Genomic DNA, 230101 nt, shown 5'->3' on the forward strand with positions numbered 1-230101 from the left:
TCGTCGCCGACGGGACTCTGGACCGCGGACGGCCGGCCCGAGCCGTTCCTGGCGACGCTGCAGGAGTTCGCCCGCCAGTTCCCCCCGGGCGCCCCGGTCGGCGACCCCGGCGTCGCGGCCCCCGTCTTCGGCGCCCGCGGCCCCCGGGCCACGGTGCTGGTCAACACCAACGACGCCCCCACGACGGCCACGCTCGACGGCGCCGACGTCGGGCTCGCGCCCTACGAGGTCCGGTGGATCCCGTCGGGCGCGTGACGGTCGAGGCCAGATCACGTGATCAGGTCAGCGCGAACAGCCGCTCGACCACGACGGCGAGGAAGGCCAGCAGCAGCGGCCCCCACACGAACACGGTGGTCCGCAGGGCGGCCCGGCCGGGCCGGCGCAGCGCCCGGATCTGCAGCGCGAGCAGCACGATGACCATACCGATGAGCACCGTCACGCCGACCGGGGTCCACTCCGTCGGTCCGATGCGCACGCCGAGCAGCTCCGGGACCCGCCCGGTGATCGGGTCGAACGCCTGGGGGTTGCGCGGGACCCAGACCTGGGCGTCGCCGGTGTCGACGACCTTCTCGAGCCGCGGGTCGGCGGCCATCGCCGCGCGGAACTCGCTGCCCCAGCCCCTCGGGTAGCCGGCGCTGACCTCGAGGTACTGCTCCTCGGACCTCGACGTGACGAAGTAGGTGCTGCCACCCCAGTACTCGAGCTGCTCGACCACGACCGAGGGGTTGTCGCGCGCGTTCGGGGACGCCAGCGTCGCGCGCACGCCGACACCGATCGCCTCGGTGTAGCCGATGGGCATCATCGGTGTCGCGCCGGAGTCCAGGGAGTCGGTGAGGAAGAGGACCTGCGCGTTGCCGGGCCGGTCGTAGATCCACTGCACGGCGGCCAGCTCCCCCGGCGACACCCGCTCGAAGGCCTCGTTGCCGTAGGCCGCGACCCCGTAGGCCGCACCAAGAACGAGCACGACCAGGCCCGCGGCCACGTAGCGCCACACCGAGCCGAACGCCGCCCGGAACCCGGTGCCGCGCGAGGTCTCGGGGAAGAACGCCAGCGCGATCAGCACGCACGCACCGGGTAGCGCGAACATGTACACGCGCATGCCGATCTCGCCGCCGTAGTTCTGGATCAGCACGGCGAGGAACGGGACCGCGAGCAGGAGCGCGACGACGCGGTCGTCCACCCCGCCGCGGCGCCGCCGCACCAGGCCCACGACGGACCCGACCGCCAGCACGCCGAACAGGGCGATCCGGACGAGGACCACGACCGCGTGCGCCGGGTCCCCGGTGCTGCGGGCCGCGATGCTGGTGGCGACGTTGCCGGAGACGTCGCCGACGCCGCCGACGAGGTCGGTGAGGTGACCGCTCCAGAAGGCTGCGGTCATCAGGCTGACCCAGGCCACCAGCAGCACGCCGAGCAGCACCGGCAGCCCGCGCAGCGTGGAGCGCCGCCAGAGCGCCAGCGCCCCGGCCGCGATGACCATGACGAACGGGGTGAGCTGGTGGCTCACGGTGGCCGCCGCGAAGATCACGAGGAGCAGCCCGAGCAGCGCGATGCGCGTGGCCGCCGACGACGGGTGCGCGGCGTGCTCGCCCGGGACCGTCGGCGTCCCGATCACGCGGCCGACGATCCGGCGACCCCGGCTCCCGGCGCGACGCAGCCACGACGGGGTGCGGTGCAGGACCCCGGCGACCCACGCCGGGCGGCCGGAGACGACCTCGCGGCCGACGGGCCGGAACCAGGTCAGCACGATCCCGACGAAGATCATGTAGAGCAGGAACGTGTAGCCCTGCGGAGAGAAGTAGTCCTGCCCGATCCACTGGAGGAGCGTGAACAACAGGGCCGCGAACCACTTGCCCCGCCAGCTGATCCGGAGCGTGCGCAGGATGAGCCACAGCGCGAGCAGGTAGAGGACGTTCGAGATCAGGGGCGTCACACGGAGCAGCGGCAGCAGGTCGGTCGGCGGGGTTCCGCCGGACACGAACGACACGAGCGCGAAGAAGCCGGGCCAGCTGAAGCGGGCGTCGAGGTCCGGGACGACGGTGCCGAAGCGCGAGATGTAGTCGACGAACCCCAGGTGCACGTACGAGGTGGGGAACCGTGGCAGCGGCTCGATCAGCGCCGTGATGCCGTGCAGGACGCAGCACACGGCGAGGATCTGCGCGGTCAGCAGGGCCCGGTGCTCGCGGGCCAGTGCGAGGGTGGCGACGACGCTGAGCAGCAGGACCGCCACCCCGATGATCGTCGTCACCGGCAGCACCGCCACGAGGCCCCAGCCCGTGAGGGCGTCGAGGTTCACGCGGCGCAGCGGGACGACGATCAGCACCAACGACAGCAGGCTGGCCTCGCCGAGCAGCACGGCGGGCGCGAACGGGACGAGGGCCCGGACGCGGCGACCCCACCACGAGCGTTGCGGCGGCGTGGGGGACCTCGCGGGCGTCGCGGGTCCGGGCTCGGCGGACTCGGGCTCGGCGGACTCGGGCTCGGCGGACTCGGGCTCGGCGGACTCGGGCTCGGCGGACTCGGGCTCGGCGGACTCGGGCTCGGCGGACTCGGGCTCGGCGGACTCGGGCTCGGCGGACTCGGGCTCGGCGGACTCGGGCTCGGCGGACTCGGGCTCGGCGGACTCGGGCTCGGCGGACTCGGGCTCGGCGGACTCGGGCTCGGCGGACTCGGGCTCGGCGGACTCGGGCTCGGCGGCGTCGGGTACCGGAGCCTTCACCTTCTCCCGGACGACCACCTCCATCGGGACCAGCCGGCGGGGCCGGGTCGGGGCGGCGGGGCCGTCGAGATCGGCCGGGGCTGCACCGCGCTCCGCCTGCACACGTCGCGGAACCGTGATCACGCGCAGCAGGCTGGGGAGGACCATGAGGGCCACGGCCACCTGGCTGACGAGCACGAGTACGCCCACCCCGGTCACGGGGTCGATGGGCATGCCCAACGTCGCGCCGCCCAGGAAGAGACCGGCCACCACGGTGCCGACGACGACGGTTCCCGAGAGGACCTGCCAGCGCACGATCGCGCGGGCCCGTCCCTGCGCCCGCAGCACGCCGAGCCAGACCTCCATGACCGCCCGACCGAGGGCGGCCAGGGCCAGCAGCTGCAACAGGGGCGCGGCGGCGGCGTAGTCGGACCCGAGGAAGGCCAGCACGGGACGGGCGATGACGAGCAGCACCAGCGCCGCTGCCCCGAGCAGCGCGACCGAGCGCACCAGAGCGGAGCGGGCGTAGCGGGCCAGGCGCTCCGCGTCGAAGACACCCTCGACGGTGAGCGTCTGGGCGAGGTTGTTCGGGATCAGGTTGAGGACCGCGGCCATCATCCAGGCGATGTAGAAGACGGCGAAGGTCGACGGCGGCAGCGCGGCGGCGACCACGACCGGCACGAGGTAGATCGCGCCGAACCCGAACAGCGCCCCGATGAAGTCCCCGGCGAGGAAGCCGCGGAACTCGGTGCCGGTGGTGACCTCCTCGGTGGTCTCGCGCGCGTGGCGGGGCACCCGCCGAGCGAAGACGAGGACGTTCACCGGGATGCAGAGCAGGATCATCGGGATGATCCAGGCGACGTAGACCCCGGTGGCGGGGCTCGTGCTCGCCAGGAGGATCAGCAGGCCCGCCTTCAGCGCGCCGAACACGGTGTTCTCGAGCGCGACCCACCCCGCGCCGCGCATGCCGACGAGCACGCCGTCCTGCACGGTGAAGATGTTCGCGGCCACCGCGACGCCGACGAACCCGAGCGCCGCCACGGGGCTCGCCAGGAGCCCGAACGACGGTCCCCACCAGCTCAGGGTGAGGACGAAACCGCCGGCCAGTACGGCGACCACGAGCGAACTGAGCCCGTAGCTGAGCAGCACGAGACGCGCGGTGCGCCGGCCGCTGCGGGGCAGGAACCGGCTGAGGGTGCCGGTGATGTTGATCCCCACGATCGCGGACAGCAGGGTCATCGCCGAGATCAGCGCCGAGCCGCGACCGACATCCTCGGGCGTGTAGAAGCGGGCCGCCAGGAACCAGTAGACGAGCCCGAGCAGCCCGGTCATGCCGGTGTTGACGATCAGCGCGGAGGAGTTCCGGGAGAACGGGTCCGCGAGGTGGTCGCGCAGCCGGGTCCGCGGTGACACCGGACCCGCACGCTCGGTGGTGGGGTGCGTCGGGCGCGCCGAGACCGCCGTCACGGGAGACGCCGCAGCGATGAGACCGACGACAGCGCCGACCGCCCGCGGCGCACGACCAGGTACCCGGCGGTGAGGGTGCGCTGCTTCCAGTAGATGCGTGTGTGCTCCTCCCCGCGGACCACGCGCCCGAAGGTGTCCAGGTCGGTGCCCCGCGCGACGGTCAGGCGCGGCAGCGCGTAGCCGTCGGAGCCCGGCGCTGCCGCGAGGTTGCCGACGGCCGCCGCGAGCCGGTACCCGGCGTCGGCCACCGCGCGGCGTACCCGCGCGCTCGAGTACCCGTAGGGGTAGGCCAGGTGCGGCACGTCGTGCGCGAGCCGCTCCTCGAGGAGACGCCGGCTGCGGGAGAGTTCGTCGCGCAGCGCGGCGTCCGGCAGCTGGTCGAGCTGGGCGTGGCTGTGGCTGTGCGCGCCGACCTCGACGCCGGCCGCGTCGCACTCCTCGACCTGCGACCACGAGAGCATCCGGTCCAGCGGCCGTCCGGCTGCCTCGGCGCCGGCGTCGTCGAGCCAGCCGGTGGTGACGAAGACCGTCGCCCGCGCCCCGGCCCGCGCGAGCCGCGGGAGGGCCTCGCGGTGGAAGTCGGCGTACCCGTCGTCGAAGGTCAGAACGATCGGGCGCTCGGGAGCCGTCGTCTCCCCGCGCCGGATCGCGGCCAGCTCGCCGAACGTGAGCGTGGTGAAGCCCTCGGCGACCAGCAGGTCGAGCTGGGCGTCGAACCGGTCGGGATGCACCGACAGGCCGTGGGCCGCGTCGGCCGGATCGGCGGCGACCGCGTGGTACATGAGGACGGGCACGGTCATCAGGCGCTCCGCTGCCACGAGCCGACCGCGTAGCCCGCGGTGGTGGTGAGCAGTCCGGCGGTGATCGCCCCGGCCCGCCGCAGCCCGGCGCGGTCCCCCCGCCACGCCTGGATCACGCCGCGGACCACGCCGCGGCGCAGCGTCACCGCCGCGTAGCTGCGCTCCGCGGCGAGACCGGCCGCGGCGCCGACACTGCGCGCGACCATCGCCTTCGACAGCCCCTCGGCGTAGCAGCGCGCGCGGAAGTACCGGAAGCCCTCGCGCACCGGCGGGACCCGGTGCCAGATCACCGCCTGCGGGTCGTACACGAAGCGTGCGCCGGGCCGGTGCGACGCGATGCGGATGCAGAACTCGGTCTCCTCGCAGCCCAGGGGGCGAGACCGGGCGGAGGTGCGTCCGATGTGGGTCGGGAACCCGCCGGCGATCCCGAAGGCCTCCCGGCGGAACGAGGCGTTGCCGCCCAGGAGGTTGCGTACGGCGCCGACCTCGCGGCCGACGAACGAGCAGCCCACGACCCAGTCGAACTCCTCGGGGAACCAGTCGGGGCGCGCCGTGGCCCACCGCGGCAGGGTCAGCCCGCCGACGCCGAGCACGTCGGGGTCGTCGTAGCCCTCGGCGAACGTCCGCACCCAGTCCGCCCCGGCGACGGCGTCGTCGTCGAGGAACGCGACGACCTCTCCGGTGGACGCCGCGACGCCGGTGTTCTTGCCGCCGGACAGGCCGCGGGTCTGGCTGTTCTCGACCACGAGGACGTCCGGGAGCGCGCCCGTCAGGCGGTCGCGCAGCGCGGGGTTGTGGTCCACGACGACGATCACCTCGTGCGGGGCGACGGTCTGGTGCTCGGCCACCGACGACACCGCGGCGAGCACGTCGTCCCACCGCTCGTCGGTGTACGCGCAGATGACCACCGAGACGGACCGGTTCATGCCGACACCCCGTTCACCTGGCCGGGACGGCGCCAGCGACCGCGGGCGCGCAGCACCCGGTCGGCGACGCCGTACAGCTGCGGACTCCGGTCGACGGCGCGACGCACCGAGCGGACCGGTGCGGTGCGCGCCCACGCCAGCGCCGCGGTGGGAACCGGGCGCGCAACCCGTCCCTCGGCGACCGTGGTGTCGCCGGACTTGAGCTCGTCCTTGTAGGTCTTGGCGCCGCGGCCCATGTCGATCAGCTCCACCCCGTCGGCGGCCGCGGCCCGGGCCATCGCGAGGTGCAGCAGGAGGCCGGGCGAGTACCTCGCCATGCGCGCGGAATAGGCCGGGAACCACGTCGGGACGACGCCGTGGTCGCGCAGACCGAAGTGGCCCGCGACCAGCTCGTCGCCGGCGTAGAGCAGCGAGAGACAGCCGCGGAACGGGCCGGTGCGCTCGCCGAGCAGCTCGTGCACGAGACCCCGGATCCAGGGCCGGGCGAAGCGGTCCGAGCGCCCCGTCCGCTGGTACTGCGCGGACTTCCAGCCCAGCACCGTGTCGAGGGCGGCGACCGCCGTGTCGTCGCCCGCCTCGAGCACGAACCGGAGCGGACCGTGGTCGCGCTCCAGCCGGCGCGCCCGTCGTGGCAGGTCGCGCACCCGCGACGAGCGCGCGCGGGCCGCCCGGTGATAGGCCTCGAAGCCATCGGTCAGGTCGATCACCGGGGACGCGGCCTGTGAGGTCCGGTAGTCGTCGAAAGGCCGCTGGTCCGCGACGAGGTGGTCGAACTCCCAGACCGAGAGACCGCAGGACCGCACCAGCTCACGGGCGTCCCAGTCGACGTCGGGCGCGTGCACCAGGCCCTGCGCGTCGCTCAGACCGGGCGCGACGGGCAGCCCGCGGCCCAGCGTGGCGCGCTCGAAGGGGAAGAAGCCGACGATCTCCCCGCCGTCGGTGAGCACCCCGACCCGTGTCCGGGGCCGGAACTCCCCGACGACGCGCGTGAACTCCGGGGACAGGAACGGGGTGCGCAGCGGCGGCGTCTTCGTCTGGAGCACGCGCCAGCGGTCGACCTCGTCGGCCGTGAGCTCGTCGGGACCGACGACGTCGACCCTCACGGCTGCGCCTCGATGGCCGTCGCGGCCGTGCGATCCGCGGGGGCGCGGTCGGCCCGCGACGTCGCGAGCTCGATGCCGACCCACACCGCGACGCTGATCCCCGTCACGACCAGGACGCCCACGGGCACGTTCCAGACGGACAACGACAGCATCAGCTGGGCGACCACCGTGTTCAGGGCGAGCACCCAGCCCACGGCGAGGACCACGCGGGCCGCCGGCTCGAGGCGGTGGGCCGGCACGACGACGGCGAGGACCGGCACCACCAGGAGGACGATCGGGATCACTACCGGGTTGCGGCCCGCGAGGACGACGGTCGCCCACCAGCCGACCGCCAGGGCGAGCACCGCGCCGGAGAGGCTCAGGGCGAGACGCACCCGGTGCACCGGCCGCACGGGGGGCTGCGGGGCGGCGCCGGAGGTCACGTCACGACCCCGCCGGGGTCGCGCGGACAGTGGGTTCGAGGGTGGGGTCGAGAGCGTCCTCGACGGCGGCGGCGGCGCCGTCCCGGTGGTGGACGAGGCGGCGCAGCCGCTGGACGGCGAGGCCGCTGGGCCCGCGGTCGTGCTCGCGCAGCAGGGTGCGCAGCACGCGCGTGCCGTCGCGGACGACGTGGAGGTTCGACCGCCCGTAGCGCCGCGGCATCTCCATGCTCGGCACCTCGGCGATCCGCAGGCCGGCCCGCAGCGCGGAGACCGTCAGCGACGTCTCCACCTCGAACCCGGGCCGGGTGAGGTCCAGGAAGGGCAGGCAGCGCCGGTGGAAGGCGACGTAGCCGTAGCAGAGGTCGGTCAGGAACGTGTCGTGCATCCGGTTGACCATGCCGACCAGCACGCGGTTCCCCCCGCGGCGCAGGCGCGTGATGTCGCGGGACCCGCCCCCGCCCATGAAGCGGGAGCCCTTGACGAAGTCGTAGCCGTTGTCGAGGAAGTGCAGGAAGTGCGGGATCTCCTCGGGGGCCATGCTGCCGTCGGCGTCGATCATGACGATGTGCTCGCCGGTGGCCGCCAGGAAGCCCTCGCGCAGCGCGTCACCCTTGCCCCGCCCGGACTGCTCGACGACCTGGATGTCGGGGCGCGCCGACTGCGCGAGCATCACGGTCGCGTCGCGCGAGTGCCCGTCGACGAGCACCACCTCGTCGACGCAGCCGGGCACCTGGGCGAGGACCCAGGAGATGTTGGTGGCCTCGTTCATGGCCGGGACCACCAGGGAGACCTTGTTCGGACGGGTCGCGGCCGGTCGGGGAACGACCCGCGCCGCCGGGACCTCGGGGAACACGGTGACGGGCGGCGGGACGAGGGGCACGCGACGTCCCTCCCCCACGTCCCCGTTGCGCTGGACGGTCAACATTCCTCCATCGGAAGGGAGGCGAATTCCCTGGACCAGGGACGTTACGACTCGGCTCGTGGCCCCGGATCGCTTCGGAGGAGCAGGCGAGCTAGTACGAATTCATCAGGGATCGACGATCCGGCCCACGTCGTCCTCCTGCTCCCGGACCAGCCGCACCGGCCGCGACGGGGTCGAGCCCGCTGTGACCCCCGAGAGCTCTGAGGCCTCCGTGAGCGGGGCGAGCCTCTCGGCGCGGGCGATGCGGACCGCCTCGAGCCGGCCGTGCACGCCGAGCTTCCGGAAGATTCGGTGGGTGTGCGTCCGGACGGTGTTCACCGCGACATCGAGGTGGTCGGCGATGTCGCGCGCGGAGAGCCCCTCGACGAGGGCGCGCAGCACCTCGACCTCGCGCTCCGTGAGCGCGCTGAGCCGCCCGGTCGGGCGCCGGGCCTCCGCGACGTCGCGGCGCATCCCGTCGAGGACGGTGGCGAGGAGCCGCGACGGATAGATGCCGTGGCCGTCGTGCACGAGGCGGACCGTCTCGGTGAGGTCCTCGACCGACGCCCCGGACGGCAGCCAGCCCGAGACCCCGGCGCGTGCCGCGTCGCACGCGCTGTCGTCGTCGCCGGGCTCCGCGAGGACCACCACGCGCGGCCCGACCGGGCGCTCGCGGAGGAGCTCCACGGCGCGTTCCCACCGTGGCGGGCGGATCGCCAGGTCGAGCACGACGACGTCGGCCCGCCGGGCCGCGAGCTCGTCCCAGGCCTCGTCGGCGCGCGCGGGCACGACGACGGTCAGCGACGGCTCACCCGACCACCGCGCGACGAGCAGGTCGTGCAGCAGCCGGTCCGCGACGACGAGCACCTGGACGGGACGCACGATCCGAGGACGCTAGGCATGACGTGCGCCACAGTCGTCCCCAAGATGGAGGAGAAACCGTCCGCAATCCGAACCGGAACCGTTCTGTGACGGGCCGTCAGGCAACCTCCGCCGCTGTACGACCGCACAGGCTTCGCTCCTGCCCCGAACGGCCTACACGGCCCGCGAAAGGTACCCGGATGTCGGTCACTCCGCGTGCTTGACGCGACCTCGATCGGGTGGTCACGCTGAACACACCGCCGGTGTGCTGGGGCGCCGAGGGAGGTTCCTGCGGGGGGAATGATGGATCTGGTGATAGGTGGGCGCGGAACGCTGCTCACCGATCTGCTCGGGACGACGCTCACCGGGCACGGGCACGCCGTGACGCTCGGGCCGGCCTCGCGGGAGGGGCTGGTCGGCGTCGTGGCGGCGGGCCGGCCGGACCTGGTGATCGCCGACCACCTCGCCGACGCCGACCGCGACGTCGCCGTGTTCGTCCGCGCCCTGCGTGACGCCGGGGCCGGGCGCTCCGCGGTCCTGGTGCTCACCTCCGACGACCTGCGCTCCTCCATCGACGCCGCCCTGGCCGCCGGCGCCCGTGCCTACCTGCACCGCAGTCACGGGGTCGAGTCCCTGCTCCGGGCGCTGCGGCGGGTGGCCGCCGGCGAGATCGTGATCAGCGCCCCGCGCGCGCCCGTGGACCAGGACCCGGCCGGGGCCCGCGCGCGGCGGCTGGTGTCGTTGCTGACCGAGCGTGAGGTCGAGTGCCTCTCCCTGCTCGTCGAGGGCGTGAGCACCCGCGAGATGGAGCGCCGCCTCGGCATCGCCACCCTGACGGTCCGCAGCCACGTGCAGTCGATGCTCTCGAAGCTCGGGGTGCACTCGCGGCTGGAGGCCGCCTCGCTCGCCGTGCGCCACGACCTCCTCGTCGGTCGAGCGCTGCCCTCCCGGGCCGGCTGACGGTGCGCGCCGACGCCGCCACCCTCCCCGACCTCACCGATCTCGCGTTCTGGGCGGCTCCCGAGTCCGAGCGGCTCGCCGCCTTCGCCCACCTGCGGGCCCTCGACCGTCCGGTGTTCTTCGCCGAGCCGCGGGTGCCGTTGCTGCGCCCCGGCGGCGGGTTCCACGCGCTGGTGCGCCACGCCGACGTGCTCGAGGCCAGCCGCCACACCGCCGTGTTCTCCAGCGAGCCGGCCGCGGTGAGCCCCGAGCCGCCGCCCTGGCTCCCGATGGTGTTCGGCCGTCCCCTGGTGAACACGGACGACCCCCGGCACGCCCGCCTGCGCCGGATCGTGTCCCGCGCGTTCGCCCCCCGGCGTCTCGAGGCCCTCGACGTCGAGATCGCGCAGATCGTCGACGAGATCGTCGCCCGGCTGGAGCGCCGGGGCTCGGGCGACTTCGTGGCCGACGCGGCCCGCGAGCTGCCGATCCACGTGATCTGCTCGATGCTCGGGATCCCGCGTGAGCGACGCGGGTACGTCCTCTCGCGGATCGACGTCATGACCGAGTACTCCGGGGTGCGCGGGGAGATGCACCGCCTCGCCACGGCCCGGCTGCTGCTGGGGAACCTGCGGGCGATCGTCGACCTGCGCCGGTTCGTCGTGGGCCTCGGGAGGCAGCGCCGGCGCGACCCGGGCGACGACATCCTGTCGGCGCTGGTCACCGCCGACGTCGACGGCGAGCGGCTCTCGCTGCGGGAGCTGGGGTCGTTCTTCGACCTGCTCCTCGTCGCGGGCAACGAGACCGTGCGCAACGCCGCGTCGCACGGGCTGGTGCTGCTCTCGGAGAACCCCGGGCAGCGCGAGCGGCTCGCGGCCGACCCGGACGCGCTGATGGGCACCGCGATCGAGGAGATCGTCCGGATCTGCTCCCCGATCATCCAGTTCCGGCGCACGCTGACCCGCGACCACGAGCTGCGCGGCCACCCGCTGCCGGCCGGGTCCAAGGTGGTGCTGTTCTACGGCTCGGCCAACCGGGACGAGCACGTCTTCGACGCCCCCGACGCCTTCGACGTCGGGCGCCGGCCCAACCCGCACGTCGGCTTCGGCGGGCCCGGCGCGCACCTCTGCCTCGGCGCCCACCTCGCCCGCCGCGAGCTGGGGGCCCTGTTCCGGGCGGTGCTCGCGCGCCTGCCCCACCTGCGGGCGGCCGGGCCGGCGGTGCCGCTGCGCTCGTCGTTCGACCACGGGATCGTCGCGCTGCCGTACACCGTGTGACTCCTCAGGGGCGCACGACCCTCGCGCGCACCGACGCGGCTCGTTTGAGGACCCTGTCGGCGGCGGCGTAGAGGCGCGGGTCCTCGAGCACCCGGTTGCGCAGCCGCCGCACCGGCTCGCGGCGCGCCCAGTGCACCGCGGCGGACGGGCCACGACGCACGATCCGGCCCTCGGCGACGACCAGGTCGCGGCTGCGGAAGCAGTCCTTGTAGCCCTTGGCGCCGCGCCCCATGTCGATCTCGACGATGCCGTCGGCCGCGGCGTGCTCGGCGAGCATCAGGTGGTGCAGCAGGCCCGGGGAGTAGTGGCGGAACCCGAGGTCGAACGCCGGGAACCAGCCGGCGAGCGACGATCCGCTGCGCAGGCCGAAGTGCCCGGCGACCGGGGTGTCGCCGGCCCGGAGCACCGAGAGCGTGCCGGCGAACGACTCGGTGCGCGTGTCCAGCAGCGACTCGAGCAGCTCGCGGATCCAGGGGACGCGGAACCGGTCACTGCGTCCGGTGCGCTGGTACTGCTGCGACTTCCACTCCATGATCTGGCGCAGCCCGTCCGGGTCCGCGGTGCCGAGCGTGAACGTCACGGCGCCGTGGGCGCGCCCGAGCGCGCGGCCCTTGCGCTCCAGCTCGGAGAGGAACGACTTCGACCGCGAGCGCACGTGCGCCCGGAACGCCGCGTAGCCGCCGCCGAGGTCCATCACCGGCGACGGCACGCGCAGCGCCTGGAAGCGCTCGAACGGCTTCTGGCCGTCGACGAGGTGGTCGAACTCCCACACCGAGAGCCCGCACGCCCGCAGGAGCTGCTGGGGGTCCCATTCGACGTCCGGAGCGTGCACCAGCCCGTGCGCGTCGGTGAGCCCGGGTGCGGGCGGGGTGCCGTAGCCCAGCGGCCCGCGCTCGAAGGGGAAGAACCCGACGATGCCGGCCGACTCCTCCAGCACCGCGACGCGCAGCTGCGGGCGCACCCGCCCCACGGCCAGCACGAACTCCGGCGCGAGGAACGGGTGCGCCGTCGCCCCGGAGCCCTGGAAGGCGCGCCAGCTCTCGAGGTCGGACGCGCCGAGCTCGTCCGGACGGACCACCCTGATCTGCACGTCGTCGCCCCCACGTCGCCCGGGGTCCCCACCCCCGGCCCTGTGCCCGGCAAGCCTAGGGACGTGAAGGTCATGTGACGTCGTGCGAGTGGACCACCCGACGTAAGCACCGTGCGGGTGGCCCCGGCTCCGGCGCTACCTCGGACAGAGGCAGAACGGGTGGCCCACGGGGTCGAGGAGGACCCGCCACCGATCGCCCGGCTGGTCGTCGGGCAGCGACGCGCCGAGCTCACGGGCCCGGTCGGTGGCGGCGTCGAGGTCGTCCACCGCGAGGTCGAGGTGGTAGCGCTTGGTGCCCTCGGGGTCCGGCCACGGCGGCGCGACCCAGCCCGGCACGCGGCCGAAGCCGATGGGCGCGCCCTCGCCCGAGATCATCGCGTACTCGTCCTCGGCGTGGACGACGTCCCAGCCGAGGAGGGCGCCGTAGAACGTGGCCTGCGCCCGCGGGTCGGGGCCGTCGAGATTGATCATGGCGAGTGTCGTGGACATGCCGCGGACGCTAGGACCCGTTCCTGACAGGGTGCGTCATGTTCGCGTGCGTCCCCGTGTGGAACGAGGGACGCCCTCGATGCGCCCCACGCACCCAGGGACGCCCTCGCTCCGCCACCACCCGGAGCACCTCGGTTCACCCCATCCGGTGGACCCGCCCGATCCGGGCGCCCGAGGGCTAACGGTTCCGGCACACGCTTCGACAACCGGGCACACAGCGTCCGACCGGCCGCTGGAGCGCTAGGCCGTTCGGGGGTCGATCATGGGGCAGCACCACCGGCGGGAGGACACCCTCGTGACGCCGGCAGCGGTCCCGGGCCCCGTCCCGGCGCCCGCCCACCGCTTCGTGCCGCAGGACGCCCCGCCCGCCGGGCTCGGCTACCCCGCGCCGACGTCCTACCGCCCGCACCCGGTCACCGGCGTGCCCACCCCGCCCCACGGCGCGGTGGCCGCCCGCACCGTCGGCGCCGTCCGCACGGCGCCGCGCACCGCCCGCCCCGGGACCCGCGCCCCGCTGGCCGTCGCTGTCGCGGGTGCCGCGATCGCGCTGATCGGGATCGGCTCGCAGCTCCCGTCGCTCGTCGACGCGGTGGCCACCACGACCGCGAGCGCACCGAGCCCCGCGAGCGCCCCCGTCTCCCCGACCGTCGCCCACCAGTGCGCCACGATCGTCGCCGACGCCCTGGACGACACCGTCACCTCGCTCGGGCAGACGCCGAGCGACGGGTGGGCCGGGGTCGTCGACGCCCGTGGGGACGCGCTCGCCGCGACCTACGGCGCCACCTCGCCCGAGCACGACGCCTTCGTCGCCGGCTCGGACGACATCCTCGGCTGGCTGCGCGACGGCTCGACCGAGGACTACGGCACGGTCACCACCCGCGTCGCCCAGACCGTCGCCACGACCTGCGGCTCCTGACCCGTGAGCGAAGTTCCCGGCTATAGCCGGGAACTTCGCTCACGTGGGCGGCGGCGACGGACGATGCCGGCGGCGGCGAGCAGGGCGGAGACGCCGGCGGTCGCGACCGCGACGTCGCGCAGCACGATCGGCAGGAGCACCACGCCGGTCGAGCCCGCCGAGAGCAGGCCGCGGCCGTCGCCGATCGCGGGCTTCGACACGTCCGTCGGCGAGGTACCGGACGCCGCGTCCGGACGGTCCCCGGGCGGGAGCCGGTGCTCCGGGGCGTTGTCGGCGGGCGCGGTCTGCGGCGGGGCGGTGTCGGTCACGAGCATCTCGTGGCCCGAGTCCGACCACGCGTCCTCGAAGGTCTCCCGCGGCACCACCGAGATCGCGCCGCTCGGGTCGCCGGGGTCGGCGAGGTACACGTTCTCGTCGTCGATCCCCGTCACCACGACGGCGTGGTTCGCGTCGGAGCCGCCGTCGGAGGGGTCGTCCTCCGCGCCGTACCAGACCTCGTCGGAGTCGACGTAGGCGATGATGTCGCGATCCCGGTCGAGCAGGAGCTCGAGGTCCTTCAGGCTCCCGTGCGTGGTGGTCGCGGGGATGCCGTAGCTCTCGAGCAGTGCCTCGCCGTCCGACGACGTCATGCCCGACGCGTCGTCCGGGGCCCCGTCGCCGTCGGTGTCGGTGGTGGTGAGCCAGCCGTGCTCGACCGCGCGGGCCACGACCTCGCCCTCGCCGACGTTGGTGCGCTGCCACTCGCCCACGACCTGCGCGACCGCCGCCGGCACGCAGTAGCCGTTGACCGACTGCGCGTACCAGTACGACGAGGCCTGCTCGGGGTCGCCGTGCATGCCGTGGTCCTCGCGGGCCGCCGAGGCGTCCGCGGGCAGGGCCCCGTCCCGGAAGTTGTCCTCGTGGCGGTACCAGTCGGTCGACCGGCCGCCGTCGGAGACCGGGTGGACCTCGTCGTCGGCGACCAGCCCGTCGCCGTCCGCGTCGGTCCACGCGAGGTCGAGCACGCCGTCGCCGTCGGTGTCCACCGCCGTGACGTCGACCAGCCCGTCGCCGTCGAGGTCGGTGAAGACGTCGCCGGGCTCGTCCTGCACGGCCGGGTGTCCCGCGTCGAAGTCCACGCCGCTCCGACGTCGCCGGGAGGGCGGGATGTTCCGGGCCGGGTTCTCAGGGCTTGGGGGCCCTCAGGCCTGCGTGATGAGCGAGTCGGTGCGGATCGCCGAGATGTGCCGGTCGCGGGCGGTGCGACGGGCACGGTCCGACGCCTGGTTCTGCGCGACGCTGACGCCCAGCAGGGCACCGGTCACGAAGAACACGCCGATGACGACCACGGCCACGATGACGAACATCCGTCTCTCCTCTTCGAGAGCGCCGGGAACGTCCCGGCACTCACGGATCCAGACGGCTGTCCCCCGTCGTGGTTGGCGGACGGCGCCCGTCGGCAACGTCACGGGCGTCGTCTCCCGCGCCGGACGCAACCTCCGCGCCGTCACGCGCCCGTGACACGCGAGCGGGCGTCGCGGGGGTGGGACGGGGGTACGCAGCCCGGTGATGAGCAGCGACCCGAAGGTCCCCACCGAGAAGAAGCCCGACGAGAAGAACCCCGACACGGCGCCCGACGCCGCCCCCGAGGAGGTCGAGCCGGCCTTCGACATCGACCTCGAGCCCGACGAGCAGGGCCTGGCCGGCTCGGGCGAGGAGCCCTCGGGCTGACCGACCGGACTCACCAGCCCAGGAGCCCCGGCAGCCGCCGGCTCACGGCGGTGGACAGCGTGCGGCTGTAGGAGGCCGTGAGGTGGTTGTCGTCGAGGTAGACGAGCACGTTGCCGATCTCGGGCGGGCAGGTCGTCGGGGTGCAGATCTCGTCGCTGAGGTCGAGGAACCCGACGTTGTCCGGCACGCCGTCGAGGAGCGCGTACGGCGGGTCCGCGGCCAGGAGCTCCCCGCGGGGGATCTCGCAGTCGGGGGCACCGCGCCCCAGCGCCTCGAGACACTCCGCGGGGCGGTGGTCGAAGCGCGGGTTGTCGCGCACCGCGACGACGGGGACGCCGGCGGCGTCGAGGCGCTGCCAGGCGGCCACGAAGCCCTCCGGGGTCTGCTCGGTGAGCCCCTGGCGGACGTCGCGTGACGCGCTGACGACCACCGCGTCCGGCGGTGCGGCGGCGAGGTGCTCGATCGCGGCCTCGTTCCACTCGAGGCACGAGGCGTCGCCCGGGTCGGTCTCCGAGGCGGTCGAGAACGGGCAGCGCGCGCGGACGAGCGTGCGCACCTCCCAGTGCTGCTCCCGCGCGAGCGGCTCGAGGGCCGGGAGGATCTGCTGCATGTGGGAGTCGCCGACGAGGGTGACCCGGCGCTGCGGCTCGCCCTCGGCGCGGACCGGCACGCACTCCTCGAGCACGGGGTGGTCGGCCACCGGGGCGCATCCGTCCCGGTAGTCCGCCCAGTCGTCCTGCAGCCGCGCCAGCGACGGCTCCACCGGCGCGGCGGGGTCGCCGTCGACGACGTGGTCGGCCGACAGCGCCCCGGGATCCAGGGCCAGGGCGCCCGGGTGGGAGGGGTCGCCGAGGGCGACGGGCGCGCCCGCACCGGCCGCCGCGACGGCCGACCACACGCCGAGCGCGACCAGCGCCGGGACCAGGCAGGCCGCCACGAGCGCGGGCGCCCGCACCCGGCCCAGCCGCGCGAGCGAGACCCCGCGCAGCGGCTCCTCGAGGAGGTGGTGGGTGGCGATCGCGAGCGCCACCGACACCGCGACGACCACCATCCCGCCGAGCGGCCCCGCGCTCGGGAGCCCGGCGAGCACCAGGAACACGACGAGCACCGGCCAGTGCCACAGGTAGAGCGGGAAGCTGATCTTTCCGAGGTACTGGGCGGCGCGCGTGGAGAGCAGCCGGTCGGCACCCCCGGCGCGGCCCGCCACGATGATCGCGACCGCGGACAGCACCGGCCACAGCGCGAGGTGGCCGGGGAAGGCGGCGCCGACGTCGAGGACCGCGCCGCACGTCACGAGGCCGGCGACGCCGACCCAGCCGAGCACGGCGCGGGCGGCCTTCCCCAGACGCACCCGGTCGATCACGAGGGCGAGGACGCCGCCGAGGGCGAACTCCCAGATGCGCGTGCGGGCGTCGAAGTAGGCGAAGGCCTGGTCGGACGCGGTGGCAGTCACCGAGTGCACGAAGGACGCGAGCGCGACGGCGGCGAGGGCCGCGAGCAGCGCGGCGCGCACGTCGGCACCCCGGAACCGGGCCCACCGCGCCACGGCGAGCACCAGCAGCGGGGCCAGCAGGTAGAACTGCGCCTGGATCGACAGCGACCAGAAGTGCTGGGCGACGCTCGCGGCGCCGTTGTCGGCGTAGTAGTCGACCGAGTCCAGCGCGAGGCGCCAGTTCTCGACGAAGAACGCCGAGGCCAGCAGCTCGTGCAGGTTGCGCGACCACGTCGAGGCCGGGAGCAGCACGGCCGCGACCGCCGTGCTCACGGCGAGGACCAGCCCGGCGGTGGGGACCAGCCGCCAGAACAGCCGGGTCCAGGTGGTGGCGAGCGCGACCCGCTCGCCCCGGATCGCGCTGCGCGCGGTCATCCCGAGGATGAAGAAGCCCGAGAGCAGGAAGAAGACGTCGACGCCGCCGGAGACGCGCCCGATCCAGACGTGGTAGACGACGACGAGGACGGCGGCGAGACCCCGCAGCCCCTCGATCTCGGGACGGCGCGCGCTGCGGGTCGTGCCCGGCGCGCGATCGACGGTCTCGAGACCCGCCACTCGTGCTCCCCCTCGTCCTCACCCCGTCACACCCTGCGGCAGCCCGCTCGCTGCCGGTGACCAGCCTCCCGCACGGCCCGTGAGGTGCGGATGCCGGGCCGGGGCACGTGCTCTACTGGGCGCGATGGACACCGCGGAGATGCCCAGACGCACCCGCAAGCGGCACGAGCGCCACGACCGCGTCTTCGAGGCCGCGGTGGCGCTGATCGTCGAGAAGGGCTTCGACGAGACCTCGATGAACGACGTCGCCGCCCGCTCGGGCCTCTCGCGGACCACGGTGTTCAACCACTTCCCCCGCAAGATGGCGTTCCTCGACGAGTGGGCCCTGCGGCGGCGCGAGCGCGCGGCCTCGTCGTTCGCGCACGATCCCGCGGCCCCGCTGCCGCTGCGCGAGGTCCTCGGCCGCTACCTCGCGGCCCTGGCCGACCTCAACGTCGAGACCCGGCGCGAGACGGTCGCCCTGATGCCCCCGCGGCTGCGTCACACCGACTGGCTGGTGAGCCATCCCCTCGGGCGCGACCTCGCCGAGTTCGTCATCGACTCGGGCGTCGCCCTGCGCCCCCACGCCGGCCCGGACCAGATCGGCCGGATGCTGGCGCTCGGCTACTTCTCGGCCGTGATCCGCTGGATCGACGTCGAGCCCGCGCCGTTCGACCTCGCCACCGAGCTCTCCGACCTGCTCGAGACCGTGCTCGCGGGCGCCCTCGCCGAGTGATCGCCTCGCCGGATGATCAACGAGGCACCACACTGATCGGGTGAGCGTGCCGCGGCGTCTCGTCGTCTCCTGCGACGGCACCTGGAACACCGCCACCGACGACACCAACGTCGCGCGCCTCCACGCACGGCTCGCGACCGCCGACGACCAGCTGCCGCGCTACTTCCCGGGCGTCGGCACCGACGGCGGGCCGGTCCGCCGGGTGCTCGACGGGGCGCTCGGGACCGACCTCGGCGAGCACGTCCGCGAGGTCTACCGCTGGCTGGCCGAGACGTTCCGGCCCGGCGACGAGCTCGTGCTCCTCGGCTTCAGCCGCGGGGCGTTCACCGTGCGCAGCACCGTGGGGATGCTCGCGCAGTGCGGGCTGGTGACCTTCACCCCCGACCAGGACGACGCGGCGCGCACCGCGGTCGTCGCGCGTGTGTTCACCGAGGGCTACCGGGCCGAGGGCGACCTGTCCGGCGCCGGGCTCGCCTTCCACCCCGGCTTCGGCCCCGACGACAGGGCCCCCGTCGCCTTCCTCGGCGTGTGGGACACGGTCGGCGCGTTGGGGATCCCGCGCACGTTCGGGCTGCTCTCGGGCCTGACCGGCCGGGCCGGCGTCGCGTTCCACGACCTCGAGCTGGCCCCGGACGTCCGGCACGCCCGCCAGGGGCTGGCGGCCGACGAGCGGCGCGGGCCGTACGTGCCCTCGGCGTGGCCGACGCCGCCGGCCGGTCGGCACGCGTCCTTCGCCCAGGTCTGGTTCCCCGGCGGACACGGTGACGTCGGCGGCGGCAAGCCCGGGACCGGGCTGTCCGACGGCGCGCTGCGCTGGATGGTCGAGGAGCTCGACGCCACGGTCGCCCCGCGCTGGCGCGAGGACGTCCCACCGCTGCCCCCGGGCCGGCCGTGCGCGGACCTCGACGACGGCGTCGACGGCGTGTGGCGCGTGCTGAGCCCCCGCCCGCGCGCCGTCCCGCGGATCGTCGAGGGCGCGCCGGACGTGCACGCCTCGGCCGTCGCCCGCCGGCAGTGTCATCTCCTGGGCGATCTCGTCCCGCCGTACCGCCCGGGGCGCGTGCTCGAGCCCGGCGAGACGGCCGAGGTCACGGTCGAGGCGGCCGAGCCGTGGGTGGAGACCGGGCTCTACGTGGTGCCGGGGCGCTACGCGCTGGCGGTGTCCGGTCGCTGGCGCGACCACCTCGTCGCCTCCCCCGGCACCGGGGCGTCCCCCTGGCCGGTCACCTCGTGGCCCGCCTACGGGGTGGGGACCGCGCTCGACGGGGTGCGCCGCCTGATCGAGCGCGTCACCGGCAACCCCCGCAGCGACGTCGTCGGCAGCCGGCGGGTCCCCGAGGCGCGGTGGCTCGAGCTCGTCGTCACGGTGGCCGACGACGTCGTGGACGTCGACGGCACGGTGCGCGAGGGCACGACCCTGCCGATCGGACCCACCGGCGGGCGCGAGCTCGTCGTGGGCCGCGGCGGCTACCTCTACGCCTTCGCCAACGACGCGTGGACCGGCTACCTCTCCAACGCCGGCGCGGTGACCCTGTGGGTGACGCGCCTCCCCTGACGAGGGCCTCCACCGGCCGTGGAGACATGTCGCGCTGCGGTTGTCCCTCGTCCGAGTGAGTCCGTGACACGACCGTTATCGAGTCGTGACCTCACTCGTTGTCCTGCTCATGGGAACGCAGCGTCACGTTCCCCGAGGCACGCGGGGCTCGCCCTCGTGCGCCGCCAACCGCTTCCCACCTGACGCGAGGGGTTCTTCCGTATGGGCATGCACTCTGCTCGCCGCACCGGCTCGATGACGGCCGTCGCCGGTCGCGGGCTGTTCACCGCCACCGCCGCGTTCGCCCTGATCGGCGGCGGTACCGGGATGGCGTTCGCCGGCGAGGCGCCCTCGTCCCACGGCCACGAGAGCTCGCACGGCGAGGCCGAGCACGGCAGCGAGCACCAGGACGACTGCGAGATCCCGATCGTCGACCCGGCGAACGAGCAGCTCGACGCCACCGTCAACGGCGCCACGGGCAACGCCACCGCCCGGGCCCTCGAGGCCGGCAACGAGGCCGTCGCCCCGGTGCACGACGCGGTCTGCCCGCCGGCGAGCGAGATCCTCGGCCAGCTCCCGTCCGCCGGTGACGAGGAGGAGGACGAGGAGGCCACCGAGCAGGCGACCTCGGAGGCGACCTCCGAGGAGTCCGAGGCCACCTCCGAGGTGTCCGAGCACTCCGCGTCCTCGGCCACCCCGGCGCCCACGGTCACCGACATCCCGGCCATGGTGCCCGCCGCGTCCTGATCCAGGACGCCGCACAGCCCGCGGCCCCGGTGACGTCCCCGAAACGTCACCGGGGCCGCTTGCTGTCCGCCTCCGGCCGGGTCAGCCCGCCGGCAGGAGCGCTCCGATGTCGGTGACCTGGTCGGCGGGCGGCGGTGCCACCGTCACCGGCAGGCCGTGCTCGGTGAGGTCCACGGTGACCGTGGTCGAGGTCGCGGGACGGCCCGGGCGCTCGGGGGCCGTGGTGGTCTGGACGATGCGGCGCAGCAGTCCCTGCTCGTCGACCCAGCAGTCGGTCGGCAGGCGGTTCGTGCCGATCTGCGCGACGAGGCGGTCGATCGCCGGTCGCTGCGCCGGGTCCGCCGCCGCGGGGGTGGCGAGCAGGTCCACGGTCGCGGCGTAGTGCGTCGTGGGCGTCCCGTCCACCGGCTCCGGCCCCACCAGACGGGCCTCGGTGACGCCCTGCAGGGCGGCGACCTGCTGCAGCGGGTCGGTCGGCGTCCCCGCGAGCTGTGGCAGCGGGCCACCGAGCGTCGCGGCCGCCAGCCGGTCGAGCGCGATCGACGCCCACGGCCGCCCGCCGGGCACCAGGAGCGCGATCGTCGGCGGCACCTGCGCGTAGAGCTGCCCACCGACCAGCAGCACCCGCGTCCCGCCGCCGAGCAGGGGCACCGTGACCGTCGTGTCGGCGCTGCGCGCGACGAGGTCCGCGACGCCGCTGCCCGTCACCTCGGTGCCGGGCGTGCCCGGCGGGCCGGTGCGGGACGTGAACGCCACTCGCGCGGTGCGCTCCTCGTAGGTGCGGCCGACCGCGTCGCGGACCTCGGTGAGCGGATCCTCGCTGCCGCACCCCGCGACCAGCGCGAGCAGGAGCGCGAGGACGGCCAGGACCCCGGAGCGGCTCGCCATCCGATCAGTATCGCTGTCCCGGCACCGTCTCTGGCCGTCGCACCGCGACGGCCCCGACCCGCGAGGTGCGGGCCGGGGCCGGGGCGGCGCTGGGGAGCGGGGCCTGTGGGGGATGTGACTGTGACAGCGGGGTGTGACGAGGTCAGTGCAGGCTGCGGGTGCGGCGCGCGCGGGAGTTCTCCTCGAGGCGCTGGCGCCAGAGCTCCCAGGTGTCGGGGTCGATCGCCTGCCCGGCCGGCGGCGTGTGCGGCGTCCGCGGCGAGGGCAGGAGCGCCGGGCGGGCCGCCCGGACGTTGCCGGCCGGGAGGGCGGGCATGCTGCCGGTGAGCGGCTCCCAGGGCCAGGACTCGCGCACCGCCCGGGAGCGGTGGAAGCCGAGGCCCATGATCCAGCCGAAGATCAGGTGGCCGACGAGCGAGAGCGTCAGCGTCGTCGCCGTGACCGGGAACATCATGGTCTGCCCCTGCGGCGCGATCCAGACGGTGGCGATCAGGCCGGCCCACACGGGGAAGACCGAGAACGCCACGGCGGCCAGGACCGCCACCCGGCGCGAGCACTTCTGCAGCCCCATCGCCGAGGCGATCGCGAAGAACGTGATGCCGATGCCGCCGCCGTCGCCGATGTAGCGCCAGAGGTAGCCGACGACCGCGCCGGAGGTCAGGTCGTCCGGGTCGCCGGTGATCCAGGTGCCCATCACCGGGATGAAGTCGGCCCACCAGCCGAAGACGTGGACGGTGGTCAGCCGGAAGCCGTCGTAGATCGCGCAGCCGACGACGCCCCAGAGCATGCCGTCGGCGACGACGCGATCACCCCGGTGCGGCGCGAGCACGGTGAGGGCGACGATCGCGGCGGCCAGGGGGATGACGAGGACCGGGGCCGAGTCCTGCATCCTGATGACGCCGAACACGTGGGCGGAGATCGCCAGCAGCGGCAGGGCCGCCAGCATCAGGTGGAGCCCGATCCGCAGCAGGCCGGCACCGTCGCGACCACGGGGGCCTGCCGTGGTGCCCGGACCCGACCCCGTGGCGGGGCGCTCCGGTGTGGTCGTCGTGTTCATCGCCGGGAACGCTAGGGAATCGGCCGGGCACACACCGCGAACCTGAGAGAGCCTGAGGAGAGCGCCGCCCACGCGCCGTCGACGCGCGACGACCGGCCGAGTCGCTCACCCGTTCGGAGCACGGCGAGCGGTGGTGCCGACCGCGCTCCCCTCATCTCCGACAGAACGGACGGACCGCCGGCGACGACCCGCCCGGGACGCGCGCCGAACGGGTCGTGGCGCGGGTCCGTGTGATGTCGCTGCGAGGCCGGCGCCGTCCGTCGGACCGGTCGTCGACGCCGGGCCGACACCACCCCGTGACCGGACCGAGATCGGCGCGGGTGGCGGCCCCGGGGGTCGACCGACCGAGTTTGAGGGCGTGTGCAGGCAGGATGGAGCAGCCATCCGCCGCGAGGGGCACGCCGTTCGGCCCAAGGACACGCTCGGAAGCACCTTGAGGCCTCGGTCGGGTGACAATCTGTTCGCACATGAGCACGATCCGCACGGCCGCGCGGTGGGCGCGAGACGCCCGCCCGGACCGACCCGGGAGACGCCCTCGATGACCGACGTGGTGACCCACGCCGACCCCTCGTCCGGCGACGGCCGACGCGGACCACGCAGCCGCCGCGCCCACCGTGGCCTCCGCGTTCCCGGTAGCGCCCCCGGCAGTGTGCCCGGCACCGACCGCACGGAGGACGACGGCCGCCCGCGTCACCGGCGCGCCCCCGGCACTGCGCCGTTCGTGGCGCCGACGACCGGCGGCACCCGTCACCGCGCGGCGCACCGTGACGCCGCCGACGCTCCCGGCCCCGCCGGCGACGACGACCCCACGACCCCGATCGCGCTCGCCACGACCGCCCACGCACCCACGGCGCAGGTCGACCCTGCCGAGGCCGCGACCACCCACGTCGTCGCGACCGCGGCCCCCGCGTCGACCGCGGCGACGGCGGTGACCGCGCTGACCTCGCCCACGTCGACCGGCAGGCACGCCGCGCTCGACGCCCCGGCCGCGCCCGACACCGTCACCGTGCTCGGGCCGCCGAGCGGGCGCCACGCCGCCCCGACCTCCCGGGTCGCCACCGCCGCGCCGACCACGACCGCGTCGCCGACCACGGCCCCCGGGAGCGCGGCGGGCGGGACCGTTGAGACGTCCGCGCGCCGTCGGGGCCTCCCCCTGCGCGCCACGATCGGTCTGATCGGCGGCGGCGGGGTGGCCGCGCTCTTCGCGCTGACCACGCCCGGCTCGCCGGTGTCGACGTCCGCCCCGCTCGAGGCGGCCCCGTCGTCGGCGGCGCCCGCGGGCCTGTTCTCCCCGGTCGTGCCGAGCAGCCCGGACGCCTCGTCGTCGTCGGCCCTGCCCGTGGTGCCGGTGACGCCGCCCGCGGTGTCCACCACCCCGGCCAGCGAGGGGCCGCAGCCCGTGATCGGCGCCCTGTTCGACGCTGCGTCCGGGGCGTTCTCCGACCTGTTCGACAACAGCGCCAACGACGGGCTGGTCGAGAACGGACCCCGCCCACGGATCGTCGCGAACCCGGACGACCCGGACCGTCAGGCCTGGCAGTTCTCCCTCGGCCCCGGCGGCAAGCGCAGCGAGGTGCTGCCGCAGGGCCCGGGCACCGAGCCGGTCGATGGCGACCAGCAGTTCGTCCGCTACACCGCGCAGCTCTCCGACGACTTCCCCACGGACACGGGCAACTGGCAGGTGATCCTGCAGTGGCACCACACGTCGCCCAACGGGTCGCCGCCGCTCGCGCTCCAGGTCACCCGCGGACAGCTCTACATGGTCAGCGAGGGCGACGACATGCAGGCGATCGGGCCGGTGTCGCCGGGCCAGCGGATCGACCTGACGATGAAGATCACGTTCGCGCAGGACCCGAGCGAGGGCTCGGTGACGGTGTGGCGGGACGGCCGTCCCACCGGCGTCACGAACTGGAGCCCGCGTGACGGGACGATGAGCACGCACGCGGCCTACCTGAAGATGGGCATGTACCGCGCGCAGGCCATCCGCGAGGGCGGCTCGATCATCGTCACCGACCTCAAGATCGGTCGGACCGCCGCGGGGATCGGCGGCATCGGGCCGCGCGCCCGGGACTAGCTCGGGCCCGGCCTCACGCGCGACCGGCACCCCGGGCCCCTAACCTGGCTCGATGCCCAGCCGCGTCCCCGACCTGGTGCGGGGACGCCCCGAGCCGGCGCCGGGCGCGCCGCGGCGCGGGTGGCGCCGGGCGGTGGCGGCGGCGGCTCTCGCGGTCGTCCCGGTGCTGCTCGCCGCCCTGGTGCTCCTGCCCGACCTGGTCGGTCTGGACCACCACCTGCCGTTCGCCGTGTTCGCGGCCCTGCGGCCCCTGCTCACGGTGCTCGCGGCGGCGGGCGTGGTGCTCGCGCTGGTGGTGCGCCTCCGTCGGCCCCGTCGGCGGCCCCGGGGGCGGGTCGGTGCCGTCGGACTCGCCGGCGTGGCGGTGGTCGTCGCCCTGGCCGCGGCGTTCGTCGTCCCCCGCGCGATCGCCGACGAGCCGCCCCCACCCGGCGGCACCCCGCTGACCGTGCTGTCGTTCAACGCCTTCGAGGGCCAGGCCGACGTCGACGCCCTCGCCGAGGTGATCCGCCGCGAGCGACCCGACCTCGTCGTGCTGCCCGAGGCCGGCGAGCGCTTCCGCGCGCGGATCGCGGCCCTGGTGCCCGGCTACCGGTCGTGGACCAACGTGCCGGCGCGTGCCGCCGACGTCCGGGGCATCGTCGTCCTCGCGTCACCGCGCGCCGGCGACGTCACCGCCCGGACGATCTCCGACGCCCCCGGCACCCCGACGGACACCCGCTATCCGTGGGCCGAGGTCACCGGCGGGATCCTCGGCCCGGTGCACCTCGGCGCGGTGCACGTCGTCTCGATCGTGCCGGGGTGGATCGGCTACTGGCCCGGCGAGCTCGAGCTGCTGCAGCGGTGGTGCTCCCGGCCGGGTGGCGGGTCGCTCGTCGTCGGCGACCTCAACGCCACGCCGGACCACTCCGCGTTCCGCTCGGGCACCCGGGGGTGCGCCGACGCCGCCACCGAGCGCGGCGAGAGCCTGACCTCGACCTGGAACGCGGGATGGCCCCGAGTCGTCGGCGCGCAGATCGACCACGTGCTGACCAGCGGCGGCCCGCGGGCCCGCGACGTGACGGTGCTCGACGTGCCGGGCTCGGACCACCGCGCCCTGCTCGTGCACCTGCGGCTCTGAGAGGCCGGGCTCCAGGAGCAAAGGCACCTATCACCCGGGCCCGAGGGTCGGACCGGCGCTGAGGACGCTTCGAGAACCGAAGCATCGCCAGCACAGGCATCACCTGCCGCGACACCGACCGGCCGCGACAGGTCGTCACGCGCGCCGAGCACGCTTCGAGGCTCGTCAACCAGGCCCTGGGCTCAGGAGGCCCGGCTCAGGACGCGTGCCGCGCCGGCGCCGGCATCGCGTGGGCGTGCCGCGGGCGCACGGGCTCACCGCGCAGGTCGCGGTGACCGCCGACGAGCCCGCACCAGGAGCAGTCGGGCATCGGTACGACCACGCGCTGGGGCCCGGTGACGGGGCCGGGGTCGGGCTCGACGACCGCGAGCACGGCGGGCGAGCGCCGGCCGCGCACCGAGCGGACCACCCGACGCAGCGCGAAGCGCAGGATCACCACGAGCAGGAGCGCGGCGAGGGCGACCACCGCGAGCCACTTGGCGAGGAGCACGGCGCAGAACGCGATGAGCAGGCCGACGATCGCCGTCGTCACCCTCGCGTCGTCGTCCACGCGGACGAGGGTACGTCCACCGAGGGATCGTCCGGTGTCACATCGTCCCCGCGTGTCCCTGAGTGATCACGAGTCACACGGGCGGGAGAGGTCGCTCACGGACCGGTGAGGGGCCCGGCAACGACCCCGGACACGACGAAGCCCCGTGCGGCCACCGGGTCGGGGGTCCGGTGGCCGCACGGGGCACCCGGGATGTCGTGCCGGGTCCGCCGGTCGTTACACCGTCTCCGGAGAAATCTGGGGGGAAGACTCGTCGGGCCAGGCGACGGTCCGGGTCCGCACCGTCACACCGCCCGGGGTGCGCCCACCGGCCAGGGCCGCGGCGCGCGCGCAGAACTCGACCCACAGCAGGTACTGGATCTGCTTGGCCAGCCCGAGGCGGCTGTAGAGCACGTCGGCGACGGGGTCGCCCGCGCGGGCCCAGGTGGTGATCGCGAACTCGAGGTCGCCGTCGACGAGGTCGCGGGCCGCGAACTCGATCTGGCCGGCCTCGAGGTGCCCGGTCAGCGTCCCGAGCAGGAACGACGTCGGATCGCGGCGCAGCACCCGCACCGGCCCGTCCCACGGCCCGGGCATGCGCACGACGAGCTCCTCGCCGACCGCCATCGCCCCGCTCGCCGCGACGTAGTCGAAGCGGGCGACGCCGGGCACCACCGCGCGGTTCATGTTCCGGGCGAGGGCGTCGACGAGCTCGACCGCGCCGCGCTGCGCGCCGTCGACGCGCACCCGGAACTCGCGGTGCAGCGCCGGCCCGTACCCCGCCTCGAGGGGCTGGTCGCGGTCGGTGGCGTCGGTCATGCGCGGCGGCAGGTCCCGGTGGTCGCCGATCTCCTCGACGACGTGCACCGCGACGTCCGGGCGCACGCAGCGCCAGAGGACACCCGCGACGCCGCGCGGGAGGCGGGTCAGCATGAGGGCCTCGCGCAGCACCTGGCGCGGCCCGGGGATCCAGGCGGAGGTGCCGAGGGAGAGCTCAGGGGCCGGCACAGGCGTCGTGGGGGTGGCCGTCATGGGCCCTGCGTACCCCGGAACAGCGCCGTCCTCCCCCGACGCCGCCGACGTCACGTCACCGGGGTCGGACGAGGTCGGGACGTCAGGACACCGTGCTGGCGACGCGCGCCGCGTCGCCCGCGCGGCGACGGGTCTCGCAGTGCTTCTTGAGGTCCCGGGCGAGGGTCTGCAGGTGCGCCTCGATCGTGCGCGCAGTGATCCACGCGACCGTGCCGCCGACCCAGCCGGCGCGCTGGTGGACCACGGTGACGCGCGTGCGGGCGCCGTCGCCGTCGGGGGCGGCGAGGGCGAAGCGCACGCTCGCCCGCGCGCCGAGGCCGTCGTCGCTCAGCGTGATACGGCGCCGGCGGGGGTGGAACTCGGACACGCGCCAGACGCGCTCGGGCAGGCGCGGGGCGCGCAGGCGCACCACGCCGTGGAGCGTCAGGGCGCCGCCACCGACGAGGGTCGCGTCACGGACCGCGGAGGTCCACCGCGGCCAGCGCGTCACGTCGGTGAGCACGGCCCAGACGTGGTCCGGGCAGGTGTCGATGTCGACCGCGATCTCGCAGCGCATGGCTCGCCTCTCCGATGAGACTCGGCACGCGGCCCGCGGCCGCCCCAACGTCCACCCACGGTAGGCGGGGCCCGGTGCCCGGGCCACCCCCGGCCCCCGGGCGTCCGGGTCGGGCGCCGGGTCAGGCGTCCCGGCGGCCGATCCCGATGCCGGTCAGGCCGGCGCGGCGCAGGGTGGCGGGGTCGACCAGGTTGCGGGTGTCGACGACCACGGGCTGCTTCATCACCCCGGCCATCGCGGTCCAGTCCAGCGTCCGGAACACCGGCCACTCGGTGAGCACCACCACCGCCTCGGCGCCCTGCGCGGCCTCGAGCGGATCGGCCACCAGCGGCACGCCCTCCACCTCGTCGCGCACGACCTTGTCCGGGTTCCCCGGGTCGGCCACGAGCGCCGGGTCGTAGCCCACCAGGTCCGCCCCGGCCTGGCGCAGCAGCGCCGCGATCGCCAGCGCCGGCGAGTCCCGCAGGTCGTCGGTGCCCGCCTTGAACGTCAGCCCCAGCAGGCCCAGCCGTACCCGCGTCAGCGACCCCGTGCGCTTCCCGGTCACCGCCGCGCGCACCTTGTCCACCACCCGCTGCCGCTGCCGGGTGTTCGTGTCGATCGTCGCGCGCAGGAGCCGGAACTCGAAGTCCGCCGCGTCCGCGACCTGCAGCAACGCGTGCGTGTCCTTCGGCAGGCACGACCCGCCCCACCCCGGGCCCGGCGACAGGAACGCCTGCCCGATCCGGCGGTCGTAGCCGATGCCCTCGGTGACGTCGCCGATGTCGGCCCCGACCCGCTCGCACAGCTCGGCCATCGCGTTCACGTAGGACAGCTTCATCGCCAGGAAGCAGTTCGCCGCGTACTTCATCAGCTCCGCCGACGCCGCGTCCGTGAGCACCGTCGGCGCCCCCAGCCGCGCGTAGAGCGCCGCGACCCGCTCCGCGGCCTCCGCCGCATCGCACCCGACCACGATCCGGTCCGGGTTCAGGAAGTCGTGCACCGCCGAGCCCTCACGCAGGAACTCCGGGTTCGACACCACCGACACGTCCGGGCGGTCGAGCAGCTCCGCGGTCCGCGCCGCCGTCCCCACCGGCACCGTCGACTTGTTCACCACCACCGTGCCCGGCGCCAGCAGCTCGCGGGTCTCCTCGACCACCGCCTCCACCGCGCGCAGGTCCGCGACCCCGCCCACACCCATCGGCGTCGGCAGGCACAGGAACACCACCTCGGCGTCCAGCCCGTCGGTGTGGGCCGCCACCGCCGACGACGCGCCCACCACGAACGACAACCGGCCCGCCGACACCTGCTCGGTCACCAGCTCCGACAGGCCCGGCTCCACGATGTCCACCACACCGCGGCGCAACCGCTCCACCTTCGCGGTGTCGATGTCCGCGCACACCACCTGGTGCCCCAGCGACGCCAGACACGCCCCCGTCGTCAGACCGACATAGCCCGTCCCCACCACCGCCACCCGACGCGTGAACACGGCTTCCCCCTAGGTCTCCGCCGACGAATCCGCACCACACGCTGCCAGATCACGCTCCGGGCACGCGGTCGTGGTCCCCCGCCGGGCATCCCGGGTGCCAAGGTGACGGCATGTCGCCGGAGTCGGTCGACCTCCGCGGGTCGGAGACGACCATGCTGATCACTCTCTACCTGCGCGAGCGGGACGCCCGCTCGGCCCACCCGGTGCTGGGCGACCGGTTCGCCGGCGAGGTCCTCGCCCGGGTGCAGCACGACCCCGGTGCCCTGCGCTGGTTCAGCTCCGACACCGCGACGATCTGCGCCCGCGCGCGGCGCCTCGACGAGTGGACGGTCGCGTTCCTCGGCGAGCACCCCGACGGCCAGGTGCTGCACCTCGGGTGCGGGCTCGACAGCCGCCCGCTGCGCGTCGCGCGCCCGCCCGGCTCGCGCTGGATCGACGTCGACGTGCCACGCGTCGCCGACCTGCGCCGCCGGGTCTACGACCTGCCCGACGACATCGAGACGGTGAGCGCGTCGGTGACCGACCCGGGCTGGTGGGAGCGGCTGGACGCCGACCGCCCGACGCTCGCGCTGGCCGAGGGCCTGTTCATGTACCTCGCCCCGCCGGACGTGCACGCCGTGCTCGACCGGCTGCTCACCCGCTGCGCGTCCGGGCAGGTCGCGTTCGACGCCGTCGCCGGCTGGACGCTGCCCGTCTCGAACGCCGCGTTCCGGCTGATGGGCGTCGACACCCGCTTCGCCTGGGGCTTCGACGGCGCCGAGCTGACGGCCCGCCACCCGCGGCTGCGCGAGCGCGACGACGTCACCGTCTCCGAGCTCGCGTCCACGGACACCGTCGGCCTGCGCCACCGGCTCTACCGCGGGTTCGACGCCGTCCCGGTCCTGCGCGAGGCGATGCGGCTGCACCGCTACACGTTCTGAGGCTCGCCCGTCCGACGTCGGTCCAGGAGTGTCTCCAGCAGGAGGAACACCAGCAGGCTCGCGCCGAGCAGCGGGACGGCGACGCCGACCGCGATCGTCACGACGACCACCCCGACGAGCAGGCCCCGTGGCAGCGACCGCAGGACGCCGTCGGCGGGCACGTGACCGGGCCGCCGGCCGGGCCCGCGACGCCACCACAGGACGTAGCCCCAGACGATCATGCAGGCGAGGCCGGTGGCGAGGGCCGCGAGGGCGACCTGGTTCGCGACCCCGAACAGCAGGCCCATGTGCGCGTCGATGCCCCAGCGCGCGAGCTTCGCCGCGAGCGGCCAGTCGTCGCCGCGCACGACGTCGGTGACCTGCCCGGTGTCGGGGTCGACGGCGATCGCGTCGAGGCGCTGGGGCCAGGTGCGGTCGATCTGGCTGACGGTCGTGGCCGCGCCCTCGCCGCCCGGCGTGATGTCGAGCGGCCCGTCGAGCCCGGCGTCCGCGGCGGCACGGGCGGCGACGTCGAAGGACGCGGGCGTCGCCGCGGTCGGCGCCGTGGCCATGCCGCCGTGGCCCGCGTGCTCGCCCGCCTCCGGCGCCGCGGCGACGGTGCCGGGCAGCGCGGTCTGGGGCTCCGGGGTCTCCCAGGAGAGCTGGGCGCGCAGCGCGCTGATGTTCTCGCCGGCGTAGGTCGACCACGTCAGCCCGGTGGCGGACAGGAACAGCAGCCCGGCCGCCGCCCAGAGCCCGACGACGGCGTGCCACGACAGCAGCCGGGCGCGGCGCCCGCCCGTGGTGCGGGGCACGAGCAGCGCGCTCGCACGCTCCTTGCGCCGGCGCCGGACCAGTCCGATCCACAGCGTCAGCCCGGCCAGCACGAGCACCCACAGCCAGGAGGCCGCGAGCTCGGTGTAGAGCCGGCCGGCGTCGCCGAGGTGCAGGTTCCGGTGCAGCTGGTCCACCCAGGCGCGCAGCGGCATCGCCTGCCCGGAGCCGTAGGTCTCGAGCACGCCGCGCAGGTCGCCGGTGTGCGGGTCGACGAACGCGGTGCGGTAGAAGGACTCGGGGAGGCTCGGGTCGTTCGCCATCACCTGGGTGGTGTCGGTGGGGGTCGCGCCGGGGCGCACGGCACGCAGCTCGGTGCCGGGCAGGGCGTCCATGCCGACCCGGACCTGGTCGGCGAGCGGGACCTGCGCGTCCGACGGCGGCACGGTCAGCTCGTCGCGGTAGACGACGGGCTCGAGGGCGGGCATCAGCGTGTACACCAGCCCCGTCAGGGCGGCGACCAGCAGGAACGGCCCGACGAGCACGCCCGCCCAGAAGTGGATGCGCAGCACCAGGGGCCGCAGCAGCGACCAGGTGCCCGCACGGGTCGGGGCGGCGGCCGGGCTCGGGGGCGCCGGCTGCTCGTCGACGGTCACGGGGAGCCTCTCGGGGTGTCGTCGGGGCGCTAGTGCACGAGGAGCATCAGGGCCATCGCGGCGCCGCTGACGGCCTGGCAGCCGAGCTGGACGGCGGGGGCGTCGACGGCCCGACCGAGTGCGCTGCCGAGCGCACTCCCGACGCCGGCCCCGCCACTGCCGGCGCCCACCGTCCCGCCACCTGGCCCTCCACCTGTCCCGCCGCCGCCGACGGTCACGGTGGCCGGGGCGCGCAGGCGCACCAGCACGGCGACCGTGGCGACGGTGTGGACGACCAGGTAGAGCGCGAGCGCGGTCGCGACGGCGCTGAGCGCGAGCGGCGTCGAGGCCGCCGACGCGCCGTGCCCGGCGTGGCCGCCGCCGTGGGCCGTGCCGGCCATCCCGCCGGTCGGCACCATGATCACGTACATCACGGCCATCGCCGCGTTGCTCAGCAGCAGGTGGGTCGGGTGCGCGCCGCAGCGGTCGCCGCCGACCGGCGAGCCCAGCGGCCGACCCCGGTGGCGCAGCGCCAGCAGGCGGACCGCCCACACGACGCCGAGCGCACCGAAGGCGATCGCCCCGGCCGCCGGGGGCACGAGGTCGGCGGTCGCGGGGAACACCATGGCCGCCATCCCGAGGCCCATGACGACGTGGTTGGCCTCGGCGGCCGCCGCCGCGCGCTCGTGACGGGCCCGGCGACGCCACAGGCTCACCGCGCAGAGGGCCGCGGCGGCCAGCAGGAGGGTGGCGAGGAACCCCGCGAGGGGTGCGGGGAGGCTCACCGCGCGTCGGCGAGGAGGCCGTCGAGGACCCCGTTGCGGGCGTCGTCGACGATCACGGCGAGCTGCGCGAGGCTCATCTGGATGCGCTGGCCGAAGTCGTCGGTGATCACCACGCGGCGCTCGTCGCCGGCGTCGGGGTCGACGTAGAGCTCGGGGCACCCGCAGGAGCACTGCCCGCAGAACGTGGCGACGTGCTGCAGGCCCCCGGTGGGACCGGCAGCCGGCGGGTCGTGGTCCGTCATGGCGGTCCTCCAGGGCGTGGGCTGTCCGTGACCAGCGGCGACGGTACGGCGATGCGGTCCGGTGGCATACCGCTCGCCCCACCGCACCGACCCGGTGTGCCCGGACGGCCGAGCGTTCTCAGGAGATCACCCGTTCCTTCTCAGGTGATCGCCTCGCAGGGCTCCGCGAGCACGATCCGGTGGAGCGCCTACCGTCAGCGGCAGCACGGTAGGCGCCGTCGGCGTGCCGCCGAGCCCCGTTTGTCGGGACGGTCACGCCCGGGAACTCCGGGACGCCCTGCGACGACGCGGACGGCGGGTGGCCCGACGGTGGCACACGACGAGGAGCTCCGGTGGACGACGCGAGGATCACCGCGCTGGCGCTGCGCGCCCGGGACGGCGATCGCGACGCCGCCGGGGAGTTCGTCGCGGCGACGCAGCACCAGGTGTGGCGCCTGCTCGTGCACCTCGCCGACCCGTCGGTCGCCGAGGAGCTGACCCAGGAGACCTACGAGCGCGCGCTGGGCTCGCTACGCCGGTACCGCGGTGACGCGCCCGCCCGCAGCTGGCTGCTGTCGGTCGCGCGCCGCGTCGCCGCCGACCACCTGCGCCGCCGCTCCCGCCGTCCGGTGAGCCCGGCGCCCCTGTCCGAGGACGACCGCCCGGTGGGGCGCGCGCCGCGCGGCGACCTCGCGGAGTCGGTCGCCGTGCGCCACGCCGTCGACGCGCTCGACCCCGACCGTCGCGAGGCGTTCGTGCTCACCCAGGTGATCGGGTTGTCGTACGAGGAGGCCGCCGCGGTGTGCCGGTGCCCGATCGGCACGATCCGTTCCCGCGTCGCGCGGGCCCGGGCCGACCTCGTCGACGCGCTCGCCGACCGTCCCGCCGAGCGGCCGCACCGCTCGGGGTGAGGGTGGTCGGGAACTACCGCGCGGGTCGCGGCGACCAGCACGCCATGGACTGCGACGGGTGCCGGGAGGCGATGTCGGCCGCCCTCGACGGCGAGGCCGACGCCGCCGAGCAAGCCCGGGTCGACGCGCACCTGGACGGGTGCGCCGCCTGCCGGTCCTGGCAGCGGGACGCCGCGCTCGTGACGCGGCACGCGCGCACGGCGGCGGTCGGGGCGGGGCCCGATCTGGTCGACCGCGTCGTCGGCGCCGCCCCCGCCGCCTCGGTGCGGTGGCGCGGAGTGTCGGCGCGGGCCGGGCTCGCCGCCGTCGGGCTGGCGCAGGCGGTGCTCGGGCTCGTCTCGCTGCTCGGCGCCGCGACGCACGCCCACGCGATGACCGATCCGCTGATGGTGCTCGGCGCCGGCATGGCGCACGCGACGCACGAGACGGCGGCGTGGAACCTCGCGCTCGGCGTCGCCTTCCTCCTCGGCGCGCTGTTCACCCGGCACCTCGCGGGGCTGCTCCCGGTGCTGGGCGCCTTCATCGCGGTGCTCGCGGTGCTCAGCGGCCTCGACCTGGTCGCGGGACGCGTGGAGCCCGGACGCGTGGTGTCGCACCTCGTGCTCGTCGCCGGCTTCCTGCTCGGGCTCGCCGTCGTGCGCTCCGGGCCGCGTCCGGGCACAGGCCCGAGCCCGGGGGCGCGGTGGTGGCGGCCCGGCGGTCGGGGCGTGGTCCCCGACGACGGCCCCACGCGGCCGGCGCCGACGCCCTGGGAGCGTGAGTCCGACGTCGCGTGATCCGGGCGCGTCTGGGTCCGGAGCGAGGGACGCCCTCGCTGCGTCCGGCGCAGCGCGGGGCGCCCTCGCTGCCGGCGCGGTGGGCGCGGTGGTCGCCGCGGTCGTCGCCGTGGCCCTCGCACGGGGCGGCGCGCCGTACGCCGCGCTGGGCGTCACCGCCCCGCCGACCGTGGTGCAGGTGGCGACGCCGCTCGCCCGCCTCGTCGTGCTGCTCACGGGCGGCGTGTGCCTGGGTGGCCTGCTCGGTGCCGTGATCGCGCGGCCGAGCACGGGCGGCGGCCGGGCGCTCGGCGCGCACGGCTATCGCGCGGTCCGCCGGGCCGGCGCCGCGGCGGGCGTCTGGGCGGCCGGCGCGCTGGCCGCGGCCGCGCTCACGGTCCTGGGCGGCACCGCCCGCGTGCTCGCCGCCCCGGACGCGTTCATCACCGCCGCGGGCGCGCTCGAGGAGCCCGCCGGCTTCCTCGTGGCCGCGATGCTCGCGGCCGTCGTCTGGGCGCTCTGCCGGGTGACGCTGTCGTGGCGCACTGCGGTGGGCGCGATACCGCTCGCCGCGCTCGCCGTCGTCGCCCCGGTGGTGACCGGGCAGGTCGCGAGCGCCGGCGCCGGGCACGATCTCGCCACCGACGCCGCCGCGCTGGCGGCCGTCGCGGGCGCGGTGTGGTGCGGCCTGCTCGCGCTCGAGCTCCTCGCCCCCGGACCCGACCGCGTGGCGGCCGCCCGTGCGCGTCCCGTGGCGCTCGTCGCCGCCGGCGTCGCGGTGGCCGGCACCGTCGTCGTCGCGGTGGTCCTCGTGCGCGGGGCCTGGCTCACCGGCGTGTCCGGCCCGCTCACGCTCGTCCTGCTGGCGCTGCTCGTGGTCGCCGTGGTCGCGCGACGACAGGCGCTCGTGCTCCTCACCGGCGCCGCCGGCGTCGCCGCCCTGCTCGCCGGCGAACCGGCCCCGGCCCTCGCGGCCCCGACGACGATCCAGGACACGCTGCTCGGCTACTCGCTCGACGCCCCCACCCTGCTCGGCCTGCTGGGGCCGGGGCGGCTGAACCTGCTGTGGGCGGTGGTGGCGCTCGTCTCCGCGGGGACGTACCTCGCCGGTGCGTGGCGGCTGCGTCGACGCGGCGACGCCTGGCCGCCCGGACGGACCGGCGCGTGGCTCGCCGGGTGCGCGCTCCTGCTGTGGGCGACCAGCTCGGGGCTCGGCTCCCACGCGATGGCGACGTTCAGCGCGCACATGGGCGTCCACATGCTCCTGTCGATGCTGGTCCCGGTCCTGCTGGTGCTCGGCGGGCCGGTGACGCTCGCGCTGCGCGCCCTGCCCGCGACGCCCGACGGTCCCCGCGCTTGGCTCCTGTCGCTGCTCGACGCCCCGCTCGCGCGGGTGCTCACCCACCCGCTGGTGTCGCTCGCGCTGTTCGTCGGCTCGTTCTACGCGTTGTACTTCTCGCCGCTCTACGCGCTGGCGCTGCCCTACCACTGGGCGCACCAGGTGATGTTCACCCACTTCCTGCTCACCGGCGTGCTGTTCTTCTGGCCGATCATCGGCGTCGACCGCGCGCCCCGGCCGGTGCCGCACCTCGGCCGACTGGCGCTGCTGCTCGCGGCGATGCCGTTCCACGCGTTCTTCGGCGTCGCGCTGATGAGCGCCGGCAGCGTGATCGGCGAGCAGTTCTTCCGCCAGCTCGCACTGCCGTGGGTGCCGGACCGGCTGGCCGACCAGCACCTCGGCGGCGGCATCGCCTGGGCGTCGGGCGAGGTCCCGCTGCTCGTGGTGGTCATCGCGCTGCTCGTCCAGTGGTCGCGCGCCGACCAGCGCGACGCGACCCGCCGCGACCGGCACGCCGACCGGGACGGCGACGCCGAGCTCACCGCGTGGAACACGATGCTCGCCGACCTCGCCCGCGGCCGCTGAGCGCCCGTCGCGACCCGCCGGGAACCGACGGACCCCGCGGCGCGACCGGCAGGACGAGCGCCGCGAGGGTCGGCGCCACCCCGACACCCACCCCGACACCCACCCCGACACCCACCCCGACACCCACCCCGACACGAGGAGGAACCCCCGGATGGCCACGCGCCCGAAGCGCCCCGCACCGCCGCGCACGACGTCCCGGACGCCGATGATCGTCGGGATCGTCGCCGTGGTGCTGGTCGCGGCCGTCGTCTTCGGGGGCGTGCTGTTCTCGGCCGGCGGCTCCTCCGACGCCCCGGGGCAGGCGATCCCCGTCACCCCGGTCGCGGCGTCCTACCCGACGAGCGTCGAGGGCGGTGTCGTGACCGCCGGGGGCCCGGCGCCGCACACGATCGACCTCTACGAGGACGCGCTCTGCCCGGCCTGCCAGTCGTTCGAGCAGCGCGCGGGCGAGCCGATCACCCAGGCGATCGCGGCCGGGCGCGTGCAGGTCCGCTACCACCTCGTGAACCTGCTCGACCAGCGCTCGAACCCGCCCGGCTACTCCTCGGCGGGCGGCAACGCGATCATCTGCGCGGCCGAGAACGGCGCCTTCCCCACCGTCCACGCGAGCCTCTACGCCGCCCAGCCGCCCGAGGGTGGCCGCGGCTACGACACCGCCCAGCTCGTCGACCTCGGCCAGCGCGCCGGTGCCGGGCCGGGCTACGCCGAGTGCGTGACGAGCAACCGCCACGCCGGCGAGATCGCCCAGAACTTCGAGCAGGCGTCCAACGACCCCGCCCTCCAGCGCCAGGGCAGCTTCGGCACCCCGACCATCGTCGTCGACGGGAAGCTCCAGCAGCAGGGCTCGACCGAGCTCGACCAGGTGCTGGGCGGCTGAGGCCCCGTGATCGCTCCGGGTGCTCCGTGCGTCCCGCTGAGCGGGTTCGTCGGAGCGCGCGGAGCGATCATGCAGTGAACACGATGGATCCGTTGGCGCTCCGGTTGCGTCGAACCCCGCGTGAACCTCGATTCCTTGTTCCGTCGTCAGGACGGCGTGGTGTCCCGGGCCCAGGCGCGGGCGTGCGGTCTGTCCTCCTCGGCGATCGGGCGGTTGCTCGATGCCGGCGTGTGGACCCTCGCCGCCCCGCGCGTGTACCTCTCGGCCGCGCATCGATGGACCGCGCGCGCCCGGGTGCGGGCCGGCGCCCTGTGGCTGGGCCCGGGCGCCACGCTCATCGGCCCGGGCGCGGTGTGGTGGTGGCACCTGATCGACGTCGCACCTGACGAGCTGCGGTTCGCGGTCCCCACGCGGCGACGGGTGCGTTCCCGCCCGGGGTTCCGGGCGGTGCGTCGCGACGTCCCCGGTCGCTTCCGGGCCGTGGTCGACGGCGTCCGCGTCGCGACACGGGCCTACGCGGTGGTCGACGCGGCCGCCGAGCTCGGTCTGCAGCGCGGCGCCGAACTCATGGACCGCGCCCTGCTGTCGGGCCGCGTGACCCTCGACGGCATGCGGCGCGCCCACCGCGCGCTGCTCGGGCGGCCCGGGTCCGCCACGGTCGCGCGGCTGCTCGCGCTCGCGGCCGGTGGCGCGCGCTCCGAGGCCGAGCGGCGAACCCACCGCCTCCTGCACGACGCCGGTGTGACCGGGTGGTTCGCCGACCACCGTCTCGTCATCCCCGGCTATGGGGTGGCGGTGGCCGACCTCGCCTTCCCCACCGCCCGCGTGCTCGTCGAGATCGACGGCTGGGCCTACCACCGCGACCTCGTGGCGTTCCGCCGCGATCACGCCCGCCAGAACGCGCTCGTGCTCGCGGGGTGGACGGTGCTGCGCGTCAACTGGCACGCCATCGAGGCGGACGCCGACAGCGTGCTCTCGATGATCGTCGCGGCGGTCGCGCCCGCGGCATGATCGCCAGGGGTGCTCCACATCTCCCGCTCAGCGGGTCCGTCGGAGCGCCCGGAGCGATCAGCGCAGGCGCAGGCTCGAGGAGACGACGAGCAGGGACGACAGCGCCATGGCCAGGCCGGCGAGCAGGGGGTTGAGCAGACCGGCGACGGCCAGCGGGATCGCGGCGACGTTGTAGCCGAACGCCCAGGCGAGGTTCACGCGGATCGTGCGGTGGGTGGCGCGGGCGAGCGCGAGCGCCTCGGGGACGGCGGTGAGGTCGTCGCGCACGAGGATCACGTCGGCGGCCTCGAGCGCGACGTCGGTGCCCGTGCCGACGGCGAGGCCCAGGTCGGCGGCGGCGAGGGCCGGGCCGTCGTTGATCCCGTCACCGACCATGGCCACGACCGCCCCCGCCGCACGGCGCTCCGCGAGGACGGCGAGCTTGCCCTCGGGCAGCACGCCGGCGACGACGTCGTCGATGCCCACGGCCGTGGCCACCGTGCGGGCGGCGCGCTCGTGGTCGCCGGTGAGCAGCACCGGGTGCAGGCCGGCGGCGCGCAGGGCCGCGACGGCCGGGGCCGCGCTGGCCTTCACGTCGTCGGCGAGCACGACCGCGCCCTGCACGACACCGCCCCACCCGACCGCGACCACGGTGTGGCCCGCCTCCTCGGCGGCGTCCCAGTCGGCGCGCAGGCCCTCGGGCACGCCGGCGTCGAACAGGTCGGGGCGCCCCACGGTCACCGTCACCCCGTCGACCGACGCCCGCGCACCGAGCCCCGGCAGGGCGACGAAATCGACCGGTGCGGGCACGTCCCCGAGGCTGTGCGCCACGACCGCCGTCGCGATCGCGTGCTCCGAGCCGCGCTCGACGGCCGCGGCGCGCGCCAGGACGACCTCGGGGCCCAGCACCGCCACCACCGCCATCCGCCCCGTCGTCAGCGTCCCGGTCTTGTCGAGCACCACGGTGTCGACGCGGCGGCTCGTCTCGAGCGCGTGGTGGCCCTTGAGGAAGATGCCGCGCCGGGCGCCGCGACCCGAGGCCACGACCATGGCCATCGGCGTCGCCAGGCCCAGCGCGCACGGGCAGGCGATGACGAGCACGGCGAGGGCGGGCGAGAACCAGTCGGCGCCGAGGAGCCACCACCCGAGCCCGGTCGCGAGGGACAGCACGACCACCGCCGGCACGAACCACGCCGAGATCCGGTCGACGAGGCGCTGGGCGTCGGCCTTGTCGGCGCGGGCGTCCCGCACCAGGCGCACCATCCCGGCCAGCGCCGTCGCCCCGCCGACCGCGGTCGCCTCGACCACCAGCCGCCCGGACACCGCCACCGTGCCGCCGACCACGGGGTCGCCGACCTCCGCCTCGGACGGCACCGGCTCGCCGGTGAGCATGCTGCGGTCCACCGCCGAGCGCCCGGACACCACCCGCCCGTCGGCCGCGACCTTCTCGCCGGGCCGCACCACGAACCGATCGCCCACACCGAGCTCGCCCACCGGCACGCGACGCTCGGCGCCGTCGTCGTCGTCGTCGAGCACCGTGACGTCGCGCGCGGCGAGCCGGGCGAGCGCCGTCAGCGCGTCGCCGGAGGCGCGACGGGCCCGGCGCTCGACGTAGCGCCCGGCGAGGACGAACGTCGTCACCCCGGCCGCGACCTCCAGGTAGACGGGGCCGGTGGGGTGCAGCAGCAGGTCCCAGGTGCTCGCGCTCGGCGCCGGCTCGGCGCCCCGCACGACGGCGACGAGCGACCACACGCTCGCCGCGACGATCCCGAGCGAGACCAGCGTGTCCATCGACGTCGTGCCGTGGCGCAGCCCCGCCAGCGCGCGCCGGTGCAGCGGCCACGCCGACCAGACGACGACCGGCGTGGCGAGCGCCGCGAGCACCCACGGCCAGCCGGGGAAGCGCAGCGAGGGCACCGCGGCCATCGCCAGCGCCAGGTCGGCCACCGGGACGAAGAGCGCCGCGGCGACCACGAGGCGACGCCAGAGGTCCCGCAGCTCCGCATCGTCGGACGGCCCGTCGTCCCCGTCGCCCGAGGACACGGAGGACGGCGGACGCGCCGGCCGCGCGGTGTAGCCGAGCTTCCCGACGGTCTCGACGACCGTGGCCGTCGTGACCTCCGGCGACGCGAGCACGACCCGCGCGCCCTCGCCGGCGTAGTCGACGCTGGCCTCGACGCCGTCGAGGCGGTTGAGCCGGCGCTCGATCCGGGCCGCGCAGGCCGCGCAGGACATGCCGCCGATCTCGAGGTCGACGACGGTGGACGCGACGGACGTGGCCGTCACAGTCCCACCAGCCCCGCCGCCCACCCGGGGAACGTCGCGACGATCGCGACGACGATCACGAGGTACCAGGCGGCGAGCCCCCAGCCGTGCCCGCGCAGCGACGCCGGCGCGCCTCCGAGCCGGCCCGCGCGCAGGTTCTCGACCGTGACCGACCAGAACATCGCGATGACCGCGACCCACGCGACCATGCACCACGGGCACAGCGCCCCGATGACCACGAGGCTCTGGACGATCAGCCAGTGCACGAACAGCATCCCGGCGGTCGTGCCCGCCTGCAGGCCCCACCAGGCCCAGCGCGGCAGCGCGGTCCCGCCGAGCACCAGGGCGCCCAGGGCCGCGGCGACGGGGAACGTCGCCAGCCCGATCACGGGGTTCGGGAAGCCGAGCACCGACGCCTGCGCGGTCCGCATGATCGTGCCGCAGGACAGCACCGGGTCGATGCTGCACGACGGGACGAAGGTGGGGTCGGCGAGCAGCGCGAGCTTGTCGAGCAGGAGCAGCAGCGACACCACGACGCCGACCAGTCCCCCGACGAGCAGCACGCCACCTGCCCCACGGGAGGTGGTGGTCGGCTCGACCGCCGCCGGTGCGTGGGTGACGTCCACACCCCGATCGTCCCCCCGGACGACGGGGAGGACATCGGTGGGCTGGGACGAGATCGTGGCCATCGCCGTACCGGTCGTCGGAGGACCCTCGCGAGTTCCCGGGACGCACCGGTCGCGCGTCGGGGTCCCGTCGGGGGCGGCCTAGACTCGACGGACGCAACCGGTGCAACCCCGGGCCGACGCAGGAGGAACCCGCCAGGTGGAACGGCAGCCCCGGACGAGCTCCCGATGACCAGGCCCGCAGGGCCGGACGGGCCGTCCCCCTCCGCGACGGGCTCGCCGCTGCCCCGCTACGGCTGGTTCGCCCGGGGCCGCGACTGGTGGCAGGCACGCGCGGACGCCCGCGCCGGGCTGCCGAGCCTCGAGCCGGGTCGACCGGTCGGTACGCCGGCGCTCGAGGAGTTCCACCAGATGTTCCTGGCCCGGGTCCACCGGGAGCGGCTACGCGTCGACCTCGAGGTGTCGCCGATGCACCAGACCCGCGCGATCCTCGCGGCGCGCCTCCCGCAGACCGAGGAGGCGCTGGCCCGCGCCCGGGCGCGCCTCGACGCCTTGCCGGTGCTCCTCGACACCGACCAGCTCGCCGTGCGCCGTGGCGGCGAGGGCGAGACCGCCGACGACGTCGTCGCCGCCCGCCGCGCTCGCGAGCACGAGGCGACCCGGCGACCCCTCGTCGACGAGGGCGCGCGGCTGCACTCCCAGCTCACCCAGATGCGGGTGGAGTTCGCCCGTCTGGGCAGCGCGATCCGCGCGTGCGAGCTCGTCGGCGCCACCCGCGTCCGCCGGCTGCACGCGCAGGTCATGCGGCGGGTCAGCGCCTACGAGCGCCACCTCGTGCGCCGGCACCCGGCCGGCGACCGCATCGGCCCCGCGCTGGCCGCCCAGCACCCCGTCGTCCCCGGGTGGGTGGTCGCGGCCGAGACCGCCGACCCGGGTGCTGCGGGTGCCGGGGACACGGGTCCCGTCCCGGCGTCGTCCCCGCGCGGCGCGACCCCGCCGTGGGGCACCCCCACCGCACCCGCCGCCCGCCGTGCCCCCGAGACCGCCACCGGCTCCGGCGCCCCGACCCACCAGGAGTAGCCATGGCCACCCGCAGGTTCTGGCCCGGGCGCCGCAGCGAGACCGCCCGTCCCCCGACACCGACGCCGCCGTCGGGACCCCAGCAGGGCTCCTCGGGCGCGCCGCTCTCGCACCTGCCCGGGGTGAGCTTCGCGTCCGCGTCGCCGGAGGAGCGCCGCTTCGCCCAGGTCTACGCGGCCGACCGCGTCGGGCCCATGCCCTACCCGAACCAGGCCACTCCCGACATCGGCGCGGCACGCGGGCGTGTGCGCACGCTCGTCGCCGAGCTGCTCGAGGGCGTCGACGAGGGCACCGGCGGCGCGCTCGACCCGCTGATCGCGTCCTGGGCCTCGGGCTGGCTCTCGCGCATCGACTCCCAGCACGCCGACCACCAGGCCGTCATCGACCGCCTCGTCGGCGGTGCGCGCCAGCAGCTGGCCGACGCCGAGGCCGCGCACGAGCGCGACCGCCGCGCGCTCGCGATCGCCCGGCGCGACTACGACGAGGCCCGCGAGCGGCTCACCGAGCCGATCGGCGGTGACGACGACCGGCAGCCCGCCCGTCGTGACACGGGGCGACACGCGGATCGCACCGGGGATCGCACCGTGGATCGCACCGGGGATCGCACCGGGGATCGCACCGGGGATCGCACCGGGGAGCGCGGGAGTGACCGCACCGAGGACTTCTACGTCCCCCCGGCCGATCCGCCGACCGGGCCCCTCCCGCGCCCGCCGTCCGGGCGCGGGCCGGCCGGCACGTCGACCTCCCCATCGACCTACACTGCGCCGTCCTCCCCCGACCGTGGAGACCCGATGACCGACGACCGTGCCGACAGGGCCGACAGGTCGGGCCGATGAGCGCCGACGGCGGCCTCCGCGCGCGCTTCGGCCGCTCCCGGGGGGACCGCGACGGGGACCGCAGCGGCGACCGGGACGGCGTCCGGCCCCGCTCCTACCGCGACGCCACGCTGATGATCAACCGCTCGCGGGAGGACTACCTCTCGCTGACGATCATCCTGCTCGCGATCGGCGGCGACATCGCGGCGTTCTACGTCGTGCTCGCCCGCGTGTTCCGGGGCTCGCCGTTGCTCATCGTGCTCGGCACGGTGGGGTTCGCGGCCGCGGCGGTGGGACTCGCGCACCTCGTCGGCCAGGGGCTCGCGCGCCGGCGCTGCGGCGATCCCCGCTCGTCGGTCACCCTCACCGTCCTGGCCGCGCTGACCTGGCTCGTGCTGGGCGTCAGCGCGTTCTACACGCGGCTCATGACCCCGAGCAGCTCCTCCTCCGGCGGCTTCGGGTCCGGGTCCGGCAGCGGGTCCGGCGGCGGCTTCGGCTCGGGCGGCTCCGGCGGCGGCTTCGGCGGCTCCTCGTCGGGCATCGAGCTGACGGCCCTGCTGCCCGCGATGCTCTTCGGCGCGCTGTTCCTCGCCAGCGGGATCGCCGCGATGGTGGCGACGTTCCTGTCGTTCAACCCGGTGGCGGGCGCGCTGCGCCGCGCCGAGCGCCGGATGCAGGACGCGACCGAGAAGGAGCGCGCGAGCCGCGCCGAGCTGGAGCGCGCCCGCGAGGCGCTGCGCCAGCAGGAGAACGAGCGCGAGCGCGAGGACCAGCGCTGGCGCGCGGCCCGCCAGCAGGTGGTCGCCGAGATGCTCGAGCTGCAGAACTACGCCCGCACCCTCATGGCCTCGAAGAAGGGCAACCCGTCGGTCACCGACGGGCTCACCGGCTCGGCGTTCTACCCGCTGTTCACGCCGGCCAACGAGGTCGTGCCCGGCGAGGAGGCGCCGCCGGAGATGCGCCCGTTCACGCCGACCGTCCCCGAGCCCAGCCCGAACGGAGACCATCGTTGACGAGCCGCACTGCCGGCCTGCTGTCCGTTCTGCTGGCCGCGGCGCTGGCCGCCGGCTGCTCGAGCGGTGAGGACGCCGCCGGCGGCGGGTTCTCCGGCGGCGGCGGGGGCGCGCTGTCCTGCCCGGTGCCGGTGGGACCCCTGGCGTTCGCGGTCTCCGGCCGCTCGAACAGCCCGGAGCCGGGCCTGCCGCAGGCGGTCCAGGACGCCACCGTCTCGGTGCTCACCCGCGCCGTCGACGAGGGCTACGAGCCGCGCGTCACGCTGGTGAACGTCGACGGCCGGCCCGTGTCCGCGGGCAGCGAGACGTTCTCCAGCGACGCCGGCAACGGCATCGCCGCCGAGGACGACCGCAACCAGTTCCTCGACGGGTTCGGCGAGGCGGTCACGGGCCTGCGCGCGCAGACCCCGGAGGTCGACGTGCTCACCGCCCTCGACCTCGCCGGACGCTCCGCCGGATCGGGTGGGCAGGGCGGCAACCGACCGGGCACCGTCGTGCTCGTCGACTCCGGGCTCTCCACGGTCGCCCCGCTCGACTTCCGCCAGCGCGGGCTGCTCGACGCGCCGCCCGCCGAGACCGTCGACGCCCTGCGCGCGAACAACGCGCTGCCGGGACTGCAGGGCGAGACGGTCGTCCTCGCGGGCCTCGGGGACGTCGCCGAGCCCCAGCCGGCGCTCAGCCCCGCCCAGCGCTCCTCACTGGTCGCGCTGTGGACGGCGATCGCCACCGCGGGCGGCGCCTCGTGCGTCGCGGTGGTCGACGAGCCCCGCGGCGGGGACGCCCCGAGCGACGCGCCGGCGGTGAGCGTCGTGGACGTCCCGCCGCCGCCGACGATCACGCCGGGACAGACCACCGCGCTCCCGGACGACAATTCCGTCGGTTTCCAGCCCGACACCGCCGAGTTCCGCGACCGGAATGCCGCGCGCGCCGTCCTCACGCCGTTCGCGCAGTTCCTGATCGAATCGCCGTCGCGACGGATCGCGCTCACCGGCACCAGTGCCCGCGCGGGCACCGAGGCCGGCCAGGTCGACCTCTCGACCCGCCGCGCGGAGGCGGTGAAGGCCCTGCTCGTCGAGCTCGGGGCGCCGGCGGACCGCATCTCCACGCGAGGGGTGGGCAGCCGCTTCCCCGGCTACGTCAACGACGTGGGCCCCGGCGGCCGTCAGCTGCCCGGCCCCGCCAGCGCCAACCGCACGGTGATCGTCGAGCCCTCCGGGTAACCACCCGGTGACAGGCGGTCGACACCCCGGCCCCCGCGCATTCCCGGGGAAACGTGGCTGCCGTCACACAACGATGTGGTCACGGCGATCCCCCGGTGCGCGCACCCGGTCGGAGCAGCGTCGATGGCGCCTTTCGCCCCAGAGTGTGACGTCGCGCTGAATCGATTCTGTCGACCGTACGGACTTAGCGGTGCTTCCGACTCGGGCCCTGCCTGCCTAGCGTCGTCTCCCCGGAAGCGTCACCGACGTCCGGAGGACACATGACCACAGCCGCAGACCGGAGCCCCGACACCGCGGCTGGCCTCGAGGAGACCTACACCGAGGCCGATGTTCATCAGGAGTTCGGGGAGAACCCGAACGAGGTCCGAGACACGAACCATTACCAAGAGGAATACGTCAAGGGGTTCGTGGACAAGTGGGACGACTACATCGGCTGGGAGGGTCGCGCCGCCAGCGAGGGGTCGTTCTTCATCGACCAGCTCAGTGCCCGCGGGGTCGAGAAGGTTCTCGACGTCGCGACGGGCACCGGGTTCAACTCGGTCCAGCTCCTGAAGGCCGGTTTCGAGACGGTCTCCGCCGACGGCAGTGCGGAGATGCTCGCGAAGGCCTTCCAGAACGGTCGCCAGCACGGGCACGTCCTGCGCGTGGTCCAGGCCGACTGGCGCTGGCTCAACCGCGACGTCCACGGTGAGTACGACGCCATCATCTGCCTGGGGAACTCGTTCACCCACCTGTTCAACGAACGGGACCGCCGCAAGGCGCTGGCCGAGTTCTACGCGATGCTCAAGCATGACGGCGTCCTGATCCTCGATCAGCGCAACTACGACGAGATCCTGGACAACGGCTTCTCGTCGAAGCACAAGTTCTTCTACTGCGGCGACACCGTGACCGCGGAGCCCGAGTACATCGACGACGGGCTCGCCCGTTTCCGGTACACGTTCCACGACGACGGTTCCGTGTACCACCTCAACATGTTCCCGCTGCGCAAGGACTACGTGCGCCGGCTCATGCGTGAGGTCGGGTTCCAGAAGATCGACTCGTACGGCGACTTCCAGGAGACCTACGGGACCGAGAGCCCCGATTTCTGGATCCATGTCGCGGAGAAGACCTACCGACCGGACGATGAATTGACGGAGAACTACTCGACGGCGGTCCACACCGCACGCGACTACTACAACTCGACCGACGCCGACACCTTCTACCACGAGGTGTGGGGCGGCGAGGACATCCACGTCGGGCTCTACAACAGCCCCGACGAGCCCATCGCCCCCGCCTCGCAGCGGACGGTGGAGCGGATGGCCGAGGGCATGGACATCACCGCGGAGACCCGCATCCTCGACATGGGCGCGGGCTACGGCGGGTCGGCGCGCTGGCTGGCCAGGACCTACGGCTGCCACGTGACCTGCCTGAACCTCTCCGAGGTCGAGAACGACCGGAACCGCGAGAAGAACCGCGCGCAGGGTCTCGACCACCTCGTCGACGTCGTCGACGGGTCGTTCGAGAGCATGCCGGTGCAGGACAACTACTACGACCTCGTCTGGTCGCAGGACGCGTTCCTGCACTCCGGCGAGCGTCGTGAGGTCGTCGCCGAGATCAACCGCGTGCTCGTGCCGGGCGGTCAGGTCGTCTTCACCGACCCGATGGCCGACGACAACGCGGACACCTCGGCGCTCGCGCCGATCCTCGCGCGCCTGCATCTCGACACCCTCGGGTCGCCGGGCTTCTACCGCGAGGAGTTCGCGAAGCACGGCTTCAACGACTTCACCTTCGAGGACCACACGGACCAGCTCACGACCCACTACGGGCGCGTGCTCTCCGAGCTCGAGGCGGCGGAGCCGAAGTTCGAGGGCGCCATCTCCGACGAGTACATCTCGAACATGAAGACGGGCCTGAAGAACTGGGTGAACGGCGGCAAGAGCGGCCAGCTCAGCTGGGGCATCTTCCGCATCCGTCGCTGACGGACGCACCGCACGAACGCTGTGACGCACGGGGCCGGCCGGGCCTTCCCGGCCGGCCCCGTGCCGCGTTCCGGGGGTCTCTCCGGGGTGGCGTGGCGCGCCTCCGGCATGCCAGCCCTGCGTCCACGCTGGCACTCAACGTCAGGATTCAGGGGAGCACGCCGATAGGGCCACAGGCTCATGTCGACGACACGCCGAGGACGTCGTCCAGCGCGCCGGCGAGAGCCGCGGCCACGGCCTCGCGACGACCCGGGTCGCGGCGCAGCGACCGGGACAGCTCCAGGTGCACGAACGCCGCCCCGCACGCCGCCGCGTCGAGGCCCTGCACGTTGCGCCGCCCCAGGAGGTCGGCCCAGCGCGGGTCCTCCCCCGTGCCCACGCGCTCCCCCGCCGCCCGCAGCCGCGCCTCCACGGCATCGAGCAGCGGCCCGCCCCCCGCGGCGCCCGGGGAGAGCACGGCGTCGACGCCGTCGCGGTCCGCGAACCCGTGCAGCTGGATCTGCGGCAGCCCCCGCGCCGTGAGGACCGACGCCACCCGGGAGAAGGGGGCGTCGGCCCGGGACGAGACGTCGGCCGGGCAGTCGATGCGGTCGACCGCCTCCGGCGGCGCGCCGGCGATGCGGTGCGCCCCGGCCTGGAGCAGGAGGGCGCCGGCACGGCGGTCGCGCAGGGAGAGCCCGACGAGCTCGGTGTCGAGGTCGGCGTTCGGGTGCGGCACCTCCACGACGACGTCCGGCACCACCCCGGGCCGCAGGACGACGACGAGCCACGCACGGTCGCTCGTCGGGTCGGAGGCGAGCACGAGCGTGTCCCCGGAAAAGGTGGCCTCGAGGCCCAGGGACGCGACGCCCGCCGTCTCGCCCCGTCCGAGCGCGGCGGCCAGGGCCTCGAGCGCCGCGGCCTCGTCGTCGTCGGGCGGACGGTAGGGCACGCGGCGCGTCATCGCGGGGACGAGATCGGCGACGAACGCCGTCACGTCGATCTCGCCCACCGGCACGACTCTGCCAGTCGCGGTACCCCGCCGACGGGGCACGTCCGACCTGCGCGGCGTGCCCCTCGCCCGCCGCGCAGGTCAGCGCGCGGGCTGCGGCGGGCCCCAGACGGGTCGGGAGGCGGCGACGGGCGTGCCCGGCGCGCGGCCGCGACGGATCGGCGCGCGACGCGGGGGCCGCGGGCCGTGCGCGCCGGGTGCGGGCGGCGGGACGGGCGGTCCGCCGACCGGGACGAGGGCGCGCGGCGCGGCGGACGGCGGGGAGACGGGCGCCGGGGTGACCGACGTCGGCACGTCCGGCGGCGGCACGGTCGGCGGCGTCGCGAGCCCCCGCGGCGCGGCCGGAGCGACCGGCGCGACCGGGGCGGGGGCGACCGGCCCGACCGGCCCCAGCCCCGGGACGCCGGTGTGCGCGGTCGGCGCGGCGGGCGAGCCGGGCAGCACCGTCGTGGTGGCCGGCGGCGCCGGCGCCAGGGTGATCAACGGGGACTTCCGGCGCCTAGAAGCAGCGAGATACCCGTTCGCTGCGTCAGGGGGCGCCGCGGCCGGCGCATCCGCCGTCGCGACGTAGGGCCACGGGCCCCGGCGGACGGGGGCGGTCGCGAGGCGACGGCGGGAGCGCCCGGGCGGCCCCGCGGGCCCGTCCTCGAGCCGCGCGTGGCGCCCGTTCGGCCCGGACGATGTTGCTCCGGGAGGTGCGGCCGGTGCTGCCATGCGGACCAGTGTGGAGGTCGCCGAACGCCCGTCCTGCCCGGGGGACGGGGGTTGGGCCGATCCGGTGGCGGCCCCGCGGACGACTGTGACGGGGCGCAGCGCAGGATGGGAGGACGGCCCGTCCGTGGACGCCGCTCCTCCTGCCGGAGCAACGCCTGCGTGAGGTCGGACGTCCGTGCACGGGGCCCCGCGCCGACGACGCCGCGCGACCCCCGTCGATCGCCCACTCGTCGCACCAGGGAAGCTGAGGCCCATGACGTCCGTGTCGTCGTCACCGACCGATCCCGGGGCCGTCGACGGTCCGCAGCCCGTGTTCACCGAGTCGTCCCGCCTCCAGGCGCGACTGCACGACCTCGTCCCGGGCGGGGCCCACACCTACGCCCGCGGGTCCGACCAGTACCCCGAGCACATGACGCCGATCATCGAGCGAGGCCGGGGCGCGCGGGTCTGGGACGTCGACGGCAACGCCTACGTCGAGTACGGCATGGGCCTGCGGTCGGTGACGCTCGGGCACGCCTACGAGCCCGTGAACGCGGCGGTGCGCGAGGTGCTCGACCGGGGGCTGTCCTTCTCGCGCCCCAGCCGGCTCGAGGTGGACGCCGCCGAGGACTTCCTGGGCCTCGTCTCGGGCGCGGACATGGTGAAGTTCGCCAAGAACGGCTCCGACGCCACGACCGCGGCGCTCAAGCTCGCCCGCGCCGCCACCGGCCGCGAGACGGTGGCCGTCGCCGACCAGCCGTTCTTCTCCACCGACGACTGGTTCATTGGCAACACCCCGATGAACGCCGGCATCCCCGACGCGGTCCGCGCGGGCACCGTCGGCTTCACCTACAACGACCTCGGCTCGCTGCGCGCGCTCTTCGACGCCCACCCCGGCCGCATCGCGGCGGTGTTCATGGAGGCCGCGACCGCGCTGCACGACCCCGCGCCCGGCTTCCTCGAGGGCGTGCGCGAGATGTGCACGGCCGAGGGCACGGTGCTCGTCTTCGACGAGATGATCACCGGGTTCCGCTGGTCGGCGAGCGGCGCGCAGGCCGTCTACGGCGTCACGCCCGACCTGTCGACGTGGGGCAAGGCCATGGGCAACGGCTTCCCGGTCTCGGCGCTGGCCGGGCGCCGGGAGCTCATGGAGCTCGGCGGGCTGCGCACCGACGCCGACCGCGTCTTCCTGCTCTCCACGACCCACGGCCCCGAGACGGCCGGGCTCACCGCGTTCCGCGCCGTCGTCGAGGCCTACCGCCGCGAGGACCCGGTGGCCACGATGCGCCGCCAGGGCACGACGCTCGCCGAGGCGTGCAACGAGGTCGTCGCCGCGGCCGGGCTCGGCGAGTTCGTCGACGTCGTCGGGCACCCCGCCTGCCTCGTCTTCCGCACCCGCGACGCCTCGTGCCGCCCGTCGCAGGAGATGCGCACGGTGTTCCTCGCCGAGCTGCTGCGCCGCGGCGTCCTCGGGCAGTCGTTCGTCATCTCGGCGGCGCACACCGACGCCGACGTCGAGCAGACCGTCAACGCCGTGGCCGGGGCGCTGCCCGCCTACGAGCGCGCGCTCGAGCTCGGCGCGGACGCGGTGCTCGACGGCCGTCCCGTCGCACCGGCGCTGCGCTCCACCGCCGCGCCCCGCCGGATCCGATGACGGCGGTGACGGGGACGGGTCGCTGGCTCGTCACCGGCGGCGCCGGCTACATCGGCGCGCACACCGTGCGGGCGCTGCGGGCGCGGGGCGACGACGTGGTGGTGCTCGACGATCTCTCCGCCGGGCTCCCCGCACGCGTCGACGACGACGTCCCCCTCGTGCGGGCGAGCGTGCTCGACGAGGACACGGTCGCCGCCACGCTCGCCGAGCACCGCCTCGACGGCGTCCTGCACTTCGCGGCGCGCAAGAGCGTGCCCGAGTCGGTGGCGCACCCGCTGTACTACTGGCGCGAGAACGTCGAGGGCCTGCGCAGCATCCTCGCGGCGTGCGGGCGCGCCGGTGTGGAGCGCTTCGTGTACTCGTCGAGCGCCGCGGTCTACGGCGCGACGACGGGGGCCGCGGTGGCCGAGGACGACCCCTGCGAGCCGGTGAACCCGTACGGCACCACCAAGCTCGCCGGGGAGTGGCTGCTCGCCGACGTGCACCGCGCCACCGGGCTGCGCTACGTCGCGCTGCGCTACTTCAACGTCGCCGGCGCCCGGGACGCGCGCCTGGCCGACCGGGGGCAGGCGAACCTCGTGCCGATCGCGCTCGACGCCGTCGCGCGCGGCGGTGCCCCGACCGTCTTCGGCACCGACTACGACACCCCCGACGGCAGCTGCGTGCGCGACTTCGTGCACGTCGACGACCTCGCCGACGCCCACGTCGCCGCCACCGCCCTGCTCGACGAGCCGTGCGCCGAGACCCTCAACGTCGGCGTCGGCCGGGGCTTCTCGGTGCTCGAGGTGATGGCCACGGTCGGCCGCATCGCCGGGCGCCCCGTCGACCCGGTGATCGCGGAGCGGCGCCCGGGCGACCCGGCGGCCGTGGTCGCCGACGTCTCGCGCATCGCCGGACGTCTCGGCTGGCGCGCCCGTCACGACCTCGACGACATCGTCGCCTCGGCCTGGGAGGCGCGCCTCAGCTCGTCGGCGTCAGGCTCCTGACCGCGCCGGCGCCCCGTCGGGCGACCTTGCGGGCGAGGCCCGTGCCCTTGCGGGCGACCTTGCCGAACAGCTCGCCGACGTCGGTGAGCGGCGTGAGCACGATCCGGTGCATCGCGAACGGCGGCTCGTTCGGCCCGACGAGACCCGGACGGGTGGTGATGGCCGCGCGGTAGCCCGCGCCGCGCGCCACGGACATCGTCCGCTCGTCGTAGTCGCCGGCGTTGCCGTTGGGGTACGCGAGCAGGTCGACGGTCTGGCCCAGGCCCTCCTCGAGCGCGCGGCGCGACGCGGTGAGCTCGTGGCGCTGGGTGCCCTCGTCCTCGCGGGAGAGGATCGGGTGGGTGACGGTGTGCGACCCGATGCCGTGCCCGGTGGCCGCGAGCGCCCGCGCGCCGTCCCAGTCGAGGAACATCGGCGGACGCGGCGGCGGGGGTGGGGCGATGCGCTCGGCGATGCGGGCGACGGCCTCGACGCGCGTGGCGCGGTCGACGAGCTTGAGCTCGTCCTTCAGGGCGGCCTGCGCGGCGCGGCGGGCCGCCGGCGTCGACAGGTCGTGGGTGCGGCCTGCCCACTCCAGGCTCGGCGCGGTGACGCGGTCGAACGCGTCGGCGAGCTCCTCCCACCAGGCGCCGATGCGCCCGGAGAGGATGTCGGAGACGAGGAAGAACGTGCCGTGCATGCCACGGCGGTCGAGCGCGGGCACGGCGGCGTCGAGCCAGTCGGCGTAGCCGTCGTCGAACGTCAGCGCCACGGCCCGCGGGGGCAGCTCGCCACCCGCGGCCAGGGTGTCCACGGCCTCGGAGAGCGGGACGACGGTGCCCAGGCGGTCGATCGCGGCGAGCTGGCGTTCGAAGCCGCGGCGCCCGGCGCCCGGGTCGGCGGGGTAGAAGGGCGTCGGGTCGATGTTGTGCCAGCCCAGCACGAGCAGCCGTCGACTCATGGCGACCGAGCGTATCGGCACCCCGGATCCCGCTGACGAAGCGGCTTTTCTCGCACCCAGTGCAAGCGTGGACGCAGGGCTTGCACCCGGCGGGTGCTCAGCGCGAGCGCGTCCCCGGCATGCGGGCGAGGACGGGCTTGGCGATGTCGCGCAGGCGCGCGCGCAGATCCGGGGACAGGCCGTCGGTGGCCCGGCGGACGCCGGCGTCGACCTGGGCCAGCACACGCGTCGGGTGGAGCGCGCCGGCGACGACGAGGGTCTCGACCGCACGCTCGTCGGTGGCGAAGCGGGCCTTGTAGGTCTCGTCGCCGAGCAGCAGGTCGTACTCGTCGGCGCCCTCCTCGATGGCCTCGCGCACCGTGTGCGCCATGAGCACCAGACCGACGCTCTTGTCCGCCCACGCGGTGTCGAAGCCCGCCTGGAAGTAGGCGTAGCGCCCGCCGATGCGCCAGGCGTAGAGCGCCGCGACGGCCGTGCCCTCCACCTCGAGGAACGACATCCGCAGCCACCCCCGCTCGAGCGCGGCCGCGGCGAAGTCCTCGTGGAAGGCGTGCACGGTCGGGCTCGTGATCGTCGAGCCGCCCTCGCGCTCGTCCCAGCGCGAGTTGTGCAGGCGGAAGAACTCGGCGACGTCGGCGCGGACCTCGCCCGGCACGGCCGTCGCGCGGAACTTCGCGCCCTCGCCGTCGACGAGCGCCCGCTCCTTGCGGCGCACCTGGCTGCGGAAGTTGCGGCTGCGGGCGCCGAGGAACGTGTCCCACGTGTGGCCGGTCAGCGGGACGAAGGGCATGACGCTGCCCCGCAGCCGGGTGGCCGCGACCCGCCCGCGCAGGCCGTCGCCCAGCGCGCCGATCCACGGGGCGCCGGCGTCGACGTTGTGCAGCACGACGGCCTCGCGCCCCAGCGCGCCCGCCGCGGCGCGGGCGACCTCGGCCTCGCGCCCGGCGACCGCCACGGGGGCGAAGCGGTCGCCCACGTTGGCGCCGGCGAAGCGCACGGTGCGCCCCGAGCGGCACAGGGGCAGCAGACCCGCCAGCGAGCCGTCCGCGTCGCGCACGCGCACCACGAACGGCGGCGCGTCGGCGCCGTAGTGGCGGGCGTAGGCGCCGTACCACTCGGGCGTCGTGAACGCGTTCCCCGCGGCCTCCGCCAGGGCGCGCCACTCGTCGACCAGACCCGGCTCGTCGGCGGGGTCGGCGAGGATCTCGACGTCACGGCTCACGATCCCGAGGCTAACGGGCGCTGCAGTTCCCCCATCGGGGCCGACCCGCGACTCAACCTCCGGCCCTCCCGGACGTCTTCAGGAACGGTGAGCGGAGATTCGGCAACGGGACCGGGTCCACTGCCCGACGGCGGTGGCCCGGACACGCCTCGGTACCGTGGAAAGGCCCCGGCGCGCGGATCCGCTCCCCAACGGCCCGCCGCGACCCCGACCCTTCTGCGAGGACCCCCTGCGATGAAGGTCAGTGTCTTCGGTCTCGGTTACGTGGGCACGGTGAGCGCCGCCTGCCTCGCCACGGAAGGCCACGACGTCGTCGGTGTCGACGTCAACCCGGCCAAGCTCGCGATGATCGGCGAGGGTCGCACCCCGGTGGTCGAGGAGCGCATCGGCGAGATCATCGCCGAGGTCGTCGCCTCCGGACGGCTGACGGTCACCGACGACGTCGCCACCGCCGTCCACGGCACCGACCTCTCGCTCGTGTGCGTCGGCACGCCCTCGGCGTCCAACGGCAGCCTCGACACCACCTACCTGCAGCGCGCCGCGCAGGAGATCGGCGGCGCGCTCGCGACGCGCGACGACAGCGCGGGCCGCCACACCGTGGTCTTCCGCTCGACGATGCTGCCCGGCACGTGCCTGGGCGTCCTCGTGCCGCTGCTCGAGGAGGCCTCGGGCCTCATCGCGGGCCAGGACTTCGGCGTCGCGGTGAACCCCGAGTTCCTGCGCGAGGGCTCGAGCGTCAAGGACTTCTACGACCCGCCCAAGACCGTGGTCGGCGAGCTCGACCCGGCCAGCGGCGACGCCGTCCTCTCCCTCTACGCCGGCCTCGGGGCCCCGGAGTTCCGGGTGGAACCGCCGGTGGCCGAGATGACGAAGTACGTCGACAACACGTTCCACGGACTCAAGATCGGGTTCGCGAACGAGATCGGCGCCCTGGCCCGCGAGCTCGGCGTCGACTCCCACGACGTCATGGAAATCTTCCTGTCGGACACCAAGCTGAACATCAGCCCGGCGTACCTGCGCCCGGGCTTCGCGTTCGGCGGCTCGTGCCTGCCCAAGGACCTGCGCGGGCTGGTGCACGCCGCGCGTCGCCACGACGTCCGGGTGCCGATCCTCGAGAACGTGCTGCCGTCCAACGACGAGCACATCCAGCGCGCGTTCGAGCACGTCGCGGCCACCGGCAAGCGACGGGTCGGCGTGTTCGGCCTCGCGTTCAAGGGCGGCACCGACGACCTGCGCGAGAGCCCGCTGGTCGAGCTCTGCGAGCGGATGCTCGGCAAGGGCTACGACCTGCGCATCTACGACCCCGCCGTCGTCGAGTCGGCGCTGCTCGGGGCCAACCGCGCGTTCATCGAGGCCCACCTGCCGCACCTGCGCGACCTCCTCGTCGACACCGTCGCCGAGGTCGTCGACCACGCGGAGGTGCTCGTCGTCGGGAAGGCGGACGACGACGTCCGTACCGCGCTCGGCCACGGCACCCCCGTGCCCGTCATCGACCTCGTCCGGCTCCCGGACGCGGCGGCGCGTCGCCAACAGGAAGGATATGTCGGCCTTGCCTGGTAGAGCCCTGATCGTCGTCGAGAACCTCTCGGTCCCGTTCGACCGGCGGGTCTGGCAGGAGTGCCAGACCCTCACCGGCCACGGCTGGGAGGTCGAGGTGATCTGCCCGCTGGGGACGAAGCGGGACACCGAGACCGAGGTCGTCATCGACGGCGTCCGGATCCACCGCTACCCCCTCGTGGCCGCCACCGGGGGGCCGCAGGGCTACCTCAAGGAGTACGGCACCGCCCTCTGGCACACGAACCGGCTGATCAAGCGCATCCAGAAGCGCGCGCCGGTCGACGTGGTCCACCTGTGCAACCCGCCGGACCTGCTGTTCCTCCCCGCGCTGCGCGCGAAGGCCCGCGGCGCCCGCATCATCTTCGACCAGCACGACCTCGTGCCGGAGCTCTACCTCTCACGCTTCCGCGAGAAGCGCGACTCGATGTACTGGGCGATGCGCCTGCTGGAGTGGGGCACCTACCGCACCGCGGACACCGTCATCGCCACCAACGAGAGCTACCGCGCCGTGGCCACCGGCCGCGGGCGGGTGCCGGTCGAGGACACGTTCGTGGTCCGCAGCGCGCCGGCCGTCGAACGGTTCCGGCTGCGCGACGCCGAGCCGGCGCTGGCCCGGGGCAAGGAGCACCTGCTCTGCTACCTCGGCGTCATGGGCCCGCAGGACGGCGTCGACTACGCGATCCGCGCGCTGGCCGACCTCGCCGAGCGCCGTGACGACTGGCACGCGGTCTTCATGGGCACCGGCGACGCGTTCGACGACGTCGTCGCCCTGTCCCACGCCTACGGGCTCGACGACCGCGTCACGTTCACCGGGCGCATCTCCGACGAGGACGTGCTGCGGCACCTGTCCACCGCGTCGGTGTGCCTGGCCCCGGACCCGCGCAATCCCCTCAACGACGTGTCCACCATGAACAAGATCATGGAGTACATGGCGATGGAGCGGCCCGTGGTGTCGTTCGACCTGGTCGAGGCGCGGGTCTCGGCGGGCGAGGCGGCGGTCTACGCCCGCCCCAATGACGTCGGCGAGTTCGCGGGCCTGGTGTCCGAGCTGCTCGACGACCCCCGTCGCCGCCGGGCGATGGGCGAGATCGGCGTGGAACGGGTTTCCGGGCCGCTCTCGTGGACGAACTCCGAGAAGGAACTGCTGGCCGCGTACGAATCGGCCACGCGAGGTCGCTGAGCATGAACCACGCCGCCGACCCCGCGCGAAGGCGCTCCGACGGGCGAAGCACGTCTGAGACTCCGACGCTCGACATTAGGATGCCGGCAGGTAGCCGCTCCGAGCGACACGCCGAGGACCCGAGGAAAGGCACGTCATGAGCCCGCTCCAGATCCAGTGGGATCGCATCCGCCGCCGGTGGGCGCTGATCCTGATCATCGGCATCGTGGCAGCGGCCGGTTCGCTGGGGGCCTCGCTCCTGCAGGGATCGACCTACACCGGCCGGTCCGCGTTGACGATCGTCTCGCAGGACCGCGCGCCCGAGCAGGACACCGTCCTCGCCCAGGGCTATGCCGACTACTTCAACCAGGCGTCGTCGCAGCAGCAGCTGCGCCAGACCGCCGGTATCGACTCCTCGGTGGGCCTCAACGCCCGCATCGCCGCCGCCAGCCCGATCGTCTACATCGAGGCCGTCGCGGACAGCCCCGAGGTCGCCTCGGACGCCGCGACGAAGATGGCCGTCGCCCTGCGCGACGACGTCAACTCCAGCCTCGGCGGGGACTCGCAGGCCCGGCAGCTCGCCGACCTCAACCAGCAGCTCGCCACGGCCCAGCGGACCGGCGACCAGGCCCAGGTGAGCACGCTCCAGCGCCAGATCAGCGAGCTCCAGGGCCAGAGCACCAACCAGCTGCAGGACCTCCAGCTCAACGCCGGCGTCGTCGCCAACCCCACGAACGCGGGCCGCAACGCCGCCGCCGCCCTGGTCGGCGGTCTGCTCCTCGGCGCCCTGCTGGCCATGGCCCTCGGCCGCTTCGAGAACCGCATCGTGACCCCGAACGAGGTCCGCGACCGCCTCGGCCTCCAGGTCCTCGCGGCCGTCGGCGGCAAGCGCAAGTCCGGTGAGAACGCCCGCAACGAGATGCTCCGCGCGCTCATGGGCCTCACCAACGCGCACGGCATGCCCGTGCCGGGCTCGCTCGCGATCACCGGCCCCACCACGACGCGCGCCTCGAAGACCCGGGTCGCCGTCGCGCTCGCCGGCCTGCGCGCGCTGCAGGGCCAGACGACGCTTCTGGTCCAGGCCGACTTCGAGAGCGACGCCGGCGGCTCGTCGGAGCTCGCCTCGATGTCCGGTGTGGCCGACTTCCTCGCCGAGCGCGGCGACAGCCGTCTCGACGGCAAGGTGTTCTCCAACGGCCGCGCGCTGCTGGTGTCCCCGCGGGGCAGCAAGCGCGACGACCTGTTCGCGCTGTTCTCCCGCTCGCACGTCTCCCGCCTGCTCCAGCAGGGCTCGATGCTCGCCGACCTGGTGATCATCGACGCCCCGCCGGTCCAGTCCGTCGAGGGCCAGGTCGTCTGCTCCGCCGCCGACCGCTCGCTGCTGGTGGTCGAGGAGGGCGAGACCCGTTCCCGCGACGCCTCCGCGGCGCTCGAGGCGCTGGCCCAGGCCGGCGGCACCGCCCTCGGTGTCGTGCTCGTCCGCAACCCGAGCCAGCTCGTCGACCCCGGCTTCCTCGCCGAGCGGTCCTGGTCGCCGGTGCGCCTGCCGGCCGGTCCGTCCGTGCCGCAGGCCCGCCCGGCGCCCGTCGGTGGCCCCGGTGGTCCGGGTGTGCCCGCCGGCCAGCCCGGTCCCGGGCGCCCGGCCCAGGTCCCGCCGGCCGACCGCACGGCCCCGATCTCCCGCGAGAAGCTCGAGGAGGCCCGCGCCGCGATGGGCGCCGGCGCCGCCGGAGCAGCGGCGGGTGCCGCGGCCGGCTCGGCCTCGGGCGGCCCGGAGGGCGCCAACGGCGCCCCCGTGAACGGTGCCGCGAAGCCCACCAACGGCACCGCGGTGCGCAGCGGGGCCGGCGGTTCCGGAGGCGCCGGGAACTCCGCCCCGAAGGGCACCAACGGCGCGCCCGTCGACCGTCCCGCGCCGCGGCGTGAGGAGCGCCGGGACGACAAGCCGGCGGGCGGCACGTCCGCTTCCGGCGCGAAGCCGTCCCCGGCCGCGAAGCCCTCCCCCGCCGGCCAGGCGGGTGCCCAGCCGGGTGCCCCGTCGGCCGGGCAGCCCGGTGACCGCTCCGGCGGCCCCCAGGGCGGCTCGAAGCCCGGCACGGGCCCCTCGGCCGGTGGCGCCTCCGGCGCGTCGTCGCCGTCGGCGTCGGCCGCTCCCGCGAAGCCGGCCCCCGGCGGCGCTCCCGGCCAGCCCGCGCCGTCGGGCCCCGAGGGCGCGCCCGGCGTCAGCGTGCACACCCGCCGCGGCTCGGGCGTCAAGCCCTCGCCGAGCCCGAAGCCCGGCGTCGGCGCCGGCCCGCAGCCGAAGGGCCCCCAGCCCACCGGCGGCCAGCAGGGCGGCCAACAGGGGGGCCAGCAGGGCGCCCCGCAGAACGGGCAGCCCTCCGCGTCCGCGCGGCCCGCCACCTCGGCGCCGAAGCCGGCGACGTCGTCCGGCGCGAAGGCCGGGAGCGCGTCGGCGTCGCCGAGCTCGCCCCCCGGCGCGAAGCGCGTCGGCACGGCGCGGTTCTCCTCCAGCGCCTCCGGCGCGGCCCCGAACGGCAACGGCGGCTCGCCGTCGTCGAAGGACAGCGGCCCCGCCAAGGGCACGGACAGCGCGGCACCGAGCGCGCAGCAGGCCGGCGGGCTCTCCGCCCCCACGGTCACGCTGCGCACGGAGAAGTGAGCCTGCTCCCGGGGCGCTTCCGCGCCTCGTCCCGCCGTGACCTGGTCATCGGCGCCATCACGGTCGTCGGCGTCCTCGGGCTCGCGTTCGCGGCGCCCGACGACGTCGGCATCCTGCTGGCGGCGCTGGCCGTCGGGGCCGGGGTGGGCCTGCTGGCCCTGAGCAACCCGCTGCTGGCGCTGCTGCTGGTGTTCGTCTCGAGCTTCCTGCGCACCGCGCAGAAGGAGTTCGTCTCGATGGAGGCCCTGACCCCGGCGTTCTACGCGATGGTGCTCGCCCTCGCGCTCGCCGTGGCCCAGCGCGCCAAGCAGATGCCCCGGCTCGGGGTCATCGAGTGGCTGATGACGGTCTACGTCGTCTGGAACGTCCTCTCGATGTGGCTGCCGCACGAGTACGAGGCGATCGACCCGGTCACCGGCGCGTCCGTGGACGTCTGGCGCTGGATCTTCAGCGGTGTCCTGCTACCGATCGTGGTGTACATCGTCGCCAAGAGCGTCCTCGACGACGAGCGCTCCGTGCGCTATCTGCTGTGGACCACGGTCGCGATGGGCGCCTACTCGGCGTGGGTCAGCATCCTGCAGTTCCACGGGCCGAAGTCGCTGGTCTGGCCGTCGTACATCGTCGACTCGCCGAACTGGAAGGGCCGCGCGAACGGGGTGTTCAACCAGCCCGTCGTCAACGGGATGATCCTGGTCATCGCGTTCGTGGTCTGCCTGTTCCTGGCGTCGCGCCCGGACACCAAGAAGTGGATGCGCTGGGGCCTGTGGGCCCTCGCCGGGATCCTCGCCTACTCGGTCTACCTCACCCACACCCGCGCCGCGCTGCTCGCGCTGGTCGTCGTGGTCGGGCTCGGCATCGTCTTCGCCGCCGGGTGGCGCCGCGCCTTCGTCGTCTCGGGTCTGCTCGGGCTCGCGGCCGTCGGGGCCAACGCGTCGACGTTCTTCTCGAGCGACCGGTCGGCCGGCGGTGTCGGTTCGTCGAACGAGGTCTACGACCGGCTCAACATCATGGCCACGTCGCTGCGCGCGATCGGCGAGCACCCGTTCGTCGGCATCGGCATCGGCCGCTTCCAGGTCTACAACACCTACGAGCACGTCACGTGGTCGCAGGAGATCGACTGGAACCGCGGCCTCGGCATCATCTCGCACGAGAACGAGCTGGGGATCGGCGCCGAGCTCGGCATCCCGGGCCTGCTCATGTGGCTCGCGATCCTCGTGACGGTGTTCTGGGCGCTGTGGCGGGCGATGCACGACCTGCCGCGCGACACGTTCCTCGGCGCCCCGCTGGCCCTGGTCGGCGGGATGGCGATGACGGTCCTCGTGGTCAACGGCATCACCGTCGACCTGCGCGTCCTCGACTTCGCCAGCATGATCCCGTTCCTCTACGCCGGCATGGTCGTGGGTCAGCTCGACCGCTTCAACGCCGACCGGTTCACCGCCCGCCCGGGCGCGGCCGGAGGCGGACTGCCCGGCGGGATGACGCCCGACGAGGTCTCGGCCTGGTACGACGCGCACCCGCGGGACGAGGCCGGCAAGCCCGGCGACACCCGGGGGCGCGGTGGCCTCGTGGGGGCCCCGTGACGCGTCGTCCGCCGCGCACCCTCTGGGTCTCCACCAGCACGACCACCCAGGGCGGCATCGCCACCTGCGTGCGGACGCTGTCGGCCACGGGGCTCTGGGAGCGGTGGGGCGTCCGGCACGTCGCCACGCACCGCGACGGCTCGTCGGCGACCAAGGCGCTGACGTTCGCCCGCGGCCTCGGGCGCTACACGGCCGAGATGATGCTGCGCCGGCCCGACCTGGTGCACATCCACATGTCGTCCGCCGGCAGCTTCGTGCGCAAGGCCGCGCTGGCCTGGCTCGCGTACCTGCTGCGCGTGCCGGTGGTGCTGCACGTGCACTCGGGGCGCTTCCACCTCTTCCACGACCGCGCGCCCGCGCCGCTGCGCCGGGTCATCGCCGCGACGCTGACGCGCGCCGACGTGGTGATCGCGCTCGGCGAGCTGATGCGCAGCCGGCTCGCCGCGATCGCCCCGGGCGCCCGCCTCACCTCGCTGCCCAACCCCGTCCCGATCTCCCCGGTCACCCGGCGGCCCGCGGGCGCGGCGCCGCACGTGGTGTTCCTCGGGCGCATCTGGGACAAGAAGGGCGCGTTCGCGCTGCTCGAGGCCTGGGCCAAGGTCGGCGCGGGCAGCGGCCACCTCACGATGGCCGGCGACGGCGAGCACGAGCGGGCGCGCACGACGGCCCGCGAGCTGGGCGTGGCCGACTCGGTGACCGTGCACGACTGGCTCTCGACCGCACAGGTGGACGAGCTGCTCGCCGACGCCGACGTCCTCGCGCTGCCCTCGGAGAACGAGGGCCAGCCGATGGTCGTGCTCGAGGCCATGTCGCGCGGGCTCGCCGTGCTCGCGACGCGGGTCGGCGGGATCCCCGAGATCGTCTCCGACGGCGTCGAGGGGCTGCTCGTGCCGTCGCACGACGCGGGGGCACTCGCCGACGCGCTCGGCGACCTGCTCGCCGACGAGGGCCGCCGGCGGGCGCTGGGCGAGGCCGGTGCGGCCCGGGCCCGCGCCGAGTTCGCCGCCGACGCCGTGGCGGCGCGCATCGAGGGCATCTATCACGAGGTCCTGTCCGGGCGCGGACAGAGGGCTCGGGGGCCCGTGTCGTCCCCCTCGCTACGCTCAGGTACATGATCGACGGAACGGTCACGCAGTGAGACGGCCCCGACGTCCGGTGCAGACCGAGGGCCCGCTGCGGGTCCTGTTCGTCGTCCCGCACATGGCCGTCGGCGGGGCCGAGCGCCACGTCGCCACGCTGCTCACCGGGTTCGACCCCGAGCGCTTCGCCGGCTCGCTGCTCTGTCTCCAGCAGCAGGGCGGCCCGGGCACCGACCTGGCCACCGTCCGGGACGCCGGCCTGCCCACCGTCGAGCTGCACCGCGGCAAGCGCAACGTGCCCGGCCTGCTCGTCGACCTCGTGCGCCACCTGCGCCGCGAGCGTCCCGACGTCGTGATCCTGCGCGGCTTCAACGCCGAGACCCTGGGCCGCATCGCGGGCGTGCTGGCCGGTGTGCCGCGCCTCGCGGTGTGGGTGCACAACTGCGGCGACGTCGTCCCGCACAGCCGCCTGCGCCGCACCGTCGACGGGGTGCTGGCCAAGGTCACCGACGCCGTCTACGGCGTCGCCCACGCCCAGACGCCCTACATCACCGGCGAGCTCGGCCACGACGCCGACAAGGTCCGCATCGTGCACAACGGCACCCAGCTCGGGTTCACGACGCCGGAGGCCTCGGGCCGCGACACCACGCTCGCGCACGAGCTGGGCATCGCCGACGACGAGCTGGTCATCGGCACCGCGGCGGTCATGCGCCCGGAGAAGGACCAGGCCACGCTGCTGCGGGCCTTCCGGCGGGTGGCCGACGCGCGCACCGACGTGAAGCTCCTGCTCGCCGGCGACGGCCGCGAGCGCCCCCGCCTCGAGGCGCTGGTCGACGAGCTGGGCCTGCGCGAGCGGGTGCTGTTCCTGGGCCACCGCGACGACGTGCCGCGCCTGCTGCGGGTGTTCGACGTCTTCACGCTCAGCAGCAAGACCGTCGAGTGCTTCCCGATGTCGGTGCTCGAGGCGATGAGCGCCTCGCTGCCGGCGGTGTGCACCGCGGTCGGCGGGGTGCCCGAGATGATCGAGGACGGCGTCACCGGCCGCGTCGTGCCCCGCGAGGACCCCGAGGCGCTGGCCGCCGCGTTCCTCGACGTGCTGGGCGACCCGGCCCGCGCCCGCGCCATGGGGCTCGCGGGCCGCCGCCGGGTGCGCGAGGAGTTCACCCTGCGGCGCTCGATCGACCGCGCGCAGGCCGTCATCGAGGAGACCGCCGGGCGCCCCGTGCGGGAGACCGATGCCCTCGCCGCCGGGCGCTGAGGCCGGCCCGCACGGGCCGGTCCGGGTCACCCTCGTCCTCGACGTCGCCGCGGTCGGCGGCGCCGAGACCGTCCTGCGCAACACGTTCGGTCACCTCGACCCCAGCCGGGTCGTCACCGACGTCGTCTGCCTGCGCGAGGCCGGACCGCTGGCCGACGACTTCCGCGCCGTGACCGACGGGGTGACGACGCTGCCCCGCGGGGGTCGTTTGGACCGTGCCGGGCTCGGCCGCATCCCCCGGCTCGCCGCGCACTTCCGGCGCCGCCGCACCGACGTCGTCGTCGTCTCGCACCACCACCGCGCGGCGCTGACGCTCGCGCGGATCGCGGCGGTCCTGGCGGGGGCCCGGTCGGTCGTCGCCGCCCACGACATGGACCTCACCCGCGTCGGGTCCCGCGTCCTGCCGCGGTACGTCGTCGAGACGCTGTTCCTGAGCTCGGGGCTGGCGCTGCTCGCCCCCAGCCAGGGCCGCTACCTGCACGAGGAGGAGGGCGTCGGCGCCTCCTGGCGCAGCCGGGCGCGCGAGTACGTCGTCCCCAACGGGATCCCGGCGCCCGAGCCCGTGCCGCCGGGGCGCCGCGCCGAGGTGCGCGCCGAGCTGGGCGTCGCCGACGACGACGTCGTGGTGCTCATGGTCGCGCGGCTGAGCCGCCAGAAGGCCCACGACGTCATGTTCGACGCGATCGCCCGCGCCGACCGCCCGAACCTCCGGCTGGTCGTCGTCGGGGACGGCAAGCGGCGCGAGGAGCTCGAGGCGCTCGTCGCGGAGCGGGGCCTGGAGAAGGCGGTGACGTTCCTCGGGCTGCGCCGCGACGTCCCGCGCCTGCTCGCGGGCGGCGACGTGTTCGCGCTGTCCTCGGTGCACGAGGGCGTCCCGATCTCGGTGATCGAGGCGATGACCGCGGGGCTGCCGGTGGTGGCCACCGACGTCGGCGCGCTGCGCGACCAGGTCACCGAGGGCGTCGACGGCTTCCTCGTCCCCTCCGGCGACGCCGAGGGGCTCGCCGAGCGCCTCGCGCGGCTCGCCGACGACCCCGCACTGCGCGCCGAGCTCGGGCGTCGCGCGCAGGAGCGTGCCCGCGCCGAGTTCACCGTCGAGAACACCGCCGCGGCGTTCACCGAGATGGTCGAGTCGGTGGCCCGGCGCTAGCGGGGTCTTGGGGCGAACGGCCGGTTTGGAGCGAACGGGCGGTTCGCTGCTTCTAAGCGCGCGAACTCCCCGTTGATCACGCCGCTCGGGGCCCCGACGGGACCACGTTCGTGGCTCCGCCTACCGTTTCCCCATGCCCGGTCTGCGCTCACTCGCCCCGGCCAAGCTCACCTGGTACGCCCGGCGGCTGCAGTCGATGGGCCCGCGCGAGGTCGCGGACCGCGCGCTGACGGTCGGCGCGACGGCCGCCCGCCGGGTCACCGGGGACCGCGAGCCTGACGACGCCACGTTGCTGGGACGCGCCGACCCCGACTGGGCGGCCCTGCTCGGCGACTTCCGGGCCGACACCGGGCGCCCCGTCCTGCTCGACCGGGACACCGCGGCCACCGTCGCCGCCGCGCACCCCGGGGCGGTCAAGGAGCTGCTCGCCGCGGCGGACCGCGTCCTCGAGCACCGGTTCACGTTCTTCGCGCACCCCGAGGCCCACTACCCGGGCCCGATCGACTGGTCGTACGACCCGCTCTCGGGCGTGCACTGGCCCGATCTGCCGTCGCACGCGATCAACCACCGCGCCGGGCACGGCGACCCCAAGTGGATCTGGGAGCTCAACCGGCTCCAGCACCTCCCCTGGCTCGCCCAGGCCTGGCTCCTGACCGGCGACGAGCGCTACGGCACCGAGGCCCTCGACCAGCTCGACGCCTGGATCACCGCCAACCCGCCCGGGCGCGGCATCGCCTGGCGCGGGGCGTTCGAGGTGGGCGTGCGGGCGATCTCGGTGCTCGTCGCCCTCCAGGGCCTCGCCGACCACCCGGCGCTGACCCCCGAGCGCTACGCCCGGGCGGTGCGCATGCTCGCCGCCGGCGCCCGGCGCTGCTGGCGCGACCGCTCGAAGCACAGCTCGGCGAACAACCACCTCGTCGGCGAGCTCGCCGGCCTCGCGACGGTGGCGATCCTGCTGCCGGAGCTCGCCGCATCGGCGCGCTGGGAGCGCGACGCCGTCGCCGCCCTCGCCGTCGAGGCCGACCGCCAGATCCTCCCCGACGGCGTGGGCGCCGAGCAGGCCGTCGGCTACCAGGTCTTCACCGCCGAGCTGCTCGCCGTCGTGGCGCTGCTGCGCCGCCTGCGGCCCGCGCACGTCCCGGCGCCGCCGGACGGGACGCTGCTCGCGGCGCTCGGGCGGTCGGCGGCGCACCTCGCCGACCTCGTCGGCACCGACGACCCCACCCCGCGCACGGGTGACGACGACGAGGGCTTCGCGCTGCGCCTCGACCCGGCCCCGACCCGCGAGGTCCGCCCGCACCTCGCGCTCGCCGCCGCCCTCACCGGCCTCCCGGCCGCCCGCCGCGCGGGCACGACCGACCTCACCTCGGCGTGGATCGCGACCCGCCTGGGCGCGGACTCCCGCGCCGACCTCGCCTGGGAGCCCGGGTCCGCGTACGCCCCCGACGGCGGACTGGTGATCCTGCGCACGGGGCGGCGCCGGGTGACCGTCGACGTCGGCCCGCTCGGATACCTGGCGATCGCGGCCCACGGGCACGCCGACGCGCTGGCCGTCGGGCTCGCCGTCGACGGCCACGACCTCGTCGGCGACCCGGGCACCGGCAGCTACTTCGCCCACCCGCAGTGGCGCACCGCGCACCGCAGCACCCGCGCGCACGCCACCGTCGCCGTCGACGACGCCGACCAGTCGGTGATGGGCGGACCGTTCCTCTGGACCGAGCACGCGACGGTCCGCGTGCACGGTGTCGACCTCCCCGCCGGGCGCGTCGACGCCGAGCACGACGGCTACCGGCGCCTGCCGTCGCCCGTGACCCACCGCCGCGTCGTCGACGCCCCGCCGGACGACGACGTGGTGCTGGTGGTGGATGTGCTCAGCGAGGCCTGTCCCGCCCGCACCACGTGGCCGCTGCACCCGGACCTGACGGTCGACGAGAGGGCCGACGACACCACCGACGGCACCACCGTCGTGGCCCGCCGCGGCGGCGACGCGGTCCTGCGGATCCTCACCGCCGCGACGGCACCGCTGACCGGATGGCGCCTGTACGGGGGCGACGAGGGGGCCGGCGAGCTGGGCTGGTGGTCCGACCGCCTCGAGGCGCGCCGGCCGTGCTGGTTCGTCGGCGCGCAGGTCGCCCCGGTCGCCGGACCCGTGGTCGTCGCCACCCTCCTGGCCGCGGGCGCGGCCGAGCACGTCGACGCCCCGGCGATCGAGACCGGTGCCGACGGCACGGTCCGCGTGCGGTGGCGCGGCACCTCGGGCCCGCGGGAGACGGTCGTCGGTGCCCCCTGACGGGCGCGGGGCACACCGCGGGATCCGGGAGCGTCCTCCCGGCCCCGATACGATGGGGTGCCACGTCCGTGCCGGGCGCGGCGCCGCGGGATCGTCCGGTCCCGGGGTCACGACGGCGATGACAGGTCCATGACGCAGCCTCCGGACAGCGACGGCCACCCCGAGCGGGGTCCCGAGCGCGACCCCGGCTCGCGTGACCACCGCTCGCGGGAGCACGCCGAGCCGGACATCGCCGAGGCGATGCCCGAGGCGACGTCGGACCCGCTCTCCGAGGGTGGCGCCACCCCCGAGGTGAACGAGCCCGACGAGCACAACCCGTCGCTCGACGGCCTCGGGGGCCGGCTGCGCCGGGGCGCCCAGTTCGCCGCGATCGCGCTGGTGTTCACCCAGCTCATCTCGCTGGGGCAGACCGTCGTCGTCGCGCGGCTGCTGACGCCGGCGGAGATCGGCATCTTCACGCTCGGCACCCTGCTCGCGAACTTCGCGGTGACCATCGCGGACGGCGGGATGCGCGCGGCGCTCATCCAGCGCGAGGAGGACGTCGAGAAGGCGACGGAGACGGCCTTCTGGGCGAGCCTGATCACCGGCGTGCTCATGTCCGGCGCCGCGCTCGCCGCGGCCCCGCTGCTGGGGATGTTCTTCTCCAGCGAGATGGTCGGCCTGGTCTGCGCGGCCACCTGCGGCACGCTGCTCATCCACTCGCTGGTCAACGTGCCCGAGGCGCTGCTGCAGCGGCGCTTCAACTTCAAGCGGCGCCTCATCGTCGACCCGCTGACGGCCGGCACGTTCGCGGTGGTCACCGTGGCCCTCGCGTTCGCGGGGTTCGGCGTCTGGGGCATGGTGATCGGCCTCTACGCCTCCCAGCTCGCGACGCTGATCTCGTGCTGGGTGATGTGCAAGTGGCGGCCCGGCAAGACCCGCCCGAGCTACCGGATCTGGCGCGAACTGGCCGGGTTCTCGTTCCCGCTCATCGTCTCGAACCTCACCGACAAGTCCCGCGAGCTCGTCCAGTCGACCCTCATCGGGCGTGGTCTGGGCGAGGGCGGCGCCGGTCAGTACCGCTACGGCCGGCGCATCGGCGTGCTGCCCGGCACGGCGATCATCCAGGTCGCGTCGTACGTGCTGTTCCCCGCGTTCTCGCGCATCGCCTCCGACGCGAAGCGGTTCCACGACGGATTCCTGCGCAGCCTGCGCGCCCTGTGGATCGCGACGATCCCGTTCTCCGCGGTGCTCATCGCGCTCGGCCAGCCGATGATCGTGGTCCTGCTCGGCGAGCAGTGGCGTCCCGCCGGCCTGTTCGTCGCGGCGATGGCGGGCTACGGGCCCGGCGCGGCCATGAGCGCGATCGGGATGGAGTCGATCAAGGGCGCGGGCAAGAGCCGGCGCATCCACATCCTCACGGGGCTCTCGGTCGTCCTCGGCGTCGGCGGCCTCGTCCTCCTGCTCCCGTACGGCCTCCTCGGCGTCGGTACCGCCGTCTCGATCGACGCCGCGGTCGGCGGGTTCGTCAGCCTCGTGCTCGCGCGCGACCTCGCGAACGTGACGTGGCGCGAGCTCCTGAGCCTGCTCATCCCGCCGACGATCGCGGCGGTCGTGGCCGGGGTGGCCGTCGGCTTCCTCGAGCAGACGGTGGTCGACGCCGACCAGCTGCCGATCCTGCTCGGCCTTCTCGCGCTCGCCGGCGAGACGCTCCTGCTGCTCGGGATCTTCCTCGGGGTGCTGCTCCTCATCGCCCCGGCGTCCGTGCGCGAGGTCCTCGCCGCCGTGCGCCGCCGCGGGAAGTCCAAGGACGACGACACCGAGGGCGCCGAGGCCGCCGAGCCCGACGCCGAGGACGCCATCGAGGGCTGGCGCCGCGACCTGCTCGACGCGCCCACCGTCGTCCTGCGCCTGCCGTTCATGGTCGACGACGTCACCGACCACGTCCCCGTCCGGCGCCAGGCCCCGCGCCCCGGACCGCCGCCGCGCCCGCCGGTCCCGGTCGGGGCGCGGCCCCCCGGTGCCGCCGGGAACGGGGTGCCGGGCGCGCCTCCCCACGGCCCGCTCCTCGACGCCCCGACCACCGCCCTGAGCGAGCCGGTGTCCCCGCTCGACGCCCCGACCACGGCCGTCGGGCCCGCCCCGGCCGCGCCGCCGGCGAACGGGAACGGGAACGCCAACGGCGGTCGCTCCCGGCGCCTCGTGTCGGTGGTGACCCGGCGCCAGGGGCGCAAGGACCCGCCGCGCGACGGGTCCTGACCATCGCCTCGTGGTGGGAGCGAGGGACGCCTCACCTGCGTCCGGCGCAGCGAGGGTGACCCTCGCTCCATCCACCCGGCGCACCCACCCGCGGGTTCAGCACCCCGGCGGCGCGCCGCCGGTGCCGTCGGCGAACGGGCCCGCGCACGCCGCCCGGCGCGGGCTGCCCAGCGGACCGCCGCCCGGGGTCGCGGCGGTGCTGTTGTCGACGAGGTCGAGCATCCCGAACAGCTCCTGCATCTCCTCGGAGTCGATGTTCGGCAGCTCCCTCTCGGCGCCGGCCTGGACCGACAGCGAGTTCGTGCTCTGCCCGGAGGTGTCGTCGACGACGTAGGCGCCGTAGGTGCGCATGGCCTCGGCGATCTTGCGGACGTCGGGGTTGCGCAGGCCCGCGATGTCGGTGTCGGGCGGGACGGCCAGCAGCGACCCCATCCGCACGCCGTCGAGCGTCCCGCCGTACTGGTCCTCGAAGTACCCGTCGGCCTTCGTCGCGGGCCAGCGGAACCCGCCGCCGGCGGTGCTGCAGGTCCGCTTGCAGTTCAGGCTGATCTTCACCGCGTGACGGATGGGCGCCGCGCCGGACACCTCGCCGACACGGACGCTGCCGCCGAGGCCCGAGAGCCCGGACCCGCCGTGGCACCCGGGCAGGCCGGTCGAGGTCAGCGACACCTCGGGCCACCCGAACTCGAACGACGGGTCGCCGCCCGCCTCGAGCTTCAGGGGCTGGCCCTGCACCACGGTGCGCCGCGAGCCGTCGTCCACGAGGAACGTCGAGCAGTGGTTCCACGACCCGTCGGCGGTGAGCTCCGGGTCGGTGTGCACCCGCACGTCGCGGCCGTCGGCGTCGAGGGTCTTCACCGGGAAGGCGGGGTCGACGGAGATGTCCTCGATGTCGAGGTAGATGCGGTCGGCCCCACTGTCGAAGGGCACGAAGCGCGCCGACTCCGCCAGGGGCAGGTTCCACGGGGAGTCCCAGGAGAACGGCTGCTGGTAGAGGTCGCGCACGGGTCCGGTCTCCGCGGCGAGCGCCGTCGAGGACGCGGGCGCGAGCAGGGGGCCACCGAGGACCCCGAGCACGGCGACCAGGGCGGTCGTCAGGAGCCGCGCGCCCCTCACGGCGCCGTCACCCGGAGGCCGTCCATCGTCAGCGCGACCGTGCCCTCGGAGTTCGAGCCGCGGTAGATGCCCTGCTTGAGGTAGTTCTCGCCGTCGACCATCGTCGCCCGGTTGGTGCGCTGCACCGTCTGCCTGCCGTTCTCCCAGGCCTCGACGAAGCCGGAGCCGGCGTTCCGGGAGAACTTCACGTGCAGCACGTAGTCGACCCACTGGCCGCGGCGGATCGGGCCGATCGTGCGGCGCGGCGCCGACTTCACGCCGTCACCGCCGATGTCGACCGAGCCCCGGCTGAGGTCGATCGCCAGCGGCGGCGACCCCGACGAGCTGTGCCACTGCAGGATGATGAAGTAGCGGCCCGAGACGTCGGGCATGTTCTCCGGGTACTGCACGGACCACTCGTAGAAGCGCTCGTCGCCCTCGTGCACGAGGGCACCCGCCGCGCTCGACTGGACCTCGCTGCGCTCGCCGCCCCCGAAGTTCGGCACGTCGCCCGGACGCACCGTGAACCGCGCCGCGTGCTGCCCCTGCCGCGCGCCGGGTGCGTCGACGATCGCCATGTTCGCGTTGCCGCGCCCGATCGTGGAGCAGCGCCCGTTGACCAGCTTCGACTGGCAGACCTGCCACTGGCTGAAGTCGCCGGTCTCCCAGTCGCCGGTGAAGAGCGAGCGGCGACCCACCGGCACCGCGCCGCGGGTGCTGTCCATCGCACCGCCGCCGAGGGTGGCGCCGACGTCCACGCCGAGCCCGGCGTCCACGTCGACCTCGGCCGACGGGGTGCTCGAGGCCGGCGGGGTGCTCGAGGCCGATGGCGTGCTCGAGGCCGGCGGCGTGCTCGAGGTCGACGGGGTGCTCGAGGCGGGCGGCGTGCTCGAGGCCGGCGGCGTGCTCGAGGTCGACGGGGTGCTCGAGTCGGTGGGGGGCGTCGGCTCCTCGGCCCAGCCGCTCGCCGCGTCGGTCGCGGAGACCGCGAGGGCGAGCGCGACGGCGGCCACCACCCGGCCGGTCCGGCGCACACCCGTCCGGGCGCCCCGGGCGACCTGTCGCTCACCCCTCCGGCCGTCGTGCCGCGACGTGCTGCTGCCGCCGGTGCCGATCCCTGCCACGCGTACCCCTCCAGACCATCGACCGTCGAACGCCTGCCGCTTAGCGCGACCGGACTAGTCATGGCGTCCGTTCGTCGTATCTAGACGACCACTCGTCGCTGCCGACCACAATTACACGGGCTGATGAGGTCTGAGTGCACGATGGGACTGCTGTGACTCCAGTGAAAGAGGGGTAGAACGTCCCGTTCTCCACGTTCGGGGCCCGGCCGTCACCGGAACGGGGAGCCCGGGGCGAATGCGGAGGCCCCCGGGCGGCCGAACGGGCGACCGGGGGGCGGCGGTAGCGTTCACCGGGTGACCACCAGCTCCGACGGCGGCGCCCGGGACCGCGCTGCGGGCTCGCACCTGCCGGACGGCCCGCCGGCGTTCAGCTTCCTCACGACCGCCTACAAGGCGGCGGACACCCTCGGCCGCACGATCGACGCCGTGCTCGCGCAGACGCGGGGCGACTGGGAGCTCGTCGTCGTCGACAACGGCAACGACGACGCGGTCGCCGCCGTCGTCGAGGCCCACCGCGACGATGCCCGCGTGCACCTCGTCCGGCAGGAGAACAAGGGTGCGGTGGGCGGCGTCCGCGCGGCCGCGGAGCACGCCACGGGCCGCTACCTCGTCGTGCTCAACGCCGACGACGCCGTCACGCCCGACTTCTGCGCGCGCACCGGCGAGGTGCTCGACGCCGACCCGGGGGTCGCGGCGGTCACCTGCGACGCCGTGCAGTTCGTCGACCCCGGCCAGCAGCTGCTGGCGCGCACCTACCTGCAGACGGCGGGCCTCGCGGAGGCGCCCGAGGGCGCGGTGCGCCTCGGGGTGGCCGACATCATCGACGGCCCCTGCCCGTACTACAGCGCGCCGATCCGCCGCGAGGTGTGGGACGCGCTCGGCGGGATGGGGCACGACACCGACGCGCCGGTGGTGCACGACCTCGAGTTCTGGCTGCGCGCGATCCTCGCCGGCCACGACGTGCGGCTCATCGGCGACCGGTTGGGCCTGTTCCGCCTCGAGCGGGGCTCGGAGAGCCGCCCGCTGGACCCGGAGGCCACCGAGGAGTTCGAGCGCCAGCGCGAGCTCGTGCTGCGGCGCGCCGCGGACGCCGCCGCCGACCCCGACGCGCGCGAGGCGCTCGACCGCGTCCTGCGGCGTCTGACCTACCAGCAGGCGATCCGGCGGGCGCGGGTCGCGTTCTCGCAGGGCGACGCCGCGACGGCGCGCCGGCACGTCGGGGAGGCCCACGCGCAGCGGCCGTCCGCCCGCACGGGCGCCCTGGTGATCGCCCTGAGGGTGGCCCCCGGCGCGCTGTCGGCGGTCCACCCGCTCAAGCGCGGGCTGCAGGCGCGCGTCGCCCGCCTGCGGGCGCGCGACTGGCGGGCGCGCTGGGCGCGCCGGCGGACGGTGCGATGAGGATCCTGGTCCTGGCCTCGCGCCGGATCGAGTCGCGGCAGAGCGGCTACGACCTGCGCGTCGCGAACCTCTGCGCCCACCTCCCCGGTGAGGCACACCTCGCCGTGATCCCGCTGGAGGAGGACCGGGAGTCCGGTCCGACCGGGCTCGCGGTGGACCCGCTCTTCGCCTCGGTCGAGGTGCTCTCCGCGTTCCCGCCCGGCCGCGAGCGCCCCCGGCGATACCTCCGCCGGTCCAACGACCACTACATGCAGCTCTCCCGGCCCGGCCGGTTCGCCGCGGCCCGCGACCGGTTGCGCGAGATCGTCGCCGAGCGCGGGATCACGCACGTCGTCGTCTTCGGCGTCGCGCTCGCCGAGCTGGCGGCGACGCTCCAGGGCGTGTCGGTGGTGGTGGACGTGTGCGACAGCGGGGTGCTCACCACCGAGCGCGCCCTCGCCGCGAGCACCCAGCCCTCGACGGGCCTGAAGCGCTGGATGGACAAGCTCGCGCTGCGCCGCAAGAGGGCCACCGAGTCGCGCCTGCCCGACCGCTTCGACGTCGTCGCCACGATCAGCCTCCCGGACACCCGGGCCATCGAGCAGCTGCGGCGCGGGCGCCGGGAGTCGATCGCGACGGTGCCCAACGGCGTCGACGAGGCCTTCCTGACGCCGCTCCCCCGGCCCGGCGACCGCCACGGCGTCGCGTTCTGGGGCAACCTCGGGTTCGCGCCCAACCGCGACGCCCTCTGGTTCTTCGTGCACGAGGTCTGGGCGCCCTACCTGCGCGACGAGGGCGTCGAGCTGTGCATCGTCGGGCCCAATGCCCCGTCGTGGCTCGCGGAGATCGCCGCCCAGGACCCCCTCGTCGTCCTCACCGGCTACGTGGAGGACCTGCGCAGCGCGGTGGCGCCCTACCCGGTGATGATCAACCCGATGCGCACGGGCAGCGGCCTGAAGAACAAGGTGCTCGAGGCGTTCGGCCTCGGGATCGCCGTCGTCTCCACCCCCCTGGGCGTGGAGGCGCTGCCCGAGGTCCGCGACGGGGTGCACCTGCGCACCGCCGAGACGCCCGACGCCTTCGCCGACGCGGTGCGCGAGGTGCTCAAGGACCCCGAGCACGCCCGGGCGCTGCGCGAGGACGCCCACCGGCTGGTGGACGAGCACTACCGCTGGGAGGCCGTCGGACGCCAGTGGGCCGGGCTCTTCGCGGCCACGACGAGCCCGGCCTGACCCTGTCCCGGCTGGCCCTGGTTCACCGCGCGGGCGGCACCACCCGCACGGTCGGGTCGACGATCACCCACCGGCCGCCGCCGCCCTCGACCTCGGGCATCCGGCGGCGCATCTCGGCGAGCATGTCGGTGACGAAGAGGACGACCTCGTCGGGGCGACGCTCGGCGACCGCCTCCGGCGCCACGATCGGCACCCCCACCCCGGGCAGGCGGCGGCCCTGCTTGCCGGGCGAGGCGTCGGCCACCGCCGGGAGCAGGTCCGGCCCGATCCCGGCGCGGTTGAGCAGCGGTACCGCCCGCGACGCCGCCGCGTAGCCCATCACGGCGCGCCCGGCGTCGCGGGAGCCCTCGAGGTGGGTGCGCAGCTCCTCGGCGCTGCGCCGCGCCGCGTCCTCGAGGCCCGCCACCACGGCCGGGTCGGTGACGCCGAGCGCCACCTCGCGCTCGACGAGCGACTGCACCGAGGCGTCGTCACGCGTGCCGTCCGCGCCCCGGCGCCGGGCGGCCAGCAGCACCGTGCCGCCGTACAGATCGAACAGGAACCCGTGGGTGACGTCGAAGCCGAGCTCGTCGAGCATCCGCGCCAGCACCGGCGTCGCGTAGTACGCGAAGTGCCCGTGCCGCAGGGCGTTCCAGCCACCGTCGGCCACGATCGCGGCGAGCGTGTGGAACTGCAGCAGCAGCACACCGCCCGGCGCGGTGGCGGCGGCGCGCTCGAGCAGGCCCGCGCGCTGGTCCGCGGCGTGCATCAGCCCGAAGCAGTCGATGACGACGTCGGCCGGGCCGTCCTGGGCCGTCGCCTCCTTGAGGCCGGTGGCCGCGAGGAGGTCGAGCCAGGAGCCGCCGTGCGGGCTGCCGAACTCGGTGACGGTGCCACCACCCACCGGCAGGAGCCCGGCCGACTCGACGCGCGCGACGGCGTCGCGGGCCTGGGCGACCAGAGCGTCCGGCTCGGCGCCGCGCGGCTCCTCCGGGGTCGTCGGGTCCTCCGCGAGCTGCGCGAGCCCACACGTCGCGCACAGCCACATCCGCAGGGGGTGCACGGCGTCCGGGCCCGGGTCGTCGAGGGCCGGGAAGTGGTCGGAGGCCGGCTGGTCGCCGAGGTCGAGCACGACCGTGCCGTCGGCGCCGGAGCACCAGCGGCAGGTGAGGGTGTCGGGTTCCACGGTGGGATCCTCCCGGAGGTCGTCGGGGGCGGGATGGGAGGGTCGGCGGGTGGAGGTTCGCACGGCAGGCATCGACGGCGTCCGGGTGTTCGTCCCGACGCCCCACCGCGACGACCGGGGGCTGTTCACCCGCACGTTCGACACCGCGATCGCCGCGGAGCACGGCATCGACCTCGGGCCGGCGGCCCAGGACAGCCAGTCGCGCTCCCGCTACGGCACGGTGCGCGGCATGCACGGGCGACGGGGCGCCGGCGAGGCCAAGCTGGTGCGCGCGGCGCACGGGGCGGTGCTCGACGTCCTCGTCGACGCCCGACCCGGGTCGTCGACGTTCGGGCGGGTGGAGACGTTCCGCCTCGACGACGAGGACTTCTGGCACCTCTACGTGCCCCCCGGTCTCCTGCACGGCTTCCAGGCGCTCACCGAGGTCGCGGACGTCTGCTACCGCATCGACCGCCCGCACGCCCCCGGCGAGGACCTGGCCGTCGCGCACGACGACCCCGATCTGGCGATCGCCTGGCCGGAGCCCGTCACCGCGATCTCGGAGCGCGACCGCACCGCGGGCTCCTGGGCCGACCTGCGCGCCCTCCTTCGTGCGTGATCTTCTGAGCCATAGCTCAGAAGATCACGCACGTGGGGTCAGGAGGGGCGCAGGGACCCGTCGAGGGTGCCGGCGGCCTGGCGGTCCTTCAGGACCGCGAGGCGGGTGAAGCGCCGGTCGAAGGCCTCCTGCGTGAGCCCGCGGGCGCGGTACTCGCGGATGAGCTCCTCGGCGCCGCCGGCCACCGACCACTCGGCGCGGAAGTCCGGCAGGAACTTGCCGATCTTCGCGAAGTCGACCCGGTAGGAGCGCGGGTCGCCGCCGGTCTCGCCGGTGATCACCAGCTCGGCCTCGGGCACCGCGACCTTCACGGCGTCGGCGATGTCGCGGACCTGCACGTTGTTCTCGGTCGAGCCCACGTTGAACGCCTGCGCGCGCACGACGTCGGCCGGCGCGGCGAGCGCCGCGACCACGGCGCCGCCGATGTCGCGGGCGTGCGCCAGCGGCCGCCAGGGCGTGCCGTCGCTCATCACGAGGATGCGGTTCGACAGCAGGGCGTGGCCGACGAGGTTGTTGAGCACGATGTCGGCGCGCAGCCGCGGGGAGAAGCCGAACGCCGTCGCGTTGCGCATCGACACCGGCACGAAGTCGTCGTCGGCCATGTCGACGAGGTCGGCCTCGACGCGCACCTTCGACTCGGCGTAGGGCGTCACCGGCCTCATCGGCGCCTCCTCGTCGAGGACGTCCTCGGTGCCCGACGCCCCGTAGACCGAGCACGTGGAGGCGTAGACGAAGCGCGAGACACCGGCGTCCTTCGCCAGGCGGGCGAGGCGCGTCGAGGCGTGGTGGTTGATGTCGTACGTGTGCTCGGGCGCGAGCGCCCCCAGCGGGTCGTTCGACAGCGCGGCGAGGTGCACGACGGCGTCGAACCCGCGCAGCTGCTCGGCGGTGACGTCACGCAGGTCGACGGCCAGCGCGGGCGGCTCGGGGGCCGGGAGCTCGCCGAGGACGCAGTCGGCGTAGAGGCCGGAGTCGAGCCCGGTGACCTCGTGCCCCGCCTCGGTGAGCATCGGGGCCATCAGCGTCCCGAGGTAGCCCTGGTGACCGGTGAGCAGCACGCGCATGGCGGGCGTCCTTCCTTCGTGCACTGGTCGTGGCTGAGTGCGTCAGCGTGACGGTACGGGGGGCCCGAGCAGCGCCCGCGTCAGGTGGAAGCCCTCCGCGTAGCGCACCCCGGCCTGCACCCCGCGGATGCGGGCGAGGCCCGAGAAGGCCTCGTCGTCGAACCAGGCGCGGGAGACCTGGGACGGGTAGTGCTCGTGGAGCAGGCGGCTCTTCTCCGCGACGACCTCGGGCTCCAGGGGCAGGAGCAGGGGCGGCTGGGCGAGGTCGGGCTCGGCTTTGAGGATCTCGTAGCCCAGCGCCAGGTGGTCGCGGAACACCGTCGGGACGAGACGGGCGAGGCCGCGGTGGTCCTGGTGGTCGTCGCCCCGGTGCCCGGCGAGCACGAGGTCGGGCTCGCAGGTCCGGCGGAACTCCTCGAGCGCCTCCTTGGCCCACTGCCAGTGGTGGGGCAGGCGGCCGTCGGGCATGTCCCGCACGGTCACCGCGAGGTCCGCGCCGGGGCAGAAGGCCTCCAGCGCGGCGCGCTCCTCGTCCTCCCGCGGCGTCCCGCCGCCCGAGAGCACCAGCGCCCGCACGCGCAGGCCGGGGCGGGCCCGGCAGAGCGTCAGGATCGTCCCGCCCGCGCCGAGCGGGATGTCGTCGCAGTGCGCGGCGAGCAGGACCAGCTCGTCGAGGGCCTCGGGGATCAGCGTGCGCATGCCTCAGCGGCCGAGGGCCTCGTCGACGAGGCCCTCCAGCGGCGTGCGCTCGGGCTCGCGCTCCCACACCATCCAGGGGCGCGTGCCGGCCCGGTAGGCGGCCTCGAGGGCGTTGCGCTCCTTGAGGGTGTCCGCGGGCTGCCAGAAGCCGTCGTAGGTGTAGGACAGCAGGCGGCCCTCCTTCGCCAGGCTCGTGCACGCGTCGCCGACGAGGTCCCCGTTCTCGGGGATGTAGTCGATCGCCTCGGGCCGCAGGGCGAAGTAGCCCCCGTTCTCCCGGATCCGCATGTCGGTGACCGGGTAGATCGAGTTCACCCGGTCGCTCGGGTCGACGTCCACGATGTGGAAGACGGCCTGCGGGGGCACGGCGAGCAGCGAGGCCGCGGCGTCCGAGCCCCGGAACGTCTCGATCATGTCGTCGATCGGGGCGTCGGTGAGCACGTCCGCGTAGTTGGCGAGGAAGATCTCCTCGTCCTCGACGAGGTGGCGCACCCGGCGCAGACGCTCGCCGATCGGCGACTCCAGCCCGGTGTGGACGAAGTGGATCGTCCAGTCGGCGATGTCGGAGCCCTGCAGCTCGACCTCGCCCTTGCGGAGCACGAAGTCGTTCGACTCGGTCTCGCGGTAGTCGAGGAAGTAGTCCTTGACGTGGTGGGCCCCGTACCCCAGGCACAGGATGAACTCCTTGTGCCCGAAGTGCGCGTAGTAGCGCATCACGTGCCAGATGAGCGGGCGCGGCCCGACCATCTGCATGGGCTTGGGTGCGTCGGAGTCCCCGTTGCGCATCCGCATGCCGTAGCCACCGCAGAAGAGAACGACCTTCACGGTCGCAGCACCTTGCCAGACCCGGGTTCGACCACCTGCAGCGAGGGGATCGGGAAGACGAGCGATCCGCCCCAGTCGGCCACGTGCGCGAGCTGCGCGGTGATCTCCTCCCGCAGGTTCCACGGGAGGACCAGGACGAAGTCGGGCCGGTCGGCGTCGATGCGCTCGGGCTCGTGGATCGGGATCCGCGTGCCCGGGGTGTAGCGCCCGTGCTTGTAGGGGTTCCGGTCGACCGTGTACGCCAGCAGGTCGGGGCGGATCCCGCAGTAGTTCAGCAGGGTGTTGCCCTTGCCCGGCGCGCCGTAGCCCACGACGGTCTTCCCGGCGTCGGCGGCGTCGACCAGGAAGCGCATGAGGTCGTTGCGGATCCGCGAGACCTCGCGGGCGAACCCGGCGTGGCCCTCGACGGTGTCCAGGCCGGCCGCGGTCTCCTCGGCGAGCACGTCGGCGACGGCCTGCGACGGCCCCTGACCGACCTCGGTGGGCCGCGCCCAGCACCGGATCGACCCGCCGTGGGTGGGCACGAGCTCGACGTCGACGAGCTCCAGGCCGCCCGAGCGCAGCGCCTTCTGCGCCGTGCCGAGCGTGTAGTACTGGAAGTGCTCGTGGTAGATCGTGTCGAACTGGCGGTACCGCATCAGCGTGAGCAGGTGCTGCACCTCGATCGACACCCAGCCGTCGTCGGCCACCATGGCCCGCAGGCCCTGGGTGAAGCCCACCAGGTCGGGGATGTGCGCGTAGACGTTGTTGGCGACGACGAGCGCCGCCGGCCCGTTCTCCGCGCGGACCGCCGCGCCGGTCTCCGGGGACAGGAACGCCGTCAGCGTCGGCACGCCCTTGTCGCGGGCGGCCTGCCCGACGTTGGCGCTCGGCTCGACACCCAGCGCGCGCATGCCGTCGGCGACCACGTGCTGGAGCAGGTAGCCGTCGTTGCTCGCGGCCTCGACCACGAGCGAGTCGGGACCGAGCCCGGCGCGCTCCGTGGCGGCGGTGACGAAGCGGCGGGCATGGTCCACCCACGACGTCGAGAACGACGAGAAGTACGCGTACTCCGTGAACGTCTCGTCGGGGTCGATCAGCGGGGGCAGCTGCACGAGCAGGCACGACGCGCAGACACGGGGGTGCAGGGGGAACGTCTGCTCCGGCGCCTCGAGGGCGTCCGCCGTGAGGAAGAGCTCGCACGGCGGGGTGGCGCCGAGGTCGACGAAGCTCGTCAGGTCGGGTGAGCCGCAGAGCCGGCAGGTGATCTTGGTGTCCACTCGGTCCATCTCAGTAGGCGCCGTCGCCGCGGAACACCGCGGAGACCGTCTTCCACATGATCACCAGGTCCATCGCGGGCGACCAGTTCTCCACGTACCGCAGGTCCAGGCGGACCGACTCCTCCCACGAGAGGTCGGAACGGCCGCTGACCTGCCACAGCCCGGTCATGCCGGGGCGGACGAGGAACTTGCGCTTGGCGGCGTCGGTGTAGACCTCGATCTCGCCGGGGAGCGGCGGGCGGGGCCCGACCAGCGACATCGAGCCGCCGATGACGTTGAACAGCTGGGGCAGCTCGTCGAGCGAGTAGCGCCGCAGGAGCTGGCCGATCCGGGTGACGCGCGGGTCCTTGCGCAGCTTGAACAGCGGCCCGGACCCGTCGTTGGTGCCGGCGACGAGGTCCTCGCGGAGCTTGTCGGCGTCCGGGACCATCGACCGGAACTTGATCATCTGGAAGGTCTTGCCGCGCTGCCCGACGCGGGTCTGCCGGTAGAACACCGGCCCGCCGTCGAGCTTCACGACGAACGCGATGACCGCGAACACCGGCGCCAGCAGCAGGAGGATCGCCGCGGTGGTGACGCGGTCGAACATCAGCTTGAACACCCGCGGCACGCCCGAGAGGCGCGGCTCGGTGAGGCGCAGCAGCGGCAGGCCGTCGACGGGCGCGACGTGCAGGCGCGGCCCGGCGACCTCCATGAGGCCCGGGTCGACGACGAGCTCGGAGCCGGTGCCCTCGAGGTCCCACGCCAGACGGTGGAGGCGCTTGGGGCTCCAGCCCGGCGTCGGGGCGACGGCGACGACGCCGTAGCGCCCGCTGCCCACGCTGGTGGAGAGGTCGTCGAGGTCCCCGATGACCGGGACGCCGGCCACGTGGCCCTGTCCCTCCTCGCCGAGACCGGTCGGCGTGCAGGCCGCGATGACAACCCAGCCCATGTGCGGCACGCGCCGGGTGCGCTCCACGAGGTCGCGCACCGACTGCTCGGTGCCGACGGCGAGGACGGGGAGCATCCCGCGGCCACGCTTGCGCGCCTGGTGCAGCCAGCGCCGCAGCATGTAGCGCCCGGCCATCGCCAGCAGGCCGGCGACGGGCAGGACGCCGAACACCCAGGGCCGCACGCCGAGGCGCTCGATCGCGAGGCCGCCGAGGCCCAGCACGATCGCCGCGGAGACGAACGCGCGGATCAGACGGCTCCACTCCTCCGCGCCCTGGCCGAGCGTGCGCGGGTCCCAGGCCCGGCAGGCGACGATCGCCAGGGTGACGAGCACGCCCGCCGCCCCGCCGAGCACCCACGGGTCGGAGCTCTGCGGGCCGACGCCCTCACCGAAGCCGACGAACGCGCCGAGCACGACGCAGATCGCGAGGGTGGCGAGGTCGGAGACGGCCACGGCGAGCGCGAACTTCAGCTGCCAGCTCGTGGCCACCGCGACGCTGCCGGGCTGCTCCGGGCCCTCGTCCTCCCAGATGCGCACGAAGCCCGGCGCCGTCGGCGCGGGCTCGACGAAGACGCCGCGCTCGATCCCGGTGTCGATGCCCGCGGACATCGGGGTGTCGATCCTGGGGTCGATCCTGCCGCCGATCCCGCGCGTGATCCCGGTCTCGACCGGGGTCCCGGTCGAGGCGTCGAGGGGCACGCCGGCCGGGCCGTCCGTCTTGGACGACCCCGCCTGCTCCTCGATCCGTGCTTGTCCGTGCTTCACGTCGCCCCCGTCGGTCGTACGCGTGGGCGTACCCACTCGTAGCACCTCGTCGGCCATGGACACCTTTCCGCTCGACGTATGACGCCCAGGGCCGCGGTGAGGTTGCGTGGCCGTTCACCCGAATTTCCGTCGAGCCGCCGGCACCTCACCGTGGTGCCGTCCGGATCAACGAATCGCCACCGGCACGGTCACGCCGATGACACCCAGGATTGGACCGGGCGGGGCACGGCCACGGTCGAGAACCCCGACCCGGGTACGCGCCGCCACCGTGCCGGGCATCGTGCCGCACGCCCGGAGCAGCCCCGGCGGCGCGGGTGCCCCGAACGCGCTCCCGACGGTCACGGTGACCATCTGTCGACGACACCACCGTGTACCCGGACGAACAGGACGAACCGGGTGCGACCGTCCGTCGTTGGTACCGCCGTAAGGGGCACGGCCTTGCTCGGTATGGTGCCGCCGGACGAACCACCTCGCCGGTTTCGTCCGGATTCGGCCCGGGGTCGCCGTCGATCACCGGTGATCGACCCAGTGATCGACCGGGTGATCGACCCAGCGATCGACCCCCTGATCGGCCTCCTGGCCGACGCAGCCCCGACCGCGCCAGACGAGGAGCGCCCCGATGCCCCACGACGCCGTCGCCCGACGGGCGACCCGGCCCGGTCGCATCGGCCGTCGCACCGGCCGTGCCACCCGCTCCGCCGTCGCGGTCACCGCCCTGCTCGCCGCCCTGCTCGCCGCCCTGCTGGGCGCCGGGGCCCCGGTGGCCACCGCCGCGCCCGACGCCCCCGGCGCCGACCGGGCGACCTGGGAGCTCCCGGCCGCCGGCGACGTGCTCGCCGCGTTCGACCGCAACGGCTACAACGAGCAGGACGGCGCGCCCCGACAGATCGCCTCGCCGACGGCACCGGGCCGCCAGGCCCTGGAGTTCCGGCTCGACGGCGGCGACCAGCGCAGCGAGGTCCAGCCCCGCGTGCCCGACCAGGTCGAGGGCGACGTGTGGTTCTACACGTACCGCGGCGGACTGGCGCGGGACTTCCCGACCGACACCGAGGCCTGGCAGGTCGTCCTGCAGTGGCACCACACCGGCGACTCGGGCTCGCCGCCCCTCGCCCTCGAGATCAAGCAGGGCCGGCTGCTGCTGGCCACGGAGGGCGAGAACCTCCAGGACCTCGGGCCCGTGCGGGGCGGCGACCGCCTCGACGTCACGATGCGTGTCGCGTTCTCGCAGGACCCGCAGCGCAGCGCCGTCGACATCTGGCGCGACGGCCGTCCCGTCCTCGAGGGCCACCGCCCGCCGGCCGGCACGATGCTCGACGGCTCCAACTACCTGAAGGTCGGTCTCTACCGGGCCACCGCGATCGACGAGGGCGGGCGGCTGTGGGTCGACGACCTGCGGGTCGGGCGCACGATGGCCTCCGTCTCCCCCACAGCCCGCACCGGCTCGGCCACGGCCGGCGAGGACGAGGACGAGGACGAGGACGCCGACCCTGCCGTCGCGGCCTCCCCGTCGGGCGCCGCCGCCGGCCGTGACGGCGACGCCGTGACCTGGGTGGCCGGCGTGCTGCTCGTCGCGGTCGTGCTCCTGCTGGTGGCCACCCGCCGCGACGCCCGCACCCGGCGCTGAGCGCCGGGCCGACCCGCACCCGACGAGGGATTCCGGCAGGGCGACTCGGTCACCGCGCGCGCCGGCCGCCGGGTCCTGCGTGTCACCATGGTCACCGTCGCAGGCGACGATCCGCCGTGGTGTAAGGGCAACACCTCGGATTTTGGTTCCGATGATCCAGGTTCGAATCCTGGCGGCGGAGCAGCGGCTCACGGGGGTCCTCTCGTCCGGTCGGCCGATCGGCATGCGTCGAGCAGAAACGATGCCGTCGCGTCCGGGTCAACCTCGATGGTGAGAGCACCGCCGGACGCGCTGCGTGTCCGGCTTCGCTACGCTGAGCTGGTGCCCCGCTCCCCACGTCGGTACGTCGGACCGGCGACCGCGCTCGTGGGTGGCGTGTCCCCGGGCCGGTGCCGTCCTCCGACACCCGGCACCGGAGAAGTGACCCCTCCGACCACATGAGCGGCCCCGAGCAGCCCGGCACGGCGGACAAGACCGCCGAGGCGACGGCACAGCCGTCGGTCGACAAGCTCTCGAAGACCCTCCAGCGCGGGGCGAAGATCTCCGCGATCGTCCTGGTCGTCACGCAGTCGATCTCGCTGATCCAGACGCTGGCGGTCGCCCGCCTGCTCAGCCCGGCCGAGGTCGGCGCCTTCACCGCCGGGTCGATCCTCGTCAACTTCCTCGTGACGTTCTCCGAGGGCGGCCTGCGGGCCGCGCTCATCCAGCGCGAGAAGGACCTCGAGGACGCGGCGGACACCGTGTTCTGGGTGACGCTGGTCAACGGCATCGTGATGTCCGGCATCGCGTTCGCCCTCTCCCCGCTGATCGGGGCCTTCTTCGGCGGGGACGTGGCCGGCGCGGTCTGCGCCGCCACCGCGGCGGTCCTGGCCATCCACGCGCTGACCAACGTGCCCGACGGCCTGATGCAGCGGCGCTTCAACTTCAAGCGCCGGATGATCGTCAACCCGTCGACGGCGGTGACGTTCGCGGCCACCGCGATCGCGCTCTCCGCGCTCGACTTCGGCGTGTGGGGCCTCGTCATCGCCCTGTACGCCTCGCAGGTCGTGACCCTGGTGCTCACCTGGTGGCTCGCGGGCTGGTGGCCGGGCCGTGGGCACTTCAGCTTCACGATCTGGCGGGAGATGGCGCGGTTCGCCCTCCCCCTCATCGCCAGCGAGTTCGCCCAGAAGGGCCGCGAGTTCGCCGAGGCGGGCCTCACCGGCCGCGTCCTCGGCGAGGCCTCGCTGGGCATGTACCGCTACGGGCGGCGCATCGCGGCCCTGCCCGGCACGGCGATCATCCAGATCGCCTCCTACGTGCTCTTCCCGGCGTTCTCGCGCATCGCCAAGGACGCGGGACGGCTCCGCCGGGGCTTCCTGCGGGCGATGACCGCGCTGTGGGTCACGTCGTTGCCCGCCGGGGCGCTGCTCGTCGCGATCGGCGAACCCCTGGTGGTCATCGCGCTGGGCGAGCAGTGGCGCGGCGCGGGCCTCGTGCTCATGGGCATGGCCGGCTACGGCCCCGGGATGGCGCTGGGCTCGATCGGCAAGGAGTCCATCAAGGGCACCGGCCGCAGCCGCCTGCTCAACTGGGTCACCGGCACCAGCCTCGTCGTCAGCATCACCGCCCTGGTGATCCTGCTGCCGACCCTCGGACTGCTCGGCGTGGGCATGGCCGCCTCGGCCGAGGCGCTCTGCGCCGGCACGCTGGCAGTCGTCATCGGCATGCGGGTCGCCGGCGTCCGCGTCCGGGACGCCCTCAAGGTCCTGCTCCCGGTGCTGGTCGCCGGGGTCGCCGCGATGGGCGCGACCTTCGTCCTCGAGAACGGCTTCTTCCACTCCGACGGGCGCCCGATCGTCGTCGGGCTCGGCCTGCTGCTGGTCGACGTCCTCGTCTTCCTGGGCCTCTACCTGGGCCTGCTGCGCATCCTCTCCCCCTCGGTGAGCCGGGAGCTCGCCTCCGGGGTGCGGTCGGCGCTGCGCCGCCCCAAGAAGGGGCCGACGGGGTCCGACGCCGCCGTCCCCGAGCCGGAGCCCGAGGTCGTGCCGACCGCGGCGGTCCCGACCGCCGCCGGGGCGCCGACCGAGGCGATCGCGTCCCGTGAGGCCACTCCCGAGTGGAACGCGCTCGACGCCCCCACCGTGCTCATCGCCTCCGGCGAGGGTGTCGAGACCGCGCCGCCCTGGGCCGTCGCGGTCACCGAGCGCCTCTACCTGGCCCCCGTGACGCCGCCGGCCGACGGCCACACGAACGGCCACACGAACGGCCACACCGCCAACGGCCACGGGCCCTCGGAGGACCACACCAACGGCCACTCCAACGGGCACACCAACGGGCACACCAACGGGCACACCAACGGGCACACCAACGGGCGGGGCCCGGGCCGGGCGCGACCGGGACACCCCGCCCACGCACGGCGTGACGGGCGCCACGACCGCGACGCGGAGCCGCTGCAGATCGTGCGTCGCTCACGTCACGACGGCTCCTGAGCGCGGTCGAGCCGACCGGGCCTTCACCCTGTCCGGGTACTGTCGAGCAGGCCGGGAGGTGCGGTGCCCAGCGGGACGGGGCGCCCCTCACGACTCATCCGACAGGCGATCCGGGAGCGGTGTGACGGTCAACAGCAACGGTGGACGGACCCGGGCGCGACGAGTCGTCGCCGCCCTCACCACCGCGATCGTCGCCGTGCTCGTCGTGCTGGTCGCGCCGCCCGCCCTCGCCGACGAGCAGAGCCCCCCCGGGGGCAACCCGTTGATCTGGCGGGCCGACACCGGCGGCGACATGCTCGACTCGTTCAACCGCAACGACTACAACGAGCAGGACGGCGCCCCGCAGGAGGTCTCCTCCCCGACCGGGCACGGCAGCGCCCTGCAGTTCACCCTCGACGGCGGCGACCAGCGCAGCGAGCTCCTGCCGCGCGTCCCCGACGGCCGCGAGGGCGACGTCTACTACTACGGGTACCGCGGCCAGCTGGCCGACGACTTCCCCGTGGACGCCGACCGCTTCCAGATCTTCATGCAGTGGCACCACTACGGCGACGAGGGCTCGCCCCCGGTGGCCATCGCCATCCAGAGCGGCCAGCTCATGATCACCGGCGGCGACGACAACCGGAACGAGCGCTACGAGCAGCCGATCACCCGCATCCAGCCCGGCGACCCGATCGACATCATCGTGCGGATCGTGTTCTCCCGGGACCCGGGCACGGGCACGGTCGACGTGTGGTCCCAGGGCCGCCGCACCGTGACGGCGTTCCACCCGCCGGACGGCACGCTCTACGACGACGGCGACTACATGAAGGTCGGGCTCTACCGCTCCGAGGACCTCACCGACCGCGCCCAGCTGACCATGGACGACGTGGCCGTCGGTCGCACCCGCGCGGCCGTCGACGCCGCGATGGTCGACCAGGGCGCCTCGTCCAGCGAGGGCAGCCCCGACGCCTCGCCCGAGGAGTCCACAGGGTCCGAATCGGGCCTGCGGACGGGCCTCGCCGCCGGCACGCTCGCGCTCATCGCGATCGTCGTCGCGGCGGTCGTCGTGGTGCGGCGCCGCCAGAAGATCTGAGGACCGGGCGGGTCCTGCAGGGCGGGCGTCAGGCCGCGGCGGCGGCGCGGTCGCGCCGGTGCAGCATCCAGCCCAGCGGGGCCGTCGCGGCGTGCAGCAGACGAGCCTGGGGGCTGGTCAGGTCGCGCCCCTGGTCGCGGAACGAGCGGCCCTGGTCCCACGAGAAGCGTGAGTAGTTCGCCGCGGCGCGCACGAACCAGCGCGGGTCGTGGCGGAACCAGTCCAGCTCCTCGTTGAGGGTGACGCGCCAGCGCAGCGCGAACGCCGGCGCGCGCCACACCGCGGACGAGCGGCTCTGCTGCGTGATCGAGTCGTTGCCGTCGACGTGGTAGGTGCGCAGCACCTCGTTGACGAACCGCGTCCGGTAGGAGCGCGAGATGCGGTTCCACACGATCGCGTCGGGCACGTTCGGCTGGCCGTCGACCTCGGGGAACGGGAACTCCCGGCGCACGGCCGTGGTCTGGAAGCCCCACTTCTCGCCGGTCACGTGGTACCGGTAGCGGATCTCCAGCGCGTCGGAGTCGGTCGGGTCGTGCGGGAAGCGCGAGCCGACGATCTCGCCGTGCTGGTCGTCGCAGAGCGCGGTGACCGCCGAGAACGAGGCGCGCTGCGACTCCGGGATGCCGGCCCAGTGCGCGGCGAAGCGCTCGAGCGCCTCGGGCCGGCACTCGTCGTCGGAGTCCAGCGGCAGGAACAGCTCCCCGTGCGCCTCGCGGGCGCCCAGGTTCGCGGCCTTGTGCTTGCCGCCGTGGTCCTGGACCAGGTAGCGGATCGGGAAGTCCGCCTCGGCGGCCCACCCCGCCACGAGCTCGGCGGTGCCGTCGGTGGAGCCGTCGTCGACGATGAGCCACTCGAAGTCACGCAGGGTCTGCGCCTGCAGGCTCGCGTAGACCCGCGGCAGCGTGTGCGCGCGGTTGTAGGAGGCGGTGAACACCGTGAACTGCGGTCCGGGGAGCGGGGCCACGACACGAGGTTAGCGGGCAGAACGGACGCCCCCCGCCCGGGTCCGGACCCCCGGGGCCGGGTCGCTCGGACGTGGCGCGCCACCCGCTCTACCCTTTTGGCCCATGCGCCCGGATCGGACCGCCTCGAGGTTCACCCGCACGCCCGCCTATGTACTCGGCGGGTACGAAGCAGGGCTGGCTGTCGTCGGCTCACTCGGCCGAGCGGGTGTCCCCGTCGTCTCGGTCGTCACCACGCCCCGGGAGACGACGCGGCACTCGCGGCGGATCGCCGCCGGCGTGACCGTGCCCGACCCCGCCGACCGCACGCTCGAGTACGTCGAGGCGCTGCTGCGCCTGGCCGACGAGTACGGGCCCGGCCTGATCGTGCCGACCACCGACGAGAGCCTCGAGGCGGTCGCCGCCCACCACGACGCGCTCTCCGCGCGGCACACGGTGGCCTGCGCGACCGACCGCGTCGCCCAGGGCTTCCTCGACAAGCGCATCACCTCCGAGATCGCCGACCGCGCCGGTGTCGAGGCGCCGCGCACCGCGTCGCCGACCTCGCCCGAGGAGCTCGAGGCGCTGGTCGGCCGGCTGCGCTTCCCGTGCCTCGTCAAGCCGGCCGAGAGCTACCGCTACAACCGCGCCTTCGGCGTGAAGATGAAGCGGGTGCACACCCCCGACGAGCTGCGCGCCGCCTGGGGCGAGGCGCACGCGCTCGCCATCGGCACGATGGTCCAGGAGCTCATCCCGGGCCCGGAGACCGGCGGGGTCAACTACAACGTCTACGTCGTCGACGGCGAGCCGCGCGTCGAGATGACGTCGCGCAAGCTGCGCCTCTCGCCGTCCGACTTCGGCTACCCCTGCGCCGTCGTCAGCGGCCGCGTGCCCGAGGTGGTCGAGCCGGGCCGCGCGATCGTCGCCGCGATGGGCATCGAGGGCTTCGCCAACGTCGAGTTCAAGCAGGACGAGCGCAACGGCCGCCACTACCTCATGGAGGTCAACGGCCGGCCGAACATGTCGGGTCGCCTGGCCGTCCGCGCGGGCGTCGACTTCCCGCTGCTGACCTACCGCCACCTCGTCGACGGCGTGCTGCCGACGCAGACCCCGTGGCGCGAGGGCGTGCACTGGGTCAACGAGTTCAAGGACCCCCGCGTCCTCGCCACGCGCTGGCGCGAGGGCCGGCTCGCCCCGCTCGGCGGCCTGCGGCCCTACGTGTCCTCGCGGGTGCTCGCCACGTTCGACGCGTCCGACCCGCGCCCGTTCCTGGCCCGCCTGGGCTCCGGGATCACGCCGGACAAGACGCCCGCGACGCCGGACCGCGCCGCCCACTAAATCTCGCCGGGCAGGGGAGAACGCCCGCCCGGCCGGGTATCCGCACGGCCATGTCGAGCCGTGACACGGCCCCGGAGGGGCCCCACACCGTGGACGGCGTCACCGTGACGCCCCCGAGCCTCGTCCGGCGGGCCGTCACGGCCTCGGGGATCGGCAACGTCACCGAGTGGTACGACTTCGGCGTCTACGCCTACCTGGAGACGACGATCCAGGTGGTGTTCCTGCCGCCGGGCACCGCGGGCGGTCCCGTCATCACCGCCGCCCTGTTCGCGGCGTCGTTCCTCGCGCGGCCCTTCGGCGGGCTGTTCTTCGGGCCGCTGGCCGACCGCATCGGCCGGACGAAGACCCTCGCCACGACCATGCTCCTGATGGCCGTCGCCACCTTCGGGATCGGCGTCCTGCCCACCTACGCCTCCATCGGTCTCGCGGCGCCGCTCCTGCTGCTGCTGTGCCGGCTGCTGCAGGGCTTCTCCACCGGCGGGGAGTACGCGGGGGCGATGACGTTCGTCGCCGAGTACGCGCCCGACCGGCGCCGCGGCTTCCTGGCGAGCTTCCTGGAGTTCGGCACGATCACCGGCTACCTGCTCGGTGCCGGTGTCGTCACCGTGCTCCAGGCCGTCCTCGGCGAGAACTCCCCCGAGCTCCTGAGCTGGGGCTGGCGCATCCCGTTCCTCATCGCCCTGCCGATGGGCATGATCGGGCTCTACCTGCGCTACCGCCTCGAGGAGACCCCGGCGTTCTCCCAGCTCTCGGAGTCCTCCGAGGAGCAGGGCCAGCAGTCGTTCCGCGAGTTCTTCCGCGCCGCGGCCCGCTACGGGTGGAAGCCGGTCCTCGTGTGCGGCGGCCTGGTGATCGTCTTCAACGTCACCAACTACACGCTCACCACGGTCGTGCCCACCTACCTCACCGAGACCCTCGGCGAGTACGGGGCGCCGACGCTCACGACGACGACGTCGCACATCCTGCAGATCATCCTGTTCCTCGTGCTCCTCGCGATCGTGCCCGTGCTCGGCAAGCTCGCCGACCGCGTGGGCCGCAAGCCGATCATCCTCACCGGCTGCATCATGCTCGTGGTGCTCGCCGTCCCGGCCTTCCTGCTGATGCGCACCGGGTCCATCCCCGGTGTGCTCGCGGGCCTGCTCCTGCTCGGCCTGACGATGGTGTGCTTCAACGCCACCATGCCCTCCACGCTGCCGTCCCTGTTCAGCACCGGCGTGCGCTACGGGTCGCTCGCGATCACCTTCAACATCGCGGTCTCGGTCTTCGGCGGGACGACGTCGGTCATCGTCGAGGGGCTCATCGCCCTCACCGGGGTGCTCGTGATGCCGGCGGTGTACCTGATGCTCGCGGCCGTCGTCGGCCTCGTCGCCGTGCGCTACCTGCGGGAACCGGGGACTCAGCCGCTGCCGGGCTCGAACCCGGCGGCCACCTCGGACGAGGAGGCCCGCGAGCTCGCGGCCGCACGCGGCTGAGGGTCGAGCGGGGGCAGGACGTCGGTCGGGCGCTCGCGGGGGTCGAACGCGCGCGGGTCGGGGCCGGGGTCGGTGACGACGTCGGCCCAGGCGTCGACGGCGAGGGCCACCACCAGCACGACGGCCACGGCCACGCCGAGGGCGCCGAACGTGTCGGTCGGGTAGTGGTAGCCGCGCCCGACGAGCGACGCGACGACCGTCCCGACGAGCACCGCGAGCCCGCCGACCGTCAGCAGGCGCAGGGCCCGAGGCAGCGTGGGCAGGCCCAGCACCAGGACCGCGCCGGCCACCGCCAGCGAGCCCACCGAGGTGGCGTGCCCGCTGGGGAAGGCCAGCTCGTCGCCGCGCGTGCGCTCGACGAGCGGCTTGAGCACGAGCGACGTCGTCACCATCGCCGTGGGCGGACCGGCGAGGACGAGCGCGAGCCCGCGCCCGCCGCGCAGCCACCAGGCGAGCGGCGCCAGCACGAGCAGGGCCACGACGACGGGCGCGGGGCCGCCGAGCGTCGCGAACCCCTGCCCGACCGCGCGGGCCGTCCCCTGGCGCATCTCGAGCAGCCCCGAGAGCTGCCGGTCGGTGCGCCCGCCGTCCGAGTCGCCCGCGTAGCGCCAGGCCAGGGCCGCGACGGCCGTCGCCGCGACGGCCGCGAGCACGGCCGTACGGCCGCGCAGGTGGTCACGGATCAGGGGTGCGTCGCGGTCGGCGAGCGACCGTGCGGACCCCGGGGACGAGCGCGCCATGGTGATCGAGGATGCCTCATCACCGGGGTGGGTACAGGCGCCTCCCCGGCACGTAGGAGAGTGACCCCCGACGATCGGCGCTGCGTCCACCTCTCGGCGCGGCCCTTCGCCCGATCGTCTGAATCAGGACTCCCGACGGGGGTCCCGGGACGCCGGAGGTGGCGATGCTCCCGGGAAGCACGACGAGCGCACCGGCGCGCCCGCGGACCCGCACGCCCGCGCGGGCCGAGCTCGTCGGCCGCGCCAGCGCCGCCACCCTCACGGCCACGCGTGTCCCGTGCCCCGACCCGCAGGGCAGCCTGGCCACGCTCGAGGACGTCCTGCGCGCGACGGCCACCGGCCCGTGCGAGCCGGGTCTGCGGGCGCTCCTGCTGCGCCAGACCCTGGTCGCGCGCGTCGTCCTCGCCGCCGACCCGGCTCACGCCGCCTCCGGCCCCGCGCTCGACGAGCTGGTCGACGAGCTGCTCGCACTGGTCGCCGAGCACGGGCTGACGCTCTTCGCCGCCGACGCGCACATGCTGCTGGCGCGCCGCGCCATGCTCGACGCCGACGACGACCGTGCCCTGTCGGCGGTGTCGACGGCGCTGTCGCACCTCGAGGAGCCCGTCCTCGTCGACCACGCCCCCACCGTCGCGGAGCACCGCGAGAACGTGCAGGGCTCCCGTCGCCTCGCGGCCGGCACGCTCGTGTCGCTGGGCATGCACGACCTGGCGGAGACCCTGCTCGACCAGGCCCACGCGCTCTCCGACGACCACGCGGGCCCCGCCTACGAGCACGTGCGTGTCGGCCTGTCGTGGGGCCTGCGTCTGGAGCGCGGCGGGCACCAGGGCTCCGAGCGGCTGCGCGCGGCCGCCGACGCCGCCGACGGGATGCGGCGGGGCGCGAGCGCCGTCGAGCAACCCCTGCTGCGGGCCGCGGGCGTCCTGGGTCGCCACGCGCCGGGCCGGGCGGCCGCCACCGTCGAGCGCCACCTCGCCCGCCACGACGCGCTGGCCCTCGCCCGCGTGCCGTACCTCCCGTCGCAGCACGACCGCCTGCTCGTCCACGTCGCCCGGGCCCGCGCCCTCGAGCGGGCCGGCGACGCGGACGCCGCGGCGACCCTGCTCGCCGGGGTGCGCGCCCGCCCCCCGCGTGGCGAGCAGAGCCTCATGCTCTCGGTCACCCGGGAGCTCGCCCGGCTCCGGGCACTGCTCGCGCTGTCGTGCGACCCGCCGAACCACGCGGCGAAGGCCGCGCTCGCCGACTACACCGCGGACCTCGAGGCCGAGCTGTGGGCCCTGCAGCAGGCGCGCGTGCTGTCGCTGCAGACCCGACTCGCGCACGACCGGCTCAGCCGCGAGCACGGTCAGGTCGCGGCGCTCGCGCTGGCCGATCCCCTGACCGGCCTGCCGAACCGCCGCGCCCTCGACGGCTTCCTCGACGAGGCCCTCGCCGCCGCGGCCCTGCGCGGGGCGGGCCCGGGGCCGGCGGTCGTGATGATCGACGTCGACCGCTTCAAGCAGATCAACGACGCGATCTCCCACGCCCGCGGCGACGAGGTGCTGCGCGGCGTGGCGGCGGCGCTGCGGTCCTCGCTGCGGGCGCCGGACCTGGTCGCGCGCTACGGCGGCGACGAGTTCGTCGTCGTCCTCCCCGACACCGCGGCCGGCGACGCCGGGGCGGCGATGGCGCGGGCGCGGGCGGCGGTGGCGGCCCTGCCGACCGGAGGCGACGCCGGCGGGACCTCGACCCACCGACGCCGCCGCGACGTCGTGACCCTGTCCGTCGGTGTCGTCGCGGCCCGTCCCGGCGAGGACGCCACCGAGGTCCTCGCCCGGGCCGACGCGGCGATGTACGCGGTCAAACGGGCCGGCGGGGATGCGGTCCGGGTGCACGAGGCGACCCCGTCCGGCACCCGGCCCTGAGCCGCCCCGAGGGCCCTCGGACGCACGCCCCCATCCCCGCGCGAGGGGACGGTCGTAGGATCAGGCGCGACGAGCCCCGGACCCGGGGCCGGCCCGCGCACGAGTGGGAGCCAGTAGAGCCGATGCCGCCGAGCCCGACCGCCGTCGTCGTCCTCGCCGCCGGTGAGGGCACCCGGATGCACTCGGCCACCCCCAAGGTGCTGCACCCGGTCGGTGGCCGCAGCCTCCTCGGGCACGCCGTGCACGCCGCCGCGGGTACCACCCCCGAGCACCTCGTCGTGGTCGTGGGGCACGAGCGCGAACAGGTCGGCACCCACACGATCGGGCTGGCCGCGGAGCTCGACCGCGAGGTCGTCACCGCCGTGCAGGACCGCCGTCGCGGCACCGGACACGCGGTCGCCTGCGGCATCGCCCGGCTGCCCGACGACCTCGAGGGCACCGTCGTCGTCTCCTACGGCGACGTGCCCCTGCTCGACGCCGCCACCATGCGGGCCCTGCTCGCCGAGCACGTCGACGGCGGGTACGCGGTGACGCTGCTGACCGCCGAGCTCGACGACCCCCGCGGCTACGGGCGGGTCGTCCGGGACGACGCCAACCAGGTCACCGCGATCGTCGAGCACCGCGACGCGACGCTCGAGCAGCTCGCGATCAACGAGGTGAACTCGGGCGTCTACGCCTTCGACCTCGCCTTCCTGCGCGAGGCGCTCGGGCACCTCACCACCCACAACTCCCAGGGCGAGCTCTACCTCACCGACGTGGTCGCGATCGCCGCCGAGTCCGGGCGCGGGGCCGGTGCGGTGGAGACCGCCGACCCGTGGCTCGTCGCCGGGGTCAACGACCGTGTGCAGATGGCCTCGCTCGGCGCCGAGCTCAACCGCCGGCTGCTCGAGCGCTGGATGCGCGCGGGGGTCACGGTGGTCGACCCGACGAGCACCTGGATCGACGTCGGCGTCCGCCTCGAGCGCGACGTCACGCTGCACCCGGGCACGCAGCTGCACGGGCGCACCACCGTCGCCGAGGGCGCCACGGTCGGGCCCGACACCACGCTCACCGACGTCGTCGTCGGCGCGCGGGCCGCCGTGGTGCGCACGCACGGCTCGTCGTCGCGCATCGGGCCCGAGACCTCGGTGGGGCCCTTCGCCTACCTGCGCCCGGGCGTCGAGCTCGACGCCCGCGGGAAGATCGGCACGTTCGTCGAGGTCAAGAACGCCCACATCGGCGAGGGCAGCAAGGTGCCGCACCTCACCTACGTCGGCGACGCCACCATCGGCGAGGGCAGCAACATCGGGGCGTCCTCGGTGTTCGTCAACTACGACGGCGTCACCAAGCACCGCACGACCGTCGGCTCCCACGTGCGCACGGGCTCCGACAACACCTTCGTCGCCCCCGTGACCATCGGCGACGGCGCGTACACCGGTGCCGGCACCGTCGTCCGCGAGGACGTGCCCCCGGGCGCGCTCGCGGTGTCCTCGGGGCCGCAGCGCAACGTCGAGGGCTGGGTCGGGCGCAAGCGCCCGGGCACCGCAGCGGCCCAGGCCGCCGAGCAGGCCGGCAAGGCCGCCACCCGGGCCGCCGGCTCGGACGACCACGAGCAGGAGGACCCGTGACCGTGAGCATGTCGTCGATCCCGAAGAAGAGCCTGATGCTCTTCTCCGGGCGGGCACACCCGGAGCTCGCGGAGGAGATCGCCAAGGAGCTGGACGTCACCATCACGCCCCAGCAGGCGTACGACTTCGCGAACGGCGAGATCTTCGTCCGCTTCGAGGAGTCGGTGCGCGGCTCCGACGCGTTCGTGATCCAGAGCCACACCGATCCCATCAACCAGTGGATCATGGAGCAGCTCATCATGATCGACGCCCTGAAGCGGGCGTCGGCCAAGCGGATCACCGCCGTGGTGCCGTTCTACGGCTACGCCCGCCAGGACAAGAAGCACCGCGGCCGCGAGCCCATCTCGGCCCGCCTCGTCGCGGACATGCTCAAGACCGCCGGCGCGGACCGGATCATGACGATCGACCTGCACACCGACCAGATCCAGGGCTTCTTCGACGGTCCCGTCGACCACCTGCTGGCCAACAAGGTCCTCGCCGAGCACCTGCGCGACACCTACGCCGACCACGAGCTCGCCGTCGTCGCCCCCGACTCCGGTCGCGTGCGCGTCGCCGAGAAGTGGGCCGACATGCTCGGCGGCGTCCCGCTGGCCTTCATCCACAAGAGCCGCGACAAGACCAAGCCCAACGAGGTCGTCGCCAACCGCGTGGTCGGCGAGGTCAGCGGCCGCACCTGCATCCTCGTCGACGACATGATCGACACCGGCGGCACGATCGCCAAGGCCACCGAGGCGCTGCTGGCGGACGGGGCGACGGACGTCGTCATCGCCGCCACCCACGGCGTGCTCTCCGGGCCGGCCGTCGAGCGCCTCTCCACCTGCGGGGCGCGCGAGGTCATCATCACGAACACCCTGCCGATCCCGGACTCCAAGCGCTTCCCGGCGCTGACCGTCCTGTCGATCGCCCCGATCATCGCCCGCGCGGTGAAGGAGGTCTTCGAGGACGGTTCGGTGACGAACCTCTTCGACGGGAATGCCTAACCTGGGCCCATGAACCTGTGGTCCGAGCACGTCGTCCCACGGGTCACCGACCTCGCGCTCGGCACCGCCGATGTCCGGGCCGTGCGCGCCCGGGCCGTGGAGCGGGCACGCGGTGAGGTCGTCGAGCTCGGCTTCGGCAGCGGGCCGACGCTGCCCCTCTATCCGGCGGCGGTGACCTCGGTGCGGGCCGTCGAGCCCTCGGCGGTGGCCCGCCGTCTCGGGGCCCGCCGGATGGCCGCCACGTCGATCCCGGTCCGGTTCGTCGGCCTCGACTCCTCCGATCCCTCAGCCGACCTCGACCTCCCCGACGCCACCGCCGACACGGTCGTCAGCACCTTCACCCTCTGCACGATCCCGGACGTCGAGCGCGCGCTGCGGGAGGTGCGCCGCGTCCTGCGCCCCGGCGGGGTCTTCCTGTTCCTCGAGCACGGCCTCTCGCCCGAGCCCTCGACCGCCCGCTGGCAGCACCGCCTCGACGGCCTCCAGCAGCGCCTGTTCGCCGGCTGCCACCTGACCCGGCCGATCGACGTCCTCGTCCGTGACGCCGGCCTGACCGTCACCGACCTGGAGCACGAGAGCCTGCGCGGCCCGGGGCCGATGTCGTACCTCTACCGGGGCGTCGCGACGCCCTGAGGGCGCTGGCGGGCCCGACGTCCCGGAGCGAGGGTCACCCCGACTCCGTGGGACGCAGTCAAGGCGTCCCTCGCTCCGACGTCAGCCGCGCCGGCGGGCGATGACGGCGCCCTGGGGCGTCCTCGACGCGGCACTCTCCGGCTCCGGCGGGCGCACCACGCGGGCGACGACGTCGAAGCCCGCGCTCTCGAGGAGCGCGACGACGTCGTCGGGCTGCAGGCGGCGGAAGTCGAGCGAGACCCGGTGCCCGAACGCCTCGTCGTGGTGGGACACGTCGTCCCCGATCTGGAAGCCCAGCAGGAGGTGGCCGCCGGGGCGCAGGACGCGGTGGAACCCGCGGACCACGGCCGGCAGCTCGGGCGGCGGGATGTGGATGATCGAGTACCACGCCACGACCCCGCCCAGCGCGCCGTCGGCGACGTCGAGAGCAGCCAGGTCGCCCACCTCGAACGGGATCCAGGGGTAGGTCCTCCGCGCGAGCGCCACCATGGCGGGCGACAGGTCGATCCCGCGGACCCGCGGGCCGAGCCCCTGGAGGTGGGCGGCCACCTCGCCCGGCCCGGAGCCCGCGTCGAGGACGTCGGAGTCCCCCACCATCTCGGCGAACGCGCCCAGGACGGCGCGGTCCATCACCGTGCGGGCGAGCTCGGCGCCGAACAGCTCGGCGTACGGCTCGGCGATGGCGTCGTAGCCGGCACGCGTCGCGGCGCGGTCCGCGGGTTCGTCCACGGCCACGCACCCTAGGAGCGGGGTCCGACAGAGCCACCGGTATCGTGGACCACGCACTTCGGCGAGGGTCGGCTCTCGAGAGCCGACCGTCATCGACGCGGTGCGGCCGTCCCCGGCGTCCCGGGTGGGCCGCGCGCGGCGCGCCGACCCAGGACGAACCGCAGGAGACGCACCATGGCCGACACCCGCATCGCAGCGGAGACCCGCACCGAGTTCGGCAAGGGTGCCGCGCGTCGCACACGTCGCGCCGGCAAGGTCCCCGCCGTCCTCTACGGCCACGGCACCGACCCCGTGCACCTCTCCTTCGACACCGTCGAGTTCGCCGCGGTGCTGCGCGAGAACGGGCGCAACGCCCTGCTCACCATCACGGGCCTCGAGGGTCAGCCGCCGATGGCGCTGGCCAAGAGCATCGTCCGCGACCCCATCAAGGGCTTCTTCGAGCACGTCGACCTCGTGCTCGTCCGGCGCGGCGAGAAGGTCCAGGTCGACGTCCGCCTCGTCCTCATGGGCGACGCCGCCTCGGGCACCCTCGTGTTCCAGAACGAGGACACGCTGACCATCGAGGCCGACGCGACCAACATCCCCGAGGAGATCCCGGTCGTCATCGAGGACGCCGAGATCGGTACACAGATCAACGCCGGGGACATCCGCCTGCCCGACGGCGCCGAGCTCGTGACCGACGCCGACATCCTCGTCGTCAACGTCACCGAGGCGCCGACCGAGGAGGCCATGGAGGAGGAGATCGACGCCGAGGGCGCCGGTGTCGAGGAGGACGCGTCCGAGGACGAGGCCGCCGAGACCGGCGAGTCCTCCGAGGCCGCCTCCGGCGACGGGTCCGGCGAGGGCGCCGAGGCCTCCTCCGCCGACGAGAGCTGACCTGCCCGCGTGAGCTCTCCCGCTGCCCGGCCCGACGGCCCCCTGCTGGTCGTCGGGCTGGGCAACCCCGGCCCGGACTACGACGGCACCCGGCACAACGTCGGGTTCCTCGTCGTCGACGCCCTGGCCGGACGGATGGGCAGCCGGTTCTCGGCCCACAAGCGCTCCGGCGCCGACGTGGCCGAGGGCCGGCTGGCCGGCCGGCGCGCGGTGCTGGCGAAGCCGCGCGGCTACATGAACCTCTCGGGCGGGCCCGTCGCCGGTGCCGCCCGCTTCTTCTCGGTGCCGCCCACCGAGGTGATCGTCGTGCACGACGACCTCGACCTCGAGTTCGGCGTCGTGCGCCTCAAGCGCGGCGGCGGCGAGGGTGGCCACAACGGGCTGCGCTCGATCTCCAAGTCGCTCGCCACGAAGGACTACCTGCGCGTGCGCTTCGGCATCGGCCGCCCGCCCGGACGCCAGGACCCCGCCGACTACGTGCTCAAGCGCTGGTCGGCGGCCGAGCGCAAGGAGCTCGACGTCTCGGTCGAGCTGGCCGCCGACGCCATCGAGGCGCTGGCCGTCGAGGGCCTGGAGCCGGCGCAGAACCGGTTCCACTGAGCCCTCCGGCTCAGGAGCGCAGGTACGCCAGCACCGCGAGCACCCGCCGGTTGTCGTCCGCGGCGGCGTGCAGGCCGAGCTTGGTGAACGCGGAGCGCGCGTAGGCCTCCACCGTCTTCTCGGACAGGTGCAGCCGGTCGCCGATCCCCGCGTTGGAGCGCCCCTCGGCCATCACGGCCAGCACGTCGCGCTCCCGCTCGGACAGCGTGTCGAGCGGGTTGCGCACGCGCCGGCGCCCCACGAGCTGCGCCACCACCGACGGATCGACGACCACGCCGCCCGCGACCACGCGCCGCAGGGCGTCGGTGAGCTCCTCGACGTCGGCGACGCGCTCCTTGAGCAGGTAGCCCGCGCCGCCCGCGTCGGCCTCGACCAGCGCCACGGCGTAGTGCGGCTCCACGTGCGCCGACAGGACGAGGACCCCGACGGCGGGGTGCTCGGTCGCGAGGGTGCGCGCGGCGTCGAGGCCCTCGGTGGTGTGGGTCGGCGGCATCCGGATGTCGACGATCACCGCATCCGGCGGGTCCGCGCGCACCGCCGCGAGCAGCGCCTCCGCGTCGCCGACCTCGGCCGTCACCTCGACCCCGCGGTCGGCGAGCAGGCGCGCGAGGCCGCCCCGGAACAGCGCCGCGTCGTCCGCGACCATCACCCGCACGGCAGCGTCGCCGTCACGCGCGTCCCGCCGCGGGCGGGGCTCGACACCGCGAACCGCCCGCCCACGGCCGCGACCCGGTCGGCGAGACCCCGCAGCCCGGAGCCGTCGGCGTCCGCGCCGCCGCCGCCGTCGTCGACGACGTCCACCCGCAGGCCGTCCCCGTCGGCGACCACGTCGACCGCCACGCGCGACGCCGACGCGTGCTTCGCGGCGTTCGTCAGCGCCTCGGAGACGACGAAGTAGCAGGCCTGCTCCACGGCCTCCGGGGGCCGCTGCCCCGGGACCGCACCGAGGACCACCGGCAGCGACGCCCGTTCGGCGAGCGAGGCCAGCGCCGGCCCGAGACCCTCGTCGGTGAGCAGCGGCGGGTAGATGCCGCGGGCGAGCTCCCGCAGCTCCGCGAGCGCGCCGGCGAGCTCGTCGCCGGCCTCGGCGAGCAGGGCGTCCAGCTCCTCCGGCGATCCCGGGCCGAGGCGGGCGCGGGCCAGGCGCAGCGCCAGCCCGACGGCCACGAGGCGCTGCTGGGCGCCGTCGTGGAGGTCCCGCTCGACCGCCCGGCGCGCGCCGTCCGCGGCCTCCACCAGCCGGGCCCGCGACGCGCGCACCTCGCGCAGCTGGTGGCGGACCTGGGCGTGCAGGCGCTCGTTCTCCACCGCGAGCCCCGCCCCGGCGGCCACGGCCTCGACGAGGTCCGGCTCGCCGCTGAGCACGGGGTCGTGCAGCAGCACCGCGATCGGGCGGCCGTCGCGGACGAGGTGGGCGACGGCGCGGTCGGCGCGCGGGGCGACCTCGACCGGGTGACCCGCGGCGTCGACGTAGTCGTCGGTGCCGGGCAGCCGATAGGCCACCTCCGCCGACGGGTCGTGCAGCGTCCGCGCGACGACGCTGCGCAGACGTCCGGGCTCCGCAGGCCCGTCCCCGAGGTCGACGACGAGCCGGCCGACGCCGGAGCGGTCGAGCCGGCTGCGCAGCAGGCCCAGCAGCAGCGCGACCGGCCACACGACCAGGACGACCTGCGCCGACCACGCGAGGACCACCCCCGCGGACGGGGGCAGGACCAGCAGGATCGCGGTGCGCTCGACGAGCAGGGTGGCGACGACGACGGTGCCGCCGACCAGGCCCGGGGTCAGCGCCCGGCGCTCGGCGACCCCGGCCGCGCGCCATCGCGACCACACCGAGACCAGGAGCGCCACCAGCAGCACGACCACGACCGCCTGCACCACGAGGTCGACGGGCTCGGGGGTGGACCCGCCGTTCGACGGGGCGATCACGAGCCCGTGGGGCGGCGGCCCCTCGCCCCGCCCCCGCTGCGCGCCGAGGGCGAGGAAGACCGCGTCCAACGGGGCCGAGAGCAGGTAGCCGACGACGACGAGGACCCGCTGGGCGGGGGTGGTCGTCCGGCCCGTCGGGAACGTGACGAGCAGGTGCACGAACAGGCTCAGCGAGACCGAGCCCAGCAGCACGCCCGCGACGAACGCCGGCGTCGTGTCCACCGCGAGCAGGAAGCGGGCGAGCCACGCGAACCCGAGCAGCACCATGAGCAGGCCGGTGCGGCTCGCGGGCCTGCGCCGCCGGGCGACCAGACCGACCCCGACGAACGACCAGCCGACCGCGAGGTTGAGCACCAGCGTCGGCGCGACCAGCTCGACCGGGACCTCGTAGCCCCCGCGCACGAGCGCCGCCGCGGCCCCGACGCCGGCCAGGACCGCCGCCGTCACGACGAACCACTCACCCCACCGCCTCACGGCGACCCGCTCTCTCCCAGGACATCCCGGAGCGCGTCCCCCGTCAGCTCGTGTTTCGCGATGAACCCGCGCGCGGGGCTCGCGTCCACACGCGGTCCGTAGTCACCTCGTGACCGGCTGGAGACGAGCACGACGGCGGGCGCGTCCTCGTCTCCGGCGAGCACCTCGGCCACACCGAAACCGTCGAGGTCCGGGAGCCGGATGTCCAGCAGCACGACGTCGGGCGCGAGCGAACGGACCGCCACGAAGGCGTCCGCCGCGTCCCCCGCCTCCCCGACGACGTCGAAGCCCTCGGCCACCAGCAGGCGCCGCGCGAGCGAGCGGAAGCTCGCGTGGTCATCGACGATCAGCACCCGGGCGGTCACGCTCCGGAGGCTGGCACCGTCACGGGTACGCCGGATACGGGGACAACCCTGGCGATCCGCGAGGGTCAGCCTGCTGGTCCGTCCCCCGGCGCGCGCGGACCCTTCTCGCCATGACGACGTCGACGCCCGAGGGCCGCATCGCCGGGCTGTTCGGTCTGCGGGGCGAGCAGTGGATGCGCCACGCCAACCCGTGGAGCGTCTGGGTCCGCTTCTCCGTGCTGCCGCTGATCGCCCTCGCGGCGTGGAGCCGGGTGTGGATCGGCTGGTGGGCGGTGCTCGCCGGCGCCGGCGCGCTCGTGTTCATGGTCGTCGAGCCGCTGCTGTTCCCCCCGCCCCGCTCCACCCGGAACTGGGCGTCGAAGGGGGTGTTCGGCGAGCGCATCACAGCCGAGGGCGCGAGGCGGGACATCCCCGCGCAGTTCCGGACCTCACGGGTCCCGATGATCACGACCGTCTGGCAGACGACCGGGCTCGCCGTCCTCGTCGTCGGCCTCGTCCGCCTGGACCTCCTGCTCACCCTCGCCGGGCTGTTCCTCTGCGTGTGCGCGAAGGCCTGGTACATCGACCGCGCCGTGCTGCTCTTCGAGGACGTCAAGACCCGGGACCCGGAGTGCGCCGCCTGGGAGTACTCCACCCCCGACCCGAGGAGCTCCTCGTGACCGCCGTCCGGAACCACCCCCTCGTCACGTTCTTCGTCCTGACCTTCGTCATCGCCTGGGGCTTCGTGCCCTTCGGCTCGTTCGGGGCGTTCGCCCCGCTGATCGCCGCGCTGATCGTGGCGCCGATCGCCCGGGGACGGGCCGGCCTGGTCGAGCTCGGACGACGTCTCGTGCGGTGGCGCGTCCGGTGGTACTGGTACGCGCTCGCGATCGGGGTGCCGGTCGCCGTGCACCTGGTCGCGTACGCGCTGGACGGCACCACCGTGACCGTCGCGGCCGGCACGGTCCTGCTGATGTTCCTGCTCCGCGTGGTGGACCCGACCGACGGGCCCCTCGGCGAGGAGCCGGGGTGGCGGGGATTCGCCCTGCCCGGGATGCAGACCCGGCTCTCCCCGCTCGCCACCACCGCGATCCTCGCCGTGGTGATCACCGTGTGGCACCTGCCCCTGGCGTTCCTCGAGGGGGGTGACCTGGGCTCGAACGTGGCGATCATCGTCGTGGGCACCGTCGCGGTGACGTTCTGGTACACGTGGCTGTTCAACCACACCGGCGGCAGCGTCCTGCTCGTGGTGATCGCCCACGCCGCCGAGGGCGCCGTCGAGCACCAGGGCCTGCTCTACATGGTCGTGTGGCTGGCCGTGGCGGTCGTCCTCGTCGTCGTCGACCTGAGGTCCTGGCTCCGACCCGCGCCCGTGGACGCGACGTGGGCGCCGGACGTCCCGACGACGACCGCGCGGGCTGTGTGATGGAGGACCTCGTCCTCGCCCGCTGGGCGGGCCCGCTCGCGATCGTCGCCGGCGCGCTCCTCGTCCTCACCGACCTGGGCCGGCTGCTCGGCGGTCGCGGACCCGTGGCCCTCACGACCGACCCGTTCACGATCGTCGTCAACGCCGGCTACGCGGTGGCCTTCGCCGCCCTCGCGGTCGCGCTGGTCGCGGTCTACCTGCGTCACGCCCGTGCCGCCGGGGGCTTCGGGGCGCTGGCGTTCGTCGTCGCCCTCGTCGGCGTCGTCGAGTTCGGCGGCAACATGTGGTTCGACGGCTTCGCCGCGCCGTGGATCGCGGAGGTCGCGCCGGCGGCGTTCGCCGCCGAGCGGACGGCCGTCCTCCTCACGGGTGCGCTCACGAGCTACGTGCTCTTCGGGCTCGGCTGGGTGCTGGTGGGGGTGTCGGTGCTGCGGGCGCGCGTGTTCCCGCGGGCGATCGGGGTCGCGTTCGTCGCCAGCGGCGTGCTGGGCCTCGGGGCGGGTGCCGCGCCGTTGGGGGCGCCGGCGGGGCTGACGTTCCTGGTGCTGGGTGTGTGGCTGGTGCGGTCGGTCAGTCGACCGCGTTCTCCAGCCACGCCTCCTCCAGCTGCTCCCGCTCGCTGACCAGGGCCCGGAGCTCGGCGTCGAGCTCCTGGAGCCGGCCCGGCTCGGTGGCCGCCGCGGCGAGCTTCTCGTGCAGCTTCTTCTCCTGGCTGTCGATCTTCTCCAGGCGTCGCTCGATCCGCGTCGCCTCCTTGCGCGCGGCGCGGCGCTCCGCCTCGCCACGGGGCGCCCCGTGGCCCGGCGCCGACGACGCGGAGATCGACGGGGCCGCGGGCTGGCCCGCGCGCCGGCGCAGGTACTCGTCGATGCCGCCCGGGAGGTCGGTGATCTTCCCGTCGCCGAAGAGCGCGACGGCGCGGTCGCAGACCCGCTCGGTGAGGTAGCGGTCGTGGCTGACGACGACGAGCGTGCCGGGCCAGCCGTCGAGGAGGTCCTCGAGCTGCTGGAGGGTGTCGACGTCGAGGTCGTTGGTGGGCTCGTCGAGCAGCAGGACGTTGGGCTCGGTCATCAGCAGCCGCACGAGCTGCAGGCGCCGGCGCTCGCCGCCGGAGAGGTCGGAGACGGGCGTCCACTGGCGGTTCGCGGGGAAGCCGAAACGTTCGGCGAGCTGCGAGGCGGTCTGCTCGTAGCGCCCGATCGTCACACGCTCGGCGATGTCCTCGACGGCCTGCAGGACGCGCCGGTGCATCGGCAGGTCGGCGAGGTCCTGCGAGAGGTGGGCGAGGCGCACGGTCGTGCCCTGGATGCGCTGCCCGCCGTCGAGCGCGCGCTCGCCGCCGACGGCCCGCAGCAGCGTCGTCTTGCCCGAGCCGTTGATCCCGACGATGCCGATGCGGTCGCCGGGGCCGATGCGCCAGGTCTGGCGGTTCACCAGCGTCCTGCGCTCCCCTCCCTCCTGGCTGCCCACAGTGAGTGTCGCGTCCTCGAGCTCCACGACCGTGCGCCCGAGGCGGTGCTTGGCCATCGTCACGAGCTCGACGGTGTCGCGCGGGGCGGGCACGTCGGCGATGAGCGCCTCGGCGGCCTCGACGCGGTACTTCGGCTTCGACGTGCGCGCCTGCGGCCCGCGCCGCAGCCACGCGAGCTCCTTGCGGGCGAGGTTCTGGCGGCGCTGCTCGGCCGCGTCCGAGAGCCGGGCGCGCTCGGCCCGCGCGAAGATCCAGTCGCCGTAGCCGCCCTCGTACTGCTCGACGTGCCCGTCGACGACCTCCCAGGTGCGCGAGGCGACCGTGTCGAGGAACCAGCGGTCGTGCGTGACGACGACGAGCGCGGTGCGGCGGGCGAGCAGGTGCTCGGCGAGCCAGCCGATGCCCTCGACGTCGAGGTGGTTGGTGGGCTCGTCGAGCACCAGGAGGTCGAGGTCCTGCACCAGGGCCGCACACAGCGCGATCCGCTGGCGCTCGCCACCCGACAGCCCGTCGACCGACGCGTCGAGGCCCCGGTCGCCGCCGGGACGCAGGCCCTCGACGACCGCGCGGCTGCGGGCGTCGGCGGCCCACTCGTGATCGGGGACGGGCCCGCCGAGCACGGCGTCGCGGACCGTCGCCCCGGAGAGCTGCGTCTGCTGGCTGACCAGCGCCATCTGCAGCCCGCCGACGGGGCTGCGGCGGCCGCCGTCGGGCGTCAGCGTCCCGGCCAGCACCTTCACCAGCGTCGACTTCCCGCCGCCGTTGCGGCCGACGACGCCGATGCGGTCACCGGTGTCGATGCCGAGGGACACGCCGTCGAGGACGGGCTTCGGTCCCCCGAAGCCGATCGACACCGACTCGAGGTTGACGAGGTTGGGCACGGTTTCCAGTCTCCAGGAGCGCGAACGGGGAGTTCGTGCGCGTCGAAGCAGCGAGTCAAGGGGAGCACGCCGATAGGTCGTTCGTTGCGGAACAGCGGGGGCAGGACAGGTCAGGCGTAGGCGCCCGGACCGGGGTCGAAGCTGGGCGGGGGCGGGCCGGCGGGGCGGGGGCCACCGCCGTCGGTGACGCGCGCACCCGGTACGGGGCCGTGGGCGACGCGGACGGTGCGGCACACGCCGGCGCCGGCGAGCTCGGCGGCGACGCGCACCGCGGCGTCCTGGCCGGCGCACAGGAACACGCACGTGGGCCCGGAGCCCGAGACCACGCCCGCGAGCGCGCCCGCGTCGACCCCGGCGCGCAGGGTGCGGCGCAGGCCGGGGTCGAGGCTCACGGCCGCGGCCTGCAGGTCGTTGCCGAGCAGCAGCGCCAGCGAGCGCGCCTCCCCCGAGGCCAGTGCCTCGAGGACGGGCTCGACGTCCCCGACTCGCCGGGGTGCCTCGGGCCGGTCGCGCAGGCGGTCGAGCTCGGCGAAGACGGTGGGGGTGGACAGGCCGTGGTCGGCGACCGCGACCACCCAGTGGAAGGTGTGGCGCGAGAGCACCGGGACGAGCCGCTCGCCGCGCCCGGTGCCGAGCGCGGTGCCGCCGTGCAGGGCGAAGGCGACGTCGGAGCCCACCTCGGCCGCGACCTCCATGAGGTCGTCCCGCCCGAGGTCGAGCCGCCAGAGCGAGGAGGTCGCCAGCAGCGCACCGGCGGCGTCGGCGCTGCCGCCCGCCATGCCGCCGGCGACCGGGATCGCCTTGCGCAGACCGATGCGGACGTCGGGGGTGCGGTCGGCGCGACGGGCGAGAGCCTCGACCGCGCGCCAGGCCAGGTTGGTGGTGTCGGCGGGCACCTCGGAGGCGTCGACCCCATCGATCGGGGAGACGGCCACGCCGGGCTCGACGGCCCCGGGCACCGCGGGGGTCACGGACACCTCGTCGGTGATGCTCAGGGCCTGGAAGACGGTGACGAGGTCGTGGTAGCCGTCGGGTCGGAGATCGCCCACGGCCAGGTGGAGGTTGATCTTGGCCGGGACGCGGACGGTGACCGGCGGTCCGACGGCGGAGAGCACCCGTCCAGGGTACGGACCGCGCGCGACCGACCTCAGGGACCGGACGTGACGGGGGCGGCGTGCCGGCCCGCGCGGGCGATCGCGGTGAACGCGGCCACGTCCAGCGCCTCCCCGCGAGCCCCGGGATCGACCCCGGCGGCCCGCAGCACCGCCTCCGCGGCCGGTGCCGAGCCCGCCCACCCCGCGAGCGCGGCCCGCAGCGACTTCCGGCGCTGCGCGAAGGCCGCGTCGACGACGGCGAAGACGTCCTCACGGTCGGCGCCGCCGGTGTCGGCCCCGTCCTGCCGGTCGTGGCGGGTGAACCCCACGAGGCCCGAGTCGACGCCGGGCACCGGCCAGAACACCGCGCGCGGCACCGGGCCCGCCCGCCGCGCGTCGGCGTACCAGGCGAGCTTGACCGACGGGGCCCCGTAGGCGCGCTCGCCCGGCCGGGCCGCGAGCCGCTCGGCGACCTCGGACTGCACCATGACCAGCCCCCGGCGCAGCCCCGGGAGGGCCGCCAGCAGGTTCAGCACCACGGGCACGGCGACGTTGTAGGGGAGGTTCGCCACCAGGACGTCCGGAGCGAGCGGGAGGTCGCCGGGGGCGATCCGCAGGGCGTCCGCGGTGACGACCCGCAGGTCGCGGCCGGGTGCCCGCTCGGCGGCCGTCGCCGGCAGCCGGTCGGCGAGCACCGGGTCGATCTCGACGGCGACCACCGCGCGTGCGGCCTCGAGCAGCGGGAGGGTCAGCGACCCGAGGCCCGGGCCGACCTCGAGCACGACGTCGTCGGCACCGATCCCGGCGAGACGGACGATGCGGCGCACCGTGTTGGCGTCGTGGACGAAGTTCTGACCCAGGCGCTTGGTGGGTCGCAGGTCGAGCTCCGCGGCGAGAGCCCGGACGTCACCCGCCCCGAGCAGGCGCGCCGGACTCGTCACACGGTCATTGTCACCCAGGGGGCGCGACCGACTACTTGCGGCCGCAGACCGGCCAGGCGCCGTAGCCGCCGCGGTCCTCGCGGACGCGCTCGGCGACCGCGATCTGCTCCTCGCGGGAGGCCTGGTGCGGCAGCGGAGCGAACTCGTCGCCGTCGTAGGCACGCCACGTCGAGCGGTCGAACTGCAGGCCGCCGTAGTAGCCGTTGCCGGTGTTGATCGACCAGTCGCCGGTGGCCTCACAGCGGGCGATGCGGTCCCACTTGGCGGCGTTGCTGACCGCGGGCGCCGAGGACTTCGGCTTGGTGCCGCGGGCCATGACGCCGCCGACGGCCTGGCGGGTCACGCGGGACTCGCCGACCTGCGTGCGGCCGGTCTCGGCGCCGTTGGTGGCGTTGACCGTCCAGGTGACGACCTCTTCGCCCGCGGTCCCGGCCTGCTGGACGCGGGTCTTGCCCTCGTCGAGGTCCGGGTCGTCGACCGTGCGCATCGGCGGCGCGATCGGACGGGTCTCGGTGACCTGGCTGACCGTGTTCCGGGTGACGGTGATCGTCGAGCCGCCGGCGAGGGCGTCGCCGCCGGCGACCGTGTCGGTCGGGCTGAGCGCCAGGCCGTTCTGCGCGAGCAGCTCGGGGGCGTTCAGCGCGGTCGTCGTGACCTGGCGGGGGGCGGCACCGCCGTCGATCAGCGTGACGGTCTTGGGGACCCGCACGTCGAGGTTCATCCCGTTGACCGGGATGGCGGCGTTCATCGGCGCCGAGGCGACGATGCTGTTGGTCGGGAGGCCGAGCTGAGCGAGCGCGTCGGCGACCGTGCGGGCCGTCGTCGTGATCGTCTGCGGCCGGCCGTCGACCATCAGCGCGACGTCACGCGAGCGGTTGATGACGAGGTGGTCGCCGTCGTGGACGTCGGCGTTCGGGCCGGGGGCGAGCTGGTCGGCCGGGCCGAGCTCGATGTCGGCGCTGTCCAGGGCGCCGGCCACGTCGCCGGAGAAGGTGTGCACGACCTGGTCGACGCCGTCGACCGTGACCGTGACCTCCTTGTCCAGCGCCACCGCGGTGCTGCCACCGGCGGCGACGGCCAGCAGGGCCACCGCCACGCCACCCTTGACCGCGTTCGAGCGGCGCTTGGTGTCGGTGGTCAGGCGCTCGGGGTCGTCGAACGAGGTGAGCCCGGCGGGGGCGGCGCCGTCGAGGGTCCCGTCGACGTCCTGCGCGCCGGTGAACGACTCGAGGTCGTTCCACTCGTCGAGGTCGTCCAGGGCGATCGCGCCGTCGGCGGCCGTCGCGTCGCCGGTGGTGGCGATCGGCAGCGGGCCGGTGATGTCGTCGAACCAGCCCGGGGCCTCGCCGGTGTACCCGGTGTCGTAGCCGAACTCGTGGGCGGCGTCGTAGCCGTAGTCCGAGGCGTACTCGTCCGCCGCGTAGCCCTGGTCAGAGCCCTGGTCGGCGCCGGCGTACCCGTACCAGCCGCCGTGACCGTCGGAGACGATCGGCAGGCCGGCGGTGTCGTCGCTGTCGGTGTACGAGCCCGCGCGTCCGCGGGCGGTCGCGGTGTCGGCGCTCATCGGGCGTCGACCGCCGCGACGAGCGAGGAGGACCTCAGGGCCAGCAGGGAGCGCACAGACACGGGGGAGTCCACATCGTTCGTACTTCCGGGCAGGAACCGCGCCCTGGGGAGTGCGTCACGACCTCGTGACGTCCTCCCTGTGGTGGGGACCTGGGGAAGTCCTCATCACGCGGGCCTCGGGGGTGGTTCCATCCCGGCGAGTCACAGCACGGTAACGAGTTGGGTGTCGCCACCATCAAGCCGACACGACCGTGTTGCGCCGAACGGCGTCCCGGCGACGACGAGCGTGCCTACTCTGCGCTCTCTCGTGCGACGGAGAGTGAAGGTTGAGGCTGTTCGGCCAACCGGAAGGCCCGCCGGGCGTTGTCTGCGCTGATCTGGGCCAACCGCTCCGCGGGCTCGTCACGGAGCTCCGCGAGGTCCCGCACCGTGTGGGGGACGACGTAGGGCTCGTTCGGCCGACCGCGGTACGGATGCGGGGTCAGGAACGGGGCATCGGTCTCGACGAGCACGAGCTCGGCGGGCAACCGGACCGCCGCTCGTCGCAGCTCGGCGGCGTTGGCGTTCCGGAAGGTCGCGGTGCCCGACAGCGACGCGTACCAGCCCTCCCGCGCACAGCGGTCGGCGAGCGCGACGTCGCCGGAGAAGCAGTGGAAGACCGTGGTCGGCGGCGCACCCTCGGCGGCGAGGACGTCGAGGATCGCGTCGTGGGCGTCGCGGTCGTGGATCACCAGCGGCAGGCCCGTGCGCTTCGCGAGGTCGATGTGCCACGCGAACGCCTCGCGCTGGACGTCGAGCGGTGCGCAGTCCTCGCGCCTCGTCGTCCAGTAGTCGTCGAGCCCCGACTCCCCCACCGCCACGACGCGGGGCTGCGCGGTCAGGTCCTCGATCGCGGCCCGGGCGTCGTCGGTGAGGTCGTTCGACCGCGTCGGGTGCAGGCCGACCGCCGCGAACACCCGCGGGTCGCTGTCGGCCGCCCACGCCGCCCAGCGCGCGGAGGCGAGGTCATCGGCCGTCGTGACCATCGCCGAGACGCCCGCGCTCGTGGCGCGGTCGAGGACCTGTGCGAGGACCTCGGGGTCGCGCGCCCCGCAGGCGTCGAGGTGGGTGTGGGCGTCCACCACGCCGACGTCCCCGAGGGGCTCGGGGACAGGCGGCGGCACCCTGTCGGCGTGCTGTCCTGATCTGCTCGAGCCTCTACCCATCGGTCGCGATGGGCGCCCACGACGGCCCGGTCTCGCCCAGCGACGGGTCGAGCTTGGCGAACAACGGCGTCGGGCGCTCCAGGGGCCGGCCCACCGGGATCGGGGTCGACGCCCAGCGCGCCTGCTCGGAGGCGTAGTCGCCGGTGAGCACCGAGTGGCTGGTGCCGAGCTCACCGGACACGCCCGCGTCCTCGCGGTGCGGCTGCTCCGCCCACACCCCGGTGCCGCCGAGCGCCTCGTGCACCTTCTGCGCGGCGTGGGGCAGGAACGGCGTGAGCAGGGTGTTCGCGTCCTGCACGACCTGCAGGGCGGTGTGCAGGATCGTGTTGCGGCGCGCCGGGTCGTCCTTGCGCTTCCACGGCTCCTGGTGCGACAGGTAGGCGTTCGCCTCGCCGACGATGCGCATCGCCTCGGAGATCGCCTGCTTGAACCGCGAGCGCGCGAGGTGGGCGCCGACGGTGTCGAACGCGGCCCGCGACTGCGCGAGCAGGGCCTCGTCGGCCGGGTCCGGCGACGTCGGCTCCGGGATCGCGCCGACGTTCTTGAACGCCAGCGAGATCGAGCGGTTGACGAGGTTGCCCCACTCGTTGGCCAGCTCGAAGTTGGTGCGCCGGACGAACTCGTCCCAGGTGAAGTCGCTGTCCTGGTTCTCCGGGCCGGCGACCGCGATGAAATAGCGCAGCGCGTCGGGCCCGAACTCGCGCAGGAAGTCGCCGACGTAGATGACGGTGCCGCGGCTGGTGGAGAACTTCGAGCCGCTCATCGTCAGGAACTCGGAGCTGACGACCTCGGTGGGCAGGTTGAGACGGCCGAACGGCCCGACCTCGCCGCCGCGGTCGCCCTCCCCGTTGTGCCCGAGCAGGATCGCGGGCCACATCACCGAGTGGAAGGTGATGTTGTCCTTGCCCATGAAGTAGAACGACTGCGCGTCCGGGTCGCACCACCACTGCTTCCACGCGTCCGGGTCGCCGGTGCGCTGCGCCCACTCCACCGACGCCGACAGGTAGCCGATCACGGCGTCGAACCAGACGTAGAAGCGCTTCATCGGCTGGTCGTGCCAGCCGTCGAGCGGGATGCGCACGCCCCAGTCGAGGTCGCGGCTGATCGCGCGGGGCTTGAGGTCGTCGGCCAGGCGCTTGCTGAAGTTCAGGACGTTCGGCCGCCAGTGGGTCCTGGTCTCGAGCCACGACCCCAGCGACTTCGAGAACGCCGGCAGGTCGAACAGCAGGTGCTCGGTCTCGACGAACTGCGGGGTCTCGCCGTTGATCCGGCTGCGCGGGGTGATCAGGTCGGCGGGGTCGAGCTGGTTGCCGCAGTTGTCGCACTGGTCGCCGCGCGCGCTGGGGTAGCCGCAGATCGGGCACGTGCCCTCGATGTAGCGGTCGGGCAGGGTCCGGCCGGTCGACGGGCTGATCGCGCCGAGGGTCTTCTCGGTGCGGACGTAGCCGTTGTTCCACAGCGCGCTGAAGAGGTCCTGGGTGACGCGGTGGTGGTTGTCGGTGCTCGTGCGCGTGAACAGGTCGTACGACAGGCCGAGCCCGACGAGGTCGTCCTGGATCACCCGCGAGTACTTGTCGACGAGCTCGCGGGGCGTCGAGCCCTCGGCGTCGGCCTGCACCTGGATCGGCGTGCCGTGCTCGTCGGTGCCCGACACCATGAGCACTCGGTTGCCGACCATCCGCTGGTAGCGCGAGAAGACGTCGGAGGGCACACCGAACCCGGACACGTGGCCGATGTGCCGCGGGCCGTTGGCGTAGGGCCACGCCACGGCGGTCAGCACGGGAACGCTCATGGCTCCATCCTCCACCGACGCGCCACCTCGATCGTCAGGGCATCCGGGGCACACTGCGCCGGTGCCCGACGCCCTGCTGGTGATGGACTTCCAGGCCGGCTTCCTGGACCTGTTCGACGAGTCGGAGCCGGTGGTCGCGCGGGCGGCGGCGGCGCTCGAGGCCACCCGACGCGCGGCCGGTCCGGTGGTGCACCTGCGCGTGGCGTTCCCGCCCGACGGCCCACCCGTGCCGCGCGCCAACCGGATGTTCGGCGAGCAGTTCCGCGGCCGGATGGTCGAGGGGACCGACGACGTCGCCGTGCCGGACCGGCTGGCCCCGCGGCCGGGCGAGCCGGTGGTCACGCGGCGACGGACCGGGCCGTTCGCCGGGTCGGACCTCGCGCCCGTGCTGCGCGGGCTCGGGGTCGACGGGCTGGTCCTGTGCGGCGTCTCCACCGGCGGCGTCGTCACGTCGACGGTCTGCGCCGCGGCCGACGAGGACCTCGCCCTGACGGTGCTGTCGGACGCCGTCGGCGATCCCGATCCCGATCTGCACGCCGCCCTGCTCCGGGGCCTCCTCCCCCAGCACGCCCGCGTCGTGACGGTGGCGGAGCACCTCGGTCGCTAGGGCATGGCGCCGAACTGGCGGTCCCCCGCGTCCCCGAGCCCCGGGACGATGTAGCCGTGCTCGTTCAGCCGCTCGTCGACGGCGGCCGCGACGACCGGGACGTCCGGGTGGGCCTCCGCGAGGCGCGCGATGCCCTCGGGCGCGGCCACCAGACAGACGGCGGTGACGTCGTCGGCGCCGTGCTCGACGAGCAGGTCGATGGTCCCGGCCATCGACCCCCCGGTGGCGAGCATCGGGTCGAGCACGAGCACCGGGCGCCCGGCGAGGTCCCCCGGCAGCGAGGCCAGGTAGGTCGTGGGCCGCAGGGTCTCCTCGTCGCGCGCCATGCCGACGAAGCCCATGATCGCGCCGGGCACCTGGGCGTGGGCGGCCTCGGCCATCCCCAGCCCGGCGCGCAGCACCGGGACCAGCACGGTCGGCGTCGCGAGCTCGGCACCCGTCGTCGTGGTCACGGGCGTCCGAATCTCCACCGGCCGCGTCGGGGCGTTGCGCATCGCCTCATAGACCACCATCGCCGTCAGCTCCCGCACCGCGGCGCGGAAGGTCGACCTGTCGGTGGTCTCGTCGCGCAGGGTGCTCAGCCGGACGTCGACGAGCGGGTGGCGCACGATCCGCGGCTCGGGCATGGCGACGAAGGCTAGACAGCCTGATCAGCGCGGCAGCGACGCGGTGAACTCGGCGACGACCCGGCCCAGCTCGGCGCCGCCGTCCTCCTGCAGGAAGTGGCCGGCGTCCTCGATGGTCGGGTGCGCGCGCCCGGCCGCCCCCGGGATGTCGTCACGCAGGACCGGGGCCATGGCGCCGGTGATCGGGTCGGAGTCGGAGAAGGCGACCAGGAACGGCTTCCCGAAGCGCCGCAGCTCCTCCCAGGCCGCCCGGTTGGGCCCGTTCTCGGGGTCGTCGGGACGGGTCGGGACGAGCAGCGGCATCGCCCGCGGCCCCGCCTTGAACGTCTCGTCCGGGAACGGGGCGTCGTACGCCGCGCGGTCGGCGTCGGCGAGCCCGCGCACGCAGCCGGACGCGACGAGGCGGCCGACGTCGAGGACCTGCGCCTTCTCGACGGCTCTCCGGAACTGCCACCAGACGGCCGGCATGTCGTGGTCGCCGGTCGGCAGGCCGGTGTTCGAGGCGACGACGCCCGCGTAGCGCTCGGGCTCGGCGGCGACGAGGCGCAGCCCGATCAGCCCGCCCCAGTCCTGGCCGAGCAGGACGACGTCGCGCAGGCCGAGGGCCGCGACGACCTCGGTGGTCCAGGCGACGTGGCGGGCGTAGCTGTGGTCGGCGATCGCCGCCGGCTTGTCCGACCGTCCGAAACCGACCATGTCGACCGCCACCGCCCGCAGACCGGCCCCGACCACGGCGTCGACGACGTGGCGGTAGAGGTACGACCAGGTCGGTTCGCCGTGGAGCATCAGCACCGCCGGGGCGTCGTCCGGACCCGCCGCGTAGGTGGCGACGCGGATCGCCGCCCCGCCGTCGGGGTTCCCCACCTCCACCCAGCGCGGGGCGAGCGGGAAGCCCGCCAGGTCGTCGAAACGGTCGTCCGGCGTCCGCAGGAGGTCCATGGGTCCAGCGTGTCAGCCGACCGGGGGTACCGCGCCGGTACGGGCAGGTCACCGGCGTCGTCATAGGGTGCCCGCGCACCCCCTTCTCCACGGCTCGCGGAGGCCCGCCCGGTATGGCGCAGGACATCATCCCGATCACGCTGGCGCTCACCGCCGGTGACCTCGTCACGCTGTGGGCCCCGAGGTGGCGCCAGGACGGCGAGGAATGGGAGGCCTTCCTCGGCGACGACGACGCGTTGTTCGCCTTCACGGACGCCGCCGACCTCGCGGCCTGGATCGCGACGGCGGAGTCCTCGGGCCAGGAGCACGACCTCTCCGACCACCCCGCCTGGCCGGTGGTCGTGAAGCTCTCGGTCGACGAGCTGACCCCGGAGGACGTGCAGCGCTACGACGTCGTCGGCGTCCCGGAGCTCGTCGCCGAGGACCCCGACACCTGGACCCTGGACGACCTCGCCGAGGTCGCCGCCATGTGCCGCTCGCTCGCCGACGTCTGCGACCTGGCGGTCGTGCACGAGGTCCTCGACGCGACGCCCGCCTTCGCGGCCCTCACCGCCGGCCCGCCCGCGTTCGCCGGGCGCGACGGCGCGGCGCTGTGGGCCGAGCTCGCCGAGGTGGTCGACGAGCGCTGGGACGAGGTCGTCGACGCGCTCGACGCGATGATCTCGAGCCCCGAGGTGGACGAGGAGCTGGCCGCCCGCCTCCGCGCGACCGCCACGCCGCCGGCCCCGGCGGGTGACCGGGACGCGGACCCCGAGGGCGAGCCCGCCGCGCCGTCCGAGGACGCGCAGAACGACCCCGAGGACCCGAGCGCGGTCGTCGACGACCCGCAGGACGCACCGGATGACGCGCCGGACGAGCTCCGCGAGGACACCGCGGGCGAGTCCCTGCGCACCGACTTCGTCGACGAGGCCGAGGAGCCTCCGCCGGGCTTCTGGGAGGAGGTCGGCATCGACCCGATCGCGATCACCACGTCGGACGGCGAGGTGATCACGCTGCGGTGCTACCTCGACGATGAGCCCGTCTTCCTCGGCAGCGGCCGGCAGATCGACGTGTTCTCCTCGGCGCGCGCGCTGCGCACCTGGATCGCCGGGGAGGGCGCGGAGGGCCACGACCTCGCCGACGTCTCGACCTGGGGGGAGGTCGTGTCCGCCGCGACCGGCGGCGACCTCGAGATCGAGATCGCGCCGGAGAACCGGTACGTGCTCGCCGGCCTGGGCGACGACCTCGGCGAGGGTCCCGACGTCGTCGACGCCGAGCAGCTCGAGCTCGCCGTCGAGCTGATCGTCGACGCCGCGACGTGGGCCGGGGACACCCGCACCCGCGAGGACCTGGCGCCCTCGGAGAGCCTCGGGTGGCTCGTGTCGTTCGTCGTGCGCCCGGACCCGACGCGCCTGACACCGTCGCCGCCGTTCGACCGTGAGGCCGCCGCGTGGCGTGCTCTCGAGGACCGTTTCCTGGGGCGGCTGCGGCAGCACTGAACGCCAGCGCACGCCTGGTGCTCCTGTGGTGGACCTCCGGGAGGAGCGCCATCACCCGGATGGGGTGGGCCCTTCGGGGGTGTTTACGCTTCGGCACCGCCGAGACCGTCCGCCCCCGAGGCCGGATCCGTCGCAGAGAAATGGGCGCCGCGTGATCGACAACAGCCAGACCGGATCCTTCGACCGCATGCGCAGCATGCTGGTCAGGGCCGCCGAGGTCCGCGACAGCGAGCAGCAGCAGATCTTCGACTCGCTCGACGAGATCCACGGCCGGCTGGCGGCGCTGGACGGCCTCGGCGCGATCCGCAAGCGTCTCTCCGACGTGCCCGACCGCACCGAGATGAGCGTGCTGGCCGAGCGTCTCGACGAGACCGTCGCGAAGATCGACGCCCAGGAGTCGTCGGTCTCGTCGCTCGCGCGTCTGGTCGAGGGCCTCGTGGACCGCGTGGCCGAGCGCCTCGCGACGCCGTTCGCGCAGATCGACGGACGCCTCGACGGGGTCAGCGGCCGCTTCGAGGGCGTCGCGGGCCGGATGGACGGCCTCGAGGACCGCATCTCCGGGCTGCACAAGCGCCTCGACGACCTCGACAACAAGCTCGACCGCCACGAGATGCGCCTCGACGGGCTCCCCTCGGCGGTCACCGGGCCGATGCGCGAGCGCGTCGACGCCGTCGACTCGGGCCTGCGCGACCGCCTCGACGACCTCGCCCGCGGGGTGTCCGAGGAGATCACCGGGACCCGCGAGGCCGCGCGCACCGACGCCACGACCACGCGGAACGAGACCACCACACAGGTCGGCGAGCTGGCCGGACGCCTCGAGAACCTGACCCAGCGTCTCGACCAGGTCGGTACCCGCCTCGACGGCGTCGAGTCCGGGCTCGGCGACCGCGTCGGCGCGCTGTCGAGGTCGGTGGAGAACGGCCTGGACCGCCTCGACGGCACCCTGGTCAACCGCCCCGACCACGAGGCCGTCGTGGCCCTGGTCCGCCAGGCCAACGAGGAGTCCGAGCGGCGCAACGCCGGCCACCTGGACGAGGCGATGGCGACGTTCGCCGAGATCATCCTCGGCCCCGGCGGCGGCTCCTCGGGCTCGATGCCCGCGCCGCGCCCGACCACGCGCCGCGGCTCGCGCAAGCCCTCGATCCGCGACGGCCAGAACAACGGCTCCGAGCTCCCGACCGAGAACTCCAACGCCGAGAACTGACGCTCGCCCCTGCTCCGGCGCCGAGGTCGGAGCAGCGAGGGACGCCCTGAGTGCGTGACACGCAGGCAAGGCGTCCCTCGCTCCGGCGTCCACCCGCCCGCCCCGCGTCCCGCGCCTGCACGAGGCGGCTACTGTCGCCCGCGATGAGCACCCGACGGATGCTCGCGACGGTCACGGCGGCCGTCGCGATCGGGCTGACCGCGCTGCCCGGGGCCGCGATGGCGGCCCCGGCGCTCCCTGCCGGCGCGTCCTGCGAGTTCGGTACGGCGCCCGGGCCCCCGGTCGACGAGTCCGAGGCACCGCAGCCCGGCCAGGCCGAGCCGAGGCCGCTGCCGATCCCCGACCCGCCCGTCGGCGGACCGGCGATGGGCTCCTGCGGTGACGTCGTCCCCGAGGGCGTCCCGGCGGCGCCCCCGGTCGGCGTCGTGTCCTACGTCCTCGCCGACCTCGACTCGGGCGAGGTGCTCGCCGCCCGCAACCCGCACGCGCGGCTGCGCCCGGCGTCGCTGATGAAGACGCTCACCGGGCTGCTCGTGGCGCAGCGCCTGCCCCTCGACGAGACGATCACCGGGACCCAGGAGGACGCCGACCAGGAGGGCACGCGCGTCGGGATCGGCGCGGGCGGGCAGTACACGATCCGCCAGGTCTTCGACTCGATGATGATGGCGTCGGGCAACGACGCCGCCCACGCACTGGCCGTGCGCCTCACCGGCAGCGTCCCCGCGACGGTCGACCTCATGAACAGCACCGCGTGGGAGCTCGGCGCGCTGGACACCCGCGCGGCGACGCCCTCCGGGCTCGACGGGCCGGGCATGCAGACCTCGGCCTACGACCTCGCCTCGATCTTCCGGGTCGCGATGCGCGAGGAGCCGTTCGCCCAGGCGGTGGCCACGCGGGAGATCCCGTTCCCCGGGTTCGGCGCGAGCCCGCCCTTCGTCGTCGCCAACGACAACAAGCTGCTGACCAGCGGCTACGAGGGCTACATCGGCGGGAAGACCGGCTTCACCGACGACGCCCGGCACACCTTCATCGGGGCGGCGGAGCGCAACGGCCGGCGGCTCGTCGTCGTGCTGATGCGCGGCGAGCAGCGTCCGGTGCCCATGTACCAGCAGGCGGGCGCGCTGCTCGACCACGGCTTCGCCCTCCCCGGACTCCGGGGCGTCGGCACCCTCACCGACTCGAACCCCGCCGAGCCTGCGGAGCCGGGGACGACCGGCACGCCGGACCCCGACGCCGCCGCCCCCGAGTCCGGGGCCACCACCTCCTGGGGCACGCCGGTGCTGCTCCTCGCCGTCATCGCCGCCGTCGGCGGGCTCTTCGCCCTGCGCGCCGGACGCCGCTGAGCGCAGGATCGGCCCGTGCCCGAGCCCCTGGGAGAGGCGTTCACGCGCCTCGCGTCCGCCCACCCCGACCGACCGGCCGTCACCGACGACGCTTCGAGCTGGACCTTCGCCGAGCTCGAGGCCCACGCCAACCGCTGGGCCCACGAGCTCGCCGGGCACGGGGTCGCCCCCGGCGACTTCGTCTCGATCGCGCTCCCGAACGTCGCGGAGCACTACGCGCTGACGATCGCGACGTGGAAGCTCGGCGCGGTCCCGCAGCCGGTGTCGCACCGGCTCACGCCGGGCGAGCTCGGCGCCGTGCTCGACGTCGTGCGGCCGCCCGTGGTGGTCGGGCTCGCGCCCGGCAGCGACCCGGACCTCACGCCGGCGGGCACCACCGTCCTGCCGCTCGGGCACGTGCCCACCGGGCCGGACACCCCTCCCCCGCCCGCCCCGGCGCCGCCGGCCTGGAAGGCGCCGACGTCGGGCGGGTCGACCGGGCGCCCGAAGGTCATCGTCGCCGGCGAGGCGGGGACCACCGAATCGGCGATCGCCGGTCGCGCCCCGATCTACCGCATCGAGCCCGACGGGACGTTCCTGTGCACGGCGCCGCTGTTCCACAACGCGCCGTACCTGTTCTCGCTGCTCGGGCTCATGACGGGCAACCACGTCGTGCTGATGGGGCGCTTCGACGCCGCCCGGGCCGTGGCGCTGGCCGCGGAGCACGCCGCGACCTGGATGTACGCGGTGCCCACGATGATGGGGCGGATGGTCCGGCTGCCCGACCTCCCGGAGCTGCCGGCGCTGCGCACCCTGTTCCACATCGGCGCGCCCTGCCCGCCCGCGGTGAAGCGGGCGGTCATCGACTGGCTCGGCGCCGACCGGGTGCTCGAGGGCTACGCCGCCACCGAGGCCCAGGCCCGCACGACGATCACCGGCCCGGAGTGGCTGGAGCACCCCGGCTCGGTGGGGCGCGTGACCGGCGGCGAGATCGAGGCGCGCCACCCCGACGACGGGCGTCCGTGCGCCGTGGGCGAGGTCGGCGAGCTGTGGCTGCGCCCCGAGCCGGGACGCACGACCTACCGCTACCTCGGCGCCGAGCCGCGCACCCGGCCGGGCGGGTGGGAATCGCTCGGCGACATGGGCTCGTTCGACGCCGACGGCTACCTCCACCTCGCCGACCGGGCGAGCGACATGATCGTCGTCGGCGGGCAGAACGTGTACCCCGCGGAGGTCGAGGCGGCGATCCTCTCCCACCCCGCGGTGGTCTCGGCCGTCGTCGTCCCGGCGCCCGACGAGGACTACGGCTCGGTGCCGCACGCGATCGTTCAGGTCGACGGGCACCTCACCGACGTCGACCTGGACGCCCACGTCGCCGCGCGGCTGTCCCCGGCCAAGCGGCCACGGGTGTGGCGACGCTCGGAGGGACCGCTGCGCGACGACGCGGGCAAGGTCCGGCGCTCGGCGTTCCGCTGATCTTCTTGTACGAGCCCTACTCGTGCCCCGTCACCGGTACTGCAGCGTCCCGTCGTCGAGGTCGGCGGCGGGCAGGGTGTGGCGCTCCTCGGCGTACTCGTGCATGTGTGTCCACGGCGCACGGTCGCCCTGCTTGAACATCTTGTCCTGCGAGCGCATGACGTAGCCGGAGTTGAAGTTCTCCGGCTCCGACCAGGGACGGATCTCCATGTCCGCGTCCTCGGGCCGCAGGGTGGGGGTGACCGAGCGGGCCCCCCGGCTCTCCATCGTCGTCATGAGGCGGCAGATCAGGTCGCTGACGAGGTCGGCGCGCAGCGTCCAGCTGTGCCGGAAGTAGCCGAAGACGTAGGCCATGTTCGGGATGCCCGAGATCATGATCCCGCGCCAGGTGACCGTCTGCGAGACGTCGACGGGGTCGCCGTCCACGGTGAACGGGATGTCGCCGAGCGCACTGAGGTTGAACCCGGTGGCCGAGACGACGATGTCGGCCTCGAGCACGTCCCCCGACGAGGTCCGGATGCCGGTCTCGGTGAAGGTGTCGATGGTGTCGGTGACCACCGAGGCCCTGCCCTCGCTGATCGCGGTGAAGATGTCGCCGTCGGGCACCACCGCGATCCGCTGCTGCCACGGGCGGTAGCCCGGGTTGAAGTGCTTCTCGACCTCGTAGCCCTCGGGCAGGAGCGGGCGCATCTCGCCGAGCAGGAACTGGCGCGCCTCCTCCGGGGTCTCCTGGCACATCCGGGTCAGCTCGTTGAACTGCTCGATGTACGCCCGGCGGAGGATCTCGTGGGTCCACTCCTCCGGGATGTCGAGGGCGCGCAGCTGGATCGCCAGCTCGTGGGTCTTCGGCACGGCGGCGACGAACGTCGGCGTGCGCTGCAGCATCGTGACGTGGGCGGCCTTCTCCGCCATCGCCGGCACCACGGTGGCCGCCGTGGCCCCGCTGCCGATGACGACGACGCGCTTGCCCTCCCAGTCGAGGTCCTGCGGCCAGGTCTGCGGGTGGGCGATGACGCCCCGGAAGTTCTCCATCCCCGGCCACTCGGGGCGATGGGGGTCCGCGTGGTTGTAGTAGCCCTGGCACATCCAGAGGAAGCCGCAGGTCATCTGCAGCGTCTCGCCGGTGTCCTCACGGCGGACGTCGAGGGTCCACCGCTGCTCCTGGGACGACCAGCTCGCCGCCGTCACCGCGTGCCGGTAGCGGATGACCGCTTTGAGGTCGTCCTCCTCGATGACCTCGTCGAGGTAGTTGGTGATCTCCTCGGAGGTCGCGATCGACGGGCCGCGCCAGGGCTTGTGGGCGTAGCCGTAGGTGAACAGGTCGGAGTCCGAGCGGGCGCCCGGGAAGCGGTGGGTCCACCACGTCCCGCCCCGGCCGGGCAGCTTCTCGAGGATGGCGAACGTCTTGTCGGGGAAGCGCTCACGCAGGTGGTGTCCGGCGTCGATGCCGGAGACGCCGGCGCCGATGACGAGGACGTCGACGTGCTCGACGCCGGCGGTCCCCCCGGCGTCACCCGCGGGGCGGGTCTCGGTGATGGTCATGGGTCCTCCTCGGGTCGGGGCGGCTCAGGCGGAGACGGTCGGGCTCAGGGCGGGCCGCAGCACGGCGACGGCGTCGTCGATCACCACGGCGGCGGACGGCGTCGCGCCGAGCGTCCAGAGGAAGCCGTGGATCATGCCGTCGAAGCGCTTGGAGGTCACGGAGTTGCCGGCTTCCTCGAGCCTGCGGGCGTAGGCCTCGCCCTCGTCGCGCAGCGGGTCGAACTCGGCGGTGGCGACGAACGCCGGCGGCAGCCCGGAGAGGTCGGACGCACGCAGCGGGAACGTGTAGGGGTCGTCGGCCGGGTCGGTGGCACCGAGGTAGTGCGCCCAGAACCACTGCATCGTGGCGCGTCCGAGCAGGTAGCCCTCGCCGTTGTCGGTGATCGAGGGGCTGGTCCAGTCGAAGTCGACGACCGGGTAGAACAGCAGCTGGCACGCGATCGCCGGGCCACCCCGGTCGCGGGCGGCGAGGCTCACCGCGGCGGCGAGGTGGCCGCCGGCCGAGTCGCCGCCGACTGCGAGGCGCGACGCGTCCACCCCGAGCTCCTCGGCGTGCTCCGCCACCCACACCGTCGCCGCGTAGCAGTCGTCGAACGCCGCGGGCTGCACGTGCTCGGGCGCGAGCCGGTAGTCGATCGACACCACGGTGACGTCGCCGGCGTTCGCGAGCTGCCGGCACGGCCGGTCCACGGTCTCGATGTCCCCGATGACCCAGCCGCCGCCGTGGAAGTAGACGAGCACGCCCCCGGAGCCGCCGCCGCTCGGCGTGTAGATCCGCGCGGGGATGTCGCCGTCGGGGCCGGGGATCGCCCGGTTCGACACCGTGCCGACCTCCTCGGGCGGCGGCTGCAGGTCGAGGAACGCGGCGGCGGCCTGGCGGGCCTGCGGCACGGTCATGCACTCGATGGGCGGCATACCTGCGGCCACCAGCGCGTCGAGCAGGGCCTGGGCCTCGGGGTGGAGGGGCACGGAGTCTCCCGGTGGGTCGAGCGAAATGGGTTGACCGAGCGTGACCCGGGCCACACGGACGGCGCTTGTGCGGTGGGGACGAAACCTTCGGCGGCCCTTGTCCCCGTCCCGTCTCCCGTCCACTGGGTCGTCCACTGGGCCGGACGAGTGCTGGTCCCGGTCCCCGACCGGCGGTTACGGTCCGAGGACGGCCGCCGTGGGCCGACGAGCGCACTCGGGTGGTGGTGCAGGGTGGTGACGATCGAGCCGTCCCCCGTCCCGGAGGACGCGGTCGCCACCGTCGCCGAGGTCGCCGACGCGCTCGCCCCACGGCGCACCGAGGTCAGCGTGTCGATCAGCGACGCGCTCGCGACACGCATCGACGAGCTGCGCGGCGACCCCGCCCTGCGCGACCTGCTCGGCGCCAGCGTCGAGGGCAACGTCGAGACGATCCTGCACGTGCTGCGCCACGACCTGGACCCGCGCGGCGTCGAGCCGCCGGCCGCGGCCGTCGCCTACGCGGAGCGGCTGGCGCAGCGCGGGGTCCCGGTCAACGCGCTGATCCGGGCCTACCGCGTCGGGCAGGCCCACCTCATGGAGTGGGCGTTCGCCGAGGCCGCGCGACGGCTCGGCGCCACGGCCGCGTCGCAGCGGATCGTGCTCGTGGTCATGGACTACGTCGACCACGTCACCCAGCACGTCGTGGCGGCCTACGAGGCCGAGCGCGACCGCATGCGCCGCAGCCGCCACGCCCTGCGCGTGGCGCGCGTGCGCGACGTCCTCGCCGGCCGGGCCCCCACCGGCCCCGACGACCGGCTCGCGGTCGAGTCGACGCTGGGCTATCGCTTCTCCGCCGTGCACCTCGGCCTCGTGGTGTGGCTGGAGCCGGAGCCGCCCGACGGCACCTTCGCCGCTCTCGAGCGCGTCGCGCTCGACCTCGGGACCGCGCTCGAGGCCGCGGGCCGCCCGCTCGTGGTGCCGTGGGACGCCGCCAGCGTGCTGGCCTGGCTGCCGTGCCGCGACGACACCGCCCCGTCGCGCGAGGTCGTCGCCCGCGCCGTCGCCCGGCACGGCGACGCGGTGCGCGTGGCGTGCGGGTCGCCCACCCCCGGCCCCGACGGCTTCCGCACCACGCACGACCAGGCCCGGCGAGCCCGTGACGTCGCGCTGGCGTCCGGTGGGGGCGCGCCGCCGGTGACCCTGTTCGACGAGGTGGGGGCGGTGGCGCTGCTGTGCGCCGACCCCGAGGGCGCCCGGGCGTGGGTGCGGCGCGTGCTCGGGGCGCTCGCCGACCCCGAGCCCGCCACCGCCCGTCTGCGCGAGACCCTGCAGGTCTTCCTCGCCACCGGCGGCAGCCTCGCCACGACGGCGCGACGACTCCAGGTCCACCGCAACACCGTCAAGTACCGGGTCGGCCGCGCGCACGAGGTCCGGGGCCGGCCGCTGGGCAGCTCCGACCACGACCGCCTCGACGTCGAGCTCGCGCTGCGCGCGTGCGTGTGGCTGGGCCCGCCCGCGGCCCCGACCGAGTAGCCCGGCCGACGAGCCCGGCCGACGAGCCCGGCCGACTAGCCCTCGCGGTCGCGCCGGCTGCGGCCCAGCCCCAGGCCGAGCACGCCGAGCAGGGCGCCCGCACCGAGCAGGCCTGCGGTGGCACGGGGACCGGGCGTGCGCCCGACGGTGATGGCCGGCCGGACGATCACCGGCGCGGGCTCGGGCAGCTCCTCCCGCTCGTTCTCCTTGAGCGTGGCCGCCCAGGCGGTGACGAAGAGGATGAAGCGTGAGACGAAGTTGGCGAACACCAGCAGACCGATGATCGGACCGAACGCGGCGCCGGCGGGCGAGTTGGTGACGCTCGAGATGTAGACGGTCATGATCTGCTGGAGGATCACGAACCCGACCGCGGCGAACAGGGCGGCGCGGACCGCCGAGCGCAGTGTCACCGGCTCGCGGGGCAGCCGGGCGATGACCCAGAGGAACACCAGCCAGTTCGCGGCGAGGGTGATCACCAGGCTCGCGAGGAAGAACAGGAACTGCGCCCAGGTCTCGTCGCCGAGGCCCAGGAACTCGAGGATCGTGGACGAGAGCCCGGTGCCGATGCCCGTGATGGCGAACGAGAGCCCGAAGGCGAGCCCGAGCCCGATCATGGCGAGCAGGTCGCTGCCGTAGCGCTTGACGATCGACGGGGGCTCGCCGCGCTGGTCCCACTGCTCGGAGAGCGCCTCGCGCAGGTTGCTCATCCACCCGAGCCCGGAGAACAGGGCGCCGAGCAGACCGATGATGCCGACCGCGTTGCGCTGCGCGATGGCCTGGTCGATGACCGAGTTCAGCAGGTCGCCGAGTCCCGGCGGCACCGCCGCCGTGATGGCGTTCTGGATCTCGGTCAGCAGCGCCTGGTTGTTGGCCAGCACGAACGCCGCGGCCGCGAACGCGACCATGAGCAGCGGGACGAGCGCGAGGATCGAGAAGAACGTGATCGCCGCGGCGTAGTGGTCACCGTGCTTCTCGGTGTACCGGGTGGCGGCGCGGATCAGGTGGTCGAGCCAGGGGTACTTCGCGCGCAGCTTCTCCAGCTGCGTCGGCTCGGTCGTCCCGGACCCGTCCGTGTCGGTCGTGCTGGCGGCGCTCGTCATCGCTGCGCGTCGTCCTCTCGCGGTCCCCGACTCCCCGCGGGCCGACCGGCCCGCGCGGGGACCGACTACCCCGCGTCGTCGACCCTCACGCGCCGTTCACGCAGGTGCGCCGCTCCCGTACGGCTCCGGGTCGAACGTCCCGTTGCGCGCGCGGAACGACCGCGCGGTGCCCGGCCAGAGGAGGGTCAGCCGCCCGCTGGTCTCGTCGACGTACCAGCTGGCGCACCCGCCCTGCAGCCAGACCGTGTCCTCGCTCATCGCGTCGATCTCGCGGGTGTAGGCCTCCTCGGCCTCGGCGGTGACCTCCAGCGAGGTCCCGGGCCGGGTCCGCAGGTGGTCGAGCGCGCCGAGGACGTGGTCGATCTGCGTCTCGATCATGTACACGGCCGAGTTGTGGCCGAGGCTCGCGTTCGGCCCGTTGATGACGAACATGTTGGGGAAGCCGTGCACCGCGGTGGAGGCGTGCGCGGTCATCCCGTCGGCCCACCGCTGCGCGAGCAGGCCGTGGCGTCCCTCGATGCGCTGCGCGAACGGCAGCCGCGTCGTCCAGAAGCCGGTGGCGAGGACGAGGGCGTCGACGCGGTGGTGGGCGCCGGACGCCGCGATCGCCGTCGACTTCTCGACACGGGCGAGCGCGCTGGGCTCCAGGGTGACGTCGTCGCGGCGCAGCGCCGGGTAGAGGTCGTCGGAGATGACGATGCGCTTGCACCCGATCTCGTAGTCGGGGGTCAGGCGGGCGCGGAGCTCCGGGTCCGGCACCTGGGTGGCGAGGTGCCGGAGGGCGCGGTCGCGGAGACGGTCGATGTCCGGGCGCACCCGCCGGCGCGCGTCGATCGCCCGCTCGGCCTCGTCGAAGAGCTCCTCGCGCAGCGCCCGCTCGGCGCCCGGGTCGAGGGCGAAGCCGCGCCGCTCCTGCGCGGTGTAGGCGCGGTCGCCGCGCGGCACCACCCACGGCGGCGTGCGCTGGAAGACCACGAGCCCGGCGGCCCGCCCGGCCAGCGCGGGCACGATCTGGGCCGCCGAGGCGCCCGTCCCCACGACGCCGACGTGCTTGCCCGCGAGGTCCGCGCCCCCGTCCCAGCGCGCGGAGTGGAACACCGGCCCCGCGAAGTCCGACAGGCCGGGGATCTCGGGGATCCGAGGCTCGGAGAGGCGGCCCGCGGCCACGGCCAGCACCCGCGCGCGGTAGGTGCCCGTCGACGTCTCGATCCGCCACCGCGTCCCGTCCCACCGCGCGTGCTGCATCTCCGCACCCAGGCGCAGGTGGGGGTCCAGGCCCTCGTCGCGGGCGCACTCGCGCAGGTAGCCGTGGATCTCGTCGCCGGGCGCGAAGACGCGCGACCAGTCGGGCTTGGGCCGGAAGGAGAACGAGTAGAGGTGCGACGGGACGTCGCAGGCGACGCCGGGGTAGCGGTTGTCGCGCCAGGTGCCGCCGACGCCGTGGGCGCGCTCGAGGATGACGAACGACTCCCGGCGCCGGCGCGCGAGCCGGATCCCGAGACCGATCCCGGCGAAGCCCGCGCCGATGATCGCGACGTCGACGTCGGTCGTCGAGCTGGTCACGGGGTGCCTCCCCGCAGCACCGCCACTCGGTCCGCCGGCGGGTCGCCGTAGACGGTCGTGCGCTGCCGCGGCGTCCGCCCGAGGTCGGCGGCGAGCGCCTCGACCTCGGCGAGGGTCAGCGCCCGGCCCGCTTCGGCGCCGGCGGACGGGTCGAGGACGCCGTCGAGCAGCAGCCCGCCGACGTCGTCGGCACCGCCACGCAGGACGGCCTCGGTGAGCCCGGGACCGAACTTGGGCCAGGCGGCCTGCACGTGCGCGATCCGCCCGTGCAGCAGCAGCCGCGTGACGGCGTAGAGGGCGCGGGTCTCGCGGGTGGTGTCAGCGTGGGGGCCATGCTGACGTCGGACATCAGGAAGTCCACCCGCCGGCAGGGCTTCCGGCGGGATCGGCATGGCGATCATCTCGGTGAACCCGCCGGTGCGGTCCTGGATGGCGGCCAGGGTGCGCAGGTGGGCGACCTGGTCGGCCGGGGTCTCGACGTGGCCGTAGACCATCGTCGCCGTCGACCGCAGGCCCACCTCGTGGGCGGTGGTGATCAGCTCGATCCAGCGGGCGGCGGGGATGTCGGTGCCGCCGGTGAGCCGGGCGCGGATGTCGTCGTCGAGGATGCGCGCCGCCGTCCCCGGCACCGACCCGAGCCCGGCGTCGCGCGCGCTCTCGAGGAACTCCCTCGGCGAGAGACCGAGGCGGGCGGCGCCGTCGGCGACCTCGGCGGGCCGGAAGCCGTGGACGTGCAGCGGCGCGCGGCCCGTGATCAGCGCGAGCAGGTCGAGCTGCGCGCGGTCCGGGGCGTCGGGCGGCAGCGGGCCCTGCACGCACACCTCGGTGGCCCCGAGCGCCCAGGCCTCGTCGGCGAGCGCCACGGCGTGCTCGGGGTCGCGGACGACCGCGGTGTCGAGGTTGCGGTTGGCGACGAACGTCAGCTGGTCGCCGACCACCTCGCGCCGCACCTCGTCGGCGAGCTCCGCCAGCGCTTCGAGCTCCTCGCCGTCGGCGGCGAGCAGGTCGACGTAGGCCTCGTCGGACAGGCCGGCGGGATCGTTCTCCGCGCGGGCGAGCGCGGAGCGGGCGGGAGCGGTCATCGGGCGGGGGTCATCGGGCGGCGGTCATCCGGCGGGGGTCATCGGGCGGCGGTCATCGGGCGGCGGTCATCGGGCGGGGGCACGGCTGGCGCTCGCGGGCGAGCCCGCGCTGGTCGGCCAGGGCGATCACGGGGTCGACGAGGTCGGGGTGCAGCCAGGTGTTCGGGTCGCGCACGTAGCGCGGGTAGATCGTGAGCCGCGGGGCGAGGGTGAACCCCGCCGACGCCGTGACCCGGCGTAGCGCGTCGAGACCCGGCCAGGGGCGCTCGGGATTGACGTGGTCCGGGGTCACCGGCGACACCCCGCCCCAGTCGTCGATGCCGGCGCGCAGCAGCAGCCCCTGGTCCTGGGCCGCGCTGGCCGAGTCGTCCAGGTCGCCGGCGAGGTTCGGCGGCGCCTGGACGCTGACCCCGAGCGGCATGATCATCCTCGCGACGGCCACCGCCGCGACGAACGCGTCGAACTCGGCGTCGGGCTCCCCGCGCATCGCGGTGTCGGGCTTGGCGCGGAAGTTCTGGACGATCACTTCCTGCACGTGGCCCCCGCGGCGCGCGGACTCGGCGAGCAGCAGCAGCGACTGCGCGCGCTCGGCACGGTGCTCGCCGATCCCGACGAGGATCCCGGTGGTGAACGGCACCCGAGCGCGGCCGGCGTCGTCGATCACCCGGCGGCGCAGGGCGGGCTCCTTGTCGGGCGAGCCGAAGTGCGCCCCACCCGGCTGCGACCAGAGCCGGGTCGCGGTGGTCTCGAGCATCATCCCCATCGACGGCGACACCGACCGCAGCCACTGGAGCTCGAGGAGGTCCATGACGCCGGGGTTGAGGTGCGGCAGCAGCCCCGTCTCCTGGAGGACCGCTTCCGCACTCCTGTGGACGTGGTCGAGCGTGGAGGTCAGGTTCCGCGCGCCGAGCCAGTCCCGGGCGGCCGCCCAGCGCGCCTCGGGGCGGTCGCCGAGGGTGAACAGCACCTCGGTGCAGCCCTGCTCGGCGCCGGCGCGGGCGATCTCGAGGACCTCGTCGCGCTCGAGGTAGGCCGCCGGGAGGCGCCCGGGCACCGTGGCGAACGTGCAGTAGTGGCACCGGTCCTGGCACAGGCGCGTCAGCGGGACGAAGACCTTGGGGCTGTAGGTGACGACGTCCGGCCGGCCCTCGCCCGCGAGGTGCTCGTCGCGGCGGGCGGCCGCGGCCGCGAGCAGGACCTCGAGCTCCTCGCCCCGCGCCGCGAGCACGGTGGTGGCGTCGGCGAGGGTCGGGGCTGTTGTCACCAGGCGTTCGAGCGCCGCCCGCACCTCGGCGCGCGAGGGCTCCGCCGGCTCGTCCAGCTCGACCAGCGCGGGCGGCGGCACCGCGGGATGTCCGAGATCGGCCACGTCCCGAACCTACGCCGCGACCCGCCCTCACGCCCACGACCGCACGCTCGGTCTGCCCGCTCGGTGTGCACGCTGCGCGTGCAAGCGCTGCGTCCACGCTTGCACTGGGTGCGTGGAAATCCGCGTCGATCACGGGCTGCCCGCCGGCGGGGCGTGGTCCAGGGTGGCCGGGTGGACGCCCGGAGCCGCGCGCTCGCCGCGCTGTGCGCCACCGAGATCGTCAGCTGGGGCGTCCTCTACTACGCGTTCCCGGTGCTCGTGGGGACGATCAGCGCGGACACGGGCTGGTCGGTCGGCGCGGCGACCGGGGCGTTCTCCGTCGGCGCCCTGATCTCCGCCGGGGCCGGGATCGTCGTCGGCCGGCTCATCGACCGGCGCGGCCCGCGTCTGGTGATGACGACGGGGTCGGTGATCGGCGTCCTCGCCACCCTCGCGATCGCCGCCGCCCCGACCCTGCCGCTCTTCTACGCGGCGTGGGCGGTGGCCGGCCTCGCGCAGGCGGCGACCTTCTATCCGCCGGCGTTCGCCGCGATCACCGGCTGGTACGGCGAACAACGCGTGCGCGCGCTGACCACGCTGACCCTCGTCGCCGGGTTCTCCAGCACCGTCTTCGCCCCGCTCACCGCGGCGCTCGTCGGGCCGCTGGGCTGGCGCGGCACCTTCGTCGTGCTGGCCGGGATCCTCGCCGTCGTCACCGTCCCGCTGCACGCGCTGCTGCTCACGCCGCCGTGGCGCCCGCGGGAGCACGCGGGCGGCGAGGCGGACGGGCCGCAGACCGACGCCGAGCACGCGCGCGCCGTCCTGCGCAGCCCCCGCTTCGTCGCCGTCACCGTCGTCATGACCGCCGGCGCGTTCGGGCTCTACGCGACGACGATCAACCTCGTCCCGCTGCTCGAGGGCCGCGGCCTCGACCTGGGCCTCGCCGCGCTCGCCCTCGGGCTCACCGGCGCCGGACAGGTGCTGGGCCGGCTCGGCTTCGTGCCGCTGGTCCGGCGGACGGGGCCGAGGGCGCGGATCGCGATGGTGTTCACGCTCGGCGGGGTCGGCGTCGTCGCCCTGGCCCTCGTGCCGGGCCCGGCGCCGCTGCTCATCGCGTTCGCCGTCGTCGCCGGCGCCGGGCGCGGGCTGCACACCCTGCTGCAGGCCTCGACGGTCGCCGACCGCTGGGGCACACGCGCCTTCGGCCGGATCAACGGCGTCTTCTCGGCGCCCGTCACGCTCGCGGTCGCGCTCGCTCCGGCCGGCGGGGTCGCCGTCGCCGGCCTCGCCGGCGGCTTCCCCGCCATGTTCCTGGTGCTCGGTCTGGTCACGCTGCTCGCGGCGGTCGTGGGCCTCGTCGTCTGACGACCCGCTCGTGATCGTGGGGGATGGCCTGACCCTATCGGCGTGCAGAATCGAGTCGTCAGCTCAGGCCCCCAGGCTGGCACGTCAGAGGGTCGCGAGGTGTGCGGCCACGGCGGCGTCGAGGCGGGCGGTGTCCCCGGTCGCGAGCAGGTCGAGCAGTGCCCCGCGCAGGACGGCGAGCAGCAGGGCGCGCTCGGCCGCGTCGTCGACGTCCTGGTGCGCGGCGAGCAGGGCGTCCCAGTCGGCGACGGTCCGGGCGGCGAACCCGGCCCAGGGGGCGTCCGGGGCGGCGCCGACCGAGCGCGTGTAGGCCTCGAGCCACAGGCGCAGCAGGGCGCGGTGCCCGGGCGCCGCCAGCCAGGCCCAGACGCGCGCGCCGACCGCCGCGAGGTCGGCGGGCCCGTCGCGCAGGCCGTCGAGGACGGCGAGCTGGTCGGCGCGCGAGCGGGCGAGCAGGGCGGCGATCAGCCCGTCCTTGCTGCTGAAGAGGAACAGCAGCACCCGGGGGCTCGACCCGATCGCCTCGGCCAGCGGGCGCAGCGACATCCCCGCCCACCCGTGCTCGAGCACCCAGGCGTACGCGGCCTCGAGCAGTTCCTGCCGCCGCGCCGACCCTTCGGGCTCGCTCACGGGCACGTCCGTGCCAGCCCTGCGTCCACGCTTGCACTCAACGCCAGGAAATCCACATCCTCAGTGTGCTTCACTGAAACAGTCGTTTCAGTGAGGAGGTCGACATGGGCGAGGTCACGATCCGGTCGATGGACCGGCCGGGGGACCTGGGATGGGTCCTGATGGCACACGGGGACCTCTATGCCCGCGAGTACGACTGGGCCACCGAGGCCGTGACGGCGCGGATCGTCGCCGACCACGCGGCGCACGGCCGGCCGGGGCGCGACGCCGGGTGGATCGCCGAGCTCGACGGCCGGCGCGTCGGCAGCGTCCTGTGCGTCCGCGAGGACGAGCGCACCGCGCGCCTCCGGCTGCTGCTCGTCGACCCCGACGCCCGCGGCCACGGCCTCGGTCGGCAGCTCGTGACGTGCTGCATCGACTTCGCGCGCGACGCCGGCTACGCGCGCCTCGTGCTGTGGACCAACGAGCCGCTCGCCGCCGCCCGGCGCCTCTACCTCGACGCCGGCTTCACGCTCACCGGCGAGGAGAGCCACCGCGAGTTCGGCGCCGAGGTGCTCGGCCAGTCCTACGCACGCGACCTGACCCCCTGATCGCGCACCTCACCCCTTGACCGTATCCCTCGGTCCTGTTCTTATATCAACCGACAGGTTGTCCAACTGAGGAGATGACGATGAGCGCCACCACCGCGTCCGCCGGCCCGACCACGACCCGCCCGCGGCCGGCCCGCTGGGCGCTCGGCGTGCTCCAGATCCTGCTGGCCGCCCTGTACCTGTTCTCCGCGTTCGGGAAGATCTCGCTCGACCCGATGGTCGTCGAGGGATTCGCGATGATGGGGATCGGGCCGGGGCTGACGGTGACGATCGGTGTCATCGAGCTCGCCGCCGCGATCGGGCTGCTGATCCCCCGGCTCTCCGGCCTGGCCGCCACCGGGTGCGTCGTGCTCATGACCGGGGCCGTGATCAGCACCCTGGCGACGCTCGGCGGCGCGATGGTCCTCGTCCCCGCCGTCGTGCTGGTCTGCGTCGCGATCGTGGCGTGGGTGCGACGCCGCGAGACCGTGGCGCTGGTCCGGGACCCGCGCGCGGCCCTGACCCGCTGACCCTGATCCGCTGACCCGGCGGCTTACACGTCGGTGGCGCGGGAGCGCGAACGCACGGTGCCGTCGCCGGGGACGTCGGGCGTCGCGTCGCCCGGCTCCTCGTCGGCCCCCACGGTGGTCGTGCCCGCGACCGACGTCGGCTTCTCACCCGCAGACCCGTCACCCGAAGACCCGTCGCCCGCAGACCCCTCACCCGAAGACCCGTCGCCCGCAGCCGCGTCCCCGGCGCCCTCCTCGTGCTCGCCCGTGCGCCGATCGATCTGCTCGCCGAAGTAGCGCAGGATCTCTGCGATCACCGCCGCCACCGGCACGGCGAGGAACGCCCCGGCGATGCCGGCGAGGCTCGAGCCCGCCGTCACGGCCAGGATCACCAGCGCCGAGTTGAGCCCGAGGCCGCGGCCCTGGACCAGCGGCTGGAGCAGGTTCCCCTCCACCTGCTGGACGACGAGGATCAGGATCAGCACCCCGAGCGCCGTCGCCGGGCCCTGGATCACGAGCGCGATGAGCACGGCGAGCGCACCCGCCACCAGCGCCCCGATGATCGGGATGAAGGCGCCGAAGAACGTCAGCACGGCCAGGGGCAGCGCCAGCGGGACCCCGAAGACCACCAGGCCGATGCCGATGAAGACCGCGTCGACGAAGCCGATGAGCGCCTGCGAGCGGATGAACCCCCCGAGGCGCAGCCAGGCGCGGGCGCCGATCTCGGCGAGGTGGTCGCCGGACGTCGGCCCCGCCGTGCGACGCACCCAGGGCAGGAACGTCGGGCCGTCCTTGACGAACAGGAACGCGAGCACCAGCGCGAGCACCGCGTTGATGACGCTGTTGGCCACGGTGGTGAGGCCGGTGAGGACACCGGTGGCGATCTGGCCCGCGCTCTGCTGGAGGCGCTCGACGGCCGCCTGCACGTACCCGCCGATCTGACTGGCGCCGAGGTTGAACGGCGGTCCCTGCAGCCAGCCCTGGATCTGCTGGATGCCACCGACGGCGCCCTGCGCGATCTGCGGCGCCTGACCGGCCACCGACGGCGCGATGAGCGCCACGACCCCGCCGAGCACGGCCAGCCCCAGGATCAGCACCAGCGCCGTCGCCAGCGCGCCGGGGACCCGGCGGCGCCGCAGCCACGTGACCGGGGGCTCGACGATCGTCGCGATCACGAGCCCGAGGAACACCGGGAACACGATGTCCCACAGCTGGATCAGGATGAGTCCGACGACCGTCAGCGCGGCGACGACGATGAGGAAGCGCAGGCTCCAGCGGGCGGTCCAGGCAAGCCCCTCGCCGATCAGGTGCCCACGGGTCGGGGCGTCCCCCCGTGCGACGTCCCGGGAGGCGGGGGCCTCGTCCATGGAGCCGAGTCTGTCAGCGATGGGAGTCCTCCGGCGGCCGGGTGCGGGCGTGTGCGGGTGCCCGGCGGGAGCGCACGTTACCCCCGTCCGACGACCGGGGTCCGGACGCACGCGGGCCCCTCTCCCGAGGTGGGAGAGGGGCCCGGGTGGGAGCCAGTTCGGGCGCTAGGCCATCGCCTTCTTCAGGCCCTCGTCGATCGCGTCGAGGAAGTCCTGGGTGTTGAGGGACTTCGCGTCACCGCCCACCAGCAGCGCCAGGTCCTTGGTCATCTTCCCGGACTCGATGGTCTGCACGCAGACGTCCTCGAGCTTCTGGGCGAACTCGACGAGCTCGTCGTTCTTGTCGAGGCGCCCGCGCTGGGCGAGGCCCCGCGACCACGCGAAGATCGACGCGATCGGGTTGGTCGAGGTCTCCTCGCCCTGCTGGTGCTTGCGGAAGTGCCGCGTCACCGTGCCGTGGGCGGCCTCGGCCTCGACGGTGCCGTCGGAGGTCATGAGCACCGAGGTCATCATGCCCAGCGAGCCGAAGCCCTGGGCGACGATGTCGGACTGCACGTCGCCGTCGTAGTTCTTGCAGGCCCAGACGTAGCCGCCCTCGGACTTGATGGCCTGGGCCACCATGTCGTCGATCAGGCGGTGCTCGTAGGTGAGGCCCGCCTTCTCGAAGTCGGCCTTGAACTCCGACTCGAAGATCTCCTGGAAGGTCTCGAGGAACATGCCGTCGTAGGCCTTGAGGATGGTGTTCTTCGTCGACATGTAGACCGGGTAGTTGCGGTCGAGGCCGTACTGCAGCGAGGCCCGCGCGAACTCCTCGATCGAGGCCTTGAAGTTGTACATGCCCATCGCGACGCCGCCGTCGACCGGGAACTCCGCGACCTTGTGCTCCTGGGCCTCGCCGTTCTCCGGCGTGTAGGTGATCGTCACCGTGCCCGGGCCCGGCACCTTGAAGTCCTGGGCGAGGTACTGGTCACCGTGCGCGTGGCGGCCGACGACGATCGGCTTCGTCCAGGACGGCACGTACCGGGGGATGTTCTGGCAGACGATCGGCTCGCGGAAGATGACGCCACCGAGGATGTTGCGGATCGTCCCGTTGGGCGAGCGGTACATGCGCTTGAGGCCGAACTCCTCGACCCGCGCCTCGTCCGGCGTGATCGTCGCGCACTTGACGCCGACGCCGTGACGCTTGATGGCGTGCGCGGCGTCGACCGTGACCTGGTCGTCGGTCTCGTCGCGGTGCTCGATGCCGAGGTCGTAGTACTCGAGGTCGATGTCGAGGTACGGGTGGATCAGCTTGTCCTTGATGAACTGCCAGATGATCCGGGTCATCTCGTCACCGTCGAGCTCGACGACGGTGCCCTCTACCTTGATCTTCGCCACGGCTCGAATGCCCTCCTCGCGGGCGCCGACCACCGGCGCCGTCCGACCTGCCCGCACGCTATCAACGCAGCGAGTACCCGGAACGGGTGCGCGGGCCACGAGGGGCGGACGTCACCGTGTGGCGAGCGGTCCCCCGGTGATCGTGAGGGCCACGGCGATCACGACGAGCCCGAACAGGACGTACGTGACGATGTCCACCCGGCGGCTGCGGACGGCGAGCAGGCCGGCCGCCGTGCGGGTCAGGCTCGCGCGCAGCGCCCCGGCGAGCAGCAGGGCGAGGCCCAGCTCGGTGGTGCCCTCGCGCCAGTGCTGCAGTGCGATGCGACCGAACGCGAGTCCCACGACGAGCATCACCGCGAGGAACGGCAGGTGCGCGCGGACCTTGCGGATCATCTCGGCGCGCGTGGTGCGCGGGCGGGCGTGCCGTCCCGCCGCGGACGGGAGCACCTCGGTGGGGCTCTCGTCGGGCGGCGGCGCGGGTCGGACCGTCGGCTGGGGTGCCGACGGCCGTCCCGGGCGCGGGGTCACGGCGGTCACCGCACGCTCACTCCGTCCCGCGCTCCGCGCGCTCGACGACGTTGGTGAGCAGCATGCCCCGTGTCATGGGGCCGACCCCGCCCGGGACGGGCGCGAGGTACGAGGCGACCTCGGCGACCTCGGGGGCGACGTCACCGACGAGGCCGTTCTCACCACGGGTGATGCCGACGTCGAGCACGGCGGCGCCGGGCTTGACCATGTCCGCGGTGACGAGGCCGGGCACGCCGGCCGCGGCCACGATCACGTCGGCGGCCCGGAGCTCGGCGGCCACGTCCTTGGTGCCGGTGTGGCACAGGGTGACGGTGGCGTTGACCGAGCGGAGGGTCAGCAGCAGGCCCAGCGGCCGCCCGACGGTGACACCGCGACCGAGGACGGTGACCTTCGCGCCGTTCAGCGGCACGTCGTAGCGGCGCAGCAGCTCGACCACTCCGCGCGGGGTGCACGGCAGCGGGCCCGGCTCCTGGAGCACGAGGCGCCCGAGGTTGGTCGGGTGCAGGCCGTCGGCGTCCTTGTCCGGGTCCATGCGCTCGAGGGCCGCGCCGGAGTCGAGGCCCTTCGGCAGGGGCAGCTGGACGATGTAGCCGGTGCACGCCGGGTCGGCGTTGAGCTCGTCGATCACCTTCTCGACGTCGGCCTGCGTCGCGTCGGCGGGCAGGTCGCGGCGGATCGAGGTGATCCCGACCTTCGCGCAGTCGTTGTGCTTGGCCCGCACGTACGACTGCGAGCCCGGGTCGTCGCCCACCAGGACGGTGGCGAGCCCCGGGGTCCGACCCGCCGCGGTCAGCGCGGCGACCCGCCCGGAGAGCTCGTCGAGGATCGACGCGAGGGTGGCCTTCCCGTCCAGCTTGGTCGCGGTCACGACCTCATGATGGCAGGTCGGCCGTGCGCTCCCGGTCGCCTCGCCGCCGCAACGGCCACGGAGTGGCGGCCACGACCGCCGCGACCAGGGTGAGCAGCGCCCCGAGGACCGTCGTCACGCCCGGGGTCCCGGCGGCCGACGGCAGCACGAGGTCGAGGACGAGCGCGCCGACGACCTGGCCCGCCACGGCGCCGAGCGAGAGCAGCAGCACCCCGACCTGGCCGACCACCCACGCCCCCAGCCCGATGAAGATCGCGCCGAACGGGCCGCCGAGGTAGAGGTACCAGGCGCCCGGCAGCGGGTTCGGCGGCCCGAGCACGAGCACCGCGACGATCGCCGCGAGCACCAGCGCGATCAGGCCGACGACGAAGTTGATCGTCGCGGCGGGGAGCACGGAGGCGACGAACGAGTCGCGCTCCCCGTCGCCGGTGTCGGTGCCGGTCCCGGTGCCCGCGCCACCCGCCGCCGCCGCGACCCGGCCGTTGAGCGCCTGCTGGGTGGCGATGGCGAGCCCGGCGGCGAGCGGGACCAGCGCCAGGGCGACGGGGGCGTCGGAGCTGATCGACGGGGCCACCGACAGCACCACGGCGCCGAGCATCAGCAGCGCCCCGACGACCCGCGGCGGCGTCGTGCCCTGGGGTCCGGCCGGGCCGAGGCCGACGCGGTCGGCGACGAGCCCGCCGCTGGACTGGCCGGCGACGACCGCGATCGTGAAGAGCGCCGTGCCCAGCACGTGCGCGGTGACGCCCTGGCCGGCGACCAGCAGCGCGCCGCCCAGGCCGCCGAGCAGCTGCCAGGACCGCAGGGTGCCGCGCCGCCGCGCCGACCCCACGCGCCGCAGGCCCCGGCGACCCGGGCGCAGGAGCGCCACGAGGATCAGCAGCAGCACCAGCCCGAGACCGAACGAGATGACCGCGGCGAGGATCCCGTCACCGAGCTCCGCGCCGAGCTCGGCGTTGACCCGCGCCTGCCCGACGATGAACATCCCGGTGACGAAGGCCCCGGCGAGGCCGACGAGGGTCCGCGAGCGCTGGGAAGCCACGGTCCGGGGACGGTAGTACCGCGGTGGGGCTGCTACCGGCCGAACGCCTCCCGAGCGGGGTGACGGAGCGACCACGCCCCGGGACGGGCCCGGGTGTCGACGAGACGGGCCGTCGCCGTGTTCGCCGCGGCCACGCCGCCGGCGTACACCGCGTGCTGGACCATGCTCGTCACCAGCAGGCGACGCTCCCACCGCCAGGGCGGTGGGGTCTCGCCGAGCACCGGGAACAGGCCGAGGGCCATCGTCTGGCAGCCGACGAAGAAGGCCAGGCCCGGCCCGGGCTCGCGTCCGAGGACGCGTCGGAGGGCGACGTGGCCGACGCCGACCGCCGAGCCGTAGCCCCAGTGCACCAGCCAGAACAGGGTCTGTCGGCCCCGCGCGGAGCGCGGTGCCCAGCCGACCACGTGCTGCAGCAGCGTCGAGGCGGCGATGACGACGTGCTCGCTGTCGTCGTAGTCGAGGATCTCCTCGATCTCGTCGACACGGATGCCGTCGCGGCGGGCGTGGAGCTCGCGGTGCAGCCGTGCCGTCAGGGTCATCGCCCCGGTGCCGACGGCCCCGCCCACCACGCCGCGCGCGACCTCGCGCAGCACCGTCGCGCTCCCGCGCCGTGCGCCCATGGGCGTCAGCTTGCCCTGGATCGGTTCACGACGCGGCCGCAGAGGCCCTCTGTCGATGTACCCCTCCGTTCGGGCGGTGCCGTAGAGGGCGTGGTGCGCCTCACACTCGTGAGGCACGGGGACGACACCGTGCGCCCACCCGTACCAACGGGACGGGTCGACCGACGGTGTCCCGGGCGACAACCCACGAAGGAGTGCGGATGACCACCATCGACGAGCAGTCCACCGCGGCACACGCGGCCCCGGACACCGGAGCCGAAGCGGCGGCCGCAGCCGGTGCCAACCCGGCACTGGTCGGCGTCCCGACATTCGTGATCGGCTCGGTGGCCCTGGGGCTCTACCTGGTCGGCTTCACCGGAGCGTCGAGCACCGCACTGGTGGGCTTGCTCCCGATCCTGTTCATGTGCACCGGGATCGGGCAGCTGGTGGCCACGGTCTGGTCGGTGCGCATCGGGGCCGGGGCACCGGCAGCCATCTTCGGCATCTTCACCGGGTTCTGGCTGAGCTTCGCCGTGCTGGCGACCTCGCTGGGCCAGGACTGGTTCGGGCCGACCTCCACCGACACCGCCGTCGCCACGGGCGCCCAGGAGACCTTCCTGCTCACCTGGCTGATCGGCATCGTCATCCTCACGGTGGCCTCGCTGCGCCTGCCCGCCATGTTCACCGTGCTGTTCGTCCTCATCGACGCGGCGCTGCTGCTGGTGCTGCTGGGGACCTCGAGCGGCTCGACGGGCCTGCTGTTCTTCGGCGGCATCGTGGTGTTCGCCTTCGCCCTGGTCGGCGTCTACATGTTCCTCGACGCCATGGGGCAGGCGACCGGCGGGAAGCCGATGCCGATGGGCAAGGCCCTCATCGGCGGCTGACCGATCCGCACACCCACGTACCGCGAGGGACGCCCTGACCGCCGGCGACGGCGTCGGGGCGTCCCTCGTCCTGTGTGCGGGGGTCACCGGAAGTCCCGGGAGCTCGAGGGCACGCGGAGCTCGAGGCGTTCGATGCGGTCGGCGACGAGGTTGACCACGGTCGGCGCGTCGTGGGCGCGCTCGACCCGGCCGCGGATCACGAGCGCCGCGCTGGTGCGGGCCACCACCCGGTGGCGCGCCCAGAGCCCCTCCGAGCAGACCACGTTGAGCATGCCGGTCTCGTCCTCGAGGTTGAGGAACGTCGTGCCGCCCGCGGTCGCGGGACGCTGGCGGTGGGTGACCACCCCGCCGACCTCGATGCGCTCGCCCTCGGGCACGCGGGCGACCGCACCGACCGAGTAGGCGCCGCGCTCCTCGAGCGCGTGGCGCAGGTGGGTCACCGGGTGGCTGTCGGGCGTGAGGCCGGTGGCCCAGACGTCGGCGACGGTGAGCTCCACCGCGCTCATCCCCGGCAGCGCCGGCGCCTCGAGACCCACGGCGGTGCCGGGCAGGCGGTCGTGACGCACGCCGTCGCGCACCACCCCGACCCCGGCCGCCGCCGCACCGGCCGCCCACAGCGCCTCGCGGCGCTCGAGCCCGAAGCAGCGCAGCGCCCCGGCGGTGGCCAGCGCCTCGACCTGCGCGGTGGGCAGCTCGGCGCGGCGCGCGAGGTCCGCGACGTCCCGGTAGGGGCCCTCCCGTTCCCGTTCCGCCACGATCCGGGCGGCCACCTCGTCCCCCATCCCGCGCACCCCGGCGAGACCGAGCCGCACGGCGACCCCGCCGGTGCTGTCCGGATGCGGCTCCAGGCCCGGGGTGTCCGCGGAGACCAGGACGTCGGGGCCGAGCACCACCACCCCGTGGCGGCGGGCGTCGGCGGTGAGCGACTGGGGCGAGTAGAAGCCCATCGGCTGGGCGCGCAGCAGCGCCGCGCAGAAGGCGGCCGGGTAGTAGAACTTGTACCAGGCGCTGACGTAGACCAGCGACGCGAAGCTGATCGAGTGGCTCTCCGGGAAGCCGAAGTTGGCGAACGCCTTGGTCTTGCCGAAGATCGTGTCCGCGAGGTCCCCGGTGATCCCGTTGGCGGCCATCCCCTCGTAGAACCGCTCGCGCATCCGCTCGATCCGCTCGCTCGAGCGCTTGGCCGACAGCGCGCGCCGCAGCTCGTCGGCCTCGGCGGCGGAGAAGCCCGCGACGTCCACCGCGAGCTGCATGAGCTGCTCCTGGAACAGCGGCACCCCGAGCGTCTTCTCCAGGGCCGGCTCGCAGAGCGGGTGGTCGTAGACGATGCGCTCCAGCCCGTTGCGCCGCCGGATGTAGGGGTGCACCGAGCCGCCCTGGATGGGCCCGGGACGGATCAGCGCGACCTCGACCACCAGGTCGTAGAACTCCCGCGGCCGCAGGCGGGGCAGCGTCGCCATCTGCGCCCGGGACTCGACCTGGAACACGCCCACCGAGTCGCCCTCGGCGAGCATCGCGAAGACCTTCTCGTCGGTGGCCTGCAGCTCGTGCAGCTTCACGCGGACGTCGTGGTGCTCGGCGACGAGGTCGGCGGCGTAGTGCAGCACCGAGAGCATGCCCAGGCCCAGCAGGTCGATCTTGACCAGCCCGACCGCCGCCGCGTCGTCCTTGTCCCACTGGATGACGCTGCGTCCCGGCATCCGTCCCCACTCCACGGGCACCACCTGGTCGACCGGGCGGTCGCAGATGACCATGCCGCCGGAGTGGATCCCCAGGTGGCGGGGGAAGCCCGCGATCTGCTCGGCGAGGGAGGCGACCGCCGCCGGCATCTCGGGCACCTGGCCCGCCAGCGCTGCGCCCGTACCTCCGGTCGACGGCCCCCACCGGTCTATCTGCTTGCTCCACGCGTCCTGCTGGCCCTGCGCGAAGCCCAGCGCGCGGGCCGCGTCGCGCACCGCCGAGCGCGGCCGGTAGGTGATGACGTTGGCGACCTGCGCCGCGCGGTCGCGCCCGTAGCGGGCGTAGACGTACTGGATGGCCTCCTCGCGGCGATCGGACTCGATGTCGAGGTCGATGTCGGGATAGCCGTCGCGCTCCGGGGAGAGGAACCGCTCGAACAGCAGGTTCATCTCGACGGCGTCGACGTGGGTGATGCCCAGCGCGAAGCACACCGCCGAGTTCGCCGCCGACCCCCGACCCTGACAGTAGATGTCATGATCGGAGCAGTACTTCACGATGTCGGCGACGATGAGGAAGTAGCCGGGGAAGCCCTGCTTCTCGATGACCCCGAGCTCGTGCTCGATCACCTCGAACGCCCGCGGTGAGCGCATCCGGTCGCCGTAGCGCAGCGCGGCCCCCATCCACGTCAGCCGGCGCAGCCAGCTCGCCTCGGTCTCGCCCTCGGGCACCGCGAACGGGGGCAGCTCGGGCGCCAGCAGGTCGAGGGAGAACGCGCACTCGCGACCCAGCTCCGCGGCGCGGGCGACGGCCTGCGGGTGGCGGGCGAAGCGCTCGGCCATCTCCGCCCCGGAGCGCAGGTGGGCCGGCCCCGGCGGCAGCCAGCCCTCGGCGTCGTCGAGGCTGCGCCGCGCCCGCACCGCCGCCAGCGCGGCCGCGAGCCGGGCGCGGTCGGGGGTGGCGTAGTGCGCGCCGGTGGTGGCCACCGTGCGCAGGCCGCGCCCCCGGTCGGCCCCCGCGGCGAGCCCCGCCAGCGCCGCGTTGCGCTCGGTGTCGTCCGGGAGGCCCTGGTCGGTGAGCTCGACCGCGATGTTCTCGGCGCCGAACAGGGCGACGAGACGGTCGAGCTCGCGGGCGGCGCCGACCGCCCCCTCCGCGGCCAGCGCCCGGCGCACCGATCCCTTGCGGCACCCCGTCAGCACCTGGACGTGCCCACCGAGCGTCGCCGCGACCCGCTCGGCGTCGTAGACCGGGCGCCCCTTCTCCCCGTGGGTGTGCATCTGCCCCTCGGTGATCGCCCGCGAGATCGCCCGGTAGCCGTCGGGGTCGCGGGCGAGGACCAGCAGGTGGTCGCCCTCGGGATCGGGCACACCGTTCTGCGGCGCGGACAGGCCCAGCGAGAGCTCGGCGCCGTAGACCGTCGGCACCCCCAGCTCCTGCGCGGCCTCGGCGAAGCGGACCACGCCGTACATGCCGTCGTGGTCGGTGAGCGCGATCGCCTCCAGCCCCAGCCGCGCGGCCTCCTCGACCAGCTCCTCGGGATGCGACGCGCCGTCGAGGAAGCTGAAGTTGGAGTGCACGTGCAGCTCGGCGTAGGGGACGGTGACGCCCGTCGGGCGCGTCCCCGCCGGCGACCGGTAGGGCGTGCGGTGCCGCGACCACGCCGGGCTGTCGCCCCCGTCGCCCGGGAAGTGCTCCTCGCGCGGCGGGCGGAGCGTGCCGGGGCCGTCGATCCGCTCGCTGTCGTCGTAGGCCAGGGGGTCGCGCACGACGTCGTCCGGCGGCCAGGGGCCGATGTGACCCTCGTGCGGCTCGGCGTCCCTTCTGGCCGCGCTCCGCTGCGCCGCGTCGCCCTGGATCGCCTTCCGCGAGCCGTTGCCCCGACCCTGCAGGCTGGGCCCGTCGGAGGGGCGCCCCGACAGCAGGCGCTCCATCTCCGACCAGCTCACCGGCGGGTTGCCCCACCCCACGTCAGATCCCTCCCTCGGCGACGGTCCGGCTCCCCGGCGCTCCGCGTCCGTCAGTCATAGATCCCCTCCACCGCCCAGCGCTCGCCGCGGTGGACGAGCAGCAGCGCGCGCCCCACCGCGTCGGCGCCGGACGCCACCGGGTCGGGCGCGAGGTCGGCGGCCGGGTCGGGCTCGGGGTCGCGGCCTGCGGCGATCTCGTCGGCGTCGGTGGCGCACACGACCTGGATGCGCACGCTGCCCCCCGCCACCGCCCGGGGGTCCCACCAGCGGCCGGGATCGGGCCACGGGCCGCCCCAGGCCCGGACCGGCGCGGTGGGCGCCGCCGGGTCGGTGCCGAGGGCCACGTGCGCCGGCGGCGCCGAGAGACGACCACGGGTGGCCCGACGCACCGGGGCGCCGTCGGCGTCGAGCACCCGCGCCGGCAGCGGCTCGGGCGGCACCCGGGCCGGCGACGGGGCGGTCAGCGCCCCGGGCCAGGGGGCCTGCGGATCGAGGCCCGGGGTCTCGCGCTCGTCGCCCCACGGCACCAGCTGGATCCGCTCGCCCGGCCCCCGCCCGCCACCGGACACCCCGGTGAGCACCTCCTCGGGCCCGAGCAGGCCCTGGACCCGCACCAGCGCCCGGCCGGCCCGCTCGTCGGCCACCCCGACCTCGCCCCAGAGCCCGAGCTGCAGCCGCCCCGCCTCGACGACCTCCTCCGGCACGAGGCGCAGCACCGTGAGCCCGCCGTCGGACCGCCCGGCCCCCTCCCCTCGACGCGAGAGCCAGCCCTCGAGCTGCCAGCGGACGCGGTCGGCGGTGCCGTTCGGGGTCAGCGGCTCGGCACAGCGCCACACCCGGGCCAGCTCGTCGCCCTCGGTGGTGCGGGCCTGCACCCCGAGGCGCGTGCACGCGAGCCCCGCCCGCCCCAGCGCCTCGTGCAGGCGTTCGGCGAGCGAGCGGGCGGCGAAGGCGGCGGCGTCGACGCGGTCGACCGGGGGATCGAGCGGGAGCTCCACGGTGAGCTCGTCGGGGATGCGGCGCCGCGAGGGCGGGCGCTCGTCGAGCCCGCCGGCCAGCCGGTGGGCCCGGACCGCGGCCGCGTCGAAGCGCGAGGCCACGTCGGTGGCCGACAGCTCGGCGAAGGCGCCCAGCGTGCCGAGACCGAGGCGGCGCAGCAGACCGATCAGCTCCGCGCGGGCGGCGCTGGCGTCGTCGTCGGCACCCGCGGTGTCGGGCTCGACGCCCGGTTCGAGCTCGAGCTCGGTGACCGGCAGCGGCGCCAGGAACGCCGGGCTCTCTCCCGCCGGCACCAGCAGCGAGCGACGCGCGGCGAGCCCGGCGGCGAACAGCCCGTCGGCCACCCCCACCTGGCACTCCACGTGGGCGCGCGCGGCGACGTGGTCGACCAGGCGCTCGGCCACGATCTCCTCGCTGCCGAAGTACCGGGTGGGCCCGCGCGCCGAGAGCGCGACCAGCCCGGGGCGCACCACCTCCACGCCGGGCGCCAGCTCCTCGACCGCCGCGGCGACCGGCTCGAAGCCCCGGGCGTCGCGCTCGGGATCGCGGGCGAGCACCGCGAGGTCGGGGCAGCGGGCCTGGGCCTCGCGGCGCCGCAGCCCCCGGCGCACCCCCTGCGCCCGCGCCGTCGCCGAGCAGGCCACGACCCGGTGCGACGCCAGGACCGCGGCGGGCCGCGCGGACGGCAGGCCGGCCTCGGCCGCGCCGGCCACCACCGGCCAGTCGGGACACCACAGCGCCAGGACCCGCGCGGGCGCGCTCATCCGACCGCCCCGATGCGCGTCGGCTCCTCCGGCACCGGGCGCGGCGGCCCGGTCAGCGGCGCCCCGATCGGCAGCTCGCCGTCCGGCGCGCACTCCCCGGCCGGCCCGGGCAGCAGCACCGGCACCTCCTGCTCGCCGGGACGACCACGGGCGGCGCAGCGCACGCGGACGCGTCGCGAGCGCAGCCGCCCCGTGCCGTCGCCGCCGAGCCCGGCCCACGCGCCGCCCTCGGCCCGCAGCTCGACCTCGGCGCCCGGCCACATCCCCGGCGCGCCCACGGGGACCAGCACCGCCCCCCGCTGACGCACCCGGGCCCCGAGCCGCTGCCGATCCCCCGCCGGCCAGCGCACCCCCGGCAGCGTGGTGTCGAGCACGACCACGTCCACCCCGTCGACCAGCGCGGCGACCACCGCCGCCGGACGGGGACCGGGGCGCGGCACCAGCGCCGTGCGGGACAGGTCGAGCCCCGCCTCGGCGGCGGCCTGGATCCCCAGGTCGGGCAGGCCCACCAGCGCGCACCACGCCCCGGCCCGCGACGCCTCGGCCAGCAGCGCGAGCAGCAGCGACGTGGAGCCGCACACGGCGACCGCCGACCCGCGCCGCAGCCCGCCCCCGGGCAGGACCCCGGCCAGCGGCCCCGCCACCGGCAGCACCGCGCTGCCCTCGCGATCGACCGGCCGGGGCGGCTCGGGCTCCGGCGTGGGCTCCACGGGCTCCGGCGTGGGCGCGGCCGGGCGGCCTGCACGGCGGCCCTTCAGCTCGGAGGCCCGCACCACCCCCAGGTCTGCCCAGCGGCGCGACGGGGAACCCTGCCCGTCGAGCAGCGACGAGACCGACGACGACACCGGTGCAGCGGTCACGACCCCTCCTCATCGAACACGTGTTCGAACAGGGAGGACGCTAGCTCAGTCCCCCGACAGCCACGAGCCCTGCGGGCCGGGATCACCCTGACCGGCGGAGAGCTTCGGAGAACGAAGCATGCGCCGGGGACAGGTCCGGTCCGCTCCTCGCCGCAGCGGCCCACGGCTCGCCCGGCCGTCGCGGGACGGGCAGGCTCCGGACCATGACCGAGCGTGTCCTCGTCACCGGAGCCGCCGGACGGATCGGCGGCTACCTGCGGTCCCGCCTCGCCCGCCCCGGTCGCACCCTGCGCCTGCTCGACATCGACACACCGCCCGACCCGGGAGCCGACGAGGAGGTCGTCACCGCCTCCGTCACCGACCTCGACGCGCTCGTCGCGGCGAGCGCGGGAGCCGACGCCGTCGTCCACCTCGGCGGGCACAGCGGCGAGGAGGCGTGGGACCACATCCTCGCCACCAACATCCACGGCACCTACGTCGTGTTCGAGGCCGCGCGGGCGTGCCGCGCGTCGTGTTCGCCAGCAGCAACCACGCCGCCGGCTTCCACCCCGCCGTCGACCCCGTGCCCGACGACCTCCCACCCCGGCCGGACACCTACTACGGCGTCGGCAAGGTGGCCGGCGAGGCGCTCGGCAGCCTCTACCACGACCGCTACGGCCTCGACGTGGTCTGCCTGCGGATCGGGACGTGTCGCGAGCGCCCCACGGACGCCCGCGGACTGTCGACGTGGCTCTCGCCCGACGACTGCGGCCGGCTCGTCGAGGCGTCGCTGACCTGCCCGTCCCCGGGCTTCCGCATCGTCTGGGGCGTCTCGGCCAACACCCGCCGACGGTGGGCGCTCGCCGGCGCGCACGAGATCGGCTACCGCCCGCAGGACGACGCCGAGGTGTTCGCCGACGAGGTGGACCGGCGTCCGGCCGCCACCGACTCCTACGTGGGCGGCGAGTTCGCGGGCTCGTCCTTCGACGCCCCGGCCTGAGCCACGACGGCCTCCTCGATCCGGATGGCCTCCTCCATGAGCATGTCGGCCAGGCGCACCAGGAAGCCCTCGTCGAGGCCGTGCTCCCGCGCCCGGACCGCGGCCTGACGCTCCACCTCGGCCGCCCGACCGGGCTGGAACACCGGCATCCCGGCCTGCGCCTTGAGCGCCCCGACGCGCTCGATGCAGCGCATCCGGTCGCGCACGAGGGCGAACAGGGCCTCGTCGATGCCGTCGAGCTCCGCGCGCAGCTCCCCGAGCCCCTCGGTCACGATTCCTCCTGGGATCGACCCACAGTGATGACGAGCCGGACGAGCCGACCTACGGTACCGCTCATGGCCCTGCCGACGGCTACGTTGCGTGCATCGCGGCCGTTCCTCCCCGTCGCGGCGGGCCTCTTCTGCATCCAGCTCGACTTCTTCTCGCTCGGCCTGGCCCTGCCGACGATCGCCGTCGACCTGGGCACGACGGTGACGGACCTGCAGTGGCTGCTCAGCGGCTACATGATCGCCCTCGGCGCCGTGCTGATCCCGGCGGGGCGGCTCGGCGAGATGCTGGGGCGCCGCGAGGTGCTGCTCACCGGGATCGCGGTGTTCGGGCTGAGCTCGCTGGTGTGCGGGGTGGCGACGTCGGTGCCGGTGCTCATCGCCGCCCGCGCCGTGCAGGGCGTCGGCGCCGCGCTGATCATGCCGGCGGGCTTCGCGCTGGTCACCAACGCGACCACCGAGCAGGAGCGCCCGAAGGTCATCGGGGTGCTGCTCGGCGTGTCCGGGGTCGGCACCGCCCTCGGTCCGGTCCTCGGCGGCGTGCTGTCGTCCACCGTGGGCTGGCGCTGGGTGTTCCTCGTCAACGTGCCGGTGGCCCTGCTCGCGCTGTGGTCCGGCCGGCGTCTGCGGACCTCCCGCGACGAGGAGGCCGGACGCGACCTGCGCCGCCTCGACTGGTGGGGCGTGCTCACCGTCGTCGGCGGGCTCGTCGCCGTCAGCGTCGCGATCGACGACGTCGGCGTCCAGGGCTGGACCACCCCGGCGACCTGGGGTCCGCTGCTCGGCGGGATCGCGCTGCTCGTCGCGTTCGGTATCCGCGAGCACCACGCGGCCGCGCCGCTCGTGCGGCCCTCGCTGGTGCGCAACCGCCTGTTCGTCGTCCTCTGCGCCGCCGGCACGCTCGCCAACATCGGGACGGTCACCTACGTCGTCGCCGCCACCATCGACCTGCAGACCCTGCGCGGCCTCTCCGCGGCGGCGGCCGGGCTGGCCTTCGTCGTGTCGTCGGTGGGGCTCGCGGCCTGCGGGCCGCTCTCCGGGTGGCTGACGACGAAGGTCCCGGCCGGCCTCGTCATGGCCGTCGCGGTCCTGGCCTGCCCGCCGGCCCTGGTGCTGCTGGCGTTCGCCCGGTCGCTGCCGCTCTACGTCCTCGCGCTCGGGCTCTGCGGACTGACCACGGGCATGGGGTACGGGCTCGGCCAGCTCGCGGTGCAGAACGTCCTCCCGCCGCAGCAGTCGGCCGAGGGCTCCGGGGTCATGCTCACCTCGCTCATCTGCTTCGGCGGCATCGGGGTCGTGGCGGCCACCGCGGTGATCGAGGCGGTCGGGCCGCGGCCGCCGACGTCGGCCGGGCTGGCGCTGGCCCTGCTCACCGTCGCCGCCCTCCTCCTCGTCGCCGGCGTCGCGACCCTGATCAGCCAGTGGCCGCGCCGCCGCGCTCCCCGAACCGTGTCCGTCTGAGGAGAAGGAGGACGACCCGTGGTCAGTGCCGAGGCACAGCGCTTCGCCGACATGGTGCGACAGGCGCCGAGGATGGCCGAGCTCCCGCTCGCCGCCCAGCGCACGGCCGGCGAGCACGCCGAGGACCTCAGCGCGACGCCGGAGGGGATCACCTACGAGACCGTCGCGGACGGCGGCGTCGCCGGCGTGTGGGCGCAGGCGTCGGGACCCGCGCCCACGAGCACGGTGCTCTACCTCTTCGGGGGCGGGCACGTCATCACCTCGCCGACGTCACGGCACAAGTTCGCCGGCCACCTGGCCCGCGCGCTCGACGCCCGGGTCCTGTTGCTCGACTACCCGCTCGCGCCGGAGCACCCCTACCCGCAGGACGTGGACGCGGCGGTCCGGGCCGCGCGCTGGCTGCTCGAGCAGCAGCACGTCCCGGCGGACCGCCTCGTGCTCGTCGGGGAGTCGTCCGGTGGCGGCCTCGTCCTGGAGACGCTGCTGGCCGCCGCCCGTGCCGGGCTGCCGCGTCCGGCGGCGGCCTACCTGATGTCGCCCTGGGCGGACCTGACCTGCTCGTCCGCCTCGTTCGCCGCCCGCGGTGACGTCGACCTGGAGTGCAGCCACGAGAGCCTGACGCGGATGGCGGGCGAGTACCTCGACGGCCACGCCGCCACCGACCCGGCCGCCTCCCCCGTGCTCGCGGCGCCGGAGACCGTCGCGACGGCGTGGCCGCCGCTGCTCGTGCAGGTCGGCAGCCACGAGGTGCTGCTCGACGACTCCCTGGCCGTGGCGCGCCTCGCGGCGCTGGCCGACGTGCCGGTCACGCTGGACGTCTGGTCGCAGATGCAGCACTTCTTCCAGCTCGGGGTCGGCGTCTACCCCGAGGCGGCCGCGGCGCTCGCCCGTGCGGGGACGTGGCTGCGGGAACTCAGGGGACCGTCGGAGCGCGCCGGAGATCGGTAGGCAGCGCGACGAAGGAGCGCTGACTGCCGCTTCTCCTCGGCGCGAGCATCAGTGGGAGAAGTGGCGGGTGCCCGTGAAGTACATGGTCACGCCGGCCTTGTCCGCGGCCTCGATGGTCAGCTCGTCGCGCACCGAGCCGCCGGGCTGGACGACGGCGGCGACGCCGGCCTCGGCGAGGACCTCGAACCCGTCCGGGAACGGGAAGAAGGCGTCGGACGCGGCGACGGAGCCGGCCACGCGGTCGCCGCCCCGGGCCACGGCGAGCTTGGCGGCGTCGACGCGGTTGACCTGCCCCATGCCGACCCCGATCGTCGCGCCGTCGTGGGCGAGCAGGATGGCGTTCGACTTCACCGCGCGGCAGGCGCGCCAGGCGAACGCGAGGTCGGCGAGCTGCTCCGGCGACGCCGCCGCGCCGCACGCCAGGGTCCAGTGCGCGGGGTCGTCGCCGGGGGCGTCGACGGCGTCACGCTGCTGGAGCAGCAGGCCGCCGGAGATCGCCCGCTGCTCGGCGGGCCAGGGCGCCCAGGTGGCGGTGAGCACCCGGATGTTCTTCTTCCGGGCCAGGATCTCCACCGCGCCGTCGGCGTAGGACGGGGCGACGATCACCTCGGTGAAGATCTCCGAGACCGTCTCGGCCATGGCCGTCGAGACCTCGGTGTTGGCGGCGATGACCCCGCCGAACGCGCTGGTCGGGTCGCAGGCGTGGGCCCGGCGGTGCACCTCGGCGACGTCGGTGCCGACCGCGATCCCGCACGGGTTCGCGTGCTTGATGATCGCCACGCAGACCCCGTCGTGGTCGTGCGCGGCGCGCCAGGCGGCGTCGGTGTCGACGTAGTTGTTGTACGACATCTCCTTGCCGTGCAGCTGCGTCGCGCCGGCGATGCCCGAGGCGTTCTCCGGGTCGCCGTAGAGCGCGGCGGCCTGGTGCGGGTTCTCCCCGTACCGGAGCACGGCGCGGCGACGGGCGGTGGTGCCCACCCAGCCCGGGAACGGCGAGCCGTCCCCGTCGGGGGCGAGCACGTTGCCCATCCAGGACGCCACGGCGACGTCGTAGGACGCGGTGTGGCGGAACGCCTCGGCCGCGAGCGCCCGACGGTCGGCCAGGGGGACGCCGCCCTCGGCGGCCTGCTCGAGCACCCAGGCGTAGCGCGTCGGGTCGGTGACCACGGCGACCGACTCGTGGTTCTTCGCGGCCGCGCGGATCATCGCGGGGCCGCCGATGTCGATCTGCTCGACGCAGTCGTCGGGCGACGCGCCGGAGGCGACGGTGGCCGTGAACGGGTAGAGGTTGACCACCAGCAGGTCGAACGGCGCGATGTCCAGTGACTCGAGCGCCTCGGTGTGCGTGGGCAGGCGGGTGTCCGCCAGCAGCCCGGCGTGCACCCGCGGGTGCAGCGTCTTGACCCGCCCGTCGAGGCACTCGGGGAAGCCCGTGACCTCCTCGACGCGCGTGACCGGCACGCCCGCGTCGGCGATCCGTCCCGCGGTCGACCCGGTGGAGACGATCTCGACCCCGGCCGCGTGCAGCCCGGTGGCCAGGTCGAGCAGGCCGGCCTTGTCGAAGACGCTGACCAGGGCGCGGCGGATCGGGCGGCGGCCGTCGGTGCCCGACCGGGCGTCGGCCTGGGACTCGGTGGCGGTCACGGAATTCTCACTCCTCGTCCGGTGACGGTGGCGCCGTGGCGGACGAGCGCCGCCACGGTCTCGACGAGCACGCGGCGCTCCACCACCTTGATGCGCTCGTGCAGCGTGTCCTCGGTGTCGTCCGGCTCCACGGTCACGGCCTCCTGCGCCAGGACCGGACCGGTGTCCACGCCGGCGTCGACCAGGTGCACGGTCGCGCCGGTGACCTTCACGCCGTAGGCGACGGTGTCCCGCACCGGGTGCGCGCCCGGGAACGCCGGCAGCAGGGCGGGGTGGGTGTTGATCGTGCGGCCCCCGAACCGGGCCAGGAACGCCGTTCCCAGGAGCCGCGCGAACCCCGCCGACACGACCAGGTCGGGCTCCGCGGCGGCCACGGTGTCGGCCAGCGCGGCGTCCCACCCGGCGCGGTCGGCGTGCTCGGCCGGGGGGACGACGACGGTGTCGATGCCCGCCGCCGTCGCGCGGTCGAGGGCCCCGACGGCCGAGCGGTCGGAGACGACGGCGACCACGCGCGCCGGGTACCCGTCGTCCTCGGCGGCGTCCAGCAGAGCCTGTAGGAGGCTCCCCGACCCGGAGGCCAGGACGACGACGCGGGCGGGCGCCGGCAGTCGCAGCCGGTGCTGCTCGGTGGTGGTCAGCGCTGCTCCCGGGCCGGACGTGGATGTCGCGCCCAGATTAGCCGCGGACGCCACCACCAGGACCGACGCCCTCGTCACCGCCGGTCCCGGCGGGGTCGGGCTCCTCGTCCGATGCCTCCTCGACGTCCCCGGAGGGTGCGTCGGTGACCTCGGCCGGCTCGGCGGGGACCGCCGGCGTCGGCGGGGGCGCCGTGGTCCTCGCACGCCGCCGCACCGGGCGGGCGGCGGCCCCGCTGGTGCCGATCGGCACCGCGAGCAGGGCGACGACGAGGCCGGGGACGAGCACCCAGCCGAGCACCGCGAGCGTCACCGGGCCCGGGGGCACCGAGACCGGGTCGAAGGGCCCCGCCCCGAGGCGCCCGCCGGACAGCGCGGCGGCGAGGCCGACCAGGACGGCGGCGGTCACGGCCGCGACGAGCACCGAGCGGACCCGGGTCGGGGCGTCGGGAGCGGTCGGCGCGAGGCGCCACCCCACCAGGCTGCCGACGGCGAGCGGGACGGCGAAGGCGAGACCGGCCCAGGTCGGGGGCGGGCTCTGCGGCAGGAGGGCCGCGAGCGGGATCGGCGGCAGCAGGCCGGAGGTGATCGCCATGGGCGTGGCCGACGCCGCGCCGATCGACACCCCGGGCCCGATCAGCCAGCCCGTCGCCGCCACGACGGCGTTCGGCAGGTAGGCGGCGGTGAGCAGGGTCAGCCCGGCGCCGCTCCCGGCCTCGGGGGCGATGCCGAGGAACACGCCGCGGACGCCGGCGACGTCCGCGAACAGGGCGGCGAGCAGCAGGGCCGCCCCTGCCGTGAGGAGCCCCGCGGTGGCGAGGAGGCCGCCGCGCAGCCCGTGGCGGGCCCACGACGGCAGGCGGCGGGTCAGGGTGAGGACGCCGCACGGGCCCGCGACCCCGCCCAAAGCCGCCAGGCCCGCCAGCACGCCGCAGGTGACGCCGGCGAGCCCCGGCGAGGCGTCGACGACGTTCTCCGGGGTCAGCAGGGCGGCGGCGAGCACCCCGATCACGGCGTGCGCCGCGGCGGCGGTGGCGACGACGGGCACGAGGACGCCGTGCAGGGGCCGCGAGTCGCCCGGTCGTGCGCCCAGCCGCCGGACCGCGCCGCGGGCGACGCCGGCGACGAGGACGGCGAGCAGGATCGCGGGCGTCAGGGGCAGGACGCCGAGCGGGACGCCGGTGACCTGCAGGGGCACGAGGTGGGCGACCAGCCACAGCGGGATGGCGACCGCGAGCGCCTGACCGAGGCCGGGTTCGCCGCCCGGCGTCGTGCCGGAGGCCAGCGCGGCGACCACGCCCGCGACCACCACCGCGACGCCGTAGCAGACCGCCGGCGCCAGCAGCGCCACGCGCGCGAGCACGGGGAGCCACGCCGGTGTCCCGGTCGGCCGCGCCGGTGCCGCGGCGGCGGCCCGACGGCCGCGCCGCGGGGGGTTGTCCGTCGGCGCCGTCACGCCTCCAGACCCTGTCAGCCGGGCGTCGTCGCACCCGGCTGCCACGCCGCGCGGGCGCCCCGAGGGCCGGGGCGAGGGTCACCCCGCCTGCGTCCGGGGCAGCGAGGGCGTCCCTCGCTCCCTCCGTGACGCGCGGGACTCAGCGGGGCGAGCCCCACTCGCCGCGGCGGTCGTCGGACGACGAGGACTGCGGGCGGCCCGGGTCCTCGCCGGACTCGTGCGCACCCCGGGACTCGCCCTGGGGAGGCTGCGGCGCGACGGGTCCACCGGGGCTGCCGGAGGGGGCACCCCAGCCGGTGGACGGGATGCCGTAGCCGGGGGTGGAGCTGCCGCCGGGGGAGCCGGACGCCGAGCCCTGCGGCGTCCCCGACGGCGGGGTGTTCGACCCGGCCCCGTCGGCGGGGCCCGCGGACGACGAGCTGCTCGGGCCGGCGCCGTACGAGGGGCCGCCGTCGCCGGAGCCGTAGGTGGAGAACCCGGCGGCGGGGGTGCCCGTGGGGCCCGCACCCGAGGTCGGGGTGACGCTGGTGCTGCCCGCCGACGCATCGGGGGCGTCGTCGCGGTCGGAGCGGGCACCGGACGTGTCGCCGCCCGACGTGGAGGAGCCCTGTCCGGAGGCGGTGGCGCCGGGGACGACCTGGGTGGTGGCCGCCGCCGAGCCGACGACCGGGGAGCCCGGGCCGCCGTAACCCCCGCCGACGGGACCGGACGGCGGACCCGCCGCCTGGCCACCCTGACCGGGACCACCCTGGCCGGGAGCACCCTGGCCGGGACCGCCCTGACCGGCACCGCCCTGACCGGGGCCACCCGGGCCGCGGGGGTTCGCGAACTGACCCGACGCCGGGCCGGTCTGCGGTCCGCCGTACCCGGGCGGGCCGGCGGGAGCCCCGCCCCAGGGCCCACCGGGACCGGCGGCGTGGGCACCGGGCCCACCGCCGCCCGCCGGCGCGCCGAACCCGGACGAGGCGGGACGCGACGCCGGCGCGTTGATCACGCCGCTGGCGAAGAGCGCTGCGACCACCGAGGCGACCGCGGCGAGGACCGCGAGCACGACCTGCACGACGAGCAGGCCGTCGGCGTAGGCCAGCAGCGGCAGCATGGCGAGCGCGCCGGTGACGCCGACGACCGCGCCCGGCACCAGCGTCTGCGGGCCGCGCGGCAGGAGCGACGCCGCCGTGAGCAGGCCGCCGGCGAGCACCAGCGGCAGGTAGAACAGCGACCCGAAGGCCGCGCTGAGGTCGGACGCCACACCCGACGCCTCGGCGGAGCCGAAGAAGCTCAGGATGTAGGCGAGCAGGGCGAGGATGCCGGCGCCGAGCGCCACGCCCTTCTCGGCACCCGAGGACGCCGAGGCGCCGGGGGCCCCGGACGCCGACGGGTTCGGTCCCGTGGAGGCGCCGGAGTCCGACGTCGTCGCGATGGTCGTGGTCGCCGCCGGGAAACCGCCCGACGGCGGGTACGACGGGGCCTGGCCACCGCCACCCGGTCCGGCACCCCAGCCCTGCTGGGCGTGCTGCCCCTGCTGCCCCTGCTGGCCCTGCTGCCCGTAGCCCTGCTGCTGGGTGCCGTAGCCGCCCTGACCCGGCGAGGCGTAGGGCTGGCCCGCAGCGGGCTGGCCCTGCCCCTGACCGGGCTGACCCTGGCCGGCGCCGGCCCAGGAGGACCCCCCGTACGGCGACGACGCGCCGTACGGCGAGCCGCCACCGGAGCCCCAGCCGGGACCGGACGCGCCCTGCGGCCGCTGGCCGGACGGGCCGCCCGGGGGCGGGCCCTGGGTCGGTGAGCTCATGAGGTGTCCTCCCGGGACGACGACGTCAGCGGTGGAGCGGGCGGTCGGGCCGGGTGCTCAGCCCCGGCTGACCAGCGAGCGCGCGAGGTCGGCGGTCTCGGAGGGCGTCTTGCCCACCTTGACGCCAGCGGCCTCGAGCGCCTCCTTCTTGGCCTGCGCGGTCCCCGCCGAGCCGGAGACGATGGCGCCGGCGTGGCCCATCGTCTTGCCCTCGGGGGCCGTGAACCCCGCAACGTAGCCGACGACGGGCTTCGTGACGTTGGCCTTCACGTAGTCCGCCGCACGCTCCTCGGCGTCGCCGCCGATCTCGCCGATCATCACGATGGCCTCGGTCTCGGGGTCCGCCTCGAACGCCTCGATGGCGTCGATGTGCGTCGTGCCGATCACCGGGTCGCCGCCGATGCCGATCGCCGTGGAGAAGCCGATCTCCCGCAGCTCGTACATCATCTGGTAGGTCAGCGTGCCCGACTTCGACACGAGGCCCATCTTGCCGGGGCCCGCGATGTTCGCCGGGATGATGCCGGCGTTGGACTTGCCGGGGCTGATGATGCCCGGGCAGTTCGGGCCGATGATCCGGGTGCGGTTGCCGTTGGCGCAGGCGTGCGCCCAGAACCAGGCCGAGTCGTGCACCGGGATGCCCTCGGTGATCACGACGGCGAGCCCGATGCCGGCGTCGATGGCCTCGACCGCGGCGTCCTTGGCGAACTTCGGCGGCACGAAGAGCACCGAGACGTCGGCCCCGGTCTCCTTCATGGCCTCTTCGACGCCGCCGAACACCGGCACGTTCGTGCCCGTGATCTCCACGGTCGTCCCGGCCTTGCGGGCGTTGACGCCGCCGACGATCTTGGTACCGGAGGCCAGCATCTTCGTCGCGTGCTTCATGCCCTCGGAGCCCGTGAGCCCCTGGACGATGACCTTGCTGTTCTCATCGAGGAAGATCGACATCTCAGGCTCCCGCCGCCGCCAGCTCGGCGGCCTTCGCGGCCGCGTCGTCCATGGTGTCCACCACCGTGACCAGGGGGTGGTTCGCCTCGGCGAGGATCCGGCGACCCTCGTCGACGTTGTTGCCGTCCAGGCGGACGACCAGCGGCTTGGCGGCGTCGTCGCCCAGGATCTTCAGGGCCTCGACGATGCCGTTCGCCACCGCGTCGCACGCGGTGATGCCGCCGAAGACGTTGACGAAGACGCTGCGCACGTCGTCGTCACCGAGGATGACGTCCAGCCCGGCTGCCATGACCTCGGCGGATGCGCCGCCGCCGATGTCGAGGAAGTTGGCGGGCTTCATGCCGCCGTGCGCCTCGCCGGCGTAGGCGACGACGTCGAGGGTCGACATGACCAGCCCCGCGCCGTTGCCGATGATGCCGACCTGGCCGTCCTCGAGCTTGACGTAGTTGAGGCCCTTCTCCTTCGCCTTGGCCTCGAGCGCGTTCTGGCTGCGCTCGTCCACCAGCCCGGCGTGCTCGGAGTGCCGGAACTCGGCGTTCTCGTCGAGGGTGACCTTGCCGTCGAGCGCGATGATCTTGTCCTGCGGGTCGCGCACCAGGGGGTTGACCTCGACCAGCGTGGCGTCCTCGCCGACGAAGGTCTCCCAGAGCTTGACGATGACCTGCGCGGCCTCGTCGGCGACCTCGGCGGGCAGCTTGGCCTTGGCGACGATCTCGTCGGCCTTCGCGCGGTCGACACCGGCGATCGCGTCGATCGGCACCCGGGCCAGCGCCTCGGGCCGCTCGACGGCGAGCTCCTCGATCTCCATGCCGCCCTCGGCCGACGCCATGGCCAGGAACGTGCGGTTGGACCGGTCGAGGAGGAAGGAGAAGTAGTACTCCTCGGCGATGTCGCTGGCCTCGGTGACCAGCACCCGGTGGACGATGTGGCCCTTGATGTCGAGGCCGAGGATCGCCTCGGCCTTCTCCTTGGCCTCGGCCGGGTCCTTCGCCAGCTTGACGCCGCCGGCCTTCCCGCGGCCGCCCGTCTTCACCTGCGCCTTGACCACCACCGCCGTGCCGATCTCCTGCGCGGCGCGCTCCGCCTCGGCGGCGGTGTCGACGGTGCGCCCGGGCAGCACCGGCACTCCGTGGGCGGCGAAGACGTCCTTCGCCTGGTACTCGTACAGGTCCACTCGTGAACTCTCCTCACCAACTCCCCGGCCGCCGCCGGTCGGCGGGCGCCGGGCGAGGTCGCGCGGCGCCCCTGGCGCCCACGATTCGACGGATGTGCGGCGACCCTATCCAGGCTGGTCGGCGCCGGTCGCCGTGACCGGGGCGACGCAGGACACACGACGCACCGCGCAGCGCGCTGAATCGTTCCGGAGTGCGCACGGACCGGTGATCCGGACACTGATCTTGATCGGTCTGGACCCGGGTCCAGGCGACAGGCAAGTGAACAGCGCCTAACGTCCACCTCATGGACGTGACGGGCGTCATGTCGACGGACGCGCAGCGGGGCGGGGCCGGATCCGAGCCGGACGCGCCGCCGGTCGACGCCGGTCCGCTGGCCTCGGTCGCGGGCGCCCTGTGGCGCGGCGTCACCTACGCGGCCCGCACGGTCGGGGTCCCCGCGGGCGTCCGCGGGCTGGCCGTCGAGCTCGCCTACACCGCCGTGCACCTCTCGCTCTACCCGTGGGGGCTGATCGACGAGGTCCTGCGCCCGGCGGGCACCTTCGTCCACCACCGCACCGACGACCTGAGCCCGTCCCAGCGGAGCCTCGTCGTCTCGGACATGGACGCGTCGACCACGCCGGTGCTCCTCGTGCACGGGATCGTCGACAACCGCTCGATCTTCGCGCTGCTCGCCCGCCAGCTGCGCCGGCGCGGGTTCGGCGTCGTGCACGCCGTCAACTTCAGCGTGCTCACCGCGTTCACCGGCGACATCCGCGAGGCCGCGCGGGAGCTCGGCCACCACGTGGAGCGCATCTGCGCGAGCACCGGGGCCGACCGCGTCCACATCGTCGGCCACTCGCTGGGCGGGCTGATGGCGCGCTACTACGTCCAGCGGCTCGGTGGCGACGCCCGCGTCGACACGCTGGTCACCCTGGGCACGCCGCACCGCGGCAGCCTCATCGCGCACTTCCTGCCGCCGACGCCGGTGCCGCAGCAGCTGTGCCCGGGCTCCGACCTCGTCCGCGAGCTCGAGGAGCCGGCGCCCGGGTGCCGCACCCACGTCGTCGCCGTGTGGAGCAAGCAGGACCAGCTGGTGATCCCGCCGTCCCACGCCCGGCTCGAGCACCCGGACCTGCAGGTCACCGAGGTGACGCTCGAGCACGTCGGGCACCTGTCGATGACCATCGACCCCGAGGTCGTGCACCTCGTGAGCCGGCTGCTCGCCCGGCGCCCCCTCCGCGCCGGGCGCGACCAGACCCGGCCCCTCGCCGGATGAACGGCCTCCCGCCAGGTCCGGACGGGTCGAACGGTGTCACCCGTCCCGGTGACGACCGCTCAGCGCGCCTGCCCGCACGCACGGCGTAGCGACCCGCTCGAGGCACTCGTGTCGTTTGCCCGTGGCGTGACGTCCTGGCTACCTTCCGCTCGTCCTCATCACGGTCTGGTCACGAACGGCATACGGAACGACCCCGAACGTTCCTCAGGGCTCCCCCGGCCCGCGCCGCCGTGACGGACCCCGATCTGCGGGAAGGATGGTCTTGGCGAGTCACAGCTCCCCCCGCCCGCCGTCCGCGCCCCTCTTCGCCCTCGGTCTCACCCCGGCTCTCGCCGGTGGACCGTCGGGCCCGCGCTTCCCCGACCTCGGCGGCCTCGCCGGTGGTCTGCCCGGGCTCGGTGCCCGTGGTGGGCGCCGCGGTGGCGACGCCGCGGGCCTGGTCACCGGTGGGCGCGCACCGGGACCGCTCCCCACCCGTCCCGTCGGTCTCCGTCCCGGCCCGGCTCCGGCCCCCACGCGGCCCGCGGGCCCGCAGGGTGACGGCCGCCGTCCGCTGCCGTCCGACCAGCGCGAGCTCCCCCGTGAGCCGCGCCGGGCGCCCCAGCAGGCACCGCAGCGCCGTGACGTCGACCCCGGCCGTGGCCTGCGCCCCGCACCGCCCGCCGGGCGTGGCCCGTCGCCGCTGCGCGGCCGCCTGGCCGTCGCCGCGGTCGCCGTGGGCGCCGTGGCCACCGCCGGGCACAGCCTCGCCGGCCTCGACGCGCTGAGCGAGGCGCCCACCACCGCCGAGCTGGCCCTCGCCGCCGACCGCGGGACCACGACCGACACCGAGTCGTCCCCCGCGGCCTCCTCGACGGGCCTCGACGCGGCCACCTCGAACGTCCTGCCCGTCACGGCGCCGGCCTCGTCCGCCGCCACGTCGTCCGCCACGTCCTCCGGCGAGGCGGACTCCGCCGAGGGCCCGGGTCAGGTCAGCGCGATCAGCAAGGCCGCCGAGCGGCGCGCCGCCCAGGCCCAGGCCGCCGCCGAGGCCGCCCGTCCCGACTTCGCCAAGCCCGCGGAGGGTCGCTTCACCTCGGGCTTCGGTGCCCGCTGGGGCTCGTCCCACCGCGGCATCGACATCGCCGGCCCGATCGGCACCCCGATCGTCTCGGTCGCCGACGGCACCGTCGTCGAGTCCGGCCCGGCGAGCGGCTTCGGGATGTGGGTCAAGGTCGAGCTCGACGACGGCACGATCAACGTCTACGGGCACGTGAACCGCTCCTACGTGCGGGAGGGCCAGCAGGTCCGGGCCGGCGAGGAGATCGCCGAGATCGGCAACCGCGGCCGCTCCACGGGCCCGCACCTGCACTTCGAGGTCTGGACCGACGGCGAGAACAAGATCAACCCGCTGCCGTGGCTCGCGGAGCGCGGCGTCTCGCTGGGATCCCAACAGGACTAGTCCGCTCCCCCGTAAGACGACCAGGGCCCCGCAGCGCACGCGCTCCGGGGCCCTCGTCGTTGCGTGCTCGGCGAGGCGGACCGGGCCTCCGACCTGTGGGTCCGCCGCCTGATCCCGGAACGGACGCGCGCGTAACCGGCCAGGCAGGGAGGTGGTGGGGCGCTACAGCTTCGTGAGCGGCACGCCGCCGATGAGCATGAGCCGCACGGTGCCCGACGACCCGAAGTCGATGGTCGCCGTCGCCCGCGAGCCGACGCCGTCGACCGTGGTGACCGTGCCGAGGCCGTACTTGTCGTGACTGACGCGGTCGCCGACGTCCAGCGAGATCGTCGGCGCCTCCTTCCAGTCCGGCCGCATCGGCGACGGGCGGGACGGGCGCCCGCTGACGTCGGTGCCGGGGCTCGCCCAGCGCCCGGAACCGAACCGCGTGCGGCCCACCGGCGACGAGCGCTCGAAGGTCGGCTCGACGCGCCGCCACTCCCACACGTCGGCGGGCACCTCGTCGAGGAACCGCGACGGCGGGTTGGCCTGGGGCTGCCCGTACGCCGAGCGCATCACCGCGCGCGAGAGGTAGAGACGCTGCTGGGCGCGGGTGATGCCGACGTAGGCGAGGCGGCGCTCCTCGGAGAGCTCCGCGGGGTCGGCCAGGGCCCGCGAGTGCGGGAAGATGCCGTCCTCCCAGCCGGTGGCGAACACGACCGGGAACTCGAGGCCCTTCGCGGTGTGCAGCGTCATCAGCGTGACCACTCCGTCGCCGCCGTCGGGGATCGAGTCGGCGTCGGCCACCAGCGACACCCGCTCGAGGAACGCCTCGAGCGAGCCCGGCTCGGCGAGGCCGTCGCCCGGGGTCTCGTCCTGGCCGGCACCATCCTGGCCGTCACCCTCGGCCGCCGCGGCCGGCTCCTCCTCGAGCCCCTCGGCGTTGACGGCGTCCTGGACGAACTCGCGCGCGACGCTGACGAGCTCCTGGAGGTTCTCCAGGCGCGACTGCTCCTGCGGGTCCTCCGAGCCCTCGAGCTCCTTGCGGTAGCCCGAGCGGTCGAGGATCGCGTCGAGCACCTCGTCGACCGACGCGCCGCCCGCCACGGTGGCGGCGAGCCCGTCCATCATCTCGACGAAGTCGGCGATGTTGCGCTGCGAGCGCGTCGCGAGCCCGTGGACCTCGCCCGCCGCGGCACGGCGCAGCGCCGCGGCGAACGTGATGCGCTCGCGGTCGGCGGCGTCGGCCACCACGGACTCGGCGCGGTCGCCGATGCCGCGCTTCGGGACGTTGAGGATGCGGCGCAGCGACACCGTGTCCTCGGGGTTGGACAGCACCTTGAGGTAGGCCATCGCGTCGCGGACCTCGCGGCGCTCGTAGAAGCGGACGCCGCCGACGATCTTGTACGGGAGCCCGAGGCGGATGAACACGTCCTCGAAGACCCGGGACTGGCCGTTGGTCCGGTAGAACACCGCGACCTCGCCGAAGCGGACCTCGCCGGCGTCGACGAGCCGGTCGATCTCGGAGGCCACGAACGCGGCCTCGTCGTGCTCGTTGTCGGCCACGTAGCCGACGACCAGCTCGCCGTCGCCCGCGTCGGTCCACAGCCGCTTGTCCCGCCGCTCGGCGTTGCGGCTGATGACGGCGTTGGCGGCGCTGAGGATGCGCTGGGTGGAGCGGTAGTTCTGCTCGAGCAGGATCGTGCGCGCCTCGGGGTAGTCGCGCTCGAACTCGACGATGTTGCGGATCGTGGCGCCGCGGAAGGCGTAGATCGACTGGTCGGCGTCGCCCACCACGCACAGCTCCGCGGGCTTGACCGAGCCGTCGTCGCTGCCCGCCGCCAGCGCCCGGACCAGCATGTACTGGGCGTGGTTGGTGTCCTGGTACTCGTCGACCAGGATGTGCCGGAACCGGCGCCGGTAGTACTCGGCGACGTCCGGGAAGCGGGTCAGCAGATCGACCGTGCGACCGATGAGGTCGTCGAAGTCGAGGGAGTTCGACTGCTGCAGGCGGTCCTGATAGATGGTGTAGACCTCGGCGGTGCGCTTCTCCGCCTCGGTGGCGGCGGCGTCGACGGCCTCGATCGGCGAGACCAGCTCGTTCTTCCACGCCGAGATGCGCGCCAGCAGGCCGCGGGGCGAGTACTTCTTGGCGTCGAGGTCGAGCCCGCGGGCGACCGTGGCGACCAGCCGCCGCGAGTCGTCCGCGTCGTAGATCGAGAACGTGGAGCTCAGCCCGAGGTGGCGGTACTCGCGGCGCAGGATCCGCACGCACATCGAGTGGAACGTCGAGACCCACATCGCGTTCGCGCGCCGGCCGACCAGCGCGGCGACCCGCTCGCGCATCTCGGCCGCGGCCTTGTTGGTGAAGGTGATGGCCATGAACTGGCCGGGCCCGACGCCCTGGTGGCGCATCTGCCAGGCGATGCGGTGGGTGAGGACCCGCGTCTTGCCGGACCCGGCGCCCGCGACGATGAGCAGCGGCGAGCCGGTGTGCACCACGGCCTCGCGCTGGGGCGGGTTCATGCCCTCGAGCAGCGGATCGTCCGCCGGATCGGGACGGCCGGTGTCCCGGCGGACCGCGGCTCCGGCCCCGGCGTCACCGCCCCCGGCGGCCGCGGCGGCGAGGCGGCGCGACAGGGCGGAGGCCGCCGAGCGCACCGGCGGGCCCGACCTCGCGTCGGACCCCGGATCGGACTCCGGGTCGGACGCGGGGGGGCGGGTGGCGGGACCGGTGCTCATCGTCGGTCCACGGTACCGGGACCCCCCGACAGCGCCCCGCAGCCGACGGTTGGCGGCACCGGGGCGCGGTGGCATAGTGACCCGCGTGCACGAGCAGTCGCGTCGATTTTTCTACGGGTACCGCACCCCGGTGCCCGTGGACACCTGACGCGCCCGCCGCGCCCGACCCACGCCGCCCCGGAGTCCACAGACCCCGGGGCGTCTTCGTGTCCGGGGTCAGGAGGACCCACCCACCCCGGACACCCCCTGGAGGCCGATCCCCGTGAGTGCCATGACCAGCGATCCCGCGCACGCCCCGACGTCCGACGCCGAGCCGGCACCGGAGCCCGCCCCCGAGGGCGCGCCGGAGACCGCGTCCGGGACCGGCCCCGAGACCGCTCCGGACCTCCCCGCGCCGTTGGCCCCGGCGACCGCCGAGGAGATCCCCGCGCTGCGGGAGGAGATCGACGCGATCGACGCCGAGCTGCTGCGCCTCGTGCGCCGCCGCTCGGAGATCTCCCAGCGGATCGGCCTGGCCCGCATGGCCGCCGGCGGGCCGCGCATCGTCTACAACCGCGAGATGCAGGTCCTCGCCCGCTTCCGCGGGCTCGGCAGCGAGGGTCGCGAGCTCGCCATGCTGCTGCTGCGCCTCGGCCGGGGACGCCTCGGCGGGCGGAGCTGAGACGCGGCGCGGTGCCGCGGCGCCCGTCCCCGGCCTCCTGTCCGGCGGGCGAAGGGGACGGGCCGCATCCGCCCCGCCACACGAACGGCCGCATCCCGTGCGTCCTGACGGGTGAGGTCCCGGCACCGGGCGCACGCGCCGCACACCGCTGACCCTCGCGACGTACTACGGACCCCACACGACGAGTGGCACCCTGGTGTCATGGGAACGGTCATCGACCTGATCGCCACGATCATCACCGTGCTGGGCCTGCTCGCCTCTTTGGGCTACGGCGGCTACCTGTTGATGCTCTCGTCGGTGGCATCGAAGCGCCCGGGCGCCGGACATCTGGCCGCGGACGCGCGCGGTCGCATCCCGGCCGCCGGCGGCCTCGCGCTGGGCGCCCTCGTGGCCCTGCTGCTCACCGGCGGCGGGGTCCCGCTGGACGTCATCGGGCTACTCGTCGGCGGCGGCGTGGGTCTCGTCGCGGTGAACCAGTTCCAGGGCGCCCGCAAGCGGCTCGCCTCCGGGTCGTCCTGAGCCGAACGGTCGTCCCCGGACGACCGACGGCGACCGGTTGTGTACGACCGGTCGGCGGAGAGCGCCGAGCGCGCCAGGAGGCACGACACGCCCATTGGGCGCCCTGACCCGGACGATGGACCTTCGTCCCCTGGATAGACCTTCCCCGCCCGGATGACACGCGAGTAGCCATGTCCTCACACGGAGTGGACGACGCGCCCCCGTCCCGGTGAACCCGGACCCGGCGCGTCCTCGACGGAGGAGGAGCCGGAGACATGCACGAGGGCGAGGGACGGCACGCCTGGTTCGACGAGCCGGCCACGACCACCGGTTCGCTCCTCGTCGTCCCCACCGTCCCCCCGCCCGCGCTCCCCGGGGACGACGACCCCGAGGTCGTCGCCCTCGAGGACGCGGACGACCTCGAGGACCTCGACGACGCCGGCCCGGACGAGGACGGCCCCGACGAGGACGGCCTGATCGAGCTCGTCCCGGTGCCGCGCCACCCCGTCCACGACCTGTTCGCGGACCCCGAGAGCGGGTCCGGGGCCGACGCCCCCCGCCACACCGCCGGCATCCCCGTCACCGAGATCCTCGCCCGGCTGACCGTCCCGCCGCCGGTGATGGACCTGTCGTCCCCCGCGACGCCGTCCGGCCGCGAGCTCGCGACCGACGAGATCGTCACCGACGAGCCCCCGGCCCCCCTCGCCCGTCGGCGACCCACCCCGCCCACCCCCGGGCGCTCCGCGCGCCGCCGGACCAACGTGTTCGGCCGCGGGAACAGCCGGGCGCTCGGCGCGAGCACGGGCGTCCTGCTGGTCGCCGGCGCGGTCGCGAGCGTGGCCGGCCTGCCGCTGCCCGGCGTCCCGCCGCTCATCGAGGAGGGCCCGGGGACGGGCGGCCCGGTGGCGCTCCCGCCGGGCCTCGGCGGCCCCGGCCTGCCCGGCTCGGTCCCCGGCGCCCTGGGCCCGAGCGGCGTCCCCACGCCGGCCCAGGTGACGCTCAGCGCCTCGGTCGCCGACCTCGGCCTGGGGCTCGGCGCCCCGGGCGGGTCCGCCCTCGCGGGCCGCGGCCTCACCGGCGGTCCCCTGGCCGGCGGGACGGGCACGCTCCCCGGCGGCGCCCCGGGCGGGGCGGACGGCGGCGCGCCCGGCAGCGGCGCCCCCGGCAGCGGCGCGCCCGGCGGAGGCGGCGGCACCCCCGGGCTCCCCGGCAGCGGAGGAGCCCCCGGCGGGGGCGGCACCGGCGGCGGCGGGACGCCCGGCGGCGGAGGCGGGGCCCCCGGGGGCGGTCCCGTCGGTGGCGTGATCGACGGGGTCGGCGGCGTGATCGGTGGCGTCGGCGACACGGCCGGCGGAGTCATCGGTGGCGTCGGCACCGGTGTGGGCGGCGTGGTCAGCGGGGTCGGCACCACCGCGGGTGGTCTCGTCGGCGGCGTCGGCGACACCGTCGGCGACCTGGGGACCGGCCTGGGCGGCACGGTCGGGGGCGTCGGCGACTCCGTCGGCGGCCTCGTCGGCGGCCCCGTCGGGCCGGTGGTCAGCGGCCTCACCACGACCGTCGGCGACACCGTGGGCGGGCTGAGCACCACCGTCGGGGACACCGTCGGCGGGGTCGGCACCACCGTCGAGGGCGTCACCGGCGGGCTCGGGGACACGGTCGGCGGCGCCGGCACGACGGTCGGGACGACCGTCGTCGGCCTCACCGGGGTCGTCGAGACCACCGTCGGCGGCGTCGGACCGGTCGTCGACGGCGTCGGCGGCCTCTTCGGTGGCGTGCTGGCGGGCTCGACCCCCGTGAGCGGTGTGCCCGCGGCGGTCGGGAACGACGTCGTGGCGCCCGCCGCCTCGACCGTCCAGGGCACCGGCGAGGTCGCAGCGACCACGCTGGGCTCGGCCACCGAGGACGTCGTCGAGCCCACGACCGACGCGGTCACGGACGCCGTCGACGGGACGGGTGAGGACGCGGCGAGCGCACTGGACTCGACCACCGACGAGGTCGCGTCGGCCACCGACGACGTCACCGACACCGTCGACGAGGTCGGCGACACGGCCTCCGACGCCGTCGACGACACCCCGATCGTCGGGGACACGGCCTCCGAGCTGGTCGAGGAGACCACGGACACGGTCGACGACACCGTGGACGACACCGCCGACACCGTCGACGAGGTCTCCGACTCCGCCGGCGACGCGGTCGAGGACACCAGCGAGGCCGTCGGCGACGCGGTGGACGACAGGGTGGACGACACGGTGGACTCGGTGTCCGACTCTGCGAGCGACACCGTCGACGGCCTGCTGGGCGGCTCCTGAACCGCCGCGGGGGTGCGGTTGGGGCTCGCCGGGCGCGTGGTCGTCACCCGGTCGGGACCTCTACTGTGACCCTCGTGCACACACGGACGGGGAGCAGCCGGTGAGCGCTCCCCGCGTGGTCGCCGGGCGCTACCGCCTCGAGGAACGCATCGGCGCGGGGGCCATGGGCGTCGTGTGGCGCGGCACCGACGAGCGTCTGGGCCGGGTCGTCGCCGTCAAGCAGGTGTTCCTGCACGCCGGCCTCGACGAACGGGAGGCCGACGAGGTCCGTCAGCGCACCCTGCGCGAGGGCCGGATCGCCGCCCGCCTGCAGCACCCGCACGCGATCTCGGTGTTCGACGCCTCGATCGAGGGCGACGAGCCGTGGCTGGTCATGGAGTACCTGCCGTCGCGCAGCCTCGCCGCCGTCCTCGGCGAGCAGGGCACCCTCGAGCCGCGGACGGTCGCGCGGATCGGGCGCCAGGTGGCGGACGCGCTCGACGCCGCCCACCAGGCCGGGATCGTGCACCGCGACGTCAAGCCCGGCAACGTGCTGCTCGGTGCCGACGGCACGGTCAAGATCACCGACTTCGGCATCTCGCGCGCCACCGGCGACCTCACGCTGACCCGCACCGGGATGCTCGCCGGCACGCCGGCCTACCTCGCCCCCGAGGTCGCCCGGGGCGAGAACTCGACCTCCGCGTCCGACGTGTTCTCCCTCGGCGCCACCCTCTACGCCACCGTCGAGGGCATCCCGCCCTTCGGTGCCGACGACAACGCGCTCGCGCTCCTGCACTCCGTGGCCGCCGGCAAGGTCGTCCCGCCGCAGCAGGCCGGCCCGCTGACCGCGCTGCTCATGCGCCTGCTGCGCGACGACCCCGCCGAGCGCCCGTCCGCCGCGCAGGCCCGCCAGGAGCTGGGGCGGATCGCGCACGCGGGCGGACGCACCGAGACCCCGCTCGCCGACCTCGTCCCCCTGGGCGCCACCGACCCCAACGGCGGCCCGCCGCCCGTGCCCGAGGCGCGGCACGGATCGGACCCCTGGGGCAGCGCGGGAGGTCCCGGCGGGCCCGGGTCCCCGCCGGGTAGCGGGCCGGCACCGGCCGGGCCGCCCACCCGCCAGGGCATGCCGGCCCCCGAGCCGCCGGTGTCGCGACGACGCCCGAGCCGCCGGCCGACCGCGACGATCGCCGTCATCGTGCTCCTCGTCGCCCTGGTGGCGGGCGGGGTCGTCGGCGTCGCCCTGCTCTCGTCGTCGGGCACCGACTCCACGGGCGCGACCGTCGAGCCGACCATCGGCGGCGGCGAGTCCGACCCGCAGGCGGCGATGGTGAGCGCGGTCCGCGACTACTACGGCGTGGTCACCGGGAACGAGGCCGCGGGCTGGGCCCGCCTCGGACCGAACCTGCAGGCCCGCACGGGCGGCTTCGGGAACTACCAGGCGTTCTGGTCGACGATCACGTCTGTCCAGGTCGTCGACGCCTCGGCGCTCGACGCCGACACGGTGCGGGCGACGCTCGACTTCGCCCCCGAGGGCCGCGAGCGCAGCCAGGAGGTGCACGAGCTCGGCATGGTCCAGGGTCCCGACGGCCGCTGGCTCATCGACACCGACGAGAGCGTCGACGCGGCCAGCCCCCGGGCGGCCGCCACCGGGCTGAGCCTCGAGGCCCCCGTCGCGGAGGCGTCGGGTCCGACCACCACCTCGTCACCCCCGGCCACGCGGGCCGAGGACCACGGCGGCGACGACCACGGTGGCGACCGCGGCGACGACCACGGCCGCGACGGCGGCCACGGGCGCGACGGCGACCACGGCGAGGGCGGCCACGGCGGGGACGACGACAGCGACGACAGCTGAGCTCGTCAGCTAGACCAGCCGGCGGTCGCTCGCCCAGCGCGAGAGCTCGTGACGGTTGGACGACTGCGTCTTGCGCAGGACGCTCGACACGTGGGTCTCGACCGTCTTCACCGAGATGACGAGCTCGGCGGCGATCTCCTTGTACGACCAGCCGCGGGCCAGCAGGCGCAGGACGTCGCGCTCACGGCGGGTGAGCTGGTCGAGCTCGGGGTCGACGACGCCGGTGGCGCCGGGCCGGTCGGCGAAGGCGTCGAGCACGAAGCCCGCGAGGCGCGGGGAGAACACGGCGTCGCCGGCGTGCACGCGCACGACGGCGTCGGCGAGCTCGTGGCCCGAGATGGTCTTGGTGACGTAGCCGCGCGCGCCGGCGCGGATCACCGAGATGACGTCCTCGGCGGCGTCGGACACCGACAGCGCCAGGAACACGACCTCCGGGTGGTCCGGCCGGGTGCGGGCGAGCACCGCGGCGCCACCGCCGTCGGGCATGTGCACGTCGAGCAGCACGACGTCGGGCCTGCGGTGGCCGATGACGGCGACGGCCTCGTCGACCGAGCCGGCCTCGCCCACCACGCTGACGGTGCGACGCGCCAGCGACTCGAGCTCGGCGCGCACCCCGCGCCGGAAGAGCGCGTGGTCGTCGACGATCACGACACTGACGGCGTCCTCCGGCGTGGCGGGCTCGCTCATCGGGTCTCCTCCTCGCTGACAGGGGTGGTGCTCGCGGTCCCGCGCCGGGCCCGGGGCAGGACGAGGCCGACCTCCGTGCCCGCGCCCGGCGAGCTGCGCAGCTGCACCTTCCCGCCGTGGCGGGCCATGCGGTCCTTGACCGAGCCGGCGAGTCCGCGCCGGTCGTCGGGCACCGCGTCCGGGTCGAACCCGCAGCCGCGGTCGCGCACGAAGATCTCCACCGTCTCGGGCTCCACCTCGGCGTAGACGTCGATCTCGTCGACGCCGGCGTGCTTGGCGGCGTTGACCATCGCCTCGCGGGCCGCCGCGACCAGTGCGGCGGTGTCCGGGTCGAGCGGGGCGTCGCCCACCACGACCGGCGCGACCCGTACCCCGTAGTCGTCCTCGACCTCGCCGGCGGCCGCGGCGAGGGTGGCCGCCAGCGTCGCGTCGGTCGCCGCGGCGGGGTGCCCGGTGTCGCCGCCGGGCGGGCCGTAGAGCCAGGCCCGCAGCTCGCGCTCCTGGCTGCGGGCGAGGCGGCGCACCTCGCGGCCGGAGGCGTCCTCGCCCGCCTGCTTCTGGATCAGCGCGAGGGTCTGCAGCACGGAGTCGTGCAGGTGCGCGGCGATGTCGGCGCGTGCCTGCCCGCGGATGCGCTCGGTGCGCTCGGTGCCGAGCTCGCGGACCAGGCGCAGCCACCACGGCACGGTGAGCACGACGACGCCGGCGAGGGTGGCGAGGGCCGCGAGAAGGCCGAACTGGACCTGGTCGAGGTCGATGTTGCCGAGCAGGAAGGCCGCGATCCCCGCGGTGACCAGGAGCGCGCCCGCCAGGGCACGCACGAGGCCGAGCTTCCCGCCGAGCCAGCGCGCGCGGCGCGTCGGGCCGGCGGCGACGCCGGTGCCGGTGTCGGCCTCCCGCCACACCAGGGCCACGCCCGCGAGCACCACCCCGAGCGGGACGGTCACCCAGCCGGAGAGCTCCCCGCCCAGCGCGGAGAGCACGAACGCGAGCCCGACCCCGAGCGTGGCGAGCCCCAGGCCCTGGCGGCGCTCGTTCGGCGGCAGCTCGCGCCGGACGCCACGGGGTTCGATGGGGCAGAACAGCCACAGCGCGGCGTAGGCGAGGAACCCGGCGCCGGACGCGGCCACCAGCAGCACGAACACCAGGCGCACGCGCAGGACGTCGACGCCCAGGTGGTCGGCGACCCCACCGGTGACGCCCGCGATCACCGATCCCTGCCGGCGGCGGCGGACACGCGAGAGGACGAAGGGCGCGGCCGGGTCAGTGGGTGCCGGGGCAGCGGGCACCGGCGCCTCGCTCACCGTGTCCACCTCCTCCACGGAGGCCGTCTCGTCCACGACCTCATCGTCACACGTGCGCGACCCCGGGCGGGCCTGCTCCGACCCCCGAGGTCCTCGGGGTCGTCTCGGGGTGGGGACCGGGGTGGCTCCCGGAGGTTTCGGGCCTCCGCGGCGGCCAGTGTCGACGTCATCGCCGGCTCGCACGGAGCCGACGGGGAACGACGGGCCGCGCAGACCGGCCCGATCGGCGAGGAGGATGAGGACGATGAGCAGTCCCGGCCAGGGGTCGCGGGCGCCGGCGGGTGCCGACGTCGGCGCGACCCTCCGCGAGATGTGGGCGACGCGCCCCGCCCGTCTCAAGGAGGACCGCAAGATCGCGGGCGTCGCCGCCGCGATCGCGCGGCGCTACGCCGTCGACCCGACGCTGGTGCGGGTCGGGTTCGTGGTCTCGCTGTTCTACGGGGTGGGCCTGCTGGTCTACCTCGCCGGCATCCTCGTGCTCCCGCGGGTCGACGAGACGGGCCGGCGCCGCGAGACGCCGGTGTGGGCGATCGTCATCGGGACGCTCCTGGGGCTCGCCGCGGTCGCCTCGGCGTTCTCCGGCGAGCTCGGCACGGTGATCGGCATCGTCGTCGCGGTCGGCCTGCTCTACGCGCTGCACCGCAGCCGCGGCCACCTGCGGGACCCGCAGCGGCCCGTCACGGTCGACGGGGTGACGCCCGCGGTCGAGCCCGGGGAGGCCCCGAAGCCGCCGTCGTGGGATCCGCTCGGCGCGGCCCCGTTCGCCTGGGACCTCCCGGAGCCCGCGGCGGCACCCGAGCCGCGGAAGCCCCGCTCGAAGGTCGTGCCCGTGACCCTCGGCGCCGCGATCGTCGCGGCCGGGATCGTCGCCCTGCTGGGCCTGCTCGGCCTGCTGCCGCTCGGCGCCACCGCGGTGCTCGGTACCGCCCTCGCCGTGGTCGGCGCGGGCCTGGTCGTCGGCGCCTTCCTGCACCGGGGACGCGGACTGATCATCGCGGCCGTGCCGCTCGCGCTCGTGCTGGTCGCCGCCGCGAACGGCGCCGGGAACGGCCCGTGGAACGACGACGACTTCCGCTTCGACGTGGACGGCGCCCCGGGCACCGTCCAGACCCTCGGCGACGCCTCCTGGGCGCCGATGATCGGCATGGTCGCCCCGGCGTACGAGACGGCCTTCGGCGACGCCGAGCTCGACCTGCGCGGCCTCGCCGCGACCCCGCCGGGGTCGCCGCCCGTCCGGACCGAGGTGTCGAGCGGCGCGGGCGACGTCACCGTCCTCGTGCCCGTCAACGCCGACGTCACCGCGACGTGCGAGAGCGGCGGCGGCACGGCGGAGTGCCTCGGCCGGGTCGACGGCCCGGTGACCGACCTCGGACCCGACGGCCCCGGCGGTCCGACGATCCAGCTGCAGGCCGTCAGCGGCGGCGGAGACGTGGAGGTGCGCCGTGGATGAGCGCCGACCCGGTGAGACCTTCACCGGCCAGCCCTACACCCCCGACCAGCCGTACACGATCCACCAGGACGTGGACACGATCGGCGGCGACGCCGGCGAGACCCCGGCCCGCCGGCCCGGGCCCGACCCGCTGGGCCTCGTGGCCGGCCTGGCCGCGATCCTCGTCGCCGTCCTCGCCCTCACCGGCACGATCGCGAGCGTCGACCCGCGCTGGGTCCTCGCCCTCGGCGCCGTCGGCATCGGGCTCGGCGTCCTCCTGGCGACCCTGCGCCGCCGCTCCTGAGAACGACAACTGGCTGGTATCGCTCGCACAGCGAGCGATACCAGCCAGTGATGCTGTGCAGGGTCAGGAGTGCCAGGACCTAGGAATGACAGTGCCCGTTCGACGACGGCGGGACGTCGAGCGTGGGGTTGCGGTCGAAGAACCCGACGGGCATCAGCCGGAAGCCGGCGTAGTCGACGGGCATGATCGGCCAGTCCTCCGGGCGCGGCACGTGCGTCAGGCCGAACGTGTGCCACAGGACGACGTCGGCGCCCCGGCCGTCCTCGTCGAGGGGGCGGTCGGCGGCGGTCCAGGTCGGCAGGCCCGCCCCGCCGGCGTGCTGGTTGACGTAGTCGCCGGCCGGATAGCGCTGGTCGGCGTCGTAGGCGGTGACCCAGAGGTGCTTCGTCGCGAAGGCGGCGCGGCCGGCGACGACGGAGCGGTCGTCGGCGAGCAGCGTCGGGCTCCCCTCGGAGTGCAGGGCGTACGCGACGGGGCGTCCGTGCCGGTTGGTCGACTCCGGGTTGATCACCTGCCAGGTGCGCCCGCGGCCCGGGTCGGCGAGGCGCTGGGCCTCGGCCTCGTGGGTCAGCCGCGTGCGGGACTCGGTGAAGGCGTTGCCCCAGGGGTTGTCCTCCCCCATCGGCAGGGCGACGGCCTCACACTCCTCGACGGCGTTGCGCTGGCCGTCGACGGCCATGTCCAGGCGTGCCGAGAACAGGTGCTGGTGGTACGGCAGGCCCAGCCCGGGCGCCACCTGCGTGGCGTACGGGTGCCCCTCGGACGGGTAGGCCGAGGTGAACGGGATGCCGGTCAGCTTCGACTCGCACGCGATCGTGCCGTCGAGGTAGAGGTACCAGTAGAAGCCGTAGTCGTAGTTGCCGATCGTGGTGAAGAACGAGATCACCATGCGGCGCTGCCGGCGGGTCTCCGACGCGTTGGTGAACAGGTCGGAGTGCTTCCAGAGGATCCCGAAGTCCTCCTCGTGCAGGCAGATCGCGTTGGTGATCGTGCGCGGCGACCCGTCGTCGTCGGCCACGACGACGTCCATGTACCGGATCTCGCCGAGGCAGTCGCAGCCGAGCTCGAGCGAGTTCGCGTAGCGGGCGAACATGTACTCGCCGGCGTCGAAGTAGTTCTGCCAGAACCGCACGGGCGACGGGTCGGCGTAGGGCACCACCATCTCCGCGATCGACGCCCGGTAGACCACCGGCCGGCCGTGGATGCCGATCTGGTGCAGGGTCAGGCCCTCGCGCTCGTTGAACCCGATGCGCAGGTCCCAGCCCTCCCAGCGCAGCCGGTTGCCCTCGAGGGAGAAGCTGACGCCCTCGGGCTGGGTGATCTCGATGGGCTTCAGGGTGGTGCGTTGCGGCCCGACCTGCTCGGGGTCGTCGAAGTTGCCCGGCTCGTCGGGCACCGGCAGCGGCGTGTGGTCGACGACGCGGGACACCTCGCGGGCGACGAGGTCGACGTAGGCGACGACACCGTCGACGGGGTGGGCCCACGGCGAGTCCTTCTCGTGGTCCTGGCGGAACCCCAGCACCCGCGCCATGCGGCGCCCGGTCTCCTCCGGGTAGTAGGCACCGGCCGAGAGCGGCACGGCGCGGACCGTCGCCGGGTCGATGCCGCGGCGCCGCAGCGCGTCGCACCACTCGGTCGAGGCCAGGACGATCTCTTCCATGATCTCGAACTCGGAGTCGATGATCGGGAGCTGGCCGCTGGTGGCGGGGTCGAGCTCGACCGCCGAGTCGATCTCGCCGCGGGACGCGGAGACGACGACGTCGCGCGAGGGTGCGCCGCTCATGTCGAGCAGCAGGACGCGGAAGCGCCGGTCGACGCGGTCGCCGTCGGTGTGGGCGAGGACGGCCGCCTTGTCGGGCTCCTCGAGCCCGGCGAAGCAGTAGCGGACGGAGTCGCCGAGCAGCCCGGCGTCGGCCAGCACCTCGCGGACGGCCCGGAACTCCTCGGTCGTGGCCAGGTCGAGCGGGTGGGTGGCGGCGCCGGTGTCGATGTTCGCGGGGGCGGTGGCGGTCACGGGGTCCACTCCTTGTCGGTGCGGGTGACGGTGCGGGTCTCGGTGCGGGTCTCGGTGCGGGTCTCGGTGCGGGTCTCGGTGCGGGTGACGGTCGGGCGGGCCATCACGCGTTCTCGCGTGGCAGGACGGGCGGCGTCAGGTCGGCGGGACCGTCGGGTGCATCCGTGCCCCGCGCGCCGACGACGACGCCCACGAGGGTGACGACGACGAGCACGGCACCGATGCCCAGCGCCAGCCCCGTGGACCCGCCGATCAGCGTCGGGAAGTTGCCGATCGTGAGCACGAGGCAGACGAGCAGCCCCAGCAGTCCCAGGGTCGGGGCGATGCGCGTGTGCCACATCCGCCGATCGGCCCCACTCCGGGCGAAGAACACAAGGACGGCGAGGCACGTCATCACCATGAGGACGAGGACGCCGAGCGTCGCGGTGCCCGCCATCCAGGCGAAGACCTGGGCGACCGGGTCCAGGCCGGCCACCGCGAAGATCACGACGAACACCAGCGCCAGCCCGCTCTGCGCGAGCGAGGCGATGTGCGGGGATCCGTGGTGCTCGTGGGTGCGGCCGCAGGCCGCCGGGAACGCGCGGTTCTGACCGAGGGCGAACCAGTAGCGCGCGGCGACGTTGTGGAACGCGAGGATCGCGGCGAACAGGCTGGTGACCAGCAGGATCGTGACGATGTGCCCGCCGACCGGGCCGAGCCAGTTGGTCGCGGTGGAGACGAGGAAGGTGCCGGGGTTCGCGCCGGCCTCGGCGACGGCGGCCTCGTCGCCCCAGGCGGAGACGATGGCCCAGCTGGACACCGCGTAGAAGATGCCGATGATGACGAGCGCGAGGTAGGTGGCGCGCGGGATCGTGCGCTGCGGGTCGCGGGCCTCGTCGCGGAACACCGCGGTGGCCTCGAAGCCGATGAAGCTCGCGATCGCGAACATGATCGCGATGCCGACCGCGCCGGAGGCGATCTGGCCGGGATCGAAGACAGCCGTCGAGAGCCCCTCGGGGCCGCCGCCCTGGCCGATCACCACGACGTCGAGCACGACGACGATCGCGATCTCGGCGAGGAGCAGCACGCCGAGCACGCGGCTCGAGAGCTCGATGCGGCGGTAGCCGAGCACGGCGACGACGAGGATCACCGCGATCGTCCACACGTACCAGGGGATGCTCGGGCCGCCGTAGCTGGTGACCAGCTCGTCGAGCGCCGCGCCGATGTACCCGAGGACCGCGAGCTGGACCGCGGTGTAGGTGGCCAGGGCGAGGAACGCCGCGCCCATCCCGAGCGGGCGCCCGAGACCGTGGCGCACGTAGGTGAAGAAGGCGCCGGCGTCGGGGACGTGCGGGCTCATCGCGCAGAACCCGACGGCGAAGAGCAGGAGCACCACCGCGCAGAGCACGAAGGTGGCGGGGAAGGCGGCGCCGTTCCCGGCCCCGACCCCCAGCGGGATGGTGCCCGCGATGACGGTCAGCGGGGCGGCCGCCGCGACGACCATGAAGACGATGGAACCGACCCCGAGGGTGCCGGACAGGCGTGTGGCGGGCGCGGGCGCGGATTCGGTGGGCGCGGCCATGGCGACTCCCGGGAATCGGAGGAAAGGGGCCGACGAGAATGTCGCGGGTCACGTTTGCGGAGGCGTTCCCGCGGGGTCAACCCCTCGTTGAGCTGCACGGGGCCCGGGGAGATCCCGACTCCCACGAATCCGCGTCGTGACCTTCGGCCGTTCTCCGAACGGAGATCGGCCATTCGCGCGGAGCCCTCCGAATGAGAATCGCGACGGGCCGTTTCTCGTTCGGGGGACGAGTTCGTCGCCGTGGCGGGGCTCCGGCCCTACGGTGACGGGCGTGCCGACGCCCGGAGGTCCGCCGTGACGCGCATCCCCGTGCTGCGGTCGCGCTCGCCGGTGGCCGGGCTGCGCCGCCGCTCCCTGCGCCCGCCGGGTGTCTTCGCCCAGTCCGTGGCCACCACCGCCCCGGCCGGAGCGATGGCCTCGACGCCGCTGCTCGTCATCGCCGCCGCCGGCAACGGCGCGCTCTGGTCGTTCGCGATCGCCGCCGTCCTGGTCGGGCTCGTCGCCGCGTGCATCACGGTGTTCGCGCGACGGATGGCCGCTGCCGGCGGGCTCTACAGCTTCACCGCGCAGGGGCTGGGCCCCGGCGGCGCCTACGCGTGCGCGGTGGCGATGGTCGTGGGGTACGGGATGCTCGTCGCCGTCACGTTCGCCGGCGCCTCCTGGTACGGCGGCGCGCTCGTGGCCCGGCTCGCGGGGGGCAGCGACGCGCTCGCGGCCGGCGCCGGCGTCGCGCTCGTCGTCGTCCTCGCGGTCACCGTGGCGGTCTGCGCGGTCCGGGGTGTCCGTCTGGCCGGGCGGGTGATGCTGGTGATCGAGGCCGTGTCGATCGGTCTCATCCTCGTCGTGCTCGTCGCGCTCGCGCTGACCACGGCCCCCGGCACGCCAGCTCCGGTGGGGGCGGGGCCCGGGCCGGGGGGACTCGATCTGGGCGGCATCGCGGTCGGCGTGCTGCCCGCGCTGGCCGCGTTCATCGGGTTCGACAGCGCCGCGTCGCTGGGCGTCGAGGCCCGCAGACCGTTCGCGTCGATCCCCCGGGCGATCACCGCGACGGCCGCGGTGGCCGCCGTGCTCTACCTCGTGGCGACGCTCGTGCAGCTGGCCACGCCCGGCGGCGCGGGCCGCGCCACGAGCCCGACCTCGGGCGTCCCGGCGACCGTCGGGGACCTCAGCTGGGCCTCCGTCCTCATGGACATCGGCATCGTGGCCTCCTTCGGCGCGTGCGCGCTCGCCGCGGTGAACACCTTGGTGCGCGTGCTGTTCTCGCTGGCCCGCGAGGGTGTGGCGCCCGCGGCGCTCGGGCGCACCCACCGTCGCCACCTGACCCCGGCCGTCGCCGTGTGGGTCACGGTCCCGGTGCCGGCGGCCGTGGTGGTGGTCGGCACCGCCGCCGGCGTCGCGCCCGCGACGGTGTTCGGTGGCCTCGTCGCGGTGGCCACCCTCGGCTTCCTCGCCGCCTACCTGCTGGTGTGCCTCGCCGCACCCCGGTTCCTCGCCCGGATCGGCGAGCTCACCGGCGGGGTCGTCGTGGTCTCGGTGCTCGCGTCGGCCGCGCTCGTCGCCACCGTGGTCGTGGTGGTGGTCCACGCGAGCACCGGCCTGTTGATCACCCTGGCGGGCCTGCTCGTCGTCGGCGTCGGGGGCTGGTTCGTGCTGCGCCGGCGACGCGGGCCGGCCCTGCAGGGCATGGGCGTGTACGACGAGACCACCACCGCCGACGTCCTCGCCGCGGGACCCCGGTGACCTCGCCGATCAGCGGGCGGCAGCCCCAGGCGGTGCGGAGCGCGCTGCTCATCCTCGAGGAGGTGGCCGCGGCCGGGGTCGGCGTCACCGCCAAGGAGATCTCCGCCGCGCTGCGGATCCCGCCGGCCACGACCTACCGGCTGCTCAACCTGCTCGTCGCCGAGGAGTACCTCGTGCGGCTGCCCGACCTCGGCGGCTTCGCGCTCGGGCGGCGCATCGCGAACCTCGCGCCCGCGGCCCTGTCCGCACCGACCGCCGCGCGCGACGTGATGCGCCGGCTGCGCGAGCGCGTCCGCTGGGGCGCCCACCTCGTCGCCTACGACCGGCACCGGTTCCTGTTCGTCGACCCCGACCCCGACCACCCGCCGACCGACGCCGACGAGCTCGCCCGCCACCCGCACGCCAACGGGCTCGGGCGCCTGCTGCTCGCGGAGCACGACGAGCTCCCCGACGGCCCGCTCGCCCGCCTGACCCCGCGCACGGTGGTCGACCGCGACGAGCTCAAGTCCGCGCTCGTCGACGTCGCGCGCACCGGCCTCGCCCGCCAGTGCGGGGAGTTCCACGCCGCCCTCGGCTGCCTCGCCGTCGCGGTCCGTGCGCCGGGCGACGGCCGCCTCGTCGCGGGCCTCGCCCTCACCGGCCCCGCCGACCGCGTCGCGGCGCCGAACACCGAGCTCATCGAACTCCTCCGCGAGCACGCGGCGGAGCTGGCCCCGCTGCTCGCCTGAGTGCAAGCCCTGCGTCCACGCTTGCATTCAACGCTAGGAAATCCGCTTCGTCAGGGCGCGCCGGCCGCGATCACGGGCACCGGCGCCGGCACGTCGACGCGGTTGCGCCGCCCCGCGAGCCGCGGGAAGCCCGGCAGGCGGGACAGCGCGCGCAGCACCGGCGGCGGCCCGGGGTCCCCGCTGCCGATGCGCTCGGCCGCGGCGCGCTCCGTGCGCACCTGGGCCCGCTGCTCGCGCTCGACGGCCGGGCGGCGCGCGGCCTCGAGGCCCGCGGCGGCGTCGTCGAGCTGGCGCAGCGACGGTGGCCGCCGACGCAGGGGACCGACGAGACGGTTGGCGAGGTCGGCCGCGTCGGCGAGCGCGAGGTTGATCCCGTTGCCCCCCACCGGCGAGACCACGTGCGCGGCGTCGCCGAGCAGCACCAGCCCGGGCCGCGTCCAGCGCTCGACGGTGGTGATGCGCACGGGGAGCAGGGTGAGGTCGGCGACGTCGCCCAGGTCGTCGAGGCGCCCGGCCAGCCACGGCAGGGCTCCGACGGCGGCGTCCCGCAGCGCGGACACCCCGCGGGCGCGGACCTCGGCGAGCGTCCCGGCGCGGATCGTCCACCCGAGCTGCCAGTCGCCGCCCTGGTCGAGCAGCGCGACGCTGCCGGTCGGCGTGCCGAACAGGTCAAGGCCCGAGTACGACGGGTCGTCGTCGCGGCGCGGCAGGGCGTGCCAGAGGATGTCGAGGCTCGCGCCCAGCTCGGTGGCCGCGAGCCCGGACGTCGCCCGCACCTTGGAGTTCCGCCCGTCGGCGCCGACGACCAGGGCCGCGTCGAGGTGGTGCTTCGCGGCGTCGACCGTGTACTCGACGCCGCTCACGCGTCCCTCGGCGTCGTGGCGCAGCGACGAGAACCGCGCTGCCATGTGCACCGTCGCCCCGTGCGCGCGGGCCCGGGCGGCGAGCCACGGCAGGAACTCGGCCTGCGGGATCAGCGCGTAGAACGGGAAGCGCGTGCTCGCGCCGCGGTAGTCGACGAGCGTCCAGGTGCGCGACGCCGTGTGCCAGCGGAAGGCGTCGGAGCGGGTGTGCGGCACCTCGGCGAGCAGCGGTTCCGCGAGCCCGAGCCCGTCGAGGTACTCGAGCACCCCGGGCGCGAGCGTGTCGCCCCGGAAGCGGCGGGCGAAGTCGTGCCGGGACTCCAGCAGCGTCACCGACGCCCCGCCCCGGGCGAGCAGGTAGGTCAGGAGCACTCCGGCAGGACCGCCGCCGACCACCACGACATCGCTCATTCCACGACGATACCTCTCGATGATGGAGATATCTCGGCGCAGGCGAGCGCGAGCAGCAGGACCGCGGTGTCCGCCGGGACGGTCGGGTCCCGCCCGGTGAGCCCGGCGACGCGGCGCAGGCGGTTCAGCACGGTGTTGCGGTGGCAGAACAGCGACGCGGCGGTGTCGGCCACCGCTCCGTCGACGGCGAACCGGCGCACCGTCCCGAGCAGTCGTTCCCGCTCCGCCGCAGGCACGCCGGCCAGGCCGCCGAGCTCGCCCACCACGAGGTCGGGCCCGACGTCGCCGAGGCGGGCCGCGGCGAGCGGGAGCCAGGCGGAGGCGAGGGTGCGGGGCTCGGCGGGACCACCCGCCGTGACGTCGGCGAGCTCGCCCGCGAGCCGGGCCCGGCGCGGGACGTCCGCGAGGCCGTGCGCGGTCGGCGCCACCCCGCAGCGCACGCCCTCGAAGGCGGCCCGCACCGGCGCGCCGTCCGGCCCCTCCCAGCGCGCGAGCAGCACGCTGTGCCGGCCGGTCGGCTGCACGTGCACCGGGCGTCCGCCGGCGGCCAGGCGATCCGCCGCCCGCCGGAGTGCGGCCGCGTCCTCCCCCGCCGCCGCGGCGACGAGGACGTCGTCCCCGGCGTCGAGCCCCAGCGCGATCGCGGCCCGCCGGACGTCCTCCGGAGCGGGGTCGTCGGCCGCGAGGAGCGCCCCGACGAGCGCCGTCCGCTCACCCTGGCGCTCCCGGGCCAGCACCGCCTCCTCCTCCAGGTACGCGAGCCGGATGCGGGACGAGTAGTCCTCGACGACGGTCCACACGGTCTGGACGCGCTCGACCAGCAGCGCCGCCTCGTCCGGCGTCGCCCGCGCGCGCAGCGCCTCCCACAGCACGCCGAAGTCCTGGCGGACCGCGGTGAGCAGGTCGTCGAGCGGCACGCCCCGGCGCGCCCGGTCCCGGCCGATCGCCGGCCCCACCTCGGCCAGCCGGTCCGGCACGGCGCGCCCCGCGAGGCGCCCGAGCAGGTAGGCGAACGTGTCGTCGGCGTCGGCGTCGAGCCGCTCGGCGGGGACGAGGCCCCGCCCGTAGGCCGGGACGGTGCGGACCCGGTCGACGAAGGCGACCCGCAGCGCGTCGGCGTCGTCGCGCACGCGCTCCACGAGATCCCGCCAGCGACGGTCGTTGTGCATCTGCCCAACCTAGGGCGCACGAGACGCGACGAGGACGCCTTCCGTGCGGGAGACGATCCGGGCACGCTCGAACGCTCATCACCCGAGACCGTCACCGGAGAGACGCCGTGCACCTCACCCCCCGCGAGCAGGAGAGGGTGCTGCTGCACAGCGCGGCCGAGCTCGCACGCCGCCGCCTCGCGCGGGGTGCCCGGCTCGGGGCGTCCGAGGCGGTCGCGCTGGTGTGCGACGAGGTCTGCGAGCTGGCCTGGGACGGTCACGACCTCGACGAGGTCGTCCGGCGGGCGCACGAGATCGTCGGGCCCGACCAGGTACTCGAGGGCGTCGCCACGACCGTGCCGTCGGTGCAGGTCGAGGCGCTCTTCCCGCACGGCACGACCCTCGTGCACGTCGACCGGCCGTTCGGGCCCCCGACGGCCGAGGGGCCCGGCGCCGTCCGCCCCGCCGCCGGGACGGTCGAGCTCGCCCCGGGCCGGGCCCGCTGCGGGGTCCGCCTGCACAACGAGGGCGACCAGCCGGTCTGGGTCACCTCGCACGTCCCGCTCGACCGGCTCAACCGCCGGCTCCGCGTCGAGGTCGACGACAGCGACGACAGCGCCGACCCCGCGCGCCTGCGCCTCGACATCGCCGCCGGGACGGCGCTGCGGGTGGAGGCCGGGACGACGCGGGCGGCGACGGCCGTGCGACTGGGAGGTGCCGCCCGGTGAGCTCCCTCGACCGCACCGAGTACGCCCGGCTCTACGGCCCGACGGCCGGCGACCGCGTGCGCCTCGGCGACACCGACCTGTGGGTGGAGGTGGAGGCCGACGACACCGAGCCCGGCGAGGAGATGCTCGGCGGCTGCGGCAAGACCGCCCGCCAGGGCGCGCTGGTCACCGACCGCGCGCCCCGCGACAGCGCCCTCGACATGGTCGTGCTGGGCGTCCTGCTGCTCGACCCCGTCCTCGGGATCCGCAAGACCTCGATCGGCATCGCCGAGGGGCGCGTCGTCGGCGTGGGCCGTGCCGGCAACCCGGACGTCCAGGACGGCGTCGAGCTCGTCGTCGACGCCCACACCGCGATGGTGCCGGGCGAGGGCCTGATCGCGACGCCGGGTGCCGTGGACTCCCACGTCCACCTCTCCAACGCCGACCTCGTCCCGGCCGCGCTGTCGGCCGGGGTGACGACGCTGGTCGGTATGGGCATCGGCGGCGTCTGGGACGTCGGCGCCAACCCCGCGCCCAACCTGCACACGCTCATGGCCTCCTGGACCGGCGCGCCGGTCAACGCCGCGTTCCTCGCCCGCGGGTCGTCCGGTTCGGCCGAGCTCCTGGAGCGGGCGGTGCTCGCCGGGGCGGGCGGGTTCAAGGTCCACGAGGACTGGGGCGCGGGCCCGGACGCCGTCGACACCTGCCTGGGCGTCGCCGAGCAGGCCGACCTCCCCGTCGCCCTGCACACCGACACGCTGAACGAGTCCGGCTTCCTGGAGGACACGCTCGACGCCGTGGGCGGGCGGACCGTGCACGCGTACCACGTCGAGGGCGGCGGTGGGCATCCCGATCTGCTGCGCGTCGTCGGCCGGGACTCCGTCCTGACCTCCTCGACCACGCCCACCCTCCCGCTCACCGCGGCGACCGTCCGCGAGCTGGGCCCGATGACGATGACCGTGCACCGCGGGCACCCCGACCTGCCCAGCGACCGGACCATCGCCGCGAGCCGCATCCGTGAGCACGCCATCGCGGCGGAGAACCGGCTGCACGACGACGGCGCCATCTCGATCATCAACTCGGACGCGCTCGGCATGGGCCGGATCGGCGAGACCGTGCGCCGCACCTGGCAGCTGGCCCACGTGCAGGCCCACCTCGCCGGCGAGACGGGGCCGGACGTCGCGAACAACGCGCGGGTCCTGCGCTACCTCGCCAAGCTCACGCACAACCCGGCCGTCGCGCACGGGCTCGCCGGGCACGTCGGCTCGCTGCGGGCCGGCCGGGTCGCCGACATCGTCCTGTGGTCGCCCGCCTGGTTCGGGGCGGTGCCCGAGCTGGTGATCAAGTCCGGGTTCGTCGCCTGGGGTGCGGCCGGGTCGGGGTCGGGCTCGACGCGTCTCGGTCAGCCCCGCCGGATGCGCGGCTTCCACGGGGCTCGCGGAGGTGCGCCCGCGCGTCTGTCCCACCAGTTCGTCGCCGCCGCGTGCCTCGACGACCCGGCCAAGCGGGCCGCCCTACCGGTCGGGCCGCGCTACACCGCGATCACCGACAGCCGGGGCCTCGGCGCCGCGGACATGCTGTTCAACACCGCGACACCGGACGTCGAGATCCCCAGCGAGCCGGCCCCGGTCCGGGTCGACGGCCGCGAGGTGCCGCTGCACCACGCCGTCGACCTGCCCCTGACCCGCCTGCACCACCTGGCGTGAGGAGAGCCGTGGCCCGCGACCTGGAGATCGACCTGCTGGTGCGCGACGCCGACGTCCGCACCCTCGACGACGCCGTCCCCCGCGGGCGGGCCGTCGCGGTGCACCAGGGCCGGGTCGTCGCCGTGCTGGAGGACGACGAGCTCCCGGCCGGGGTGCGCGCGCGCCGCGTCGCGAGCGCCGGGGGCGCGACGGTGGTGCCCGGGTTCGACGACGCCCACCAGCACACGGCCTGGTTCGGGCAGTCGCTCGCCGAGATCCCGCTCGGCGGCCTGCGCGACCTCGACGCCGTCTACGACGCGGTCGCGGCGCGGGCGGCCGAGCTCCCGCCCGACGCGTTCGTCGTCGGCAGCGGCTACGACGACGTCGCGCTGAGCGGCTCGCCGGACCGGCGCGCGCTCGACCGCGCCGGGGGAGGGCGGCCGGTGTGGCTCAAGCACCGCTCCGCGCACGTCTGCGCGGTGTCCACCGAGGTCCTGGCGCGGGCCGGGGTGCTGGACGGGAAGGCCGTCGTCCCCGCCGGCGGCGTCATCGTCCGCGACGACACCGGCGACCCCACCGGCGTCCTGCTCGAGGCCGCGCAGGCGCTGGCCGGCGACCTCCTGCGGCCCTACGGCGTGCCGGACCTGGCCGACGCGATCGCGCGGGCCACCGCCGTCTTCGCGCAGGAGGGCCTCACCCACGTCACCGAGGCCGGGATCGCCGGCGGGTGGATCGGGCGCTCGCCGCGCGAGCTCGCCTCCTACCAGCTCGCCCGCGATCGCGGGGACCTCGCCGTGCGGGTCGACCTCATGCCCGAGATCTCGGTGCTGCACGACGCGCCCGGTGGGGCCGGGCGGGGCCTCGACCTCGGGCTGCGGCCGGGGCTCGGCGACGGCGAGCTCCGCGTCGGACCCGCGAAGATCTTCTTCGACGGGGCCCTGAGCTCGCGCACCGCGGCGATGCGGGCGCCCTACGCGGATCGCGACCACGCCGGCTACCTCGGCGCCGAGCCCGAGGCCCTGCACGAGGCCCTCGTCGAGGCCGTCGCCGGCGGTTGGACCGTCGCCGCGCACGCCATCGGCGACCGGGCCGTGGACGCCGCGCTCGACGCCTTCGCCGCGGCCGCCGACCGGCCCTGGCCCGGCGCGCGCCCGCCCCGGCACCGCCTCGAGCACGCCGGGGTCGTCGACGACGCGGCCCTCGCGCGCCTGGCCGCCCTCGGCGTCACGCCGGTCCCGCAGGCCCGGTTCCTGTACGAGATCGGCGACTCGATGGCCGCCGCCGTCGGCGACGACCGTGCCGACCTGCTCTACCGCCACGCGTCGTTCCTGCACGCCGGCCTGCGGGTACCGGCGAGCTCGGACCGGCCGTGCGTCGCCGACGGGCACCCCCTGCGCGGGATGCAGTCGATGGTGCAGCGGCGCACCGCGACGGGCCGGACGCTGGGCGCCGACGAGGCCGTCGACGTCGAGACCGCGCTGCGCGCCTACACCGTGGACGCCGCCTGGGTCGCCGGTGACGAGGACGTCCGCGGGCGGCTCGCGCCCGGCCTCGCCGCCGACCTCGTCGTCCTCGGCGAGGACATCACCCGCGTCGACACCGACCGCATCGGCGACATCGAGGTCGTCGCCACCCTCCGCGGCGGACGCGCCACCCACGGCGCGGGCGCCCTGGGGCTGCCGCCCGACGGAGATCCCTCATGAGCGACACCGCACCCGCCCCCACCCCCGCCGACGCCCGCCGCGTCGCCGTCGGCGCCTTCGTCGGCACCGCGCTGGAGTGGTACGACTTCTTCCTCTACGGCACCGCCGCGTCCCTGGTGTTCAACCGGCTGTTCTTCGCCACCGACGACGCCGTGGTCGCGACCCTCGCCGCGTTCGCCTCCTTCGCCGTCGGGTTCGCCGCGCGCCCGCTCGGCGGGATCATCTTCGGCCACCTCGGCGACCGCATCGGGCGGCGCGCCTGCCTGCTGATCACCGTGGTCATGATCGGCATCGTCACCGGGCTCGTCGGCGTGCTGCCCGACTTCGCCGACATCGGCATCGCGGCGCCGGTGCTGCTGACCCTCCTGCGCCTGCTGCAGGGCGTCGCGGTCGGGGGGGAATGGGGCGGGGCGATCACCCTCGCCGTCGAGCACGCGCCGCCGGAGAAGCGCGGGCGGTACGCGGCGATGCCCCAGATCGGCTCGCCCGTCGGCACGCTGCTCTCGTCCGGCGCGTTCCTGCTCGTGGCGCTGCTGCCGCCCGAGGACTTCGACTCCTGGGGCTGGCGGCTCCCGTTCCTCGCGGCGTTCCCGCTGGTCGCCGTGGCCCTGTGGCTGCGCCGGCGCGTCGAGGAGTCGCCGCTGTTCGACCGCCTGCTCGCCGAGGACGCCCGCGCGTCCGCCCCCGTCCGCGAGGTGATCACCGGCGCGTGGCCGGGCCTGCTCGTCGGCGCGGGGTCCGCGCTGCTCGGGGTCGGCGGCTTCTACCTCGCGACCACGTTCGTCATCAGCTACGCCACCGGCGACCTCGGGCTGCCGCGGCCGCTGGCGCTGGGCGCGACGCTCGTCGCCGCCGTGGTGGAGATCGGCGTGCTCGTCCTGGGCGGACGGCTCGCGGAACGCTTCGGGTCGGCGCGGGTGACGGTGGTCGGAGGTGTCGCCTCCGCCGTCGTCGCGCTGCCGATGTTCTGGCTCCTCGACACCCGCAACGCCACCGCGGTCGTGCTCGGCGTGACGCTCGGGGTCGCGATGCTCTCGATCCCGTACGCGGTCTCCGGCGACCTGCTCGCCCGGCTCTTCCCCGCGCGCCTGCGCTACAGCGGCATCGCGCTCGCCGCCAACCTCGCGGGGATCGTGTCCGGCTTCGTCCCCCTCGTCGCCACCGCGGTGCTCGCGGCGGCCGGTGGCGGCTCGTGGGCGCCGGGGCTCCTGCTGGTGGGGATCGCGCTGATCACCGTGGTGAGCGGGATGGTGGCGCCGCGGCTCTACGTGCCGGAGGGCGAGCTGTCGTTCGAGGACGGCCGGCCTACTGCGCCCAGGGAGGCGTGAGGCGCGACCCGTCGGCGAGCTCGGCCTCCAGACCGGGCGAGGTGGTGACCCAGACCGACGCCGTCGTCGTCCCGCCGTCGACGCGCAGCTCGGCGCGGGCCGGGACGAGGACGACGTCGCCGGCGGCGACCGTCTCGGCGTGGCCGTCGAGGACCACGGTCAGGTCGCCGTCGAGCACCAGGAGCACCTCCTCGCGGCTCGGGCGGTGCGGCGCGCCGACCTGGTGCGGCGGCACCTCCAGGCGCCAGGCGCAGAGCTCGGCACTTCCGCGCGACGGGGCGACGAGGGCGTGGAAGGACGCGCCGTGCACCTCGTGGCGGACGGCGTCGGCGGGGCGGAGGACGGGCATCGGGACTCCTCGGTCTGGTCAAGTTGATTGACCACATGGTCAGCCTGCTTGACCGGTGTGTCAAGGTGCGGGCGTGGACGACCGCGCTGCCACCGACCTGGCCATGCTCGTGCTGCGCGCCGCCACCGAGGTGGTCGACGGTATCCAGGAGGGCATGGCCGCCCGCGGGTACGACGACCTGCGCCCCGCCCACGGCTTCGCGTTCGCCCGCATCGCGGCGGCGGACACCACGGTCGTCGACCTCGCCGAGCACCTGGGGACGACGAAGCAGGCCGCGAGCCAGCTCGTCGCGGGGCTCGTCGACCGGGGCTACGTCGTGCGCGAGCCCGATCCCCGCGACGCCCGTGCGCGGTTGCTGCGGCTGACCGAGGCGGGCGAGGCGTGCACCCGCGCGGCGGAGGCGGCGGCCGCCGACGTCGTCGCCGGCTGGAACGAGGTGCTGCCCCGGGCGTCGCTCGGCGCGCTGCACGCGATGCTGCGCCGCGTCGTCACCCCGGGGCCGCTGCGCCCGGCGTGGTGACCAGCCGCGAGTGATCGACGGAAGAATACGGACGCTCACCGTCAGCGACGGTCCGCCGCTGACACGGAGCTCAGAGCTTGCGCAGCCTCAGCAGCGCATCGGCGAGGATCTCGTCGCGCTTGCAGCACGCGAAGCGGACCTGGGTCTCGACGCCCTCGGGCGAGGCGTGGAAGACCTGGTTCGGGACGGCCGCGACGCCGACGCGCTCGGGCAGCGAGCGGCAGAACTCGAGCGAGTCGGTGACGCCGAGGGGCGCGACGTCGGCGGTGACGAAGTACGTCGCCTTCGAGTGGAACACCTCGAGGCCCAGCTCGCGCAGGCCGTCGGTCAGCAGGTCACGCTTGCGTCCGAGGTCGGCGCCCAGGGCCGCGAGCCGGCTGTCGGGCAGCTCGAGCCCCGCGACGATGCCGTGCTGCAGCGGCGTGCCGGCGGCGAAGGAGAACCATTGCTTGACCCCGAGCACCGTCGCCACGAGGTCGGCGGGCCCGGTCGCCCAGCCGATCTTCCAGCCGGTGACCGAGAACGTCTTGCCGCCCGAGCCGACGGTGATCGTGCGCTCGAACATCCCGGGCAGCGTGGCGATCGGGACGTGCACGTCGTCGTCGAACACGAGGTGCTCGTAGACCTCGTCCGACAGCACGATCAGGTCGTGCTCGATCGCGACGTCCGCGACGGCCTGCAGCTCGTCGCGCGAGAGCACCGCGCCCGTGGGGTTGTGCGGCGTGTTGAGCACGATCATCTTCGTCCGCCCGGTCACCGCCGCTCGCAGCGCGTCGGCGTCCAGCGCGTAGTGGGGCGCGTGGATCCGGACGGGCACGAGCGTCGCGCCGAGCAGCGCCGCCGTCGCGCCGTAGAGGTCGTAGTACGGCTCGAGCGCGATCACCTCGTCGCCCGGCCGCAACAGCCCGGTCATCGCCGACGAGAGCGCCTCGGACGCGCCCGAGCACACCACGACCCCGCCGTCGGCCGCGACGTCGAGGCCGTACCAGCGGCGCTGGTGCTCCGCGATCGCCGTGCGCAGCGAGGCGATGCCGACCGCCGGCGGGTACTGGTTCCACCCCTTGTGCATGGCGGCGACGGCGGCGTCGACGACCTCGTGCGGGCCCGGCGTGTCCGGGAAGCCCTGGCCGAGGTTGATCGCGTCGTGCTCGAGCGCCAGCCGGGACATCTCACTGAAGATCGTCTCGGCCACTAGTGGGTCACTCCCATTCAATCGTCCCCGGCGGCTTGCTCGTCACGTCCAGGACCACGCGGTTGATCTCGGCGCACTCGTTGGTGATCCGGGTGGAGATGCGTTCGAGCACGTCGTAGGGCAGGCGGGTCCAGTCGGCGGTCATCGCATCCTCGCTGGAGACGGGACGCAGCACCACCGGGTGCCCGTACGTGCGTCCGTCACCCTGGACGCCGACCGAGCGGACGTCGGCGAGCAGCACCACCGGGCACTGCCAGATCACCTCGTCGAGGCCCGCCGACGTCAGCTCCTCGCGGGCGATCGCGTCGGCGCGGCGCAGGGTGGCGAGCCGCTCGGCGTCGACGGATCCGATGATCCGGATCGCGAGCCCCGGGCCGGGGAACGGCTGGCGGCGCACGATCGTCTCGGGCAGGCCCAGCTCGGCGCCGACCTTGCGCACCTCGTCCTTGAACAGCGCGCGCAGCGGCTCGACCAGCGAGAACTGCAGGTCGTCGGGCAGGCCACCGACGTTGTGGTGCGACTTGATGGTGGCCGCGCCGGAACCCCCGCCGGACTCGACGACGTCGGGGTAGAGCGTGCCCTGGACCAGGAAGTCCGCGCCCTTGCCCTCGGCCACCTCGCGCGCCGCACCCTCGAAGGACCGGATGAACTCCCGGCCGATGATCTTGCGCTTCTCCTCCGGGTCGACGACGCCGTCGAGCTCGCGCAGGAACGTCTCCGCCGCGTCGACGGTGACGAGGTCGACGCCCGTGGCGGCGACGAAGTCGCGCTCGACCTGGCCGCGCTCGCCCTCGCGGAGCAGGCCGTGGTCGACGAACACGCAGGTGAGGCGATCGCCGATCGCCCGCTGCACCAGCGCCGCGGCCACCGCGGAGTCGACGCCGCCGCTCAGGCCGCAGACCGCGCGGCCGTCGGGGCCGATCTGCGCGCGGATCGCGTCGACGGTCTCGGCGATGATGTTCGCGGTGTTCCAGTCGGCGTCGACGCCGGCGACGTCGCGCAGGAAGCGCCGCAGCACCTCCTGGCCGTGCGGCGAGTGCCCGACCTCCGGGTGGTACTGGACGCCGGCGAACCGGCGGGCCACGTCCTCGAACGCCGCGACCGGCGCGCCGGGCGACGACGCCGTGACCGTGAAGCCCTCGGGCGCCTTGGTCACGCCGTCGCCGTGGCTCATCCACACCGGGTGCGCGTCGGGGAGGTCGTCGTGCAGGCGCCCGGGCTCGGTCACCGACAGCTCGGTGCGCCCGTACTCCCGCGCGCCGGTGTGCTCGACGACCCCGCCGAGCGCGCCGGCCATGAGCTGGAAGCCGTAGCAGATGCCGAACACCGGCACCCCGGCGTCGAACAGCGCCGGGTCGACGGCCGGCGCCCCCTCCTCGTACACGCTCGCGGGCCCGCCGGAGAGCACGATCGCCGCCGGGTCCTTGGCGAGCATGTCGTCGACGGCCGTCGTGTGCGGCACGACCTCCGAGTACACCTGCGCCTCACGCACCCGCCGGGCGATGAGCTGCGCGTACTGAGCGCCGTAGTCGACGACGAGGACGGGTCGGTCACCACTGCCGGTCACGGTCCCCATCGTGCCCGACGGCCACCGCCGACCGGACCCTTGCCGTCTTAGTGTCAATGACACTAGTGTCCCCGCTACCATGACTCAGCGCTCCGGACTCGCCCTCGCCGTCCTCGCCCTCGCCGCCGAGGAGCCCATGCACCCGTACCGGATGCAGCAGCTCCTGCGGGAGCGCGGCAAGGACCAGGTGGTCAACGTCGGCCAGCGCTCGCAGCTCTACAAGACGATCGACCGCCTCGTGCGCGACGACCTGCTCGTCGCCCGGGCCACCGAGCGGGAGGCGACGCGCCCCGAGCGCACCGTCTACGCGGCCACCGACGCCGGCCGGGAGCTGGCGATCACCTGGACCCTCGACATGCTCACGGCACCGCGCCACGAGTTCGCCGAGTTCACCGCCGCGCTGGCCTACCTGCCACTGCTCGACCCCGAGGTCGCCGCCGACGCGCTGGCCCTGCGCCTGTCCGACCGGCGCGGCGAGCTCGAGCGGGTGCGCCACGACCTCGAGAAGGCGCCCGACTTCCTGCCGCGGATCGTCGTCGTCGAGGCCGAGTACGCGATCGCGCACCTCGAGACCGACGTCGCCTGGATCGCCGCCCTGCTCGACGACCTCCGCTCCGGCGCCCTCACCTGGGACCGCGCCGCCCTGACCGACATCGCACGCCGGGCGGATCCCGGCGGGGAGGACCGACCATGAAGGTGATCATCATCGGCGGCGGGACCGGCGGCATGTGCCTCGCCCACGGCCTGCGCCGCGCCGGCATCGACGTCGCCGTGCACGAGCGCGACCGGACCCGGACGAGCGGTCTGCACGGCTACCGCGTCGGCATCTCGCCGAACGGCGCGCGGGCGCTCAAGGCGTGCCTCGACCCGGCGCTCTTCGCGACGTTCGTCGCCACCACGGCCGCGCCCTACGACACGCTCGCGATGGTCACCGAGCGGTACCGGACGCTGCTCACGATGTCGTTCGACGACCTGCCGCACACCAGCGGCGACCCCGAGGACAGCGAGCACAACGTCAGCCGGATGACCCTGCGCCAGGTGCTGTTCACGGGCATGGAGGACGTCATCACGTTCGACCGCCGCTTCACGCACTACTCCCAGCACCCAGACGGGCGCGTGACCGCGCACTTCGACGACGGCAGCTCCGACACCGGCGACCTGCTCGTCGGCGCCGACGGCGCGGGCTCGCCGGTGCGGCGCCAGTACCTGCCGCACGCGACGCACACCGAGACCGGCCTGGTCGGGATCGGCGGCAAGACCCTGCTCACCGAGCGCACGGAGACCCTGCTGCCCGAACCCGTGCGGAACGGCTTCGGCATGTACTTCGACCGCCGCGGCCAGTTCGGGATCACGCACGTGATGCGAATGCCGTGGGGCAGCCGGAACGACGAAGGGCTGACGGAATGGCCCGGCCTGCGCTTCGACAACACCACCGACCACGTGTCCTGGGCGATCACGACGTCCCGCTCGCTGGCGCCCCCCGACGTCCTCGACCGCACCGACGCCGACCTCGTCACCCTCGCCGGCGAGCTCAGCGCCGGCTGGGACCCGCGCTGGCTCGAGCTGATCGCCACCTCCGACCCCGGCGCGGCGGTCGCGCTGGGCATCCGCACCGCCGACCCGGTGCCGGCGTGGACCCCGAGCACCGTGACGATGCTCGGCGACGCGATCCACACCATGACCCCGGGTCGCGGGGCGGGCGCCAACACCGCGCTGCGCGACGCGCGCGAGCTGCGCGACCGGCTCGTGCGCGTCCGGGACGGGGAGCTCGGGCTCCTCGAGGCCGTCGGCGAGTACGAGGACCTCATGCGCCGGTACTCGTCGCTCGCCGTCCGCGAGTCGCTGGAGTTCATGAACGACAACGGCACCGCCCGGCGCCCGGTGATCGGCCCGCTCTCGGTGCTGGCCCAGCGCACCGGGATGCGCCTGGTCGACCGCATCCCGCCCGCCAAGCGCCGGATGGCCCGCGGCTTCCAGAAGGTGCGGGACTCCGAGCTCGTCCGAGGGCCTGCGGCCACGTGAGGGATTCGGGTCGTCCGGACGACCCGGTTCCCTCACGTGCGGAGCATCAGCGCGAGAGGTCCCGCGTCCACCTCGCCGCGGTGCCAGGGCACATCCTCGAGCGGGACGGCCAGGCGGAGCCCGGGGGCGCGGCGGGACAGCGCGGTGAGCGCGGCGGTGATCTCCAGCCGTGCCAGCGCCGCACCCAGACAGTGGTGCGGGCCCCGCCCGAAGCCCAGGTGCGGGCCGCGCCGCCCGGGGCACAGCGCCTCGGGGTCGTCGAAGCGGGCCGGGTCGTGGTTCGCCGCCTCGATCCGCAGGAGCACCTCGTCGCCCGCGGCGACCGCGACGCCGCCGAGCTCCAGGTCCTCCTGGGCCCAGCGCGGGAAGACCTCGACGCCCAGGCGCCGGACGAGCTCGTCGACGAGGCCTTCGACGTCGGCCCGCTCGGCGAGCCCGGCCAGGGCGTCGGTGCGCAGCAGGTGCACCACGGCGACCGCGAGCCCGCCCCGCACCGTGATCACCCCGGCCGCCAGCAGCGCGCTGACGAGGGCGACCAGCTCGCCGTCGCCGAGGCGCCCGTCGTCGGCGTCGTCCACGGCGACGAGGGCGCCGAGGAGATCCTTCCCGGGGTCCTCGCGCGCGGCCGCGACGAGCCCGGCGGTGAACGTGGTGAGCGCGCCCCACGCCCGCTCCGCCTCGGCGAGCAGGGCCGGGTCGCCCGCGGCGGCCATCGGATCGGCGCGCAGGGCGTCCTCGACCAGGCCCCGGAACTCGGGGTACTCAGCCAGGTCGACCCCGAGCAGCAGCCCGAGGCTCCCGACGGCCAGGGGCGTCGACAGCACGTCGACCAGGTCGACCGGGCCGTCGGCGTCCACGAGCGCCGCGACGTGGGCCTCGGCGAGCGCGGTGACCCGGGGCGCCAGCTCGGCGATCCGGCGCGGGGTGAACGCCCGGGCGACGAGGCGGCGCAGGCGGGCGTGGGCCGGCCCGTCCTGGAACAACGACGCCCGCTCGTCGACGGGGATGCCGGGCGGCACGAGCCCGAGGCGTCGGTCGGCGAGCCCGGCCGCGACCAGGTCGTAGGACGTGACGAGCCACGCGCGGCGCCCGTCGGCGCGGACGACACGGGTCACCGGCCCGGCCGTCCGGTCGTACGCCGGCGGTCCCACCGGGTCCGGGCGTTCGAGCGGCAGCGTCTGCTCCACGACTCCTCCTCGACGTTGCGGGTGCAACGTGAAGAATGACGATACAAGTGCAATGTGACAAGGTGGCGGCGTGCCGAAGCAGGTCGACCCCCACGAGCGCCGGACGCTGCTCGCCGACGCCCTGCTCCGCGTCGCCGCCACCCGCGGGCTGATGGACGTGAGCCTGCGCCACGTCGCGGCCGAGGCCGGGGTCACCGCGGGGATGGTGCAGCACTACTTCCGCACCAAGGACGAGATGATGGTCTTCGCGTTGGACGTCGTCTCCGCCCGTGTCCAGGCCCGTCTCGAGGCCGACCCGACCACGCACGACGGGCCAGGGGCACTCGTGCGCGCCCTGCTCGTCCAGCTCCTGCCGGTCGACGACGACCGCGTGCTCGAGGGCCGGGTCGCGATCGCCTTCCACGCCTACGCCGCGAGCCGCCCCGCCGTGGCGACCCGTCTGCGCGAGGACACCCGGGGGATGCGCGCCATGATCGCGGAGCAGATCCGGTCGGAGGGACACGGCGCCCTGGACCCCGAGCAGGCCGCCACCGGCCTGCTCTCCCTCGTCGAGGGGCTGGCGGTCCACGTGCTCGGCGGGCACGTCACCGCCGACCACGCCGTCTCCACCCTCGACGCCCACCTCGCGATGGCCTTCGGCCACGTGAGTGTCCTGGGTCGTCCTGACGACCCAAGACACTCACGTGCGGAGCATCGATGAGTTCGCGACGCGGCGACCGTCCACCTCCCGACGCATCCGCCGACGAAGGGATCCTCATGCCCGTGGCCGACACCGGCACCGTCTACGCCGCCACCCACGTCGAGCGTGCCGCGCTCGCCGACGACCTCGCCGGGCTCACCGACGCGCAGTGGGCGACGACGTCGCTGTCCGACCGGTGGACGGTCGAGGAGACCGTCGCCCACCTCACCGCCGCCGCGAGCATCGGGCCGTGGCGCTGGGTGCGCAGCGTCCTGGGTGCGCGGTTCGACTTCGACCTGCACAACGACCGCCGCCTCGCCGAGCACCGCGGCGCCACGCCCGCCGAGACCCTCGCCCGCTTCCGGGCGGTGCGGGACAGCACGACGTCGACGTGGGGCCCGAAGGCGGCGTGGCTCGGCGAGGTCGTCATCCACGGCGAGGACATCCGCCGTCCGCTCGGGCTCGTGCGTACCCCGCCGGTGGAGACGATCACCACGGTCGCCGAGTTCGTCGCGAGCCGCGACTTCACGGTCGCCGGGAAGACGGTGAGCGAGGGCCTGCGCCTCGAGGCCACCGACGGCCCGTTCGCCGCCGGCGCCGGCCCCCTGGTCACCGGGCCGACGCTGGCGCTCGTCATGGTCATGGCCGGGCGCGCCGCCCACCTCGACGACCTCGACGGACCCGGTGTCGCGACGCTGCGCAGCCGACTCTGAGCCCGCCGCCTCGAGAACGCCGCCTCTAGAACGCCGCCTCGAGAAGCGCCGTGAGGCTCTCCCGGGTCACCGGGGCGGGGTTCGCGTAGGGCGCGGCGAGCACCTGCTCCACGACGCGGGGCAGCCCGTCGGCGGGCATGCCGAGGGCCGCCAGCGAGGTCGGGGCGCCGAGGTCGCGCGCCCGGCTCGCCAGGCCCTTCGCCACCGTGTCGGAGTCGGGACCCACCCCCAGCGCCCGGCCCAGCGCGGCGACCGCCGCCGGCGCGGCGGGGCCGTTGTGAGCGACGACGCGCGGGAGCACGACGGCGTGGGTCTCGGCGTGCGGCAGGTCGAACGAGCCACCCAGGACGTGGCAGAGCTTGTGGTGCAACGACATCGTCGTCGCACCGAGCACAGCCCCGCAGAGCCACGCGCCCTGCAGCGCCCCGGACCGCGCGTCCAGGTCGTCGGGCGTCTCGACGATGACCGGCAGCGCCGCCAGCAGCGCCCGCGCGCCCTCCTCGGCCATCACCGCGGTGATCGGCGTGCCGTCCGGCGCCCACAGCCCCTCGACGGCGTGGGCGACGGCGTTGAGCCCGCTGGTCACCGACAGACCGACCGGCAGGGTGCGCGTCAGCTCGGGGTCGTAGACGACCGAGCGCGGCAGCACCGCGCGATCCCGCCCGGTGCGCTTGACCCCGTCCTCGGTGACACCCCACACCGGGGTCATCTCCGATCCGGCGTACGTGGTGGGCACGGCGACGACCGGCAGCCCGTGGCGCAGCGCCACGGCCTTGCCCAGGCCCACCGACGACCCGCCCCCGATCGTGACGCAGCCGTCGGCGCCCAGCTCGCGGGCACGGTCGGCGGCCGCGGCGGCCACCTCGACGGGCACGTGCTGGCGGGCCTCCGCGAAGACCCCGGTGGCCCGGCCGCCGAGCCCGTCGGCGGCCGCGCGCAGCGTCGCCTCCTGCTCGGGCGTGCCGAGCACCAGCACCCTGGTCAACCCGAGGCGCTCCAGCTCCTCGCCCAGCTCGGCGAGACGGCCGGGGCCGAAGACCACGCGCATCGGCAGGGCGTCGTGGACGAAGCGCATGCCGGTCAACCTACGTCGACCGCGGCCGAGGAGGCGGGGACCAGGACGACCTCGACATCGGCGTGCCGGTAGGGCCGGTCGAGGCCCTCGGCGTCCTCGTCGACGTTCCCGAACTCCACGACCAGGTCGGACTTCACCGCGAACACCGCGTCCTGCTCGAGGTACGGGCTCCCCGCCACGAACAGGTGCGTCGTCAGCGCCCCGAACCCCGGCGACGAGACGAGCAGGTGCACGTGCGCGGGCCGGTAGGGGTGGCGCCGGGTGGTGCTCAACAGCGCGCCGACGGGCCCGTCGGTGGGGATCGGGTAGTGGCCCGGGACGACGGTCCGGAACCGGAACCGACCCTCGTCGTCGGCGTGGAAGAGCCCGCGCCCGTTGCCCGCCGGCTGCACGTCCGGTTGCTGGACGTCGTAGGAGCCGTCCTCGGCGCACTGCCAGACGTCGATCTCCGCGCCGGGCACGGGCCGCCCGGACGGGTCGACCACGCGGCCGGTGACCAGCGCGCGCCGGCCACCGCCGACGTCGTCGATGCTGTCCCCGAGCGCGCGTGCCGGGGACGACGTCATGTGGAACGGGCCGAGGACGGTGCTCTCGGTGCCCCCGGAGTCGACCGCGGGACCGTTGAGCGTCTCCACCAGCGACGACACCCCGAGCACGTCGGAGAGCAGGATGAACTCCTGGCGGGTGTCGTCGCACATCGCGCCGACGTCGGCGAGGAGGCCGATCGCGGTCTCCCACTCGGCCACCGTGGGCTCCACCTCGCGCACGAGCTCGTGGAGGTGCACGACGACGCGCTCGAGGATCGTGCGCAGACGCTTGTCGGGCGTGGAGGCGAAGCTCGCGAGCACCTCGTCCGTGAGACCCGTGCTCACAGGCGCAGCAGCCGCTCGGCGTTGCCGTGCGCGATCTTGGCGCGGTCGGCCTCGCTGATCGGGGCGGTGCGCAGGAACTCGGTGGCGACGTCCATCTCCTCGAAGGGGTAGTCGGTGCCGAAGAGGATGTGGTCGGACCCCAGCGCGAGCAGCGAGCAGAGCAGCGGCGCGGCGGAGCAGACGCCGCTGGTCGTGATGTAGAGGTTGTGCCGCAGGTACTCCGAGGGGCGCCCGCGGGCCAGTTCGATGCCGTGGTGGGCGTGGAAGTCCCAGCGGGAGTCCAGGCGCCAGAGCACGAACGGCAGGGCCTCGCCCATGTGCCCGAGGAGCAGCTTCGCCTCGGGGAAGTCGTCGAACACGCCCGAGAAGACCAGGCGCAGGGCGTGCGACGCGGTGTCGGTGCCCCAGCTCCACATCGGGCCGATGAGCTCGGGGTGCCCGGAGAGCACGTCCGCCGCGTCGACGCCGTTGGCCGGGTGCAGGTAGAGCGGGACGTCGAGGCCCGCCGCGTACTCCCAGACGACGCGCAGCTCGGGGTCGTCGAGGTAGCGGCCCCGGGTGTGGGCGTTGACCAGCGCCCCGCGCAGACCGAGCTGCGTCACCGAGCGCTCGAGCTCCTTCGCCGCGGCCTGCGGGTCCTGCAGCGGCAACGCGGCGAAGCCCGCGAACCGCGTCGGGTGGGCCTCGATCGTCGCTGCGAGCAGGTCGTTGACGGCCGAGGCGCGCGAGACCGCGGTCGCGGCGTCCGGCTCGGCCTGCAGGCCCGGCGAGTTCAGCGAGAGCACCTGCACGTCGAGCCCGGCGGCGTCCATGCGCTCGAGCCGCGCCCCGGTGAGGTCGAGCAGCCGGCGCGACATCTCCGCCCACACGTGGGGTTCCGCAATCGTCGCCGTGCCCGCGCCGTACCCGGCGAGCTCCTCGGTGACGAAGTGCTCTTCCAGCCCGATCGTCCGCATCCTGACCCCGCTCCTGTGATTCACCATCGCGCATTGACTTCCTCAATGATGAATCCTACCGTTCGTCGGTGTCAAACCTCACAGGAGGAGCACGCATGATCGAGAGCGCCGGAGACGGAGCGCAGCGGAGCTCGACCCTCGACTCCGAGACCGTGGACGTGGCCGTCGTGGGCTACGGCCCCGTGGGGATGGCGACGGCCGCGCTGCTGGGCGCCGCCGGGCACCACGTCGTCGTGCTGGAGCGCTACGCCGGGCTCTACAACCTGCCCCGGGCGGCGATCTTCGACGACGAGACGATGCGGACGCTGGCGCGTCTCGGCGTCGCGGAGGAGCTGCTGCCGAAGCTGCACGTGCAGCGGAACTACGAGTGGCGCAATGCCGCGGGCGAGCTGCTCATCGAGCACGACTTCGCCGCGACCGGGCGCTCCGGCTGGGCGGAGTGGTACATGATGTACCAGCCCGAGCTGGAGGACGCCCTCGACCGGCGCGCCCGCGGCGCCGGCGTCGACGTCCGGTTCGACAGCCCGGTCACGGGTCTGGCCGACCACGGCGACCACGTCGAGCTCCGGGTCGGCGGCCGGGAGCCGCACCGGGTCCGGGCCCGCTGGGTCATCGCCTGCGACGGCGGCAACAGCTTCGTGCGCTCGGCGCTCGGGCTGGCGATGGAGGACTACGGGTTCTCCGAGCCGTGGATGGTGTGCGACTTCCGCTTCCGCGACGCCGCCGCGGCGCACTCCGTGCCCACCGCGCGGCAGGTCGGCGACCCGGCCGGCCCCACCTCGATCATCTCGCTCGGCCCGGCGCACCACCGCTTCAGCTACATGCTCGACTCGGTCGAGGACTTCGACGTCGAGCGCGACCCCGAGAAGGTGTGGGCGCGCACCACCCGCTGGCTCTCCCGCGACGACGCCGAGCTCATCCGCGTCGCCACCTACACGTTCCGCTCCCTGGTCACCGACCGGTGGCGGGTCGGGCGCGTCCTGCTCGCCGGCGACGCCGCGCACCAGATGCCGCCGTTCCTCGGGCAGGGCATGTGCTCGGGGATCCGTGACGCCCAGAACATCGCCTTCAAGCTCGACGCCGTCCTGCGGGGCCGGCTCGCCGACGACGTCCTCGACACCTACCAGCAGGAGCGCGAGCCCCACGTCCGCGCGGTGATCGAGAAGGGCATCGAGCTCGGACGCCAGCAGACGGTGCGCGACCCGGAGCGCGCCGCCGAGCGCGACCGCGTCCTCCTCGGACGCCGGGCGGCGAACCAGAAGCCCGACACCATCCGCTTTCCCGGGCTGGTCGACGGCCTGCTGGCGACGGCGTCGGGGCCCGGGCGCGGGGAGCTCGCGGTGCAGGGCGTCGTCGACGACGGCACGGTGCGCGACCGGCTCGACCAGGTCGTCGGGCACGGCGCCCACCTGCTGCTCGACGCCCGCAGCGTCACCCTCGACGACGACACCGCCGCGGTCCTCGCCGCCGCGGGGGTCCGTGTCGTCGCGCTGCACCCGGCCGGGACACCCCTGACCGACGGCCTCCTGGACACCGACGGCACCCACCTCGCCTGGCTCGCGTCCCTCGGGGTCGTCGCGGCCGCCGTCCGTCCCGACCTCTACGTCTTCGGCACCGCGACCGACGCCGACACCACCGACGCCCTGGCCCGCGAGCTCGTCGCGGCGCTCGGCGCGCCCAGCCCGGCCCTCCAGCACTGACCAGCCACCAGCCAGCACCCACCCTCGCCGACGACGCCAGGAGCCCCTCGATGACCGCCCCACCCGCACGCGCCACCGAGCGCCTCGTCCTGGTCCTCTCGGCCGGCTTCGCCGCGCTCGAGGGCTACGACCTCGCCTGCTACGGCGTGACCGTCCCGTCCCTGCTCGCCGACCGCGGCTTCGGCGCCGACAAGGCCGCCGCCGGCACCGTCGGCTCGCTGGTGGCCATCGGCATGCTGCTCGGGGCCGCGATCTGCGCGGCCACCATCCGCCGGGCCGGCAGCCGGCGGCTGCTGATCGGCGGCGCGGGCCTGTTCTCCCTGGGCATGCTCGTGTGCGCGATCGCGCCGACCTTCGCCCTGTTCGGGGCGGCCCGCCTCGCCGTCGGCGTCGGGCTCGGCATCGTGCTCCCGACGGTGACGGCCTACGTCGCCGACCTCTCCGCACCGGAACGCCGGGCCCGCAACGTCGGCATCATGATGTCCGGGTACGCCGCGGGCGCCCTGCTCGCCCCGCTGCTGGGCGCCGCCCTCCTGACCGGCGGGAGCTGGCGCTGGATCTACGTCATCGGCGCCGCCCCGGCGATCGTGCTGCTCCCGCTCGCGATCCGGATGCTCCCCGAGAGCCCGGTGCACGAGGAGTCGGGCGGCGCCGTCGCCCGGGGCGACCTCCTGGGCCTGCGCCCGCTGCTCGCCCCCGGGGTGCGGGGCGCGACGCTGCTGTTCTGGGCGATGTCGTTCTGCGGCCTCCTGCTCGTGTTCGGCATCAGCACCTGGCTCCCGACGATCATGCAGACCGCCGGCTACTCGCTCGGCTCGTCGCTGCTGCAGACCGCGGCCCTGTGGGTCGGCGCCGGTGTCGGCATGGTGCTCGGCGGACGCATCGCCGACCGCGTCGGCATCAAGCCCGTCGTCGCCGTCGCGTTCCTCGCCGGCGCCGCGAGCCTGCTGGTGATGAGCGCCCGCCCCGCGCTCGGCGTGCTGTTCCTGCTCATGTTCGTCGGCGGGCTCGGGCTCATCGGCTCGCAGGTGCTCACCAACGCCTACATCGTCGGCCACCACCCGCCGGAGCTGCGCGGGCGGGCGATCGGCTGGGCGCTGTCGATCGGGCGCCTCGGCGCGATCGCCGGCCCTCTCATCGGCGCGGCGATCCTGTCCTCCGGGCTCGGCGTGGCGTGGAACTTCTACCTGTTCGCCGTGCCCGGGATCGTCGGGGCGCTGCTGGCGCTCGCGGTCCCCGCGATCCGGTCCCGCGCGGCGGCGCCGGACTCGGCCCGGGTCACCGCCTGAGACCGTGACTACGCTCCTCGGCGTGGCCCCCGCCGGCGCGCAGGACGACGAGCCCGAACCGCAGGGCGCGACGGGCGCCTCCCGTCAGGGCATCCAGTCGGTCGAGATCGCGATGACGGTGCTGGACGCCCTCGAGCGCGGCGGCGGGCCGATGAGCCTCACGCAGATCGCGCACGCCAGCGGGATGGGCGCGAGCAAGGCGCACCGCTACCTCGTGAGCCTGGGGCGTGCGGGGATGGTGGCGCAGTCGCGCAGCTCCGGGCTCTACGACATGGGTCCGGCGCTGCGGCGCCTCGGCGCCGAGTCGCTGCGGCGCATGGACGAGGTCGGGCTGGTCTCGCAGTACATCCCGGGCCTGCGCGACCGCACGGGCCACGCCGTCAACCTGGCGGTGTGGGGCGACCACGGGCCGGTCATCGTGCGCTGGGACTACGGCGCCTACGCCCTCCCGATCACCGTGCGCGTCGGGGCGACGATGCCGATGCTGACGTCGTCGGTGGGCCGGGTCTACCTCGCCCACCTGCCCCGCTCGCTCACGGAGCCCGTGCTGCGCGCCCAGGAGGCCGACACCGGCGCCGGCTCGGCGCGCGAGGTCGACGCCGTCGTCGAGGAGGTCCGGCGCCTCGGCTACGCCCGGACCTCGGGCGGTGTCATCCCCGGCATCGCCTCGGTGGCCGCGCCGGTGCTCACCACCGGCGACTCCCTCCCGCTCGTCGTCGCCCTGGCCCTGCCCGAGCGCGCGGCGTCGGAGGACGTCCTGCGCGACGTGACCGTGGCGCTGCTGGAGGCCACCGCCGCGATGTCCGCGGAACTCGGGGTGGCGTGAGCTCCGGAACGGAAGCCCCGGGAATCCGGCGGCGCCCGACCCGATCTCCCGGTTAGCGTCCTGTCCCGTCCGAGGCACCCGAGCCGCGGAGAGGAGACAGCACAGTGCAGAAGGTCAGCGAGCGTTTGGTCAACTGGGCGTCGATCCTCGACGCGCGCACGCGGGAGCAGGCCGAGCGGACCGCGGCGATGCCGTTCATCCACCCGCACGTCGCGCTCATGCCCGACGCGCACCTCGGCCGGGGTGCGACCGTCGGGTCGGTGATCCCGACCCTGCGGGCGATCATGCCGGCGGCCGTGGGCGTCGACATCGGCTGCGGGATGGCGGCGGTCCGGACGCAGTTCGACGTCGGGGAGCTGCGCGCGAAGGGATCGCTCGCGCCGCTGCGGGAGTCGATCGAGCGGGCGATCCCGCTCGGGGCCGGGCACCACAACCGGAAGGTCGTGGCGACCTCGGTGCCGCGGGTCGAGGAGCTCACGCACCTCGCCGAGGAGGCCGGGTTCGACCCGTCGCGGGTCAAGTTGGGGTGGGAGGCGCAGCTCGGCACGCTGGGCAGCGGCAACCACTTCATCGAGGTCACCGTCGACGAGGCCGACCGGGTGTGGCTGTTCCTGCACTCCGGATCCCGGGGCGTGGGCAACAAGATCGCCCAGCGGCACACGGCCGTGGCGCGCGAGGCCTGCGCCGGCGTCGACCTGCCCGACCCGGACCTCGCCTACCTCACCGAGGACACCGAGGAGTTCTGGACCTACATCCGCGAGCTGCGGTGGGCCCAGCACTACGCCCTGCTCAACCGCGAGGAGATGATGGACCGGGTGGTGCGGCAGACCTCGGAGTTCGTCGGCACCGAGGTGGTCGAGCAGGAGCGGATCTCCTGTCACCACAACTACACCGAGTCCGAGGAGCACTTCGGCGAGCAGGTCTGGGTCTCCCGGAAGGGCGCCATCGACGCCTCGGCGGGCCGGGCCGGCCTGATCCCGGGGTCGATGGGCACCGCGTCGTACGTGGTGGCCGGCAAGGGCGAGCCCGAGTCGCTGCACAGCTCGCCCCACGGGGCGGGCCGGGCGTACTCGCGGACCGCGGCCCGGAAGACCTTCACGCACGACCAGCTGCGGGAGGCCATGGCCGGGATCGAGTTCCGGGACACCGAGGCGTTCCTGGACGAGATCCCCGGGGCGTACAAGGACGTCGACGTGGTCATGGCCGACGCCGCTGACCTCGTCGAGGTGCGCCACACCCTGCGCCAGATCGTGAACGTGAAGGGCACGTAGGGCACGCCCCGCCGCCTACACCACCGCGGTCTCGCCCCAGATGTCCTCGAGGTAGCGGCTCGACGCCCGCAGGCCCGCGAGCCAGGCCTCGCCGTCGGCCGCGCCCGCGCCGGTCTTCGCACGGAACACCGCGACCAGCGCCGCGCGCACCCCCGGCGCCATGGTCGAGGCGTTGCCGCACACGTAGACGACGGCGTCCTCCTGCATCGCCGCCCACACCTCGTCGGCGGCGCCCTCGAGCGCGTGCTGGACGTAGCGGTACGGCGAGCCCGGCACCCGCGAGTACGCCGGGAACAGCGTGGCCACGCCCGCCTTCTCGTGGGCCGCGAGCTCGTCGGCGTAGAGCAGGTCGTCCTCGGGGTCGCGGCAGCCGAGGAACAGCAGCGAGCGCGCGATCGGGACGCCGCGCGCCCGGAGCGACTCGCGCTCCTGGAGGAACCCGCGGAACGGGGCCATCCCCGTCCCCGCCCCCACCATGATCATCGGGACGTGCGGGTTCTCCGGCGGCCGGAAGCTGATGCTCGGCGAGCGGACGAAGGTGAACACGGTGCCGCCCTCGGGGACGTCGCCCAGGTGCCCTGAGCACACGCCCCGGAACGTCGCCCCGTCACCCGCGCGCGCCGGGCCCTCGAGCACCCCGACGGTCAGCGCGACCTCCGACGCCGTCTGCGGCGACGACGAGATCGAGTAGAACCGCGGGCGCAACGGGGGCAGCAGGTCGAGGAACGTCGCGAACGGCAGGTCGCACTCCGGGTGGGCCTCGAGCAGCTCGACCAGCGTGCGCCGGGGCTTGGCGATCTGCTCCCGGTAGCGCGCCTTCGCCTCGTGGTCGCTCGCCGCCAGACCCGCGAGCTCGTCGCGCGCCGGACCCTCGGGCATCGCCGCGGCCATTGCGGTGAGGCCCGCGCGGCTCGCGACGTCCTGCAGCTCCACGCAGCCCACGAGGATGCCGAGCAGCGGGTAGGGCTCGCCGACGGGCAGGTGGGTCGGCGCGCTGCCGTTCGCGGTGAGCGTCACGAACTGGCCCCCGTCGAGCCCGAAGCGGGCGATGACGCGGTTGACCAGCCCGATCGGGTTGCGGGGCAGCACCCCGAGGTGGTCACCGGTCGCGTAGGTCGCGCCGGCGGGCAGCGCGATCTCGAGGTGCCGCACCGAGCGGCCGCCGGGTGTACCGGCGCGGGCGGTGAGCTCGCGGTTCACGCGCACCGTGGCCGCCTGGCCCCGGTAGGACTGCAGCACCGGGCTCGCGGTGCGCCGCTGCTCGAGCGTCACGGACAGGCGCGGTCCGCCGTCGGCCGTCGCCGTCGTCGAGGCGTCCAGGCCCAGGGCGGCGCCGAGGCCGTCCCAGAGCCCCGCGTACCAGTCCTCGAACTGCGCGTCGAAGTCGCCGCGGGCGTCACCCTCGCCGCGCGGGTACACGCGGGTGGCTCCCCGGGCCTCGAGTCCGCGGTCGACGCGCATCGGCACGGCCTGGTACGTCGCGGCCCAGTCGCGGTTGCCGCACCCGAAGACCGTGTACTTCACGCCCGTGGCCGAGGACCCCGAGCCGTCCAGCCAGGCGCAGAACTTGCCCGCGTTGTCGGGCGGCTCCCCGTTGTACGACGACGTCACGACGACCACGGCGCCCTCGCTCGGCAGCTCGCCGACGGTCTCGTCGAGCGCGGCGGTGCGCGCGGTGTAGCCGCGGTCGCCCGCGTTGCGGGCGATGCGGGTGGCGAGGTCCTCGGCGGCGCCGAGGTTGGAACCGAACAGCACGAGCAGCGGCGTGCCGTGCCGGTCGGCCGCCGCCACCGGCAGTGAGGCGCTGCGCGGCTCGGCGACCGCCGCCGGCGCCGGCCGGGACCCGCCGGTCCCCCAGGTGCGGCCCGACCGCGGGCGCACCCGGATGGTCAGCCCCTCCGGCTTCAGGGTGAGCGACTCCTTGATCTCGAGCTGGTAGTCCGCGTGGTCGACGAGCTCGAAGCGGTGCATGACCATCGCCAGCACCAGCGTCGCCTCCTGCATGGCGAACTGGCGCCCGATGCAGGCGCGCTGGCCCGAGCCGAAGGGCCGGAAGGCGTTGGGCGGCAGGGCGTCGCGGCGCTCCGGCGCGAAGTGCTCGGGGTTGAAGTCCTCGGCGTCGTCACCCCAGACCCCGGGGAGCCGGTGCAGCATCGGTGTCAGCGCGATGATCGACTGCCCGGGGTCGAACGGGCCCCAGCCGCCCACCGTGGTGGTCTCGCGGGCCTGGCGCGTGAACGCGGGCGCGGTCGGCCACAGGCGCAGCGTCTCGTCGAGGATCTGCCGGATGTAGCCGAGCTGCTGGATCTGCGACACGGTCGGCGCCACCGAGGGATCGGTGCCGAACACCCGGTCGATCTCCTCCTGGGCCTTCGCCACCACCTCGGGGTGTTTGAGCAGGTACGCGATGGCGAACGAGAGCAGCCCGCTGGTGGTCTCGTGGCCGGCGACGAGGAACGTGACGCACTGGGCGACGATGTTGTGGTCGGGCAGGGCGTTCCCCTGCTTGTCGGTGCCGACGAGCATGTGCCCGAGCAGGTCGTTCCCGGGGTCCCCGGACGCCTTCCGCTCGTCGAGGATCCGCTGGACCGTGTCGTCCATGTACTTCGCGTCGGCCATCAGCTTGCGCTGGGCCCCGCGCCGCAACGGCAGCAACGCCGGGGGCACCTGCTGGCGGTGCTGCGTCTCGTGCAGCGCGCCCATCATGGCCTCGACGAACGGGTGCTGGGTGTCGCGGTAGAACGAGTTGAACCGGTAGCCGAAGCCGCAGAGCGCGATGGTGTCGAGGGTCAGCCGCGTCATGTCGGCGGCGACGTCGATGTCCTCGTCGGGGTTGGCGCGCTCCCACTTCAGGCACAGCTGTTCGGCGATGTCGATCATCGGGTCGACGTAGCCCTTCATCGCCCACGTCGAGAAGCTGGGCAGCAGGATGTCGTGCGCCGACTTCCAGAGCGGGTCCTCGGTGTCGGCCGTGAAGAGGCCCGCGCTCTTGTGGGTCTTGCGGAACTCCCGCTGGCTCAGCCCGACGAGCTTGTCGAAGCGGCTGTCGTCGCAGAGGTCGTCCACCATCTCGAGGCCCGAGACGACGTAGCGGGTCCCCGACGGCGAGCTCACCGCGTAGATCGGCCCGTACTGCCGGGTGAGCGCCATCAGGTCCTGGATCAGCGTCGCCGGGTGGACGTCGCGGACGTTGCCCAGCAGCGGCACACCCTTGGGCCCGGGGATGTCGGCGACGGTCCGGGACGGGGCCGCGGCGCTCGAGGTGGGGGTGGTCATGGCTCGCTCCTGGAGGGTCAGCGCGGGGCGGCGACGGCGGGGGACTCGGGTGCACTGCGGACCGCGCGGTCGTGGCGCAGGAGCACGACGGCGACGAGCAGCACCCAGGCCGGGAGGACGAGCAGGCTCGCGGGGTGGTCGGTCGCGGTGATCAGCAGCCAGGTCGCGAGCACGTAGCCGGCGATCGCCACGCCGCGGGGCATGACGCCCGCGCTGCGCAGGAGCGTCGTCGTGGTCAGCGCGAACATGCCGGCACCGCGCACGGAGAACACGAACACCAGGCCGTAGCCGAGCCCGGACAGAGCACGGGCGGCTTCCGGGGCCAGCGGCGGGCCGCCGCCGAGGGTCGTCACGAACACCGGCGTCGCGAGGGCGGCGGTGCCCGCGAAGAGCAGGGCGACGAACAGCACCCCGGAGAGCAGGTTGAGGCCGTTCGCCATGGCCGAGGGGGCCGGTGCCAGCGTGTCGAGCACGGAGCGCAGGGCGACGACGAACCAGAGGAACGCGATCCCGGCCAGCGGCACGAGGTAGAGCGCCACGGCGGTGACGACGGTGTTGCCGGCCCCGTCGTAGAACGTCCCGTACGCCTCGTCGGGGGCGCCGAGGTGCGGCACGCCGTCGACCACCACGAGGGCCGCGACGAACAGGCCCGCGAAGACGAGACCCATCACGGCGGCGAGCCGCGGCGTCGCGGGCTTCACCGCTCGTCCTGCACGGCCTCGGCCTGCAGGTCCTCGAGGACCCGCAACAGGTCGAGCGTGCCGGAGAACGCCTGCTCCCGGCCGGTCTCGGTGATCACGGTGCCCTCCAGGCGCCCGTCGGGGGTGCGGAGGAGATCGACGCTCAGGTGCATGCCGGCCTCCTCGCCGCTCGTCACCGTCGAGCGTGCGGCGCGGAGGGGACGGACGCCCCGGCCGGACCTTCCAGTCGGGCTTCCAGTCGTGTGCGCAGCTCGCGCCGGGAGGTCACGCCGAGCTTCGCGTAGACGTTGCTGAGGTGGTAGGCGACGGTGCGCGGGGTGATGTAGAGGTCGCGCCCGACCTCGCGGTTCGTCAGCCCGCGCGCGACGAGGGCGACGACGGCCTCCTCGTGCGGGGTCAGCCCGAGCGCGCCGGGATCGCTGCTGGTCGGCGCCGGCGTGAGCCCGGCGGCGTGCAGCAGCTCCTCGGCGCGGGCGCACCACGGGGCGGCACCGAGGCGGGCGAGGGTGTCGCGGGCGCCGCGCAGGAGGTCGACGCCGGCCCGGCGCTCGCCGGCGGCGAGCAGGCGGCGCCCGATCTCGGTCTCCAGGCGGGCCACCGCGTGCGGGGCGAGGACGTCGGCGACGCCGGCCTCGGCCACCGAGCGCCAGGGCGCGCCGAGCCGGGCCCGCAGCCGCGCGACGTCGACGGCGTACCGGCCGGTGGCCCGCGGGGCGAGGTCGTCGAGCGCCGCCGTGGCCTCGCCGACCCGGCCCAGGGCCAGCAGCGCCTCGACCTCGAGCACCCGCGGGGCGAGCACCCCGAGCCCGTCGGCCGCCGCCCGCACCGCCGGCTCCTGCGCCGGCGCGAGCGCCCGCAGCACGGCGTGGGGATCGTCCTCGACCTCCGCGAGCACCGCCCCCGCGACCGCCGCGCACAGGTCGACGCCCCACCAGTGCGGGCCGAGCGTCGTCGCCGCCGCGAGGTGGGTCCGTGCCTCGTCCCCGCGTCCCCGGATCGCCAGCGTCTCCGCCGCGAACGTGTGCGCGAGCGCGCCCGGCAGCGCCGTCCCCCCGTCGCGGGCGAGCGTGATGGCCAGCTCGAAGCCCTCGACCACGCCGTCGGGGATCCCGATGCGGTCCGCGACGGCGGGGCGGAAGGCCAGGGCGAGGGCCAGCGCCCGCACCGGCTCGCCCGCCCGCGCGCGGTGGACGGCCTCGTCGAGGTGCAGCGACGCGGCCGCGTCGTCGCCGCCGAGCGTCGCGAGCATCCCGCGCAGGGTCAGCGCGTCGACCGGTGGCGCGCGCCCGTCGTCGCCCCCGGCGCGGTCGAGGACCGCTCGGGCGTCGTCGCCGTGCCCCGCGACCGCGAGCCCCAGGATCAGCGCCAGGCCCGCCGGGAGGCGGACGTCGTCGCCGCGGGCGGGGTGGGCGAGCGCGACGCCGGCGGTCTCGATCGCCCGGGCCGGGTCGCCGCGCAGCAGATGCAGCACCGCGAGGTGCGCGGCGGCCCCGGCACGCGCCCGGTCGCCCGGCCGTCCGTCCCCCGGCGCACCCGTCGCCAGCGCCGCCTCCAGACGTTCGCGGGCCACGCCGAACCGTCCGGTGACGAGCGCCAGCTGGCCGAGCACCGCGGTGCGCCAGGGCCCCGGTCGGCACCCCTCGACCGCGCCCTCCAGGGCCACCGCCCGCGCGACCTCGCCGTCGGCGAGCAGCCGGGACGCCGCCGCGAGCAGCCGACGCTCGCGGTCGTCCGGGTCGGTGCTGAGGTCGGCGGCCGCACACAGCAGGTCGGCCGCCTCGGAGCCGGCGAGCGCCGCGCCCGGCTCGCCGACCAGGCCCTCGAGCTCGGCGGCGAGCTCCGGGTCCGGGCCGGCGGCCGCCGCCACCCGGTGGTCGAGCGCGGCGCGGCCCGAGAGGAGGCCCGCCGAGGTCGCGTGCAGCGCGCGGCGCCGCATCGGCGGCAGGTCCCCGCGGATCGCGGCCCGCACGAGGGGGTGCACGAACCCGATCCGGACCGTCGGCCCGCCGGGGAGCTCCTCGACCAGGCCCATCCCGACCGCCTCGTCGAGCGCGGCGGCGGGGTCGTCGAGGCCCGCGACGGCGGCGGCGAGCGCGAGCGGGGCGCTCTCGCCGAGCACCGACGTCGCGACCACCAACGCCTCGGTCGCCGACGCCGCACGGGCGAGGCGCACGAGCACCACCGACGAGAGGCTGCGCGGAGCCGGCAGCGCGTCGGCGCTGCCCGCCAGCACCTCGGGCGGCAGTTCCTCGAGCAGCGTCCGCGCGTGCAGCGGGTGGCCCCGGGTGTGGCGCCACAGCCGCTCGGCGGCGCCGGTGGAGCCCAGCGGACGGCCGACGGCGGCGGCGAGCTCGGAGAGCTCGGCGGGCTCGAGACCCTCGAGGCGCACGCGGCGGATCGCCCGCCCCGCGGCCGGGAGGCGCTCCCACCAGGCGTCGGCGGGGGCCGACTCGTGCGCGTCGGGCCCGGTCCCCGCGACCCGCACGCCGGCCAGCACGAGGACCCGGTCGTGGCGCAGCCGTCGCAGCGTGAACACCAGCACCCGCACCGAGGCCGGGTCGGCCCACTGCAGGTCGTCGAGCACCAGCAGCACCGGATCCTCGTCCGGCAGGGCCCCGAGCGCACCGAGCAGGTCGGCGCCCACCGCCAGCGGGTCGGCCCGCGGGTCGCGGTCGGGGCGCAGCAGCGGGAAGCGGTCCAGCAGGGCCGGCGGGAGGTCCGCCAGGAGCTGGTCGAGCAGCCCGTGCGCGAGCCCGGTCTCCGCGGCGTCGCCGGTGGCCGTGAGGACGGCGGACGCCCGTCGCCCGGCCACGGCACGGGCGAGGACCGCGCTCTTGCCGGCGCCGGCCTCGCCCTCCACCCACACGACGCCCGGCCGCCCGGCGCGCGCGGCGTCCCAGGCCTCGTCGACGAGCGCCAGCGGTCCGCGGCGCCCGACGAACACGGGAGCCGACGCACGCCGAGGCCACGGGGCCTGCGGGTGCGCGGTCATGAGGGCGACCTGAGCGCACCCGTCGTCGCCTGTCCAGGCCCACTTCCGTGGGAGACCGGATGATCGCCCTGCGTGGTCACCGGGTCAGCGGCGCACGGACAGCCCCACGCGCTGGAACTCCTTGAGGTCCGAGTAGCCGGTCTTGGCCATCGCGCGGCGCAGGGCGCCGAAGAGGTTCATCGTCCCCGCGCCGGAGCGGGCGGGCCCGGTCAGGACGGTCGCGAGATCGGGCGCGACGGTGGGCACGCGGGTGATCCCGCTGCGGGGCAGCGACGGGTGCGCGGCCGACGCGGTCCAGTACCAGCCCGCGCCCGGGGCCTCCTCGGCCGCGGCGAGCTGCTCGCCGAGCATCACCGCGTCCGCTCCGCAGGCGATGGCCTTCGCGATGTCGCCGGACGTGCCCATCGCGCCGTCGGCGACGACGTGGACGTAGCGCCCGCCGGTCTCGTCGAGGTAGTCGCGCCGCGCGGCGGCGGTCTCGACGAGCGCGGTGGCCATCGGCACCCCGATGCCCAGCACGGCGTCGGTGGACGTCGCGGCGCTCTGGCCGTAACCGACGATGACGCCGGCGGCGCCGGTGCGCATGAGGTGCATGGCCGTGCGGTAGTCGGCGACCCCGCCCGCGACGACGGGGATGTCGAGCCCGTCGATGAAGTCCTCGAGGTCGAGCGGGCCCTCGGCGCCGTCGTCCTCGCCGCCCACGTGCTCGGCGGAGATGATGGTGCCCTGCACCACGAGCACCTCGACGCCCGCGGCCAGCAGGGTCGGGGTGAGCTCCCGGGCGTGCTGCGGGCTCACGCGCGCCGCGACGGTGGCGCCACCGGCCCGGATGCGCTCGAGCGCCTCGGTGAGCAGGGCGGGCTGCACCGGCGCGGCGTGCAGGCGCTGCAGCTCGGCGACGGCGTCGGCCGGGTCGGTGGCGGCGCGGCCGACCACCTCGGCCAGCACCTTCTCGGCCTCGGCGTGCCGCGCCCACAGGCCCTCGGCGTTGAGGACGCCGAGCCCTCCGAGCCTGCCGACCTCGGCGGCGGTGGCCGGGGAGACCACGGCGTCCGTCGGGTGCGTCAGCAGCGGGAGCTCGAAGCGGTAGGCGTCGAGCTGCCAGGCCGTCGACACCGCCGACGACGAGCGCGTCCGGCGCGACGGGACGATGTCGAGATCGTCGAACACGTAGCTGCGCTGGGCGCTGCGGCCCCGACCGATCTCGACCTGCTCGCGCACGCGGGAGGTCCTTCCTGGCTAGCGCGCGCCGTAGTTCGGCGCCTCGGCGGTCATGGTGACGTGGTGCGGGTGCGACTCGGCGAGCCCGGCGGCGGTGATGCGCACCATGTGCGCCCGCTGCAGCTCCTCCGTGGTCCGCGAGCCCGTGTAGCCCATGGCCGCCCGCAGTCCGCCGACGAGCTGGTGGGCCACCTGGGCCAGCGGCCCTCGGAAGGGTACGCGTCCCTCCACGCCTTCGGGCACCAGCTTGTCGTCGGAGAGGACGTCGTCCTGGAAGTAGCGGTCCTTGGAGTAGGACCCCTGCCGCCCGCGGGTCTGCATCGCCCCCAGCGAGCCCATGCCGCGGTAGGTCTTGAACTGCTTGCCGTCCAGCAGGACGAGGTCGCCCGGCGTCTCCGCGGTGCCGGCCAGCAGCGACCCGAGCATCACCGTGCTCGCACCGGACGCGAGCGCCTTCGCGATGTCGCCGGACGACTGCAGCCCGCCGTCGCCGATCACCGGGACACCGGCCGGCGACGCGGCCGCCGCGGCCTCGTGGATCGCGGTGATCTGCGGGACGCCGACCCCGGCGATGACGCGCGTGGTGCAGATCGAGCCCGGGCCGACGCCGACCTTGATGGCGTCCGCCCCCGCGTCGACGAGCGCCTGGGCGCCCGCGCGGGTGGCGACGTTGCCGCCGACGACCTCGACGCGCTCGCCGAGCTCCTGCTTGAGCTTCGCGACCATCGCGGTGACGGCGCGGGAGTGCCCGTGCGCGGTGTCGACGACGAGGACGTCCACGCCGGCGTCGACCAGGGCCATCGAGCGCGACCAGGCGTCGTCACCGACGCCGACCGCCGCGCCGCAGAGCAGGCGGCCGTCGGGGTCCTTGGTGGCCATCGGGTACTGCTCGGTCTTGACGAAGTCCTTGACCGTGATCAGGCCGCGCAGGATCCCGGCGCCGTCGACGAGCGGGAGCTTCTCGATCTTGCGTCGGCGCAGCAGGCCGAGCGCGGCCTCGGCCGTCACGCCCACCTGCGCGGTGACGAGGTCCTCGGAGGTCATGACCTCGCGGACGCGACGCGAGTGGTCGACCTCGAAGCGCATGTCCCGGTTGGTGATGATGCCGACGAGCCGGCCGGACTCGTCGACCACGGGCAGCCCGGAGATCCGGAACTTGGCGCAGAGCGCGTCGACCTCGGCGAGGGTGTCGTCGGGCGAGCAGGTCACCGGGTCGGTGACCATCCCGGCCTCGGACCGCTTGACCACCTCGACCTGCGCCGCCTGCGCCTCCGCCGGCAGATTGCGGTGGAGCACGCCCATGCCGCCCTGACGGGCCATCGCGATGGCCATCCGCGACTCCGTGACCGTGTCCATCGCCGAACTCACGAGCGGGACGCGCAGGGTGACCCGGCGGGTCAGCCGCGCGGACGTGTCGGCCTCGGAGGGCACCACGTCGGACTCGGCCGGCAGGAGCATGACGTCGTCGAAGGTCAGGCCGAGCAACGCGAACTTCTCGGGCAACCCGGGCTCGGTCAACACCATGGGGTCAATCGTAGTCGCGCCGCCGACCGGTCCCCCGGGCGCGCGGACCGCCGCCGCGTGACGCGCGCCGTGAGACGGGTAAATTGCTGGTCGTGCCGTACGAAGCGTTGCCGCCCGATCCGTTCGCGGGAGATCCCGCGGACCCCGCCCGCGCGCTCGGGGGGCCGGACGCCGACGCCGCCGACGACGCGCCCCTCGACGACGCCGAGCGCGACGAGGTGGTGGCCGACCTCGGCGACCTCGCCGTGTTCGAGGCCCTGCTCGCGCCCCGCGGCGTCCGTGGCGTCGTGGTCGACTGCGAGGACTGTTCCGAGCAGCACTACCACGACTGGGACCTCCTGCGGGCGAGCCTCCAGCAGCTCCTCGACGAGGGGCACATGCGCCCGCACGAGCCCCCCTTCGACCCGGACCCCGCGTCCTACGTCACCTGGGAGTACTGCCGCGGGTTCGCGGACGCGACGCTCGCGGAGTAACCCTCCTCACGCACGAACGGCCCGGTCCCCTCGCGGGGGCCGGGCCGTTCGGCGTTCGGGGTGGGTCAGCCCGTGGCGGTCGTCGCACCGGGGCTGGAGGACATCCCGTTGGTGGTGGTCGAGGGCGGCGGGTCGTCGGCGCCACGGGTGTCGGGGGCCGGCGGGTCGGCCGGGGATGCCGGGTCGGCGGGCGACGGGGAGGCGTCCTCGGGCGTGCCCGGGGACGCCTCCACCGGGCTCGGCGTCGCGGTGTCGTCCGCGGTCTGCTGCCCTGCCCCCGACGACGGCGCCGTGCTCGGCTCGGAGCCGGCGGGCTCGCGGGACGAGGGCGACGGGTCGGACTCGATCGAGCTCTGCACCCGGTCGCGCTCCTGGACCAGCGGGGCCCGCTGCTCGGGCGCCACCTGCGGGATCGCGATGTTGGCCTGGGCCAGCTCGTTGCGGGCCGCCGTGGTGTCGCCCCGCGCCAGGGCGCCGTTGGCGGCCTCGATGCGGTTGCGGACCTCCTCGACGCGCTCGACACCCTGCGCGCGCTCGGAGAAGAAGACCTTGGAGACACCCCAGAGCGTGTCGCCCGGCATCGCGCCGTGGACCGCGACCGTCAGCCCGGCACAGGCGACGGCGGCCGCGACCGCGGCGATCGCGAACGGCATGCGTCGACGGCCGCGCGAGCGCAACCGGTCGCGCGACTCGTGCCCGGCGGCGACGGCCTCGGCCGCCTCGTCCAGGGAGACGAGCTCCGGCATCGGGTCGGCCTCGATGTCCGCCCGCCACGCGGCGAGGATCGCCGCGAGACGGTCGTCGTCGTCGGAGCCGCCGAATCCGTAGCCGTCGGCCCCTCCGCCGGCACCGCCGGCGAGCGCGTCGATCAGGGCGTCGTCCGCCCGGACCGCTGCGAGGTCGACGGGGCCGTCGACGAGGTCACCCTCGGACCCGCCCGACGCCCGGTGGCCGCCCACTCAACTCACCTCTTCCGAGATCGCGGACACGGCGGTCCGCAGCTTCGACAGGGCCCGGTGCTGTGCCACCCGCACAGCGCCGGGAGTGGATTCGACCGCTTCCGCGGTCTCCTCCGCTGACAATCCAACGACGACACGCAACACGAGGATTTCCCTCTGTTTGGGGGGCAGCGTGTCGAGCAGTTGACCCATCTGGACGGACAACGCTCCGTTGAGTGCCCGCTGCTCAGGGCCGTCCCGGGGATCGAGCTCCTCGGGGAGCTCCTCCACGGGTTCGGAGCGGCTGCGGGCGACCGAACGGTGGGCGTCGACCACCTTGTGGGCCGCGATCCCGTACACGAACGCGAGGAACGGGCGGCCCTGGTCGCGGTAGCCCGGCAGCGCTGTCAGCACGGCGAGACACACCTCCTGGGCCACGTCGTCGGCGGAGACCGCCGACCGTTCCTGCCGGCCGATGCGCGCACGGCAGTACCGCACGACCAACGGCCGGATGATCGCGAGAACGCGGTTGAGAGCCGAGCGGTCGCCGTCGTTGGCGGCGGCCACCAGACCCTCGAGGTCGTTCCCTGCTTCGCTCATCGCTGCGCGTGGCCCCGGTGTTACGCGGGGCGGTGGCACCGGGCGCATCGGCCTTGATGTCGACACGGGGTCCACCGCCGGACGGACCGACGTCCCGGCCGAGGTGAGGTGACCGGACGACGGGTTGGTCGGATCAGCGTAGCGGGCGGTCTGCGGGCCCTGCGCGGCCCAGGAAGCGGGTGGTGCGGCGTTCGCCCGATCCGGGCCACGCCACCGATCCGCCGCGCGGTGCACCGCGCGGGGGATCCCGATCACCGGCGTCGGGACGTCGTCGGCGTGCATCCCTCGGGTCACGTCGCCGGCACCCCCCGAACGTCCGTCGTTCCGGTATGCGGTCAGGAGACCAGGCCCCGTCGGAAGCCGTGTGCCACGGCCTGCGCGCGGTCACGGACGCCCAGCTTGCGGAACAGGCGGCGGGCGTGGGTCTTGACGGTGTCCTCGGAGAGGTAGAGCTCGCGGCCGATCTGGCCGTTGCTCTTGCCCTGGGCCATGCCGCGCAGCACCTGCAGCTCCCGCTCGGTGAGCTGGACGCCGGAGTCGGCCGGGGTGCGCGGGGCGGGCACCGAGGTGCTCGCGAGGGTGTGGGCCAGCGCGGCGACGAGCTCGGGACGCGAGGCGTCCCAGCGCAGGTAGCCGCGGGCACCGCCGGCGATCGCCGCGGCGATGCTGCCGGAGTCGTCGGGGGCGCCGAAGACGATGACGTTGGCCTGCGGGTGGGCGGCCACCAGGCGGCGCGTGGCCTCGACCCCGGTGGGCACCGCGCGCTGGGTGCCGACGAGCACGACGTCGACGGTCTGCCGCGAGAACCGCGTGAGCAGCTCGTCGCCGTGGGCGACGCAGTCGATGCGGTGGACCCCCGGGACCGCGGACATCACCCTCGTGAGGCCTTCACGGACGCTGCGACGGTCGTCGCAGATCAGCACCGTGGTCACGGGAGCTCCTTTCTGCACGGACGCAGCAGCCGATGAGCGAGCACTCTCCCCCATCGGCACCCGGAGCGACGAGCTTGACCCGCCGCCGGCGCTCTTTTCGCCGGGGCGCGTCGACCCCGGCTCGCGTCCGCGGTCGAGTCCGCGCTCGACGTGCCGGTCCATGCGCTCTCCTCACGACGGGCGCGGGGCTGTCCACGCCTCGATGGGGCCGAGGGCCTCCACGGCCTCCCGGCTCCGCCCGGTACGACAACCGGACGAGCGTGACGACCCTCCCCCTGTCCAACGTCCCAGCGACCTTACGGTGACGACCGGAGATCCACCGGATACGACCGTCCGGCGACCTCCCGTGTACTCCGCGTGCGGAGGATGATCACGGATCGGAGCCGGTTCGGCAAGCACCCCTGCATGTAGGCGACCGTTCGCCGTGAGGGATGGCGCACGTCGCAAGCTCTTGTCCGGTCGCGCGCAACCGCCATAGGGTCCTCATCGGTGGTCGCGGTCCGCGCCGTCGTGGGCACGGTCAGTGACGGCCACCGGGAGCGCGAACCGCACGGAGGCGGACCACACCGACCCCCGTGCGGACGCGCGGAGCAGCCGGACCCACGGGTCCTCGCGTAGGAGGTGGCTCATGGCGGACGTCCGCCGGCTTCCGGGACCCAATGCCGACATCTGGGACTGGCAGCGACTCGGATCCTGCCGAGGCATGGACAGCGCGTTCTTCTTCCACCCCGACGGTGAGCGCGGCCCCGCCCGTGCGCACCGCGAGCGCCGGGCGAAGGCGGTGTGCCGCGACTGTCCGGTGGTCGAGCCGTGCCGCCGGCACGCCATCGCCGCCGGCGAGCCGTACGGCATCTGGGGCGGCATGTCGGAGTCCGAGCGGGTCGCGGTCGCCACCGGGCGCCCGCGCCGTCTCACGAGCGGCTGAGCCGCTTCCCGACCCCACAGACACGGAGGGCCCCACCGCGGCTGCGGTGGGGCCCTCCGTGTGTCATCTCCGGCTCACCGAACACCGGAGCGCGACAGCCGCTTTCGGCGCGGCTGACTAGTGGCCGTGCCCGTGGCCGTGGCCGTGGCCACCGCCCGCGGCAGCGGGCTCCTCGTCGACGGGCTTGTCCACCACAGCACTCTCCGTGGTCAGGACCATGCGCGCGATCGAGGTGGCGTTCTCCAGCGCGGAGCGCGTCACCTTGACCGGGTCGATGATCCCGGTCTCCATGAGGTCGCCGTAGGTGCCGGCCGCGGCGTCGTAGCCGGTGCCCCAGCCCGCCTCGGCGACGTGCGCGGCGACGACCGAGCCCTCGAGCCCCGCGTTGCGGGCGATGGCCCGCAGCGGCGCCGAGAGCGCCCGGCGCACCAGGGCCACGCCCGTGGCCTCGTCGCCGGTGAGGCCGAGACCGCCCTCGAGCTCGGCCGAGGCGTGCAGCAGCGCGCTGCCGCCGCCGGGGACGATGCCCTCCTCGACCGCCGCACGCGTGGCGGCGATCGCGTCCTCGATGCGGTGCTTGCGCTCCTTCATCTCGGTCTCGGTGGCCGCACCGACCTTGATCACCGCGACGCCGCCGTGGAGCTTGGCCAGCCGCTCCTGGAGCTTCTCGCGGTCCCAGTCGGAGTCGGTCTCGCCGATCTCACGCCGGATCTGCGCGATGCGCGCGTCCACGGCCTCCTTGGAGCCGCCACCCTCGACGAAGGTGGTGGTGTCCTTGGTGATGACCGCGCGGCGCACGCTGCCGAGCACCTCGGGACCGGCGTCGGACAGCTTGGTGCCGGTCTCGGGGTTGACCACCGTCGCGCCGAGCGCGGCGGCGAGGTCGTCCATGAACGCCTTGCGGCGGTCGCCGAAGAACGGCGCCTTGACCGCGGCGACCTTCACCGTCTTGCGGATCGAGTTCACCACGAGCGTCGAGAGCGCCTCGGCCTCGACGTCCTCGGCGATGATCAGGAGCGGCTTGCCCGACTCGACGACCTTCTCCAGCAGCGGGAGGAGGTCCTGGATCGCGCTGATCTTGTCCCGGTTCAGCAGGACCTGGGCGTCCTCGAGGACCGCTTCCATCGAGTCGTTGTCGGTGACGAAGTAGGGCGAGATGTAGCCCTTGTCGAACTGCAGACCCTCGGTGATCTCCAGCTCGGTCGCCAGCGTCGAGGCCTCCTCGACGGTGATGACGCCGTCCTCGCCGACCTTCTCCATCGCCTCGCCGATGAGGTCGCCGATCGTCTGGTCGCGGGACGCGACCGCGCCGACGGCGGCGATGCCCTGACGGCCGTCGACCGGGGTGGCGCGCGAGCGCAGCACCTCGGTGATCTTCTCGGTGGCGGCGACCATGCCGGCACCCAGCGAGGTGGGGTTGGCGCCCGCGGCGAGGTTGCGCAGGCCCTCGGCGACCAGCGCCTGGGCGAGGACCGTGGCCGTCGTGGTGCCGTCGCCGGCGACGTCGTTGGTCTTGGTGGCGACGTTCTTCGCCAGCTGCGCACCGAGGTTCTCGAAGGGGTCCTCGAGCTCGATCTCGCGGGCGATGGTGACGCCGTCGTTGGTGATCGTCGGACCACCGAACTTCTTCTCCAGCACGACGTGACGCCCCCGCGGTCCGAGGGTCACCACGACCGCACCGGCCAGCTGGTCGACGCCGCGCTCCAAGGCGCGGCGGGCGGTCTCGTCGAACGTGATCTGCTTGGGCACTGACCTACCTTTCGTGACGCGAGACGACGCCGCCCCGGTCACCCCGTCCGGGGCCACCGGGGCGGCATCGCTGTGCTCTGTGGAGCGGCGTCGTTAGTTGACGACCGCCAGCACGTCGCGCGAGGAGAGGATCAGGTAGTCCTCGCCGTTGTACTTGATCTCGGTGCCGCCGTACTTCGAGAACACGACGACGTCACCCACCGCGACGTCGAGCGGGATGCGGTTCCCGTTGTCGTCCACGCGGCCCGGGCCCACGGCGAGGACCTTGCCCTCCTGGGGCTTCTCCTTCGCCGTGTCCGGGATGACGATGCCCGAAGCGGTCGTCGTCTCGGCCTCGCTGGCCTGCACGACGAGCTTGTCCTCGAGCGGCTTGATGTTCACGCTGGCCACGTCGGTGACCTCCACCTGTCTGGGGTCGGAGCGATATACGCCTGTATGGGCTCCACGGCGCCGGTGGTCCGACCCGTCGTCGCGGGTGCCGGGGCGGCTCCGACGCCGTGCTGTTGGCACTCTATCCCCGAGAGTGCCAGGTCATCAACGAGGGTCCGACGCGGGCGGGTCGCCGGCCGGCGGGCGCTTCATCGTGTACGCGTCCGCTCCCGAGGAGTAATAGCGGCGGCGGGTCCCGACGATCGCGAACCCGGTCACGCGGTACAGGTGCTGCGCGGCCTCGTTGTCGGTGCGGACCTCGAGGTACGTGGTCGCCCCGATCCGATCGGCGGCCGTGAGCAGGCCGTCGAGCACCGCGCGTCCGATGCCGCGCCCCTGGTGGCGGGGGTCCACGCCGATCGTGTGGATCTCCGCCTCGGCGTGCTGCCCGAGCCGCGCCGGGAGCAGGGCGATGCCGCCGTAACCGACGAGCTCCCCCGCGCTGCGGGCGGCGAGGTAGACGTGGCCCGCGCGCAGCTCGTCGCGGAACGCCCGCGCGCTCCACGGGTCGTCGCCGGGGAACAGGACGGCCTCGAGCTGCGCGCACCGGTCGGCGTCGTCGGGGGTGAGGGCGTCGACGACGACGTCGGTGCTGGTCATGCGCGCGTGACGGTCTTCGGCGCGCCGGGCGGGACCGCGTCGGGGCGGCGCAGGTAGAGCGGCGCCAGCGGTGCGGGCGTCGTCCCCGTGCGCAGGGCGGCCGCGGCGACGGCGACCAGCCCGGCGGGGGTGGGGCCGGGGACCTCGACCTCGGCTCCGATCTGGGCAGCCGCGTCGCCCACGATCCGGTCCACCGGGCCGAGGTCGTTCTCCAGGCGCTCGGCGAGTACGGCGGGGGCGACGACCTCGGGGCCGTGGGTGCGGACCCCGTCGACCACGAGGCTCCAGTAGACCTCGCGGCGGCGGGCGTCGGTGACCACCAGGACGCGAAGCGGTGGGGGGAGCACGCCGATAGGGGAGCCGGACCCTTCGGACAGGACGCGGCCCGGCAGATCCGCGGCCATCGCGTCGTGGGTGCCGACGCCGTGCACCGGGATCCCGAGCGCGTCGCCCATCGCCGCCGCGGTGACGAGCCCGACGCGCAGGCCCGTGAACGGCCCGGGGCCGAGTCCGGCGACGACGGCGTCGAGGTCGCGGCGGGTGCGCCCGGCCTCGGCCAGGGCGTCGCGGACGGCGGGGGCGAGGAGCTCGGCGTGGGCCCGGGCGCCGACGCCGTCGCGGGCGGCGAGCGTGACGGGGGGTCCGTCGGGATCCAGCTCGACCACGCCTGCGGTGATGCGGGCGGTGGCGGTGTCGAGGGCCAGGACGAGCACGTCCGAGACCCTACGAGCCGGGGTCCCCGCCGCCGACGAGGCGGGCGGGGCCCTCGAGCACGGCGACCCGCACTTCCGGCGCATCGGGCGTCCCGGTGCGGTCGAGCCGGACCGTCAGGTGCTCGGCGGCGAGGTGCTCGGCGACCCCCTCGCCCCACTCGATCACCACGGCGGCGCGGGTGAGGTCGGTGTCGAGGTCGAGGTCGTCGAGCTGGGCGGCGACGTCGCGGGGGTCCGGGTCGCCGCTCGTCCCGACCCCGAGCCGGTAGGCGTCGACGTGGACGAGCACGACCCCGCGCCCGCCGAGGGCATCGGGCAGCGGCGGGTGCTCGCGGGCGATGACGAAGGTCGGCGAGCTCACCGGCCCCTCGACGCCGAGGCCCTCGCCGATGCCGGCGGCCAGGCACGTCTTGCCGGCCCCGAGCGGGCCCGCGAGCACGACGAGGTCGCCGGGCTGCAGGCGCGTGCCCAGCTCGTGCCCGAGGGCCGTCGTGTCCGCGGCCGTGGGCAGGACGACGCGACGTCCCGCCCCCACGGCACCCGGCCGGGTCACGCCCGTCGCCGGGGTCGGCGCAGCCCCCGGCGCGGTCGGTCGGCCGACGCGGCGCGTCCCGGGCGCAGGCGGCGCAGGACCTGGGTGCGGTGGGTGCAGCGGCGCAGGAGCTCGAGCAGGGCGGCGTCGAACTCGCCGGGCTGCTCGAGCATCGCCATGTGCCCGGCGCCCTCGAGGGGCAGGAGCTCGGCGTGCGGCATCTCTGCGGAGATCAGCTCGGAGTGCTCGTACGGGATCATCCGGTCCAGGGTCCCGCCCGCGACCAGCACCTCGCACTGGGAGAGCCCCGCGAGCGCCGCGCGGCGGTTGTGCGTGGAGAGCGTGTTGGCGAACGAGGTGAGCGCGTCGAGCGGGGTGGCCGCGATCGTCCGGTCGACCAGGTTCACCAGCGCCGGGTCGGTGGAGCGGTCGCCGAACGACAGGCCCTGCACGAACGCCCAGATGACGTTGCCGGCGGCGCGTCGCACGCGGTCGGCGAAGGCGGGCTGCCAGTGCGCCACCCGTCCCAGCACGTTGACCGTCGGGTTCCGGTGCGACAGCACGGCCTGCTTGAGCCCGCCGGCCATGACGTCGCCCGCCGAGGTGCAGACCAGGGCCACGCCCGCGACGCGCTCCTTGAACAGCTTCGGGTTCCGCTCGGCCAGCGCCATGATCGTCATGCCGCCCATGGAGTGCCCGACCAGCACGATCGGGCCCTCGGGGACGACGGAGCGCAGGATCGCGTCGAGGTCGGCGCCGAGCTGGGCGATCGTGCACGAGCGCGCGCTCGCCTGGCCGGAGCGGCCGTGGCGGCGCTGGTCGTAGAGCACGGTGCGCACCGCGGGCTCGGTGAGCTCGGAGAGCATCCGGCGCTGGAAGTGCCAGCACTTGCGGTCGAGGGCGAACCCGTGGACGAGCACGACGGTCAGCTCGGGCTTCGCGCCCGGGGTGACCGGGTCGATCTCCTCGACCGAGAGCCGCACCCCGTCGTCCGCGGCCACGGACGACTCGCGGCCCGGCGGGAGCATGCCCAGCTTCGAGGGGTGGGCCTTCTCCTCCTCGGAGAGGCGCGCCCGCTGGCGCAGGATGCGGTGGCGCGCCCGGCCGGCCCCGACCGCACCCGCCGCGGCGGCGCCGCCCAGCACCGCGCCGGCCACGGCCCCCGCGACGCCGCCCGGGGAGACGCGGTGGTCGTGGCGGCCGTCGTCGCCGCTCACGCGCGGGGCCCGGAGGTCCGCGTGACACGGGGACGGCAGCCGACGCCCGTGACGACCTCGTAGTGGATGGTGTCGAGCCAGCGCGCCCACTCGGCGGCCGTCGGCTCGCCCGCGTCGCCGGGGCCGAACAGGACGACCTCGTCGCCGGGGGCGACGACCGCGTCGGCGGCCTCGGCGGCCGGCCCCAGGTCGACCACGACCTGGTCCATGCACACGCGCCCCACGACCGGTCGGCGCCGACCGGCCAGCTGCACCGTCATCGTCCCTCCGAGCCGTCGGGGCACCCCGTCGGCGTACCCCGTGGGGACCAGTGCGAGTACCCGGTCGCTGGGAGCGACCCATTCGTGACCGTACGAGACACCTTCCCCGGCGGCGATCCGTTTGACCAGCGCGACCCGGGTGCGGAACGTCATGACCGGACGCAGTCCGTGATGGTCCGGCGCCTCGAGCGGGTCGAGTCCGTAGACGGCGATGCCGGGCCGGACGAGGTCGAGGTGCAGGTCGGGGCGAGTGAGCGTGGCCGCGGAGTTCGCCAGGTGCCGCCACGGCGCGGGGCCTCCGAGGCGCGCCGTCGCCGCCCGCCAGGCCTCGTCGAGGCGGGCGGCCTGGACGTCGATGGTCGGGTGGGCGGGGGCGTCGGCGTGCGCGAGGTGCGACCAGACGGCGGCGACCTCGACCTCGCCCGCGACCCGGGCGTCCTCGGTGGCGTCGAGCAGCTCGGCCCAGGCGTCGGGCGGGCAGCCGTTGCGGCTCAGCCCGGTGTCGATCTTGAGGTGCACGCGGGCGGGCCGGCCGGCGCGGCGCGCCCCGGCGACGACGCCGTCGAGCTCCGCGCGCGAGGAGACCCCGAGGTCGACGTGGTCGGCCACCGCGGGGGCGAAGTCCTCGTCGGGCAGGTGCAGCCAGGAGAGCACCGGGGCGTCGATGCCGGCGGCGCGCAGCTCGGCGGCCTCGCCGAGGGTGCAGACGCCGAGCCAGGTGGCGCCGCTCGCCAGCGCCGTGCGGGCGACGTCGGCGGCACCGTGGCCGTAGCCGTCGGCCTTGACGACGGCCATCGTGGCGGCGCCGGAGCGTCGGGCGAGGCCGGCGAGCAGGTCGACGTTGTGGGCGAGGGCGTCGAGGTCGACGTGGGCCTCGACGCGGGGACGGCCGGTCGTGGTGGTCATGGGCGCGCCCCCCGGACCCGGCGGATCGCGGTCGGCAGGGCGGCCTGGACGTGCGACGCGGGCACCGGCGATCCGGGGCCCACGTCCGCGCCCGCCCCGATCTCGGCGGCGCGGGCGTGCACGAACGCCGCGCAGCCGCCCGCCCACCAGGGCTCGAGGCCGGCGGCGAGCAGGGCGCCGGCGACCCCGGAGAGCACGTCGCCGGAGCCCGCGGTGGCGAGCCAGGCGCTGCCCGCGGGGTGCACGAGCACGCGCCCGTCGGGCGCCGCGACGACCGTGGCGTTGCCCTTGAGCAGCACGGTCACCCCGAGGTCGGCGGCCGCGCGCCGGGCCGAGTCGACGCGGTCGTCGGTGAGCTCGGCGACGCGGGCGAACTCGCCGGCGTGCGGGGTGATCAGCACCGGGGCGCCCGCGGCCTTCTCCCGCAGCTCGGCGTGCTGGCCGAGCAGCGTCACCGCGTCGGCGTCGGCGAGCACCGGCAGGCCGGCGTCGAGGACGTCGCCGAGGGTCTGCGCGCCGGTGTCGTCGGTCCCGAGGCCCGGCCCGACGACCCAGGCCTGCACACGCCCCGCCTCGCCGACGGTGTCGGTGGCGACGATCTCGGGCCACACGGCGCGGACCTCGTCGGCGGCGCTGCCCGCGTACCGGACCATGCCGCTGGTGGACAGCGCCGCGGCGCCGGCGGCGAGGACGGCGGCGCCGGGGTAGGTCCGGGAGCCGGCGGCGATCCCGACGACGCCCTGGCTGTACTTGTCGTCGCCGGGCCCGGGCACCGGCCAGCGCGCGCCGACGTCGGCGGCGTCGAGCACGTCGACCGGGGCCGGCGGGAGCTCGGGACCGAGCCCGATGTCGATCAGGGTGACGGGGCCGCACAGGGCCGCGGCGAGCACGTGGACGGGCTTGCGCGCCCCGAACGTCACGGTGGCGGCGGCGCGGACGTGGTGCTCGCCCGGGACGCCGGTGAGCGGGTCGACGCCGCTGGGGGTGTCGACGGCGAGGATCGGGACGCCGGCGACCTGCGCGGCGTCCACCAGCGTGGCCGCCTCGGGCCGCAGGCCCCCACGGGCGCCGGTGCCGACGATCGCGTCGACGACGAGGTCGGCGTGGTGCACGGCCGCGACGCCGTGCTCGACGTCGGTGACGATGCGGCCGCGCTGTTTCCGCAGGGCCGCCAGCCCGGCAGGGTGTGCGCGGTCCGGGCTCAGCAGCACGGCGGTGACGGCGACGCCGCGGCGGCGCAGCTCGTCGCCGGCCCAGAGCCCGTCGCCGCCGTTGTTGCCCGCGCCGGCGAGGACGACGACCCGGCGACCGGCGACCCCGCCGGTGCGGCGCCGGAGCTCGGCGAGGGCGACCCGCGCGAGGCCGTGCGCCGCCCGCCGCATGAGCGCGCCCTCGGGGGTGCGCGCGAGCACGGGCTCCTCGGCGGCACCCACCTGCTCGGGCGTCCAGACGCCGTACACGGTTGCCTCCTCCGTCGGTATGTGAGCGATTTTCCCGGCTATAGCCGGGAAGATCGCTCACATAGGCCTACTCGACGGTGACGGACTTCGCGAGGTTGCGGGGCTTGTCGACGTCGTAGCCGCGGGCGCGGGCGACCTCGGCGGCGAAGACCTGCAGCGGGACGCTGGCCACGAGCGGCTGGAGCAGGGTCGACACCGCCGGGACCTCGATGAGGTGCTCGGCGAACGGGCGCACCGTCTCGTCGCCCTCCTCCGCCACCACGATCGTCCGGGCCCCGCGGGCCTGGATCTCGCGGATGTTCGAGAGCAGCTTCTGGTGCAGGATCGCGCGTCCCTTGGGCGACGGCATGACCACCACGACGGGCAGGTCCTGCTCGATCAGCGCGATCGGGCCGTGCTTGAGCTCGCCGGCCGCGAAGCCCTCGGCGTGCATGTAGGCGAGCTCCTTGAGCTTGAGCGCGCCCTCGAGGGCCACCGGGAAGCCGACGTGGCGGCCGAGGAACAGCACCGCCTTCGACGCGGAGAGCTCGCGGGCCAGCGCGCGGGTGGGCTCGACGACCGTCTGCAGCACGCGCGCCACGGCATCGGTGCTCGACTCGAGCTCCGCGTACTCGCGGGCGACCTCGTCGGCGTACTTCGTGCCGAACACCTGCGCCAGCGCCAGGCCGACGAGGTAGCAGGCGATGACCTGCGCGGTGAACGTCTTCGTCGCCGCGACGCCGACCTCGGGGCCGGCGTGGGTGTAGAGCACCGCGTCGGACTCGCGGGGGATCTGGGCGCCGTTGGTGTTGCAGATCGCCAGCACCCGGGCCTTCTGCTCGCGCGCGTGGCGCACGGCCTCCAGCGTGTCGGCGGTCTCGCCCGACTGGGAGATCGCGACGACGAGCGTGGAGCGGTCGAGCACCGGGTCGCGGTAGCGGAACTCGCTGGCGACCTCGACCTCGACCGGGATGCGGCACCAGTGCTCGATCGCGTACTTCGCGAGCAGGCCCGCGTGGTAAGCGGTGCCGCAGGCGACGACGAACACCTTGTCGATGTCGCGCAGCTCCTGGTCGGAGAGGCGCTGCTCGTCGAGCACGATGCGGCCGTCGACGAGGTGCCCGCGCAGCGTGTCGGCCAGCGCGGTCGGCTGCTCCTCGATCTCCTTCAGCATGAAGAAGTCGTGGCCGCCCTTCTCGGCGGCGGCGATGTCCCAGTCGACGTGGAACGGGCGGGTCTTGGCGGTGTCGCCGTGGAAGTCGGTGACGACGGCGCCGTCGCGGGTCAGCGTGACGATCTGGTCCTGACCGAGCTCGACCGCCTCGCGGGTGTGGTCGATGAACGCGGCGACGTCGGAGGCCACGAACATCTCGCCCTCGCCGACGCCGACCACCAGCGGCGAGGAGCGCCGGGCGGCGACGATCTCGTCGGGCCGGTCGGCGTGGGTGAACACCAGCGTGAACGCACCCTCGAGCCGCGCCACGACGGCGCGCACGGCGCCCGTGAGCCCGGCGCCCGGGTCGGCCTCGAACGCCCGCGCGACCATGTGGGCCGCGACCTCGGTGTCGGTGTCGCTGGCCAGCTCGACGCCCTCGGACTCGAGCTCGGCGCGCAGCGCGGCGAAGTTCTCGATGATCCCGTTGTGGACGACCGCGACCTTGCCGGTGGCGTCCTGGTGCGGGTGGGCGTTGCGGTCGGTCGGCGGCCCGTGGGTGGCCCAGCGGGTGTGCCCCATCCCGGTGGTCCCACCCCGCCCGGTGGGCTGGTCCGACGCCCCGTTCTCGGGCAGGACCGCGACGAGGTTGTCGAGCGGTCCGGCCGCCCGGTGCACCTCGAGCGACCCCGTCCCGTCGACGACCGAGACCCCCGCGGAGTCGTACCCGCGGTACTCCAGTCGTCTCAAACCATTGACGAGGACCTCTTGGGCTCCGCGCCAGCCGACGTATCCCACGATCCCGCACACGGGCCTCAGGGTAGACGCGACCGCTCGCGGCTCCTGCGGGTGCACGACCTCCCGGGGGGTCACGACGGGCCGTGACCGCCCCGCTCCGATAGGTTCCCGGGCCATGGCGAGCGTGATCGGTGGGAAGGCCCTGGCGCCGAAGGCCGTGGTCGCCGAGCTCTCGCGGCCCGGCCCGTACCCCGTGCTGCGCGGAGAGCTCGCGCTGGTCGGGCTGCCCGGAGCGGTGTTCACCCCCGCCACGGGCACCGGCCTGCCGGCCGTGGCCTTCGCGCACGACTGGCTGCAGCCGGCCTCCCGCTACTTCGGGCTGCTCCGGCACCTCGCGAGCTGGGGGATCGTCGCCGCGGCCCCGGACACCCAGCGCAGCCCGATCGGCTCGCACCGTGCCCTCGCGCACGACCTGCGCACCGCCCTCGGCGTCTGCTCCGGCGTGCGGCTGGGCGGCAGCGCCCGCGGCGCCGCCGTGAGCGTCGACCCGGGCAGGCTCGGCCTCGCCGGGCACGGCATGGGCGCGGGATCGGCCGTCCTCGCCGCGGCCGTGCCCGCGGCCGACACGCAGGTGCAGGCGGTCGGCGAGCCGTACTGGGAGGTGGGTCACGGCGTCGCGGTCCAGGCCGTCGCCACCATCGCCCTGACCGACACGAAGCCCTCGGCGGTCGACGCCGCCCGGGCCGTGCACCTGCCCGGCATGCACCTCGGCTTCGGCAAGGACCTCGTCTCGCCGCCCGCGGCGGGCGCCGACCTGGTCGAGCAGAACTGGGGCGGCGAGTCGTCGCTGCGCACGCTCAAGAAGGCCACCCACCTCGGCCTGCTCGAGGGTCGGCACTGGAGCGACATCCTGCTCGACGGCAAGGGCGAGCCGGCGACGCGGAGCCTCGTGAAGGCGCTGCTCACCGGGTTCCTGCTGCACCGCCTGAACGGCGACGGGCGTTACGCGGCGGCCTTCGACGGCCCGGTCAAGGGGACCGAGGTCCACTCGGCCTGAGCGGGTCGCCCCCGCCCGCCGCGAGGCGCTCGCGCACCCGCGCGCCGGCCTCGCGTCCGGCGGCACGGCTGCGCGCGGCGGCGGCGAGGAAGACGCGCAGGCGCTCCTCGAGGTCGGCGGCCCAGGCCCGCAGCCGGGATTCCGCCGACGGGTCGGCGCCGAGCGCGGCCAGCAGGGCGTCGACCTGGGCCGGGTGCAGGCCGCCGACAGGGTCCGTGGGCCGGACGGCGGCCGCGCCCGCCGCGAGGTCGCGCGACGCGGCCGCGACGGTGGCCGCCGCCACCTCGAAGACGTCCGCGGTGTCCCCCAGCTCGCCCACGAGGCCGTGCGCGGAGCGCGCGAGCGCCGACACCCGCTTCTGCACGGCGTCGGCGGACGGTCCCGCCCACGTGTCCCACAGCGGCCCGAGGTCCTCGGCGGTGTCGACGTGCTGACGGCGCACCTGCGTCGCGGCCTCGCGCAGCGCCTCCGCCTGCGCGGCGAGCGCCGCCGGGTCGGGGAGCTCGCGGGCCTCGGCGCCGGCGCGCCGCACGGTGGCCGGGTCGGTGTCCGGGCCGGCGGGGATGCCCCGCCAGCGCGGCGGCAGGGCCGTCCAGCGGGTGAGGTGGGTGGTCAGTACGCCGACCGCCGTGTCGACGGCGCCGAACAGGACGGCGCGGGTCGGCCCCGCGACGTCGACCGGGCCGGCCTCTCCGACGAGCCGGAGCGGGCGGTCGGGGCGGGTCACCCGGCGCTGCGCGGCACCCCGCGCGGTCCGGGGCCCCCGGGGCCGGTGTCGTCACCGTTCTCGTCGCCCGACCCGGCGCTGAGCAGGTGCTCCGCCAGGTCGTCGACGGCGCCGGCGTGGGCCCGCAGGAGCGCGACGGCCGAGAGCGTGCCGCTCTCACCGGCCCGGCCGGGCTCGCCGTGGTCGGCGCTGAGCCGGTCGGCCAGCTCGTGGAGGTCGCGCGCGCGGCCCGTCACGGCCTCGACGACCTCGGGGAGGTCGGGCGGCGGGCCGTCGTCCTCGGCGGCGTCGTCGTCGTTCGTGGGGCCGAGACCCTCGAGGAGCTCGTCCAGGTGCCGGGCCGGACCGTGCGGGGGCGGGATCGAGTCCATCCGCGTCCTCCGCGTCCGGCCCGCACGAGCGGGGAACCGACACCGTCCCGTCCCGCTCCCGACGACGCCGGGGCGCGGGACCGCCGTCAGGTTAACGCCTGACCGACCGCCCGGGAGCGCGAACCCGGGACCGGTCCGTCCCGGTGGGTGAGGCCGTACCGAGCGTCGCGAACCGGCTGCGCTGCGTCGCCGACGGACGTCGTCAGCGGACGCTGGAGACGAGCCCCGCGAGGCGGTCGGCGACCTGGCCGGCCACCACCTGCGTCGGCGCCTCGACCATCACGCGGACGAGCTGCTCGGTGCCCGAGGGGCGCAGCAGCACCCGGCCCCGGCCCGCGAGCTCGGCCTCGGCGGCGGCGACGGCGTCGGCGACCTCGGTCGAGGCGCCCACGGCGGCCTTGTCGGCGACGGGCACGTTGACGAGCACCTGGGGCAGGCGCGTCATCACGGCGGCGAGGTCGCCGAGCGGGCGTCCGGTGTGAGCGACGCGCGCCATGAGGCGCAGGGCCGTGAGCAGCCCGTCGCCGGTGGTGGCGTGCGCCGGGAGCACGACGTGCCCGGACTGCTCGCCGCCGAGCGAGAAGCTCCCGGAGCGCAGCTCCTCGAGGACGTAGCGGTCGCCCACCGCCGTCGTCCGCAGCGCGACCCCGGCGTCGGCCATGGCGAGGTGCAGGCCGAGGTTGCTCATCACGGTGACGACGAGGGTGTCCGCCGCGAGCTCGCCGCGCTCGTGCATGTCGAGCGCGAGGATCGCGAGGATCTGGTCGCCGTCGACGACGGAGCCGTCGGCCGCCACGGCGAGGCACCGGTCGGCGTCGCCGTCGTGGGCGATCCCCAGGTCGGCACCCTCGGCCACGACCGCTTGCGTGAGGACGTCCATGTGCGTGGAGCCGACGCCGTCGTTGATGTTCCAGCCGTCGGGGTCCGCGTGCAGCGCGGTCACCCGGGCGCCGGCCGCGGCGTACGCGCGGGGCGCGGCCAGCGAGGCGGCGCCGTGCGCGCAGTCGACGACGACGTGCAGCCCCGCCAGCGGCGTCGGCGTGGCCGACGCGAGGTGGGCCACGTAGCGCTCGAGCGCATCGGGGACGTCGCGCACCCGGCCGATGTCGTGGCCGGTGGGACGCGGCGTGGCGTCGCCCGCGCGGACGTGGGCCTCGATCTCGTCCTCGAGCGCGTCGGGCAGCTTGTGCCCGCCGGCGGCGAAGAGCTTGATGCCGTTGTCGGGCATCGGGTTGTGCGACGCTGAGATCATCACACCGAGGTCGGCGTCGAACTCGCCGGTGAGGTACGCGACGCCCGGCGTCGGCAACACGCCGACACGCAGGACGTCTGCGCCCGCGGCGCTCAGACCGGCGGTGACCGCCGCCTCGAGCATCTCGCCGCTGGCCCGCGGGTCACGACCCACGACGGCCAGGGGACGACCGCCCGAGGCACCACGCCGACCGCCGGCCCGGGCGTGCTCGGCGAGCACGCCCGCAGCCGACGCGGAGACCGCCGTCGCCAGCTCGGGCGACAGGTCGGCGTTGGCCAGCCCCCGCACACCGTCGGTGCCGAAGAGCCGCGCCATCAGCGCTTCGAGTACTGAGGAGCCTTCCGGGCCTTCTTGAGGCCGTACTTCTTGCGCTCCGTGGCCCGCGGGTCGCGGGTGAGGAAGCCGGCCTTCTTGAGGCCCGGACGGTCGTCGGGGTCGACCTCGGTGAGGGCGCGGGCGAGGCCCAGGCGCAGGGCGCCGGCCTGACCCGACGTGCCACCACCGTGGAGGGTGGCGAAGACGTCGAACTGCTCGGTGCGCTCGGTGATCACCAGCGGCTCACGGATGAGCTGCTGGTGCACCTTGTTCGGGAAGTACTCCTCGAAGGCCTTCCCGTTGCACACGATGCGGCCCGTGCCCGACACGAGGCGGACGCGGACGATGGCCTCCTTGCGGCGGCCGACCGTCTGGATGGGGCGGTCGATCTGGGCGAACACCGGCGCGGGCGCGGCGTCACCGAAGACGTCGGTCTCGGCGTCGTCGGTCTCGGCGCCGTCGGTCTCGGCGTCCACCTCGACCTCGGCCAGGACCTCGTCGTCGGCGCCGGGCTCGTCCGTGGCGGACACCGGGGTGCCGCCGACGGCGCCCTCGGGCAGGTCCGCAGCTTCGGCGAGCGTCTGGGCCGCGTCCGTGTCGTTGACCTCGGGCTGGTCGGTCGCGTCGTCGGGGCTGGTCACTGGCTCACCTGTCGAATCTCGTAAGGCACCGGCTTCTGCGCGGCGTGGGGGTGCTCGGGACCGGCGTACACCTTGAGCTTGCTGCCCATGGCGCGGCCGAGGCGGTTGTGCGGAAGCATGCCCTTGATGGCCTTCTCGACCACGCGCGCCGGGAACCTGTCGAGCTCCTCGCCGATCGTGCGCGAGCGCAGGCCGCCGGGGAAGCCGCTGTGGTGGTACACCATCTTGTCGTCACGCTTGCCGCCGGTGAGGGCGATCTTCTCCGCGTTCACGATCACGACGAAGTCGCCGGTGTCGACGTGCGGCGCGTACGTCGGCTTGTGCTTGCCCCGCAGCAGCTGGGCGCTCTGGGCGGCCAGGCGGCCGAGGACGACGTCGGACGCGTCGATGACGTGCCAGGCGCGGTCGATGTCACCGGGCTTCGGACTGAACGTGCGCACGGAAGCTACCTCGTCACGGACGGCTGGGCGGTCGGCTCGGGGCCGGGGTGTGGTCGAGCGGGCGCGGGACATGCACCGCGCATCAGTCGTCCAGAGTACGCGTGCGACCGTCGCCGACGGCGACCACCCCCTCGCCGCTGGCCGTCCCCGCGGAGCCGCCGTCAGGTGAACATGTTCTTCACCTGGTTCTCGGTGTTCTGGTAGTTCGCGTTGACCGTGCCGGTGCGCGTGCCGATCTGCGCCAGCAGGCCCTTCATGTCCTCCCAGGACGTGCGGATCTGCTGCTGGCGCTGGCGGTAGAAGTCGGCGGCCGCGCCGTCCCAGACCGCGAGCTGGGCGATCGTGGAGTCCAGATCGGCCAGCTCCTGCTCGATGGCGGACGCGCCCCGGCCGATGTTGGCCTGCGCGCCCTCGATGTCGCCGAACGACACCCGGATCTCACTGCTCATGGGGACTCCGTCCTCGAACGTCGGGTGTCTCAGAGGTACTGGCCGAGGCCGCCGCCGGAGGCGGGCGTCGTCGCCCCGGGGGCCGGACCCGACCCGCCCGTGCCGCCGAGCCGGGAGAACGCCTGGCGGTTGTCCTCGTCGGAGGCGGCGTAGTTCCGCCCGCTCTGGCCGATCTTCGCCGCGATCTCGTCGAGGGCGGTGTTGATCCGCGTCGCGTCCTCGTTCCACCGCGCCATGAGCCCCTGGAACGCGACCGACCCCTGCCCGCGCCACGTGCCCGCCAGGGGCGCGAGCTGCGACTGCAGGCTGCTCATGTGGCCCTGCATGCCCTGCTTGATGTCCTGGATCCGCTGCGAGGCGGTGAGCATGACGTCGGTCTCGGTACCGAACTGCCCGGCCATCCGCGGCTCCCTCCGTGTCCGGGGGCCGACCGGCCCCGTGTGCTGCTGACGGATCGAGCATGACGAGCGGGTGCGGGCCGTGGTGGTCGTTTCGTGAAACCCGCGGACCCGATCCGCGACCAGGTCAGCCGGCGGGCCCGAGGGTCTCGACGACCTGCGCGCAGGCCGCCAGGACCCGCGTCGCCTCGGCGTCGTCCGTGCCGTGCCGGCACCCGACGCTGACCATCGACGACGGCGGCGAGAGCACCACGAACCAGTCGACCCGCACGCCCGGCGCGGGGTCCTGGCGGTAGCGGGCGACCTCGCGGTCGCCGAACTCGGCGCGCGCCTCGTAGCCCGACACGGGACCGCCGGCGGCGCGCGCGGCCTCGTACTGGGCGGCCAGCTGCCCGCGGGCGCGCTCCGGGTCCGCGGCGGCCCCGTCGAGGGGGTTCTCCTGGACGGCGACGAGGTCGGTGCCCCGCGGGGCGCCCGCGGGGCGGAGCAGCACCCGGCGCACGGCCGCGTCGCCGCCGGCGGTGACCCACCCGACGGGAGCGACGAAGATCTGCCCGCCGACGACCGTGGGCGTGCCGGACGGGCGGCTCACGGCCCGGACGCCCAGGACGATCCCGGTGACCAGGGCGAGGATCGCCAGCACCGCGACGACGACCGCCCCCACACCCACCGGGCGCCGCGGCGGGCCGGCCGACCGCGGCCGGCGCGCAGGGAGCCGGCGCGAGGACCCGGGCCGGGGCCGGGAGGAGAGCGGCCGCGCGACCACGGCCGCGCCCGGGGCGGTGGCGTCCTCGCCCCCGTCGTCCCCGTCCGCGGCGTCGACACGGCGCACCGGGAGCAGCGCCGGGGACCCCGACGAGGTCGGCGTGAGCCAGGCCGGGGTGTCGGCGGCGTCGCCGAGGTCCTCGGTCGGTTCGGCGTCGGGCTCCGCGGGCTCGGCCCGGGGCCACGCCCGCTCCCCCGGCGGCAGCTCGACGGTCGGGGGGTCGAGCAGCGGGCCGGCGGCCGACCGGGGTGCGGACGACGATGACGAGCCCGCACCGGCCCCCGCCCGCACCCGCGACGACGCCGCACCGGCGCCGGCGACCCCTCCGAGCAGCGCCTCGTCCTCCCGGGCCACGACGAGCGCACCCCGCACCACGACCAGCCGCGGCTCGGGGGCCACGGTGGCGGGCACGCCCAGCTCGCGGTGCACGAGCGCCCCGAGCAGCGGGATCCGCGCGCCGCCGCCGGTGAGCCACACGCCGTCGAGGTGCTCCGGGCCGGTGCCGGCGTCGGCGAGCGTCTCGGCGAGGAGGTCCACGACCCGCCGCAGCGACGGACGCAGCACCTCGGTGAGCTCGCCCCGCGACAGCCACGCCGCCGTGAGCCGTCCGGGCAGCGGCACCGCGGCCTGCTCGGCGTCGGAGAGCTGCTCCTTCGCGGCTCGCACGTCGTCGAGCAGCACCTGGCGGTGCCGCCGGTCGCCGAGGGTCGTGGCGGCGACGACCTCGCGGACCCGGTCGGCATCGCGCCGCGCAGCCGGATCCTCACGCGACGGGTCCTCGGGGGTCGGCTCGTCCGCGAGCGTCGAGAGCAGGTGACCCAGCAGCAGCTCGTCGGCGTCGTCGCCACCGAAGCGGTCGTCCCGTCGCCGCGCGAGCAGCCGGGCCCCACCGCAGCGCCCGGGGTCGGGCGCGAGGACGGACGCGTCGGCCCC

Annotated in this window: 199 protein-coding genes, 1 tRNA gene and 2 pseudogenes (2 of these 202 running past the window's edge); 89 read left to right on the plus strand and 113 right to left on the minus strand. The window is 75.0% G+C overall.

The features are described 5' to 3' along the window. Window positions 1–255, plus strand: partial view of a GH39 family glycosyl hydrolase gene (locus tag PH191_RS08345; RefSeq protein ID WP_274194154.1) — the 3' portion only. Its footprint begins 1020 nt before the window's first position; only the last 255 of its 1275 coding nucleotides appear in the window; its start codon lies off the left edge, out of view; the stop codon is at window positions 253–255. Between the two features lie 22 nt (window positions 256–277). Here PH191_RS08345 and PH191_RS08350 read toward each other — a convergent pair whose 3' ends face one another. The 7 genes from PH191_RS08350 to PH191_RS08380 form a co-directional block, all read right to left on the minus strand. Continuing rightward, window positions 278–4111, minus strand: coding sequence for a hypothetical protein (locus PH191_RS08350; RefSeq protein WP_274194155.1), 3834 nt, complete (start codon window positions 4109–4111; stop codon window positions 278–280). 50 nt (window positions 4112–4161) lie between these two features. Further along, the gene (locus tag PH191_RS08355) at window positions 4162–4965 is read right to left on the minus strand and encodes a polysaccharide deacetylase family protein (protein ID WP_274194156.1); all 804 of its coding nucleotides are present in this window, start codon (window positions 4963–4965) and stop codon (window positions 4162–4164) included. Further along, window positions 4965–5891 (minus strand): glycosyltransferase family 2 protein, encoded by a 927-nt coding sequence (locus PH191_RS08360; RefSeq protein WP_274194157.1) that lies wholly within the window; start codon window positions 5889–5891, stop codon window positions 4965–4967. Before PH191_RS08360 ends, PH191_RS08355 begins: the two co-directional genes overlap by 1 nt. Beyond that, a complete protein-coding gene (locus tag PH191_RS08365) occupies window positions 5888–6994 on the minus strand; it encodes a GNAT family N-acetyltransferase (RefSeq protein WP_274194158.1) in 1107 nt (368 codons plus the stop codon). Before PH191_RS08365 ends, PH191_RS08360 begins: the two co-directional genes overlap by 4 nt. Next, the gene (locus PH191_RS08370) at window positions 6991–7416 is read right to left on the minus strand and encodes a hypothetical protein (RefSeq protein ID WP_274194159.1); all 426 of its coding nucleotides are present in this window, start codon (window positions 7414–7416) and stop codon (window positions 6991–6993) included. Before PH191_RS08370 ends, PH191_RS08365 begins: the two co-directional genes overlap by 4 nt. 1 nt (window position 7417) lies before the next feature. Beyond that, complete coding sequence (locus tag PH191_RS08375; protein WP_274194160.1) at window positions 7418–8296, minus strand: glycosyltransferase family 2 protein; 879 nt, start codon at window positions 8294–8296, stop codon at window positions 7418–7420. 147 nt (window positions 8297–8443) lie between these two features. After that, window positions 8444–9199 (minus strand): LuxR family transcriptional regulator, encoded by a 756-nt coding sequence (locus PH191_RS08380; protein ID WP_274194161.1) that lies wholly within the window; start codon window positions 9197–9199, stop codon window positions 8444–8446. Between the two features lie 279 nt (window positions 9200–9478). Here PH191_RS08380 and PH191_RS08385 point away from each other — a divergent pair, with 279 nt between their 5' ends. Both PH191_RS08385 and PH191_RS08390 read left to right on the plus strand, forming a co-directional pair. Further along, window positions 9479–10138 (plus strand): LuxR C-terminal-related transcriptional regulator, encoded by a 660-nt coding sequence (locus tag PH191_RS08385; RefSeq protein WP_274194162.1) that lies wholly within the window; start codon window positions 9479–9481, stop codon window positions 10136–10138. 2 nt (window positions 10139–10140) lie between these two features. Continuing rightward, on the plus strand, window positions 10141–11394 hold the full coding sequence (locus PH191_RS08390) for a cytochrome P450 (protein WP_274194163.1): 1254 nt from the start codon (window positions 10141–10143) through the stop codon (window positions 11392–11394). 4 nt (window positions 11395–11398) lie between these two features. Here the strand turns inward: PH191_RS08390 and PH191_RS08395 are convergent, their stop codons facing one another. Together PH191_RS08395 and PH191_RS08400 are read right to left on the minus strand one after the other, a co-directional pair. After that, window positions 11399–12484 carry a GNAT family N-acetyltransferase gene (locus PH191_RS08395; RefSeq protein WP_274194164.1) on the minus strand — a complete coding sequence of 362 codons (1086 nt, stop codon included), beginning with the start codon at window positions 12482–12484 and terminating at the stop codon, window positions 11399–11401. Window positions 12485–12619: 135 nt separating this feature from the next. Beyond that, on the minus strand, window positions 12620–12973 hold the full coding sequence (locus PH191_RS08400) for a VOC family protein (protein WP_274194165.1): 354 nt from the start codon (window positions 12971–12973) through the stop codon (window positions 12620–12622). Window positions 12974–13268: 295 nt separating this feature from the next. Here PH191_RS08400 and PH191_RS08405 point away from each other — a divergent pair, with 295 nt between their 5' ends. Then, window positions 13269–13889 (plus strand): hypothetical protein, encoded by a 621-nt coding sequence (locus PH191_RS08405; RefSeq protein ID WP_274194166.1) that lies wholly within the window; start codon window positions 13269–13271, stop codon window positions 13887–13889. 20 nt (window positions 13890–13909) lie between these two features. On the opposite strand, the gene PH191_RS08410 is transcribed toward PH191_RS08405, so the two are convergent. Then, on the minus strand, window positions 13910–15007 hold the full coding sequence (locus tag PH191_RS08410) for a C39 family peptidase (protein ID WP_274194167.1): 1098 nt from the start codon (window positions 15005–15007) through the stop codon (window positions 13910–13912). Between the two features lie 63 nt (window positions 15008–15070). Beyond that, on the minus strand, window positions 15071–15235 hold the full coding sequence (locus PH191_RS08415; protein ID WP_274194168.1) for a hypothetical protein: 165 nt from the start codon (window positions 15233–15235) through the stop codon (window positions 15071–15073). Between the two features lie 202 nt (window positions 15236–15437). On the opposite strand from PH191_RS08415, the gene PH191_RS08420 reads away from it, so the two are divergent. Then, window positions 15438–15599 (plus strand): hypothetical protein, encoded by a 162-nt coding sequence (locus PH191_RS08420; RefSeq protein ID WP_274194169.1) that lies wholly within the window; start codon window positions 15438–15440, stop codon window positions 15597–15599. Between the two features lie 10 nt (window positions 15600–15609). Here PH191_RS08420 and PH191_RS08425 read toward each other — a convergent pair whose 3' ends face one another. After that, on the minus strand, window positions 15610–17646 hold the full coding sequence (locus tag PH191_RS08425) for an acyltransferase family protein (RefSeq protein ID WP_274194170.1): 2037 nt from the start codon (window positions 17644–17646) through the stop codon (window positions 15610–15612). A gap of 139 nt (window positions 17647–17785) precedes the next feature. Here PH191_RS08425 and PH191_RS08430 point away from each other — a divergent pair, with 139 nt between their 5' ends. The 3 genes from PH191_RS08430 to PH191_RS08440 all read left to right on the plus strand — a co-directional run bounded on the left by PH191_RS08430 (window position 17786) and on the right by PH191_RS08440 (window position 20642). Then, window positions 17786–18361, plus strand: coding sequence for a TetR/AcrR family transcriptional regulator (locus PH191_RS08430; RefSeq protein ID WP_274194171.1), 576 nt, complete (start codon window positions 17786–17788; stop codon window positions 18359–18361). A 40-nt stretch (window positions 18362–18401) separates the two neighbouring features. Further along, entirely contained in the window at window positions 18402–19916 is a 1515-nt protein-coding gene (locus tag PH191_RS08435) for a phospholipase effector Tle1 domain-containing protein (RefSeq protein ID WP_274194172.1), read from the plus strand. Between the two features lie 207 nt (window positions 19917–20123). Next, window positions 20124–20642, plus strand: coding sequence for a hypothetical protein (locus tag PH191_RS08440; RefSeq protein ID WP_274194173.1), 519 nt, complete (start codon window positions 20124–20126; stop codon window positions 20640–20642). Between the two features lie 81 nt (window positions 20643–20723). Here the strand turns inward: PH191_RS08440 and PH191_RS08445 are convergent, their stop codons facing one another. Beyond that, window positions 20724–21530, minus strand: coding sequence for an SCO4651 family lipoprotein (locus tag PH191_RS08445; RefSeq protein WP_274194174.1), 807 nt, complete (start codon window positions 21528–21530; stop codon window positions 20724–20726). Between the two features lie 142 nt (window positions 21531–21672). Next, window positions 21673–22587, minus strand: a complete 915-nt coding sequence (locus PH191_RS08450) for a hypothetical protein (RefSeq protein ID WP_274194175.1) — start codon at window positions 22585–22587, stop codon at window positions 21673–21675. A 538-nt stretch (window positions 22588–23125) separates the two neighbouring features. Here PH191_RS08450 and PH191_RS08455 point away from each other — a divergent pair. Continuing rightward, window positions 23126–24661 carry a heparin lyase I family protein gene (locus PH191_RS08455; RefSeq protein WP_274194176.1) on the plus strand — a complete coding sequence of 512 codons (1536 nt, stop codon included), beginning with the start codon at window positions 23126–23128 and terminating at the stop codon, window positions 24659–24661. A 52-nt stretch (window positions 24662–24713) separates the two neighbouring features. Continuing rightward, entirely contained in the window at window positions 24714–25781 is a 1068-nt protein-coding gene (locus PH191_RS08460) for an endonuclease/exonuclease/phosphatase family protein (protein WP_274194177.1), read from the plus strand. 196 nt (window positions 25782–25977) lie between these two features. On the opposite strand, the gene PH191_RS08465 is transcribed toward PH191_RS08460, so the two are convergent. The 4 genes from PH191_RS08465 to PH191_RS08480 all read right to left on the minus strand — a co-directional run bounded on the left by PH191_RS08465 (window position 25978) and on the right by PH191_RS08480 (window position 29366). Next, entirely contained in the window at window positions 25978–26331 is a 354-nt protein-coding gene (locus PH191_RS08465) for a hypothetical protein (protein WP_274194178.1), read from the minus strand. A 216-nt stretch (window positions 26332–26547) separates the two neighbouring features. Next, window positions 26548–27342: a DUF1990 family protein gene (locus PH191_RS08470; protein WP_274194179.1), complete on the minus strand. Its 795-nt coding sequence runs from the start codon at window positions 27340–27342 to the stop codon at window positions 26548–26550. Window positions 27343–27424: 82 nt separating this feature from the next. Beyond that, the gene (locus tag PH191_RS08475; RefSeq protein ID WP_274194180.1) at window positions 27425–27898 is read right to left on the minus strand and encodes an SRPBCC family protein; all 474 of its coding nucleotides are present in this window, start codon (window positions 27896–27898) and stop codon (window positions 27425–27427) included. Between the two features lie 121 nt (window positions 27899–28019). Next, the gene (locus PH191_RS08480; protein ID WP_274194181.1) at window positions 28020–29366 is read right to left on the minus strand and encodes a UDP-glucose dehydrogenase family protein; all 1347 of its coding nucleotides are present in this window, start codon (window positions 29364–29366) and stop codon (window positions 28020–28022) included. A 110-nt stretch (window positions 29367–29476) separates the two neighbouring features. Between PH191_RS08480 and PH191_RS08485 the strand changes: the two genes are divergently transcribed. Then, window positions 29477–30286, plus strand: a complete 810-nt coding sequence (locus tag PH191_RS08485; RefSeq protein ID WP_274194182.1) for a class I SAM-dependent methyltransferase — start codon at window positions 29477–29479, stop codon at window positions 30284–30286. On the opposite strand, the gene PH191_RS08490 is transcribed toward PH191_RS08485, so the two are convergent. Genes PH191_RS08490 through PH191_RS08500 form a run of 3 tightly spaced genes read right to left on the minus strand, consistent with a single transcriptional unit; the run spans window position 30274 to window position 32701 of the window. Continuing rightward, a complete protein-coding gene (locus tag PH191_RS08490) occupies window positions 30274–31695 on the minus strand; it encodes a PepSY-associated TM helix domain-containing protein (protein WP_274194183.1) in 1422 nt (473 codons plus the stop codon). The genes PH191_RS08485 and PH191_RS08490 overlap by 13 nt on opposite strands. Window positions 31696–31724: 29 nt before the next feature. Next, window positions 31725–32459, minus strand: coding sequence for a DUF5134 domain-containing protein (locus PH191_RS08495; protein WP_274194184.1), 735 nt, complete (start codon window positions 32457–32459; stop codon window positions 31725–31727). Continuing rightward, window positions 32456–32701 (minus strand): hypothetical protein, encoded by a 246-nt coding sequence (locus PH191_RS08500; protein WP_274194185.1) that lies wholly within the window; start codon window positions 32699–32701, stop codon window positions 32456–32458. Before PH191_RS08500 ends, PH191_RS08495 begins: the two co-directional genes overlap by 4 nt. 332 nt (window positions 32702–33033) lie before the next feature. On the opposite strand from PH191_RS08500, the gene PH191_RS08505 reads away from it, so the two are divergent. From PH191_RS08505 to PH191_RS08525, 5 genes are all read left to right on the plus strand, one after another. After that, window positions 33034–33591, plus strand: a complete 558-nt coding sequence (locus PH191_RS08505) for a sigma-70 family RNA polymerase sigma factor (RefSeq protein ID WP_274194186.1) — start codon at window positions 33034–33036, stop codon at window positions 33589–33591. Between the two features lie 2 nt (window positions 33592–33593). Further along, the gene (locus PH191_RS08510) at window positions 33594–34367 is read left to right on the plus strand and encodes a zf-HC2 domain-containing protein (RefSeq protein WP_274194187.1); all 774 of its coding nucleotides are present in this window, start codon (window positions 33594–33596) and stop codon (window positions 34365–34367) included. An 88-nt stretch (window positions 34368–34455) separates the two neighbouring features. Further along, window positions 34456–36270: a cytochrome c oxidase assembly protein gene (locus tag PH191_RS08515; RefSeq protein ID WP_274194188.1), complete on the plus strand. Its 1815-nt coding sequence runs from the start codon at window positions 34456–34458 to the stop codon at window positions 36268–36270. A gap of 151 nt (window positions 36271–36421) precedes the next feature. Next, window positions 36422–37147: a DsbA family protein gene (locus tag PH191_RS08520; RefSeq protein ID WP_274194189.1), complete on the plus strand. Its 726-nt coding sequence runs from the start codon at window positions 36422–36424 to the stop codon at window positions 37145–37147. Between the two features lie 135 nt (window positions 37148–37282). Next, window positions 37283–38158 carry a DUF559 domain-containing protein gene (locus tag PH191_RS08525; protein WP_274194190.1) on the plus strand — a complete coding sequence of 292 codons (876 nt, stop codon included), beginning with the start codon at window positions 37283–37285 and terminating at the stop codon, window positions 38156–38158. A 57-nt stretch (window positions 38159–38215) separates the two neighbouring features. Here PH191_RS08525 and PH191_RS08530 read toward each other — a convergent pair whose 3' ends face one another. Together PH191_RS08530 and PH191_RS08535 are read right to left on the minus strand one after the other, a co-directional pair. Further along, the gene (locus tag PH191_RS08530; protein ID WP_337994048.1) at window positions 38216–40423 is read right to left on the minus strand and encodes a heavy metal translocating P-type ATPase; all 2208 of its coding nucleotides are present in this window, start codon (window positions 40421–40423) and stop codon (window positions 38216–38218) included. Next, window positions 40420–41028, minus strand: coding sequence for a vitamin K epoxide reductase family protein (locus tag PH191_RS08535; RefSeq protein ID WP_274194191.1), 609 nt, complete (start codon window positions 41026–41028; stop codon window positions 40420–40422). The genes PH191_RS08530 and PH191_RS08535 overlap by 4 nt, the downstream gene beginning before the upstream one ends. 228 nt (window positions 41029–41256) lie before the next feature. Here PH191_RS08535 and PH191_RS08540 point away from each other — a divergent pair, with 228 nt between their 5' ends. From PH191_RS08540 to PH191_RS08560, 5 genes are all read left to right on the plus strand, one after another. Then, entirely contained in the window at window positions 41257–42108 is an 852-nt protein-coding gene (locus tag PH191_RS08540; RefSeq protein ID WP_274194192.1) for a hypothetical protein, read from the plus strand. Between the two features lie 2 nt (window positions 42109–42110). After that, on the plus strand, window positions 42111–42944 hold the full coding sequence (locus PH191_RS08545; protein WP_274194193.1) for a hypothetical protein: 834 nt from the start codon (window positions 42111–42113) through the stop codon (window positions 42942–42944). Continuing rightward, window positions 42941–43936, plus strand: coding sequence for a hypothetical protein (locus tag PH191_RS08550; RefSeq protein WP_274194194.1), 996 nt, complete (start codon window positions 42941–42943; stop codon window positions 43934–43936). Before PH191_RS08545 ends, PH191_RS08550 begins: the two co-directional genes overlap by 4 nt. Continuing rightward, entirely contained in the window at window positions 43933–45156 is a 1224-nt protein-coding gene (locus PH191_RS08555) for an OmpA family protein (protein ID WP_274194195.1), read from the plus strand. Before PH191_RS08550 ends, PH191_RS08555 begins: the two co-directional genes overlap by 4 nt. A gap of 260 nt (window positions 45157–45416) precedes the next feature. Beyond that, a complete protein-coding gene (locus PH191_RS08560; protein WP_274194196.1) occupies window positions 45417–47114 on the plus strand; it encodes a glycine/sarcosine N-methyltransferase in 1698 nt (565 codons plus the stop codon). Between the two features lie 178 nt (window positions 47115–47292). Here the strand turns inward: PH191_RS08560 and PH191_RS08565 are convergent, their stop codons facing one another. Next, entirely contained in the window at window positions 47293–48105 is an 813-nt protein-coding gene (locus PH191_RS08565; RefSeq protein ID WP_274194197.1) for a hypothetical protein, read from the minus strand. A gap of 81 nt (window positions 48106–48186) precedes the next feature. Further along, on the minus strand, window positions 48187–48819 hold the full coding sequence (locus PH191_RS08570) for a hypothetical protein (RefSeq protein ID WP_274194198.1): 633 nt from the start codon (window positions 48817–48819) through the stop codon (window positions 48187–48189). Between the two features lie 253 nt (window positions 48820–49072). On the opposite strand from PH191_RS08570, the gene PH191_RS08575 reads away from it, so the two are divergent. Both PH191_RS08575 and galE read left to right on the plus strand, forming a co-directional pair. Next, the gene (locus PH191_RS08575; protein ID WP_274194199.1) at window positions 49073–50452 is read left to right on the plus strand and encodes a glutamate-1-semialdehyde 2,1-aminomutase; all 1380 of its coding nucleotides are present in this window, start codon (window positions 49073–49075) and stop codon (window positions 50450–50452) included. A 5-nt stretch (window positions 50453–50457) separates the two neighbouring features. Further along, window positions 50458–51438: a UDP-glucose 4-epimerase GalE gene (gene galE / locus PH191_RS08580; RefSeq protein ID WP_274194200.1), complete on the plus strand. Its 981-nt coding sequence runs from the start codon at window positions 50458–50460 to the stop codon at window positions 51436–51438. On the opposite strand, the gene PH191_RS08585 is transcribed toward galE, so the two are convergent. Together PH191_RS08585 and PH191_RS08590 are read right to left on the minus strand one after the other, a co-directional pair. Beyond that, window positions 51413–52378, minus strand: a complete 966-nt coding sequence (locus PH191_RS08585) for a polysaccharide deacetylase family protein (protein ID WP_274194201.1) — start codon at window positions 52376–52378, stop codon at window positions 51413–51415. The genes galE and PH191_RS08585 overlap by 26 nt on opposite strands. 97 nt (window positions 52379–52475) lie before the next feature. Continuing rightward, the gene (locus PH191_RS08590; protein ID WP_274194202.1) at window positions 52476–53600 is read right to left on the minus strand and encodes a GNAT family N-acetyltransferase; all 1125 of its coding nucleotides are present in this window, start codon (window positions 53598–53600) and stop codon (window positions 52476–52478) included. Window positions 53601–53834: 234 nt separating this feature from the next. Between PH191_RS08590 and PH191_RS08595 the strand changes: the two genes are divergently transcribed. From PH191_RS08595 to PH191_RS08635, 9 genes are all read left to right on the plus strand, one after another. Continuing rightward, window positions 53835–55160 carry a nucleotide sugar dehydrogenase gene (locus tag PH191_RS08595; RefSeq protein ID WP_274194203.1) on the plus strand — a complete coding sequence of 442 codons (1326 nt, stop codon included), beginning with the start codon at window positions 53835–53837 and terminating at the stop codon, window positions 55158–55160. Then, window positions 55141–56337, plus strand: coding sequence for a glycosyltransferase family 4 protein (locus PH191_RS08600; RefSeq protein ID WP_274194204.1), 1197 nt, complete (start codon window positions 55141–55143; stop codon window positions 56335–56337). The genes PH191_RS08595 and PH191_RS08600 overlap by 20 nt, the downstream gene beginning before the upstream one ends. Before the next feature lie 136 nt (window positions 56338–56473). Beyond that, window positions 56474–58978, plus strand: a complete 2505-nt coding sequence (locus tag PH191_RS08605; RefSeq protein WP_274194205.1) for a hypothetical protein — start codon at window positions 56474–56476, stop codon at window positions 58976–58978. Next, window positions 58975–60558, plus strand: a complete 1584-nt coding sequence (locus PH191_RS08610) for an O-antigen ligase family protein (protein ID WP_274194206.1) — start codon at window positions 58975–58977, stop codon at window positions 60556–60558. Before PH191_RS08605 ends, PH191_RS08610 begins: the two co-directional genes overlap by 4 nt. After that, window positions 60555–61673 (plus strand): glycosyltransferase family 4 protein, encoded by a 1119-nt coding sequence (locus tag PH191_RS08615; RefSeq protein ID WP_274194207.1) that lies wholly within the window; start codon window positions 60555–60557, stop codon window positions 61671–61673. The genes PH191_RS08610 and PH191_RS08615 overlap by 4 nt, the downstream gene beginning before the upstream one ends. Window positions 61674–61692: 19 nt before the next feature. Continuing rightward, complete coding sequence (locus PH191_RS08620; protein ID WP_274194208.1) at window positions 61693–62895, plus strand: glycosyltransferase; 1203 nt, start codon at window positions 61693–61695, stop codon at window positions 62893–62895. Continuing rightward, window positions 62873–64045: a glycosyltransferase gene (locus PH191_RS08625; protein ID WP_274194209.1), complete on the plus strand. Its 1173-nt coding sequence runs from the start codon at window positions 62873–62875 to the stop codon at window positions 64043–64045. Before PH191_RS08620 ends, PH191_RS08625 begins: the two co-directional genes overlap by 23 nt. Window positions 64046–64178: 133 nt before the next feature. After that, on the plus strand, window positions 64179–66335 hold the full coding sequence (locus tag PH191_RS08630) for a heparinase II/III family protein (RefSeq protein ID WP_274194210.1): 2157 nt from the start codon (window positions 64179–64181) through the stop codon (window positions 66333–66335). 129 nt (window positions 66336–66464) lie between these two features. Beyond that, window positions 66465–68573 (plus strand): lipopolysaccharide biosynthesis protein, encoded by a 2109-nt coding sequence (locus tag PH191_RS08635; protein WP_274194211.1) that lies wholly within the window; start codon window positions 66465–66467, stop codon window positions 68571–68573. 96 nt (window positions 68574–68669) lie between these two features. Here PH191_RS08635 and PH191_RS08640 read toward each other — a convergent pair whose 3' ends face one another. Together PH191_RS08640 and PH191_RS08645 are read right to left on the minus strand one after the other, a co-directional pair. Continuing rightward, a complete protein-coding gene (locus tag PH191_RS08640; protein ID WP_274194212.1) occupies window positions 68670–69689 on the minus strand; it encodes a hypothetical protein in 1020 nt (339 codons plus the stop codon). Continuing rightward, window positions 69686–70792, minus strand: coding sequence for a polysaccharide lyase family 20 protein (locus PH191_RS08645; RefSeq protein WP_274194213.1), 1107 nt, complete (start codon window positions 70790–70792; stop codon window positions 69686–69688). The genes PH191_RS08640 and PH191_RS08645 overlap by 4 nt, the downstream gene beginning before the upstream one ends. 294 nt (window positions 70793–71086) lie before the next feature. Here PH191_RS08645 and PH191_RS08650 point away from each other — a divergent pair, with 294 nt between their 5' ends. Beyond that, the gene (locus tag PH191_RS08650) at window positions 71087–72190 is read left to right on the plus strand and encodes a glycosyltransferase family A protein (protein WP_274194214.1); all 1104 of its coding nucleotides are present in this window, start codon (window positions 71087–71089) and stop codon (window positions 72188–72190) included. Then, a complete protein-coding gene (locus PH191_RS08655; RefSeq protein WP_274194215.1) occupies window positions 72187–73401 on the plus strand; it encodes a glycosyltransferase in 1215 nt (404 codons plus the stop codon). The genes PH191_RS08650 and PH191_RS08655 overlap by 4 nt, the downstream gene beginning before the upstream one ends. A 22-nt stretch (window positions 73402–73423) precedes the next feature. Here the strand turns inward: PH191_RS08655 and PH191_RS08660 are convergent, their stop codons facing one another. Further along, on the minus strand, window positions 73424–74566 hold the full coding sequence (locus tag PH191_RS08660; protein WP_274194216.1) for a class I SAM-dependent methyltransferase: 1143 nt from the start codon (window positions 74564–74566) through the stop codon (window positions 73424–73426). A 49-nt stretch (window positions 74567–74615) separates the two neighbouring features. On the opposite strand from PH191_RS08660, the gene PH191_RS08665 reads away from it, so the two are divergent. Beyond that, window positions 74616–75164: a dTDP-4-dehydrorhamnose 3,5-epimerase family protein gene (locus PH191_RS08665; protein WP_274194217.1), complete on the plus strand. Its 549-nt coding sequence runs from the start codon at window positions 74616–74618 to the stop codon at window positions 75162–75164. 38 nt (window positions 75165–75202) lie between these two features. Here PH191_RS08665 and PH191_RS08670 read toward each other — a convergent pair whose 3' ends face one another. Genes PH191_RS08670 through PH191_RS08690 form a run of 5 tightly spaced genes read right to left on the minus strand, consistent with a single transcriptional unit; the run spans window position 75203 to window position 80707 of the window. Then, entirely contained in the window at window positions 75203–76228 is a 1026-nt protein-coding gene (locus PH191_RS08670) for an NAD-dependent epimerase/dehydratase family protein (RefSeq protein WP_274194218.1), read from the minus strand. Window positions 76229–76270: 42 nt separating this feature from the next. Next, window positions 76271–76927, minus strand: a complete 657-nt coding sequence (locus tag PH191_RS08675; protein WP_274194219.1) for a PIG-L deacetylase family protein — start codon at window positions 76925–76927, stop codon at window positions 76271–76273. Between the two features lie 3 nt (window positions 76928–76930). Next, window positions 76931–77752 (minus strand): glycosyltransferase family protein, encoded by an 822-nt coding sequence (locus tag PH191_RS08680; RefSeq protein WP_274194220.1) that lies wholly within the window; start codon window positions 77750–77752, stop codon window positions 76931–76933. Continuing rightward, window positions 77749–79011 carry a class I SAM-dependent methyltransferase gene (locus tag PH191_RS08685; protein ID WP_274194221.1) on the minus strand — a complete coding sequence of 421 codons (1263 nt, stop codon included), beginning with the start codon at window positions 79009–79011 and terminating at the stop codon, window positions 77749–77751. Before PH191_RS08685 ends, PH191_RS08680 begins: the two co-directional genes overlap by 4 nt. A gap of 10 nt (window positions 79012–79021) precedes the next feature. After that, window positions 79022–80707: a sugar transferase gene (locus PH191_RS08690; protein WP_337994050.1), complete on the minus strand. Its 1686-nt coding sequence runs from the start codon at window positions 80705–80707 to the stop codon at window positions 79022–79024. A 619-nt stretch (window positions 80708–81326) separates the two neighbouring features. On the opposite strand from PH191_RS08690, the gene PH191_RS08695 reads away from it, so the two are divergent. The 4 genes from PH191_RS08695 to PH191_RS08710 all read left to right on the plus strand — a co-directional run bounded on the left by PH191_RS08695 (window position 81327) and on the right by PH191_RS08710 (window position 85874). Continuing rightward, entirely contained in the window at window positions 81327–82331 is a 1005-nt protein-coding gene (locus PH191_RS08695; protein ID WP_274194222.1) for a heparin lyase I family protein, read from the plus strand. Between the two features lie 110 nt (window positions 82332–82441). Further along, window positions 82442–82512: transfer RNA gene (locus PH191_RS08700), tRNA-Gln, on the plus strand. Between the two features lie 256 nt (window positions 82513–82768). Next, window positions 82769–84802, plus strand: a complete 2034-nt coding sequence (locus PH191_RS08705; RefSeq protein WP_274194223.1) for a lipopolysaccharide biosynthesis protein — start codon at window positions 82769–82771, stop codon at window positions 84800–84802. A 121-nt stretch (window positions 84803–84923) separates the two neighbouring features. Then, window positions 84924–85874 carry a heparin lyase I family protein gene (locus PH191_RS08710; protein WP_274194224.1) on the plus strand — a complete coding sequence of 317 codons (951 nt, stop codon included), beginning with the start codon at window positions 84924–84926 and terminating at the stop codon, window positions 85872–85874. Window positions 85875–85902: 28 nt separating this feature from the next. Here the strand turns inward: PH191_RS08710 and PH191_RS08715 are convergent, their stop codons facing one another. Then, window positions 85903–86838 (minus strand): glycosyltransferase family A protein, encoded by a 936-nt coding sequence (locus PH191_RS08715; protein WP_274194225.1) that lies wholly within the window; start codon window positions 86836–86838, stop codon window positions 85903–85905. A 103-nt stretch (window positions 86839–86941) separates the two neighbouring features. On the opposite strand from PH191_RS08715, the gene PH191_RS08720 reads away from it, so the two are divergent. Together PH191_RS08720 and PH191_RS08725 are read left to right on the plus strand one after the other, a co-directional pair. Continuing rightward, on the plus strand, window positions 86942–88153 hold the full coding sequence (locus PH191_RS08720; protein ID WP_274194226.1) for a carboxylate--amine ligase: 1212 nt from the start codon (window positions 86942–86944) through the stop codon (window positions 88151–88153). Between the two features lie 50 nt (window positions 88154–88203). Then, on the plus strand, window positions 88204–89625 hold the full coding sequence (locus tag PH191_RS08725) for an MFS transporter (protein ID WP_274194227.1): 1422 nt from the start codon (window positions 88204–88206) through the stop codon (window positions 89623–89625). On the opposite strand, the gene PH191_RS08730 is transcribed toward PH191_RS08725, so the two are convergent. After that, a complete protein-coding gene (locus PH191_RS08730; protein ID WP_274194228.1) occupies window positions 89550–90365 on the minus strand; it encodes a phosphatase PAP2 family protein in 816 nt (271 codons plus the stop codon). The two genes, PH191_RS08725 and PH191_RS08730, sit on opposite strands and share 76 nt — an antisense overlap. A gap of 164 nt (window positions 90366–90529) precedes the next feature. Here PH191_RS08730 and PH191_RS08735 point away from each other — a divergent pair, with 164 nt between their 5' ends. The 4 genes from PH191_RS08735 (at window position 90530) to PH191_RS08750 (ending at window position 95489) form a co-directional block, all read left to right on the plus strand. Continuing rightward, entirely contained in the window at window positions 90530–92269 is a 1740-nt protein-coding gene (locus tag PH191_RS08735; RefSeq protein WP_274194229.1) for a GGDEF domain-containing protein, read from the plus strand. 122 nt (window positions 92270–92391) lie between these two features. Continuing rightward, window positions 92392–93876: a bifunctional UDP-N-acetylglucosamine diphosphorylase/glucosamine-1-phosphate N-acetyltransferase GlmU gene (glmU, locus tag PH191_RS08740; RefSeq protein WP_274194230.1), complete on the plus strand. Its 1485-nt coding sequence runs from the start codon at window positions 92392–92394 to the stop codon at window positions 93874–93876. Between the two features lie 8 nt (window positions 93877–93884). Further along, window positions 93885–94856, plus strand: a complete 972-nt coding sequence (locus tag PH191_RS08745) for a ribose-phosphate diphosphokinase (protein ID WP_274194697.1) — start codon at window positions 93885–93887, stop codon at window positions 94854–94856. 9 nt (window positions 94857–94865) lie between these two features. After that, the gene (locus PH191_RS08750) at window positions 94866–95489 is read left to right on the plus strand and encodes a class I SAM-dependent methyltransferase (RefSeq protein WP_274194231.1); all 624 of its coding nucleotides are present in this window, start codon (window positions 94866–94868) and stop codon (window positions 95487–95489) included. An 81-nt stretch (window positions 95490–95570) separates the two neighbouring features. Here the strand turns inward: PH191_RS08750 and PH191_RS08755 are convergent, their stop codons facing one another. Beyond that, window positions 95571–96218 carry a class I SAM-dependent DNA methyltransferase gene (locus PH191_RS08755; protein WP_274194232.1) on the minus strand — a complete coding sequence of 216 codons (648 nt, stop codon included), beginning with the start codon at window positions 96216–96218 and terminating at the stop codon, window positions 95571–95573. A gap of 174 nt (window positions 96219–96392) precedes the next feature. Here PH191_RS08755 and PH191_RS08760 point away from each other — a divergent pair, with 174 nt between their 5' ends. After that, complete coding sequence (locus PH191_RS08760; RefSeq protein ID WP_274194233.1) at window positions 96393–97094, plus strand: 50S ribosomal protein L25/general stress protein Ctc; 702 nt, start codon at window positions 96393–96395, stop codon at window positions 97092–97094. A gap of 9 nt (window positions 97095–97103) precedes the next feature. Further along, window positions 97104–97694, plus strand: a complete 591-nt coding sequence (gene pth / locus PH191_RS08765) for an aminoacyl-tRNA hydrolase (RefSeq protein WP_274194234.1) — start codon at window positions 97104–97106, stop codon at window positions 97692–97694. Window positions 97695–97704: 10 nt separating this feature from the next. Here the strand turns inward: pth and PH191_RS08770 are convergent, their stop codons facing one another. The 3 genes from PH191_RS08770 to PH191_RS08780 are packed head-to-tail and all read right to left on the minus strand — an operon-like array spanning window position 97705 to window position 100459. Next, window positions 97705–98349 carry a response regulator transcription factor gene (locus PH191_RS08770; RefSeq protein WP_274194235.1) on the minus strand — a complete coding sequence of 215 codons (645 nt, stop codon included), beginning with the start codon at window positions 98347–98349 and terminating at the stop codon, window positions 97705–97707. Beyond that, on the minus strand, window positions 98340–100067 hold the full coding sequence (locus PH191_RS08775) for a sensor histidine kinase (protein ID WP_274194236.1): 1728 nt from the start codon (window positions 100065–100067) through the stop codon (window positions 98340–98342). Before PH191_RS08775 ends, PH191_RS08770 begins: the two co-directional genes overlap by 10 nt. A gap of 23 nt (window positions 100068–100090) precedes the next feature. Further along, window positions 100091–100459 carry a LytR/AlgR family response regulator transcription factor gene (locus PH191_RS08780; RefSeq protein WP_274194237.1) on the minus strand — a complete coding sequence of 123 codons (369 nt, stop codon included), beginning with the start codon at window positions 100457–100459 and terminating at the stop codon, window positions 100091–100093. A 110-nt stretch (window positions 100460–100569) separates the two neighbouring features. Between PH191_RS08780 and PH191_RS08785 the strand changes: the two genes are divergently transcribed. The 3 genes from PH191_RS08785 to PH191_RS08795 are packed head-to-tail and all read left to right on the plus strand — an operon-like array spanning window position 100570 to window position 102487. After that, complete coding sequence (locus PH191_RS08785) at window positions 100570–101118, plus strand: DUF6653 family protein (protein WP_274194238.1); 549 nt, start codon at window positions 100570–100572, stop codon at window positions 101116–101118. Beyond that, window positions 101115–101864 (plus strand): CPBP family intramembrane glutamic endopeptidase, encoded by a 750-nt coding sequence (locus PH191_RS08790; RefSeq protein ID WP_274194239.1) that lies wholly within the window; start codon window positions 101115–101117, stop codon window positions 101862–101864. Before PH191_RS08785 ends, PH191_RS08790 begins: the two co-directional genes overlap by 4 nt. Beyond that, window positions 101822–102487 (plus strand): hypothetical protein, encoded by a 666-nt coding sequence (locus PH191_RS08795; protein WP_274194240.1) that lies wholly within the window; start codon window positions 101822–101824, stop codon window positions 102485–102487. Before PH191_RS08790 ends, PH191_RS08795 begins: the two co-directional genes overlap by 43 nt. Here PH191_RS08795 and PH191_RS08800 read toward each other — a convergent pair. The 6 genes from PH191_RS08800 to metG all read right to left on the minus strand — a co-directional run bounded on the left by PH191_RS08800 (window position 102435) and on the right by metG (window position 110814). Continuing rightward, window positions 102435–104216: an ABC-F family ATP-binding cassette domain-containing protein gene (locus PH191_RS08800; protein ID WP_274194241.1), complete on the minus strand. Its 1782-nt coding sequence runs from the start codon at window positions 104214–104216 to the stop codon at window positions 102435–102437. The two genes, PH191_RS08795 and PH191_RS08800, sit on opposite strands and share 53 nt — an antisense overlap. Before the next feature lie 110 nt (window positions 104217–104326). Further along, the gene (locus PH191_RS08805) at window positions 104327–105331 is read right to left on the minus strand and encodes a 4-(cytidine 5'-diphospho)-2-C-methyl-D-erythritol kinase (protein WP_274194242.1); all 1005 of its coding nucleotides are present in this window, start codon (window positions 105329–105331) and stop codon (window positions 104327–104329) included. 32 nt (window positions 105332–105363) lie between these two features. Further along, window positions 105364–106251, minus strand: a complete 888-nt coding sequence (gene rsmA / locus PH191_RS08810; protein WP_274194243.1) for a 16S rRNA (adenine(1518)-N(6)/adenine(1519)-N(6))-dimethyltransferase RsmA — start codon at window positions 106249–106251, stop codon at window positions 105364–105366. Between the two features lie 31 nt (window positions 106252–106282). Then, the gene (locus PH191_RS08815; protein WP_274194244.1) at window positions 106283–107815 is read right to left on the minus strand and encodes a resuscitation-promoting factor; all 1533 of its coding nucleotides are present in this window, start codon (window positions 107813–107815) and stop codon (window positions 106283–106285) included. 292 nt (window positions 107816–108107) lie between these two features. Beyond that, window positions 108108–109022 (minus strand): TatD family hydrolase, encoded by a 915-nt coding sequence (locus PH191_RS08820; protein ID WP_274194245.1) that lies wholly within the window; start codon window positions 109020–109022, stop codon window positions 108108–108110. After that, window positions 109015–110814, minus strand: a complete 1800-nt coding sequence (gene metG, locus PH191_RS08825) for a methionine--tRNA ligase (protein ID WP_274194246.1) — start codon at window positions 110812–110814, stop codon at window positions 109015–109017. Before metG ends, PH191_RS08820 begins: the two co-directional genes overlap by 8 nt. Before the next feature lie 61 nt (window positions 110815–110875). Here metG and PH191_RS08830 point away from each other — a divergent pair, with 61 nt between their 5' ends. Beyond that, on the plus strand, window positions 110876–111421 hold the full coding sequence (locus tag PH191_RS08830; protein ID WP_274194247.1) for a cysteine hydrolase family protein: 546 nt from the start codon (window positions 110876–110878) through the stop codon (window positions 111419–111421). Here the strand turns inward: PH191_RS08830 and upp are convergent. Then, the gene (gene upp, locus PH191_RS08835) at window positions 111418–112047 is read right to left on the minus strand and encodes a uracil phosphoribosyltransferase (protein ID WP_274194248.1); all 630 of its coding nucleotides are present in this window, start codon (window positions 112045–112047) and stop codon (window positions 111418–111420) included. The genes PH191_RS08830 and upp overlap by 4 nt on opposite strands. A gap of 24 nt (window positions 112048–112071) precedes the next feature. Further along, the gene (locus PH191_RS08840; RefSeq protein WP_274194249.1) at window positions 112072–112986 is read right to left on the minus strand and encodes a haloalkane dehalogenase; all 915 of its coding nucleotides are present in this window, start codon (window positions 112984–112986) and stop codon (window positions 112072–112074) included. A gap of 113 nt (window positions 112987–113099) precedes the next feature. Here PH191_RS08840 and PH191_RS08845 point away from each other — a divergent pair, with 113 nt between their 5' ends. From PH191_RS08845 to PH191_RS08860, 4 genes are all read left to right on the plus strand, one after another. After that, complete coding sequence (locus PH191_RS08845; RefSeq protein ID WP_274194250.1) at window positions 113100–114464, plus strand: primosomal protein; 1365 nt, start codon at window positions 113100–113102, stop codon at window positions 114462–114464. 151 nt (window positions 114465–114615) lie between these two features. Next, window positions 114616–115668 carry a PA containing protein gene (locus PH191_RS08850; protein WP_274194251.1) on the plus strand — a complete coding sequence of 351 codons (1053 nt, stop codon included), beginning with the start codon at window positions 114616–114618 and terminating at the stop codon, window positions 115666–115668. 143 nt (window positions 115669–115811) lie between these two features. Continuing rightward, complete coding sequence (locus PH191_RS08855; protein ID WP_274194252.1) at window positions 115812–117011, plus strand: D-alanyl-D-alanine carboxypeptidase family protein; 1200 nt, start codon at window positions 115812–115814, stop codon at window positions 117009–117011. Between the two features lie 15 nt (window positions 117012–117026). Then, a complete protein-coding gene (locus PH191_RS08860) occupies window positions 117027–118466 on the plus strand; it encodes an AMP-binding protein (RefSeq protein WP_274194253.1) in 1440 nt (479 codons plus the stop codon). Window positions 118467–118496: 30 nt separating this feature from the next. Here PH191_RS08860 and PH191_RS08865 read toward each other — a convergent pair whose 3' ends face one another. After that, window positions 118497–120008, minus strand: coding sequence for a flavin-containing monooxygenase (locus PH191_RS08865; protein ID WP_274194254.1), 1512 nt, complete (start codon window positions 120006–120008; stop codon window positions 118497–118499). A gap of 24 nt (window positions 120009–120032) precedes the next feature. Then, window positions 120033–120977 (minus strand): alpha/beta hydrolase, encoded by a 945-nt coding sequence (locus PH191_RS08870; RefSeq protein ID WP_274194255.1) that lies wholly within the window; start codon window positions 120975–120977, stop codon window positions 120033–120035. A 234-nt stretch (window positions 120978–121211) separates the two neighbouring features. Between PH191_RS08870 and PH191_RS08875 the strand changes: the two genes are divergently transcribed. Continuing rightward, the gene (locus tag PH191_RS08875; RefSeq protein WP_274194256.1) at window positions 121212–122489 is read left to right on the plus strand and encodes a PucR family transcriptional regulator; all 1278 of its coding nucleotides are present in this window, start codon (window positions 121212–121214) and stop codon (window positions 122487–122489) included. Between the two features lie 35 nt (window positions 122490–122524). On the opposite strand, the gene yhjD is transcribed toward PH191_RS08875, so the two are convergent. From yhjD to cofG, 4 genes are all read right to left on the minus strand, one after another. Continuing rightward, window positions 122525–123589, minus strand: a complete 1065-nt coding sequence (gene yhjD, locus PH191_RS08880; protein WP_274194257.1) for an inner membrane protein YhjD — start codon at window positions 123587–123589, stop codon at window positions 122525–122527. A 96-nt stretch (window positions 123590–123685) separates the two neighbouring features. Further along, window positions 123686–125152: a flavin-containing monooxygenase gene (locus tag PH191_RS08885; protein WP_274194258.1), complete on the minus strand. Its 1467-nt coding sequence runs from the start codon at window positions 125150–125152 to the stop codon at window positions 123686–123688. Beyond that, the gene (locus PH191_RS08890) at window positions 125149–126234 is read right to left on the minus strand and encodes an FO synthase (protein WP_274194259.1); all 1086 of its coding nucleotides are present in this window, start codon (window positions 126232–126234) and stop codon (window positions 125149–125151) included. Before PH191_RS08890 ends, PH191_RS08885 begins: the two co-directional genes overlap by 4 nt. 52 nt (window positions 126235–126286) lie before the next feature. Beyond that, window positions 126287–127603, minus strand: coding sequence for a 7,8-didemethyl-8-hydroxy-5-deazariboflavin synthase CofG (cofG, locus tag PH191_RS08895; protein WP_337994051.1), 1317 nt, complete (start codon window positions 127601–127603; stop codon window positions 126287–126289). A gap of 171 nt (window positions 127604–127774) precedes the next feature. On the opposite strand from cofG, the gene PH191_RS08900 reads away from it, so the two are divergent. Beyond that, window positions 127775–128947, plus strand: coding sequence for an MFS transporter (locus PH191_RS08900; protein WP_274194260.1), 1173 nt, complete (start codon window positions 127775–127777; stop codon window positions 128945–128947). A gap of 84 nt (window positions 128948–129031) precedes the next feature. On the opposite strand, the gene PH191_RS08905 is transcribed toward PH191_RS08900, so the two are convergent. Continuing rightward, window positions 129032–129577, minus strand: a complete 546-nt coding sequence (locus PH191_RS08905; RefSeq protein ID WP_274194261.1) for a TetR family transcriptional regulator — start codon at window positions 129575–129577, stop codon at window positions 129032–129034. A 104-nt stretch (window positions 129578–129681) separates the two neighbouring features. Between PH191_RS08905 and PH191_RS08910 the strand changes: the two genes are divergently transcribed. Continuing rightward, on the plus strand, window positions 129682–130167 hold the full coding sequence (locus PH191_RS08910; RefSeq protein ID WP_274194262.1) for a GNAT family N-acetyltransferase: 486 nt from the start codon (window positions 129682–129684) through the stop codon (window positions 130165–130167). An 80-nt stretch (window positions 130168–130247) separates the two neighbouring features. Then, window positions 130248–130676, plus strand: a complete 429-nt coding sequence (locus tag PH191_RS08915) for a DoxX family protein (protein WP_274194263.1) — start codon at window positions 130248–130250, stop codon at window positions 130674–130676. A gap of 23 nt (window positions 130677–130699) precedes the next feature. On the opposite strand, the gene PH191_RS08920 is transcribed toward PH191_RS08915, so the two are convergent. The 6 genes from PH191_RS08920 to PH191_RS08945 all read right to left on the minus strand — a co-directional run bounded on the left by PH191_RS08920 (window position 130700) and on the right by PH191_RS08945 (window position 136457). Further along, on the minus strand, window positions 130700–132022 hold the full coding sequence (locus PH191_RS08920) for an AI-2E family transporter (protein ID WP_274194264.1): 1323 nt from the start codon (window positions 132020–132022) through the stop codon (window positions 130700–130702). A 165-nt stretch (window positions 132023–132187) separates the two neighbouring features. After that, the gene (locus tag PH191_RS08925) at window positions 132188–133399 is read right to left on the minus strand and encodes an NADP-dependent isocitrate dehydrogenase (RefSeq protein ID WP_274194265.1); all 1212 of its coding nucleotides are present in this window, start codon (window positions 133397–133399) and stop codon (window positions 132188–132190) included. Between the two features lie 111 nt (window positions 133400–133510). Beyond that, the gene (locus PH191_RS08930; protein WP_337994052.1) at window positions 133511–133936 is read right to left on the minus strand and encodes a DUF3017 domain-containing protein; all 426 of its coding nucleotides are present in this window, start codon (window positions 133934–133936) and stop codon (window positions 133511–133513) included. A 7-nt stretch (window positions 133937–133943) separates the two neighbouring features. Continuing rightward, on the minus strand, window positions 133944–134795 hold the full coding sequence (locus PH191_RS08935; protein WP_274194266.1) for a bifunctional methylenetetrahydrofolate dehydrogenase/methenyltetrahydrofolate cyclohydrolase: 852 nt from the start codon (window positions 134793–134795) through the stop codon (window positions 133944–133946). Between the two features lie 4 nt (window positions 134796–134799). After that, window positions 134800–135837, minus strand: coding sequence for a DMT family transporter (locus PH191_RS08940; RefSeq protein ID WP_274194267.1), 1038 nt, complete (start codon window positions 135835–135837; stop codon window positions 134800–134802). Window positions 135838–135869: 32 nt separating this feature from the next. Continuing rightward, window positions 135870–136457: a hypothetical protein gene (locus PH191_RS08945; protein ID WP_274194268.1), complete on the minus strand. Its 588-nt coding sequence runs from the start codon at window positions 136455–136457 to the stop codon at window positions 135870–135872. A 200-nt stretch (window positions 136458–136657) separates the two neighbouring features. Here PH191_RS08945 and PH191_RS08950 point away from each other — a divergent pair, with 200 nt between their 5' ends. Continuing rightward, window positions 136658–137320 carry a GPR1/FUN34/YaaH family transporter gene (locus PH191_RS08950; RefSeq protein ID WP_274194269.1) on the plus strand — a complete coding sequence of 221 codons (663 nt, stop codon included), beginning with the start codon at window positions 136658–136660 and terminating at the stop codon, window positions 137318–137320. Window positions 137321–137403: 83 nt separating this feature from the next. Here the strand turns inward: PH191_RS08950 and PH191_RS08955 are convergent, their stop codons facing one another. The 3 genes from PH191_RS08955 to PH191_RS08965 are packed head-to-tail and all read right to left on the minus strand — an operon-like array spanning window position 137404 to window position 143590. Continuing rightward, on the minus strand, window positions 137404–140967 hold the full coding sequence (locus tag PH191_RS08955; RefSeq protein WP_274194270.1) for an error-prone DNA polymerase: 3564 nt from the start codon (window positions 140965–140967) through the stop codon (window positions 137404–137406). 50 nt (window positions 140968–141017) lie between these two features. Next, window positions 141018–142730: a DNA polymerase Y family protein gene (locus PH191_RS08960; protein ID WP_274194271.1), complete on the minus strand. Its 1713-nt coding sequence runs from the start codon at window positions 142728–142730 to the stop codon at window positions 141018–141020. Further along, window positions 142727–143590: a hypothetical protein gene (locus tag PH191_RS08965; RefSeq protein WP_420791769.1), complete on the minus strand. Its 864-nt coding sequence runs from the start codon at window positions 143588–143590 to the stop codon at window positions 142727–142729. The genes PH191_RS08960 and PH191_RS08965 overlap by 4 nt, the downstream gene beginning before the upstream one ends. A 203-nt stretch (window positions 143591–143793) precedes the next feature. Between PH191_RS08965 and PH191_RS08970 the strand changes: the two are divergent. Beyond that, a pseudogene (locus tag PH191_RS08970) lies at window positions 143794–144569 on the plus strand (NAD-dependent epimerase/dehydratase family protein). Here the strand turns inward: PH191_RS08970 and PH191_RS08975 are convergent. Further along, window positions 144521–144841 carry a chorismate mutase gene (locus PH191_RS08975; RefSeq protein WP_274194272.1) on the minus strand — a complete coding sequence of 107 codons (321 nt, stop codon included), beginning with the start codon at window positions 144839–144841 and terminating at the stop codon, window positions 144521–144523. The pseudogene PH191_RS08970 and the gene PH191_RS08975 overlap by 49 nt on opposite strands. A gap of 63 nt (window positions 144842–144904) precedes the next feature. Between PH191_RS08975 and PH191_RS08980 the strand changes: the two genes are divergently transcribed. Both PH191_RS08980 and PH191_RS08985 read left to right on the plus strand, forming a co-directional pair. Further along, window positions 144905–146296, plus strand: a complete 1392-nt coding sequence (locus PH191_RS08980) for an MFS transporter (protein WP_274194273.1) — start codon at window positions 144905–144907, stop codon at window positions 146294–146296. 18 nt (window positions 146297–146314) lie between these two features. Continuing rightward, window positions 146315–147244, plus strand: coding sequence for an alpha/beta hydrolase fold domain-containing protein (locus PH191_RS08985; protein WP_274194274.1), 930 nt, complete (start codon window positions 146315–146317; stop codon window positions 147242–147244). A 48-nt stretch (window positions 147245–147292) separates the two neighbouring features. Here the strand turns inward: PH191_RS08985 and purH are convergent, their stop codons facing one another. From purH to sucC, 6 genes are all read right to left on the minus strand, one after another. After that, on the minus strand, window positions 147293–148888 hold the full coding sequence (gene purH, locus PH191_RS08990; protein WP_274194275.1) for a bifunctional phosphoribosylaminoimidazolecarboxamide formyltransferase/IMP cyclohydrolase: 1596 nt from the start codon (window positions 148886–148888) through the stop codon (window positions 147293–147295). Continuing rightward, complete coding sequence (gene purN, locus PH191_RS08995) at window positions 148885–149502, minus strand: phosphoribosylglycinamide formyltransferase (protein WP_274194699.1); 618 nt, start codon at window positions 149500–149502, stop codon at window positions 148885–148887. Before purN ends, purH begins: the two co-directional genes overlap by 4 nt. 61 nt (window positions 149503–149563) lie before the next feature. Further along, entirely contained in the window at window positions 149564–150979 is a 1416-nt protein-coding gene (locus PH191_RS09000; RefSeq protein ID WP_274194276.1) for a cell division protein PerM, read from the minus strand. A 139-nt stretch (window positions 150980–151118) separates the two neighbouring features. Next, a complete protein-coding gene (locus PH191_RS09005; protein WP_274194277.1) occupies window positions 151119–152768 on the minus strand; it encodes a DUF5336 domain-containing protein in 1650 nt (549 codons plus the stop codon). Between the two features lie 57 nt (window positions 152769–152825). Further along, entirely contained in the window at window positions 152826–153713 is an 888-nt protein-coding gene (gene sucD, locus PH191_RS09010; RefSeq protein ID WP_274194278.1) for a succinate--CoA ligase subunit alpha, read from the minus strand. 1 nt (window position 153714) lies between these two features. Further along, the gene (sucC, locus tag PH191_RS09015) at window positions 153715–154887 is read right to left on the minus strand and encodes an ADP-forming succinate--CoA ligase subunit beta (RefSeq protein WP_274194279.1); all 1173 of its coding nucleotides are present in this window, start codon (window positions 154885–154887) and stop codon (window positions 153715–153717) included. A 284-nt stretch (window positions 154888–155171) separates the two neighbouring features. Here sucC and PH191_RS09020 point away from each other — a divergent pair, with 284 nt between their 5' ends. Further along, window positions 155172–156143 carry an alpha/beta fold hydrolase gene (locus tag PH191_RS09020; RefSeq protein ID WP_274194280.1) on the plus strand — a complete coding sequence of 324 codons (972 nt, stop codon included), beginning with the start codon at window positions 155172–155174 and terminating at the stop codon, window positions 156141–156143. A 262-nt stretch (window positions 156144–156405) separates the two neighbouring features. Further along, window positions 156406–157584, plus strand: coding sequence for a peptidoglycan DD-metalloendopeptidase family protein (locus PH191_RS09025; protein WP_337994053.1), 1179 nt, complete (start codon window positions 156406–156408; stop codon window positions 157582–157584). Between the two features lie 162 nt (window positions 157585–157746). Here PH191_RS09025 and PH191_RS09030 read toward each other — a convergent pair whose 3' ends face one another. Beyond that, the gene (locus tag PH191_RS09030) at window positions 157747–160089 is read right to left on the minus strand and encodes a UvrD-helicase domain-containing protein (protein ID WP_274194701.1); all 2343 of its coding nucleotides are present in this window, start codon (window positions 160087–160089) and stop codon (window positions 157747–157749) included. A 487-nt stretch (window positions 160090–160576) separates the two neighbouring features. Here PH191_RS09030 and PH191_RS09035 point away from each other — a divergent pair, with 487 nt between their 5' ends. The 4 genes from PH191_RS09035 (at window position 160577) to PH191_RS09050 (ending at window position 165604) form a co-directional block, all read left to right on the plus strand. Next, the gene (locus PH191_RS09035; RefSeq protein WP_420791770.1) at window positions 160577–160966 is read left to right on the plus strand and encodes a chorismate mutase; all 390 of its coding nucleotides are present in this window, start codon (window positions 160577–160579) and stop codon (window positions 160964–160966) included. A 201-nt stretch (window positions 160967–161167) separates the two neighbouring features. Further along, window positions 161168–161485, plus strand: a complete 318-nt coding sequence (locus PH191_RS09040; protein WP_274194281.1) for a hypothetical protein — start codon at window positions 161168–161170, stop codon at window positions 161483–161485. A 254-nt stretch (window positions 161486–161739) separates the two neighbouring features. Then, entirely contained in the window at window positions 161740–163770 is a 2031-nt protein-coding gene (locus PH191_RS09045; RefSeq protein WP_274194282.1) for a hypothetical protein, read from the plus strand. A 100-nt stretch (window positions 163771–163870) separates the two neighbouring features. Continuing rightward, a complete protein-coding gene (locus tag PH191_RS09050; RefSeq protein WP_274194283.1) occupies window positions 163871–165604 on the plus strand; it encodes a serine/threonine-protein kinase in 1734 nt (577 codons plus the stop codon). Window positions 165605–165613: 9 nt separating this feature from the next. Here PH191_RS09050 and PH191_RS09055 read toward each other — a convergent pair whose 3' ends face one another. From PH191_RS09055 to PH191_RS30070, 3 genes and pseudogenes are all read right to left on the minus strand, one after another. Next, a complete protein-coding gene (locus tag PH191_RS09055; RefSeq protein ID WP_274194284.1) occupies window positions 165614–166291 on the minus strand; it encodes a response regulator in 678 nt (225 codons plus the stop codon). After that, window positions 166288–166644 carry a sensor histidine kinase gene (locus PH191_RS30065; RefSeq protein WP_420791790.1) on the minus strand — a complete coding sequence of 119 codons (357 nt, stop codon included), beginning with the start codon at window positions 166642–166644 and terminating at the stop codon, window positions 166288–166290. The genes PH191_RS09055 and PH191_RS30065 overlap by 4 nt, the downstream gene beginning before the upstream one ends. Window positions 166645–167373: 729 nt before the next feature. Further along, window positions 167374–167778: pseudogene (locus tag PH191_RS30070) on the minus strand (PspC domain-containing protein); the annotation flags it as partial. A 61-nt stretch (window positions 167779–167839) separates the two neighbouring features. On the opposite strand from PH191_RS30070, the gene PH191_RS09065 reads away from it, so the two are divergent. After that, window positions 167840–169045 (plus strand): PspC domain-containing protein, encoded by a 1206-nt coding sequence (locus tag PH191_RS09065; protein WP_274194286.1) that lies wholly within the window; start codon window positions 167840–167842, stop codon window positions 169043–169045. After that, window positions 169038–169328, plus strand: coding sequence for a hypothetical protein (locus PH191_RS09070; protein WP_274194287.1), 291 nt, complete (start codon window positions 169038–169040; stop codon window positions 169326–169328). Before PH191_RS09065 ends, PH191_RS09070 begins: the two co-directional genes overlap by 8 nt. A 79-nt stretch (window positions 169329–169407) precedes the next feature. Here PH191_RS09070 and PH191_RS09075 read toward each other — a convergent pair whose 3' ends face one another. Both PH191_RS09075 and PH191_RS09080 read right to left on the minus strand, forming a co-directional pair. Beyond that, window positions 169408–171342, minus strand: a complete 1935-nt coding sequence (locus tag PH191_RS09075; RefSeq protein ID WP_274194288.1) for a primary-amine oxidase — start codon at window positions 171340–171342, stop codon at window positions 169408–169410. A 103-nt stretch (window positions 171343–171445) separates the two neighbouring features. Next, window positions 171446–172903: an APC family permease gene (locus PH191_RS09080; RefSeq protein WP_274194289.1), complete on the minus strand. Its 1458-nt coding sequence runs from the start codon at window positions 172901–172903 to the stop codon at window positions 171446–171448. Between the two features lie 294 nt (window positions 172904–173197). On the opposite strand from PH191_RS09080, the gene PH191_RS09085 reads away from it, so the two are divergent. Continuing rightward, on the plus strand, window positions 173198–174643 hold the full coding sequence (locus tag PH191_RS09085; RefSeq protein WP_274194290.1) for an APC family permease: 1446 nt from the start codon (window positions 173198–173200) through the stop codon (window positions 174641–174643). Beyond that, window positions 174640–175371, plus strand: a complete 732-nt coding sequence (locus PH191_RS09090) for an IclR family transcriptional regulator (protein WP_274194291.1) — start codon at window positions 174640–174642, stop codon at window positions 175369–175371. Before PH191_RS09085 ends, PH191_RS09090 begins: the two co-directional genes overlap by 4 nt. A gap of 50 nt (window positions 175372–175421) precedes the next feature. On the opposite strand, the gene PH191_RS09095 is transcribed toward PH191_RS09090, so the two are convergent. Together PH191_RS09095 and PH191_RS09100 are read right to left on the minus strand one after the other, a co-directional pair. Then, on the minus strand, window positions 175422–176645 hold the full coding sequence (locus tag PH191_RS09095) for an FAD-dependent monooxygenase (RefSeq protein ID WP_274194292.1): 1224 nt from the start codon (window positions 176643–176645) through the stop codon (window positions 175422–175424). Beyond that, window positions 176642–177814 carry a helix-turn-helix domain-containing protein gene (locus PH191_RS09100; protein ID WP_274194293.1) on the minus strand — a complete coding sequence of 391 codons (1173 nt, stop codon included), beginning with the start codon at window positions 177812–177814 and terminating at the stop codon, window positions 176642–176644. Before PH191_RS09100 ends, PH191_RS09095 begins: the two co-directional genes overlap by 4 nt. Before the next feature lie 107 nt (window positions 177815–177921). Between PH191_RS09100 and ureA the strand changes: the two genes are divergently transcribed. Genes ureA through PH191_RS09120 form a run of 4 tightly spaced genes read left to right on the plus strand, consistent with a single transcriptional unit; the run spans window position 177922 to window position 183216 of the window. Then, window positions 177922–178521: an urease subunit gamma gene (ureA, locus tag PH191_RS09105; RefSeq protein ID WP_274194294.1), complete on the plus strand. Its 600-nt coding sequence runs from the start codon at window positions 177922–177924 to the stop codon at window positions 178519–178521. After that, entirely contained in the window at window positions 178518–180206 is a 1689-nt protein-coding gene (locus PH191_RS09110) for an urease subunit alpha (RefSeq protein WP_274194295.1), read from the plus strand. The genes ureA and PH191_RS09110 overlap by 4 nt, the downstream gene beginning before the upstream one ends. 8 nt (window positions 180207–180214) lie before the next feature. Further along, complete coding sequence (locus PH191_RS09115; RefSeq protein ID WP_274194296.1) at window positions 180215–181888, plus strand: amidohydrolase; 1674 nt, start codon at window positions 180215–180217, stop codon at window positions 181886–181888. Then, on the plus strand, window positions 181885–183216 hold the full coding sequence (locus PH191_RS09120; protein ID WP_274194297.1) for an MFS transporter: 1332 nt from the start codon (window positions 181885–181887) through the stop codon (window positions 183214–183216). The genes PH191_RS09115 and PH191_RS09120 overlap by 4 nt, the downstream gene beginning before the upstream one ends. Here the strand turns inward: PH191_RS09120 and PH191_RS09125 are convergent. Then, entirely contained in the window at window positions 183194–183565 is a 372-nt protein-coding gene (locus PH191_RS09125; protein WP_274194298.1) for a cupin domain-containing protein, read from the minus strand. The genes PH191_RS09120 and PH191_RS09125 overlap by 23 nt on opposite strands. A 73-nt stretch (window positions 183566–183638) precedes the next feature. Here PH191_RS09125 and PH191_RS09130 point away from each other — a divergent pair, with 73 nt between their 5' ends. Then, the gene (locus PH191_RS09130) at window positions 183639–184085 is read left to right on the plus strand and encodes a MarR family winged helix-turn-helix transcriptional regulator (protein WP_274194299.1); all 447 of its coding nucleotides are present in this window, start codon (window positions 183639–183641) and stop codon (window positions 184083–184085) included. 70 nt (window positions 184086–184155) lie between these two features. Here the strand turns inward: PH191_RS09130 and PH191_RS09135 are convergent, their stop codons facing one another. Together PH191_RS09135 and guaA are read right to left on the minus strand one after the other, a co-directional pair. Next, window positions 184156–185277 carry an aminotransferase class I/II-fold pyridoxal phosphate-dependent enzyme gene (locus PH191_RS09135; protein ID WP_337994054.1) on the minus strand — a complete coding sequence of 374 codons (1122 nt, stop codon included), beginning with the start codon at window positions 185275–185277 and terminating at the stop codon, window positions 184156–184158. Between the two features lie 7 nt (window positions 185278–185284). Further along, complete coding sequence (gene guaA, locus PH191_RS09140; RefSeq protein WP_420791771.1) at window positions 185285–186844, minus strand: glutamine-hydrolyzing GMP synthase; 1560 nt, start codon at window positions 186842–186844, stop codon at window positions 185285–185287. Between the two features lie 79 nt (window positions 186845–186923). Here guaA and PH191_RS09145 point away from each other — a divergent pair, with 79 nt between their 5' ends. Continuing rightward, a complete protein-coding gene (locus PH191_RS09145; RefSeq protein ID WP_274194301.1) occupies window positions 186924–187538 on the plus strand; it encodes a PadR family transcriptional regulator in 615 nt (204 codons plus the stop codon). Beyond that, complete coding sequence (locus PH191_RS09150) at window positions 187535–188866, plus strand: FAD-dependent oxidoreductase (protein WP_274194302.1); 1332 nt, start codon at window positions 187535–187537, stop codon at window positions 188864–188866. Before PH191_RS09145 ends, PH191_RS09150 begins: the two co-directional genes overlap by 4 nt. 32 nt (window positions 188867–188898) lie before the next feature. On the opposite strand, the gene PH191_RS09155 is transcribed toward PH191_RS09150, so the two are convergent. Next, window positions 188899–190053, minus strand: a complete 1155-nt coding sequence (locus PH191_RS09155) for a cytochrome P450 (RefSeq protein ID WP_274194303.1) — start codon at window positions 190051–190053, stop codon at window positions 188899–188901. A 70-nt stretch (window positions 190054–190123) separates the two neighbouring features. Here PH191_RS09155 and PH191_RS09160 point away from each other — a divergent pair, with 70 nt between their 5' ends. Both PH191_RS09160 and PH191_RS09165 read left to right on the plus strand, forming a co-directional pair. Then, complete coding sequence (locus PH191_RS09160) at window positions 190124–190753, plus strand: TetR/AcrR family transcriptional regulator (protein WP_274194304.1); 630 nt, start codon at window positions 190124–190126, stop codon at window positions 190751–190753. Window positions 190754–190809: 56 nt separating this feature from the next. Further along, window positions 190810–191445 (plus strand): maleylpyruvate isomerase family mycothiol-dependent enzyme, encoded by a 636-nt coding sequence (locus PH191_RS09165; RefSeq protein WP_420791772.1) that lies wholly within the window; start codon window positions 190810–190812, stop codon window positions 191443–191445. A gap of 25 nt (window positions 191446–191470) precedes the next feature. Here PH191_RS09165 and PH191_RS09170 read toward each other — a convergent pair whose 3' ends face one another. From PH191_RS09170 to PH191_RS09180, 3 genes are read right to left on the minus strand one after another with little or no spacing between them, the layout of a single operon-like run. Further along, on the minus strand, window positions 191471–192520 hold the full coding sequence (locus tag PH191_RS09170; RefSeq protein WP_274194306.1) for a maleylacetate reductase: 1050 nt from the start codon (window positions 192518–192520) through the stop codon (window positions 191471–191473). A gap of 5 nt (window positions 192521–192525) precedes the next feature. Then, window positions 192526–193392, minus strand: a complete 867-nt coding sequence (locus PH191_RS09175; RefSeq protein WP_274194307.1) for a dioxygenase family protein — start codon at window positions 193390–193392, stop codon at window positions 192526–192528. Continuing rightward, window positions 193389–194348: an amidohydrolase family protein gene (locus PH191_RS09180; RefSeq protein WP_274194308.1), complete on the minus strand. Its 960-nt coding sequence runs from the start codon at window positions 194346–194348 to the stop codon at window positions 193389–193391. The genes PH191_RS09175 and PH191_RS09180 overlap by 4 nt, the downstream gene beginning before the upstream one ends. Before the next feature lie 95 nt (window positions 194349–194443). Here PH191_RS09180 and PH191_RS09185 point away from each other — a divergent pair, with 95 nt between their 5' ends. The 4 genes from PH191_RS09185 to PH191_RS09200 all read left to right on the plus strand — a co-directional run bounded on the left by PH191_RS09185 (window position 194444) and on the right by PH191_RS09200 (window position 199434). After that, the gene (locus PH191_RS09185) at window positions 194444–196048 is read left to right on the plus strand and encodes a bifunctional 3-(3-hydroxy-phenyl)propionate/3-hydroxycinnamic acid hydroxylase (RefSeq protein ID WP_274194309.1); all 1605 of its coding nucleotides are present in this window, start codon (window positions 194444–194446) and stop codon (window positions 196046–196048) included. A 50-nt stretch (window positions 196049–196098) separates the two neighbouring features. Further along, complete coding sequence (locus tag PH191_RS09190; RefSeq protein ID WP_274194310.1) at window positions 196099–197337, plus strand: MFS transporter; 1239 nt, start codon at window positions 196099–196101, stop codon at window positions 197335–197337. A 22-nt stretch (window positions 197338–197359) separates the two neighbouring features. After that, window positions 197360–198163: an IclR family transcriptional regulator gene (locus PH191_RS09195; protein ID WP_274194311.1), complete on the plus strand. Its 804-nt coding sequence runs from the start codon at window positions 197360–197362 to the stop codon at window positions 198161–198163. Between the two features lie 104 nt (window positions 198164–198267). Continuing rightward, window positions 198268–199434 (plus strand): RtcB family protein, encoded by a 1167-nt coding sequence (locus PH191_RS09200; protein ID WP_274194312.1) that lies wholly within the window; start codon window positions 198268–198270, stop codon window positions 199432–199434. 15 nt (window positions 199435–199449) lie between these two features. Here PH191_RS09200 and PH191_RS09205 read toward each other — a convergent pair whose 3' ends face one another. From PH191_RS09205 to guaB, 6 genes are all read right to left on the minus strand, one after another. Next, entirely contained in the window at window positions 199450–202710 is a 3261-nt protein-coding gene (locus PH191_RS09205; protein WP_274194313.1) for a bifunctional cytochrome P450/NADPH--P450 reductase, read from the minus strand. A 17-nt stretch (window positions 202711–202727) separates the two neighbouring features. Then, window positions 202728–203411: a hypothetical protein gene (locus tag PH191_RS09210; protein WP_274194314.1), complete on the minus strand. Its 684-nt coding sequence runs from the start codon at window positions 203409–203411 to the stop codon at window positions 202728–202730. Next, on the minus strand, window positions 203408–203563 hold the full coding sequence (locus PH191_RS09215; RefSeq protein WP_274194315.1) for a hypothetical protein: 156 nt from the start codon (window positions 203561–203563) through the stop codon (window positions 203408–203410). Before PH191_RS09215 ends, PH191_RS09210 begins: the two co-directional genes overlap by 4 nt. 20 nt (window positions 203564–203583) lie before the next feature. Next, window positions 203584–206403: an ATP-binding protein gene (locus PH191_RS09220; protein ID WP_274194316.1), complete on the minus strand. Its 2820-nt coding sequence runs from the start codon at window positions 206401–206403 to the stop codon at window positions 203584–203586. A gap of 84 nt (window positions 206404–206487) precedes the next feature. Beyond that, window positions 206488–207624, minus strand: coding sequence for a GuaB3 family IMP dehydrogenase-related protein (locus tag PH191_RS09225; protein WP_274194317.1), 1137 nt, complete (start codon window positions 207622–207624; stop codon window positions 206488–206490). 18 nt (window positions 207625–207642) lie between these two features. Beyond that, window positions 207643–209148, minus strand: a complete 1506-nt coding sequence (gene guaB / locus PH191_RS09230) for an IMP dehydrogenase (protein WP_274194318.1) — start codon at window positions 209146–209148, stop codon at window positions 207643–207645. Between the two features lie 83 nt (window positions 209149–209231). Between guaB and PH191_RS09235 the strand changes: the two genes are divergently transcribed. Then, the gene (locus PH191_RS09235) at window positions 209232–209621 is read left to right on the plus strand and encodes a DUF5319 domain-containing protein (protein ID WP_274190714.1); all 390 of its coding nucleotides are present in this window, start codon (window positions 209232–209234) and stop codon (window positions 209619–209621) included. Between the two features lie 65 nt (window positions 209622–209686). Here PH191_RS09235 and PH191_RS09240 read toward each other — a convergent pair whose 3' ends face one another. The 3 genes from PH191_RS09240 to PH191_RS09250 form a co-directional block, all read right to left on the minus strand. Next, window positions 209687–210580, minus strand: a complete 894-nt coding sequence (locus tag PH191_RS09240; protein WP_274194319.1) for an anti-sigma-D factor RsdA — start codon at window positions 210578–210580, stop codon at window positions 209687–209689. Beyond that, entirely contained in the window at window positions 210581–211159 is a 579-nt protein-coding gene (locus PH191_RS09245; protein WP_274194704.1) for a sigma-70 family RNA polymerase sigma factor, read from the minus strand. Between the two features lie 335 nt (window positions 211160–211494). Beyond that, a complete protein-coding gene (locus tag PH191_RS09250; protein ID WP_116709579.1) occupies window positions 211495–212091 on the minus strand; it encodes a response regulator transcription factor in 597 nt (198 codons plus the stop codon). Between the two features lie 628 nt (window positions 212092–212719). Here PH191_RS09250 and PH191_RS09255 point away from each other — a divergent pair. Continuing rightward, on the plus strand, window positions 212720–213016 hold the full coding sequence (locus PH191_RS09255) for a WhiB family transcriptional regulator (protein WP_274190717.1): 297 nt from the start codon (window positions 212720–212722) through the stop codon (window positions 213014–213016). A gap of 117 nt (window positions 213017–213133) precedes the next feature. Here PH191_RS09255 and groL read toward each other — a convergent pair whose 3' ends face one another. From groL to glmS, 9 genes are all read right to left on the minus strand, one after another. Further along, window positions 213134–214765 (minus strand): chaperonin GroEL, encoded by a 1632-nt coding sequence (groL, locus tag PH191_RS09260; RefSeq protein ID WP_274194320.1) that lies wholly within the window; start codon window positions 214763–214765, stop codon window positions 213134–213136. A 93-nt stretch (window positions 214766–214858) separates the two neighbouring features. After that, window positions 214859–215170: a co-chaperone GroES gene (groES, locus tag PH191_RS09265; protein WP_274190719.1), complete on the minus strand. Its 312-nt coding sequence runs from the start codon at window positions 215168–215170 to the stop codon at window positions 214859–214861. Window positions 215171–215299: 129 nt separating this feature from the next. Next, a complete protein-coding gene (gene rimI / locus PH191_RS09270; RefSeq protein WP_274194321.1) occupies window positions 215300–215794 on the minus strand; it encodes a ribosomal protein S18-alanine N-acetyltransferase in 495 nt (164 codons plus the stop codon). After that, entirely contained in the window at window positions 215791–216507 is a 717-nt protein-coding gene (gene tsaB / locus PH191_RS09275) for a tRNA (adenosine(37)-N6)-threonylcarbamoyltransferase complex dimerization subunit type 1 TsaB (protein ID WP_274194322.1), read from the minus strand. The genes rimI and tsaB overlap by 4 nt, the downstream gene beginning before the upstream one ends. Before the next feature lie 10 nt (window positions 216508–216517). After that, window positions 216518–217060 (minus strand): tRNA (adenosine(37)-N6)-threonylcarbamoyltransferase complex ATPase subunit type 1 TsaE, encoded by a 543-nt coding sequence (locus tag PH191_RS09280; protein ID WP_420791773.1) that lies wholly within the window; start codon window positions 217058–217060, stop codon window positions 216518–216520. Further along, entirely contained in the window at window positions 217057–218256 is a 1200-nt protein-coding gene (locus PH191_RS09285; protein ID WP_274194323.1) for an alpha/beta fold hydrolase, read from the minus strand. Before PH191_RS09285 ends, PH191_RS09280 begins: the two co-directional genes overlap by 4 nt. Further along, the gene (alr, locus tag PH191_RS09290; protein WP_274194324.1) at window positions 218253–219422 is read right to left on the minus strand and encodes an alanine racemase; all 1170 of its coding nucleotides are present in this window, start codon (window positions 219420–219422) and stop codon (window positions 218253–218255) included. The genes PH191_RS09285 and alr overlap by 4 nt, the downstream gene beginning before the upstream one ends. After that, window positions 219419–220882 carry an NAD(P)H-hydrate dehydratase gene (locus PH191_RS09295; RefSeq protein ID WP_274194325.1) on the minus strand — a complete coding sequence of 488 codons (1464 nt, stop codon included), beginning with the start codon at window positions 220880–220882 and terminating at the stop codon, window positions 219419–219421. Before PH191_RS09295 ends, alr begins: the two co-directional genes overlap by 4 nt. A 67-nt stretch (window positions 220883–220949) precedes the next feature. Continuing rightward, window positions 220950–222824, minus strand: coding sequence for a glutamine--fructose-6-phosphate transaminase (isomerizing) (gene glmS, locus PH191_RS09300; RefSeq protein WP_274194326.1), 1875 nt, complete (start codon window positions 222822–222824; stop codon window positions 220950–220952). 103 nt (window positions 222825–222927) lie between these two features. Here glmS and PH191_RS09305 point away from each other — a divergent pair, with 103 nt between their 5' ends. Further along, window positions 222928–223809, plus strand: a complete 882-nt coding sequence (locus PH191_RS09305) for a dienelactone hydrolase family protein (RefSeq protein ID WP_274194327.1) — start codon at window positions 222928–222930, stop codon at window positions 223807–223809. Here PH191_RS09305 and PH191_RS09310 read toward each other — a convergent pair. From PH191_RS09310 to PH191_RS09345, 8 genes are all read right to left on the minus strand, one after another. Beyond that, window positions 223781–224536 (minus strand): hypothetical protein, encoded by a 756-nt coding sequence (locus tag PH191_RS09310; protein WP_274194328.1) that lies wholly within the window; start codon window positions 224534–224536, stop codon window positions 223781–223783. The genes PH191_RS09305 and PH191_RS09310 overlap by 29 nt on opposite strands. Next, on the minus strand, window positions 224533–224907 hold the full coding sequence (locus PH191_RS09315) for a hypothetical protein (RefSeq protein ID WP_274194329.1): 375 nt from the start codon (window positions 224905–224907) through the stop codon (window positions 224533–224535). Before PH191_RS09315 ends, PH191_RS09310 begins: the two co-directional genes overlap by 4 nt. Window positions 224908–225109: 202 nt before the next feature. Next, the gene (gene glmM / locus PH191_RS09320; RefSeq protein ID WP_274194330.1) at window positions 225110–226474 is read right to left on the minus strand and encodes a phosphoglucosamine mutase; all 1365 of its coding nucleotides are present in this window, start codon (window positions 226472–226474) and stop codon (window positions 225110–225112) included. Further along, complete coding sequence (gene rpsI, locus PH191_RS09325) at window positions 226474–227115, minus strand: 30S ribosomal protein S9 (RefSeq protein WP_274194331.1); 642 nt, start codon at window positions 227113–227115, stop codon at window positions 226474–226476. Before rpsI ends, glmM begins: the two co-directional genes overlap by 1 nt. Next, entirely contained in the window at window positions 227112–227555 is a 444-nt protein-coding gene (gene rplM, locus PH191_RS09330; RefSeq protein WP_274190731.1) for a 50S ribosomal protein L13, read from the minus strand. The genes rpsI and rplM overlap by 4 nt, the downstream gene beginning before the upstream one ends. Window positions 227556–227716: 161 nt before the next feature. Beyond that, a complete protein-coding gene (locus PH191_RS09335) occupies window positions 227717–228004 on the minus strand; it encodes a WXG100 family type VII secretion target (RefSeq protein ID WP_274194332.1) in 288 nt (95 codons plus the stop codon). Window positions 228005–228033: 29 nt separating this feature from the next. Beyond that, window positions 228034–228405 (minus strand): WXG100 family type VII secretion target, encoded by a 372-nt coding sequence (locus PH191_RS09340; protein ID WP_274194333.1) that lies wholly within the window; start codon window positions 228403–228405, stop codon window positions 228034–228036. Between the two features lie 124 nt (window positions 228406–228529). Next, window positions 228530–230101, minus strand: partial view of a type VII secretion-associated protein gene (locus tag PH191_RS09345; protein ID WP_274194334.1) — the 3' portion only. Its footprint extends 552 nt past the window's final position; 1572 of the gene's 2124 nt are visible here — the last part of the coding sequence; its start codon lies beyond the right edge, outside the window — the gene reads right to left on this strand; it ends in the stop codon at window positions 228530–228532.

The sequence above is a fragment of the Actinomycetospora callitridis genome, assembly GCF_028737265.1.
In the GTDB taxonomy this organism is placed as follows: Bacteria; Actinomycetota; Actinomycetes; order Mycobacteriales; family Pseudonocardiaceae; genus Actinomycetospora; species Actinomycetospora callitridis.

What these genes read in the sequence shown, in the direction of transcription:
- PH191_RS08355 (WP_274194156.1), bottom strand. Translation starts at nt 4,965, where the DNA reads ATGACCGTGCCCGTCCTCATGTACCACGCGGTCGCCGCCGATCCGGCC.
- PH191_RS08360 (WP_274194157.1), bottom strand. Translation starts at nt 5,891, where the DNA reads ATGAACCGGTCCGTCTCGGTGGTCATCTGCGCGTACACCGACGAGCGG.
- PH191_RS08385 (WP_274194162.1), top strand. Translation starts at nt 9,479, where the DNA reads ATGATGGATCTGGTGATAGGTGGGCGCGGAACGCTGCTCACCGATCTG.
- PH191_RS08400 (WP_274194165.1), bottom strand. Translation starts at nt 12,973, where the DNA reads ATGTCCACGACACTCGCCATGATCAATCTCGACGGCCCCGACCCGCGG.
- PH191_RS08415 (WP_274194168.1), bottom strand. Translation starts at nt 15,235, where the DNA reads ATGTTCGTCATCGTGGCCGTGGTCGTCATCGGCGTGTTCTTCGTGACC.
- PH191_RS08420 (WP_274194169.1), top strand. Translation starts at nt 15,438, where the DNA reads ATGAGCAGCGACCCGAAGGTCCCCACCGAGAAGAAGCCCGACGAGAAG.
- PH191_RS08430 (WP_274194171.1), top strand. Translation starts at nt 17,786, where the DNA reads ATGCCCAGACGCACCCGCAAGCGGCACGAGCGCCACGACCGCGTCTTC.
- PH191_RS08440 (WP_274194173.1), top strand. Translation starts at nt 20,124, where the DNA reads ATGCACTCTGCTCGCCGCACCGGCTCGATGACGGCCGTCGCCGGTCGC.
- PH191_RS08445 (WP_274194174.1), bottom strand. Translation starts at nt 21,530, where the DNA reads ATGGCGAGCCGCTCCGGGGTCCTGGCCGTCCTCGCGCTCCTGCTCGCG.
- PH191_RS08450 (WP_274194175.1), bottom strand. Translation starts at nt 22,587, where the DNA reads ATGAACACGACGACCACACCGGAGCGCCCCGCCACGGGGTCGGGTCCG.
- PH191_RS08455 (WP_274194176.1), top strand. Translation starts at nt 23,126, where the DNA reads ATGACCGACGTGGTGACCCACGCCGACCCCTCGTCCGGCGACGGCCGA.
- PH191_RS08460 (WP_274194177.1), top strand. Translation starts at nt 24,714, where the DNA reads ATGCCCAGCCGCGTCCCCGACCTGGTGCGGGGACGCCCCGAGCCGGCG.
- PH191_RS08470 (WP_274194179.1), bottom strand. Translation starts at nt 27,342, where the DNA reads ATGACGGCCACCCCCACGACGCCTGTGCCGGCCCCTGAGCTCTCCCTC.
- PH191_RS08475 (WP_274194180.1), bottom strand. Translation starts at nt 27,898, where the DNA reads ATGCGCTGCGAGATCGCGGTCGACATCGACACCTGCCCGGACCACGTC.
- PH191_RS08485 (WP_274194182.1), top strand. Translation starts at nt 29,477, where the DNA reads ATGTCGCCGGAGTCGGTCGACCTCCGCGGGTCGGAGACGACCATGCTG.
- PH191_RS08500 (WP_274194185.1), bottom strand. Translation starts at nt 32,701, where the DNA reads ATGACGGACCACGACCCGCCGGCTGCCGGTCCCACCGGGGGCCTGCAG.
- PH191_RS08520 (WP_274194189.1), top strand. Translation starts at nt 36,422, where the DNA reads ATGGCCACGCGCCCGAAGCGCCCCGCACCGCCGCGCACGACGTCCCGG.
- PH191_RS08540 (WP_274194192.1), top strand. Translation starts at nt 41,257, where the DNA reads ATGACCAGGCCCGCAGGGCCGGACGGGCCGTCCCCCTCCGCGACGGGC.
- PH191_RS08545 (WP_274194193.1), top strand. Translation starts at nt 42,111, where the DNA reads ATGGCCACCCGCAGGTTCTGGCCCGGGCGCCGCAGCGAGACCGCCCGT.
- PH191_RS08550 (WP_274194194.1), top strand. Translation starts at nt 42,941, where the DNA reads ATGAGCGCCGACGGCGGCCTCCGCGCGCGCTTCGGCCGCTCCCGGGGG.
- PH191_RS08560 (WP_274194196.1), top strand. Translation starts at nt 45,417, where the DNA reads ATGACCACAGCCGCAGACCGGAGCCCCGACACCGCGGCTGGCCTCGAG.
- PH191_RS08570 (WP_274194198.1), bottom strand. Translation starts at nt 48,819, where the DNA reads ATGGCAGCACCGGCCGCACCTCCCGGAGCAACATCGTCCGGGCCGAAC.
- PH191_RS08575 (WP_274194199.1), top strand. Translation starts at nt 49,073, where the DNA reads ATGACGTCCGTGTCGTCGTCACCGACCGATCCCGGGGCCGTCGACGGT.
- PH191_RS08585 (WP_274194201.1), bottom strand. Translation starts at nt 52,378, where the DNA reads ATGAGTCGACGGCTGCTCGTGCTGGGCTGGCACAACATCGACCCGACG.
- PH191_RS08595 (WP_274194203.1), top strand. Translation starts at nt 53,835, where the DNA reads ATGAAGGTCAGTGTCTTCGGTCTCGGTTACGTGGGCACGGTGAGCGCC.
- PH191_RS08600 (WP_274194204.1), top strand. Translation starts at nt 55,141, where the DNA reads ATGTCGGCCTTGCCTGGTAGAGCCCTGATCGTCGTCGAGAACCTCTCG.
- PH191_RS08605 (WP_274194205.1), top strand. Translation starts at nt 56,474, where the DNA reads ATGAGCCCGCTCCAGATCCAGTGGGATCGCATCCGCCGCCGGTGGGCG.
- PH191_RS08625 (WP_274194209.1), top strand. Translation starts at nt 62,873, where the DNA reads ATGCCCTCGCCGCCGGGCGCTGAGGCCGGCCCGCACGGGCCGGTCCGG.
- PH191_RS08630 (WP_274194210.1), top strand. Translation starts at nt 64,179, where the DNA reads ATGCCCGGTCTGCGCTCACTCGCCCCGGCCAAGCTCACCTGGTACGCC.
- PH191_RS08635 (WP_274194211.1), top strand. Translation starts at nt 66,465, where the DNA reads ATGACGCAGCCTCCGGACAGCGACGGCCACCCCGAGCGGGGTCCCGAG.
- PH191_RS08655 (WP_274194215.1), top strand. Translation starts at nt 72,187, where the DNA reads ATGAGGATCCTGGTCCTGGCCTCGCGCCGGATCGAGTCGCGGCAGAGC.
- PH191_RS08670 (WP_274194218.1), bottom strand. Translation starts at nt 76,228, where the DNA reads ATGCGCGTGCTGCTCACCGGTCACCAGGGCTACCTCGGGACGCTGATG.
- PH191_RS08675 (WP_274194219.1), bottom strand. Translation starts at nt 76,927, where the DNA reads ATGCGCACGCTGATCCCCGAGGCCCTCGACGAGCTGGTCCTGCTCGCC.
- PH191_RS08695 (WP_274194222.1), top strand. Translation starts at nt 81,327, where the DNA reads ATGCCCCACGACGCCGTCGCCCGACGGGCGACCCGGCCCGGTCGCATC.
- PH191_RS08705 (WP_274194223.1), top strand. Translation starts at nt 82,769, where the DNA reads ATGAGCGGCCCCGAGCAGCCCGGCACGGCGGACAAGACCGCCGAGGCG.
- PH191_RS08720 (WP_274194226.1), top strand. Translation starts at nt 86,942, where the DNA reads ATGCGCCCGGATCGGACCGCCTCGAGGTTCACCCGCACGCCCGCCTAT.
- PH191_RS08725 (WP_274194227.1), top strand. Translation starts at nt 88,204, where the DNA reads ATGTCGAGCCGTGACACGGCCCCGGAGGGGCCCCACACCGTGGACGGC.
- PH191_RS08730 (WP_274194228.1), bottom strand. Translation starts at nt 90,365, where the DNA reads ATGGCGCGCTCGTCCCCGGGGTCCGCACGGTCGCTCGCCGACCGCGAC.
- PH191_RS08735 (WP_274194229.1), top strand. Translation starts at nt 90,530, where the DNA reads ATGCTCCCGGGAAGCACGACGAGCGCACCGGCGCGCCCGCGGACCCGC.
- glmU (WP_274194230.1), top strand. Translation starts at nt 92,392, where the DNA reads ATGCCGCCGAGCCCGACCGCCGTCGTCGTCCTCGCCGCCGGTGAGGGC.
- PH191_RS08745 (WP_274194697.1), top strand. Translation starts at nt 93,885, where the DNA reads ATGTCGTCGATCCCGAAGAAGAGCCTGATGCTCTTCTCCGGGCGGGCA.
- PH191_RS08750 (WP_274194231.1), top strand. Translation starts at nt 94,866, where the DNA reads ATGAACCTGTGGTCCGAGCACGTCGTCCCACGGGTCACCGACCTCGCG.
- PH191_RS08760 (WP_274194233.1), top strand. Translation starts at nt 96,393, where the DNA reads ATGGCCGACACCCGCATCGCAGCGGAGACCCGCACCGAGTTCGGCAAG.
- PH191_RS08785 (WP_274194238.1), top strand. Translation starts at nt 100,570, where the DNA reads ATGACGACGTCGACGCCCGAGGGCCGCATCGCCGGGCTGTTCGGTCTG.
- PH191_RS08815 (WP_274194244.1), bottom strand. Translation starts at nt 107,815, where the DNA reads ATGAGCGCCGACACCGCGACCGCCCGCGGACGCGCGGGCTCGTACACC.
- PH191_RS08820 (WP_274194245.1), bottom strand. Translation starts at nt 109,022, where the DNA reads ATGGGTAGAGGCTCGAGCAGATCAGGACAGCACGCCGACAGGGTGCCG.
- metG (WP_274194246.1), bottom strand. Translation starts at nt 110,814, where the DNA reads ATGAGCGTTCCCGTGCTGACCGCCGTGGCGTGGCCCTACGCCAACGGC.
- upp (WP_274194248.1), bottom strand. Translation starts at nt 112,047, where the DNA reads ATGCCCGAGCCGCGGATCGTGCGCCACCCGCTCGTCGACGTCCGGCTG.
- PH191_RS08840 (WP_274194249.1), bottom strand. Translation starts at nt 112,986, where the DNA reads ATGGACCTCCTGCGGACGCCGGACGACCGTTTCGACGACCTGGCGGGC.
- PH191_RS08845 (WP_274194250.1), top strand. Translation starts at nt 113,100, where the DNA reads ATGGCGCAGGACATCATCCCGATCACGCTGGCGCTCACCGCCGGTGAC.
- PH191_RS08855 (WP_274194252.1), top strand. Translation starts at nt 115,812, where the DNA reads ATGAGCACCCGACGGATGCTCGCGACGGTCACGGCGGCCGTCGCGATC.
- PH191_RS08865 (WP_274194254.1), bottom strand. Translation starts at nt 120,008, where the DNA reads ATGACCATCACCGAGACCCGCCCCGCGGGTGACGCCGGGGGGACCGCC.
- yhjD (WP_274194257.1), bottom strand. Translation starts at nt 123,589, where the DNA reads ATGACGAGCGCCGCCAGCACGACCGACACGGACGGGTCCGGGACGACC.
- PH191_RS08890 (WP_274194259.1), bottom strand. Translation starts at nt 126,234, where the DNA reads ATGACCGCTCCCGCCCGCTCCGCGCTCGCCCGCGCGGAGAACGATCCC.
- PH191_RS08910 (WP_274194262.1), top strand. Translation starts at nt 129,682, where the DNA reads ATGGGCGAGGTCACGATCCGGTCGATGGACCGGCCGGGGGACCTGGGA.
- PH191_RS08915 (WP_274194263.1), top strand. Translation starts at nt 130,248, where the DNA reads ATGAGCGCCACCACCGCGTCCGCCGGCCCGACCACGACCCGCCCGCGG.
- PH191_RS08920 (WP_274194264.1), bottom strand. Translation starts at nt 132,022, where the DNA reads ATGGACGAGGCCCCCGCCTCCCGGGACGTCGCACGGGGGGACGCCCCG.
- PH191_RS08945 (WP_274194268.1), bottom strand. Translation starts at nt 136,457, where the DNA reads ATGGGCGCACGGCGCGGGAGCGCGACGGTGCTGCGCGAGGTCGCGCGC.
- PH191_RS08950 (WP_274194269.1), top strand. Translation starts at nt 136,658, where the DNA reads ATGACCACCATCGACGAGCAGTCCACCGCGGCACACGCGGCCCCGGAC.
- PH191_RS08960 (WP_274194271.1), bottom strand. Translation starts at nt 142,730, where the DNA reads ATGAGCGCGCCCGCGCGGGTCCTGGCGCTGTGGTGTCCCGACTGGCCG.
- PH191_RS08980 (WP_274194273.1), top strand. Translation starts at nt 144,905, where the DNA reads ATGGCCCTGCCGACGGCTACGTTGCGTGCATCGCGGCCGTTCCTCCCC.
- PH191_RS09005 (WP_274194277.1), bottom strand. Translation starts at nt 152,768, where the DNA reads ATGAGCTCACCGACCCAGGGCCCGCCCCCGGGCGGCCCGTCCGGCCAG.
- sucD (WP_274194278.1), bottom strand. Translation starts at nt 153,713, where the DNA reads ATGTCGATCTTCCTCGATGAGAACAGCAAGGTCATCGTCCAGGGGCTC.
- PH191_RS09020 (WP_274194280.1), top strand. Translation starts at nt 155,172, where the DNA reads ATGGACGTGACGGGCGTCATGTCGACGGACGCGCAGCGGGGCGGGGCC.
- PH191_RS09030 (WP_274194701.1), bottom strand. Translation starts at nt 160,089, where the DNA reads ATGAACCCGCCCCAGCGCGAGGCCGTGGTGCACACCGGCTCGCCGCTG.
- PH191_RS09035 (WP_420791770.1), top strand. Translation starts at nt 160,577, where the DNA reads ATGACCAGCGATCCCGCGCACGCCCCGACGTCCGACGCCGAGCCGGCA.
- PH191_RS09040 (WP_274194281.1), top strand. Translation starts at nt 161,168, where the DNA reads ATGGGAACGGTCATCGACCTGATCGCCACGATCATCACCGTGCTGGGC.
- PH191_RS09045 (WP_274194282.1), top strand. Translation starts at nt 161,740, where the DNA reads ATGCACGAGGGCGAGGGACGGCACGCCTGGTTCGACGAGCCGGCCACG.
- PH191_RS09055 (WP_274194284.1), bottom strand. Translation starts at nt 166,291, where the DNA reads ATGAGCGAGCCCGCCACGCCGGAGGACGCCGTCAGTGTCGTGATCGTC.
- PH191_RS09065 (WP_274194286.1), top strand. Translation starts at nt 167,840, where the DNA reads ATGAGCAGTCCCGGCCAGGGGTCGCGGGCGCCGGCGGGTGCCGACGTC.
- PH191_RS09080 (WP_274194289.1), bottom strand. Translation starts at nt 172,903, where the DNA reads ATGGCCGCGCCCACCGAATCCGCGCCCGCGCCCGCCACACGCCTGTCC.
- PH191_RS09095 (WP_274194292.1), bottom strand. Translation starts at nt 176,645, where the DNA reads ATGAGCGATGTCGTGGTGGTCGGCGGCGGTCCTGCCGGAGTGCTCCTG.
- PH191_RS09100 (WP_274194293.1), bottom strand. Translation starts at nt 177,814, where the DNA reads ATGCACAACGACCGTCGCTGGCGGGATCTCGTGGAGCGCGTGCGCGAC.
- PH191_RS09120 (WP_274194297.1), top strand. Translation starts at nt 181,885, where the DNA reads ATGAGCGACACCGCACCCGCCCCCACCCCCGCCGACGCCCGCCGCGTC.
- PH191_RS09125 (WP_274194298.1), bottom strand. Translation starts at nt 183,565, where the DNA reads ATGCCCGTCCTCCGCCCCGCCGACGCCGTCCGCCACGAGGTGCACGGC.
- PH191_RS09145 (WP_274194301.1), top strand. Translation starts at nt 186,924, where the DNA reads ATGACTCAGCGCTCCGGACTCGCCCTCGCCGTCCTCGCCCTCGCCGCC.
- PH191_RS09150 (WP_274194302.1), top strand. Translation starts at nt 187,535, where the DNA reads ATGAAGGTGATCATCATCGGCGGCGGGACCGGCGGCATGTGCCTCGCC.
- PH191_RS09165 (WP_420791772.1), top strand. Translation starts at nt 190,810, where the DNA reads ATGCCCGTGGCCGACACCGGCACCGTCTACGCCGCCACCCACGTCGAG.
- PH191_RS09170 (WP_274194306.1), bottom strand. Translation starts at nt 192,520, where the DNA reads ATGCGCTTCGTCCACGACGCCCTGCCGATGCGCGTGGTCTTCGGCCCC.
- PH191_RS09180 (WP_274194308.1), bottom strand. Translation starts at nt 194,348, where the DNA reads ATGCGGACGATCGGGCTGGAAGAGCACTTCGTCACCGAGGAGCTCGCC.
- PH191_RS09185 (WP_274194309.1), top strand. Translation starts at nt 194,444, where the DNA reads ATGATCGAGAGCGCCGGAGACGGAGCGCAGCGGAGCTCGACCCTCGAC.
- PH191_RS09190 (WP_274194310.1), top strand. Translation starts at nt 196,099, where the DNA reads ATGACCGCCCCACCCGCACGCGCCACCGAGCGCCTCGTCCTGGTCCTC.
- PH191_RS09205 (WP_274194313.1), bottom strand. Translation starts at nt 202,710, where the DNA reads ATGACCACCCCCACCTCGAGCGCCGCGGCCCCGTCCCGGACCGTCGCC.
- PH191_RS09215 (WP_274194315.1), bottom strand. Translation starts at nt 203,563, where the DNA reads ATGCACCTGAGCGTCGATCTCCTCCGCACCCCCGACGGGCGCCTGGAG.
- PH191_RS09220 (WP_274194316.1), bottom strand. Translation starts at nt 206,403, where the DNA reads ATGACCGCGCACCCGCAGGCCCCGTGGCCTCGGCGTGCGTCGGCTCCC.
- guaB (WP_274194318.1), bottom strand. Translation starts at nt 209,148, where the DNA reads ATGGTGTTGACCGAGCCCGGGTTGCCCGAGAAGTTCGCGTTGCTCGGC.
- PH191_RS09245 (WP_274194704.1), bottom strand. Translation starts at nt 211,159, where the DNA reads ATGAGCGAAGCAGGGAACGACCTCGAGGGTCTGGTGGCCGCCGCCAAC.
- PH191_RS09255 (WP_274190717.1), top strand. Translation starts at nt 212,720, where the DNA reads ATGGCGGACGTCCGCCGGCTTCCGGGACCCAATGCCGACATCTGGGAC.
- rimI (WP_274194321.1), bottom strand. Translation starts at nt 215,794, where the DNA reads ATGACCAGCACCGACGTCGTCGTCGACGCCCTCACCCCCGACGACGCC.
- alr (WP_274194324.1), bottom strand. Translation starts at nt 219,422, where the DNA reads ATGACCACCACGACCGGCCGTCCCCGCGTCGAGGCCCACGTCGACCTC.
- PH191_RS09305 (WP_274194327.1), top strand. Translation starts at nt 222,928, where the DNA reads ATGGCGAGCGTGATCGGTGGGAAGGCCCTGGCGCCGAAGGCCGTGGTC.
- PH191_RS09315 (WP_274194329.1), bottom strand. Translation starts at nt 224,907, where the DNA reads ATGGACTCGATCCCGCCCCCGCACGGTCCGGCCCGGCACCTGGACGAG.
- glmM (WP_274194330.1), bottom strand. Translation starts at nt 226,474, where the DNA reads ATGGCGCGGCTCTTCGGCACCGACGGTGTGCGGGGGCTGGCCAACGCC.
- PH191_RS09335 (WP_274194332.1), bottom strand. Translation starts at nt 228,004, where the DNA reads ATGAGCAGTGAGATCCGGGTGTCGTTCGGCGACATCGAGGGCGCGCAG.
- PH191_RS09340 (WP_274194333.1), bottom strand. Translation starts at nt 228,405, where the DNA reads ATGGCCGGGCAGTTCGGTACCGAGACCGACGTCATGCTCACCGCCTCG.